Below are 228,448 nucleotides of genomic sequence, written 5' to 3' on the forward strand. Positions count from 1 at the left end.
TTCGGCTTCCCGGTGGTCCCGGACGTGTAGAGGATGTAGAGCGGGTCGGTGGCCGCGACCGGGACCGGGTCGGCCGGCGTGGCGTTCGCCGCCAGCTCGCGCCAGTCGAGGTCCCGGCCGGTCAGCTCGGCCGGCGCCTGCTCGCGCTGCAGCACGACGACGTGGTCCGGCTGGTGCTCGGTCATCTCCAGCGCGCGGTCGATGATCGGCTTGTACTCCACCACCCGCGTCGGCTCGATCCCGCAGGACGCCGCCAGGATCACCTTGGGTTTCGCGTCCTCGATCCGCGCCGCCAGCTCCTTCGGCGCGAAGCCGCCGAAGACCACCGAGTGCACCGCGCCGATCCGCGCGCAGGCCAGCATCGCGATCGCGGCCTCGGGCACCATCGGCAGGTAGACGACGACGCGGTCACCCTTCGTGACCCCCAAGGAGCTGAGCGCACCGGCGAACCGGGCGACCGTGTCCCGCAGCTCTTCGTAGGTGTAGGTGCGTTGCCGTCCGGTCACGGGAGAGTCCCAGATCAGCGCGGCCTGGCTGCCGCGGCCGGCCTCGACGTGCCGGTCGAGCGCGTTGTACGAGGTGTTCAGCTCGGCGTCCGGGAACCACCGGTAGAAGGGCGGCCGGGAGTCGTCGAGCGCCCGCTCCGGGGGCTTCGTCCAGCTGATCGACCTGGCCGCCGCCAGCCAGAACGCCTCCGGATCGGCCAGGCTCCGCTGGTAGGCCTCGGAGTACGCGCCCATGCCCCGCTCCTTCGCGTCGTTCGTCCGCCGGCCCCCATCATGACGCGGGAGCGGCGGGCTCGCCGGATTCCGTGCACGCTGAAGACCCGGCAACCTCACGGCGGCCGGGAGCGTCCTAAGCTGGACCGCGGGAAAACGCCGCGTGACGGCTGCGAAGTGAACACGGACAGTGAGGGGAGCCCGGCGGTGAACGGACTCGCGAGCGCGTTGCTCTCGCTAGCCCATTCCTTGTTCGGCCCGGGCATCTGCCCCGGCGAATGGGTCTGGGCCACGAGTGCGGCCGGCGCGCTCGTCGCACTGCTGCCGCCGATCGGCGCGCTGGCCGTGTCGATCATCCGGAAGGGCACGGGCAACCGCTACGACGTCACGACGCTGTCGGTGTTCGGCGCGATCGGCCTGTTCAGCACGCTGGTGCTGCCGTGGCTGCTGTCCAACGGCGTGTCGGGGGTCTTCCGGGCGGCGTACGCCAAGGAGAAGACCGGCCTGTCCTCGACCGAGCTCTCGACGCTGAACAGCGCCGGCGGCTGCTGGGTGGACAACCAGCGGGAGTACCTCGGCGGCGGCCAGACCGTCTTCGACGTGCTGTCCGCGCAGAGCGGCAAGGAACTGCCCTTCTTCGTGTACCTGCTGGCCTTCGTCGTGCTGGGGGCCGGGTCCCTGCTGTTCGTCATGCTGCAGGGCCGCACGGCCTTCCGCCGCGGCCCGAAGTGGCCGTCGCGGTTCTTCTGGATCCCGTTCGCCGCGATGCTCCTGTTCAGCGTCGGCATGGAAGCCAACACCGCGCTGCACTTCTGGCTCGGGTTCCTGCCGTTCAGCGTGCTGGGCCTGATCCCGGTCGCGATGGTCGGGCCGCCGCCGTGGTCGGTCATCAACCGGCCGGACGCGCCGCCGCGCCGCGAGCAGGAGCCGTACCGGCCGCCGCCGTCGCAGGTCCAGCCGCGCCCCACCCCGCCGCCGCCTCCGCCGCCCCCGGTCAACAAGCCGTACCCGAAGACGGCGCTGGCGTCCGCGCCCGAGCCCCCGCCGATGGCCGGCGCGCTGGCCGCGGCCCCGGGCCCGATCCCGCCGCCGCCCGGCTCGCGCAACGCCGGCGGCAGCCGCTACCGGCGGGTCAAGCAGCTCGGCGCGGGCGGCTTCGGCACGGTCTGGCAGGCCGTCGACACCCAGCTCAGCCGCACGGTGGCGCTGAAGATCGCGCACGCGCCGGACCGCGACACCGCCGAGCGCATGCAGCGCGAGGCCCGCGCGCTGGCCGTGGTCAGCCACCCGAACTGCGTCAAGGTCTACGACCTGGCCGAGGAGCCCGACGGGCTCGCGCTGGTGATGGAGTACCTCGAGGGCCGTCCGCTGGCCGAGCTGGTCGACGGCCAGGGCCCGCTCGACGACGTGGCGGCCGGTCGCCTGTGGGCGACGATGGCGGGCGCGCTCGCCGCGGCGCACGACAAGGGCGTCCTGCACCGCGACATCAAGCCGTCGAACGTCATCCTCGACCCGAGCGGCTTGGCCCACCTGATCGACTTCGGCATCGCCCGCAGCCAGGGCGACTCGAAGATGACGGCGACCGGGATGATGATCGGCACGCCGGACTTCGTGGCCCCCGAGCAGGCGATGGGCGCGACGGCGTCGCCGGCGTCGGACGCGTGGCAGCTGGCGGCGACGATCAGCTACGCGCTGTCCGGCCAGCCCCCGCGCGGCACCCGCGAGACGCCGATGGCGGCGCTGATGGCCGCGGCCCGCGCCGAACCGGTGTCCCGCCTGCCCCAGCGCAGCGCGCACGCGCGGCTGCTGGCGGCGTCCCTGGACCCGGAGCCGCGCCGCCGCCCGACGCTCAACGCGGTGCGCCGCGAGGTCGAGGGCTGGCTTTCGCGCGCCGGAAAGTCGGCCGACGGCCCGGTGACCCGGGTCGTGCCCCGCCAGCCGGGGAACCAGCTGCCGCGTCGCTAGTGTCGCGCGTCTGCGGTTCGTCGACAGCGGCCTGGCCCTGCGCGCCGAAGTGGTGTCGGGTGCATCGGGCCTGGATCTGTCGAGGGTTGCGGTGGCTGGTCGGACGACATGAATGAGTCATTCATGTCGTCGGACGAGGTGAATGGGTCATTCACTGCGTCGCTAGCCGGGCTTCACGGCCGAGAAGGTTACCCGCTCCTTCGGCCGGAGGTCCACGCTGACCTGCTCGAACCCGGCCTTCTCGAGGCGGCCCGGGAAGGTCGCCGCGTCGATGACGTTCATCGTGTCGCCGATGTGCAGCAGCCGGAAGCGGAAGCTGAGCTGGCTGTCGCTGCCGCAGTACGTGCCGCCGGGGCGCAGGACCCGTGCGGCCTCGGCGAAGATCGCGTCCTGCAGCTGCCGGGTCGGCACGTGGTGCAGCATCGTGAAGCAGACGACGGCCGAGAACCGGCGGTCTTCGAAGGGCATCTCCGCGCCGCTGCCCTCGACGACCTCGGCGCGGTCGCCGTACTTCGCGCGCAGCAGCTTGCTCGAGGCGTGGTCGATCTCCAGCACCGTCAGCTTCGGGACGACGTCGAGCAGCACCTTCGTGGTGGCGCCGAAGCCGGGCCCGATTTCGAGGACGTCGTCACCGAGGTCGCGGGCCCTCAGCCACGGTGCCAGCCGTTCCTCGACGGTGGCCGCCCACTTCTCCGAGCTGCAGATCTTGCGGTGGATCAGGTTCATCGGCATGCGCCCGACGCTAGGGCTCCGCACCGGTGACCGATAGCCGATAGCCTGTCAACCGATGTCGCGAAACGGTCAACCTGGCGCCATGCTCCTCGGCGAGGTCGACCTGCCCGCCGGCACCTGGTTCCCCTGGCACGAGCACCCGGTGCACCAGCTGGTCTGGTCGGCCCGCGGGGTCGTCGCGGTCAAGGCGGGCGACGCGGGCTGGGTCCTCCCGCCGACCCGGGCGCTGTGGATCCCGGCGGGCGTCCGGCACCGCACGGGCGCGCTCGGCCGGGCGGCGCTGCGCGGCATCTACGCCGATCCCGCGTTGTCCCCGGTGTCGTGGCCCGTACCCAGGATGGTGGTCGTCCGCCCGCTGCTGCGCGAGCTCCTGGAGTACCTGACCGGCGACAGCGTGGCCCCGGCGGCGCGGGTGCGGGCCGAGGCGGTGGCGTTCGACCTGCTGGAGCCGTGGGACGTGGCCCCGATCGTGGTCCCGTCCCCGGCCGACCCGCGAGCCCGCGACGTCGAGACGGCGGTGCTGGCGAATCCGGCGGACCCGCGGAGCCTGGCGGAGTTCGGCAGGGCGGTCGGAGCGGCGGAGCGGACGCTGGCGCGGATCTTCGTCCGCGAGTGCCGGATGCCGTTCGGGACCTGGCGCACACAGGTGCGGCTGCGGGCGTCGCTGCCGTTGCTGGCGCAGGGAGCGCCGCTGGAGGGCGTGGCCCACCGGGTGGGGTACAGCTCGGCGAGCGCGTTCGTCGCGGCCTTCCGGCGGGCGGTGGGGGTCACGCCGGGGGCGTACTTCGCGGGCTGACCTGCGGCTGAGACCGTGCCCGGCTCAAGCGCCCCAATGTGGCGTTCGGTGCGTCTCACGCACCGAACGCCACATTGGGTGCGTGGGACGCAACCAACGCCACATTGGGGCGCCTCTGCGGGCTACCGCCAGGAGGGCAGCCAGCGCTCCGCTTCCCACTGGCCGGTGGTGATCGCGACGCCGTTCAGGATCGGCCACAGCCAGGCGAAGTTCGCCACCACCAGCCCCACGTACAGCGACACGACGAGCAGACCCGTCCCGCGTCTTTCGAACCCGCGCCTCGCACTGCCCAGGATCTGGCCCAGGCACAACGTCAACCCCAGCACCAGGAACGCCGCCAGCGGGGTCGCGTAGAAGAAGTACATCTGGCGGTCGATGTTGGTGAACCAGAAGACGTACCCGCCGAGGTAGCCCACCAGCACCGCCGCGTAGCGCCAGTCCGCGCGGAAGAACGAGCGCCACACCGACCAGCCCAGCATCGGGATCGCCAGCCACCACATCGCCGGCGTGCCGATCAGCATCGTCGCGCTGACGCAGCGGGACTCGCCGCAGCCGGTGACCTCGCCGTCGTAGCTGTAGAGCATCGGGCGCAGCCCCATCGGCCACGTCCACGGTTTCGACTCCCACGGGTGTGGGTTGTCCTTGGGCGTGACGAGGGTTTCGTGGAAGTGCAGGACGTTCGCCGAGTAGTCGCCGAGCGAGCGCAGCGACGCCGGCACCCACGACCAGAAGCCCGGTGCGATGTCCTTGATCTCGGTGTAGTGCCGGTCGGTCGCGGTTTCGCTCGCGAACCACGCCCAGTACGCGCTCAGGTACATCAGGAACGGGATGAGCAGGATCGCCCACAGCGCCGGCAGCACGTCGCGGCGGATCGTGCCCAGCCAGGGCCGTTCGACGCCGGCCGCGCGCCGGGCCGCGACGTCGAAGCCGACGCACAGCAGCCCGAACGCCACGATGTAGTACAGCGCCGACCACTTGACGCCGAAGGTGAGCCCGATCATCAGCCCGGTCGCGAACCGCCACCAGCGGAAGCCGAGCTTGGGTCCCCACACGGACTCGTTGACCCAGCCTTCGCGGACCGCCGTCGCGAGCCGGGTGCGCACCTGGTCGCGGTCCACCAGCAGGCAGGCGAACGCGGCGAGCACGAACAGCGCGATGAAGATGTCGAGCATGCCCATGCGCGACTGCAGGTGCAGCACGCCGTCGCTGATCACGAGGATGCCGGCGATGCCGCCGAGCAGCGTCGAGCGGGTCAGGCGGCGGGCGATGCGGATGGTCAGCAGCACCATCAGCGTGCCGGCCAGCGCGGGCATGATCCGCCAGCCCCAGCCGTTGTAGCCGAACAGCCATTCGCCGATCGCGATCAGCTGCTTCGCCAGCGGCGGGTGGACGACCAGCTCGTACCCGTAGTTGTCCTCGTAGCCGCCGTTGCGCAGCATCTGCCACGCCTGCGGCACGTAGTGCTTCTCGTCGAAGACCGGGCTGCCCTTGTCCGTCGGCACGCCGAGGTTCTGCAGCCGGACGATGCCGCCGATCACGGTCAGCACGATCGTGACGACCCAGCCGCGCAGCCGGTCGGTCGGCATGCCGCGGCCGAGCAGGGTCACTTCGCGGTCGGTCGGCGGCCGGAGCGCCTCGACCGGGTCCGGCCGGACGCTTTCGTCGTCGGGACGGGTCAGCACGGCGGTCACGGGGGCGATCCTACGGGCGGGGCAGGGCGTGCGTCGTCCGGATCGGCTGATCAGCCTAGGCTGGGCGGGTGAGCTCACCGGTGACGACGGGCCGTCTTGTCCTGGCCGCAACCCCGCTCGGCGACGTCCGCGATGCTTCGCCCCGGCTGGCGGAAGCGCTGGCGGAAGCCGACGTCATCGCGGCCGAGGACACCCGCCGGTTGCGCGGCCTGACGGCGGCGCTGGGGGTGACGCCGCGCGGCCGGGTGGTGAGCTTCTACGAGGACGTCGAGACGGCGCGGCTGCCCAAGTTGCTCGAATCGTTACGCGCGGGCGAGACGGTGGTGCTGGTGACGGACGCCGGTATGCCCAGTGTGTCCGATCCGGGGTTCCGCCTGGTGTCGGCCTGCGTCGCCGAAGACCTCCCGGTCACCTGTTTCCCCGGCCCCTCGGCCGTGACGACGGCGCTCGCTTTGTCCGGTTTGCCGTGCGACCGGTTCTGCTTCGAGGGCTTCGCGCCGCGCAAGCCGGGCGAGCGGACCCGCTGGCTCACTTCGCTTCGCGACGAACCCCGGACAGCGGTCTTCTTCGAGTCCCCGCACCGGTTGGCGTCGTTGCTGGCGGACGCGGCTTCGGTGCTGGGCGGCTCGCGACGGGCCGCGGTGTGCCGTGAGCTGACGAAGACGTACGAAGAGGTGAAGCGGGGGACGCTCTCGTCGCTGGCGGAGTGGGCTTCGGAGGGCGTGCGCGGGGAGATCACGGTGGTGCTTTCCGGGGCGGAGCCGCGGGAGGTGTCGGTGGCGGACCTGGTGGGTGAGGTCCAGTCCCGCGTCTCGGCCGGCGAACGCCTGAAGACCGCGGCGGCCGAAGTCGCCGAGGCGGCCGGGGTGTCCAAAAAGGAGCTTTACGACGCGGTGCTGGCCTCGCGGGTCAAGTGAGCAGGGCCGTCACGGCCGCGTGCGCCTTCGCCGCGTCCGGCGCGTCCCCGGTGATCACGTCCGTGTACACGAACGACTCGCCGATCCGCACCAGCAGGTAAGCCAGGTCCGGCACCGGCAGTGGCGGATCCAGCCGCCCGGCCGCGACCTCCGCCGCCAGCAGTTCCTCGAGCTTCGAGGTCGTCCGCTGCTGGCAAACGCTTGCGCGGGTCGTCAGCAGCCGCAACGCCCGCTCCGGCTCGCGGCGCAGGAAGTCCCGGAACGGCGGTGAGTCGTTCGCGAACCGGACGTACCCGCTCACGAAGTCGGCTACCCCGGCCGCGCCCCGGCCCACGCACGAGGGCCACAGCCGGGCGATCGAAGCCGACGACAGCGACCACAGGATCTCGCCCAGCAGCCGGTCGCGGGATCCCACCCGGCGGTGCAGGGTCGCCCGGCTGATGGACAGCTCCTCCGCCAGCTCGCCCATGTCCACCCGGCGGCCAGACAGGAACCACTCGCGCGCCCGCTCGAACTCCTGAGACATATGCCAGAATGTCTCACAGCCACGACGGAGAGGGAACACGACATGCGCGCAGTGCAGGTGACCGAGTTCGGCGGACCCGAGGTGCTCACGCCGGTCGAGCTGCCCGACCCGGTGGCCGGCCCGGGCGAGGTCCTCATCGACGTCGACCGCATCGGCGTCAACTACGCCGACACCCACCAGGCCGAGAACAGCTACCTCGCGCCGTCGAAACTCCCGCTCGTCCCCGGCGGCGAGGTGGTCGGGACCCACGACGGCAAGCGCGTCGTCGCGCTGCTGAACAACGGTGGCGGGTACGCCGAGAAGGCCGTCGCGCCCGAGGCGACGACGTTCCCGGTGCCCGACGGCATCGACGACCTCACCGCGCTGTCCATGCTGGTCCAGGGCGCTACCGCCTGGGTTCTCCTGCGCAAGAACGCCCACCTCGAGAAAGGCGAGTCGGTCGTCGTGCACGCCGCCGCCGGCGGGGTCGGGACCATCGCCGTGCAGCTCGCCAAGGCCTGGGGCGCCGGCCGCGTCATCGCCACCGCCAGCAGCGAGGAGAAGCGCGCCCTCGCCCTCGAACTGGGCGCCGACGTCGCGGTCGACTCGCGCGCGGAGGACATGACCGAGGTGCTCCTCGACGCCAACGGCCGCCGCGTCGACGTCGTGCTCGACATGGTCGGCGGCAGGACCACCGACCAGAGCATCGCCGCGCTCGCGCCGTTCGGCCGGCTCGCCTTCTACGGCATGGCCGGGCGCGAGCAGCCGAAGCCGGTCGACCTGCGCAACCTGCTCGGCCACAGCACGACGATCAGCGGCATGTGGCTCCCGCACGTCTTCCGTCTCCCGGGCAACGTCTTCGGGACCGCGCTCACCGAGCTGTTCGACCTGGTGCTGGCGGGCCAGCTCAAGGCGATCGCGGGCGGCGAGTTCGCCCTGTCGGACGCGCGCGGCGCGCACGAGGCCCTGCGCTCCCGCAAGACCGTCGGCAAGCTACTGCTCGACCCCGGCAAGTAGGCGTTCCAGGGGTGCCGCCTTGTGGAGGCACTCCTGCCACTCCGCCTCCGGGTCCGAGTCGGCCGTGATGCCGCCGCCCACGCCCAGCTCGATCGTGCCGCCGGCGATCTCGAACGTCCGGATCGCGACGTTCAGCTCGAGTCCCGCCGCCGGCGACACCAGCCCGATCGCGCCCGTGTAGACGCCGCGTCCGCACGGCTCCAGGTCCGCGATCAGGTCCAGCGCGCGGATCTTCGGCGCGCCCGTCACCGAGCCGGGCGGGAACGTCGCGTCCAGCAGCCCGGCGTCGGACACCGAAGGGCGCAGCACCCCCGCGACCGTCGAGTCCAGGTGCCAGACCCCCGGCGCCGGGCGGACCTCCAGCAGCGACGGCACCGTCACCGACCCCACCTCGCACACCCGGCCCAGGTCGTTGCGCACCAGGTCGGTGATCATCACGTTCTCCGCCACGTCCTTTGTGGACTGACGCAGCAACCGGGCGTTCCCGTCGTCGAGGGGCCCGCGCCGGGGGAGCGTCCCCTTGATCGGCGTCGACCGCACCGCGCGGCCGTGGCGCGCGAGGAACAGCTCCGGCGAGAACGACACCACCGCGCCCCACGGACCCGAGACGAACGCGGCCCGGCGGGGAGCCAGTGAAGACACCCCGGCCGCGAACAGCGCCTCGGGTGAGCCGGAGAACGAACCCGTGAACCGGGTGCAGATGTTCGCCTGGAACAGTTCCCCGGCTTCGATCGCGTGCACGCACGCCTTCACCGCGTCCCGGTGCTCCGAAGGCAGCGGGCGCCGCAGCGGACCGGCCTCCCAGGTAAGACCGGCGGGGGGAGAAGCCAGCAGCGACTCCATTGTGGACACCGAGGGCCCGCCGCCGTCGAGGGATTCCAGGTGGCAGGTACCCGACGAGGACCACCGCAGCACGTGGTCCGCCCAGCCCCACGCGGACGCCGGCAGGGCACCGGACCGCCCGGACGGATCCGCGGAGTCGTACGACAGGTAGCCGAACCAGCCGCCGCCGATCACGCCCGGCGGTGCGGGCACCGGGGAAACCGGCGGCAGCGCGCCGGGGGAAACGGCCGGCGAAGGGGCGATCACCGCCCGGGCGCCGAACCACTCACCCGACAGCATCACGGGCGGCGGCAGCCCGCGGGAGGCATTGTGGTGAGCGAGTACCGAAAAGGCGCGCGACGGCGTCACATTCGTCCGAAGTGCCCTGCTCGTCACGCGCATGGCGCCATATCACCACACGTCAGAGCAGAAGGTCGCCCAATGTGAACGGGTACACGACGGCGTTCTGCTCCACCGGCCCGTCCACGCCCGGCACGTCCGCCGCGCACGCGTGCTGGTGCACGCCGAGCCGCGAGTGGAACCAGCCGGCCCGGCCCGGGATGCCGTTGTGCCGGATCAGCCACAGCACGACTTCGGAGTCGGCCCAGCGGTCCGGGTGCAGCCGGTGCTGCCAGCAGTCGTAGTCGGCGTAGACCAGCACACGCTCTATCCGCGCCGCCTGCCGGACGTACTTGATCCACGCCTTGATGAACCGGTCGTCGACGCTCGGGGCCGCCACCTCCAGCGCCGGCGCCAGCGACCCGGGCGCGAACGCGCCGAGCCTGCTGGCGGTCCGCACGAAGTGGTCGGCCTGGTCGTGCACCGCGCCGGGACGCGCGTAGTGCCGGCCGCCGACGTGGAGTCCCGCCTCCTGCGCGCCGGTGAGGCTCCGCTCCGCGGCCGAACTGCTCCAGTTGACGTTCTCGCTGATCGTCACCGAGACGAACCGGGTCTGCGCGGCGCGCACGGCCTGCCAGTCCGACACGCGCTCGCGGTGGGACAGCGAGATGCCGAGTTCGGCTTCCGGCTCCGTCACAGTCCCGCCCCCGGCGCGTAGATGAGAGCACACCATACGTCGCCGGGAGCGGACCCGCAGTGACCCACCCTGGTTGATCAGGCGTTTTTGATCAGGTGCTGTCCTTCTGGAACGTCCGCGTCCCCCACCACACGGACACCACCGCCATCACCAGCACCACGACGCTGCCGGTGAACAACGCGTCCATCGTGAAGTCGCCGCGGAAGGAACTGCGCTCGACGTCCACCACGTGGCGGAACGGGTTGATCCGGGAAACCGTGTAGAGCCACTTCGGCGCGACCCCGGCGGTGATCGGCAGCAGGATCCCGGAAAGCAGCAGCAGCGGGATGAGCACGGCGTTGAGCAGCGCGGGGAACGTCTCCTCGCTCTTCAACGTCAGCGCCAGCGCGTAGGAGCAGGACGCCAGCGACACCGCCAGCAGGAACACGATCACCAGGCTCAGCAGCACGCCGCCGACCGGCGCGTCGAGGTCGAACGCCAGGTACGCCAGCGCGATGATCACCAGCGCCTGCACGACGGCCTGCAGCGCGCTGGCCAGCACCTTGCCCAGCAGCAGCGCCCCGCGGCTGACCGGCGTCACCCGGAACCGCTCGACGACGCCGGAGCGGTAGTCGGCCAGCAGCCCGAACCCGACGAACGAGCTGCCGAACAGCGCCAGCTGGGCGATCAGCGCCGGGGTGAGCAGCATCCAGCCGTCCACTTCGGACAGGCCCTGGGCCTGCATCGCCCTGACCATCAGCGGCCCGAACAGGAACAGGTACAGCAGCGGCTGCATGATCCCGATCACGATCCAGGTCGGGTTGCGCAGCGCCGCTCTCATGTCGCGGCGGAAGATCAGCCAGATGTCACGCAGCACGGGCGCCCTCCTCGGCCTCGCGCAGCGACCGCCCGGTCAGGGTCAGGAAGACGTCGTCGAGCGTCGGCCGGTGGACCTGCACCGACCGCATCGGGATGCTCTTCGCGTCGAGTGCCCGCAGCAGCTCCGGCAACGCGGCGTCGCCGCGCGGCACGCGGAAGCGCAGCTCGCCGCCGGTCACGGACAGCTCGTGCGCGCCCGCCAGCCGCCCCGCGATTTCGGCGGCGTCCGCGCCCTGCTCCGGATGGACGCCCACCTCGACGCGGTCGCCGCTGACCTGCGCCTTCAGCGCGTCCGGCGTGCCCTCGGCGACGATCCGGCCGTCGTCGATGACGATCAGCCGGTCGGACAGCGAGTCGGCCTCGTCGAGGTAGTGGGTGGTGAGGAAGACCGTGACGCCCTGCTCGGCGCGCAGGGAAGATTCGCCGGCTCCCACAGGTTGGCGCGGCTCTGCGGGTCGAGGCCGGTCGAGGGCTCGTCGAGGAACACCAGGGCCGGCGAGTGGATCAGCCCGAGCGCGATGTCGAGCCGCCGTCGCTGCCCGCCCGACAGGGTCTTCGTCGGCCGCTGGTCCAGCCCGGTCAGGTCGAGCTGCTCGGCCAGCGCGGCGCCGCGCGCGATCGCGTCGGCCTTGCTCATCCGGTAGAGCCGCCCCTGCAGCTCGAGCTCGTCGGCGACCTCGGTCTCCGGCGAGGTGCCGCCGCCCTGCGCGACGTAGCCGATCCGCTCGCGCACCCCCAGCGGGTCGGCGAGCAGGTCGCGGCCGCCGATGGTGGCCGTGCCCGCCGTCGGCTTCAGCAGCGTGGTCAGCATGCGCAGCGTGGTCGTCTTCCCGGCGCCGTTCGGGCCGAGGAACCCGACGAGCTCGCCCGCTTCGACGTCGAGGTCGACGCCCTTCACCGCGTGGACTTCGCCCCCAGTGCGGCCCTTGCGGCGGAACCGCCGCTCGAGACCGCGTGCCGTGATCATGGAGAAGCTCCTCTCGAAGGTAGTCAAGATTGACTAGCTGAGGCGCACACTGTGCCCCAGCGGAGAGCGCTAGTCAAACTTGATTACCGGGCGGGCGGTTCGCCGAAGGCGTTCCCGGCTTCGTCGGCCATCACGTACTCGCCCGCTTCCAGCCGGGCGAGCAGGCCTTCGAGCCAGGTGAGGCTCGCGTCGGTGATCCCGCCCCACAGCCGGTACAGCTCGCCGACGTGCTCGGGGGTGCCCAGCTCCACGCTGGCCTTCAGCTCTTCGAGCATCAGCTTCGCGCGCCGCTGCTCGGCCTCCAGGTGCACCAGCCGGTGCCGCAGCAGGTTGATGACGCGGGCGCGGGGCAACGTCGTCATCAGCGAGATCGCGGCCGACAGGTCCGGGTGGTTGAGCTCGGGATCGGACAGTGCCTTGGCCAGCAGGACCTGGTACTCCTGCTCGCCGACGCCGGTGAGCCGGTAGGCGACGCGGTCCGGGCCGCCGTCGCCCGGCTCGACGTCGACCTGCTCCAGCAGCTCTTCGGTGGTCATCTTCTTCAGCGCGTGGTAGATCGACCCGGGCTGGACGTTGGCCCACTTGTCCGCCGACCAGCTCAGCAGCTCGCGCCGCACCTGGTAGCCGTGCGCGCGGCCGTACATCCGCACCACCCCGAGCACCAGCAGACGCGTCGCGGACACCGGCGTCCCCCTCCTCGTACCTCTCGGCAATGCCTTGGACGGCATCCGTAGGCTAATAAGGTATGAGCACCCCAGTGTTGACCGCGGTGGCCTGGCCCTACGCCAACGGCCCCCGCCACATCGGCCACGTGTCCGGATTCGGCGTCCCGTCCGACGTCTTCTCCCGCTACCAGCGAATGGCCGGCAACCGGGTGCTCATGGTCTCCGGGACCGACGAACACGGCACCCCGATCACGGTCCAGGCCGACAAGGAGAACTCGACCCCGCAGGAGACGGCGGACAAGTACACCCGCCAGATCGGCACCGACCTGCAGGGCCTCGGCCTCTCCTACGACCTGTTCACCCGGACCACGACCGGCAACCACGCCGAGGTGACGCAGCAGATCTTCCTGGCGCTGCACCGCAACGGCTACGTCGTGCCGAAGACCACGCGCGGGGCGATCAGCCCGTCCACCGGCCGCACGCTGCCCGACCGCTACGTCGAGGGCACCTGCCCGATCTGCGGGTACGACGGCGCGCGCGGCGACCAGTGCGACAACTGCGGCAACCAGCTCGACGCCGCGGAGCTGATCAACCCGAAGTCGCGGATCAACGGCGAGACGCCGAAGTTCGTCGAGACCGAGCACTACTTCCTCGACCTGCCGGCGTTCACCAAGACCCTCGGCGACTGGCTGTCGACGAAGAACGACTGGCGCCCGAACGTCCTCAACTTCACCAAGAACCTGATCGACGACATGCGGCCCCGGCCGATCACCCGCGACCTCGACTGGGGCGTCAAGATCCCCCTCGACGGCTGGCGCGACCAGCCGCTGAAGCGGTTCTACGTCTGGTTCGACGCGGTGATCGGGTACTTCTCGGCCAGCGTCGAGTGGGCGCGCCGCTCCGGGAACCCGGACGCGTGGCAGGAGTGGTGGAACAACGCCGACGCCCGGTCGTACTACTTCATGGGCAAGGACAACATCACCTTCCACGCCCAGATCTGGCCGGCGCTGCTGTTCGGGCACAACGGCGAGGGCGACAAGGGCGGCGAGCCGGGCAAGTACGGCCGGCTGCACCTGCCGGACGAGATCGTCTCCAGCGAGTTCCTCACCATGAGCGGCTCGAAGTTCTCGACCTCGCGCGGGCGCGTCATCTACGTCGAGGACTTCCTGCGCGACTTCGGCCCGGACACGCTGCGGTACTTCATCTCGGTCGCCGGCCCGGAGACCCAGGACACCGACTTCACCTGGGACGAGTTCGTCCGCCGGACCAACTTCGAGCTGGCCAACGAGTGGGGCAACCTGGTCAACCGGTCCATCTCGATGGCGCACAAGAACGTCGGCGCCATCCCGCGCCCGGAGGCCCCGACGGCGGCCGACGAGGAGCTGAAGGCCCTGTCCCGCAAGGCCTTCGACACCGCGGGCGCGCACCTGGCCCGGTCCCGGTTCAAGCTGGCGGCGAGCGAGGCGATGAAGGTCGTCACCGCGGCGAACAAGTACATCTCCGACCAGGAGCCGTGGAAGCTCAAGGACGACCCCACGCGGCGCGACACCGTGCTGCACACCGCGCTGCAGGTGGTCTCCGACGCCAACACGCTGCTGACGCCGTTCCTGCCGCACTCGGCGCAGAAGGTGCACGAGGCCCTCGGCGGCACCGGCGTCTGGGCCGCCCAGCCGGAGCTCAAGGAGGTCGAGGACCTCGACATCGCCGGCCGGGTCAACCCGATCCTCACCGGCGACTACGCGGGCGAGCAGGCGAAGTGGGAGTCGAAGCCGATCGAGGTCGGCAAGCCGCTGGCCAAACCGTCACCGCTGTTCACCAAGCTCGACCCGGCGCTCGGCGAGACCGGTCCGGAGTGGGCACCGATCACGAAGGATTAAGAGGTATGCATGGGTGACGAGAAGCGCGAGCTGCCGCCGGTCCCGGACCGGCTCCCGGTGTCGGTGGTGGACGCGCACACCCATCTCGACGCGTGCGGCGCGGTCACCGCGGCCGAGGTGTCGGCCATGGTCGACCGCGCCGAGCGCGCCGGCGTCGCCCGCGTCGTCACGGTCGCCGACGACCTCGCCTCGGCCCGCTGGGCCGCCGAGGCCGCCACCTGGGACCGCCGGGTCTGGGCCGCCGTGGCGATCCACCCGACGCGGACCAAGGGGTTCGGCGAGGCCGAGAAGTCCGAAGTGGAGCGCCTGGCCGCGCAGGACCGCGTGGTGGCCGTCGGCGAGACCGGGCTCGACTACTACTGGGACTACTCGCCGCACGACGCCCAGCAGGAGGCGTTCCGCTGGCACATCGACCTCGCCAAGCGGCTGGACAAGCCGCTGATGATCCACGACCGCGAGGCCCACGACGACGTCCTGCGCATCCTGGCCGAAGAGAATGCGCCGAATGCCGTAATCTTCCATTGTTTTTCCGGGGACGCGGAAATGGCCCGCAAGTGCCTCGACGCGGGTTACGTCCTTTCCTTCGCGGGCACGGTGACGTTCAAGAACGCGAAGGGGCTCCATGAGGCGGCGCGGCTCTGCCCGCCGGATCAGTACCTCGTCGAGACCGACGCGCCGTTCCTGACCCCCCACCCGTTCCGTGGGCGGCCGAACGAGCCGTTCGGCGCCGCCTACACCGTCCGTCACCTCGCGGCGCTCAGGGGCGAAGCTGTCCACGAAGTCGCCGAATCGGTCCGGACCACTGCCGAGCGGGTCTACCGACTCCCCAGTGTCACAACGGGTTGAACGCATTGCGACAACAGGGTTCCTTGATCGTCCACCTGATGGAGTGACGGGGATCACGACACTCCGGGGGGTGTTTGCGCAACCCGGCGGGACCCGTTACTGTCCCGTGATCGTGCCGGTCGGTACTGCAGACTGCAGTTGCCGACTGTTACGCCCACAGTCACGTCAGTGCACGTCGGGGAAGCGGAACCGGGGTCAGGTACGACCCGGAACCGTGACGATGGCGCCGGCTGCGGGCCCAGACGTAAAGACGCCGCCCCGAACGGTGTCTTGGGAAAGGGAACGACCCGGTGACAGGTAGCAGACAGGCTGGAGCGCGCTCCGCGGCCGTCCTCGAGCGTCATTACGAGGACACCGCCTACGGCCAGCTCGACTTCTCCGACGACCCGAACATCACGCAGCAGGACATCCTCGCCGCGCTCGGCCCCGACGCCGACGCGATGATGGCCGAGATCGACGTCGACGTCGACGAGCTGATCCGCCTCATCAACGCCGAGACGACGTACCTGCCGCCGATCGTCATTCCTGACGAGATCGAGGCGGACCGGACCGCGTCCCCGCAGGCCAAGCGGGCCGCGCTGGACGAGGGTCTGCGCGAGACCACCAAGATCTGGAAGCGCCGCTTCCTCAAGGGTGCCGTCCTCAGCGTCATGATCAGCGTCGCCGGCGGCGGCGCGGCCGCGCTGGCGATGAACAAGAGCATCACCGTCGACGTCGACGGCCAGCAGACCACCGTGCACTCGTTCGGCGACACCGTCGGCGAGGTGCTGGAGGACGCGGGCCTGTCCGTCGGCGCGCACGACTCGCTCTCCCCGTCCCCGCAGGCGGAGGTCGGCGACGGCGGGGTCATCAAGCTCGAGCGCGGCCGTCAGCTGAAGCTGATCGTCGACGGCGCGGAGCACACCTCCTGGGTCCGCGCGACGCACCTCGGCGACGCGCTCGGCCAGCTCGGCATGGCGGGCATGGACAAGCCCGGCACGTGGATGTCGATGCCGAAGGACGGCGAGCTGCCCCTGCAGGGCGCCACCGTCGAGATCAAGACCCTCAAGAACATCACGCTCTACGACGGCGCGAACGAGCCGAAGAAGGTCACGACCACCGCGGTCACGACCAAGGAGTTCCTGGGCGAGTACAAGCTCACCCTGGGCCCGGAGGACGCCGCCGAAGGCGGCCTGGACGTCAAGCTGACCGACGGCGCCGAGGTGCACATCAGCCGCACCGGCGTCTCGACGGTCGTCCAGAAGGAGAGCATCGACCCGCCCGAGCAGAAGGTCGACGACCCGGACCTCGAAAAGGGCAAGACCTCGGTCGAGGACCCCGGCACGCCCGGCGAGAAGATGGTGACCTACAAGGTCACGCAGAAGAACGGCAAAGAGGTCTCCCGCGAGAGCGTCTCCGAGCAGGTCATCACCCAGCCGAAGCCGAAGATCATCCACATCGGGACGAAGAAGGCCCCGACGCCGGACATCGGCGACGGCTCCGCGTGGGACCGCATCGCGCAGTGCGAGTCGGGCGGCAACTGGGCCACCAACACCGGCAACGGCTACTACGGCGGCCTCCAGTTCGACAAGCGCACGTGGGACGCCTACGGCGGCGACCAGTACGCGAGCCTCCCGAGCCAGGCTTCGCGCGAGCAGCAGATCGCGATCGCGGAGAAGGTCCGCGACGCCCGCGGCGGCTACAGCGCCTGGCCGGTCTGCGGCAAGAAGGCCTGACGCTTTTCCGAAACGGCCCTCACCCTTCGCGGGTGGGGGCCGTTTCGCGTGCGCCGACGGGCATCACGCGTGTCCGGAGGGGCATCACGTGTGATTGCCGGGGCACCACGCCGATGCCCGCCGGATCACGGGTGATGCCCCTTCAGTCACGCGTGCTGCCTGCTCAATCACGCGAGATGCCCCATCGGTAAGCTCGGCCGGTGGTTGAACTGTTGGGACCTGCCGAGATCCGCGGGCTGGCGGCCGAGCTGGACGTGCGGCCGACCAAGAAGCTCGGGCAGAACTTCGTGCACGATCCCAACACCGTCCGCCGGATCGTCGAGCTCGCCGGCGTCGGCCCGGACGACGTCGTCCTCGAGGTCGGGCCCGGGCTCGGGTCGCTCACCCTCGGCCTGCTCGCCACCGGCGCGCACGTCGTCGCCGTCGAGATCGATCCCAAGCTCGCCGAGCGGCTGCCCGAGACCGTCGCGGACCGGGCGCCCGAGGTCGCCGGCAAGCTCCAGGTCGTCGCGGCCGACGCGCTGCGCATCGCCAAGGACGACCTGCCCGCCCAGCCGACCGCGCTCGTCGCCAACCTGCCCTACAACGTCGCCGTGCCGGTCGTGCTGCACCTGCTCGCCGAGGTGCCGTCCCTGACGTCCGGTCTCGTCATGGTCCAGACCGAGGTCGCCGACCGGATGGCGGCCGGCCCTGGCAGCCGGATCTACGGCGTGCCGAGCGTGAAGCTCGCCTACTACGGCCCGGCGCGCAAGGTCGCCGCCGTGCCGCGCTCGGTGTTCTGGCCGGTGCCGAACGTCGACTCCGCGCTCGTCGCCTTCGAACGCGGTGACGCTCCGGCGTCGGACGACCGCGACCGGCTCTTCGGCCTCGTCGACGCCGCCTTCTCCCAACGCAGGAAGACGCTCCGCGCCGCGCTCGCGGGCTGGGCGGGCTCGGCCGAGCGGGCCGGCGAGCTGCTGACGGCCGCCGGGATCGACCCGAAGACCCGGGGTGAGCAGCTCGGCGTGCACGACTTCGCCCGGCTGGCCGCCGCCCGTTAGCACGTCCACTCTGGAGCTTTCCGGGGGTTCCGGGTGGCGGGGCCCCCGGCCCGGGGCGAAGCCCCGGATGTCACAGAAGTCGACGAGGTTCGGCGAAAATACGCCTCTTGACGTGCGATCTCGCGATTCGGACACCTCCAGTCGTGTGATCTGGGCCAACAGGCTTGCTTTCGCTCCTCGGGATCGGTTTTACTCAGTACGTCCATCCCGAGCGACTGAGAGACCTGGCTCGCCGAAGTCGCAGCAACCACCCTCCACGGGGCAGGTGCTACCGCCAGGACCGATGGAGGCCGTTTCCGATGAAGAGGGTAGCTCGCCCCCTGCTCCTGACCAGGCGTCGCGTAGTCGACGAAGGCCGCCGCTCCGTGACCGCATGTCGGCGCTCCCGCTGAGCTTGCCCGAGCCGGTCCACCTCTTCTTCATGCACCGTCCATAAAGGACGGACTTCGACTGCGGCCGGGTGTCGCGCGCTGCGCGCACCCCGTTTTCTGGAGCCTTCGTGATCACCGTCGAAAACCTGTCCAAAACCTTTGCCACCAACGGAAATTCGGTCGTCGCCCTGCACGACGTCAGCGTCGAGGTCCAGGCCGGCTCGCTGTTCGGCGTGGTCGGGCCCGCCGGGTCGGGCAAGTCCGTCCTCGCCCGCTGCATCGCGTTGCAGGAGCGGCCCGACCGCGGCGTCGTCCGCCTCGACGGCCTCAACACCGGCACCCTCGACGGCCGCCGCCTGCGCGAGATCCGCCGCCAGCTGGGCGTCGTCTCGACGAAGCCGGAGCTGATCGCCGAGCGCACGATCGCCGGCAACATCGCCTCCCCGCTCGAGCAGCTCGGCGTCGACGGCCCGCAGCGCCGCAGCCGGGTCGGCTCGCTGCTCGACCTCGTCGGCCTGACGCAGCGCGCGACGCAGCGTCCCGGCGAGCTGACCGAGGGCCAGCTCCGCCGCGTGGCGGTCGCGAAGGCGCTGGCGGCGGCGCCGGCGGTGCTGCTGGCCGACGACCCGACCGCCGGGATCAACCCGGAGGAGGCCGGCGCGGTGCTCACCGTGCTCGACCGCGCCCGCTCCGAGCTGGGCACCACCGTCGTGGTCACGACGCCGGACGCCGGGGTGGTCCGCCGGGTCTGCGACGACGTCGCGGTGCTCGAAGGCGGCACGGTCGTCGAGCGCGGCACCGTCCTCGACCTGATCTCGAACCCGGCCAGCCGCACCGCGCAGGCGCTGCTGCCGGCCATCGAGACCTCCCGTTCTCAGTCGTCGCGCTACGACCGCTCGGTCGACGTCGTGCTGGTCGGCTTCGCGTCGATCGGTGCGCTGCTGCCCGAGGCCGCGGGCCGCTTCGACGTCGAGTTCGCCACCATCGGCGGCGGCCTGACCCGGATCGGCGACACCCCGGTCGGCCGGTTCCGCCTCGGCGTCCGCGGCGAGCGGGCCGACGCGGCGCTGGCGTGGGTCGCCGAGCGCGGCGGCCACGTGACGCACACCGCCCGCGGCCCACAGGGCGTCGCGGCCGCCTGACCCCAGCGCCCCAGGGCGGCCTTGGGTGCGTTCAACGCACCGAAGGCCGCCTTGGTTGCGTTGAACGCAACCAAGGCCACATTGGGGCGTTTCCGCGGGCACGTAGGCTGGTCGGGTGCTCGCCGTAGTTCCGCCTCCAGTCACCGTCCGGGTCCCGGCCAAGGTCAACCTGCACCTGGCGGTCGACGACCTGCGCGAAGACGGTTACCACGAGCTGGTGACCGTGTTCCAGGCCCTGTCGCTGACCGACGAGGTGACCGTCGCGGTCACCGAGGAGCCGGGGCTGGAGATCTACGGCGAGGGCGAAGGCTCGGTGCCCGCCGACGGCACCAACCTCGCCTGGCGCGCGGTCGAAGCGCTGGCCGCGCACGTCGGCCGCACCGGTGAGCCGAACGTCCGGGTGGTGCTGCGCAAGGGCATCCCCGTCGCGGGTGGCATGGCGGGCGGCAGCGCCGACGCGGCGGCGACCCTGGTCGGGCTGTCGAGCCTCTGGAACCTCGACATCACGCGCGACGAGCTGGCCGAGATCGCCGCCGGACTGGGCAGCGACGTCCCGTTCGCGCTCTACGGCGGCACCGCGCTGGGCACCGGGCGGGGCGAGCAGCTCGTCCCGGTGCTGTCGCGGCACACCTTCCACTGGGTGCTGGCCTTCGACTCCGAAGGGCTGTCGACGCCGAAGGTGTTCAAGGAGCTGGACCGCCTGCGCGCCGACGGCAACCCGCCGCGGATCGGCGCGCACACCCCCGTCGTCGAGGCGCTGGCCTCGGGCGACCCGCGTCAGCTGGCGCTGCTGCTGGGCAACGACCTCCAGGCGGCGGCGGTTTCGCTGCGGCCCGGGCTGCGCCGGACGCTCCGGGCCGGCGTCAACGCGGGCGCGCTCGCCGGCACGGTCTCCGGATCCGGCCCGACCTGCGCGTTCCTCTGTGAAGACGCGCAATCGGCGGTCGAGGTCGCCGCGGAGCTTTCGGGCGCGGGGGTCTGCCGCACGGTCCGGGTGGCGCACGGCCCGGTCCCCGGCGCCCGCGTGGTCGGCGGGGACGACGCACCGCGCCCGGCGCCGCCGCGGGTGCACGCGTGAAGCACGCCGAGTTCGCGTTCCCCGGCCCGCTGCGCGACAAACTGGTCGCGGCGATCCTGGACGGCTCGAAGACGACGACCTCCGGGCTGCTCCGGGAATACGAGCTGTCCGGCGAAGCGTTGCCCCTCGTGGGGGAGCGTGAACTCGTGCTCGACTCGTCCGGCACCGGGGTCGCGGTCATCGAGACCACCGACGTGCGCGTCCTTCGTCTTTCCGAAGTGGACTTGCGGCACGCGCTCGACGAGGGCGAGGGCTTCACGAGCGTCGCCGGCTGGCGCGCCGGGCACACCGACTTCTGGCAGGGAACCGAAATGCGCGCGGCGCTGAAGGATCCGGAGTTCACCGTGGACGACACGACGCAGGTCGTGGCGACCCGGTTCGTCATCGTGGAAAGGATCGGCTGAGCGGATGGCCAACCTGGTCAACCTGGAGGCGGTGAGCAAGTCCTACGGGGTGCGCCCGCTCCTGGACGGTGTGTCGCTCGGCGTCGCGGCCGGGCAGCGCATCGGCGTCGTCGGGCTCAACGGGGGTGGCAAGACCACCCTCCTGGAAGTCCTTTCCGGACTGACCGAGCCGGATTCCGGGCGGGTGAGCCATGTCGGTGGCCTGCGGATGGCCGTGGTCACTCAGCGAACCGAACTCCCGGACGGCAGCAGCGTCGGCGAAGTCGTGCTCGAACGCTACGGCGCCGAGCACGAATGGGCGGCCGACGCGCGCGTGAGGTCCATTGTGGACGGTCTCGGGATCACCGCGATCGGGCTGGACACCCCGACGGCGAACCTCTCCGGTGGCGAGCGGCGCCGGGTCTCCCTGGCCGCCGCGCTGACCGGCGAGCTCGACCTCGTCGTGCTCGACGAGCCGACCAACCACCTGGACGTCGAAGGTGTCCAGTGGCTCGCCGACCACCTGCTGACCCGGCGGATCGCGGTCGTGGTCGTCACGCACGACCGGTGGTTCCTCGACACCGTCGCGAGCCTGACCTGGGAGGTCGCGAACGGCCGCGTCGAGCAGTACGAAGGTGGTTACGCCGACTGGATCTTCGCGCGCGCCGAGCGGGCGCGGCTCGCCGCGACGGCCGAGGAGAAGCGGCAGAACCTGGCCCGCAAGGAGCTGGCGTGGCTGCGCCGCGGCCCGCAGGCGCGCTCGTCGAAGCCGCGCTACCGCATCGACGCCGCCGAGGCGCTGATCGCGGACGTGCCGCCGCCGCGCGACTCCGTCGAGCTGATGGCGTTCGCCAAGCGGCGCCTGGGCAAGACCGTGCTGGAGCTGGAAGACACGACGTACACGGTCGGCGACCGGACGCTGCTCGACCACGTCACCTGGCGGGTCGGGCCGGGCGACCGGATCGGCCTCGTCGGGGTCAACGGCTCCGGCAAGACGTCCCTGCTGAAGCTGCTCGGCGGCGACGTCCAAGGCTCGACCGGCCGGCGGATCGAGGGCAAGACGGTCGCCCTCGCGCACCTGCGCCAGGAGCTCGACGACCTGCCCGGCGACCTGCGCGTGCTGCAGGCGATCGAGCAGGTGGCCGGGCGCGTGGTCTTCGGCAAGCAGGAGATGACGGCGTCGCAGCTGGGCGAGAAGCTCGGCTTCCCGCAGTCCCGCCAGTGGACGCCGGTCGGGGATCTGTCCGGCGGCGAGCGGCGCCGGCTGCAGCTGTGCCGGCTGCTGATGGCCGAGCCGAACGTGCTGCTGCTCGACGAGCCGACGAACGACCTGGACATCGACACGCTGCAGCAGCTGGAGGACCTCCTCGACGGCTGGCCGGGCACGATGGTCGTCGTCTCCCACGACCGCTACCTGGTCGAACGGGTCTGCGACACGATCGTCGCCCTCTTCGGCGACGGCCGGATCACCCACTTGCCGGGCGGTATCGAGGAGTACCTGAACCGCCGCGCCCTCGCCAAGGAACCGGCGGCCGCGGCGGCCCCGACGGCGGCGAAGGCCGAGGCCAAGAAGTCGGCGGCGGACCTGCGGGCGGCCCAGAAGGACCTGGGCCGGCTGGAGCGCAAGCTCGACCAGCTGCACGCGAAGGAGGAGAAGCTCCACGCGGCGCTCCTGGAGGCGGCGACCGACCCGGCGAAGCTGATGGAGCTCAACGCCGAGCTGAAGGGCGTCCAGGGCGAGATCGAGGACGTCGAGGGCCGCTGGCTGGAGACGTCCGAACTGCTGGAGTGACACAGCTGCCAGTAATGTCTGCCCCATGAGCAGGTTCGTGGACACGCTCGTCGCCACCGCGGCGGGACGAGGTCAGCAGCGTGGCATGGTCACCGGGGAGCCCAAGGAGCCGGTCCGGCGGACCTGGGCCGAGGTGCACCAGGAAGCCCGGCGGATCGCCGGCGGGCTCGTCGCGGGTGGGTTCGAACGCGGGGGTGCCGTCGCGGTCCTGGCCGCGGCGCCGGTGCTGATCGCGCCGACCGTGCAGGCCGTCTGGCTGGCCGGCGGCAGCGTCACCATGCTGCACCAGCCCACCCCGCGCACCGACCTCGCCGAATGGGCCGAGGACACCGTGCGCGTGCTCGGGATGATCGGCTCGAACCTGGTGCTGCTGGGCGAGCCCTTCGACCAGCTCGCGCCGGTGCTGGAGCAGAAGGGCATCGGCTTCAAGCTGATCAGCGACCTCGTCGACGCCGAACCCCTCGCCGACGTCGTCACCACCGACGAGGGCGAAACCGCGCTCCTGCAGCTGACGAGCGGCTCGACCGCCGACCCCAAGGCCGTGCGGATCACCTACGGGAACCTCTACTCCAACGTCAAGGCCATGGTCGACCGCGCGGAGTTCGACTTCGACACCGACGTGATGGTGTCCTGGCTGCCGACGTTCCACGACATGGGGATGGTCGGTTTCCTGACCGTGCCGATGACCTTCGGCGTCGAGCTCGTCAAGATCACGCCGGTCGAGTTCCTCTCGGGCCCGTTGATCTGGCCGGAGCTCATCACCAAGTACGGCGGCACGACGACGGCGGCGCCGAACTTCGCGTACGCGATCGTCGGGCGCCGGATGGCGCGGGTCGAGGAGGACGACGCCTACGACCTCTCGAAGCTGCGGATCGCCCTGAACGGCGCCGAGCCCATCGACGAGACCGCCGTCCAGACCTTCGTGGACGCCGGCGCCCGGTTCAAGATGCCGGCGGAATGCGTTTTCCCGGCCTACGGCATGGCCGAGGCGACGCTCGCCGTGTCGTTCGCGCCGCTGTTCACCGGGCTCACCCTCGACGTCGTCGAGGCCGACGCGCTGGAGGCGGACAACCGCGCGGTGCCGGTGCCCGAGGGCGACCCGCGGCGCGGCACCGACAGCGTCCGGTCGTTCGCGCTGCTCGGCCGTCCGCTGGACGGGCTGGAAGCCGAGATCGTCAACGACGCGGGCACGCGCGTCGGCGAGCGGGAGGTCGGCGAGATCCGGCTGCGCGGCGAGGCCGTGACGCCGGGCTACCTGACCATGGAGGGCCCGGTCGCCACCCAGGACGACGAGGGGTGGCTCAACACCGGCGACCTCGGGTACCTGGTGGACGGCCAGATCGTCATCTGCGGCCGCCGCAAGGACGTCATCATCATGGGCGGCCGCAACCTGTACCCGACGGACATCGAGCGGGCGGCGACGTCGGTCGAGGGTGTGCGGGCGGGCAACGCGGTGGCGGTGCGGCTGGACGCGGGCAGCCGGCGTGAGCGCTTCGCGGTGGTCGTGGAGTCGAAGCTGGCGGGCGACGCCGAGGCCGAGAAGAACCTGATGAAGCAGGTCTCGGCGCGGGTGCGCGACGCGGTGGACATGCGGCCGTACGCGGTCGTGGTGCTCCCGGCGGGGAGCCTGCCGAAGACGCCGTCGGGCAAGGTCAAGCGCGCGGCGACGGCTCTGCAGTTCGCCGACAAGATCGCTCGCAACGCGGACGCCTAACCCGAGCGCCCCAATGTGGCGTTCGGTGCGTGGGACGCACCGAACGCCACATTGGGTGCGTGGGACGCACCCAATGCCACATTGGGGCGCTAGGGGCTAGCGCTGCTGGAGCCGCTCCGCGCGGATCGTCGGCGGGGTGGCGCGTTCGGCCGTGGCTTCCGAAGCCGTGCGGGCGCCCGGGAGGTCCGGGGCGTGGCCGGTGCGCGCGGCGAGCTGATCTTCGACCGCGTCGAGGAAGTCGTCGACCTCGCGCTCGTCGTAGCCGCGCTTGCCGATCAGCGGCTTCGCGAAGATGACGTGGTGCACTTCGGCGGCGGTCAGGTCGTCCTCCTCGGCGAACGTCTTGGCGATGCGCCGGACGAACTCGTCGACCTCGTGCTTCGCGTAGCCACGGCGGCCGATCGGGGCGTTACCGAAGGTGACCTCGGCGAGGTCTTCGGCGGTGAACGACATGCAACTCTCCGATTCCGGGGTTGGGCGGTGCGAACTGCCGTACACCGTCCTAACCCGGGAACGGGCTCCCCGGAAGGGGCGGACCTCGAAGCTCACCCCGACGGGCGCTCCCCGTCCGCCTGTGAGTGAGCCGGGACTACTCAGCGCTGTGTGGCCGGTCTCACACCGTCAGGACCGGCCGAACCACTTCCGCGGGCCCTGCGTGCGCGGCTCCTCGACCGCAGGCCGCGGGTTCCGCAGCTCGATCAGCGCCGCCTCGGCCTCGTCGAGGAACAGGTCCACCTGGGCCTGGTCGTAGCTGCGCATGCCGACCGGCATGATCGTGAACTCGACGTAGTGGATGTCGTCGGCGGTCAGGATGTTCCGGCCGGCCAGCGCCTCGGCGATCAGGTCGAGGAAGGCGTCGACCTCGTCCTCGTTGTAGCCGCGTCGGCCGAAGCGGGGTTTGCCGAACGCGATCGCCCGGACTTCGTCAGGGGTCATGGGCTTACCTTGCCACCGTTGTCAGCCTGCATGGAAGGCGTTTTGCGCGGCCGCGAGACCGGTGCCGACCAGCGCTTCGGTCGCGTCCGCGCACCGGTCCACCTCGAACGGGAGCTCCTTGCGCTCGACCGTCGAGAAGTCCTTCAGCACGAAGTCCGCCGGGTCCTGGCGGCCCGGCGGGCGGCCGATGCCGAAGCGGACCCGGTAGTAGTCGCGGGTGCCCAGCGACTTCGTGATCGAGCGGAGTCCGTTGTGGCCGTTGTCGCCGCCGCCGAACTTGAGCTTCAGCGCGCCGAAGTCGACGTCCAGCTCGTCGTGCACCACGACCACGCCGGCCGGGGGCACCTTGTAGAACCGCGCCGCGCCGACCACCGGCCCGCCGGAGAGGTTCATGTACGTACGCGGCTTCACCAGCACCACGCGCCGGCCGGCCAGCCGGCCTTCGAGCACCTCGCCGCCGCTCTTGTGCGACTTGAACTTGCCGCCGATGCGGGCGGCGAGCTCGTCCAGCACCATGAAACCGACGTTGTGCCGGTTTCCGGCGTACTGGGGTCCGGGATTGCCGAGGCCGGCGAGCAGGATCAGCTCGCCGGCCCCGGGCAGGTCTTCGGTCACGCGGTGACCTTATTCGGTGGCTTCGGCCGACTCGTCGCCCGCTTCGGCGGCCTCGTCCCCGGCCTCTTCACGCTGCGGCTCGTTGACGGCGACGACCAGCGACTCGGGGTCGGTGACCAGGGTGGCGCCCTGCGGCAGCTCGACCTGGCCGGCCAGCACCTGGCTGCCGACCTCGAGGCCCTCGATCGAGACCTCGAACTGCTCCGGGATGTGCAGCGCCTCGACCTCGACCTGCAGGGTGTCGACGTCCTGGTTGACCAGGCCACCGGGGCCGGGGGTGCCCGTGACGACGACCGGGACGTCGACGACGATCTTCTCGCCGCGCTTCACGACCAGCAGGTCGACGTGCTCGATGTAGTTCTTGAGCGGGTGCACGACGATGGTCTTCGTCAGCGCGAGCTCGTCGGAGCCCTCGATGGCGAGGGTGATGACGGCGTTGGAGCCGTTCTCACGGACGACGCGGGCGAACTCGATGGCCGGCAGCGCGAAGTGCCGCGGGTCCGAGCCGTGGCCGTACAGCACGGCGGGGATCTTGCCGGCGCGACGCGTGCGGCGCGCGGCGCCCTTGCCGAACTCGGTGCGCGGCTCGACGGACAGACGTACCTCGGACACGGTGTGGCACTCCTTCAAATCACGAACATGGTGCGGGAGACAGCATGCTGCGGCGGGGGATGCGGGCGTTGTTCTGTTCAGGCGGTTGCGTTCGGCGGCGAGTTTCCGGGCGTGCACGACGACGGGGGCTACTCGAGCCGCCGCGTCGATCACGCCGGGCACCCCAGAAGGGCCCCGCCTCGCCGAGACAACCTCAAGAGTGTAAACCAACCTCATCACGGTGGGTTGCGGCGGGGGCCCGGCCCAGGCTAGAACCCTCCTGAACCCCGGTGCGTGACGACACAAATCCGGTGGCGGGACTTCACCGGCCGAGGTGTGCTCGGACGCAGGCGCGAAGCAGGGGGCGGAAGATGCGGGCTCGACGGGCCATGGCGGCGGCGGTGCTGCTGCTGGGCGGATTGCTGGCCGGCTGCCAGGTGGCGGTCCCCGGCACCGCCGGGGTCTCCGCGGCCGACCAGCGGACGGCCGACCTGCGCGCCGAGCAGCGCGCCGCGGTCGACGCGGCCCTCACCGCGCTGGGCAAAGCGCCCGCGCTCTCCCTGAAGTCGACGACCAAGGGCGCCGAGCAGCAGTTCCGGGTCACCCGCGGCGGCACCGCCTTCGGCGGGCTGCCGCTCGAAGGCCGCGTCGTCCAGGCGATCTCCGCCGCCGGCCAGTTCTACCTGCAGGCCGACGCCGACTACTGGAAGGCGCACGCCATCGACGAGGGCACGCAGTTCGGCACGAGCTGGGTGCGCTCGCTCGGCTCCGAGCTGCCCTTCGACCCCGCGGCCCGGTTCGCCCCGCAGGCGCTGGCGGACGGCCTGCGCAAGGCGCTGGCCGGTCTCGACCGGCTGGGCGAGCCGGTCAAGGCGAAGCTCCCGGACGGCACCGAGGTCTACCAGCTCGGCGCCGCGCCGAGCGTCCTGCGGGTCTCCACGGCCAAGCCGAACCGGGTGGTCAGCTTCGCCCCGGCGCTGCTCGACCCGCAGGCGGGGCCGAAGTTCGGCGCGGAGCTGCGCGTCGACCCGATCACCGGCGACGCGCTGAAGGCGTTCCACACCGACCTCGACAACGCCGTCGGCGGCCTGGGGCAGCCGTTCGAGGGCCTGGTGCAGGCCAGCGCCGTCGTCACGAACGACAACCTCGACTGCAAGGACTTCGTCGGCTCCTGCACGACGACCGTCGACGTCTCCACGAGCGTGGTCGGTTCGCCGGCCTCGGGCGGGAAGAGCGTCGTGCACATCACCCTCTCGGTCGAGGTCAGCGCCGACTCGCTCGGCGCGCAGACCTGCACCTCGGCGGCCGACTCCGAGCCGTACGCGACGGTGAAGATGTCCTGCACAGTCAAGTTCAAGCTGCCGAACCGCACGGCCAGCTACCAGGTGCTGTCCAAGCCGAACGCGACGGCGGAGGTGCGCGCGGCCCTCGACGCCAACGCGGTGAAGCAGCAGGTCGCCGCGGAGTTCGCGGGCCTGGGCGGCTGAGCTGGACACCTACCCGGCGGTGCGTTGCTTCCGTTGAAGTAGGGGATCTTCCGTTCTTAGCATCGGCTGCGTACAGCCGGATCGAACGGGAGAAATGACATGGCCAAGCTGGTGGTTTTCGGGGGGACCGGGTACGCCGGGGGCAAGATCGGCGCCGAGGCGGTGCGGCGCGGGCACGAGGTGGTCGGCGTCGCGCGCAACCCCGGTTCGGCGCCCGAAGGCGTCGACTAGCGGCAGGGTTCGCTGCACGACGAGGAGTTCGTCGCGGGACTGGCGAAGGACGCCGACGTGTTCGTGGTCGCCACCCCGGCCCGCGCGATCGACGGCAAGAAGCTGATCGACGCCGTGCCGTCGCTCGCCCGGATCGCGCGCGAGAACGGCGTCCGGCTGTCGTTCGTGGGCGGCGCGGCGAGCCTGCTGGTCGCCGAGGGCGGCCCGCGGCTGTTCGACACCCCGGAGTTCCCGGCCGAGTACAAGGACGAGGCCGGCAGCCACGCCGGGGTGCTCGGCCTGCTGCGCGAGCAGCCCGAGGGCCTCGACTGGTTCTACGTCAGCCCCGCCGCCGAGTTCGGTGCCTGGACCCCGGGCGAGCGCCGGGGCGAGTTCCGGATCGGCGGCGACGTCCTGGTGACCGACGAGAACGGCAAGTCGCACATCGGCGGCGACGACTTCGCGATCGCGTACGTCGACGAGATCGAGCAGCCGAAGCACCGCCGCGCGCGGTTCACCGTCGCCTACTGAAGTTCTTTCAGCACGGGCGCGAAGGTCTCGAAGAAGGGCTCGAAGACCGTGATGTACGAGAAGCCGTAGCGCTCGCGCCGGGTTTCCAGCTGTCCGGCGATCTCCTCGACCGTGCCCAGCAGCAGCTGGGGCGCGTCGAGGAGCTCACGGGCGTCCGGGACGGCGCTGCGCTCGGTCAGCTCGTGCCAGGCTTCGGCCGCTTTCACCCGGTCGTCGGTGACTTCGACGTGCTGCACCAGCATGTTGTATTCGGGGTCGCGGCCGGTCTTCGAACGGAAGTACTGCACCCGCTCATCCATGGCCTCGGCGTTGTCGAGCTTGAAGGTGCCCGGCGGTTTCCCGGGCTGCTGCCGAAGCCCGCCGAACCCGACGACGTCCGCGTGCTCGGCGGCCAGTTTCAGGACGCCGTCGCTGTTGCCCGCGATGAGCAGCCGGGGGTGGTCGATGCCCTCGTCGTCGAAGTGTTTGCGCAGGTAGCCGAGGCTGCCCTCGAGGTAGCCGATCCTCTCGGCGGCGTTGTGCCAAGGGATGCCGGCAGCGTCGAACTCGGCTTTCATGTGCCCGGCGCCGAGGCCGAGGTCGAGGCGGCCGTCGAGCAGCGTGGCCGTCGAGGAGGCTTCGCGCGCGAAGAGCGCGAGGTTGTAGAAGGGCACGTTGGACACGAGTGTGCCCAGCCGCGGTCGCTCGGTGACGGCGGCCGCCATGGCCAGCACCGGGAACGGCGCGAACCGCCCGGTGCCGAGGTGGTCGGGCACGGTGATGACGTCGTAGCCGAGCTCTTCGGCCCGCCGGCACTTGGCGATCCACGCGTCCCGGCTGCCGATTTCGCGGAAGCTGACGCCGAACTTGAAGTTCCCCATGCCGGGACGGTAGCGCCGGAAACCGCCGCCGGGCGCGAAGTTCGCGCCCGGCGGACAGCTCGCCTGGCAAGTCTGCCGCAGCTGGTCGTGAGTGTTTAGGGCGGTTAGAACCGCCCTAAACACTCACGACGGGTCAGGCGTTGCCGTCGAAGAGCGATGTCACCGAGCCGTCTTCGAAGACCTGCTGGATGGCTTCCGCCAGCATCGGCGCGATCGACAGGACCGTCAGGCCCTCGAACCGCTTCTCCTCCGGGATCGGCAGCGAGTTCGTCACGATGACCTCGCGCGCCTTGCACTGCGAGAGGCGCTCGGTCGCCGGGTCGGACAGGATGCCGTGGGTCGTCGCGATGACGACGTCCGCCGCGCCCTCGTCGATCAGGGCCTCGGTGGCCTTCACGATCGTGCCGCCGGTGTCGATCATGTCGTCGATCAGGACGCAGAGCTTGCCCTCGACCTTGCCGACCACGCGGTTGGCGACGGCCTGGTTCGGCTTGTCCGGGTCGCGCGTCTTGTGGATGAACGCGATCGGCCGGTCGCCCAGCGTCTGCGCCCACTTCTCGGCCAGCCGCACGCGGCCCGAGTCCGGCGAGACGACGGTGATGTCGGCGTTGCCGTAGGTTTTCTTGATGTGGTCGGCCAGCACGGTCTGGGCCATCAGGTGGTCGACCGGGCCGTCGAAGAAGCCCTGGATCTGCGCGGTGTGCAGGTCGACCGTCATGATCCGGTCGGCGCCCGCGGTCTTGAACAGGTCCGCGATCAGCCGCGCCGAGATCGGCTCGCGGCCCTTGTGCTTCTTGTCCTGGCGCGCGTACGGGTAGAAGGGCATCACCACGGTGATCCGCTTCGCGCTCGCCCGCTTGAGCGCGTCCACCATGATCAGCTGCTCCATCACGTACTCGTTGATGGGCGTGGTGTGCGCCTGGATGACGAAGGCGTCGGTGCCGCGAACGGACTCCTCGAAGCGCACGAACAGCTCGCCGTTGGCGAACGTGTGCGCCGTCTGCGGGGTGATCGTCACGTTGAGGTGCTGGGCGACCTCTTCGGCGAGTTCCCGGTGCGCCCGTCCGGAGAAGAGCATCAAGTTCTTCTTCGGCGTACCTGACTTCGGACTCATGCTGGCGACTCCCCGTCGGTTCCTGCTGCTGACTCGGCGTCGAGGGCGGCCTGGGCCGCCTCCGCCGCGGGCGTACCCGGCCGGCGCCGGATCGCCCAGCCTTCGATGTTGCGCTGCGGCGGCGCCGACACCGCGAGTGTGCCCGGGGGGACGTCCTCGCGGATCACGGCACCCGCCCCACTGTAAGCGCCATCACCGACCTGCACCGGAGCGACGAACGTGTTGTCCGCTCCCAACCGGACATACGACCCGATAACGGTCCGGTGCTTGTTCACCCCGTCGTAGTTCACGAACACACTGGAGCAGCCGATGTTGCTGTACTCGCCGATCGTGGCGTCACCGACGTAGGTCAGGTGCGGCACCTTCGTGCCGGCGCCGATGTCGGCGGCCTTCGTCTCGACGAACGCGCCGAGCTTGCCCTTCTCGCCCAGCTTCGTGCCCGGCCGCAGGTAGGTGAACGGACCGACATTGACGCGGTCGCCCAGCTCGGAGTCGGAGCCGTGGACCCGCACGACGGACGCGCCGGCGCCGATGGTCATGTTCGTCAGGGTGCTGTCCGGCCCGACCGTGGTGCCTTCGCCGACCGTCGTCGTGCCCTTGAGCTGCACGCCGGGCTCGATGACGACGTCGCGCGACAGCGTCACGCCGGCGTCGATCCACGTCGTGGCCGGGTCGACGACCGTGACGCCCTCGCGCTGCCAGCGCCGGACGATCCGGCGGTTGAGCTCGGCGCCGAGCACCGACAGCTGCACGCGGTCGTTGACGCCCTCGGTCAGCCACGGGTCGTCGACGACGAGCGCGCCGACGTCGAGGCCGTCGCCGTTCGCGATGCCCAGGACGTCGGTGAGGTAGAGCTCGCCCTGCGCGTTGTCGGTCGACAGGCGCGAAAGGCCGTCGCGCAGCACAGCAGCGTCGAACGCGTAGACGCCCGAGTTGATCTCGGTGATCTCCGCCTGCTCCGGGGTGGCGTCCTTGTGCTCGACGATCCCGGTGACCTTGCCGGCCGCGTCGCGCGTGATCCGGCCGTAGCCGGTCGGGTCCGCGACCACGGCGGTGAGCACGGTGACCGCGTTCTTCGCCTCGGTGTGCTCGTCGAGCAGGGCGCGCAGCGTCGCGGTGTCCAGCAGCGGGACGTCGCCGTAGCTGACGATCACCGTGCCGGTGAGGTCCGCCGGCAGCGTGGCGAGCGCGCACGACACGGCGTGGCCGGTGCCGTTCTGCTCGGCCTGCACCGCGGTGCCGACCTCGCGCCCGAGGGCCGCGGCGACTTCGGCGAGCCGGGCGCCGACGGCCTCGCGGCCGTGCCCGGTCACCACGACGAGGTGCTCGGGGTCCAGGCCGGCGGCGGCCCGGACGGCGTGCTCGACGAGGGGCCGCCCGGCGATGGGGTGCAGCACCTTCGGCGTCGAGGAACGCATGCGGGTGCCTTCACCCGCGGCCAGGATCAACGTGCTCAGCGGGCCGGTCAACGACGCTCCCAACGGTTACCAATGAATGGCTTCTGTCGGGCACCGATCCTAACTGGGCTCTTCGGGTTCCCACGCCGGGTCGGTGGGAAGGCCTTCGCCCGCCCACGCCGCGGCCGGGTCGGCGGCCATCGAGTTGGCCGACGCCACCTGGTTGCCGCCGCCGCGTTTCGCCTGGTACATGGCCGCGTCCGCGCGCGCGAGAACCTGCTCGCCGCGCTCCTGCGGCCGCAGCGAAACGAGCCCGATGGACAGCGTGACGCCGTGCGAAAGGTGGTGCGGCAGGCCCGCGACGGACTTCACGGCCCGGCCGAGCGCCATCTTCGCCGCGGACGCGGGCGTGCCCGGGAGCAGCACGATGAACTCGTCGCCGCCGTACCGCGCGACGAGGTCGTCGCCGCGCAGCGCGTCACGGAGGGTGCTCGCGACGACCCGCAGCACGTTGTCGCCTTCGGCGTGCGACTGCTTGTCGTTGACGCCCTTGAAGCCGTCGAGGTCGACCAGCGCGACGGCGAGGGGCTGCGCGTCGGCCGACGACGCGAGCTGGCGCAGCTTCTCGTCCAGCGCGCGCCGGTTCGGCAGGCCGGTGAGCGGGTCCTGCAGGGCCTGCTGGGTGATCGCGCCGTGCTCGGCGGAGAGCCGTTCGTGCTCGCGGCGCGCGTTCAGCGTGGCGATCTGCGACTCGCGCAGGCTCCACATCTCGGATTCGAGGCGGGTCGCGTAGTCGATCAGCGACTGGCTGGCGCCGGACGCGTAGTCCGGGCTGGTGTCGAGCCGGGCCAGCTCGCGGGCGATGTTCAGCCGCATCGACGGCTGCGAGGTGTCTTCGGTCAGCGACTCGCGGGCGTGCCGCAGCACGTCGAGGGCCTCTTCGCGGCGGCCGGCCTGGTCGAGGCAGCGGGCCAGCGCGATGGCGACGATCTCGCGTTCGCCCGGGTAGCCGGTGCCTTCGTGCAGCTGCCGGAGCCGGTCGATCTGGTCGGCGCTCGGGCTGTGCAGCGCCTGCGCCGAAGCGAGGACACCGACCTGGTCGACGGCCGGGACGCCCGCCTTCCGCGGGAACAGCGACTCGGTGAACGGCCCTTCGGCGGCGACGGCCATGGACGCGGCGGTGCGGAACTTCTCGGCGCTCTCGTCGTACTCGTCGATGCGCTCGAGCCGCAGCCCCCAGCCGAGCAGCATCTTGACCCGGTTCATCAGCTGCAGCGTGATCTCGTGCGGGCTCGCGCTCTCGCGGATCGCGCTGGCGGCGCGGCCGATGACCTCCTCGGCGGCTTCGTACACGCCGAGCTGGTTCAGCACGATCCAGCAGTCGTTCAGCGCCGACCACAGCATCCGGTTCCAGGCGCGGATGCCGACCTGCCGGTTCGGGATCGCCGAGTCGTCGAGGATGGCGAGCGCGCGGGCGATCTCGGTGAGCGCCGGATCCTCCTGCGCGGCGATCACCAGGCGGCGGCCGCGCAGCGCGTGCGCGTCGGCCCGCAGCAGCGCGAGGCCGTGCCTGCGGGTGTGCGCGAGCATCTCGTCGAGCCGCGGTTCGGCCTCCGCGGCCAGGCCCCTGGTGATCAGCCGGGCGATCGCCGACGCACGCAGTAGCTGCGCGATCATCGTCGGTTCGCCGCGCCGCTGGGTCTCGTCGAGCAGCTCGTCCATCAGCTCGACGATCTGGAGCTGCTGGGTGTAATCCTGCCGCTGGACCGCGGCGATCAGCTCCCGGGCACGCCCGACGAGCCAGGCGTCGGACATTTCGGCCAGTGCGGGACGCCTGGCCGCCACCGGGTCGGTCGCCTCGTCGGTCAGCGCCAACCTCCCGGTGTCGTGGGTTCGGGTCCTTCTGCTGCTGCTCCGCCGCCAGGATTCGAACCTGAACTGTCAGAACCAAAATCTGAAGTGCTGCCGATTACACTACGGCGGATCGATCCTGGTCAGGATAGCGACGATCGGGTGTTTGTCCGCGCGGGGGATGCATTAGGGGCCCGTCCGCCGGGTACTCCCGTTCCGAAGTACCGGTGTGAGGTTCCGGCACTCCCCAGCAGCCCGAACCTCCTGTACCGTAACTTACGGCATCGTAGGTTAGGTCACCCTTCGTAAAAGGGCACCCGTGCAGGAAGAAGTGAAGCGTATGACGGCCACGCTCGACCGTTCTCAGCCCGCCGGGGAGCCTTCGGCACCCAAGGGGCCCAAACCCGTCATCGAAGGCACGCGAGGCATCGGCGTGCAGCTTTCGGTCTACTTCGGCGTGATCGCGCCGCTGGTCGCCCTGCTGGTGGCTGTGCCGTTCGCCTGGGGCTGGGGACTGAGCTGGGTCGACGTCGGCATCTTCGTGGTGTTCTACGCGATCAGCGGGCTCGGCATCACGGTGTCGTACCACCGCTACTTCACGCACGGCTCGTTCAAGGCCAAGCAGTGGCTGCGCGTGGTCATGGCCATCGCGGGCAGCATCGCCCTGCAGGGCCCGGTCATCACCTGGGTCGCCGACCACCGCCGCCACCACGCGTTCTCCGACCGCGACGGCGACCCCCACTCCCCGTGGGCGTTCGGCACCTCGCCGTGGGCCATCGCCAAGGGCTTCTGGCACGCGCACATGGGCTGGCTGTTCGAGCGCGACCAGACCAACGCCGAGCGCTTCGCGCCCGACCTCGTCAAGGACCCGGCGATCAAGAAGGTCGACGACCTGTTCTGGCTGTGGTCGCTGGTCAGCCTGCTGCTGCCGGCGCTGCTGGGCGGGCTGATCTCGTGGTCGCTGTGGGGCGCGGTCACCGCGTTCTTCTGGGCCGGGCTGGTGCGCATCTGCGTGCTGCACCACGTGACCTGGTCGGTCAACTCGATCTGCCACATGATCGGCGAGCGCCCGTTCGCCGCGCGCGACAAGTCGGCGAACTTCTGGCCGCTGGCGATCTTTTCGTTCGGCGAGTCGTGGCACAACCTGCACCACGCCGACCCGACGTCCGCGCGCCACGGCGTCAAGCGCGGCCAGATCGACATCTCCGCGCGGCTGATCTGGATCTTCGAGAAGTTCGGCTGGGTGCACGACGTCCGCTGGCCGACGCCGCAGCGGCTGGCCCGAATCGCGACGGAAAAGGGCTAGTCAACTAGGCTGCACTGGTGGCGGGGAGACGACGTTCGAAGCGTGAGCAGGTCACCGGGGCGCGTCCGGTCGCCCCGGTGACGCGCGTCCGGATGACCGGCAGCGAGCGGCGTCAGCAGCTGCTCAACGTGGCGCGGGCGTTGTTCGCCGAGAAGGGCTTCGACGGCACGTCGATCGAGGAGATCGCGCACCGCGCCAACGTTTCGAAACCCGTGGTGTACGAGCACTTCGGGGGCAAAGAGGGCATCTACGCGGTGGTCGTGGACCGCGAAACGCAGCTGCTGCTGGACCGCATGGTCTCGACGCTGCACGGCGGCCACCCCCGCGTGATGCTGGAACAGGCGGCGACGGCGTTGCTGTCGTACGTCGAGGACTCCCACGACGGCTTCCGGATCCTGGTCCGCGATTCGCCGGTGGCGAGCTCGACAGGCACGTTCTCGACGGTGCTGAACGACATCGCGAGCCAGGTGGAGCACATCCTGGCCCAGCAGTTCGCGGCCCGCGGCTACGACGAGAAGCTGGCGGCGCTGTACGCGCAGGCTCTGGTGGGCATGGTCGCGCTGACCGGCCAGTGGTGGCTGGACGCGCGCAAGCCGAAGCGCGACGAGGTCGCGGCGCACCTGGTGAACCTGGCTTGGAACGGGCTCTCCCACTTGGAGCACAAGCCGAAACTGCGGCTGGGCTAGTGTCGCGCGTCTGAGACAGGAGCCCGGGGTCGTGAGTGGGAAACGGTGTTCTAACCCTGTTTCTCACTCACGACGAGCCGCGGCAGACCCGCGAACCGGCGCGTTCTCCGGCCAGGTCTGGGCAACGCGCGACACTAGGTGAGCTGCCCGGCCTCGTGCAGGTGGTCGAAGATGATCTTGTCCACCGCCGAAACCTTCTCCCGGTCCGCGTACCCCAGCCACGCGATCTCGTCGATCTCGCTGCTCGCTTCCAGCGTTCCGGTGTACTCCGCCGTGAAGCACGTCATCCGCACGACCACGCCCGGCGCCTTGCCGTCCGCCTGGGCTTCGAACACGCCCGCCGGCTCGATCGTCGGTTCGGTGATCTCCACCGACACCTCTTCGCGGATCTCGCGGACCAGCGTCTCGGTGTCCGTCTCGCCCGCTTCGCGCTTGCCGCCCGGCAAGTAGTAGACCTGCTTGCCGCGCGAGCGCGTGCTCAGGATCCGGCCGTCCACTAGGTGCAGCCAGGCGATCTTGTCGATCACGCCAGCCCCGCCAGGGCCTCGTCCGTCGTCACGACCGTGTCGTAGCCGTGGTCGGAGGCGGCGCGCAGGCTCGACTCGACGCCGAACTCCGTTGCGATGCCGCCGAAGCAGACCGTGCGCACGCCCTTGGCGCGCAGGAACTCGTCGAGGTCGGTGTTCGCGAAGCCGCCGATCGTGTACTTGGTGACGATCTTGTCGTCCTGCGCGTCGAAGACGAGTTCGTTGCCCGGCGGGTTGTCCGGCCGCGACACCTTGACGATCACCACGGGCGCGCCGGCTTCGCGGAACGCCGTCCGCAGCCGCAGCGCGTTCGCGACGACCTCTTCGCCGCTGTACGGCGTGGTCGGCAACGCCACGATGCGCTCCTGCAGGTCGACGAGCACGAGCGCGGACGTGGCCGGGTCGATCTCGGTCATGCCCCGATCCTAGGCATTAGGCTTGAGGCATGGGGAAGAGCAGGGAAATCGTGGTGACGGGCGGCGGCACGGGCATCGGGTACGCCGTCGCGGCGGCCTTCGCCGGGGCGGGTGACCGGGTCACGATCACCGGGCGCCGCGAGCAGGTGCTCGCCGAGGCCGCGGCGCTCCTGGGCGCACGGCCGGTCGTGTTCGACGCCGCCGACCCGGCGGCCGTCGGAGCCGCACTGGGGGAGTTGCCGGACCGCGTCGACGTGCTCGTCAACAACGCCGGGGGCAACACGGACCTCCTCGACGGTGACGGCGAAGGGCTGGCCGGTTTCGCGGCCGCGTTCGAACGCAACCTCCGGTCCAATGTGGTCAGTGCCGCGCTGGTGACGCACGCGCTGCGCGAACGCCTGGCCGACGACGCGCGGATCGTCACGATCGGCTCGATCGCCGCCCGCACCGGCGCCGGCTCGTACGGGGCCGCGAAGGCCGCGGTCGAGGCGTGGAACATCAGCGTGGCGCAGGAGCTCGGGCCGCGCGGGATCACGGCGAACGTCGTCGCGCCGGGACTGATCGGCGAGACGGAGTTCTTCCACGGCAAGCTCTCGGACCGCCGTCGCGACCAGCTGATCGGCAACACGATGAACAAGCGGCCGGGCACGCCGGAAGACGTCGCGGCCGTCGTGACGTTCTTGGCGAGCCCCGCCGCCGGGCACGTCACCGGACAGGTGGTGCACGTCAACGGCGGGGCTCACCTGGGCAAATAACCGGCTCTCGGGGTTGGAATGCCGGTCCCCGAACGCCAGGTCGGCGATGGCGCTCGGGGACCGGCGCGGTGCTGCCGCGGGAACGCTCTCTTCGGACCGCGTCCAACACTCGTCGGGGGCGGGCGAAAACTCTTGGTGCAGACCATGTTCCGCGATCCGCCACCCCGGCGGAAGTGTCCACGGCACCGGACGGCCGTGCTTTTCTCATGATCAGGCCGGCGTGACCTTCAGCAGCTTGTCGTCCGTCCCGTCCGAAGTCGTCACGTACAGTGCGCCGTCCGGGCCGCTGCGCACCGCCCGCAGGCGGCCGAACTTGTCGTCGAACTCCGGGGGAAGCGACACGTCCAGGACCTTGCCCGCCGCGTCCAAGTGGTACAGCAGCAGCTTCTGGCCCTTCAGCGCCACCACGACCAGCGCGCCGTCGTCCGGGCCCCACTGCGCGCCCGTCAGGAACGCGTCGCCGCTGATCGCCTCGGTGATCTTGCCGGATGTCCACAGTGGACTCACGGCGGCCGGGAAGCGCTTCAGGTCGGTCATCGGCACGCTCTCGTCGTAGCTCGGGTCGGTGCCGCCCTTCGACGGGTCCCAGCCGTAGTTCGCGCCCGGCTTCAGCAGGTTGACCTCGTCGTCGAAGGTCGGCCCGTGCTCGGCCGTGATCACCTGGCCGCTGCCCGGCCGGATCGCCACGCCCTGGACGTTGCGGTGGCCGTAGGTGTAGATCAGCCGCTCGTGCGGGTCCGCCGACGTGCTGAACGGGTTGTCCGGCACCGGGTTCCCGGTCTTCGCGTCCAGCCGCAGCACCTTGCCGCCCAGGGAGTGGCGGTCCTGGGCGATCGTCGACCGCGCGGTGTCGCCGGTGCCGACCAGCAGCGCGCCGTCCGGCGCGAACGTCGGCCGGCAGCCGGAGTGCCGGCCGCTCGGGTTCACCGGCAGCCCGGTCAGCAGGTTCTTGACCCGGGTGGCGCTCCCGCCGTCCTCGGCCAGCTTCCACGTGACCAGCCGGATGTCCACGGCCTTGCCGCCCTCCTGGTGGTCCTGGCACGTGATGAACTCGCGGCTGGTGGCGAAGTCGGGGCTGACGACCATGCCGAGCAGCCCGCCCTCGCCCTGCACGAGGACGTCGGAGAAGTCGGCCTGCACGTCGGTGGCTCGCCCGCCGCGGACCAGCGCGAGCTTGCCGGGCCGCTGCGGCACGAGGATGCCGCCGTCGGGCAGGAAACCGATGTCCCAGCCGTGCTCCAGCCCGGCGGTGACCGTCTCGACCTTGAACTTCCCGGTCGACGCCGGCGGCGTGGACACGGGCGGGACGCTCTGGACGGGTGCGCTCGACGCTCCCGAACAGCCCGCGACCAGCAGGGACACCGCACCGATGAGACCCAGCACCCGCCGCATACGGCTCATCCTGCCATCAAGCGGTGAAATCGCCGTTCGTTGCTGCTTCCTTCAGGAAGGCCAGGTCGTCCGAACCGGGGATGTAGTGCCCGGTTCCCGGCACGAGGTCGACGACCGCGCCGGCCGCTTCGAGCCGCCGTTTCGTCGTCGCGGAGTCGACCATGGCGTCCTCCGCCCCGGCGACGGCGTACACCGGCATGGTCAGCTGCCCCAGTGCGGCGTCGTCGAAGACCGGGAACGGGCCGGTGCGGTACCGGTAGTTCGCCGACACGAGCAGCTGCTGCTCGACGATCGGCGACGACACCGGCTCGCCCACCACGTCGGCCACGGACTTCCGCCGTCCCTTCTCCCCGAGCAGGGCCAGGAACACCGCCTTGACGACGAACCCCTTCTTCATCGGGCCGAGGCCGATCGGGCACCGCAGCGCCAGCGCGGCGACGCGCTCGGGCCGCCGGGTCGCGTAATCGAGCGCGAGCCAGCCGCCGAACGACGACGTCAGGAACGCCGCCCGGGAGACGTCGAAGTGGTCCAGCACCGCGTCCAGCCACCGCGCGTACCGGTCGCTGCCGAGCGGCGGCCGCGTCTCGGCGCTCATCCCCGGCTCGCCGATGATGTCGACCGCGTACACCCGGAACCGCTCCACCAGCGACGGGATCCGGTGCGCCCACTCCGCCGAGTTGCTGCCGGAGCCGTGCAGCAGCACCAGCGGCGGCGCCCCGGGCGGACCCGAGACCAGCACGAACGTCTCGCCTTCGGGCGTCGGGACCAGCACCTCGTCGTGCGGGACGGGCCAGCTCTTCACTGCTTCGAGGTAGCGCTCACGCAGGAGGCGGGCGCCCGCTTCGGACTTGTATATCGTCATGCAAAATACTCTATCCTTCCCTATCAAATAGATAAATGAGGAGTCATCAAGAACCTGGGCGCACCAGTCCTGACTCGTAGGCGAAGACCACCGCGTGCACCCGGTCGCGCAGCCGCAGCTTGCCGAGGATCCGTCCGACGTGCGTCTTCACCGTCGTCTCGCCGATGTACAGCTTCGCCCCGATCTCGCTGTTGGACAGCCCGCGCGCGATCAGCCCCAGTACGTCCTTCTCGCGCTCGGTGAGCACGTCGAGCTTCGCGACGTCGACCGGATCGCGGCCGTCGGCGAGGTAGCGGTCGAGCAGCCGCCGCGTGACCGACGGCGAGACCATCGAGTCGCCGCGCAGCACACCGCGGATCGCCACGAGCATCTCTTCCGACGGAGCGTCCTTCACCAGGAACCCGCTGGCGCCGGCGCGCAACGCGGCGTACGCGTACTCGTCGAGGTCGAACGTCGTGATGATGAGGACGCGCACGTCGGGTAGTTCGGCGCAGATCCGCCCGGTCGCCGCGACGCCGTCGAGCACCGGCATCCGGACGTCCATCAGCACCAGGTCCGGTCGCAGCTCCCGGGCCTTCGCGACGGCCTCGCCGCCGTTCGCCGCCTCGGCCACGACGACGAGGTCGTCCTGGCTTTCGACGATCATCCGCAGCCCGACCCGCACCAGCTCCTGGTCGTCGCACAGCAGCACCCTGGTGGTCACGAGCCGACCACCAAGCTCGCGCGCACCCGGTAGCCGCCGTCCGGCACCGGCCCGGCCGTCAGCTCACCGTGGTACATCTCGACGCGCTGGCGCATCCCGGCGAGCCCGCGCCCGGACGAGGGCAACGCGGGCGCCGGAGCCTTACCGCCGGTGTTCGTCACCTCGATCCGGATCTCCTCCGGCTCGAAGGCGACTTCGACGCGGCCGGTCGCGTCGGCCGGGGCGTGCTTGATCATGTTGGTCAGGGCCTCCTGGACGATCCGGTACGCCTGCAGCGCGGCGCTCGCGGGCAGGCCGCCGGGATCACCGGTGACCTCGAGCGCGACCGCGCGCCCGCACTGCTCGACGAGCTCACGCAGCTCGTCGATGGTCGGCTGGGGACTGCGCGCCGCCTGGCCGGCGTGCAGGACTTCGAGCAGCCGCCGCAGCTCGGCGAGCGCGTCCCGGCCCGTGCGGCCGATCGTGTCGAGCGTGCGGTCGACGGCTTCGGGATCGCGATGCCGGGCGAGCTTCGCGCCTTCGGCGTTCAGCACGATCACGCTCATGCTGTGGGCGAGGACGTCGTGGAGCTCGCGCGCGATCCGGGTGCGCTCCTCCGCGACCGCCGCGCGCGACTGGGCCGCGGCGCGTTTGTCCTCCTCCGCGGTGAGCTGTTCCTTGGTGTGGAAGAACTCCCCGAGCGCCCACGCCGCCAGGTGGATCGGCAGGATGGCGACGATCGTGAGGGTCGGGTTCTGCGTGGACGGGCCCCAGCTGAACCCCCACATCGTGTCGAGCGCGAGGATCCCGGCCGCGGTCAGCGCGCCGAACCGGCGATCGCCGCGCTGCACCAGGTTGAAGAGGACGACCGCCATGCTCAGCTCGGCGCGGCCGCGGTCGAACGCCCAGATCTCGTCGGTGAAGGTGGCCAGCGTGCCGGCGAGGATCAGGACCGCCACCGTCCGCGGGAACCGGCGCCGGACCAGCAGGGGCAGCAGGAACAGCAGCGGGATCGCGCGGACGGCCCACGAACCCGCGCCGACCCAGTTGGGCGCGAGGAACAGGAACACGGCGTACAGCGGCAGGTCCACCGTCCACCGGTGCCGGCGTACCCACACGACGAGTCGTTCCACGCCACCGAACGTAATGCCGCGACCCGGCCCGGGTCGTCATCCCTTCGGCCCGATCGTGTCCTCCCCGGGGAGGACCAGGCCGGTCGATCCGGCGGATTCGCGGCCACCCCCGCCGTTCCTAGCGTCGCAAGCATGTCGATCACCAGGGAATTCCTCCGCCACCCGATGCTGACGGGCGCGATCGCGCCGAGCTCGCCGCGGCTGGCCGAAACGATGACGTCGGGGCTCGGCCTGGAACGCGCGGCCCGCGTCGCCGAGCTGGGTCCGGGCACCGGCGTGTTCACCGAAGCGGTTCTCGCACTGCTTCGCCCCGAAGCACGCCTGACCGCTTACGAGATCAACCCGCGTTTCGCGGCCGCTGTCCGCGAGCGCTTTCCGCAGGTCGACGTCGTCACGGGCTCGGCAGAGCACCTCGCTCTCGACAACGTCGACGTCGTCGTCTCCGGACTGCCGTGGACGGCCATGACCGCCGACCGGCAGCGAAGCATCCTCGACGCGGTCACGGCGGCCCTGGCCCCGAACGGCCGGTTCACGACGTTCGCGTACGCCCACGCGGCCTGGACGCCACCCGCGCGTCGCTTCGCGGCTTCGCTGCGAAGCCGTTTCGCGGTCGTGGAGCGCACTCCGGTCGTCTGGGGCAACCTGCCGCCCGCGTTCGTCTACCGCGCGGCGCTGCCGGTGGCGGTGGGGAGGACGAGCCATGGACAGCCTGCTGCGGCCACTGCTTGACGCGCCCCCGCCGGTCGTCTACCTCGTCTGCGCGCTGCTGATCACGGCGGAAACCGCGCTGCTGCCCGGAATCGTGCTCCCGACGTTGTCGGCGCTGCTGCTCATGGGGTTCCTCGCCGAGCGGGGTACGCTCCACCTCGGACTCGCTTTGCCGGTGGCCGTGCTCGCGGCCGTCGCCGGCGATCAGCTGGCGTACCTCGAAGGACGGCACTGGGGACCCCGGTTGCGCCGGACGCGGCTCGCCCGCCGCATCGGCCAGGACCGCTGGGACCAGGCCGAAGCGGCGGTCGCCCGCTACGGCGTCCCGGCGGTGATCGCCGGCCGCTGCCTGGCCGGCGTCCGGACGCTGGTGCCGCGGGTCGCGGGCTCGGCGGCGATGCCGTACCGCCGGTTCGCCGCGGGCAGCGTGTGCGCGGCCGTGCTGTGGGCGAGCGCGGAGCTGCTGGTGGGTCACCTGACGGCGCTGGTGCTCTGAAGGCGTTCCGCGGTTTCCGCGTCCGCGGGCAGGAACGTCTCCAGCTTGAGCTCCGACACCGTGACGTCGGCGGCGGTCGCGAACGTCGTGATGGCCGTGATCAGCCGCAGCTCACCGACCGAAGTGGACAGTCGCACCGGCACGGCGAAGCCGAGGTGGTCCGCGCTCGGCGGCCGCTCCGGCGGCAGGTACCCGGTCAGCTCGGCGAGCTGCGCGGCCAGCCGCTCGTCCGGGGTGCGCGCGAGGTCGTTGCGGAGGCGTTCGAGGATGTGCCGGGCCCAGTCGTCGAGGTTGCGCACGCGCGGTGCCATCCCGCGCGGGTGCAGCGCGAGCCGCAGCGTGTCGACCGGTTCTTCGAGGAGCTCCGCCGCGACACCCTCGATGAGCAGGGAAAACGCGTCGTTCTTCGCGACGAGCAGGCCGTAGCGGTCGACGACGATGGCGGGGTAGGGGCGGTGGCCGTCGAGCAGCCGCCGCAGCCCGTCGAGCACCGGCCGGATCGCCGGGTCGTCGAGCCGCGTCTCGGGGTACGACGGCGCGAAACCGGCGGCGTGCAGGAGGCCGTTGCGCTCGCGCAGGGGCAGTTCGAGCGACTCCGCGACGCGCAGCACCATGGCGCGGCCGGGGAGCGAGCGCCCGCTCTCCATGAAGCTCACGTGCCGCTGCGTCGTCCCGGCCCGCAACGCCAGGTCGAGCTGGCTGAGGTGCCGCCGCGTGCGCCAGTCCTTCAGCGCCGTTCCGAAGTTCACGAGCCCATCATCTCCGGCCGCGCCATTCCCCGTGGGGAATTGAGGGCATTCCCCGCGTCGGCGAGGCTTCCCGGCATGACGAACTACGGCCTGGTCGTGCCGACCTACCAGCCCATCCTCGACGCCGGGCGGACCGCGCCCGAGCTGGTCGACGTCGCCGTCTCCGCCGAAGAGCTCGGTCTCGACTCGGTCTGGGTGGGGGACACCCTCGCGCGGGCCCCGCTGGACGCTTTCGCCGTGCTGGGTGCGTTCGCCGCCCGGACCTCGCGGGTGACGCTGGGGACGTCCGCGCTGCTCCCGGCGTTGCGGGACCCGGTTCTCTCGGCGAACCAGCTGCTTTCCCTCGATCTGCTCAGCGGCGGTCGGCTCACGGTGGCCGTCGGCGCGGGGTTCGCCGGGCGGAGCGAGCCGGAGTTCGCGTTCGTGGGCGTGCCGTGGGAACGCCGGCGGGCGCGGCTGGACGACATCGTGGGCCTGTGGCGGGCGGCGTGGAGCGGCGCTTCGTCGTTCCACGGGTCGGTGCTGCACTACGACTCGCTGCCGTCCTTCCCCGCGCCGTCACGGCCGGGCGGGCCGCCGGTCTGGCTGGCGGCGTACACGCCGGGGGCGCTGGAGCGCGTCGGCCGGCTGTACGACGGCTGGCTGCCCTACCCGCCGGACCCGGCGGACTACGTGTCGGGCCTCGCCCGCATCCGCGAGCTGTCGTCGCGCCCGGTGACGCCGGCGCTGTTCGCGACGGTCCTGGTGGAGGACGACTTCTCCCGGGGACGCGCGCTGCTGGAGGAGTACTGCCTGCGCAACTACGGCATGCCGGCCGACTTCGTGCAGGGCATCCAGATGCAGGTGACGGGAAGCGCCGCCGAAGTGGCTTCGCGCCTACGCGAGTACGAAGGGGCGGAGCACGTGCTGCTGCGGATCGCGAGCACGGACCCGAAGGTGTTCGACGAGCAGCTGCCCCGGCTCGCGGAAGTCGCCGACCTGCTCCGCTCTTGACGGGTTGCCAGCACCCCAATGTGGCGTTGGGTGCGTGGGGCGCACCGAACGCCGCGTTGGGTGCGTGGGGCGCACCGAACGCCGCGTTGGGTGCGTGGGGCGCACCGAACGCCACATTGGGGCGTTCCGGGCCGCGACCAGCCGTGATCGGAAACCTGTCGGGGGTGGCACGTAGGCTGGGACCGTGACCGACGCTCCATTGTCCGGACTCCTCACCGCCATCCTTCCCGACCCGGCCCTGCGCGGCGTGGTCGAGCGCGCCGGGGCGCCGCTGCTCGAGCTCCAGGGCCCGATCGCCGCCCGGCAGCTCGTCGCCGCCGTCCTCGCCGCCGACGAGGGCGCGGCCAAGCCCGTCCTCGCCGTCACCGCCACCGGGCGCGAGGCCGACGAGCTGACCTCGTCGCTCAGCGCGCTGCTCGGCGGCGAAGCAGTGGCCGACTTTCCTTCTTGGGAGACCCTTCCGCACGAGCGGCTCTCCCCGCGCGCCGACACCGTCGGCCGCCGCCTGGAGGTGCTGCACCGGCTGAAGACCGAGGACGACACCCTGCGCGTCGTCGTCGCCACCGTCCGCAGCCTCATCCAGCCGATGGCGCCCGGCCTCGGCTCGCTCAAGCCGATCGACCTGGTCGTCGGCGAGGAAAAGCCGTTCGAGGAGCTGCTCGAACGGCTCGTCGAACTGGCCTACACCCGCGTCGACATGGTCGAGAAGCGCGGCGAGTTCGCCGTCCGCGGCGGCATCCTCGACCTCTTCGGGCCGACCGCGCAGCACCCCGTCCGCGTCGAGTTCTGGGGCGACGAGGTCAGCGAGATCCGCGCGTTCGCCGTCTCCGACCAGCGGTCGCTGCCCGGCGAGATCCCGCGGGTCTCCGCGCCGCCGTGCCGGGAGCTGCTGCTCACGCCGCCGGTCAAGGAGAAGGCCGCGGAGCTGGCGAAGACCTACGAGGCCGACGCCCACTTGGCGGAGATGCTCACCAAGCTCGCCGGCGGCATCCCGGTCGAGGGCATGGAAGCGCTCATCCCGGTGCTCTGCGAAGACGAGCTGGAGCTGCTCACCGACGCGATGCCGGCCGGCACCCACGTCCTGCTCACCGACCCCGAGAAGATCCGCGCCCGGGCCGCCGACCTCGTCCGCACCGGCCAGGAGTTCCTCGAAGCGTCCTGGACGACGGCCGCGGCGGGCGGGCAGGCCCCGATCGACCTCGGCGCGTCCGCCTACCGCGGGCTCGACGAGATCGCGTCCCACGCGCAGGACACCAAGCGCTCCTGGTGGACGCTCACCCAGCTGACCAGCGAAGACCCGGACGTCTACCGCGTCTCGGTCGAGGCCGCGCCGTCCTACCGCGGCGAGCTCGAGCGCGCGATGACGGACCTGCGCGCCCACACGGCGGCGGGCGGCACCGCGGTGCTCGTCGTCGCCGGCCAGGGCACCGCGGCGCGCGCCGTCGAGCAGCTCTCGGCCGCCGACGTCCCGGCGACCCAGGCCGGTGACGGCCTGAAGAGCACCCCGGCGCCCGGCATGGTCACGGTCACCTGCGGCGGCCTCGCCGAGGGCTTCGTCTCGCCGGAGCGCGCCCTGGTCGTGCTCACCGAGGCGGACCTGACCGGCCGCGGTTCCGGCGCCGGAACGTCCACAAAGGACTTCAACACCAAGATGCCGTCCCGGCGGCGCAACGCGGTGGACCCGCTGGCGCTCAAGAACGGCGACTACGTCGTGCACGAGCAGCACGGCATCGGCCGGTTCGTCGAGATGGTGCAGCGCACGGTCGCCGGCGCCACCCGCGAGTACCTGCTGCTGGAGTACGGGTCGTCCAAGCGCGGCCACCCCGGTGACCGGCTGTTCGTGCCGACCGACCAGCTCGACGAGGTCTCCAAGTACGTCGGCGGTGAGCTGCCCACGCTGAACAAGCTCGGCGGCTCCGACTGGAAGAACACCAAGGCCAGGGCCAAGAAGGCGGTCAAGGAGATCGCCGCCGAGCTCGTGCAGCTGTACGCCGCGCGCCAGGCCGCGCCGGGGCACGCGTTCGGCCCGGACACGCCGTGGCAGAGCGAGCTCGAGGACGCCTTCCCGTTCACCGAAACCAACGACCAGCTCGCGGCGATCGACGAGGTCAAGGGGGACATGGAACGCGGCGTCCCGATGGACCGCGTCATCTGCGGCGACGTCGGCTACGGCAAGACGGAGATCGCCGTCCGCGCCGCGTTCAAGGCGGTGCAGGACGGCAAGCAGGTCGCGGTGCTCGTCCCGACGACGCTGCTCGCCCAGCAGCACCTGAACACCTTCACCGAGCGCATGCGCTCGTTCCCGGTGAAGATCCGCGGCCTGTCGCGGTTCTCCGCCAAGAGCGAGACCGACGCGACCCTGGAACAGCTGGCCAGCGGCGAGATCGACATCGTGATCGGCACGCACCGCCTGCTGCAGACCGGCATCCGCTACAAGGACCTCGGTCTCGTGATCGTCGACGAGGAGCAGCGGTTCGGCGTCGAGCACAAGGAGCACATCAAGTCGCTGCGCACGCACGTCGACGTGCTCACGATGTCCGCGACCCCGATCCCGCGGACGCTGGAGATGTCGCTGGCGGGCATCCGCGAGATGTCCACGATCCTGACCCCGCCCGAGGACCGGCACCCGATCCTGACGTACGTCGGCTCGTACGACGACAAGCAGGTCGGCGCCGCGATCCGCCGTGAACTGCTGCGCGACGGCCAGGTGTTCTACGTCCACAACCGCGTCTCCTCGATCGAGAAGGCCGCGCGGCACATCCGGGAGCTGGTGCCGGAGGCGCGCGTCGTCACCGCGCACGGGCAGATGAACGAGGACAAGCTCGAGAAGATCATCCAGGGCTTCTGGGAGAACGAATACGACGTCCTCGTGTGCACGACGATCGTCGAGACCGGCCTGGACATCTCGAACGCCAACACGTTGCTGGTCGAGCGCGGTGACCTGCTGGGACTGGCGCAGCTGCACCAGCTGCGCGGCCGGGTCGGACGCGGGCGCGAGCGCGGGTACGCGTACTTCCTGTACCCGCCGGAGGCGCCGCTGACGGAGACCGCGCACGACCGCCTCGCGACGATCGCCCAGAACACCGAGCTCGGCGCGGGCATGGCGGTCGCGATGAAGGACCTCGAGATCCGCGGCGCGGGCAACATCCTGGGCGCGGAGCAGTCCGGGCACATCGCGGGCGTCGGGTTCGACCTGTACGTGCGGTTGGTCGGCGAAGCGGTCGACGCGTTCCGCAAGCACGCGGGCGCGGAGCCGGCGGAGGACGAAGAGATGGCCGACGTCCGCGTCGACCTCCCGATCGACGCCCACATCCCGCACGACTACGTGCCGGGGGAGCGGCTGCGGCTGGAGGCGTACCGCAAGATCGCGGCGGCGCCGGACACCGAGGGCCTGGAAGCGGTCCGCGAAGAGCTGGTCGACCGCTACGGCCAGCCGCCGGCGGCGGTGAACCGGCTGCTGGCGGTGGCGCGGTTCCGGCACACGTGCCGCGAGGCAGGCGTGACGGAGGTGGCGGTCCAGGGCAACACGATCCGGTTCGCGCCGCTGCCGCTGGCCGATTCGCAGCTGGTCCGGTTGAAGCGGCTGTACCCGAAGGCGATGTTCAAGGCCGTGACGAACACGGTGTCGGTGCCCAAGCCGACCGAGGGGCCGGCCGGCGGCCGGATCGGTGCACCGACGCTGCGGGACGAAGAGCTGCTCGACTGGTGCACGAAACTGCTGACGCAGCTGACGAAGAAGCCGGCGGCGGTTTGAGGGCGCGCGGAAACCCGGCGCACTTCGAGGGAACTCATTGTGGCGCCCGGGTTGTCCCGGTCAGCCGACTTCGCTGAACGTCGGCGGCGACGGCTCCGCCAGCCCCATCTCGACCTGTTCCATCGGCACGGGCACCGCCCCGGCGTCCGTCATGGGCAACGGCCGGGGTTTCCGGGGCATCCGCGACCCCGCACCCCCACCCCGCCCGGGGTACACGAGCAACCCCCGTGCCGGATCCGGTACCGCGTCCAACGCCGCCGTCACGACCGGCAACGCCCGGAACGCGTCGCGCCGTTCCTCCGACCCGAACTCGATTTCCAGGACGACGCCCCAGCGGTGTTCGTGCCACACCCACTGTTCGGCGCCGTTCGTCAGTGCTGCTTCGGTGAGTGCGTCACCGCGGGCGAGCCGCCACAAGGAAGCCGTGGACTCGCCATCGAAGACCTCGATGGTCAGCCAGTGGTCCATGTCGTCGAGGTTACGCCCGGCGACACCGGACGGGTGTTGCGTTTCGGGTGCGATGGTGTGAGAGGGTATGCGCTGTGATGCGGATCATGGGGCGCCCTCGCGCGCTGGTCGCGGTCGTTGCCGGTGCGTTTCTGCTCGCCGGGTGCGGCTCGGGTCCCAGCCAGGTCGGCAGCGCCGCCGTCGTCGGCGACCGCTCGGTCTCCATCGACCAGGTGCAGAACCTCATCGACAAGGCCGTCCGCGAGCAGCCCTACGCGCGCAAGCTCGCCGCCGAGCACAAGCTCGACGTGCTCGGCCGGGCGGCCGTCAGCTCGCTCGTGCTGCACGAGCTGCTCGCCACGGCCGCGGAAAAGCAGGGCATCACGCCCAACTACGGGCAGATCGAGGCCCAGCTGGCCAAGGACCCCCTCAACGGCACGGTGTCCGCCGACGCGACCGACGAGAACCAGGCGGTCAGCGAGCTCGTCACCCGCACCCGCGACCACCGCGAGGCGCTGACCGACACCTACCTCGCCCAGGCGCTGGCCGAGAAGGCCGTCCCCAACCTGTCGGTCACTTTCGACTACACGTCCATCGGCTCGATGCCGGACTCCACCACCGGCGCCACGCCCAAGGGGCCCGAGGCGAAGAAGGCGGCCTTCGACCTCGCCCGGCAGTTCGCCGCCGACCCGGCGGCCGCGACCAAGCGGATCGGCGCCGACGCCCAGTACGAGGCGTCGCTGCGGCAGCAGGCGGCCCAGCAGGGGCAGAACACCGACTCGATCCCGCCGCTCACCGGCGTCGGCGAGGCGGTGCCCGCGTCGCAGGCCGGCGTGCTCGCCGCCAGCCCGCTCTTCGGGTCCCCGGCCGGCACCGTCACGGTCTTCCCCTACCCGAACCGCGAGGGCACCTGGTTCGTCGCGGTGGTCCGCCAGCGGGTGGACGACAAGCCCGTGGCCACGGAGCAGGCGCCGACGCTCGACGACGCCTCCAAGACCGCGATCGGCATGCGGCAGCTGCAGCCGCTGTTCGACCAGCTCGACGTGCGGATCAACAAGCGGTACGGCGTGTGGGACGTGGTGGGCATGAGCGTCCTCCCGAACCAGGACGCCGCCCAGGGCCTCGTGCTGCCCCAGGGTGGTTCCGGTCGTACGCAGCAGTGAGCACGGGTGTCGTCGTAGTCGTCCGCGGGGCGACGCTGCCCGCCGCGGCGCTGAAGCTCCTGCGTGACGCCACCGCGGTGTACGCGGCCACGGACGTCGACGCGAGCGTGTTCGGGGTCCCGGCCGTGACCGAGGCGCCTTCGCTGAAGGACGTCGTGCTGCTCGCCGGGGCCCGGGACGAGCCCGCGGCGTCGCTGCTCATCGCGACCGGCGCGGAGGTCATCGAGACGCCGGTGCCGCCGCTGGTCGAGGCCGCCGAGGTGATGGACCGGCTCCGCTCGCCGGGCGGCTGCCCGTGGGACGCGGCCCAGACGCACGAATCGCTGCGGCAATACCTGGTCGAAGAGACCTACGAGCTGCTCGACGCCATCGAGTCGGGCGACCGCGAGGCGCTGCGCGAGGAGCTCGGCGACGTCCTGCTCCAGGTGCTCTTCCACGCGCGGGTCGCGGCCGAGGACGCCGCCGACCCGTTCGGCATCGACGACGTCGCCGCCGCGCTGGTCGCGAAACTGGTCGGCCGGCACCCGCACGTGTTCGCCGGCGGCGACTCGGTGCACACAGTCGAGCACCAGAACGTCAAGTGGGAAGAGCTGAAGCAGCAGGAGAAGCAGCGGAAGTCCATTGTGGACGGCGTGGCGCTCGGCCAGCCCGCGGTGGCGCTGGCCGGCAAGCTCGGGCAGCGTTCCGGGCGGGCGGGCATCCCGCTCGACCTCTTCCCGGCCGGCCCCGGTGCCGCCGCCCAGCTGTTCCGCATCGCCGCCACGGCGCGGCGCGCGGGCGTCGACGCCGAGGGCGAGCTCCGGGCGCTGGCGAAGCAGTTCGCGAACGACGTCCGGGCCGCCGAGCAGGCCGCGCGCGACGCCGGGCTGGAGCCGACGACCCTGGAGGCCGACGGCTGGCGGAAGTTCTGGCCCTCGCGTCCGGTGTGACGCAGCACACAATCGGGTGAGAACCGTTTCCGATCATCCGGCGTCTTGCCTGGTGTGAGGAAGCTGCCACTGGAGGACGCCGACGAGGAGCACCTCGTCCGGCGCACCGCCAAGGGCGACCGTGCGGCGTTCGAGGAGCTCTACCGCCGCACGTCGCCCTGGCTCGCCGTGCGCCTGCGCCGCCGGTGCGCGGACGAGCAGGTCGTCGCCGAGGTCATGCAGGAGACGTACCTGGCCGTGTGGCGCGCGGCGGGCTCGTTCGCGGGGGCGGCGACCGGCGGCACCGCGGTCGGCTGGCTGTGGACGATCGCGGCGCGCCGGCTGGTCGACGCGTTCCGGCGCCGGGCGCACCACGCCGAGGTGCCGGCGGAAGTGGCTCTCGACGCCGCGCCCGTGCCGGCGGCGGAGGACGTGGCCCTGGCGGCGGCGATGGGGGACGAGGTCGGCGACGCGCTGCGCGACCTCGCCCCGGAGCTGCGGCAGGTGCTGCAGGCGATGGTGCTCGACGGGCTGACCGTCCGGGAGACCGCCGTCCTGCTCGGGCTGCCGGAAGGAACCGTCAAGACCCGCGCGCGGCGGGCGCGGTTCGCGATGCGGGAGGCACTGTCATGACCCATGCGTCGGACGAGCTCATCGCCGAGTACGTGGCGGGCTACGGCCTCCCGGCCGACCGGCTGTGGGGCCTCGAAGCGCACCTGGAGACGTGCCGGGCGTGCCGGGCGCGGCTCGCCGACGTGGCGCCCGTCCAGCCGGTGGTGGACCTCGTCTGGAACCGGCTCGGCGTCGAAATCGAGCTGTCGGGCGTCCCGTTCCACGGGCAGCCCGTGCGACCCCGGGCCCGCTATCGGAGCCGGCGGCGGTGGCTCGACACGTGGGTCACCCCGGTGATGCTGCCGTGGCTGGGGATGATCGTGCTGGTCACGCTGCTCGCGGCGCTGCTCGACCACTTCGGGGAGTCGGTGCTGAAGGTGACGGCGGTGCAGCTGCTCGCGCCGGTGCTGCCGGTGCTCGGCGTCGCCGCGTCGTGGGCGCGGGGGCTTGATCCGGCGTACGAAGTCGTCGTCGCGACGCCGCGGGCCGGGCTGTACCTGATCGCGCGGCGGACGCTGGCCGTGCTCCTGGTCGTCCTGCCGGTGCTCGGGGTCGCCGGGTGGCTGACCGGCACGGCCCTCGCGCTCTGGCTGCTGCCGAGCCTGGCCTTCACCACGGGGACGCTCGCGCTGGGTGGGCTGATCGGCGTTACCCGGGCGGCGTACGTGCTGATCGCGGTGTGGGTCGCGGGACTGCTGCTGCCCACCGTGGCGGCCCACGAACAAACGTTTGCGCTCAGCACCGGCGCGTTGCCGGTGTGGGCGGTGATCTTCGCGCTGACGTCGGTGGTCGTCGCCCTGCACAAGGGCGCGTTCACCCGGCTCGGCGCGCGCAACTAGGGAGGAAGAACATGCGTGCAGTCGGGGCCGCCGAGGTCGCGCCCACGGCCTACGCCTGGGAAATCCAGGCGGAAGGGCTGAAGGTGCGGGTGGGGCGGCGGAAAATGGCCGTGAACGGGCTGGACCTGTCACTCGGCAAGGGGGTGCACGGCTTGCTCGGGCCCAACGGCGCGGGCAAGACGACGCTGATCCGGGCGCTGGCGACGGTGCTCCGGCCGGCGGAAGGCAGGCTGTCGCTGCTCGGTGCGCCGGCCGGGGGGCACGCCGGGCGGCGCGGCCTGCGCCGGCGGATCGGCTACCTGCCGCAGAACTTCGGGTACTACAAGCGGTTCACCGTCCGGGAGTTCGTCGAGTACATCGCGTGGCTCAAGGAGGTGTCCAAAGAGGACATCCCCGGTGCGGTGCAGCGCGCGATCGAGCGGGTGGGGCTCGCCGACCGCGCGGACGACCGGATGAAGACGCTGTCGGGCGGCATGGTCCGGCGGGTCGGGATCGCGCAGGCGATCGTCAACGACCCGGACATCCTGCTGCTGGACGAGCCGACTGCCGGGCTCGACCCGGCGCAGCGCGTGCGGTTCCGCGAGCTGGTGCAGGAGCTCGGCCAGGACTCGTGCGTGCTGATCTCGACGCACTTGGTCGAGGACGTCGGGACGGCGTGCTCGGACGTCGTCCTGTTCGCCGAGGGCAAGCTGGTGTTCCAGGGGACACCGGACGAGCTGGCCGCGGCCGGCACCGCGGAGCACGTGGGGGACAGCCCGATCGAGCGCGGCTATTCGGCGCTTCTGGACCACCGGCCGGGCCAGGGGGCGTGGTGATGATCCTGCGCATCGAACTGCGGCGCTCCATCGCGCCCTGGGCCGGGCTGGCGCTGCTCGTGGTGGCGCTCGGTTTCCTGTTCCTGCTGTCCGGGCCGTGGTGGAAGGTGCCCGCCCCGTGGACGGCGCACACGACGACCACCGCGCTGTGGCTGCGGTTCTTGCTGGTGTTCCTGTGGCCGATCGCCGTCGGCGCCGGGGCGATCCAGGGCATGCGCGACAGCCGCTCCGGCATGGTCGAGCTGCTGGCCACGACGTCCCGGCCGGGCTGGCACCGGGCGGTCCGGCTGGCGGGCGCGGTGGGGGCGTTGAGCGCGCTCGGGTTCCTTCTGGTGTTCGGCGTCGGCCTGGTGGAGGTGCTCGGCCACGGCGGGTTCGTGTCCGCGCGCTTCCTGCCGGTCGTCCTCGTCGGCCTGCTCGCCGTCGTGGCGGGGAGTTGGGTGGGCTTGGCGGTCGGCCGGCTGCTGCCGCACCCGCTGACCGCGCCCGCACTGGCCGTGCTGACGCTGGTGGTGTCGATCCTGGCCTGGACGTCGCTCGAAGGGGCCGCGCTGTCGATGCCGTACAGCCGGTTCGGGCTGCTGGCGCCGGCTCTCGGGCAGCCGCGGGGCGCACTGGTGACGACGGCGGGTTCGGTGGACCTCGGGCAGACGGTGTGGTTCGCGGGGCTGGCCGTGACGGGATTCCTGGTGCTGGCGGCGAACTCCGCGCGGGCCCGGCTCCTCGGCTTGCTCCCGGTGGTGGCCGGGGCCGCGATCGCCCTGCCGGTCTTCCCGGCGTCCGCCGGCGGGCTCCTGGTCCCCGACGGCGTCGCCGCCCAGAAGGTCTGTGACGGGCCGATCTGCGTCAGCCGGGCGCACGAAGACAGGCTGGCTGCCTTGGGCGTGCCGGGCCGGGAAGCACTGGCCATGCTGGCGAAGCTGCCCGGCGCGCCCACCCGGATCGAAGAGCAGCTGGCGCCGGACTCCTTCACCACTGCGCCCGCCCGCGATCCCGGCGTCGTCCACCTCGACTTCCAGCGAGACGAAGACCTGCTCACGGGGGACGCGACCGAGCTGCGGCTCGCGGTGCTGGCCGGGGCCGGGCTGCCCTCGTGCTTGCCGCCGAGCCGCGGCGACGTGGCCGACGTCGGTGCCCGCATGATCGCGGCGGCGTACTTCACCGGCGAGCTGAAGCTGTTGCCCGAGTACGGCGCGAAGTGGGTCGGCCGCCAATCCGGTCCGATCGAGGGTGCGTGGGCGAAGTTCCGCTCGCTGCCGCCCGAGGTCCAGTTCGACCGGGTAGTCGCTCTGCGTCAGACGCTCCTGACCTGCCAGGGCGACCCGCTCGACACGCTGGTGCCGGGGGCCGTGCGATGAGGTGGGCGGCGCTCTACGCGCGTTCGCGGCAGGTCCCGGCGGCGTTCACCGCCCTGCTGGCCGCGACGGCGGGCGTGTGGTTCTTGGCGCGCGACTCGTGGTCGTCGATCCCGGTCATGCTGACGCTGACGGCGGGCATCGCGGTGGCGGCGATCGGGCTCAGCGGCCAGGACCCGGACCTCGACCGCACGGCGGCGCTCCCGTGGCCGGTCCGCCGGTTCGCGCACCTGGCCCTGATCGGCCTGGCGGCCGGCGGCGCGGTGCTGGCGGTCCAGGAGCTGGGCACGCTGACTGTCGACATATCGATCATCCTGCGCGACGCGGCGGGGCTGCTGGGCCTGGCCGTCCTGGCGGCGACGGTCGCGGGCGGCCAGTTCGGCTGGACGCTCCCGCTGCTCTGGGCAGCCATAACACCCTTCGTCCACGACGACGGCTCGACGACGAGCCACATCGTGGCCTGGATGCTGCAGCCATCGGGATCGGCGACGGCCACCTGGACGGCGCTGACGCTGGCGGTCGCGGGCACCGCGACCTACACGGCCGGGGGCGGCCGCCGCTGACACCGGCCAACCGGCGAGGCCGCCACGGGAACCCCCAGAGTCCCGTGGCGGCCGCCGGACCGGCCTCACACGTCGCGGATGTTCGTCTCCAGCTCGAGTGGCTCCCGGTCCCAGTCCTCCACGCCGAACGCGAGGATCCGCGAAGGGTGGATCCGGATCACGGCGTCGTCGAAGTGGTTGTCCGGGAGGTTCACCTCGGTCAGCGCCTCCGCGCGGCCGCGGATCTCCAGGCAGCGCACCCGCCACGGGTTCGTGGACGGCAGGTCGTCGACGACGAACGCGACGTGGTCGTCGGCCGCCAGGTTGCGGAACTTCTTGCTGTGGCGCAGGTTGTGCCCGGTGACGTCGATGGTCTTCTCGTCCGGGTTGTACCGGAAGCCGACCGGGTTGACCTGCAGCGTTCCGTTCGGCTGCCGGGTGGCGAGCCGGCCCAGCGGCTGGGCCTCGAGGTAGGCGAGCTCTGCTTCGGTGAACATGCCCCGAAGCAGACAACTTCAAGGGAGGTTGAAGTCAAGCGAACGGGCCGCCGAAGGCCAGTTCCGTGAAGCGCGAGGCGATCCGGCGGTGCGCGGGCGCGTCCGGGTGCAGCTCGTCCGGTAGCGGGAACTCGGCGTGGTCGGCGGGCCCGTACAGCGCAAGCCCGTCCAGGTAGTGCAGATGAGGGTCCTGCCGCTGCGCGACGATGCGCGCCAGCTCGGCGCGGACCACCTCCAGCGTCAGCTTCCCGGCCGCGACCTCGGCCGGGTCGCCGGTGGCCCGGAACCGCACCACGCCCGAAGCCAGTGCTTCGTGGTCGAAGTCGCCGGGGCCGGGCGTCCGCTCGTGGATCGGGCAGTACAGCGGCGAGACGACCAGGAGCGGCGCCGACGGGCGACCCTCGCGGACCGTGTCCAGGAACCCGTGCACGGCCGGGCCGAACGCGCGCAGGCGCATCAGGTCGGCGTTGACGATGTTGATGCCGATCTTGACGCTGACCAGGTCGGCCGGGGTGTCCCGCAGCGCGCGGGCGGTGAACGGGTCCAGCATCGCGTTGCCGCTGAACCCCAGGTTGACCAGCTCGACCCCGGCCGAAACCGCGGTCAGCGCGGCCCACGTCGTCGACGGGCTGACCGCGTTCGAGCCCTGGCTGATCGAACTGCCGTGGTGCAGCCACACCCGGCCGGGCGGCGGGGCGGGGACGACCGGCGCGTCCGTCCGCAGCGCGACCAGTTCCGTGATTTCGTTGTGCGGCAACCAGATCTCGACGTCCTTGAGGTGCCCGGGCAAGCCGGGGAACCGCACGCCGCCGGGCGCGGTCGCCTGTGCGGTGAGCTTGCCGTCCACGAGCAGGTCGTACACGCCATCCGGACGCGGCGGTGCGCCCGGGTACTCGATCTTGGTCGGCAGCGTCTCCAGTTCGATGACGGCGGCCGTCGTGCGGAACCGCAGGCGGACCCCGGCGGGCTGCGTGTCGGCCATCGCGAGCCGTGGATCGGTGTTCTGCGCCCGCGCGCGGGCGGGCAGCCGGTGCGCCACCAGGCCACGCGGGGTTTCTTCGAGTTCGAGGGCGCCGCGCACCAGGTCGGCGGTCAGCGGGGTGGTGATCACGGTCGTGGCCAATCGCGGAGTAGGGAATCGAGGACGTCGAGGAGGCGGGTCCAGCTGTCCGCGGACGCGGGCGGGCTGTGGTCGAAACCGCCGTCGGCTTCGAGGGCGACGAACCCGCGGAAGAAGCTGCCGAGCAGCCGGACGGCGTGCGTCTGGTCCGGCCCGGTCAGGTCGTAGCCCCGCAGGATCGCGCGCATCAGCTGCGCGTGCCGCACGCCCGCGCTCGCCGCCGCGGTCTCCGGGTCGAGCCGCAGCTGCGCCGCGGCGAACCGGCCGGGGTGCTCGCGGGCGTAGTCGCGGTAGACGCCGGCGAACGCGACCAGCGCTTCCCGCCCCGCACGGCCGGCCAGCGCGGCGGCGGCCCGGTCGGCGAGCTCGTCCAGTGCCAGCAGCGCGATCCGCGTCCGCAGGTCGTGTGCGTTCCTGACGTGCGAATACAGGCTGGCGACCTTGACGTCGAACCGCCGCGCCAGCTCCGACGGCGTCACCCGGTCGAACCCGATTTCGTCGGCCAGCTCGGCGCCCGCGCGGACCAGCCGCTCGGTCGTCACCCCGGCGCGTGCCATCACCACCACCTCCTTTGCCTAAGCTCAACGTAGAACTTCCTAAAGGCTTTAGGCAAGGCGATATGATGACGGTCATGCACCGGCAAGCCGTCAGCTCCTCGACGATCGCGTCGATCGGTTACGACCGCGAGGAGCACGTCCTGGAGATCGAGTTCGTGAACGAGAGCGTCTACCGCTACCGGCTGGTGCCGGAGTCCGTGCACCGGGCGCTGATGGGCGCGCCGAGCCTCGGCCGGTTCTTCAACTCGCGCATCCGCGACCGGTACCCGACGGAACAGGTGGACTAGGCGAAGAGGCCTTCGCCCCAGTAACCGGTCCGCGAGACGCCCGGCGGCACCGCGAAGTGCGCCGAACCCGTGTGCTGGACGTACTCCATCATCGCGTCCTTCGACGACAGCGCCTGCTGCATCGGCACGTACTGCTTGCGGGTGTCGCGGTTGAACGCCAGGAAGAACAGCCCCGCCTCGAGGTGGCCGACGCCGTCGGAGCCGTCGACGAAGTTGTAGCCGCGGCGCAGGATCCGCACGCCGTTCAGCGCCTGGTGCGAGGCCAGCCGGACGTGCGCGTCCGCCGGGATCAGGGGCTCGCCGCCCGCACCGCCGACGTCGAGGTCCAGCTCGTCGAACTCCGCGGTCTGGCCCAGCGGGGCGCCGGTGCCCTTCGTGCGGCCGACGATCTGCTGCTGGCCGTCGAGGGTTTCGCGGTCCCACGTCTCGATGTGCATCCGGATCCGGCGCGCCACCAGGTACGAGCCGCCGGCCATCCACGCCTGGCCGTCGGCCGCCGTGGCCCAGACCTGGTCGCGCAGGAAGTCGGTGTCCTCGGACTTGATGTTGTTGGTGCCGTCCTTGAAGCCGAACAGGTTCCGGGGTGTCTGCTGCTCGCGCGACGTCGACGAGCTGCGGCCGAAGCCGAGCTGCGACCAGCGGACCTCGGTGACGCCGAACCCGAGCCGCACCAGGTTGCGGACCGCGTGCACCGCCACCTGCGGGTCGTCCGCGCAGGCCTGGATGCACAGGTCGCCGCCGCCGCGGGCCGGGTCGAGCTTGTCCTTCGGGAACAGCGGCAGGTCGATCAGCTGCGGCGGCCGCTTCCCCGCGAGGCCGAAGCGGCCGTCGAACAGCGAGGGGCCGAAGCCGATGGTCAGGGTCAGGTGCGACGCCGGCAGGTCCAGCGCCTCGCCGGTGTCGCCGGGCGGCGCGTAGTCGCCGCTGCCCACCGCGCCGTTCGGCACGACCTCCTGGCCGGCCGTCATCCGGCGAGCCGCGTCGGTCCACGTCTTCAGCAGCTGCCGCAGCTTTTCGCGGTCCTTCGTGGTGACGTCGAGGGCGGCGAAGTGCAGGTTCGCCTGGGCCGGCGTGACGATCCCGGCCTGGTGCTCGCCGTGGAAGTCGACGGTGGTCACCGACGCCTCGGCGTTGCCACTGGTCGCCTTGTCGATCCCGATGCCCGCCGCGGCCCCGGCCCCGGCGAGCGCGACACCCGCTCCCGCCAGGCCGAAGAGCTTCCGGCGGGAGACGCGGGTGCCCTCCTCGCTCACTTGGACACGACCTCCGCAACCTTGCTCAGCGGCTCGCTCAGCGCGTCGACGGCCGAGGCGAACTCCTTGACCTGGTCCTGGGAAAGCTCGTTGTACAGCTTGAAGCCCTCACCGGCGCGCGTCTTGTCGAGCAGGCCCTGCACGTTCGCGAACTCCTTGTCCAAAGTGGACACCAGGGCCGCGTCGCGTTCCTGCAGCAGCGGGCGCAGCGAGGTGATCGCGCCCTTCGAACCGTCCACGTTGGCCTGGAAGTCCCAGAGGTCGGTGTGCGAGAAGGTCTCCTCCTCGCCGGTGATCTTGCCGGTTGCGACCTCGTCGAGCAGGCCCTTCGCGCCGTTCGCGAGGTCGAGTGCGGTCAGCTCGAACGTCTTCGACTTCGCGACCAGGTCCTTGACGTCGGTCAGCAGCTTGTCCGCGATCTGCGGGCTGTCGGCCTGCAGGCCGGACACGAAGAGGTCCTTCTCCAGCCGGTGGAAGCCGGTGAACTGCTGACCCGGCTCGAGGTCGGCCTCGCGGACGTCGATGGCCGGGTCCAGGTCGCCGAACTTCTCGGCCACCGGCTCGATCCGCTCGTAGTAGGTGCGGGTGCGCGCGTACGCGGCCTTCGCCTCGTCGACCTTGCCCGCCTTCACGAGGTCGACGAACTTGCCCGTCTCCTCCTCGAGCGCGGCGGTGTTGTTCGCGACGTAGCCGGCGTAGCTCTTGGTGGCCTGGGCCTTCTGCGCGTTGGCGTCGCCCTGCTTCGCCGCGCCGCCGGTGACGGTGAACTCGCCCCGGATGCCGTCGCCCGCCATGCCCGGCTTGCAGGCGGTCTGGTACTTGCCGGCGTCGGCGACCTCGACGATCAGCCGCCGGTTCAGCCCGGGCGCGATGTTCTCGACCTCGCCCACGATCCGGTCGCCCTCGGCGTAGAGGTAGAACTCGGTGACCTTGGTGCCCTTGTTGGTGATCTCGAAGGTCACGTTGCCCGCGCCCGCGGTGGTGGCGGAGACGGTGCACGCGGTGTCGGTCGCCTCGACCTTGATCGGGCCACCGGCCGCGGCGGTCTCGTTCCCGGTGCTGCCCTGGCTGTCGCACGCGGTCAGTGCCACCAGGGCGGCGGCACCGGCCACCACGGCCAGTGGAGTTCGGGGGGACTTGCGCACGCTCACTCCTTCGAGGCGGCCGCGGCGGCGGGCGCCGGCGCGGTCTTGCTGGGCTTGAGGAAGAGGGGCAGCACGATGACGACGTAGGCGACCCACGCGATGGCCTGCAGCAAGGTCGTCTGCTGCGAGTAGTTGAAGATGCCCTTGAGCAGGGCGCCGTACCAGGACGTCTCGGGCACCGTCGCCGAGGCGTCGAACGCCAGGGTGCCGATGCCCGGCAGGAACGCGGCCTCCTGCAGGTCGTGCAGGCCGTAGCCGAGCACGCCCGCGGCGACGAACACGAGCAGGACGCCGGTGATCGTGAAGAACTTCGTCAGGTTGAACCGGACGGCGCCCTTGTAGAGCAGGTAGGCCAGGATCACCGCCGCCGCGATGCCGACGGCGAAGCCGATCAGCGGCTGCACGGTGTCCGACTGCGCGGCCTGGACGGTGGAGTAGAAGAACACCGCGGTCTCGAGTCCTTCGCGGCCGACCGCGAGGAACGACAGCAGCAGCACGGCCAGGGGGCCGACGTCCAGCGCGTCGTCCATCTTCCCGCGCAGCTCGGCGGCGATGCTCTTGGCCGCCTTACGCATCCAGAAGATCATCGCGGTGACGAACACGACCGCGACGATCGACAGGCTCCCGCCGAGCAGCTCCTGGTGCTCGAACGACAGCTGGGCCGTCGTGTAGGTCAGGACCGCGCCGACGGCGACCGACAGCAGCACCGCGGCGCCGACGCCCGGCCACACCCAGCGCAGCGCGTGGCGCCGGTCGGTCTTGACCAGGAACGCCACCAGGATGCTGACGACCAGTGCGGCTTCCAGGCCTTCGCGCAGCCCGATCAGCGCGCTCGAGAACAACACCGGTCCGCCTCCTGGGTCTGCTGGGTACAAGATGTTTTTAGGTAAGGCTCACCTGTAAGTCCAGCCGGTGCGCGTTCGCTCGAAACGATGCAATCGGGCAAATCGGACTCAAGAGCAAAGTTAGGTTAGGGTAACCGCAGGTCAGGGCCCTGCGCGTCGACTCGATAACGAATTCTGTGACGTCGCTGGCAGTGGACCTGTTTTTACCCTCCGCTTGCCTGGTCAGGCGGCAGAGGGTCCCTCTTGAGTGGCTCCGTAACCTGATCGGGTGGCCGATACCGCTCAGCCGACCGTCACACCTCCGCACGCGCCCCCGGGTGGTCCGCCGCGGCGCTACCTCGGCCGCGCGGCCCTCGCGCTGGCGCTGGTGCTCACCGGCGTGGTCCTGGTCGTCACGATCGGTATCCGGAACCCGGCCGCCCCCGCCGCCGCGCCCCCGCCGCCGCGGCCGGCGCTGCCCATCCCGGAGCAGCGCCCGCAGCCCGGCGCCGAGTCGCCGCGTGCCGGGCTCGCCGCCCCGGTCGACCGGCCGGCGGTGTCCGACCAGGCCGAGCTGGACGCGTGGGCGACCCGCGTCGCGGACAAGACGCACCTCCCGGCGCGCGTGCTCGCCGCGTACGGCCGGGCGGAGATGTGGATGCAGCGGCAGAAGCCGACGTGCCACCTCTCGTGGGCGACGCCGGCGGGCATCGGCCGGGTCGAGGCCGGGCGCGGGAACTTCGACCTCTCGGCGATCGGCGCGGACGGCCGGGTCGCGAAGCCGGTGGTCGGCCCACCGCTGAACGGCTCGGCGGGCGTCCCCGCCGTGCACGACACCGACGGCGGCAAGCTCGACGGCGACAAGACGTGGGACCACGCGATCGGCCCGCTGCAGTTCCTGCCGTCGACGTGGAAGAAGTACCAGGAGCGGGCCAACGGCGACGGCGGCACGCCGGACCCCCAGAACGTGGACGACGCGGCCTTCACGGCGGCGCGCTACCTGTGCTCGGGCGGCGACGACCTGGGCACGCCGGCGGGCTGGTGGCGCGCGATCCTGTTCTACAACGCCGGAGTCGCGTACGGCCAGGACGTCTTCAGCGCGGCGGACGCCTACGCGGAGGCGAGCGTCGCGCCGTGAGTCAGAGTTCCCGGTCGGCGAAGAACGGCGTGACGGCCATGAGCACCAGCAGCAGCAAGCCGGCGTAAGCGCCCAGCGTGGCGAAGATCGACATCGTGGTCCCTCCCTGGTTCGGTCTGGAACCAGCCTCGCCGGACGAGGGGGTGCCGCGGATCGGCCGAGGGGCCCGGATCCATCAGCCGAAAGTCCGAGACCTCGGGGCCGTTCGGCCCTTTCGGTCACAGCTCGCGCAGGGCGATGTGCGCCTTGACTTCGCTGATCGCCTCGAGGTACTCCGGCACCGGGTTCATCGCCGACGCCATCCGCATCTGGGCCAGCGCCTCGACGAACCGGCCGAGGCGCTGCAGGGTCCGGCCGAGGATGAACCGGGCGTAGTGGTCCGTCGGGTCCAGTTCCAGCACCCGGGTGAACGCCTGCTCGGCGCGCCGCAGCTGCGCGGAGTGGAAGTACGCGCGCCCGGCCAGGAGGTGGACCGACGGCTTGTCCTCTTCGGATTCCAGCAAGGGCTGCAACGCCTTCAGTGCGTCCAGCGGACGGCGGCGGCCCACCAGATCCTCGGCCTGGCGGAAGGCATGGAACCGCGACTCCTCGGGAGGCTGCGAAGCAGCTGCGGCGTCCGTCATGGTCATCCCACGTTACCTCGGAAGAGGGGCTTGCACACGCCGCCGAACGGGACGTGATGGACTGTCCCGCCATGAGCAGCCCGTACCGGGGCCTGGCGCCCTACCTGTACTACTCCGACGCCACGGCGGCGCTCGCCTGGCTGACCAGGGTCTTCGGGTTCACCGAGGAGGTCCGGTTCTGCGACGGGGCCGGCGAGGTCTTCCAGGCGACGCTGCGCGCGGGCGACGCGCGGATCCAGATCGCCGGCGTCGGGCCGGACTACTGGCAGGCCAAGGGCGTCGACGGGCCGGTCGGCCAGCTCAACATCCTCTACGTCGACGACGTCGACGAGGCCTACGCGCGGATCGGGGCGGCGCTCGGCGACGAGGGCGAGCTCGAGCCGCCGCAGGACCAGCCCTACGGCGCCCGGGTGTTCACCGTCGCCGACCTCGGCGGCAACAGCTGGACGTTCTGGCAGCAGACGTCCGAGACCGTGGAGCTGCCTCCGGGCTGGCAGGCGGTCCGCACTGACGAGTGAGTGACCGGCCGTGCCTCCAACGGGTGAACTGCGGCGACGGCTAGGCTGGGCGTCACCACCCGCCGACGTTCGCTTTCCCGCGGAGGCGGCATTCACTACAGGCACGACGCACCGAGGAGCATGGCGTGGCTCTCATCGAGCAGGTAGGCGCGCGCGAGATTCTGGACTCGCGTGGCAACCCGACCGTCGAGGTGGAGGTGGCGCTCGACGACGGCACGCTCGCGCGGGCCGCGGTCCCGTCCGGTGCGTCCACCGGCGAACACGAAGCGGTCGAGCTGCGGGACGGCGACACCGGCCGCTACAACGGCAAGGGCGTCGAGCGCGCGGTCGCCGCGGTGCTCGACGAGATCGGCCCGGAGATGGTCGGCATCGAGGCCGTCGACCAGCGGATCGTCGACCAGAAGCTGGTCGACCTCGACGGCACGCCGGCGAAGTCCCGCCTCGGCGCGAACGCCATCCTCGGCGTCTCGCTGGCCGTCGCGAAGGCCGCCGCCGAGTCGGCCGAGCTGGAGCTGTTCCGCTACCTGGGCGGGCCGAACGCGCACGTGCTGCCGGTCCCGATGCTGAACATCCTCAACGGCGGTTCGCACGCGGACAGCAACGTCGACGTCCAGGAGTTCATGATCGCGCCGATCGGCGCGGAGACCTTCCGCGAGGCCCTGCGCTGGGGCGCCGAGGTCTACCACTCGCTGAAGTCGGTGCTGAAGGGCCGCGGCCTCTCGACCGGTCTGGGCGACGAGGGCGGCTTCGCGCCGAACCTGGCGAACAACCGCGAGGCGCTCGACCTGATCCTGCAGGCCATCGAGAAGGCCGGCTACACCCCGGGCCGCGAGGTCGCGCTCGCGCTGGACGTCGCCGCGACGGAGTTCTTCGCCGACGGCGCGTACACCTTCGAAGGCAGCAAGAAGAGCGCGGAGCAGATGTCGGCGTACTACGCCGAGCTGCTGCGCGACTACCCGCTCGTGTCCATCGAGGACCCGCTGAGCGAGGACGACTGGGACGGCTGGGTCACCCTGACCGCCGAGGTCGGCGAGAAGGTCCAGATCGTCGGCGACGACCTGTTCGTCACCAACCCGGACCGCCTCGAGGAGGGCATCACCCGCCGCGCCGCCAACGCGCTGCTGGTGAAGGTCAACCAGATCGGCACGCTGTCCGAGACGCTCGACGCGATCTCGCTGGCCACGTCGTTCGGCTACAAGTCGATGATGAGCCACCGTTCCGGCGAGACCGAGGACACGTTCATCGCCGACCTGGCGGTCGCGACCGGCGTCGGCCAGATCAAGACCGGTGCCCCGGCCCGCGGCGAGCGGATCGCCAAGTACAACCAGCTGCTGCGCATCGAGGAGACCCTCGGTGACGCCGCCCGGTACGCCGGCGAGCTGGCCTTCCCGCGGTTCAGCGCCGAGGGCTGAGCCTGCCATGGCCGACCGGGGGAGGACGACGCGCAACCGCCGAGGCGGCGGCGGGGCTTCGCGGGCCAGCCGGCCCGCGCCGGCCCGCCGTCCCGAGGCGGCGCGCCGGCGCACCGGCGACGCGGAGACGACCCGGGCCCGGCTCCGCCGGAGCCTGGCGGCGAAGCGCGCGTCCGGTGCGGCGAAGGTGCTCGGCATGTCCACCACCCGCCGCGCGGCGGTGGTGGCGATCGTGGTGTGCGCGCTGGCGTTCACCATCGCCGTGCCCCTGCGCACGTACCTCGCCCAGCGGACCGAGATCCGCGAGCAGCAGGCGCAGCAGGCCCAGCTGCAGCAGACGGTCGCCCAGCTCCAGGGCCGCAAGGCGGAGCTGAGCGACCCGGCGCAGATCGAGGCCGAAGCCCGGCGGCGGCTGCGGTACGTCAAGCCGGGCGAGACGCCGTACATCGTCCAGCTGCCCGAGGACAAGGCCCCGGACGCGGCGCCCCAGCCGGGACAGCAGCAGGTCCCGGACGGCTCCTGGTACGACAACCTCTGGAACCAGGTCTCGGGCGGCTGAGCCCGAACGCCCCAATGTGGCGTTGGTTGCGTCTGACGCACCCAATGTGGCGTTCGGTGCGTCGGACGCACCGAACGCCACATTGGGGCGCTTGGGGCGCGGGCCGGGTGGTGAGCCTCACGCTCTAACCTTGAGCGCGTGAACAGCACGCAGCAGCACCGGTTCGAGCCCGTCACCGACGCCGACCGCGAGATCATCGCGGAGCAGCTCGGGCGGCCGCCGCGGGCGCTGCGGGCCGTCGCCGCCCGGTGCCCGAGCGGGCACCCCTCCGTCGTGCAGACCAGCCCGCGGCTGGAGAACGGCACGCCGTTCCCGACCCTCTACTACCTGACCTGCCCGAAGCTGAACTCGATGATCGGCACGATCGAGGCGTCCGGGATCATGAAGGAGATGACCGAGCGGCTCTCCACCGATCCCGAGCTCGCTGCCCGCTACCAGCGGACCCACGAGACCTACCTCGCCGAGCGCGACGCGATCGAGCCGCTCGGCCACCAGGTCACCGCCGGGGGCATGCCCGGACGCGTCAAGTGCCTGCACGTGCACGTCGCGCACTCCCTCGCGGTCGGTCCGGGCGTGAATCCGTTCGGTGACGAGACGCTGGAGCTCCTTAAGGCGAACGGGTGGCCCACAGGGGACTGCGCCGCGTAACGCTCGCGCGACGTAAACAGATAACTGGGCTGGGTGAGCGAAAACCCCCGTCCGGCGAGATCCAGACTCCCGAAGGGGTGAAACCGCGCCCCGGGTACGGCAGGCTGTCACCCGAGGGTGGATGAGGCGATCCGGCCAGGAGGGTGCTAGCTATGCGCGTGCGGCGACTGCCTGACGCAGTCGGAAGCCACACCCGAAGATTCGGGATCCGCCACCGCACCGCGTTCCCCCTGATCACCGGCATCTTCGCGGTGATCCCGGCGTTGCTCGCCGGCGGTGGCACCCTCGGCTGGCTCGGCGGGAGCGGTGACCACACCCGCGACGCCGCACTCGGCCAGGGCTACGACCCCGGGCACGCCGCCATCCAGCAGATCGCCGTCGACGGCACCCTCCCCGGCGCCCCCACCCCGCTGCCGCTCCCGGCGTACGAACTCCCCGACGGCCCCCTCGGCATCCCCGCCACCGCGCTCGTCGCGTACAAGAACGCCGCCGACATCCTCGGCCGCGAGCAGCCCGCGTGCCACATCGACTGGGCCCTGATCGCCAGCATCGGCCGGATCGAGTCCAACCACGCCCGCGGTGGTTATGTCGACGCGAACGGCACCACCCGCGAGCCGATCCTCGGCCCGGAGCTCAACGGCCAGGGCGGGTTCGCCGCGATCCCCGACACCGACCACGGCGAGCTCGACACGGACCCGGTGTGGGATCGCGCGGTCGGCCCGACGCAGTTCATCCCGGCGACCTGGCGCGGTTACGCCTCCGACGGCAACGGCGACGGCAAGTCCGACCCCAACAACATCTTCGACGCGGCCCTGGCCACCGGCCGTTACCTCTGCTCCGGCGGCTTCGACCTGGCGAACCCGGACCAGCTGCGCGGCGCGATCTACCGCTACAACAACTCCGACACGTACGTGAACACCGTGATCCTGTGGGCCGAGGCCTACCGCAACGGGATCATGCAGGTGCCGGACAGCACGGTCCCGATCGGCGCCCCGAACGCGGCGGCGCTCCCCGCGCCACCGGCGATCCCGCCCCCACCGGTTCCGACGACGACGCCGAGCGTGCCGCCGACGACGGGCACCTCGAAGCCGCCGACCACGACCACAACTCCGGGCTCGTGCACGAAGCCGCCGACGACGACACCCACCACGACCACGGTGATCACCACGACGACCACTCCGCCGCCTTCGACGACGGAAACCGGTGAGACCACCACCACCCCGCCGACGAAGACCACTCCCGTGGAGCCGACGTGCGGGCAGACGGTCACCTCGGTCACGACGACCACCACGACCACGACCGTCGGGACGACACCCGCCAGCTAGGGTGATCGCATGCCTCGTGTTGCCGCGATCGACTGTGGGACCAACTCCATCCGCCTGCTCGTCGCCGAGCTGACGCCGCGCCACGACGGCACGGTCGACCTGCGCGACCTGCACCGCGAGATGCGGATCGTCCGGCTCGGCCAGGGCGTCGACGCCACCGGCGAACTCGCTCCCGAGGCACTCGAACGCACCCGTGTCGCGCTCGCCGACTACACGGTCGCGGCCCGGCGCAAAGGCGTCGAGAAGGTGCGCATGGTCGCCACCTCCGCCACCCGCGACGCGAAGAACCGCGACGACTTCTTCCGCATGACGCGCGAGACCCTCGGCGTCGAGGCCGAGGTGATCACCGGCGACGAGGAAGCCCGGCTCAGCTTCACCGGCGCGGTCGGCGAACAGGACCCGGCCGACGGCCCGTTCGTCGTGGCCGACGTCGGCGGCGGCTCGACCGAGCTCGTCCTGGGCACCTGGGACGGCCGGCAGGCCGAGGTGCTCGCCGCGAAGTCCGTCGACATCGGCTGCGTCCGGATCACCGAGCGCGCGCTGAAGAGCGACCCGCCGACCGCCGACGAGATCGCCGCCGCCCGCGACCTGGCCGGCAAGGTCCTCACCGAGGCGTTCGACGTCGTCGACGTCGCCCGCGCGAAGACCTGGGTCGGCGTCGCCGGCACGGTGACGACGCTCTCGGCCATCGCCCAGGAGCTGACGGAGTACGACCGCGAGCGCGTCCACCTGTCGAAGCTCGGCCCCGCGGACATCGACCGGCTCGCGACGCGGCTGCTGGCCGAGAACCACGCGACCCGGGCGGCGAACCCGGTGATCCACCCCGGCCGCGTCGACGTGATCGCCGGGGGCGCCGTGGTGGTCCAGACCCTCGCCGAGCAGCTCGCGGCCCGCGGCGGCCCGACCGAGCTGGTGGTCAGCGAGCACGACATCCTGGACGGGATCGCCCTCTCGCTGGCCTGATCCGGTTCGGGCGAGGGCCGCGCCGGATTCCGGATCCGGTCAGGCGGGGCTCTTGACAAGCTCCGCACCGACCCGTTCGGACGCCCGAAAGGGCTTGTGCCGCAAGGAGAATCGAACACGAACCGAACGTGAGCGCGTGATGACCACGTGTCCGCGCTAGGCCGTCCGGAGTACCCGGTTTCCTACCTTGGTTGTGCTCCAACCAGGTGGTCCCGACGGTCGTCACTGATTTGCAACACCGCAGTCCTGTGATCAGCTTCATCGCCCCCGATAGCGTGCGTCTCACCTTTCGGACAGACGGAGATGGAGGGGACATGCGTCGTTCGCGCAGGCTCTGGGGACCCACGGTGGTGATGACCTCGCTGGCGCTCGCGCTCGCCGCGTGCGGTGGCGGTTCGGGCAGCTCCGCGGGCGCCGGCGAGACCAACCCGGACGGCGCGGTCAGCGTCTACGGCACCGAGCCGCAGAACGCGCTGGTCCCGACGAACATCAACGACCTCGGCGGCACCAAGGCGATCCAGGTCATGTTCGCGACGCTGGTCGGCTTCAAGGGCGCGGACGCGAAGCCGTTCAACCTGATGGCCGACTCGATCACGACGACCGACTCCAAGGTCTACGACATCAAGATCAAGCAGGGCTGGAAGTTCCACGACGGCACCGAGGTGAAGGCGCACAACTTCATCGACGCCTGGAACTACGGCGCCTACGCCCCGAACGGGCAGCTCAACACGGACTTCTTCTCGAACATCCAGGGGTACAAGGACGTCCACCCCGCGGACGAGAACGCCAAGCCGGCCACGGACAAGATGTCCGGCCTGGTGCAGAAGAGCGACTACGAGTTCCAGGTCACGCTCGACGCGCCGTTCTCGGTGTTCGACATCAAGGTCGGCTACCAGGCGTTCGCGCCGCTGCCCGACGCGTTCTTCAAGGATCCCAAGGGCTTCGAGCAGCACCCCATCGGCAACGGCCCGATGAAGTTCGTCTCGCGGACGCCGAACCAGGACATCAAGCTCACCCGCTTCGACGACTACAAGGGTGACGACAAGGTCCACTTCAAGGACCTCGACATCAAGATCTACTCGAGCCAGGAGACCGCCTACCAGGACCTGCTGAGCGGGCGGCTGGACTTCATGGAGGCGCTGCCGCCGTCGGCGGTCGCGGGCGGCAAGTACAAGGCCGACCTCGGCGACCGGCTCGTCACCGGCCACCTGCTCGAGATCAGCACCATCGCCGTGCCGTACTACGTGCCCGGCTACAGCAACAACCTCGAGCTGCGCAAGGCCATCTCGCTGGCGATCGACCGGGCGCAGATCACCAAGACCGTCATGAACGACACCTACGTGCCCGCGGACGGCTACATCGCGCCGGGCATCCCGGGGGCGCGGCCCGGCGTCTGCCAGTTCTGCAAGTTCGACCCGGCGGCGGCCAAGGAGGCCTTCGCGAAGTCCGGCTTCAAGGGCAAGCTGACCATCGCGTCCAACGCGGACGGCGGCCGCAAGGAACCGCTGACCGCGGCGTGCAACAGCATCAAGAACACCCTCGGCGTCGAGTGCGACTTCGTGCCGGCCACCGACTTCGGCCAGTGGCGCAGCATCGTCACCGGCAAGAAGCTGACCGGCATGGGCCGTTCGGACTGGTCGGCGGACTACCCGTCCATCGAGGACTTCCTCAACCCGATCTACAAGACCGGCGGCTCCTCGAACGACTCCAGCTACTCGAACCCGCAGGTCGACGCGATCCTCGCGCAGGCGGACGCCACCGCCGACAAGGACGCCGCGGTCAAGCTGTACCAGCAGGCCGAGGACCTGGTCGCGAAGGACCTGCCGTCGATCCCGGTGTGGAGCGAGAAGGGCGTCGCGGCGAAGTCGAAGAACCTCAAGTCCGCGGCCCTGGACTTCCGGCGGATGCCGGACTACCCGTCCATCGAGGTCCTGAAGAAGTAGCGCCGCGCTGATCCGCAGCAACCACCACCACGCCGTCGTGAGTGTTTAGGGCGGTTCTAACCGCCCTAAACACTCACGACGGCCGGCGCGCACTAGGAACGTCATGACCCGCTATGTCCTGCGACGGCTGCTCCAGCTGATCCCGGTGTTCTTCGGCACCACCTTCCTCATCTACGTCCTGGTCTGGGCCGTGCCCGGCGACCCGTTCTCCGGCAAGTGCGGCCAGACCGCCTGCCCGTCGGCCTACATCGCCCAGATGACCGAGAAGTTCCACCTGAACGACAACCTGTTCGTCCAGTACCTCAAGTACCTCGGGAGCCTGTTCACCGGCGACTGGGGCGAGACCTTCAACGGCACCTCCGTCGGCGAGCTGATCGCCACGTCGTACCCGATCACGCTGCGCCTGGCCGTGATCGCCGTGGTCATCGAGGCCCTCATCGGCCTCACCGCCGGCGTGCTGACCGGCCTGCGCGGCAAGGGTTTCCTCGACAACCTCGTGCTGGTCTCGACCACGTTCCTGATCTCGCTGCCGGTGTTCGTCACGGCGATCGTGCTGCAGCTCGCCCTGGGTGGCAACGGCCTCGGCCTGATCGAGGCCAGCGTGTCGGAGGACCCGAGCGTCGGCGAGCTCATCGTGCCCGGCCTCGCGCTCGGCAGCCTGTCCATGGCCTACGTGGCCCGGCTGGCGAGGACGAGCATCGCCGAGAACCGCCGCGCCGACTACGTCCGGACGGCGATCGCCAAGGGCCAGCCGCAGAGCCGCGTGGTCGGCGTCCACCTGCTGCGCAACTCGGTGATCCCGGTCCTCACCTTCCTCGGCACCGACCTGGGCGCCCTGATGGGCGGGGCGATCGTCACCGAAGGCGTGTTCAACATCAACGGCCTGGGCGGGCTCATCTTCCGCGGCATCCAGAACCGGGAGAGCGCGACCGTCGTCGGCGTGGTCGTCCTGCTGGTGCTGGTGTACCTGCTGATGAGCCTGATCGTCGACCTGCTGTACGCCGTTCTCGACCCGAGGATCCGCTATGACTGACCCGAACCTGGTGGGCGGCGGCGGTGCCGACGCGGCCGAGCTGTCCCGCATCGACGACTCCGGCGCCGGCCCGCAGAAACCCCGCAGCCTGTGGGGCGACGCGTGGCGCCAGCTGCGGCGCAAGCCGGCGTTCGTCATTTCCGCCGTGATCATCCTGCTGATCGTGCTGATCGCCATCGCGCCCGGCCTGTTCAGCTCACGGGAGGCGGGCTTCAGCGATCTCACGCACGCCAACGAAGGCCCGTCAGCGGACGCCTGGTTCGGCTACGACAACCAGGGCTACGACGTCTACGCCCGCACGATCTACGGCGCCCGCGCGTCTCTGCTGGTCGGCGTGTTCTCGACCCTGCTGACCGTCCTCTTCGGATCGCTCGTCGGCATCTTCGCCGGCTACTACGGGCGGTTCGTCGACAGCCTGCTGTCGCGCTTCGGCGACATCTTCGCGGGCCTGCCGTTCGTCCTCGGCGCGATCGTCATCCTGACGACGTTCAACGCGCCCGGCACGAACCCCGGCGCGGTCACGATCATCGTCCAGGTGGTCTGCTCCATCGCCGTGCTGAGCTGGCCGGTGGCCATGCGCATCATGCGCTCGGCGACGCTGGTGGCCAAGCAGCTCGACTACGTGAAGGCCGCGCGCGGCCTCGGTGCGAGCACCCCGCGGATCATCTTCCGGCACCTGCTGCCCAACACGATCGCGCCGGTGCTGGTGTACGCCACCATCGCGCTCGGCGCTTTCATCGGCGCCGAGGCGACGCTGGCCTACCTCGGCATCGGGGTGCGCCCGCCGGTGATCTCGTGGGGCGTGATGATCAGCGACTCGCGGGACTACTTCCGGAACGATCCGCACATGCTGCTGTTCCCCGGCGGTTTCGTGACCCTGACCGTGCTGGCCTTCGTGATGCTGGGTGACGGCATCCGCGACGCGCTCGATCCGAAGTCGAGGTAGATCCCCTTGTCCGACCACGAACTGCTGCTCGAAGTAGAGGATCTGCACGTCGAGTTCCGCACCGCCGACGGTGTGGCGAACGTGCTCAACGGCGTCGGCTATTCGGTGCACGCCGGGGAGACCCTGGCGGTGCTCGGCGAATCCGGCTCCGGCAAGAGCGTCACCGCGCAGACGGTGATGGGCATCCTCGACATGCCGCCCGGCGTGATCACCGGCGGCGCCGTGCGCTGGCGCGGCGAAGACCTCCTCACGGCGTCCGACGAACGGCGTCGCGAGGTGCGCGGCAGCGAGATCGCGATGATCTTCCAGGACGCGCTGTCCGCGCTGAACCCGGTCTTCACCGTGGGGTTCCAGATCGAGGAACAACTGACGGTGCGGCTCGGGATGTCCAAGAAGGACGCCCGCAAGCGCGCGATCGAGCTGCTCGACACCGTGCGCATCCCGGCCGCGGAACGGCGGATCAAGGACTACCCGCACCAGTTCTCCGGCGGCATGCGCCAGCGCGCGATGATCGCGATGTCGCTCGCGCTGGACCCGGACCTGCTCATCGCCGACGAGCCGACCACCGCACTCGACGTCACCGTGCAGGCCCAGATCATGGACCTCCTGCGGGAAATACAGGCGGAGCGCAAGATGGGCCTGGTGCTCATCACCCACGACCTGGCGGTGGTCGCCGAGGTCGCCGACCGGATCGCGGTGATGTACGCGGGCCGGATCGTCGAACAGGCCGACGTCGTCGAGCTGTTCCGCGCGCCGGCCCACCCCTACACCGCCGCGCTGATGGACTCCCTGCCCCGGCTCGACCTCAAAGGACAGACGCTGGAAACGATCAAGGGCCTGCCGCCGAGCCTGCTCGACATCCCGCCGGGCTGCGCGTTCCACCCGCGGTGCAAGCGGGCCGAAGCCAAGTGCGGGGTGGACGTCCCGCCGCCGATCGGCATCGGGTTCGGCCGGACCAGTGCGTGCCACTTCGCCGAAGAGGTGGTGAACTCCCGTGCCTGAGCCCATTCTCTCGGTCACCGACCTGAAGAAGTACTTCCCGGTGCGCACCGGCGTCCTGTTCAAGCGCACGATCGGCCAGGTCAAGGCGGTCGACGGCGTCTCGTTCGACCTGCTGCCGGGCGAGACGCTCGGCGTCGTCGGCGAGTCCGGCTGCGGCAAGTCCACCTTGGCCCAGGTCCTCATGCGCCTCGAAGAGCCGACCGGCGGCAGTGCCAAGTTCGCAGGCCGCGACATCTTTTCGCTGCGCGGCAACGAACTGCGGAAGCTGCGGCGCGAGATCCAGATCGTGCTGCAGGACCCGTACACCTCGCTCAACCCGCGGATGACCGTCGGCGACATCGTCGGCGAGCCGTTCGAAATCCACTCCGACGTCGCCCCGAAGGGCTCGCGGGCGAAGAAGGTGCAGGAGCTGCTGGAGGTCGTCGGGCTCAACCCCGAGCACCTCAACCGCTACCCGCACCAGTTCTCCGGCGGGCAGCGCCAGCGCATCGGCATCGCGCGGGCGCTCGCGCTGCGGCCGAAGGTGATCATCTGCGACGAGCCGGTGTCCGCATTGGACGTCTCGATCCAGGCCCAGGTGATGAACCTGCTCGGTGACCTGCAGGGCGAGTTCGGCCTGTCCTACGTGTTCATCGCGCACGACCTTTCCGTGGTGCGCCACCTGTCCAACCGGGTCGCGGTGATGTACCTCGGCAAGATCGTCGAAATCGGGACGGACGAGGAGATCTACGAACGACCGTCCCACCCGTACACCCAGGCGCTGCTGTCCGCGGTACCGGTGGCGGACCCGGCCGTGCGCGGCCAGCGGCAGATCATCCGGCTCGAGGGTGACGTGCCGAGTCCCCTGGATCCCCCGTCCGGGTGCCGGTTCCGCACGCGCTGCTGGAAGGCGCAGGACATCTGCGCGTCGGAGGTGCCGGAACTGGTGCCGCGGACGGACGGCCACTTGTCAGCTTGTCACTTCGCCGAGCAGAAGTCGGTTGTTCCATAACGTACGTTTGGCCGTTGTTTACGCAATGTCCGATCTATACGGTGCAGGAACCGCTTTCCCGAGGAGGAGAATCGTGCAGAGACCCAGGCTTCTCGCCGCGGCCATGGCCGTCCCGCTGTTCGGGGCGATCTCGGCTGTCGCGGTCCCGGTCGCTTCGGCGCAGCCCGCGCTGTCCGGCCCGGCGACCGAGTTCACCGTGCTCGCCAAGGACACGCAGAGCATCGGCACCGTCCAGCAGGCGATCCGCGCCGCGGGCGGCACCGTGCTGGAGACGAACAGCGCCGTCGGCCTCATCAAGGCCAGCGCCCCGGCGACCGGGTTCACCGAGCGCGTCTCGGCGAACCGGGCCGTGTTCGGCGCGGCCAAGGCCCAGGTCATCGGCTCGCTGCCGAAGAACGGCAAGAAGGCCAAGAACGACAACGCCGAGAAGGAAGGCCGCGGCGCCGCCTCCGCGAAGAAGGCCGCCACGAAGGCCGTCGGGATGGACCCGCTGGACGACCAGCTCTGGGGCCTCAAGTCCGTCCGCTCGGACCTCTCGCGCACCAAGCAGGCCGGCAGCAAGCAGGTCAAGGTCGGCGTCATCGACACCGGCATCGACGGCACGCACCCGGACATCGCGCCGAACTTCGACGCGGCCGACTCGCGCAACTTCACCAAGGACATCCCGTTCGACGTCAACGGCGTCGAGGTCGACGGCCCGTGCGAGTTCCGCGGCTGCGTCGACCCGGTGAACCACGACGACGGCGGCCACGGCACGCACGTCGCCGGCACGATCGCCGCCGCGGCCAACGGCTTCGGCGTCTCCGGTGTCGCGCCGAACGTGACGCTGGTGAACATCCGCGCCGGCCAGGACTCGGGGTACTTCTTCCTGCAGCCGACCGTCGACGCGCTGACCTACGCCGGCGACGCGGGCATCGACGTCGTCAACATGAGCTTCTACACGGATCCCTGGCTGTACAACTGCCAGGCGAACCCGGCCGACTCGGCCGCCGAGCAGGCCGAGCAGCGCACGATCATCGAGGCGACCCAGCGCGCGCTGAACTACGCGCACCGCAAGGGCGTCACGATGGTGGTCGCGCTGGGCAACCAGCACACCGACCTCGGCGCGCCGCAGCCGGACACCACCAGCCCGGACTACCCGGCCAACACGACGCACCCGCGTCAGGTCGACAACAGCTCGTGCCTGAACCTGCCGGTCGAGGGCAACCACACCATCGGCGTCAGCGCGTTCGGCCCGTCGCAGGCGAAGGCGGACTACTCGAACTACGGCACCGAGCAGATCTCGGTTTCCGCGCCGGGCGGCTACTTCCGCGACGGCTTCGGCACGCCGTGGTTCCGCACGGTCGAGAACGAGATCCTCTCGACGTACCCGAAGAACGTCGGCGTCGCCGAAGGCACCATCGACGCGGCGGGCAACGTGACGCCGGCGGGTGTCGCGCTGGGCGTCCAGAAGGCGACGGCGGCCGACGGCCGGGTCGGCTACTACCAGTGGCTGCAGGGCACGTCGATGGCGACCCCGCACGCCACCGGCGTCGCGGCGCTGATCGTTTCGCAGTACGGCAAGAAGTCCGGCGCCGGCTTCGGAATGGACCCGGACAAGGTCCAGCGCGTGCTCGAGGGCACGGCGTCGAAGATCGCCTGCCCGGTCCCGCGGACGGTGGACTACCTGAAGGAAGGCCGCGACGCCTCGTTCACGGCGACCTGCGTGGGTGACCCGTCGTTCAACGGCTTCTACGGCCACGGCGCGGTCGACGCCTACTCGGCGGTGACCCACGGGTCGCAGTACCTGAAGTAGGGAACGCCCGGAACGGAACGCCCCGGACAGGCAACCTGTCCGGGGCGTTCCGCGTGTACCGCGGGACTGGGGGTGTTCCGTTGATCGCTCGTGAACCGGCGCTGCCGGTGGACCCGAGACTGCCCGGCGAGCCCACCGCGCTCGAGGTGGGCTGCACCCGGCTGTGGCTGGGCCGGCGCGGGGTCCGGGTGTGGCTGCCGACGCGACTGCTGGCGCTGCGCATCGGCGCGCGCGGCTTCGAGCTCCGCCGACGACCCGAGCAAGCCGTCGTCGCCGGGGTCTTGGCGGCTTTCTTCCCGGTCCTCACCGCCGGCACGGACCTGCCGGGCCGGGGAGCGGCCCTCGCTGTGCTCTTCGCCTCGGTGCAGGTGCTGCGCTGGCGGCGGATGCAACGCCGCGAGCGGCTCGCCGAGCGCCTCACCGCGGCCGGAACCCCGCCGTCGCTGCGCGTGGCGGCCCGGCAGGTCGGCTGGTGGTACCTGAGCGCGGTGGCCGTCACCTTCGTCGGCGGGGCGGTGTTGTGCGCGGCGATGTTCCTGACCGCACCGCGGTTCGGGGACCACTGGTACCCGCTCTCGGTCGACATCGCGCTGTCCACGATCGCGCTGGCCGTCGGCGCCGGCGCGACCGCGCTGGTGCTCGGCAAGACCCTCCGCTCGCCGGTGATCGCGGAAGACGAGGCGTCCCGGCTGATCGACGAAGCGCTGCGCGCCGAGGACGCCCACCGCTACGCGTCGTGCGCCGCGTACGCCCTGTTCGCGGTGCCGGTGCTCATGATGGCCTGGGAGCCGCCCGCCCTGCTGGAGTGGGCCGCGTGGGCGTACTTGGCGGTGGCGGCCGCGTTGGAGCTGACCGGCTGGCTGCTGCTCCGCCGCCGCTACCGCCGGCTGCCGCCCGGCTTCTACGGCCGGTAAACCTTTTCGCCGCTTCGGGCGTGTACGGCGCGACAGGGGAGGTTCGATGGTGGTGCAAACAGCGTGGACGACGCTCGCCGAGAGACAGGGGGCGCGGGCCTGGCTGGCCCGCCACGGCGTGGAGGTGGACGAGCCGGCGCCGCTGCTCGCGGTGCGCGTCGGGGCCCGGGTGCTGGCCACGCGGTCCTACCAGGTCTACGGCGTGCTTTCCTCCGTGGTCTGGACGGTCGCCTTGGTGCCGCCGGTCCCGGTGCTCGCGCGGTTCCTGGTGTTCACCGTGCTCTGCACCGCCTATCCCCTGCTGCAGTGGCGCCGGGTGTGCCGGGCCGACCGCACCGCCGCCCGGCTGGTTTCCCCGGGCGCCCGGCCGTCGCTGCGGGTGGCGGCCGGGCAGGTGGGCTGGTGGTACCTCGCCGCGGTGGCGACGACGTTCGGCGGCGGCGTGGTCCTGTGCGCGGGGTTCGCCGCCAACCCGGCGGGCTGGGCGGCCGCACTGGTGATCGGCGCCGCGAGCGTGGCCGCGGTCCTCGGCCGGGCCCTGCAGGCCCCGGTGATCGCCGAGGACGAGGCCTCGCTTGCCGTCGACGCGGCTTTGCGGGCTTTCGACACCCGGGCGTTCGCGGTGCCGATCATGTTCACGTTCCTCGTCTGGATCGACCTGTCCACCAGCTGGCCGTGGCCCCCGGCGCGGTTCGTGCCCGCGGCCGGGTACTTCGTCCTGGTGGTGGCGGTCCACGTCGGCGCCGTGAACGCGGCCCGGCGCCGAAGCCTGCCGCCCGGCCACTACGGGACGGTGGCCCGGTGACCGCCGCGGTGGTGACGGACGCGGAGCGGGCGGCGGCCGGACGCTGGCTCGTCAAGCACGGCGTCGACGTGCCCACGATGACCGACCTGCTGGCCCTGCGGCTCGGCTTCCGCGCCGGCGCCCGGCCGCCCGGGTCGTGGCGGTGGATCGGCGTGGCAGTCCTGGGATACGTGGCCGCCACCACCGGGTTTCTGAGCCTGGCGTTCCTGCCCGGCGTGCACGGCGCGGAACTGGTGGACAGCTCGTACGTCTTCTTCCTCCTCATCGACCAGCACCTCGGATACTGGCTTCCGGCGCGGGTCCGCGACCGCCAAGCGCTGGCGCGCTTCGGGACGCTCGGCGGCCCGCCGCGTACCGAGGTGATCGGCTGGTTCCTCGCCGTGCCGCTGGTCACCTTCGGCGGCGGCGCCGCGCTCGCGGTGACGATCTTCGCCACGACGCCGTTCCGCACGTACGCGGGGAGCTGGCTCCTCCTGCTGGTCCTGGGCGCGGCGGTCACGGCCGCGATGGTGACCGACGTCTTCCGGCGTCCCGTCATCGCGGAGGACGCGACGTCCCGGGCAGTGGACACCGCCCTGCGGCTGCACGACCTGCTCGTGGCGATGCCCGGGATCTACGCCGTTCCCGTGCTGGTCGATCCGCTGGTCGGCCACGCACAGCCGCCGGAGTGGCGGCCGTGGCTCGTCGGCTACGCCGTTCTCGCGGTGGCGACGCAGGTCGTCGTGGGTGTCCTGCAGTGGCGGCGGCTGCGGGCTGTGCTCAGGGGAATCAGGGGAGAAGTCCGTGGACGTGCGTGAAGCTGCGCTGCCGGTGGACCCGCGCACCGGCGCGCGCCGCTTCGCGGCTCACGGATCGTCCGGGCTCGCGATTCTCGTCGTGTCCCTATGCGCTCGCCGGCCGACGGCGGCGCCCGGTGCTCCCGCCCGGCGACTACGGCGTCCCGCTGCCGGCCCAGGCCGTGGCCGGCTGGTCAAGTACGGGGAGGTCTGATGAGCACCGAAGCCGAGCGCGCCATGAGCCTGCGGTGGCTGGCGAGCCGCGGGCAGCCGGTCGCGGCGCCGACACCGTTCCTGGACGCGCTGCTGGCCACGCGCAACGTCGCCATCCGCAGTGTTCTGCCGTGGCTCCTGCTGTTCGCCGTACTGGCGCTGGTCGGATCGATCGGCTACCGCTCGCTCTTCGGATCCGGCGCGACGGTGAGCACGCCGGCGTACTTCGCCTGTTTCGCCATCCAGCTCACCATGTGGCTGAGCGCCCGGTCCCGGCAGCGCGCGCTCGCGAAGGAGACTCGTCCGTGGCCCGGCGCGACGCACGAACGACCCGGCGGCTGGTTCCTCGCCTCCGCGGCGCTGGCCTACGGTGGCGGCGCGGCGCTGGCCCTTGTCCTGTTCTTCGCCACTCCGGCGCGGACTTACGCCTTGAGCTGGCTGGGTCTGCTGGTCCTGAGCGCGTTGTGCAGCGGCTGCGTCCTGGCCGGATTCCTGCGGGCGCCGGTGCTCGCCGTGGACGAGCCGTCGCTGGCGGTGTACCGGGCGCTGCTCGCGGAGAACATCCACGCGGCGGCACCGGCACTGGCGGCGGTCCCGCCGATCCTGGACGTCGCCCTCGGAAACCGGCTGCCGGCGGCGTACGCGCCCTGGCTGGTCGCGTACGCCGCATTGGCCGTGGTCACGGAGCTGGTGGCCTATGTCCGGAGCCGCCGTCCCCTGCCTCCCGGTCACTACGGCGATCCGCTGCCGGCGCAGACCGACGTCGACTGGGCGCCTCCGGAACCCCGGTGAGCGCGGGGCGGGGATTCAGCGGTTCGACGCCTTCTTGACGAACTTCGCGAGGTCCTTCGCCTGCTTCACCCGCGTCGGCTCGTGGACGTACATCATGTGGCCGGCGGGGTAGTACGCCGTGTCGATGTTGTCGCGCAGCTCCTCCGGGATCCGCAGGTGGGCCAGCACGTGCTCGGCCGCGAAGTAGGCCGTCGCGCCGTCGTAGTGGCCGAACGCCACGTGGACCTGCAGGTGCGGGTTCGCGCGCATCGCCGCGCTCACCGAATCGACCACCGACACCGAGCGGCCCTCGAAGTCCGAGTACGACCAGGCCTTGAACGTGTCCTCGTGGATCAGCTCGTACGGCAGGTCGTTCTCGTAGCCGAGCTCGGCCCGCACGTAGTGGTTGAACGCCGCCGCGTACGCGCCGATGATGCGGGAGATCGACGGGTCGTCGCTCATGTGCTCGCGGCCGCCGTCGGGCTCCCACGTCGTGAACCGGCCGTCCATCCGGCCGACCACCAGGCCGCGGTCGCGCAGCAGCTCGGTGAAGAACCGCACGTGCTCGATCCGCAGGTTCACCCGGTCCACATAGGACTCGGTGAGCCCGGTCAGCGACGCCAGCGTGGCGACCGCCTCCGTCCGCTCCTGCGTGGACAGCCGCGCGCCACGCGAAAGCGCGTACGGCAGGTCCTTCGCCGCGAAGTCCTCGGCGTCGGCGAGGACGTCGTCGAGCGGGCGCTCGCCGTGCAGGCCGTGGTAGTGCGCGATCGCCGCGTACGTCGGCACGTACAGCGCGTACGGCAGGTCGTTGCCCTCGGTGAACCGCAGGGTGCCGAGGTCGAGCACCGACGAGATCAGCAGCAGGCCGTTGAGGTAGAGCCCGTGCCGCTCCTGCAGGTGCGCGGCCAGCCCGGCGGCGCGCAGCGTGCCGTACGACTCGCCGGCCAGGAACTTCGGCGACAGCCAGCGCTGGTGGCGCGACACCCACAGCCGGATGATCTCGCCGACCGACTCGATGTCGCCCTTGAAGCCGTGGAAGTCCTTGGTCTCGCCGCCTTCGGACGTGCGCGAGTAGCCGGTCGACACCGGGTCGATGAACACGAGGTCGCTGTGCGCGAGCAGCGTCTCGGGGTTGTCGGCCAGCCCGTACGGCGGCGGTACCAGGTCGTCGACGTCGCCCGAGAGCACCCGGCGCGGGCCCAGCAGGCCCATGTGCAGCCAGATGCTCGACGAGCCGGGGCCGCCGTTGAAGGCGAACGTCACCGGCCGGGAGCCCGGGTCGACGTCGTCGAGGGTGTAGGAGGTGATGAACACCTCCGCCTTCGCCTTGTGCCCCTCGGACTTGCCGTCCTTGACGACCTCCTTGCGGAGCACGATCCGGCCCGCCTTGGCCGTGTAGGAAAGCTTCTTCCGCTTCACGGTGATCGTGTGCCGGGTCGTGACGATGTCGTCGGTCGGCTCGGCCGGGATCTCGGCCGCTTCCGGTGCCTTCTTCTCGGGAGCCTCTTCGGGGGTCGTGTCCGCCATGGACCCAACCTAGTTGTGGCAGGGTGACTCGGTGCACACCGGGGACTGGCCGACGACGGTCGAGGAGGCGCTCGCCGTGCAGGAACGGCTGCGCGGGCGGGTCGACCTCACCGACGACCTCCCCGAGCTGCCGCCGGCGGTGACCGGTCTCGACGTCGCCTACGACGACGCCGGCGGGATCGCCGCAGCCGTCGTCACGCTGGAGACGGCCGGGTTGACGGTCGTGGAGCAGCGGACGCACCGCGCGCAGGCCGTCTTCCCGTACGAACCGGGCCTGTTCGCCTTCCGCGAGCTGCCGCCGCTGCTGGCCGCGCTCGAGCAGCTCGATCACGAGCCCGGCGTCCTGGTCTGCGACGGTCACGGCCTCGCCCACCCGCGGCGCTTCGGCCTGGCGTGCCACCTCGGCGTGCTGACCGGACTGCCCGCGTTCGGCGTCGGCAAGACCCGGTTCGTCGGCTCGCACGCCGCCCCGGCATCGGCTCGGGGGTCGTCCGAGCCGCTGGTCGACGCCGGGGACGAGGTCGGCGCGGTGCTGCGGACCCAGGACGGCGTCAAGCCGGTGTACGTCTCGGCCGGGCACCGGATCGGCCTGGCCCACGCCTGCCGGCTGACGCTGGCGCTGACCCCGCGCTACCGGCTCCCCGAGACGACCCGGCAGGCCGACCGGCTGTCCCGGGCGGCGCTGCGATGAGGTCCCTGGAAGAGCTGGACGCCGCCGTGGCCGAGTGCCGCGCCTGCCCGCGGCTGGTGACCTGGCGCGAAGGCGTCGTGGGCACCAAGGCAGCCTTCCGCGGCGAGGAGTACTGGGCGCGGCCGGTGCCGGGCTTCGGGCCGCCCGACGCGTCGATCGCGGTGGTCGGGCTCGCGCCGTCGGCGCACGGTGCGAACCGCACCGGCCGGATGTTCACCGGCGACCCGTCGGGTGATTTCCTCTTCCGGGTGCTGCACGAGGTGGGGCTCGCGTCGCAGCCGACGTCGGAGCGGCTGGGCGACGGCCTGGAGCTGTACCGGACGCGGCTCGTCTCGCCGGTGCGCTGCGCGCCGCCGGACAACAAGCCGACACCGGCCGAGCGGGACACGTGCCGTCCGTGGCTCGCCGAGGAGCTCACACTGTTGCGTCCGACACTGCGGGCGATCGTCGTGCTGGGTGCGTTCGGTTGGCAGGCGTTACTGCCCGTGCTCGCCGCGGCGGGTTGGCCGGTGCCGCGGCCGCGGCCGGCCTTCGCGCACGGAGCGGTCGTGGAGCTGGGCGACCTGCGTCTTTTCGGCTGTTATCACGTGTCGCCGCGGAATGTCCAGACTCGGCTCGTGACCCACGCCATGGTGGCCGACGTCTTCCGCGCCGCGACCTCGGTGACAGGGCACGACTGAATCGTTACGGAAACCGCAGCGACGCTGGTCACAGCCGGATGGGGTCCCCGAGCGAGGTGCTCCGGAAGGTGTCACCATGAGGACATGGCTGCTGCGAAGTCGAAGTCGGAACCGACCAGGATCCTCGTCCTCGGTGGGGGGTACGTCGGGCTCTACACGGCGTACGGCCTCCAGAAGATGCTCCGGGCCAACGAGGCCTCCGTGACCGTCGTTGACCCGCAGCCCCACATGACCTACGCGCCGTTCCTCCCCGAGGCCGCGGCCGGCGCGATCGAGCCCCGGCACGTGGTCGTGCCGCTGCGGCGGGTGCTCAAGCGCTGCCACGTGCTGACCGCGCGCGTCACCAAGATCGAGAACGAGAAGAAGTCGGTCACGGTCGAGGCGGCCGACGGCCACATCGAGCAGCTGGGCTACGACATCCTGGTCGTCGCGCTCGGCGCCGTCGCCCGGATCCTGCCGATCCCGGGCCTGGTCGAGCAGGGCATCGCCTTCAAGACCATCGGCGAGGCGATCTACCTCCGCAACCACATCATGACCAAGCTCGACGAGGCCGCCAGCACGCTGGACCCCGAGCTGCGCAAGCGCCTGCTGACCTTCACCGTCGTCGGCGGCGGGTTCGCCGGCATCGAGGCGCTGGCCGAGCTCGAGGACATGACCCGGTTCGCGGTGGAGAACTACTACCCGAACATCAAGACCTCCGACATCCGCTGGGTGCTCGTCGAGGCCGCCGGCCGGATCCTGCCCGAGGTCCGCGAGACCCTGGGTGTGTACACGGTCGAGCAGCTGGAGAAGCGCGGCATCGAGGTGTACCTGTCGACGGCGGCGAAGTCGTTCGAGAACGGCCACGTCGTCCTCTCGGACGGCACGGAGTTCGACACGGACACGATCATCTGGACGGCCGGCGTGAAGGCCAACCCGGTGCTGGCCAACTCGGACCTGCCGCTCGACAAGCGCGGCCGCCTCGAGGCGACGGCGGCGATGCAGGTCGTGGGTCACCCGGAGGTGTGGACCGCGGGCGACAACGCGGCGATCCCGGACCTCTCCCGCACGGAAGAGGACCCGACGGCGACGTGCCCGCCGAACGCGCAGCACGCCGTCCGCCAGGCGACGCTGCTGGCCAAGAACATCATCAAGGTCCTGCGCGGCGGCAAGCCGAAGGACTACTTCCACAAGAACCTCGGCGCGGTGGCGAGCCTGGGCCTGCACAAGGGCGTCGCGGACGCGCTGAACCTGAAGATCAAGGGCTTCCCGGCGTGGCTGTTCCACCGCGCGTACCACCTCAAGGCGATGCCGACCTGGAACCGCCGGATCCGCATCCTGTTCGACTGGATCCTCGGCGGGCTGTTCCGGCGTGAGGTGATCTCGCTCGGGCAGATCAACAACCCGAAGGACGAGTTCGCGCGCGTCTCGAAGTCCTGACGCTCTTTTGCGAAAGCCCCCGGCCCTCGCGGCCGGGGGCTTTCGTCGTTTTCGGGGCTATTGCAGGGAAATGACCGGCTGTGTGCCGGTGAGCGACATGGTCTGGACAACGGGGCCGGTGAGCGGGTAAACCCTTTCTTCACAACGCGGAATAAGTCCGCTCCGGCTCCTCTCCCCACGGTCCCCCTTGGAGCTCTTCATGTCCTTTTCCCGTACCAGAGCGGCACTCGTGGCGGCGTTGCCCGTCGTCGCCGCTCTCGCTCTGACACCGTCCGCCGCCGCGGCGGCCGGCGGGGCGTTCCCCGCCCACTACGCGGCGCCCTACCTGCAGATCAGCGACGCTGACGCCGGCCAGATGGCCGCCGACCTGAACGCCACCGGCACGAAGTTCTACACGCTGGCGTTCCTGACCCCGCAGTCCGGCTGCACGCCGGTGTGGGAGGCGAACGGCACCGGCGTCGGCTCGTTCAAGTCCCAGATCAGCGCGCTGCAGGCGGCGGGCGGCAACGTGATCCCGTCGTTCGGCGGCGCCGAAGGCGGTGAGCTGGCCCAGACCTGCACGAACACGTCGAGCCTGACGGCCGCGTACGCGAACGTCGTCACCACGTACGGCACGCCCCGCCTGGACTTCGACATCGAAGGCGGCGTCCTGAACGACACGGCGTCGAACCAGCGCCGCAACTCGGCGCTGGCGGCGCTGCAGCAGCAGAACCCGGCGGTCCAGGTCGACTACACCCTCGCCGTCGACCCGTCGGGCATCCCGTCGAACGAGCTCGACCTGCTGCGCGACGCGAAGAGCAAGGGCGTCAAGGTCAGCGTGGTCAACCTGATGGTGATGGACTTCTACGACGGCCAGCCGGTCCTGGGCGACGCCCTGTCGGCGGCACGGGCATCGGCGTCGCAGCTGGCGAGTCTCTACGGGATTTCGACCTCGGCGGCGTACGCGATGATGGGCCTGACACCGATCGCGGGCCGCAACGACGACGGCGCGCAGTTCAGCCAGTCGGACGCGCAGCAGCTCGAGACGTTCGCTGCGCAGAACGGCGTCGCGGAGCTGTCGTTCTGGGAGCTCCAGGACTACGACCGGGCAACGGGCTACGCGTACTCGAGGATCTTCAACGCGATCACGGGCGGCACGACCACACCGCCGCCGGCCGGCACCGGCACGATCACCGGCTACGGCGGCAAGTGCGTGGACGTGGCGGGCGCATCATCGGCGAACGGCACGACGGTGGACCTGTACACGTGCAACGGGACGAACGCCCAGCAGTGGACGTCGACATCGGGCACGCTGCGGGCGTTGGGCAAGTGCCTGGACGTGGCCTCCGCGGGAACGGCGAACGGAAGCCGGGTACAGCTGTACGACTGCAACGGAACAGGCGCCCAGCAGTGGACGGCATCGGGCAGCCAGCTGGTGAACCCGGCATCGGGCAAGTGCCTGGACGCAACAGGCCCGAGCTCGGCGGACGGCACACCGCTGCAGATCTGGACGTGCACGGGCGCGGCGAACCAGTCGTGGACACTGCACTAGCGGCCATCACCTAGAGTGTGCGGTGCCCCCGTAGCCCAACTGGCAGAGGCAGTCGACTTAAAATCGACAAAGTGCGGGTTCGAACCCCGTCGGGGGCACGTACGCAATCCGCACGTTCGTCGTCTGTCCTGGCCAGCCCGCCGGCCGCGTCCGTGACGTCGGCCAGCCGGTAGGCGGGCAGGTGAATGCTGATCGTTGCGCGCCCGCCTGCGCTGTGGAGCCGGACCTGCAGCCGGGTGGCCTCGAAGAGCGGTCGCAGGAGGTCCTCCGGGGCTTCGAGCAGGTGGGCAGCCAAGTAGGGCAGTGCGCGGAGCAGCTCCAGGTTCTCTGGCGCAGCTCGATCTGTCGCGGTGGACTTCGAGTTGGCGGCCAGCACCGCCTCGGTGGCCGCCTTCTCCGCGTCGAGCTCGTTGTAGGTGACCCGCAGGGCTTTGGTGAAGGGGTCGTCTGGGTCGCCGTCCATGGCTTGGCGCAGGACGGTGGCTTGACGGCGTTCGATGTTCGCCACGGTTCGCTTCAGGCGATCTTCGTCAGCTTGCCGCTGACGATCGGCAGTGTCGTCAACGCTGCTGACCTCGGCAGCCAGGGCTGCGTTCCCGCTCACCCATCCCGGCCACTTGCAGGCCGGGCGACTCACTGCGACCGGTGACGCGGTGCTGCCGGCGAGCGGACGTGACCACGGCGACGTACGCGCGGACTTCCGGTGTGATCGTTCCACTATGGACTGATTGCCCGCCTTCTCGGATGCCGGAACGGCCACGCTCGCGGACGATGACGACGAGCGGTAGCCGAGTCGAGGGGTCCGAGGTCGATGAGCAGTGTGGTGTTCGGTGCCCGAAAGTCCCGGCGAGGGGTGCCCATGCTGCTGGTCGTGGTGCTCCTCGCGCTCGGTGTGGTCGCGCCCGGCACGATGCCTCGCGCGTCGGCGGCCGGGGCGCAGAGCTGCGGGTTCGCCACGGCGGGCACCGGTACCTACGCCCGGACGCTGTGCTGGTTCGACCTGTCCGGCTACAGCGCGGCGGAGGCGACCTCCCCGGCGGGCCAGCGGCTGATGTTCGCGCTGCCCGGCGGCTACCGGCTCGCGGCCACCCTCACCGTGTCCGGCGGCCCGGTCGCACCGAGCGCGCTACCCACGTATTCGGCCGCCTACCTGGGCAACTCCGGCCACTACACTGGGGTGCCGGGCCGGCCGGCGCTGTACCAGACCGCCAATGGCACGACGACCGTCGCCACGCTGACCGACATCGTCGCCACCGACGCGAGCGGCGCGGTCGTCAAGGGCTACGGCCTGGTGGGCGCGGACGTCGAGTCCACGGACCCGGGCGAGTCGATCGAGTGGACTTCATCCTCCCCGATCGAGTCACTGACAGCGGACAGTTCCGGGCCGGGCATCGGCAACGCGTGCGGCGGCGGCTACCCCGGCGTCGGCACGCGGACCGTCCGATGCGTCGGCCGCACGACCGCCAACAAGTCCGGCACCCCGATCCTGTCCTCGGAGGACCCGACCTCGTTCACCCAGCGCATGGTGGGCGGCGGACGGCAGGCGGTCGGGTTCGGCGTGCTGGTCTCGAGCCTCCAGATGTCCAAGAAGGTGGTGCGGGGCTTCCCCGGCGACTCGTTCGCCGTCTCGGTCGCGTCGTCGAACGGGGCCGTGCTCGGCTCGGCCGACACGCGGGGCGGCACGTCGGCGACCACCGGCGAGATCACCGTGCTGGCCGGAGCGCGCGGCAGCGAGTACACCCTGCGTGAGGCGGCTACCTCGGGCCTGGAGTCCAATTACGACAGATCGTGGACCTGCACCCGCAACGGCGCCGCGGACGGCAAGCTGCCCACCGGTGACGCGGGCGGCTCCGCCCAGGTGCACGTCGACGTCGGCGACTTCGTCTCCTGCACGATCACCAACACCGCGAAGGCGGCGACACTGCAACTGGTGAAGCACGCCGCCCCGCCGGTGGACGTGAACGGCAACGGGATCACCGACGCGGGTGACACGATCGAGTACACCTTCACCGTCACCAACGCCGGCGCGCTGGCGCTGCACGACATCACCGTGACCGACCCCAAGGCCGGCCCGGCCACCTGTCCCCGGCCGACGCTGGCCCCAGGTGAGTCCCAGACTTGCGCCGCCCAGGTCCCGTACGTGATCACCAAGGCTGACGAGGCGAACGGCGCCGCGGTCAACACCGCGACGGCGTCCGGACTGCCGCCGGGCGTGACCACCGAGGTGACGTCGAACCCGTCGTCCACCCGGACCCCCACCGAGACGCCGAAGCCGGCGCTGACGCTGACGAAGTCCGCCTCCCCCGACGACCCGGAGGCCTACACCGCCGGACGGCGGATCACCTACTCGTTCCTGGTCACCAACACCGGGAACGTGCCGCTGAACGAGATCGGGGTCGACGAGACCGCGTTCTCCGGCAGCGGCGTCCTGTCCACGCCGGTCTGCCCGGTCACCACGCTCGCCCCCGGCGCCGGTACGACGTGCACCGCCACGTATGTCCTGACGCAGGACGACGTCGACTCGGGCCTGCTGCACAACACTGCCACCGCGCACGGCAAGCAGCCCGGCTCGCCCGACCCGACCACCTCGAACCCCTCCAGCGTGTCCATCCCGACGCCGGCGCACCCGGCGATCACCTTGGTCAAGACCGCCGATCCGACGACCGTCGAGCGCGCAGGGCAGTCGGTGACCTACCGGTTCACGGTGACCAACACCGGTGACGTGACGCTGCGCGGGGTCGGGGTCGACGAGACCCGGTTCACCGGCTCCGGCCCGGCCCCCGAGATCTCCTGCCCGGACGTGGTGCTCGCGCCCGGGGCGTCCCAGACGTGCCTAGGGGTCCACCGCGTCACGCAGGCGGACATCGACGCGGGCTCGATCGAGAACACCGCAGTCGCGCACGGCACGGCGCCGCGCGCGACCGAGCCGACCACCGCGGCGCCCTCGTCGGCGAAGGTGACCGCCGACCGTTCCGCGGCGCTCGCTCTGGCGAAGTCGGCCTACCCCGGCACGGTCGCCGCCGCGGGCGAGCCGGTGCGCTACTCGTTCCTGGTGACCAACACCGGGAACGTGACACTGACCGACGTGACCGTCACCGAAGGGGCCTTCAGCGGCAGCGGGACGCTGTCGGCGATCTCCTGCCCGGCGGGCGCCGCGGTGGTGCCGGTGCTGGCGCCCGGCCAGGCCGTCACCTGCGCAGCGGACTACACCGTGACCCAGGCCGACCTCGACGCCGGCCGGATCACCAACAGCGCGACCGCGGCCGGCACTCCGCCCGGGGGCCTGCCGACGGCGACCACCCCGCCCGCGACCGCGGTCGTCACGGCGAGTGGTGGAGCCGCGCTGACTCTGGTCAAGTCGGTCGAGCCGGCCACCGTCGACGGCGCCGGGCACACCGTCACGTACCGGTTCGCCGTGACCAACAACGGCAACCGCACGCTCACCTCGGTGGCCGTGCGCGAATCCGCGTTCACCGGTACCGGAGCGGGGCCGGCCATCGCGTGCCCGTCGGACACCCTGGCCCCCGGCCAGGCCGTCACCTGCACCGCCACCTACACCCTCACCCAGGCCGACGCGGACGCCGGCTCGGTGACCAACACCGCCGAGGCGACCGGCAATCCGCCCCAGGGTGACCCGGTGACCTCAGGCCCGTCCCAGGCGACGGTGACCGTACTGCGCAGGCCAGGGCTGTCGCTGGTGAAGTCGGCGGACCCGACGGACGACGGGCACTTCGACGCGGGGCAGACGGTCACCTACTCGTTCGTGGTGACCAACACGGGCAACCAGACGCTCACCACCGTGACAGTGCGGGAGACGGCGTTCTCCGGCACCGGAGGGCTCTCGCCGCTGTCCTGCCCGGGAGGCGGCTCCACGGTGGGCGTCCTGGCGCCGGACGAGCAAGCGGTCTGCACCGCCACGTACGTGCTCACCCAGTCCGATGTGGACTCCGGGCACGTGACGAACACGGCTGTCGCCACCGGCACCCCGCCCGCGGGGACCGAGCCGCCGACCTCGGACCCGTCCACGGCCGTCGTGCCGACCCCACCGGACGCCGCGCTGACGCTGGCCAAGACGGCCACGCCGGGCACGGTCTCCGCGGCCGGCCAGCAGATCACCTATGCGTTCGTGGTGACCAACACCGGCAACGTCACGCTCAACCCGGTGACGGTCCGCGAGACCCGCTTCACCGGCAGCGGCGCAGGGCCGGTGCCGGTCTGCCCGGGCGGCGCGCTGGCTCCCGGACGCCAGGTCACCTGCACCGCGACCTACCGCGTGACGCAGTCCGATGTGGACGCCGGGTCGATCGGCAACACCGCCGTGGCGTCCGGCACCCCGCCGGACGGCGGCAGCCCGGCCGACTCGAAGCCCGCGACCGCGACCGTGCACGCCACCGCGGTGGGCGCGCTCGCGATCACGAAGGCCGCCGGCCCGGTGGACGTGAACCGCGACGGGAGCATCGGCGCCGGCGACCGGATCAGCTGGACGATCACGGTCACCAACACCGGCACGGCCACCGTCGGTGAGATCAAGGTCGACGACCCGTCCGCGGGCCCCGTGACCTGCCCGGGCACCGTGCTCGCGCCGGGCCAGGCGATGACCTGCACCGTGCTGCCGCACACGGTCACCGCGGCGGACGTCACGGCGGGCCGGGTCCGCAACGTCGCCACGGCCACCGGGACCGGGCCGGACGGCAAGCCGGTCCCGGGCGGCGAGGCGACCGCCAGCGTCCCGGTGGTTCCGGTGCTGCCGCCGGGACCCCGCCCAGGACCGGCGACGGGACCGGGCGAGCCGCCGCACCGGCTGCCGGACACCGGCGTGGATGTGGGCCGGCAGCTCGCCCTGGCGGCCCTGCTGCTGACCGCCGGGCTCGCGCTGTGCCTGGCCGGGCGACGACGGCGCGCCTGAGGAAAACGGGTCGTTCGAGGCCCGGTCGGAAGCGTCCCGGTGTACGCCAGGGCGGGCTTTCCGGCCGGGCCTCGAGTCCGGTCGGCCGTTTCCCGAGGGCTGCACAGCATGGAAAGCGTGGAATCGCCGGAGAGCACGGCACGAACACGTGCACGATCGTGACGCGGGATCGACTGATCTCCCGTGCGGAACGCCGATCGTTCGAACGATTCCTCGGGGACGGCGCCGTCCGGACTCGATCTTCTCATGGGCTGGTGGCAGGGCGTACCGCCGACAGCGCGCTGCTGAACAAGCTCAGCAGCGTCACCGATGTCCTTGGTGCCTGCGCCGGCGTCGCTGTGGGAGGGGCAGCATCCTGCTCGTGCGCGTGACTCGAGCTCGCCGGTAGGGACGGGGATCGGCCGGCGGTTGTCCGCAAGCGATCACGTGGGCCGTCCGTGGTGGCCGTCGGACAGAGCTACCACGGTGGATATGTGCAGGGCGCTACCGGTCCGGATCTGTGCGGATGTTGTCCGAGCCCGGTCGGGGGCACCATGCATGGGATCGGCCCGTCGCGCGGCTTCGATGGTGAAGCCTCCGGGCCCGATGCGGTCCACCACGCCGGTGGCGGCGTCTCGTGAAGGTCGGGATCGGCCGCCTGCATCGGCGTCCCGCAAGCCGAATGTTCGGTGCAGAACAAATGGGACCTGAAGCCGGTCGGGACGCCCCAGCGGCTGGCGGGCCGGGGGCGTCGCGGTCCAGGTGCGGTTCAATTCGGCGAGGTGATCACCTTGCGCCGGCGTTCTCGACCATGCGCATGCGCCGGCCGAGTTCGTTTCCGTCGAAGGCCAATGCCTGCGTCGGTACGTCGACGAGGGGTGATGTTGCCACCTCGACGACGTATGCGCGCACCAGGGGCATGATCCGGAATGTGGCGGAATCCTCGCTGCGGCGCACCATGTTCGCCTCCACGAGTTCCTCGACGAGGTCGTCCTCGCCCTGCATCAGCGTGCCGAGATCATAAGTGAGCGGCAACCGTGCGATGCATTTCACCAATGTTTTCGCCGCGTCGCTGAGGTTGCGGTAGACCGAATCGAGGGAATCGCGGACGGACAGGTCACCGATCTCGAGCCACTCCAGCGCGTCCGAGCTTTCGGCCAGCTTTGCGTTGACCCGGTGCAGACCCAGGTGCGGGCGGTCCACCAGCTTGCGCAACGCGACGTCCAGTGCCAGCGGGAGATCGCCGCACAGCTCGGCGAGGCGGTCGCATTCCTGCGGGGCGGCCGCGGCGCGGTCCGGGATCGCCGCGGTGATCATCGCGATCGAATCGGCGCGGGGCAGGACGTCCAAGCGGATGCGGCGGACGTCGCGCAGGCCGAGCAGCCGGGTGCGGCTGACGACCAGGATCACGCTGCGCCGGGTCTCGGCCAGCAGCAGCCGGACTTGGCGCTCGTCCCGGACGTTGTCGAGCAGGACGACGAGCCGGCGTTCGGCCAGCAGCGAGCGGTACAGCCCCGCGCGCTGGTCCAGCGTGTCGGGTAGGTGGTCGCCGGGGACTCCCAGGGCCAGGAGGAAACCGTCGAGGAGGTAGCCGGCGTCGGACGAGGTGCCGGTCAGCGGGCCGAGATCGGCGTACAACTGCCCGTCCACCATCTCCTGCGCCATCTGGTGCGCGTGGTGCAGGGCCAGTTCCGTCTTGCCGACCCCGCTCGGGCCGCTGATCACGGTGGCCCCGGTCGAGTCCAGCCCCAGCCGGCACAGCTCCGCGCGCCGGCCGACGAAGCCGCGGGGCCGCAGCGGGAGCTGGGCCGGGCGGGGCAGCTGCTGGTGGGCCGGTGACCTCTTATATCGGATGCCGGGCGGGTTTCTCTTCCGCGTTTCGCCGGCCGCCTCGAGCCACCGGCGCCGCCAGCTCTCCCGGTCGCCCCCGCAGGCGGCGACGAACCCCAGCGTCACCTGCAGCGAAGGCAGCCGCGCGCCGCTGGCGGCACTCGAAAGGGCGGAAGGGGAGAACAGTGCCGCGCGTGCCATGTCCCGATAGGTCGGGTTTCCCGCTCCAGCTCTGAGCCGCCGCAGCTCGCTGGCGAACGCAGCCGCCACGCCGCCGTTGACGCTAACCGGTTTTTCCGGCCTGCCCATCGCCGATCCCTTCGTTGAACAAGAACGATTTCGTCAGGTGTTCGTGCATGCACACCGCCGGTCGGGCACGACTGTTCGTCACGGGAGCAGCGCACTCGGCCGTGAGCAGCGAACCCTGTCCGGGCCGGGCCGGGACAGAGGTGCCGACGGTGGCGAGATCATCGCCGGGATGCGGGTGACATCCGCGCTGACCACCGCCGGGCAGGATCACCTGGACGTCCCAGGGAACCACTGTTCGGACATACCCGGCGTTGTGCGCGGTGCAGTGCGTGCGCCGGTGGCCGGCCCGTCATGGCAGTCAAGAGTCTTCCTTCAGCTTCGCCCAGTCCGCGAACGCACTGGCTGCCGGGCTTCCCGGCAGGGGCCATTCCAGCCCATGCGGTTGTTGACCGGCAGAGTTGATTGGGGCGAACAATCAACACCCGAGGGGGCGGGGCGACGGGTGCGAGGCGTCCGCGTGCGGGGTTCCGGGCCCCGGCGCGGACCATGCGACCTGCGACAACAATGCAGCGCCGCGCACCCGTTGCGGTGCATTGCCCGATCGCCTGGACGGCCCAAAAGTTTTTCAGGCCACACGCCGGACGGTGTGCTGCGAGCGTCCGTTCGGCCCAGGGTGGCCGGTAAAAATACCGACTCGACAAAAGGCGGATTCTCCGGTCGCGGGCGTCGGTGAACACCGGCCTCGCCGGGGGATGCCCGGCTGACGCGGATACCCGGATGCGGCTGGCGTGCCGCCCCGCGGATCCCCTATACATGGGACCATGAGCACGTTCTCGGCCACGGTGATCTGCTGCTGCACGAAAGCCGCCGGCCGAACAGCGCCCCGACCGGATCGAAAAGCCGATCAAGCGTGGTGCCGAAGTGCTCAACTGACCGGGAAACGCAAGTCAACAAGGAGATAAACAGCGTGGTTGCGGAAACTCAGCAGGCCAGAGCGGTAGCCCTGCGAGCACTGCACGAAAGCGGCGTGCTGGTGCTGCCGAACGCGTGGGACGCCGGCAGCGCCGCGCTGATCGCCGCGGCGGGCGCGAAGGCCGTCGCCACCACCAGCGGCGGGGTGTCCTGGTCGCTGGGCCGGCCCGACGGGCACGGCCTGACCCGCGACGAGATGGTCGAGGCCGTCCGCCGGATCGTGTCGGTCGTCGACGTGCCCGTCACGGCCGACGTCGAGGGCGGCTACGGCGAGAGCCCCGAGGACGTCGCCAAGACGGTCGAGGCGATCATCGGCGCGGGCGCGGTCGGCGTGAACGTCGAGGACTCGAAGGCGCCGGGGGGCCCGCTGTTCGACGCGTCCGAGCAGGCCGCGCGGCTGCGCGCCGGGCGCGATGCCGCGGCGAAGGCGGGGTTGCCGGAGCTGGTCATCAACGTGCGCACCGACGTCTTCCTGTTCGGCATCGGCGAGGAGGCGGGCCGCCTCGACGACGTCATCGAGCGGGCCGGGGTCTACGCCGAGGCGGGCGCGGACAGCCTGTTCGTGCCGGGCCTGATCGACCTCGACGCGCTGACCACGCTGGTCAAGGCCGTTCCGGTGCCGGTCAACGTGATGACCTGGCCGGGCGCGCCGACGATCGCCGAGTTCGAGGCGGCCGGCGTGCGGCGGGTCAGCCTGGGCACCGCGGTCAGCCAGGCCGCCTACACCGTGGCGAAGCGCGCGACGGAGGAGCTCCTGGCCACCGGTACCTACGGCGCGCTCGAGGACGCGCTGGACTTCGGCACGATCAACAGCGCGGTCAGCTAGCGGCGCTGGGCAGGGAAAGGGCGGTCGCCGAAGGGCGGCCGCCCTTTTTGATTATCCTGGCCGGTCAATCCTTTCGGTCAACGGATCGCCCCGCTTGACTGGCGAAGCCGCTGACCGCCCGGTCTCGGCAAGACTGGAGTTGACCGAGGGAGCGAGCAGATGACCGCTGCACCAACCCGTCCCGGCACCGGGCAGGCCCGCCCGGATCCCGGGCCCCCGACGACCGGCGAGGAGATCCTTCGCCGCGTCCGCGAGATCGTGCCGGTGCTGCGAGAACGCTCCGCCGACATCGAGCGGACGCGCCGGTTGCCCGCCGACGTCGTCGAGCTGCTGCGCGGCACCGGCGTGTTCCGGATGGGCTTCGCGCGCTCGTGGGGTGGGCCCGAGCTGAACTCGATCCAGCAGACCGAGATCATCGAGGCCATCTCCTACGGCGACCCGGCCGCGGGCTGGTGCGCCATGATCGGCTCGGACACCGGGCTGTACGCGCAGTTCCTGGACGAGCCGGTCGCGAAGGAGATGTTCACCAGCCTGGACATGGTCACCGCCGGGCTGCTGTTCCCCACCGGGCACGCGGAGATCGTCCCCGGCGGCTATCGCCTGACCGGCCGCTGGCAGTTCGGCAGCGGTGTCACGCACTCGGACTGGGTGATCTCCGGCGCGTTCATCTACCGCGACGGTGAGCCGGAGCCCAGCTCCGACGGCGACCCGCACGACTCGAAGCTGATGATCGTGCCGCGCGAGGACGTCGAGGTCATCGACACCTGGTACACCACCGGCCTGGCCGGCAGCGGCAGCTGCGACTACGCGATCACCGACGTTTTCGTGCCGGCCGAGCGGACGGTCACGTTCGACACCGTGCGCAACGGCGAGGGCCCGCTGGCCCAGCCCGAGGTCCACATGCGCAACATGCCCGGCGTCCCGCTCGGCATCGCGCGCGCCGCGCTCGACCACGTCCGCGAAATGGTCGTCGCCCGCAAGAAGGGTGACGACTACCGCACGCAGGTGACCATCGCCGAATGCGAGGCCGATTTCGCCGCGACGCGAAGTGGTGTGTACACCGCGATGCGGCGGCAGCACGAAGTCCTTTCCGCCGGCGGCACCCTGGACGACCTGACGCCGGACGAGCGCGCCGCGCTCCCGCTTTCCCGGCGCCACGCGTTCCGCACCGCGCGGTCCATCGTGACGCGGCTGTACGACCTGCTGCAGACGTCCTCGATCTACCAGCCGTCCCCGATGGACCGCTGGCTGCGCGACACCACCACGATGTGCCAGCACGTCGTCGCCCAGGACCGCATCCTGCAGTCCGCCGGCGCGTACCTGCTGGATTCCCGGCCCGCCTTCCCGCTGTGCCTCGGGATCACCGGCGGTAAGAAGTAGTTGATTGTCCGGACGTCGCGGATGTGTTGGTCAATCCGATTCTCTGCTGAACTTGTCCGGGCACTGCGAAAGTAGCGCGAAAGCCGCCGACGCCGATTCCGGCCCAGCCGGTCCGGCGCGTCGTGCACAGTTTCCGAGCAAACGCTCTCTCCGGGCGCCGGCCATCTCGAAGTGAGTCGGCTCCATCGCTGACCCCTCTCGGCGCACGCACCCGGGCGCGCCGACCGAAAACGACAGGTGGGATTGTGACTGTTCAAGAAGTCGACGTTCTGATGATCGGGGCGGGGCCGGCCAACCTGGCCCTCGCCGTGGCGTTGGAAGAGTCCGGAGACCCCGGCATCGCGCGCAGCGCGCTGATCATCGAGCAGCACGCCGACGTGGTCTGGCAGCGGAACCTGCTGCTGCCGTGGGCCCGCAGCCAGGTGTCCTTCATCAAGGACCTGGTCACCCTGCGGAACCCGACCAGCCGGTTCTCGTTCCTGAACTTCCTGCACGAGCGGGGCGAGCTCGACGAGTTCGTGAACCTGGGCACCTTCAACCCGTATCGCTGGCAGCTTTCGGCGTATCAGCAGTGGGTCGCCGACAGCCTCGCCGAGGTGAAGATCCGCTACAACGCCAAGGCCGAGCGGGTGGACCCGCACTTCGGCGACAACGGCTCGATCGTCGGCTGGACGGTCACCCTCGCGGGCGGGGACGCCGTGCGCTGCCGCGACCTCGTGGTCGGAGCGGGCCGTGACGCGCACGTTCCCGCCGTCTTCAAGGACCTGCCGGCCGAGCGGCTCGTCCACAGCACGCAGTACAGCAGCCGCATCGGCGGTTTCGACGCGGCCCGCCACCAGCGGCCGGTGGTCGTCGGCGGGGCGCAGAGCGCCGCCGAGATGTTCATGGCCCTGCACGAGGATCTGCCCGGGTGCTCGCCGACGATGCTGCTGCGCTCCATCGGCCTGCAGAACTACCAGACGAGCAAGTTCGTCAACGAGCTGTTCTTCCCGTCCTACGTCGACGAGTTCTTCACGATGCTGCCCGAAGCCCGCGAGCAGGTCCTCGACGAAATGCACCTGACCAACTACGCGGGCCTCGCCCCGCCGTTCCTGGACGAGCTGTACTACATGCTCTACCGCCAGAAGGGGCTCGGGACGCCGCAGTCGACGATCCGCCCGCTGACCGAGGTGGTCGGTGCCCGCATGGCCGGTGACGAGGTGGTCCTCGACCTGCGCGACCGCAAGAACGGCAAGGTCGAGCCGCTGCACTGCGACGCGGTGTTCCTCGGCACCGGCTACGACTCGCGGATGCCGGCGATGGTCCGCGACCTGGCCGGGTCCGTCGGCATCGACGAGGTCATCGTCAGCAGGCGCTACCGCGTCGAGCTCGGTTCCGCGGCGTGGGGCGCGCTGTACCTGCAGGGCGTCAACGAAGCCACGCACGGCATCGCGGACTCGCTGATCAGCGTCCTGGCCAGCCGGGCGCAGGACATCACCGACGACCTGCTGGACCGCCGCGCCGACCAGGCGCAGGGCATCCCCGGCGAGCTGCTCGCGCCCCGCGTCGAGCTGGCTGACGGCAAGGTGCCGACCGCATGATCGAAATCAGGACGCTGGACCGCGAAAACCTGGAGCGGGCCTACGGGCTGGACGGCGAGCGGCTCAAGCCGTGGCCGGCGCTGAACTCGCCGTTCGAAGGTGTCTGGGCCGTGCTGCGCGCGGGCACCGAGTCCACCCCGCACGCGCACCACGAGTACGAGATCTTCATCGCGATGGCGGGCAGCGCGACGCTCGTCGTCGACGGCCGGAAGTACCCGTTCACGGCCGGGGACATCGTCAACCTGCCGCCGGGCTGCCTGCACCAGGTGGTGAACGAAACCGACGCCGACTTCGAGTACTACGGCGTGTGGTGGGACACCGAAATGTCGCAGCAGTTCCTGGCCCGGCACGAGGGGCGGTCGTCATGACCGGACGGACGGTGGTGATTTCCCCGGCGCCGACCGCGAACGGCGACCTGCACCTCGGCCACCTCGCCGGGCCGTTCCTGGCCGCCGACGTCTACACCCGCTGGCTGCGGGCGACCGGGCGGGAGGTGTTCTTCGGCACGGGTTTCCAGGACACGCCGACCTACGTGGAGACCACCGCGCACCGGCAGGGCATCAGCTCGCGGGACCTGGTGGCCCGCTCGGGGGCGCAGATCGAGTCCACTTTGGCCGCGATGGGCATCGGGGTCGACGGCTTCACCGGCGACGACGAGCGGTTCACCAAGTGGGTCGCCGAGTTCTGGGGCCGGCTCCACAGCGCGGGCAAGCTCGAGCTGAAGACCGTGACCTTCCCCTATTCGCCCAGGACCGGCCGGTTCCTGGTCGACGGCTGGGCGCGGGGCGGCTGCCCGCTCTGCCTGGCCGACGGCTGTGCCGGGCTGTGCGAGGCCTGCGGGAACCCGGTCGCGGCCGGGGACCTGCTCGCGCCCCGGTCCACTGTGGACCCGGACGACCCCGTCGAGCTGCGCGAGACCCAGGTCTTCGTGCTCCCGATGGAGCGGTACCGGCAGCAGCTGCGGGAGTACTTCGAGGGCCACGCGGCGGCCATGCGCCCGCACATGGCGCAGGCACTCGCGGAGATGCTCTCGCGGCCGTTGCCGGACTACCCGGTCACCTACCCGCTGTCGTGGGGCATCCCGGCGCCGTTCCCGGAGGTCGAGGGCCAGGTCATCAACCCGAACGCCGAACCGGCGGCGTGGAGCATGCACGCCTCGGCGCTGGCCGCCGAGCGGCGCGGCGAGGTCCCGCCCACCGACGACGCGTTGTGGCTGAGCGGGGCGGGCACGCGGGTCGTGTACTTCATGGGCTTCGACAACACCTACCCGTTCGCGGTCGTGATGATGGCGGTGCTGCTGGCCCACGGCGGGTACGACCTGCCGGAGGAGTTCATCACCAACGAGTTCTACGAGCTGGACAACGAGAAGTTCTCGACCAGCCGCGGACACGTGGTGTGGGGGCGGGACCTGGCGGCGCAGGTGCCGCGGGACCTGATCCGGTTCCACCTGGCGGCGACCAGCCCGGAAAACCAGCGGACCGGCTTCACGCGGGCCGCGCTCGACAAGGTCACGGCGTCGCGGCTCGTCGGGCCCTGGAACCGGATCGCGGCCAAGGTCGACGCCTTCACCGGCCGTGGCCCGCTTCCGGTGTCGGAACGCTCGCGCGGCGCGGCCGCCCGGATCGTGGACCGGTTCGCCGCCTCCTACGAGCTGGGCTGCTACAGCCTCACGCGCGCCGCGGAGGCGCTCACCGACCAGCTGTCCCGGTTGGACAGCTGGGAGGTCGGGCCCGGTGAGGAAGGCGACTTCTGCCACGAGCTGGACGTCGTGCTGCGGTGCGCGTCGCCGATCCTGATCGACCTCGCGGCGGAAGCACTGCCGGACGGCGGAATCCGGCGCGAAGGGCTCGCCGAGATCACGCCGGTGCGGCTGCCCCGCCTGGGGGAGGCGCGACCCCGGAATGAGTACCGACACCCACCCGGGACCGTGGCGCGGCTGGACCGACCAGCGCATCGTCGTGGTCGGCGCGGGGATCACCGGGCTGCTGGCCGCGGTCCGCGGCGTGCTGCTCGGCCATCGCGTGATCGTGCTGGAGCGGGGGCCGATCCCGAACCCCGCCGCCAGCTCGTTCGACCAGCACCGTGCCGTGCGGGCACTGGATCCGGCCGACCTCGAGGCGACCCGGCGGGCGGTCGCCGCCCACCGCCGGTGGCTGGAGCTGGAAAGCCTGCTCTGCGGTCCCGGGCCGGGTGGCGGCTTCTACCGCCGCGTCGGCGTGGTCACCGCCTGGCCGGAAGAGCGGATCGACGAGGTGGCCGCGGCCGGTGCCGAGGCCGGCCTCCGCGTCGAGCCGGTCGCCGCGGCCCGGCTGCGGCCGATGGGGTTCCCGGCGGGCTCGGCCGGGCTCCTCGAACTCGACGCCGGGGTGCTGCTGGCGGACCGGGTGCTCGCGGCGGCCACCGCGTGGCTGGCCCGGCACCCGATGGCGGAACTGCGGCCGTGGCAGGAAGTCGTGGCCGTCGACCCCGACGACGCGCGGGTGGTGCTGGCCGACGGCTCGGCCGAGCGGGGCGACCTCGTCCTCGTCGGGGCCGGGCCGTGGACGCCGAAGCTGGTGGACGTGCCGATCATCGTGCACCGGCAGACCATGCTCTACCTGCGTCCGCCCGAGGAACTGGCGGGCTGGTGGAAGACCGCGCCCAGTGCCGGCGGTGTCGGCGCCGACGGCCGCGGCTGGCTGATGCCACCCGTGCAGGGCACGCTGCTGAAGATCAGCACCGACGCGGCGTGCCGCGAGGTGCCCGCCGCCGACGCCCCGGACGACGACGAAGCGCGGTGGACCAAGGAAATCCTCGACGCGGAGATCGTGACCGACGTCGAGCGTTACGAGGTGGCAGGGGTCAAGCGCTGCCACTACGCCGTGGACGCGGTCACCGGGGCCGGCCGGCTGGTGCGGGTCGGGCCCTCCGTCTGGGCCCGCGCGGCCAGCGGTGGCGACGGCTTCCGCACCGCACCGCTGGTGGCCGACCAGATCGCCGGCGCGCTCCTGGGTGTGGCGGCCTGAGCCGTCCCGCCTGTATCACTGGCTCGAACCGGAAGGAATCCCATGAATGGCCTCAAGAGCGTGCTGCTGGTGATCGGCAGCGGACTGAAGCTCTACCGCGAGTACCTGATCCGCTCGGCCAGTGCCCGCGCGCACGCCGCGGGGCTGGAGCTGGTGCTGATCAACAACCTCAAGCCCACCTGGCAGCACGAGTACTTCGACGAGATCGAGGTCGTCAACGTCTTCGACCACGAAAAGCTGCGAGCGGCCGCCCGCGAGGTCGCCGCGCGGCGCACGATCGCCGGCGTGATCTGCTACGACGAGCCGCTGGTCATGCCCGCGGCCGAGCTGGCGGACGAGTTCGGCGTGCCCGGGCTGTCCATCCCCGGCGTGCACGGCTGCCGCGACAAGCACAGCACCCGTTCGCGGCTGACCACCGCCGGCGTGCTGCAGCCGCTGTTCCGGATGTGCGACGACCTGGACCAGGCCCGGGCCGCGGCCGACCGGATCGGCTACCCGGTCGTCGTCAAGCCGCGCGCGCTCGGCGCCAGCATGGGTGTCGTGCTCGCGGAGGACGAGAAGGAGCTGGACGCGGCCTTCCGCGTCGCGCACGAGGCCAGCTTGATCGGCGACGAGGGCTACCGCGGCGGCGCGATCGTCGAGGAGTACGCGGTCGGGCCGGAGATCAGCATCGACGCCGCCGTGCACAAGGGCGAGTACCTGCCGCTGTTCATCGCGCGCAAGCGCACCGGCGAGCACCCGTACTTCGAGGAGGTCGGGCACGTCGTCGACGCGAACGACCCGCTGCTGAGCGACCCGGCGCTGCTGGACACCCTGGCCACCGCGCACAAGGTGCTCGAGATCGAGGACGGCATCACGCACACGGAAGTCCGCCTCACCGCGCGCGGTCCGCTGATCATCGAGATCAACGGCCGGCTCGGCGGCGACCTGATCCCGTTCCTCGGCAAGATCGCCACCGGCATCGACCCCGGTGTCGTGCTGGTCGACGTCATCACCGGCAACCGCCCGGAGATCGCGATGACCCGCAAGGGCGTGGCGGGCATCCGCTTCGGCTACCCGGCGCACGACTGCCTCGTGCACGCGGTCCGCGTGCCCACCGAGGCGCCCGGCCTGGTCACCGCGTCGCCGATGGTCGACCCGGAGACCACCCTGCACCTGCCGCCGGGCGGCTACATCGCGCGGCACTCCTTCGTCGTCGCCGAGGCGCCGGACGCCGAGACGTGCGAAGCACGCCTGGAGGCCGCGCTCGCCTTGGTGGAGGTCGACGCCGACGAGGTCGAGCCACCGCCGGTGGGCACCCGCCTCGAGATGCCGGCCGGGCTGCTGGACGCCGACGTATGAGCATCAACTACGAAGGCCGCCTGTTCCAGCGCGCCGGCGGCGGCGACGGCACGTACGCGCGCTACCGCCAGGAGGGTGACCTGGTGTGGGCCGAATTCACCGGCGGCAAGGTCCGCCGCGGCACGATCACCGGGATCAGCGACGACGACGGCACGCTCCGGCTGGCCTACACGATGGTGCTGGCCGGCGGCGAGGTGATCTCCGGGCACACGGTGAACATCCCCGAGCAGCGGGGCGGGCGCCTGGTGCTGCGCGAGGAGTGGGAGCGGTTCGGGGAGCACGCCGGCAAGGGCGTCTCGTACCTGGAAGAAGTGGAACCGGGAGCGGCGGGATGACCGATTGGGAAGCCCTGCGCGGGCTCGTCGCCGGGCGGCTCCGGCTGCCCGGCGACGCCGGGTTCGCCGAGCGGACCCGGGCGCACAACGAGAGATACGCCGACGTGGTCCCGTCGGCGGTGGTCTCGGTGGCCTCGGTGGACGACGTCGTCGAGGCGGTCTGCTGGGCGCGTGCCGAGGGCGTGCCGGTCGTCGCGCGCGGCGGCGGCCACAGCTACGCGGGTCACTCCGTGCACCCCGGGCTGGTGCTGGACCTCCAGGGCCTGGACGAGGTGCGCATCGACGCCGCGGAGGGGCTGGTCACCGTCGGCGGTGGCGCCCGGACCGGCGGCATCCACGAAGTGCTGCGCAAGCACGACCTGATGTTCCCGCTGGGCAACTCCGACGACGTCGGGATCGGCGGCCTGGTGCTCGGTGGCGGGGTCGCGGCCCTGTCGCGGGCGCTGGGCCTCACCTGCGATTCGCTGGTGGAGACCGACGTCGTGCTCGCCGACGGCTCGATCGTCACCGCCAGCGAGACCGAGAACGAGGACCTGTTCTGGGCCTGCCGCGGCGGCGGTGGCGGCAACTTCGGCGTGAACGTGTCCTTCACCTTCCAGGCCCGGCCGGTGGTCGAAACCTCGACCTGCCTGCTGCTGTGGGACTGGGAGCACGCGGCCTCCGTGCTGGCCGTGATGCAGGAGGTGATGCGCGACGCGCCGGATCGCTTCGCGGCGCGGATCGGCATCAGCCGGTCCGCCGGTGAGCCCGGCGTCGTGTCGGTGATCGGCCAGCACCTCGGCCCGGCCTCGGAACTGCGCGCCCTGCTGGCGCCCGCGCTGGCGGTCGCGACGCCGCACCGGGCCGACATCGAGGACCGCACCTTCTGGGAAGCCGTGGAGTACCTGCACCACAGCTCGGCCGGGGGCGCGTTCGCGGTGCGGACGCGGACCACCCCGGTGCCGCTGGCGGAGGAAGGCCTGCGGACGCTCGTCGCCGCGGTCGACAAGTGGCCGGGCAGCGGCAACCCGGACGGCGGCGGCGCGGCGCTGTTCACGTGGGGTGGCGCGATCAACCAGGTGCCGGTCGCCGAGACCGCGTTCCCGCACCGGGACGTGCTCTTCCTGATCTCCCTGGACACCTCGTGGTCGGTCGACGACCCCGAGAGCGTCGTGCGGGACAACCTGGCCTGGCTGGCCGGCCTGCACCAGGACATGGGCGAGTACGCCGCGGACGCCTCGTACATCAACTTCACCGACCCCGACCTGCCGGACTGGCGGGGTGCCTACTACGGGCCGAACCAGGAGCGGCTCGCCGAGGTCAAGCGCAAGTACGACCCCGAGCGGGTCTTCCAGTTCCCGCAGGCGATCTAGCGATGGCCGGGTCAGCTGCGGGGCGGATCGCCGTGGACCTGCGAGGGGTGATGCGCACCTTCGCGACCGGGGTCTGCGTCGCGACGACGTACGTCGACCGGCCCGGTGGCCGCAGGCACGACGGCGTGACGATCAACTCGCTGAGCTCGGTGTCCCTGGTGCCGCCGCTGGTGTCGATCTGCCTGCGGCTGGAGTCGGTGTTCCTGGCCGACGTGCTGGAGACCGGGCGCTGGGCGGTGTCGATCCTGCCGGAAGGCGCGCGCGAGATCGCGCGGCTGCTGGCCAAGGACCGGAGGCAGCGGGCGGACGCGCTCGGCACGCTGCCGCTCTCGCCCGGCCCGGCGACCGGCGCGCTGGTCGTCGACGGGGCCGGCGTGCTGGAGTGCGAGCTGTGGAACAGCTTCGACCTCGGCGACCACCGGCTGGTCGTCGGCGAGGTGGTCGGGACCGACGATCGGCGCGACGGGCCGCCGCTGCTGTTCGCCCACGGTGGCTACCAGCGGCTGGCCGATCCGGGCCCGGTCCCGCTCCAGGACCGCGTTTCCGACGAATGGTGGTGACGGGCCGCCCGGGCCGGGGTTACCCGCGCCCGGGCGGCCCATTTCATTACGTCGAACGCCATGATCTTTTTCTGCGTCGCCGTGCGCCGGGCCTACGCGCATTAACGGGCGAATGGCGTAGCGGCAGAGTTTTCCGGGCGGGACAACGTATCCGCCGAGACCCTTCACGATCCGTGTGCGAGCGCTTACGCAACCCCGATTCCGATCTTTTGGCCCCAGTCACTCATGGTTTCCACCAGCAGCCATTCGGTCAATTCGGTGGCGTCGTTTTGTCACCCATTCGCCTGCTGTGACACAGGTTCGTTACCTATTAGTGTGTATGGAGCGTGACTGCCTGGGGAGGAATTGTTACGCACAGTCACGTCGGGGCGTGCTGGGGGAAGTAGGAATGGGCAGACCTGAACGACCGTTGGATGTTTCGAAGGGGCCGATCGCCCGTTTTGCGCAAGACCTCCGCATGTTGCGGAGTCAAGCGGGAAATCCGAGCTATCGGGAGCTGGCGGCCTCGGCATTGTTCGCACCCTCGGTGCTCTCGAGTGCCGCGAGCGGCAGGCGGCTGCCGACGCTCGCGGTGACCTTGGCATTCGTGGCCGCCTGCGGAGGAGACCAGGCGGCCTGGGAACGGCACTGGTGGAACACCGCCGCGAAGGTGGGCGTCATGCCCGAGCTGGCGGGCGGCGGGCCACCGCCGGCCGCGAGCGGGCCGGTCCCGGCCGCGGCGCGGCGGAGCAGCCAGCTGGCCCCGCCGGCCCAGCTGCCGATGGGGTCGACGAGCTTCGTCGGCCGCACCGCGGAGCTGGCCGCGGCGGTGAGCGTGCTGACGCGCCCGGGACCGGCCAGGATGCCGCTGCTGATCAGCGGCCCGATCGGCGTGGGCAAGGCCGCGTTCGCGCTGCGGCTGGCCGAGGAGGTCGCCGGGGAGTTCCCGGACGGGCAGCTGTACGCCGACTTCGGCAGTGGCGCGCCGGGAAGCCGCTCGGTGGCGGAAATCGTGCGGGACTTCCTGCGCGCGCTCGGGGTGCCGGACGACCTGGTGCCCGGCGACGGGGTCCAGCAGATCGGGCTGTACCGCTCGTTGCTGGCGCAGCGGCGGCTGTTCGTGCTGCTCGACGGCGTGGCCGACGAGGGGCAGGTCCGGCCGCTGCTCGGGCAGACCGCGCGCAGCCAGGTCGTGCTCACCAGCCGCGCGCGGCTGCTCGGCCTCGACGACCTGCACCGGGTCGACCTGGACGTCTTCAGCCGGGGTGAATCGCTCGAGCTGCTGGGCAGGCTGGCCGGAGCCCGGCGCGTGGCGGCCGAACGTGCCGCTGCCGACGCGATCGCACAGCAGTGCGGGGACCTGCCGCTCGCGGTGAACATCGCCGGGCGCAAGATCGCCGCCCGGCCGGAGCGGACGATCGCCGACACGGCCGGCCGGCTGGACGATCCCGAGCGGCTGCTGGACGGCCTCGGCGTCGGCGACGTCAACGTGCGGGACCGGTTCGCCGCGGCGTACCGGCTGCTCTCGCCGGCCTGCCGTCAGGTCGTGCACCGCCTCGGCGCCGACGGGGCGCGGTGGACGACGGCGACCCGGGTCGCCGCGTGCCTCGACATCCGGACCACCGACGCGGACGAGCTGCTGGAGTCCCTTGTGGACGCCGGAGTGCTGCGTCGCGCGACGATCGGTGACCGGTACACCGTGCCCCGGCTTGCCGGGGTGTTCGCCGCCGAGACCAGCCCCGCCACCTTGCCCGCACCCATCTCGCTGGCCGAGCGGCGGGCGCGACGCTCGGTGCTGGCGGCCCCGCGCACGGCAGCGGGTCTCCGCTCGGGGATGGACCTGCCCCAGGCGGGATACCTCCCGCTGCTCGGCCTGCCGGACTGAGGAACAGCCGGCGAGAGCACCTGGCGGCGTCCGGCCGCCAGGTGGTCTCGCCGGCTTTTTCGCGCCACTGAAGGGATGAAGGAGCGGGCCTCCGACGGCGCACGGCCGGAAACGGCGCATAGATCAAACAACCTCGATGAAGCCTGGGCCTGCCCACCCCTTCGGGGATGACCAGCGCGGACGTCGAAGAGTTGATTGTCCGGCAGGCGAATCGCTTTTGGTCAATCGCCGGTTCGGTTTGAATGGCTGGAGTGACCGATGTGGTCCGGACCGCTCGTCGCGGCGTGACTGCGCACGGCGGTGAACGGATCCCGATACCGCGCTGTCCATAGTGGACAGCGCCCCTGGTTGTGCCGTGCCACCGCACGGCGCCGAACAAAACCCGAAACCACAAGCTGGAGGACAGCGTGCGTGCAGCGACCCCGCGGCACTACCTCATGGTGCGGCCGACGTACTTCGACGTGGAGTACTCGATCAACCCGTGGATGAACCCGAAGAAGCCGACGTTCACCGAGCTCGCCGTCACCCAGTGGGAGTGGCTGCGCGACCTGTTCGTCGACCTCGGCCACCGGGTCGAGCTGCTGGACCCGCGTCCCGGCCTGCCGGACATGGTGTTCGCGGCCAACGGCGCCACCGTCGTCGACGGGCGCGTCCTGGTCGCGCGTTTCCGCAACTGGCAGCGCGCCGCCGAGGCGCAGGCGTATCTCGACTGGTTCCCCGCGCACGGCTACCCCGAGGTGCGCCAGGCCCAGTGGGTCAACGAGGGTGAAGGCGACTACCTGGTCGCCGGCGAGCGGATCCTGGCCGGCACCGGCTTCCGCACCGCGCCGAACGCCCACCAGGAGTCGCAGGACTACTTCGGCCGCCCGGTCGTCGGGCTGACCCTGGTCGACCCCCGCTACTACCACCTCGACACGGCGCTCGCCGTGCTGGACGCCGACACCGTGATGTTCTACCCGGCCGCGTTCTCCCCCGAAAGCCTGGAGCTGCTGGACGAGCTGTACCCGGACGCGATCCACGCGACCGACGCGGACGCGGCGGAGTTCGGCCTCAACGCCGTCTCCGACGGCAAGCACGTGGTGCTGCCGCAGTCGGCGACCGGCCTGATCGGCCGGTTGCGCGAGCGCGGCTTCGAGCCGATCGGCGTGGACATGGCGGAGCTGCTCAAGGCCGGTGGCAGCGTCAAGTGCTGCACCCTGGAGCTGCGAGCCTGATCGAGAAGGGGCGTGGGCGGACTCGTCTTCCGCGCACGCCCCCGGGCGGCCTCCGGGCCGACGGCACGGGCGGGATCGGCCGAGGGCGCGGGATGCGCGCCGGCCGGCCCGCCCGTAGTCGTAGCCGGGCCCGGTCGTGCGCCGCTGCCCACGGCGACGCGGCGGGCGGCCGCGGGCCGGTTTCCGGTGAGCGACAAGGAATTCCGCGCGGCCGGCGTGGCGAACTCGTCTCGGCCGCGTCGAGCGCTCGGCGCCGGAAAACGCGAGTGGCTGGAAGCGGGGGACCACTTCCAGCCACTCACGACCCGCGTCGCCGCCCGTCCCCGGGTCAGTTCCCGGGTTCCGCCACGGTGACGCTGGTGATGTCCAGCTCGCGGAACGGGTTCGGCTGGACGTCGCGCATGCGGGTCGACCACGCCGACAGCGTGCTCTGGTACCAGATCGGGATGGTCGGCATGTCCTCCAGGATCGTGCGCTCCGCCTGCTGGTACAGCTTCCACGCCTGCTCCGCGTCGGGCGCGGTGTCGGCTGCGTGCAGCAGTTCGTCCACGTCGGGGTTGCTGTACTTGCCGACGTTGTCCGTGGCCCCGGTGCGGAACATGGGGCTGAGGAAGTTCTCGATGGACGGGTAGTCGGCGATCCAGCCCGACCGGAAGATCGCCGTGATCTCCTGGGTGTTGAGCTTGCGGCGGAGCTCGCCCAGGGTGGGGATCGCCACGAACCGGCAGGGGACGCCCAGCGTGCGGGACACCATCGCGCAGACCTCCTCCATCCAGGGCTGGTTGGGGGAGTCGACGTTGGACGTCAGCTGGATCTCGCCGGTGAAGCCGGTCTGCGCGAACAGCTCACGGGCCCGTTCGGGAGCGTAGGAGCACAGCTCGCCGCCCTGGTCGTCGGCGCGACCGCTGACCGCGGGCGGCACCAGGCCGTCGGCGGGCACCTGGTGTCCCTGGAAGATCTTGTCGACGAGGGCCTGGCGGTCGATGGACATGGAGATGGCCTGGCGCACGCGGCGGTCGGCGTACCGGGAGTCGTAGAGCGGGAAGGTCACCGTCTGGATGCCGAGGTACGTGCGGTCGTGCGTGCGGCCCGGCAGGTCGCGCTGGTAGCGGTTGTCCTCGAGCGCCCAGAACGGCGTGACGTCGAGGTAGTCCAGCCGGTCGGCCATGACGTCGTGGTAGGCGTCGGCGAGGTCCGCGTAGATGCGGAACTCGATCCCGCCGACGCGGGGCCGGTCGTCGCCGGCGTAGCCGTCGTAGCGCTCCACGAGGATGTGCTCCTCGCGTTTGCGCGAGACGAACCGGAACGGGCCGTTGCCGACCGGGTTCGCCTCGAACGCGGCCCGGTCGTCGAAGAAGGCGCGCGGAAGCGGGAAGAACGCGCAGCACCCCAGGGTGACCGGGAACTCCGAGAACGGCTCGGCGAGCGTGACCACGAACTCGTGGTCGTCCACGACGTGCAGCCCGCGCAGCCGGTCGACGGCCGAGCCGGGCGCGTTGACCTCGTCGAAGCCGTCGATGTGCGCCAGGAAGCTCGACGCCTGCATGCGGTTCGGGCCGTACGCCGTGTGGTTCCAGGCGTCGACGAAGCTGTGCGCGGTCACCGGGGAGCCGTCGTGGAACGTCCAGCCGCGCTTGAGCCGGATGGTGAACACCCGGGAGTCCTCGGTCTCGACCGACTCGGCGACCGCGTAGTGCGGGTGCGCGTCGATCGCGTCGTACCGCACGAGCCCGCGGAACAGCGCGGCCATGATCTTCGTGCCGCCCGACTCGGTCGTGTGGCCCGGGATCAGGGCGTTCTCCGGCTCGGTCCCGTGGTAGCTGATGATCGTGCTCGCCGCAGCAACCCTGTCGCCAGGGACCGCTGTCATTCCTGTGGGCACCGCTTCTCCTCCTGTTTCCGGGTCCGACAATCGGCCACCAGTCCAGCAGGAGGCGGGGTTGGCCACCATTGTCCGGGCCGTGGACAATCAATGCTCCGATCCCACGGGAAAGCCCGCCGCACGAAGGAATCGTGCGGCGGGCCGGGGGAGGGAGGGACGTTCGGGGTCAGGCGGCGCTGGGCAGCTCCGCCTCGGTGCGGTCGGCTTCGGGGGCCTTCTTCTTCCGGACCTGCATCGACAGCAGGGCCGCGGTGATGCTCAGCGCGCCGGCGACGTACCAGGCCACCGCGTAGTCGCCGAGGTTGTCCCGGACGACGCCCGCGACAGTGGAGGCGAAGGCGGCGCCGACCTGGTGACACGCGAAGACCCAGCCGAAGACGATCCCCGCGCTCATGCCGAAGTGCTCGCGGCACAGCGCGACCGTCGGCGGGACGGTGGCGATGAAGTCCATGCCGAACAGGATCACGAAGATGATCATCGGCCCGGTGACCGTCTGCCCGAAGATCGAGGGCAGGACGAGCAGCGAGATGCCGCGCAGGGTGTAGAAGACGGCGAGCAGGATCCGGGAGTCCATGCGGTCGGTCAGCCAACCGGACAGGAGGGTACCGACCAGGTCGAACACCCCGATGCCGGCCAGCAGGCTCGCCGCGGTGACCTGACCCATGCCGTGGTCGTGGGCCGCCGGGATGAAGTGCGTGTTGACGAGGCCGTTGGTGGTGGCGCCGCAGATCGCGAAGCCGACCGCCAGCAACCAGAACACCTTGCTGCGAGCCGCCTTCTTCAGGCTGTCGACGGCCAGCCGGGCGGCGCCGCCGCTGGGCGGCGGGACGGGCACGACCTCGTCGCCGCCGAACGGCGGGATCCCCAGGTCGGCCGGGTGCTCGCGGAAGAAGATCAGGATCATCGGGACGGTGGCGAGGGCGACGATGGCGACCGTCGTCGCCGCGGTGCGCCAGCCGCCCGCCGTCTGGGTCAGGGAGGCGACCAGCGGCAGGAAGATCAGCGAACCGGTCGAGCCGCCCGCCGACAGAAGGCCGGTCACCAGGCCCTGGCGTTTGACGAACCAGCGGTTGCCGAGTGTGGCCACGAAGCCGAGGGAGATCGAGCCCGCGCCCAGGCCGACGCAGACGCCCCACAGCAGCACGAGCTGCCAGGCGGCGCTCATGAAGATGGTCAGCCCGCTGCCCACGGCGATGAGCGTCATCGCGCCGGCCGTCACCTTGCGCATGCCGAAGCGCTCCATCAGCGCGGCGGCGAAGGGGGCGGTGACGCCGTAGAGCGCGAGGTTGACCGACATGGCGAACCCGATGGTTCCCCTCGACCAGCCGAACTCCGCCTGCAGCGGGTCCACCAGGGCGCCGGGCGTCGCCCGGAAACCGGCCGCACCCACCAGTGCGACGAAGCCGATGCCCGCGATCATCCAGGGCCACAGCTGCTTATTGCGACTCATGCCGTAAGCGTCGGGTACCGCGGGCGTCCCGGCCAGTGACCTGAAGGCCATCCTATGAAAGAATTCGGCCATGGCCGGGCCACATGAGATCGCGGTGCTCGCGTTGGACGAGGTGGTCGCCTTCGACCTGGGCGCGACGACCCAGATCTTCCACGCGGCGCGGGGGCACGGCGGCGAGCGACTGTACCGGGTGCGCATCTGCACACCCGGTGGACGACCGGTGCGGACGTCGTCGCAGTTCACGGTCACCCCCGACGACGGCTTGGAGCTGCTGGCCGAGGCCGACACGGTGCTGGTCGCCAGCGTCCACTACGAGTCGCCCGTGCTGACCGCCGGCAAGCTCGACGACACGGTGCAGGAGGCGTTGCGCGCGGCCGCGGACCGCGGCGCGCGGGTGATGTCGACGTGCACCGGCGCGTTCGTGCTCGCGTCGGCGGGCCTGCTCGACGGCCTGCGCGCGACGACCCACTGGGCGCACGCCGACCAGTTCCGGTCGCTCTTCCCCGACGTCGACCTCGACCCGGACGTGCTGTTCGTCGACGAGGGCGCCATCCTGACCTCGGCGGGCGTCGGCGCAGGCATCGACCTGTGCCTCCACGTGATCCGCGAAGACCACGGTTCGGCCGCGGCCACCATGGTCGCCCGCCTCTGCGTCGTGCCGCCGTGGCGCCCGGGAGGCCAGTCGCAGTACATCGTGCGCCCGGTTCCGGAGGCGACCGACACGTCCACCGCCGCGGTTCGCGCGTGGGCCCTGGAACGCCTCGACGAGCCCCTGGAGGTGGGGGTCCTGGCGGCGAGAGCGCGGATGAGCATCCGCACGTTCAGCCGCCGCTTCCGCGACGAGACGGGCATGAGCCCGGCCAAGTGGGTGTCGAAGGAGCGCGTGGAGCAGGCCCGTCACCTGCTGGAGACGACGGACCTGACGATCGAGCAGGTCGCGCGGCACGCGGGCTTCGGCACGAGCACGGCACTGCGCCAGCAGTTGAGCGCTACCCTCGGCGTCACCCCGACCACCTACCGCGCGACCTTCCGCTCAGCGGGCTGACGAACATCGAGGACCGCGTTCCGCCGATGCCCCCGCCGTTCGGGGCGGGTCAGGCGTGCACCGTCACCGGGAACTTCGCCGGTCCGCGCAGGTTGATGCGGCCGTTCCACTCGAGCTCGCCCGCGAAGCCCAGCCCCGGGAACCGCTCCACCAGGCGGCTCACCGCCACCTGACCCTCCAGCCGGGCCAACGCCGCACCGAGGCAGTGGTGCGGACCGGCCCCGAACGACACCTGGTGCCGCGCCTCCGCCCGGTCCAGGCGCAACTCCGCGGCGTCCGGGCCGAAGAACCGCTCGTCGCGGTTCGCTGAGCCCAGGCACGCCAGCACGAACGTTCCCGCCGGGATCTCCTTGCCCGCCACCGTGTGCGGGGACGTCGTGATCCGCCGGGTCTGCTGGACCGGGGAGTCGTAGCGCAGGAACTCCTCCACCGCGTTCGGCGCCAGATCCGGCCGGTCGCGCAGCAGAGCTTGTTGCGATGGGTTGCGCAGCAACGCGTTCACGCCGTTCGCGATCAGGTTGACCGTGGTCTCGTGGCCCGCCACGTACAGCAGGACCACCTGGGCCACCAGCTCGTCGCCGTCCAGGACCTGGCCGTCGTGCTCGGCCTGGATCAACGCCGTCAGCAGGTCGTCCGCCGGGTGGTCGCGCTTCCACGCGATCACTTCGCGGGTGATCCCGCTCAGCTCCGCGTCCGCTGCCGTGATCGCGCGGGCCGTCTCCTCGTCGGCGACGATCTCCAGCGAGCGCACCAGGGTTCCGCTCAGCTCGCGGATGCGGGAATGGTCCGTCGGGGGCATGCCCAGCATCTCGGAGATCACCGCGAACGGGAGCGGGAACGCCAGCTCCTCGACCAGGTCCGCGTCGCCCTTCTCGGCCATGCGGTCCAGCGCGGAGTCCACCAGACCGACGATCTTCGGCTCCAGCGCCGCGATCGCGCGGCGGGTGAACACCTTCGTCACCAGCGACCGCAGCCGCGTGTGGTCGGGTGGGTCGCGGTCGAGCATCGAGAGGTTCAGCGCGCCCGGATCGGCGTCCGGGGTGAGCGCGGCGGCCTGGTCGAGCAGCGGCCCGGGCGCCAGGTTCCCGACCTCCACCGAGAGCCCGGCCTTCAGCAGCGCCGAGACGTCTTCGTAGCGCGAGACGAACCAGAACCCCAGCGGGTGGTCCTGCACCGGGTCTTCGTCGCGCAGCACCTTGTACTGCTCGTACGGGTTTTCGAAGAAGCCGGGCGCGAACGGGTTGAACAGGGCTTCGTCCGGCTCGATCAGATCGGTCATCGCAACCCCCAGATGCACTGTGTCGGTGACATACGCAGTGTATGTCCTATGCTTTGCGCATGTCGACTGTCAAGAGCCGGCGGGAGCAGTACTCCGAGGCCACCCGGGCCGCCCTGCTGACGGCGGCCACCCGCCGGTTCGCCGAGCACGGCTTCGCCGGGACGGCGCTGGAGGACATCGCCGGCGACATCCAGGCCACGCGCGGCGCGATCTACCACCACTTCGCCAGCAAGACGGCGTTGTTCGAGGCGGTCTTCGAGCAGCTCGAGACCGAGGCGATGGAGCTGTCCGCGAGCGCGGCGGCGCGGGCGGCGACCCCCTGGGCGGCGGCGTTCGCGGCCCTCGACGTGTTCCTCGACCGCTGCTGCGACCCGGTGTACGGCAAGCTCGTCTGGCGGGAGGCGCCGCTCGCCCTCGGCTGGCTGCGCTGGCAGGCCGCCGAGGAGCAGTACGCCTACGGGCTCGTCGAGCAGCTCATCAAGGCACTGGTGGACGGCGGCGACATCGACGACCAGCCGCTCGAGACCACGACGCGGCTGGTCTTCGGCATGCTCGGCACGGCGGGGATGGCGCTGGCCGAGGCGTCCGATGTGGACAAGCCCCGGCTGAAGGCGGAGTACGCCGCCGTCATCGGGCGGATGGCCTCCGGGTTGCGTCCGGTGGGCGGCGAAGTGGGCGCTGTTTTTAAATCGTGACCTAGCCCTTTTGGGCGGCCGATTTATACGATTTTTCAAACCTTTCGAGTTAATGGGGACACCCTGTGTAGACGCTGTGGGGTCCGTGTAAGCTCCGGTCTCGCTTGACCGGGTGATCGCTCACCCGAATCAGTGGCCGCCGATCGGGGCGCGCGGCCCTGCCGTCGCGGTTCGGGCTCGGATAGGAGATTTATGCAGGTCAGGTCCACTCTCGTGCGTGGCGGGATCGCGGCTGTCGCCGCGGCCGCCGCGGTCATGATCGGTTCTCCGGCCGCGCTGGCCGACGACGGTGCCGCGCGCGGCCGCGTCGACGCGCACGGCGGAACGGTCGGTTACCGGCTCAACCTCGGCAAGGGCGGCGACTACATCGCCGAACTGTTCGACATGAAGCTCTCGAACGGCAGCACGCTCAAGCTCTACTGCGTGCAGATCACCGTCGGCCTGCGCACCGACGTCGACATGGTCGAGCGGCCGTGGAACAAGTACCCCGCCGAGGGCCCGTTCAAGGCGAACAGCGCGAAGATCAACTGGGTGCTGCACAACGGCTACCCGGGCACCGGCCTCGACGCGCTGGGCAAGGCGCTGAAGAAGCAGGGTGTCGAGGTGCACGACGGCGTCTCCGAGCGCGAGGCCATCGCCGCGACGCAGGCCGCCGTGTGGCACTTCAGCGACGGCGTGAACCTGGACGCCACCAAGCCGCTGGCCGAGGAGAACTCGGCCGACGCCAACGCCGACGTCGCCGCGCTCTACGCCTACTTCACCGGTGACCAGAACAAGGGCATCGGCGAGCAGCCGAAGCCGACGCTGAACATCGCCGCGGACAAGACCGAGGGCACGGCCGGCGGCAAGATCGGCCCGTACAGCGTCGCCACCAGCGGGGACATCACCTCGCTGACCAGCCAGCTGCCCGAGGGCGTCAAGATCACCGACGCCGACGGCAAGGAGCTGAAGGGCTCGGACGTCAAGGACGGCAGCAAGCTGTACGTCGACGTCCCGGCGGGCACGAAGCCGGGCAAGGGCGCCTTCACCCTCAAGGCCAGCGGTGAGCTGGACACCGGCCGCCTGTTCGTCGCCGAGAACTACGCGAAGCAGCCGGCGCAGTCGCTGATCGTCGCCGACTCGGAGAAGACCGAGGTGACCGCGAACGCGGCCGCCAGCTGGACCGAGGCCGGTGCCCCGACCACCGCGCCGAGCACCCCGGCCGGCTCGAACGGCGGGGGCGGCGAGCTCGCCAACACCGGTGTCGACGCCGCGGTTCCGTTCACCGTCGGTGGCCTGCTGCTCGGTGGCGGCGCGCTGATGCTGCTGGTGAACCGGCGTCGCAGCCGCGCGTAAGCAGCGCTAAGCAGTACCCGGGAACGGGGCCGGTCCGCTGTGGACCGGCCCCGTTTTCGTGCGCAGGGGGAACCGACCTTCGGAGTGCGCTCATCGGGGGCAGCAGCGGCGAATCGCTCGTGAATTGGTCTGGATTTTTTGGCCGGACGTCGAAGGGACGAGACCCATGCGCGGTACGACCGTTCCGCCCGGGACGCCCTGCCCCACCCCGCGGGCGGGGGAGCTGCCGATGCACCGGCTGGAGGTGCCGGCCCCGCCCGCGCCGCCGTTCGCCGTCGGCACGTTCGACGAGATCGGGCCGCTGTCGCGGGCGGAGTTCCCGCACCGGCACACCTTCCACGCCCACCTCCCCGCCGCCCGGGGGCACCACCTGGGCGGCGGGCACGAGTTACGCGGCGGGTGCCCGCGTCACCTACGGCGGCCGGGCCTACTTGTGCCTGCAGGGGCACACCGCCCAGCCGGGCTGGGAGCACCCGGCCGTCCCCGCGCTGTGGCGGGCGGAGTGACCCCCTGAAGAGGGAGGGACGGGTGGGCCCGGGCGCCGGGACCGCCCGGTTTCCGCACGACAGGCGTCGACCGGGCCCGGCCGGCCTGGGAGATTCGCCGGTATGACGGATTCGAAACCGTGGTTCCGGCGCTTCCACCCGGCCACGCCCGGCGCGCCGCGGCTCGTGTGCTTCCCGCACGCCGGCGGGACGGCGAGCTGCTTCCACCCGCTCTCGGCCACGCTGGCCCCCGGGGTCGACGTGCTGGCCGTGCAGTACCCGGGCCGGCAGGACCGGCACCGCGAACCCCTGGTCGACGACCTGTTCCTGCTCGCGGACCGGCTGGCGGACGTGCTCGCCGCCGAGGCCGCCGGGCCGATGGCGTTCTTCGGCCACAGCATGGGCGCCACCCTGGCCTTCGAGGTCGCGCGGCGGCTCGGACCCGGGCTGCTCGGCCTGTTCGTGTCCGGGCGCCGCGCACCGTCGGAGTTCCGTGGGGGCCCGGTCCCCGAGCGGAGTGACGACGAGCTGCTCGCCGACGTGCGGCGGATCGGCGGCACCGACCCCCGCGTGCTGGCGCACCCCGAGCTCCTGCCCACGGTGCTGCCGGTGCTGCGGAACGACTTCAAGGCCGCGGCGACCTACTACTACCGGCCGGGGGCCGACGTCGGGTGCCCGGTCCTGGCGCTGTTCGGCGACAGTGACCCGAAGGTCACCGAGGAGGAGGCACGGCGGTGGGCGGCGCACACGTCCGGGTGCTTCGAGCTGAAGTCGTTCCCGGGCGGCCACTTCTACCTGAACGACAACCTCGGGGAGGTGGGCGGCCTGCTCGGCGAGCGGCTCACCCGGTGGACGGGTGAGCCGCTCGCTTCAGGTCAGCAGTAGAGGTTGGCGCCGGGGTCGACGCCGAGGACGGACGTGATCTGGCGGTACTTCGAGACCCGGCTCTCGACCTGGGCGGGGTTGCCGCCGTTGCACTCGATCGAGCCGTTGATGCTGCGGATGGTTTCGCCGAAGCCGCGCTGGTTGACCATCGCGTCGTGCGGGGTCATCGTGCCGGGGCCGCTCTGGGTGTTCCAGTACCAGAGGCCGGTCTTCCAGGCGACGGCCGCGTTCTGCTCGACCTGCCAGGGGTTGCCGAGCAGGTCGATGCCGAGGGCGTCGCCGGCGGCCTTGTAGTTGAAGTTCCAGCTCAGCTGGATCGGGCCGCGGCCGTAGTAGGCGGCCTGGCCGGCGGGGCAGCCGTAGGGCTGGCCGTAGTCGCAGTAGTGCGGGTAGTTGGCCGTGTTCTGCTCGACGATGTAGACGAGCCCGCCGGTTTCGTGGTCGACGTTCGCGAGGAACGCCGCGGCTTCCTGCTTCTTCACCGTGTCGCTGCCGGTGCCGGCGAAGCCGGGGTAAGCCGACAGGGCCGCGGTCAGGCCGCTGTAGGTGTAGAAGCTGTTGCGGCCCGGGAAGATCTGGTTGAACTGGGCTTCGCTGACGACGAACGCGCCCGGGTTGCCCGGGTCGGTGCCGCCGCCGCAGGAGTAGGGCTCCCAGTACCAGGTGCTGATGATCGGGTCGTAGCCCGGGTTGGCGTTCTTGGCGCGGTAGTAGCCGCCGTTGGTGTAGCGCACGATCGCACCGACGTCGTACCACTGCCCCGCCACCCAGTTCGGGTAGCTGCAGGTGGTCCCGCCGCCGCCGTCACAGCTGTAGGGCTCCCAGTACCAGGTGCTGATGATCGGGTCGTAGCCCGGGTTGGCGTTCTTGGCGCGGTAGTAGCCGCCGTTGGTGTAGCGCACGATCGCGCCCACGTCGTACCACTGGCCCGCGACCCAGTTCGGCGCACTGCAGGCGGCGGCCGCGGCCTGCGGGGCCTGGCCGGTGGCGGCGGGTACGCCGAGCACGAGCCCGGCGACGGCGGCGAATGCTGACAGGACCGCGACAAGGCGTCTTCTCAAGACTGGCTCACTCCTTCGGCCACGACGGAGTCCGGACGCGGGGGCGCCCGGTGTCGGAGGGGGTGTGCTCATCCGGCCGAGACGAGGGTGACACCGGTCACTAGAGCAGATTGGTCTAGTCCAGTCAAGGAACCGGGTGAACCGGGCAAGGGGTGTGCGCGAACGACTCCCGAGGTGAACCGCCGGGGAGCGGGTTCGGCCGTGGAGCCGCGGGAATCCGGCGCGGCGGGCCGCCCGGCGCTCGGGCGGGCCGCATCCGCCGAATGCCGGGTTCCGGACGCCGGGTCCGCGTGAACGTCCGGCGCCGACGTCAGCCGGCCGTCACGCGGCCGGTTCCGCAGCCGAGATCGGCGACCGGGCCGTCCCCGCGGACGAGGTCCGCGAACGCCGTGAGCAGCGCGCGGTCCTGGACGTCCTCCGCGATGGGGGACGCGAGCCGGCCGTAGCTCTCGGCGACGATCGAATAGGTGTGGCGGGTGGTGGTCAGGAAGTCGGTCACGGCGCGCACGGTACCGGCGGGCACCGACACTTTCCGCGTACCGTCCTAAGTAGACTCGGCGCGGCCGAGGTGGTCGAGCATCGAGCGGACGGCTTCGAACTCCCGGGCCTCCTGGCGGCAGTCCGGGCACGCCGAAAGGTGCCGCTCCACCCGCGCCGTCTCGGCGGCGTCGAGCAACCCCAGGCTGTACGCCCCGAGGTCGGTCCGGTCGTACCGGGCCATGGATCGCGTCTCCGTTTCCGCGTCCCGCAAGGGAACGCCCGCACTACCGGACGTCTCCAGAGTCCAGACGCGGACGCGGCACCGGCACTGTTCTCCGGTTTTCCACCCGATCGGCCGACAACTTGGGGCGGCGAACAGCCCATGTGAGTGACACGGGGTCGTCACGGTACTCACCGGTCCGGACACGGAAAGCATTTCTGCCAGGAATTTCCGCGATTCGGCGTCATGGCTCGCGGGTGGGCTCGTCCGACCTGCGTCGGGCTGGGATTTCCCGGCTTCGACCTGGGCGAAGGCGATCCGAAAAGAGGAGAGCGAGAGCGATGACCGTACGGAGCCACCGGGCGCACGACGTCGTCGAAGAAGTAGGGGTGTGGCTGGCGGGGGAGTTCGTGGGACGGCTCCCCGCCGCCGAGATCGACCGCGTCGTCAAGGTGACGCGGCTCGACCTCGAAAGCAGCATCGCACCGGAGGAGCTCGGGGAGATGCTCCACCGGCTGGGCCGGGCCCGGCTGCAGCGGATCGCGCAGCTGTCCCCGCCCGCGAAGGTGCGGATCCCCCAGGCGCGCTGATCCGCCGCTTTCCCGGGAAGGCTCAGCGGGAGGCGGCCGCTTTGATCGTCCGGAGGACCGGTGCCGTCTCCAGGGTGCGGATCGCGTCGAACGCTCCCAGCCGGTGGGTCGGGTAGTGGTGCAGTGCCGCCGCGTCCGGGCAGAGCGCGTGCGCGACCGGGTTGGCCGGCCGGTCGTCGCCGCGACGAGACCCACCCGGAGCAGCGCGTGGGTCGTCGCGCCCAGCGCGGTCGTGTCGACCTCCAGGTCGAAGAAGACCGTGCCGCCGGCCTGGAGGTCGGTCAGCCGGCGCGCGACGGTCGCCGCGGACCAGCCGGTGGCTCGGCGGGCTCTACCTGGCCGACGGCACGGCGACCACGGCGCTCGGCGTCGCCGCCGGGCTGACCGTGGCCACCGCGATCGCGGTCGTGCCGATCAGTAGTCGTCGCGGCCGGTGAACTGCTGCTCCAGCAGCTCGGCCGCGCCGGCCACCAGCTCCAGCGGGTCGATGAACTCGTTGATGTCGAGGTTGATCAGCGGCAGCGAGTGGCGCAGCACGAGGTGATCGCCCATCACCGCGAGCCCGCCCACGACGGTCGAGTTGCCCACCTCGGTCAGCACCTCGAGGAGGTCGACCTCGTCGTGGCGGGCGAACGGCGTCGCGATCTGGACCCAGTCCTCGCGCTGGTCGAGGATCTCCCGCGCGATCACCATGATCTGGGCCCGCTGCTCGGTGTCGGGGTCGTCGCCGAAGAGCAGCCGGATGCGGATCTCGTCGGGATCGTCGCGCACCACCCGGTATTCCTGCCTGATGTAAGTGACGAGATCGCCCCACTCGGCCATCAGGCGGCCCCGATCCGGTCGAGGTCGGCCAGGACGTCGGCCGGCAGTTCGAGCGATGCCGCGGCGAGGTTCTCGCGCAGGTGCTCGAGCGACGACGTCCCGGGGATGAGCAGCATCGACGACGACCGCTGCAGCAGCCAGGCCAGCGCGACCTGCATCGGCGTCGCGCCGACGCGGGCGGCGCAGTCGTCGAGGATGTCCGACTGCAACGGGCTGAAGCCGCCGAGCGGGAAGTACGGCACGAAGGCGATGCCCTCGGCGGCGCACTTGTCGACGAGGTCGTCGTTTTCGCGGTGCGCCAGGTTGTACTGGTTCTGCACGCAGACGACGGGCGCGATCGCCTTGGCCTCGTCGAGCTGCTCCGCGGTGACGTGGCTGACGCCGAGGTGCTTGATCAGGCCCTGCTGCCGCAGCTCGGCGAGCACGCCGAAGGGCTCGGCGAGCGACATCCGCACCGGGTAGTCGCCGGCGGCGTTGCCCAGGCGCAGGTTCACCACGTCGAGGGCGTCGACGCCGAGGCTCCGGAGGTTGTCGTGCACGGCCCGGGTCAGCTCGTCGGCGGACAACGCGGGCGGCCACGCCTTGTCGGGCGTCCGCCGCGCACCGACCTTCGTCACGATCGTCAGCGACTCCGGGTACGGGTGGAGGGCCTCCTTGAGCACCGCGTTCACGGTGTGCGGCCCGTAGTAGTCGCTGGTGTCGATGTGGGTGACGCCGCTTTCGACGGCTTCGCGCAGCACGGCGACCGCGGTGTCGTGGTCACGCGGCGGTCCCCAGACACCGGGGCCGGCCAGCTGCATGGCCCCGTACCCCATCCGGGTCACGGGGACTTCCCCGCCGAGGCTGAAAGTGCCGCCCAGGTTTGCCATTCCGCTCCTCAGGTAGGTGGCGTTCCGCCGAGGAGTCTAGGGACGATCAGCTGCACGCGCCCTTGCCGCGCAGCACGCGCGTCACCGACTCCTGCACCCGCGCCTTGGGCAGTTCGCCGGACCCGACGGCCTGCACCAGCCGGTTCAGCACCTCGTCCACGCGGCCCCCGGACGACCACAACGCCTCGTCCGCGCCGGCCTGCAGCGCCTTCAGCACGGCGTCCGGCAGCGAGTACTGCGCCGTGATCGCCTTCATCGCGCCGAGGTCGTCGGTCAGGACCAGGCCGGTGAACCCGAACTCGGTCCGCAGCAGCCGGTACGCGGCCGGCGAGATCGACGCCGGGACGCCGCCGGTCAGATCGGGCACGTCGAGGTGGCCGACCATGACCGCGACCGGGCCGTAGTCCGCGAGGTTCCGGTACGGCACCAGGTCCACCGCCCGCAGCTGCGCGAGCGGCGGCGTCACGACCGTGCCCTTGTGCGAGTCGCCCGAGCCGTGGCCGTGGCCCGGGAAGTGCTTCAGCACCGGCTGGACCCCGCCGTCGCGCAGGCCCGCCGCGAACGCCGCGGCATACGTCTTCACGCGGTTCGGGTCGGGGCTGAAGGACCGGTCGCCGATGACGTCGTCGTCCGGGGCGTCGGTGACGTCGGTGTCCGGCGCGAAGTCGACCGTCACGCCGCGGGCGCGCAGCCGGCGGCCGCGGTCGGCGGCCAGCGCGCGGACCTCGGCCGGGGACTTCGTCGCTGCCATCTCGCGGGCCGAGGGGATCTCGCCGTCGAGGTCGTCGATGCGCTGGACGCGGCCGCCCTCTTCGTCGACCGACACCGCCACCGGCAGCTTGGCCGCGGCCTGGACGGCGTCCAGGGAACGATCTTTCAACAACGCTGTTGCGTTACCGCCGATGAAGATCCCGCCGACCTGGTTGTCGCGCACCACCGACACCGCGGCGCCCGGGTTGTCGCCGGACACCCCGACGACGACGAGCTGCGCGACCTGGCCGCGGACGTCGAGGCCGTCGACCAGCGACGCGCAGTCACCGGGCCGCTTCAGGGCCGATGTCGGAGCAGGGGAAGCCGGGGCGGCCGTCCGGGAAGAAGACGGGGGCGGAACCGGCGACCGCGGGATCGCCAGCCCGGACACGGTCTCCGACTGACAACCCGTGACCAGGGAACTCACGACAGCGATGCAGAGCGCCACCCCCAAGGCGGCCGGACGTCGGTGGCTCATCGGTCCCTTCACTGGTCGGCGTGCCCCACGACGGTAGTCGACGGCCCGGCTTCACGATGTGAAGAAGGCCTGCACCCCGGTTAGAGAATTCGTGAAGGCGGCCTCAGCAGACTGGCACCACCAGGACACGGACAGTGCGGAGGGGTCTTGATGGACCAGGTGCGAGTGGCGGCGTGGGCGTCGGACCCGATCGCGCTCACGGGGCTGATCAACCACCTGAAGTCCCGGCCGGAGCTGCTGGTCGTGCCGCGTGCCCGGCGGGGCGAGGCGGCCGTGCTCGTGTTCGCCGTGGGGCAGGTCGACCGCGAGGTGATCGCCGCGCTGCGGGCCGCCTCCGCCGAGTCGCCGGCCGCGATCGTGCTGGTCGCCGGGCACGTCGACCCCGGGCACCTCGGCCTGCTCGCCGACTGCCACGTCTCCGCCGTGCTGCCGCGGACCGCGCTCGACCGGCTCACCGGCAGCGTGCTGGCCGCCGCGCGGGGGCGCACCGCGCCGCTGCGCGACCAGCTCGAGGCCCTCGCTCACGAGGGCACCACGGCGGCGCTCACGCCGCGCGAGGTGGATGTGCTTCGCCTGATGGCCGAAGGCTGGGACACTGCCGAGATCGCGGGCAAGCTCTGCTACTCGGAGCGGACCGTGAAGAACGTCATCTACGCCATGACCAACCGGCTCAACCTGCGCAACCGGCCGCACGCGGTCGCCTACGCCGTGCGGGCCGGTGTGATCTGAGGAAGCCCGTTGCGCACGATCGTCCGCCGGACCGCCGTCGCGGTCGCCGCGTTGATCCCGCTCGCCGCCTGCAGCCCGGGTGACGCCGGCGGCCCGACGAAGCTCACCATCGCGACCTTCGGCGAATTCGGCTACGCACCCCTGATCGCGGAGTACCAGAAGCTGCATCCGGAGATCACGGTGCAGAACCGCGTCACCGACTTCGACACGCACCACAAGGGCCTCGCGACGCAGCTCGCCACCGGCCACGGCGCCGCCGACGTCGTCGCGATCGAAGAGCAGTACATCCCGCAGTACCGGAAGGCGAAGGACAAGTTCGTCGACCTGGCCGGCTACGGCGCGCGGGACCTCGAGAAGCAGTGGGCGCCCTGGAAGTGGGCGCAGGGCACGGACGGCGCGTTCGTCCTCGGCCTCGGCACCGACATGGGCAGCCTCGCCCTCTGCTACCGGCGTGACCTGTTCCAGGCCGCGGGCCTGCCGACCGACCGCGACGAGGTCGCGAAGCTGATGCCGGACTGGGACGCCTACGCGGCCACCGCCCAGCGGTTCACCGAGAAGACGCCGGACGTGAAGTTCGCGGACTCGGCCGGGACCGTCTACACGGCGATGCTCAACCAGTCGGCCGAGAACTACTTCTCGGCCGAGGACGACTCCTTCATCGGCGACCGCAACCCCAGCGTCCGCACCGCGTTCTACCTCTCCGGCGGCATCGCCGCGAAGGGGCAGACGGCCGCCGCGACCACGTTCACGCAGGCCTGGAACGTCGCGATCAAGCAGGGCTCCTTCGCGACCGTCGCCTGCCCGGCGTGGATGCTCAGCCAGATCAAGGAAGCCGGCGGCGACGGCAACAAGGGCAAGTGGGACGTCACGACCGTGCCGGGCAAGAGCGGCAACCAGGGTGGCTCGTTCCTGACCGTGCCGAAGCAGAGCGAGCACCCGAAGGAGGCGTACGAGCTCGCGCGCTGGCTGACCGCGCCGGAGCAGCAGAAGAAGCTCTTCCTCTCCGACGGCATCCTGCCCAGCGAGCCGTCGGTCTACGCGGACCCGCAGGTCGTCGCGCACACCGACCCGTACTTCGGGGACGCGCCGATCGGCCGGATCTTCGCCGCGTCCGCCGACCGGCTGCGGCCCAACTACCGCGGCCTGCGCGACGCCGACGTCCGGCCCGAGTTCGGCCGCGCCCTCGGCCGGATCGAGGACAAGACCGACGGTGTCGACCAGGCCTGGGCGGAAGCCGTCCAGCAGGCGCAAGCCGCGCTGAAGTAGCCGCGCGTGCAGCACCGGCTCGCCCGTTTCGACCGCAAGGCCACGCCGCTGCTGTTCGTCGCGCCCTTCTTCGGCCTGTTCGTCGTCTTCGGCGCCTTCCCACTGCTCTACACGGCGTGGGTGTCGCTGCGCGACTGGAACCTCCTCGAAGGCGACCAGGGTTACCTCGGCCTGGCGAACTACGGCGAGCTGCTCGCGGACCCGAACTTCTACAACGCGCTCGCCAACACCGTCGGCATCTTCGTGCTCGCCGCGGTCCCGGAGTTCCTGCTGGCGCTGGGCATCGCGGCGCTGCTCGACCGCCCGCTGCGGGGCGCGACCTGGTGGCGCACCGGGATCCTGCTGCCGAACGTCGTGTCCGTCGTCGCGATCGGGCTGGTGTTCGGGCAGCTGTTCAGCCGCGACTACGGCGTCGTCAACGAGGTTCTCGGCTGGTTCGGCGTCGCGCCGGTCACCTGGCAGGCGAGGAGCTGGACCTCGCACCTCGCGGTGGCGTCGATGGTGCTCTGGCGCTGGACCGGCTACAACGCGCTGATCTACCTGGCCGCGATGCAGGCCGTCCCCGGCGACCTCTACGAAGCCGCCGCGCTGGACGGCGCCTCGCGCTGGCGGACGTTCTGGTCGATCACCGTGCCGGGCATCCGGCCCGCGCTGGCCTTCACCGCCATCGCCGGCACGGTCAACGGCCTGCAGCTGTTCGCCGAACCGCAGCTGTTCGACGCCGGCGGGTCGGGCGGGACCGGCGGCAACGACCGCCAGTTCCAGACGCTGGTGATGTACCTGTACGAGAAGGGCTTCACGCACTTCGACGCGGGCTACGCGGCCGCGCTGACCTGGGTGATGTTCGTGATCTGCGCGCTGTTCGCGCTGGTCAACTACCGGCTGGTGCGCCGGTTCGTGAGGTCGGCGTGACCGCGCGGCGCCGTCCGGGCGGCTGGGTCTACGCGGTGCTGGTGGGCGTGCTCGGCGCGTCGGTGTTCCCGCTGTACTGGTCGTTCGTCGTGTCCACCCGCGACAACGCGGCGATCGGCGAGACGTCACCCTTGCTGCTGCCGGGCGGGCACCTCGTCGAGAACGTGCGCCGCGTCTTCGACACCGTCGACTTCTGGCTCGCCCTGGGCAACTCGCTGATCGTCGCGGGCACGGTCATGGTGTCCAACGTCGTGCTGGCCAGCCTGGCCGGGTTCGCCTTCGCGCGGCTGCGCTTCCGGGGCCGCAACACGCTGTTCCTGCTGGTCGTCGGCTCGGCGATGGTGCCGGCGCAGCTCGGCGTCATCCCGCTCTACCTCGTGGTCGGCGAACTCGGCTGGTACGGGCGGCTGGAAGCGGTGATCGTGCCCGGGCTGCTCAGCGCGTTCAGCGTGTTCTGGATGCGCCAGGCGTGCGAGAACGCGATCAGCGCCGAACTCGTCGACGCGGCGACCGTCGACGGCTGCTCGATCCTGCGCACCTACTGGCACGTGGCGGTGCCCGCGCTGCGCCCGGCGGCCGCGGTGCTGGCGATGCTCACGTTCATGGCCGCGTGGAACGACTACTTCTGGCCGCTGGTGGTACTCGACCCGAACGAAACACCGACCGTGCAGGTCGCGCTGTCGCAGCTGGCGAGTGGCTACTACACCGACTACGCGCTCATGCTCACCGGGGCGACCGTGGGCGTCCTGCCCGTGATCGCGTTGTTCCTGCTGCTGGGCCGCCACATCGTCCGGGGGATCCTGAAAGGGGCGCCAGTATGACCGAGCTTTCCTTCCCGCCGGGGTTCCTGTGGGGCGCGGCGACCGCGTCCTACCAGGTCGAAGGCGGGATCGCCGAGGGCGGCCGCGGACCGTCCATCTGGGACACGTTCGCGGCTCGGCCGGGTGCGGTCCTCGACGGCGCGTCCGGTGAGGTCGCGTGCGACCACTACCACCGGTACGCCTCGGACATCGGCCTGCTGGCGGATCTGGGGCTGGGCGCGTACCGGTTTTCGGTGGCGTGGCCTCGGGTCATGCCGGACGGGCGGACGACGTCGGCTCCGGGCCTGGCGTTCTACGACCGGCTGGTGGACGAGCTGCTGCGCCGCGACGTCGTGCCGGTGCTGACGCTGTACCACTGGGACCTGCCGCAGGCCCTGGAGGACGCGGGCGGCTGGCCGTCGCGCGACACGGCGTACCGGTTCGCCGAGTACGCCGCGGTGGTCCACGACGCGCTGGGCGACCGCGTCAACCAGTGGACGACGGTCAACGAGCCGTTCTGCGCGGCGTTCCTGGGGTACGGCAGCGGGGTGCACGCGCCGGGCGTCCAGGACTACGACACGGCGCTGGTCGCGGCGCACCACCTGCTGCTGGGCCACGGGCTGGCGACGCGGGCGCTGACCGAGCAGGCGCGGCCGGGACACGAGTTCTCGCTGGCGTTGAACTTCGCGCCCGCCATCCCGGACGGCTCGTCGCCGGCGCACGTCGAGGCGGCGCGGAAGTTCGACGGGATCCACAACCGGTTCTTCCTCGACCCGGTGCTGGGGCGCGGCTACCCGACGGACGTGCTTGCCGATGTGGCTCATCACGGCGGCCGGTTCGCGGCGTCGGTGCGCGACGGCGACACGGACACCATCGCGGCGGCGATCGACTGGCTGGGCGTGAACTACTACGCGCCCGCGCGGGTGACGCCGCTGGACGACCCGCTGGTGCACGGCAACTGCCCGCTGCCGGGACTGCGGGGCCTGGACGTGCTGCCGGCTCCGCCGCCGCTGACGGCCTTCGGCTGGGAGCAGGCGCCCGCTGTCTTCACCGACCTGCTGGGCTGGATCTCGGCGCGGTCCGGCGGGTTGCCCATGGTCGTGGCGGAAAACGGCGCGTCGTTCGCGGACAAGGTGACGTCCGGCCGGGTGCACGACGCGGCCCGGGTGAACTACTTCCTCGAGCACGTCCGCGCCGTGCACGACGCGATCCGTCTCGGCGCCGACGTGCGCGGGTACTTCGCGTGGTCGCTGCTGGACAACTTCGAGTGGGCGATGGGGTATTCGCAGCGCTTCGGCCTGGTGCACGTCGACTTCGAAACGCAGGTCCGGACGGTCAAGGACTCGGGCCGGTTCCTGGGCCGGGTCGCGAAAGCCAACGCGCTGACGGAGTAGCCGTGTCGACCCCCGAATCACGTGTGTCGACCTCCTGATCACGCGTGTCGACCCTTCCGTGACGTGGGCGCTCCGACCGATCGCCGGCTTTGCGTGCTGGGAAGGCCGACTCGCGTGATTGTGGGGTCGACACGCGTGATCGGAGGGTCGACACGGTGTCAGGGGCGCCGGCGGAAAGCGTCGGCGACGCCCGAGCGTGACGGCGTCTCGAGCTTGCCCAAAAGCCGGGTCACGTGGGCCTGGACCGTCCGGCGCGGCAACGACAGCTCCGCCGCGATGTCCGGGTTCGAGCGGCCCTCCGCGACCAGGGTCGCGATCCGGGCCTCGATCGGCGTCAACGACTCCCAGCCGTGGCCCGGCCGGACCGGCGAGAACAACGCCCCGCGCCGGACGCCCAGCCGCCGCAGCCGCGTCTCCGCCCGGCGCAGGTCCCAGCGCGCACCCAGTGCCGTGTAGATCTCCGCCGCCTCCTCGAAGGCCGCGTGCGCCGCGTCGAGGCTGCCCGCGCGAGCCAGCAGCTCAGCCGCGTCCTCCAACACGGAAGCCAGTTCCGGGCGGCGGCCGACCGCGCGGAAGTGCTCCGCCGTCGCCAGCACCGCCGCCGGGTCCTCCTCGATCAAGCCCCGGCACCACGACACCGCCGCGTGCGCCCGCGCCGGACGCCGCTCCTTCGCCGCCTCTTCCTCGCAGACCGCCAGCGCCCGGCGGGCGCGGACGACGTCGTCCTGCTCCATCGCCAGCCGCACGAACGTCGGGAGCCACTGGTGGCGCAGCATCATCTGCGCGTACGTCGGGTTCAGGATCGGCTCGAGCACGGCCATCGCGCGGGCCCGGTCGCCGCGCTGCTCGGCCGCGAGGGCGTCCGCGACCAGCAGGAAGTCGAAGCTCTCGCGTTCGGCGCCGGTCGCCGGGGCGTACTCCTCCGCCGCGTCGAGGTGGGCCGCCGCCTGGCTGCGGTCGTCGCGGCGGCCCGCGATCAGCGCCGCGACGCCGTGCAGCAGCAGGGCCGCCGGGCCGGGTTCGCGCAGGCCGTAGAACGTGATCGCCGGGCCGTCCTCGGTGACCGTGTCCAGCTCGACCAGCGCCTCGTCCCAGCGGCCTTCCCAGTACCGGTGCACCGCGACGGACACCTGCAACCCCACCGGCATCGAATGCCGGGCCGCGATGTCGCCCGCCGCGCGCAGTGCCGCGTCCGCCTCGGCGAGCCGGTCGAGGTTCTGGAGCGTGAACACGCGGTTGTCGAGCAGGTCGAGGTGCAGGTCGGCCAGCTCGTGCTCGTCGCCGACGGCCTCGATCGCCGCGTCGATGTGCGTGAGCGCGGAGTCGTGCTCGCGGCGCACGGAATCGACCAGCCACAACGACTGCAGCGCGTGCGCCGTCAGGTACCGGTCGCCGTCGGCGAACGACTTGGTCTCGTACGCGGCCTTCTCCGCCGCGTCCAAATCGGACAGGTCGCCGCGGCGGAAGTTGGCCAGCAGCTGCCGGTGCTTGACCCGCCAGAGCTCCGGCACAGCCGGGTCGTCGACCGACGCGGCGAGGGTCGCGACCGCGCCTTCGGTGTCGCCCCGGCGGTGCCGCAGCGCCGCGAGGATGTGCCGCATCTCCTCGGCGGCGTCCGGGTCGGTGGCCACGTCGAGGGCTTGCTGCGCCAGGGACTCCGGGTTGCGTTCCAGCCGGAACAGCACCTTGACCAGCGCCACGAGCAGCACTTCGCGACGCGGCCCGGCACCGGCGGCCAGCGCCCGTTCCAGCAGTTCGACGGCGATCAGCGGCGCCCGGTTGGACACGGCCGCGTGGTGCGCGGCGAGCCAGTCCAGCACCCATTCGTCCACAGTGGCCGGTGCGGCCACCAGTTGCTCGGCGACGCGCTTCACCGGGGCGCCGATCCCGGCGAGCGCCTCCGCCGCCTGCCGGTGCAGCGCCGCCCGCGTCCCGGCGAGCAGCCGGTCGTAGAGCGCTTGGCGCAACAGCGGGTGCCGGAACGCGAGCTGCGTCCCCGTGTCGATGAGGACGTTCGCGGCGACGGCCTCTTCCAGCGGCTCCAGCAGGTCCGACGGCCGGGTGCCGAGCACCGCGGCGATGTCCCCGACGGCGAACTCCATGCCCAGCAGCGCGCCCCAGCGCAGCACCTCCTGGGTCCGGGCGGGCAGGAAGTCGAGCCGCCGGTCGACCGCGGCGACCAGCGAGCGCGGCGCTTCGAACTCCGCCGGGTCGTCGACGTCGGCCTCGCCACCGCTCACCTCGACCGCGCCGGCGCGCAGCAGGACGTCGACCATCTCCTTGACGTACAACGGGTTCCCGGCACCACGAGCGGCCAGCTCGCGCAGCCCCGGCCCGGGTGCCGCGCCGATCTGGTCCTCGATCAGCCGTCCGACGTCTTCACCGGTCAACGGCGCGAGGTCGAACACGACACCGTCGCGGGCCTGGACACCGCGGCGCAGCTGGGCGAGCTCGGCGCGGTCCGGCGCCGGCCGGGTGGCGGCCACCAGCAGCAGCGGCAGCTGCCGGGTCGCCGCGCAGAGGCGGTGCCAGACCAGCACGGACGCCTCGTCCGCCCACTGCAGGTCGTCGACCACCAGCACCTGCGGCGAGCGCGCGCACAGCTCGTCGACCAGGGCCAAGAGGCGGTCGACGGCGCCGAGCACCGGGTCGGCCGGCCCCAGGCCGCGCCGCACCGGGCCCTCGCCGGCGAGCTCCTTGGCCACCTTCGCGCGCCGCGGGTCGGCCGAATGCGCGTCGATCGCCAGGCACTCCAGCATCACCTGCAACGGGAACCGCGTGCTCAGCTCGTCGGCGGCGGCCCAGAGCCGCTGGAACCCGGGACCGTCCGGCAGGGTGCTGGTGAGCAGCTCGGACTTGCCGATCCCGGCTTCGCCCTCGATCCACACGGCCCGGCCGCGCCCGGCCCGGACGTCGGCGACGAGCTCGGCGAGCCTGGTCGTTTCGGCTTCCCGGCCGAAGAGCCGGTGCCCGGCGGTCTCGACCGGCGCCGCGGGCGCGTCGAGAGCCGGGTCCTGGGCGAGGATCTGCTGGTGGAGGCGCTGCAGCGCCGGGCCGGGCTCGACGCCGAGCTCCTCGACGAGGGTGGCACGGGCGTCGCGGAAGACGTCGAGAGCCTCGGCGGGCCGGCCGCTGCGGTAGAGGGCGAGCATGAGTGACTCGCGCAGCGATTCCCGCAGCGGGTGCTCGCCGGCCAGCACCGCCAGCTCCGGCGCGAGGTCGAGGTGGCCGCCGAGGGCCAGCAACGCCTGGGCGCGCCGGTCGAGGGTGTTCAGCCGCAGCTCGGCGAGGTATTCGCGGTGCCGCTCGGCGAACCCGCCGGGCACGCCGGAGAGCGCTTCCCCCTGCCAGAGCGCGAGGGCGGCGTCGAGTTCGGTGACCGCCGCCCGGGGATCACCGCGGTCCAGGTACTGCTGCGCGCGGGCGCGGTGCCGGTCGAAGACGGCGGCGTCGAGCGCGTCTTCGTCGAGCAGCAGGGAGTAGCCCGCCGGGTCCGACACGAGGACGCTGGCGGCCGACCAGCGCGACCGGTCGGGTTCGAGCGCCCGCCGCAGCCCCGAGACGTAGGTGTGGACGCTGCCCTCGACGCTCGCGGGCGCGGAGTCGCCCCAAACACCGGCGATCAGCTCGGCCCGGGGGACCGCGCGGCCGGCGTTGACCGCGAGCACGGCGAAGATGGCGCGCTGACGGGCGGGGCCGAGGCCGATTTCGGCCGCCCCGCGCCAGGCCCGCAGGGGGCCCAGCACGCCCACTCGCAGACTGGTGTCCGCTTCCCCTCGCATGTCCCTGCCGTTCCCTCGGGGGACGAACCCGCCGGGGGTGGGCCCCCAGGACCCCGGCGGACATCTTCGCTGCCGACTACTCCGGCGAGCTTACCGACGTGGCAAGCCCGGATCGGGTTGCCTGCTCACGGGATGGGTTACGACTTTGGGAGGGGTGGGCGCATCGGACGTAGTGAATGACTCATTCCTGTCCTCGGACGACAGGAATGAGTCATTCACTACGTCCGGACTGAGCCGGCTTCACTCCCCGGCGACCGCCCGGGACCGCACCGACCCCGCCGACCCCGCCCGGCGGATCCCGAACGGCTGCATCCGGCTCTCCGCGCGCCGCACGTCCCACGCCGCACCCATGCCGGTGTACGCCGTCAGCGCCGCCCGGAACGCCGTGCGCGCGTCGTCGAGCCGGCCCGTCTCCGCCAGCAGGATCGCCGCGTCCTCGGTCGCCTTGGCCTGCTTCAGCAGCCGGCCCGCCGCCCGGTAGTGGGACACCGCCGTCAGCACCGGTTCCGGATCCCCGGTGACCAGCCCGCGGCAGTGCGCGGCCGCCGCCGCGTGGGCCGGGGGGACCTCGCCCTCCGGGGCCAGCAGGCGCACCGCCTGCTCGGCGCGGCCGGACTCGCCGAGCCCCAGGCTGAGCCGCACCAGGTCGGGCAGCCACTGGTGGCGTGCCGCGGGCGGGTAGTTCTCCTCCAGCAGCGGCAGCAACGCCGTCAGCGCCGCCTCGGGCCGGCCGTCCTGCTCGGCCAGCAGGGCACGGGCCGCCAGCAGGAAGTCGCCGCCGTCGGGCTCGAGCCCCGGCGGCCACTGCTGCCGTCCCGCCGCGTCGAGGTGCGTCCCGGCCAGCACCGGCTGGCCGCGGTGCCCGGCGATCAGCGCGCCGACGCCGTGCACCAGCAACGCCGAACCGGGGCTGCGCAAGACGTACGACGCCGTTTCCGCGCCGTCGCGGATCACCGCGTCCAGCTCCGCCAGCGCCGCGGGCCAGCGGCCCAGCCAGTAGTAGTGCACCGCGCCGGCCAGGTGCATCTCGCCCGGCACCGCGCGCGTCGCGGCGATCCGCCGGGCCGCTTCCAGGGGTTCGGCGGCCTCGTCGAGGCTGTCGAGGGTCGGCACGGACAGCGCCGCGTCGTCCAGCGGGTGCAGCCCGGCCGGCGCCAGGGCCGTCTCTTCGCCGAGCCGCTCCAGCGTGGCCAGCAGCGACTCGTGCCGCCCGCGCCACATCTCCGGGACGTCGGCGTCGTCGAGCGTCCGCTTCAGCTCGGCCGTCGCCTCGGCGAAGTCGCCGCGGCGGTAGTAGACGTAGGCCAGGATCCAGCGCATCTCGGCGGCGCGCCTGCTGTCGGACGTCCGCGCGACGACCGAGCGCGCCTCCGCCTCGGGCTCCCGGCCGAGCCAGAACAGCAGCCGGGCGAGCGTCGCCGTCAGCGTCTCCCGCGCGTCCGGCGGCAGCGTGCCCTGCGTGACGGCGTGGCGCAGCAGGTCGACGGCGACGCGCGGGGTCTCGGTGGCGACCGCGCCGATGTTGTCCAGCAGCCACGTCGTCACCCACGGGTCGACCTGCGCGGGCGCGGCCGCGAGCTGCTCGGCGACGCGGTCGGCGGGGGCCCGCGCGGCGGCGAACGCCTCGGCCAGCTGCCGGTGCAGCGCCACCCGCATCGCCGCGGGCGTCTTTTCGTAGAGCACGCGCCGCAGCAACGAGTGCCGGAACGCCAGCCGGTCGCCCGACTCGACGAGCACCCCGGACGTGATCGCCTCGTCGACCGCGCCGACCAGCGCCGTCGGCGGCCGTTCGGTGGCGACGGCGATGTCCGACAGCGAGAACTCGCGGCCCAGGAGCGCGGCCCAGCGCAGCGTGTCGCGGGTGCCGCTGGAGAGGAAGCTGAGGTAGAGCGTGATCCGCGACCCCAGCGGCGCCGGGATGGTCTGGCACGAGTTGCCGTCGAGGTGCGCGTGGACGCCGTCGAGCACGATCATCGACTGCGCCAGCAGCGTCTCGACGATTTCCCTGACGTAGCGCGGGTTTCCGGACCCGTAGGAGACCAGCGTCCGCAGCCCGGGCCCGGGTGGCGCGCCCACCAGTTCGGTGGCCAGCTCGTGCGTGTCCGCCTCGGTCAGCGGCGGCAGCGCGAGCACGGTGGTGACATCGTTGTCGAACTCGGCCCGCAGGTCGTCGAGCGCGGCCGGTCGCGGTACCGGCCGGCACGCGCCGACCAGCAGCAGCGGCAGCTCCCGCGTCTCCCGGCTCAGGTACCGCCAGACGCGCAGCGTGGTGTCGTCGGCCCAGTGCAGGTCGTCGACCGTGAGCACCAGCGGCGCCTCCGCGCACAGCTCGCGGACCAGCCCGAGCAGGCTGTCGACCGGGTCCTCGCCGGACCGCTCGGCGAGCCGGGCGGCCAGGTTCGCGCGGCGCTCGTCGGTGGCCCGCGGGTGCACGCCCAGCGCGTCGAGCAGCGGCCGCAGGGCGAACCGCTGGTCCAGCGCGTCCGCCGCCGCGAAGGCGGGCCTGAAGTCCTGGGCCATGGCCAGCAGCTCGGCCAGCAGCGCCGTCCGGCCGCTGCCCGGTTCGCCTTCGAGCCACAGCGAACGCCCGGTGCCCGCACCGAGCTCGGCGACGGCTTCGCGCAGCCGGGCCAGCTCGGCCTCCCGGCCGACGAAGACGTCGGCGCGCTCCGGCATCGTCGTGACGGGCGACCGCGGCACGCGCACGGCCGGCGCCGGTTTCGGCGCCGGCTTTTCCCGCAGCTCGTCGTGCAGCCGCCGCAGCGCGGGACCCGGCTCGGTGCCCGAGGACTCGACGAGCCGGTCGCGGATGTCGGCGTAGACCGCGATGGCCTCGGTCCGCCGGTCGGAGCGGGCCAACGCGCGCATGAGCAGGCCGCGCAGCGTCTCGCGGAAGGGGTGTTCGCGGGTCAGCGCGGTCAGCTCGGCGACGAGCTCGGCGTGCCCGCCCGACTCCAGCACGATCTCGGCGCGACGCTCGATCGTCGCCAGCCGCACCTCGGCCAGCCGCGCGCGCTGGGCGGCGGCGAACGGCCCGGGCAGGCCCGAGAGCGGGACGCCGTGCCAGAGGTCGAGGGCTTCGTCGAGGACTTCGCGTGCACCGCGCAGGTCGCCGGCCGACTGCTTGCGCTGGGCCAGTTCCCGCAGGGCTTCGAACCGGTGGACGTCGATCGCGCCGGCGTCCAGGCGCAGCGAATAGCCGGACCCGATCGACGCGAGCAGCTGCGGGCCCTCGCCCTTGGCGCGGCCGGGCTCGAGTGCGCGCCGCAGGCCGGAGACGTAGGTGTAGATGGAACCCTGCGCGCTCTGCGGCGGCGCCTCGCCCCAGACGGCGTCGATCAGCTCCTCGCGCGAGACCGTGCGGTTCGGGCTCATCGCCAGTGCGGCGAGAACCGTCCGACGGTGCGCGGAGCCGAGGTCGAGCTCCGTTTCCCCTTGCCAGGCTTTCACCGGGCCGAGCATTTGGAGTCTCGGTGCGGATCCGTCCGCAGCCGACATCGATCTCCCTTCGTGCGCTGACGAACCGTCACGCGCCGGATGCCTGACGTGAGCATACGCGGCCGCCGTGAACCGGCAGGCAAGGATGGCGGACATTCGGGCAACGGCGGACGAGCGGGGTTCCGCCGGGCCGCGGCGTGCGCGACGCTCGGGTCGCCGAGACCTCGAGGAGCCCGAAATGGCCACAGCCGAGCCGACGGAGGACATGAAGCGGGCCGCCGTCCACTTCGCGTACGCCATCGAGGCGGCCGGCGCGCACCTGCGCGACGTCAACAGCGAGATGGCGATGGTGCAGGCGTCGTGGCGTGGCGAAGCGTCGGTGAAGTTCGGCCAGGCGATGAGCGACTGGGAGCAGGAGTTCGACGTGATCCTCTCGCGGCTGGTCCGGCTGCTCGCGACGACCGGCGGCGGCGTGCCACGGCAGCGGCGGTCATGACGCGCCACGAGCTCGACTTCGGCTTCGCCGACCTGGTGCTCGACCGGATGGGGGCGATCACCGGCGAGCTGGGCGGCCTGCTCGCCGAGCTGGAGTCCACTGTGGAGCCGGAGCTGGCCGGCTGGACCGGCGAGGCGCGGGAGGAGTACCTGCGCGCGAAGCGCGAGTGGGGGCGGGCGGCCGAGCGGATGCCGGCGTGCCTGGAACGGGCGCGGGAGGCGTTCGGCGAGCTGGCCCGCGGCGTCCGGTGACTTCTTCACACGCGTGAAGACGGAATAGGGAAGGCGTGAAGACCGGCCGTCCACACTGCCTCCATGAAGCCCGTCGAAGTGACCGTCCTCGCCTCGGACCCGATCACGTACGCCGGCGCGGTGAGCCTCCTGGAGTCCCATCCGGACGTCCGGGTCACCGACCTCGTGCCCGACGTGCTGCTCGTGATGGAAGACCACGTCACCGAGGCGGTGCTGGGCGAGGTCCGCGCGGCGAAGGCGTCGCACGTCGTGCTGGTGGTCGAGCACTTCCGCGAGAGCGACCTGATGTCGGTGCTGGAGAGCGGCGTCGTGGCGATCCTGCCGCGCCGCGAGACGGGCGGCGCCGAGCTGGTGACGGCGGTGCTCGCCGCGGGCGACGGCACGGCGAACCTGCCGCCGCGGCTGCAGGGGGCGCTGCTTTCGCAGGTCCAGCGGATGCGCAAGGACGTCCTGGAGCCGAACGGGCTGACGCTGTCGGGGCTCGCCGCCCGTGAGTGCGACGTGCTGCGGCTGGTCGCCGAGGGCTTCGGGACCGAGGAGATCGCCGCGAAGCTGTGCTACTCGGAGCGGACGGTGAAGAACGTCCTCTACGGCCTGATGACGCGCTGCGGCCTCAACAACCGCGCCCACGCCGTCGCCTACGCGCTGCGGGCGGGCGCAATCTGAGACGTTTTCTTTGCCACTGTCACCTTTTGGTCGGCTAGGGTCGCGATCATGGTGCTGACGGCAGTGGAGATCGCGGCTTCCGTCCGGGCCGGGGACCTCGACCCGGTGCAGGTGACGAAGGAAGCCCTCGACCGGATCGCCGCGGCGGACGGCGTCGTCGGCGCGTTCCGCCGGGTGCGCGCCGAAGAGGCGCTCGCGGAGGCCGCCGCGGTGGCCGCGCGGCCCGACCTCGCGTCGCTGCCGCTGGCCGGGGTGCCCGTCGCGGTCAAGGACGTCACGGAGATCGCGGGCGAGTACGCGTCGCACGGTTCGCTGGCCGGGCCGACGTCGCCGGCCGGCGAGGACGGCGTGATCGCCACGCGGCTGCGGGCGGCCGGCGCGGTGCTCGTCGGGCTCACGCGGGTGCCGGAGCTGTGCGTCTGGCCGATGAGCGACACCCCGGACGGCATCGCCCGCAACCCGTGGGACCCGACGTACGCCTCGGGCGGGTCGTCCGGCGGCAGCGCGGCGGCGGTGGCGGCCGGGCTGGTCCCGCTGGCGCACGGCACCGACGGCATGGGCTCGGTCCGGCTGCCGGCGGCGATGTGCGGGCTGGTCGGGCTGAAGCCGGGCGCGGACCTGCTCGCCGAGGGCGGCTGGTTCGGCATGTCGGTGCACGGCCCGCTGGCCACCACGGTCGCCGACGCGGCCCTGCTGGTCTCGGTGCTGGCCGCTTCCCCTGCTTTGAGCGTCGTTTCGCCGCCGCCGGTGTCGCGGATCGGGATGTCGACGACGGTGCCGCTGCTGCACACGCCGGTGCCCCGCGAGCTGGTCGCGGCGGTCTCCCAGGCGGCGGGGCTGCTGGCGTCGGCCGGCCACGAGGTTTCGCCGTCGGCACCGCGGTACCCGGCGTCGATGGTCCTGGGCATGACGGCCCGCTGGTGCGCGGGCCCGGCCGAGCAGGCTCGCGACTTCGACTTCGCCCGGTTCCAGCGGCGAACGCGCACGCACGTGCGGGTGGGCCGGGTTCTTTCGCGAGCGGGCCTGATCCGCTCGCGCACGCGGGATCGATGGGTCTTGCGGGCCTCGGAGTACTTCGAGTCGCACGACGTCTTGATGACGCCCACGCTGTCGCACTGGCCGGTGAAGGCGGGCCGCTGGCACGAGCGCCGGTGGCTGGCGAACGTCCTGCCGTCGACGCGCCTGGCCGGGTTCACGGGCCAGTGGAACCTGGCGGGCTACCCGGCGATCACGGTCCCGGTGGGGCGGTCGGCCCGGTCGGGCCTGCCGACGTCGGTCCAGCTGGTGGCGAAGCCGGGCGGGGAGTCACTGCTGCTGGGCCTGGCGGCCCAGCTGGAGTCAGCGAACCCCTGGCCCCGCACAGCCCGAGGCTGAAGCGCCCCAATGTGGCGTTCGGTGCGTGGGGCGCACCGAACGCCACATTGGGTGCGTCAGACGCACCCAACGCCACATTGGGGCGCTTGCCTGGCTCTGTGGACAAGTCGCGCGGAGGCTCCGGAACTGTCGGTGGCCGCCGGTAGCGTGGAAAACGGGGGCTGCTCAGCGCGGATATGCGGGTGCTGCTTGGCCCGCGCGCGAGGGCTGGTCAGCCTGGGCCCGCGGGGCTGCTTGGCCGAGCGCGCGGGGGCTGCTCGGCCGGGCATGTGGGGGCGCTCAGCGCGGACATGCCGGGCCGCTCACTCCGGGCATGCGGGCTGAGCAGCGCGGATACGCGGGGGCTGCTCAGTCAGGCGCGGGGCTGCTTGGCCCGGGTACGCCGAAGGCCGCCTCGAACGTTCGAGGCGGCCTTCCGCGGGAAGTGCTCAGGAACCCGGCTTGCTCGCCGCCGGCGACAGCGGCTTGGCGCCGTTGCCGTTCCCGTTGGCCGGCTTGGTCGCCGGGCCGTTCGGCTTCGCGGGCGCGTTCCCCGGCTTCGCCACCGGCTTGGGGGCCGGCGCGGCCGCGGCCTTCACCGCGGGCTTCGCCGATGCCGGGATCGACGGCTGGACCACCGGCACGACCGGGGCCGAAGGCGTCGTCGCGGACTCGGACGAGTCGCCGCCCACCAGCTTGGACGCCTGGGGGATCACCGCTTCCTCCGGCAGCGTCGCCAGCTGCGTCTCGCTGCGGTTGAGGATGTCCTCCGCCGCCGCCAGGCTCTTGCGCGCCTGCTCGCGGATCTCCGCCAGCCGCTCGACCTTGCGGTTCGCCGCCGTCGTGCGCTGGGCCGCCTGGGTCGTCGCCTCGTCGAGGCGGCGGCGGGCCTCCGCCGTGGCTTCGTCGAGCCGCCGCTTGGCCTCCGCCGTCGCCTCCGCGAGCCGGCGCTCGGCCTGGTTCTTGCTCGCCGTGCGCTGGTCGGCGACGTGCTTCTCCAGCGCCGCCTTCTGGGCCGCCTGGGACGCCTCGAACTCACGCTCGAGCTTCCGCCGCTTCCGCTCGGCCTCGTTGTCCAGCAGCTCGCGCCGCTGGGCCGCCTCGACGGTCAGCCGCTGCACCTCGGCGCGCGTCTCGGCGAGCGCGTTCTCGTGCTCCGAGTGCAGCAGGTCGGCCTGCTTGTCCAGCTCCGCGACCAGCTTCGTGTACCGCTCACGCAGCTTCGTCGACGCCTCGGTCGAGCCCGCCCACGTCTTCTCCGCGGCGGCTTCGGCACGCTTGATGATCTCGTCCGCGCGGGCCTGCGCGAGCGTGACCGTCCGCTGCATCCGCTCGTCGAGGTCCTCGAGCCGCTCCGGCGGCTTCTTCAGCTCCTCGACGCGCGCTTCCAGCGAAGCCACTTGCGACCGGATCGACTCGGCCTCGCGGGTCGCGGCGGCGGCCTGCGCCACCGCGGCGTCGCGTTCGCTCAGCACGCGGCGCAGCTGGGCCTCGACGTGGTCGAGGTACTGCCGGACTTCGTTGCGGTCGAAGCCGTGCCAGGCCTGCGTGTATTCACGACGAAGGGGGAGGAGGCCGTTGAGGGCGGTTGCGGCGGGGTCGCGCTCAGGAACCATGCGCCCGACCGTACCCGGGCACCGTCCGCTTACGCCGGTCGGCTTAACAAATCACCAACACGTGTCGCGGTCCTGGCGGCGCGTCGCCGGAATGGCCGCACCCGAGAAACGCAGCGTCACCAGTGGAACCCGCGCGAAAGCCGGGCCAGCGCCATCGCCGCGCGCGAGAGGTGTTTCTCGCCACGCCCGATCTTGAGCTCGCCCGAACCGCCCGCCGCGGTCGAATCCGGGAAGATCCGGAACCCCTGGTACGCGATCGCGTCGGTGAGGCCCGGCGTGAGCGTGTAGGCCAGCCCGATCGCCTGCCCGGCCGGGGTGCCGATGTGCTTCGGCCGCTCGACCAGCGCCTTCATCACCATGTCCGCGGCCTGCTCCGGCGACTTCGTCGGGAACGCGTCGTAGATCTTCGTCGGGCGGATCATCGGCGTGCGCACCAGCGGCATGTGGATGGTGGTGAACGTGATCCCGTCGCCGTGCGTCTCGGTCGCCGCGATCCGCGAGAAGTAGTCCAGCGCCGCCTTCGACGCCGCGTACGCCGAGAAGCGCGGCGCGATGCCCTGGACGCCGATCGAGGACACGTTCACGATGTGCCCGAACTTCCGCTCCGACATGTGCGGCAGCACCGCGAGGATCAGCCGGACCGCGCCGAAGTAGTTGATCGCCATCGCGCGCTCGTAGTCGTGCATCCGGTCGTAGGACAGCTTGATCGAGCGGCGGATCGACCGCCCGGCGTTGTTCACCAGCATGTCGATCCGGCCGTGCTCGGCCATTATCGCGTCGACGGCCTTGTGCACCGAGTCCTCGTCGGTGAGGTCGGCCGGGTACACCGACGCCGTGCCGCCGGCGGCGACGATCTCGTCGCGGACCTCTTCGAGCTCGTGCTGGCGGCGCGCGACGAGCAGCGGGACGCCGCCCGCCGCTGCGACTTTGAGCGCCGTCGCGCGGCCGATGCCCGACGACGCGCCGGTGATGATCACGCGGCGGCCGTCCAGCTCGCCGCGCGGGCCGTGCTTGCGCGCGCGGAAGGGGTCGAGGTGCTCGCGCCAGTAGCGCCAGAGCGTCGGCGCGTACTCCTCCAGCCGTGGGACCTCGACCGTGCCGGCGAGCGCCTTGCGCGTCTCGGCGGAGGAGAACACCGACGGGAACGCCATGGTCTCCAGCAGCACCGGCGGGATGCCGAACCGTTCCATCACGGCGTCGCGGGCGATGGTGACGCCGGGGATGTGCTCGGTCAGCTTGACCAGCCCGACGATCCGCTTGGAGAGGCCTTCGCCGAGCTGCGCGGTGATCGTCGGCGCGCCCGCGGCCTTCGCGAAGGCGTTGTACACCGACACGACCGGCTGCGGCTCGGGGTTGACCAGGTGGAAGGCGTGGCCGTCGAGCCCGGGCTTGACGACCAGCTCCAGCAGCGCCTTGGCGACGTAGTCGACCGGCACGATGTTGGTGTCGCCGAGGTCCGGCCCGACGAGCGGGAGCACGTCCGGCAGCCCGGCAAGCCTGCTGATCGCGGGGAAGAGGTAGTACGGGCCGTCGATCTTGTCCATCTCGCCGGTCTCGGAGTGCCCGACGACGACGGCCGGCCGGTACACCCGCCACGGCACCTCGTCCTGCTCGCGGACGATCTTCTCGGCCTCGAACTTGGTCCGGTGGTACGGCGTGACCAGCCGCTGCCCGGCGTCGAACATCTCCTCGGTGAAGACGCCTTCGTGGTCGCCCGCGACGGCCACCGACGACACGTGGTGCAGGCAGCCGGCGCGCAGGTCGGCGGCGAGGCCGACGACGGCGCGCGTGCCGTCCACGTTCGCCTTGATGCTGGCTTCGTCGTCGGCGGTGAGGTCGTAGAGCGCGGCCAGGTGCACGATGTGGTCGACGCTGCCGCGCAGCTCGTCGCGGTCGGCTTCGGACACGCCCAGCAGCGGCTCGCCGAGGTCGCCGGTGATGAGCGTGACGCGGTCGGAGTGCGGCCACTGGTCGACCAGCGCGGCCAGCTTCTGCCGCGAGGAGGCGCGCACGATCAGCGCGACGCGGTCGTCGTCGGGACGGGAGAGCAGCAGCCGGGTGAACTGGCGCCCGATCAGTCCGGTCGCCCCGGTCACCAAGAACGTCGCCATCGTCTTCTCACCTCTCGCCGCCTCGCCTGACCCTGGGCATTCTGCTGCATACGGGCCTCACTGACCACCTTCCCGCGACGTGAAGTTACTCACGGGTAACTTATTCGGGGTCCGCGATGACGACGCGGTTCTCCTCGTAGCCGTCCGAGCCGCCCACCCAGCGGCCCCCGCACGTCACCAGCACGACGCGGTGCGGGCCGGACTGGCCGAACAGGTCGTCGGCCCGCGCGGGCAGGTCGTCCTTGTGCACCGTGACCAGCTGGGAGATCCGGAAGCGCCAGGCCTTGCCGGTACTGTCCACAATGGTCACCAAGCCGCCGATCCCCGCCGTCCAGAGCTCGGCGAACGGCCCGGTGGCGCCCCGCCAGTTGACGTGCCCGGCGAAGACGCTCGCCCCGCCGGCGGCGTCCAGTTCGGCGCCCCACCAGGTCGCTTGGCCGAGATCGTTCGGGATCGGCAGCTCGCCGCCGGGGCCGAGGTCCTTGCGCACCAGTGCGGCGGTGCCGCCGGCGGGCAGCCGGACGGTGCCCGGTTTCTGCTGCGGCGGTGGTGGCGGTGCCGACGTCCGGGCGGCCGGTGCCGCGGCAGTGGCGCTCGTCGGCGGCGGTGCGGGAGTGGACGGCCGGGCTGCCGCGGCGGCGGACCCCGCGGCGGGCAGCGCCGTGCCGGCCACGACGGCGACCGGCGGCGAGGTGACGACCGTGCTGCCGAACTGCACTGCGAGCACCGTGGCCGCGCCGAGAGCGAAGCCGGCGATCAGCCGGCCGCGGCCGGCTTTCGGTGCGGTCCGGGTTCGGCCGCCGCTGCTTCGCCGGCTGCCGCGCGCCGCCCAGGTGTCGGTCTCCTGCCAGTCGTCGCCGGTTGGCCAGCCGGCGCGGGCTTGCCAGGTGTCGCCGCTCTGCGGGTTGTCGCGCTGCCGGCTGTCGCCGGTTGGCCGGTCACCGCGGGCTTGCCAGGTCTCGCCGCTCCGCGGGTTGTCGCGCTGCCAGTCGTCGACGAACCAGCTGTCGTCCTGCCAGTCGTTGCCTGCCATCCGGGCTACCTGCGCGAGGCGCGCCGCGCGGCGAAGCCGGCCAGTCCGGCGCCCAGCAGCACCAGCAGGCCGAGCCCGGCCAGGCCCGGCACCGAATAGCTCGTCTCGACCGCGCCCCGCGCCTGCGCGACCGGGGCGTCGCCGGCCGGGATCGCGCGGGGCACCTCGTTCGGCTTGTTCGCCACGGTCAGGGCGAGCGTCTCGCCGGGCTGCACCGTGCCGCACGCCGACGGCGGATCCTTCGGGTCGTAAGCGTTCGTGTAGCCCGGCGGCGGGCCGGCCTCCACGACGCAGATCTCCTGCGGCGCGCGGAGGTTCTCGACCGTCACGCCGCCGGTCGCGCCGTCCGTGGTGACGACCGCGGGCTTGCCGTCGGCACCGTTGAGCGGCTTGCCGTCCTGGCCCAGCGCCGCCGACGTCTTGTCCTTGCCGGTGATCCGCAGGACCGCACCGCCGACGCCCTTGCCCGTGTTCGCGTCGGTCTTCGTCACCTGCACCTTGCCGGGCTTGGCGACGTTCACGACGCCCTCGGCCGTCAGCTCCTTCTCGCCGCCGGTGGACACGACGCGCTGTTTCGCGGTGTCGACCGGCGCCCGCACGTACGGCCGGTCGGCCGGCGCGGACAGCGATGCCAGCAGCTTCGGCTGTTCGCCCGTGGGGGTCAGCTTCACCTGCACCGTGCCGTCGGCGTCCGTCTTGAGCGTGACGTCCTTCGCGGCGGCCTGCGGGCTCGCGTTCCCCGCGGTGACGGCGGCGTCCTCGCCGATCGCCGCGCCGGTCGCCGTCAGCTTCACGGGGACGTCCGGGACGCCCTTGCCCTTGGCGTTCTTGACGGTGACCGTCCACGCGGCGGGTTCGCCGAGGTGCTGGTCGCCTTCGGGGGTGGTCACCGACGCCGTCCACGGGCCGCGGTTGGCTTCCGCCTCGGTCTTCAGCTTCTCGACGGCGGCCCGGGCGCCGGCGGGCAGGCCGTCCAGGTGGAACTGCGCGTTGTAGGCGAGCTTCGCGGCGGGCAGCGACGCGTCGAGGTCGGCGGGCGTGCGCGGCGCCGAGGTCCAGGAGTGCAGCAGGTGCGCGAGCGCCGCGGCCTCGTCCGGCTGCTTCGTGTCGCCGTAGCGCAGCAGCAGGTACGAGATGTTCGCGGCCTGGTCGGCCGGGAGCTTCGTGCCCCACTTCGTGAGCAGCTCGTCGCCGGGCCGGTAGACCTCGTCGGTGTCCGGTGCCTTCAGCTGGAAGCTCACGCAGAAGACCTGCTCGCCGCCGACGATGTAGGACCCCAGCCAGTTCCGGGGGCCGGTGCCGTCCTGGCCCGGCTCGACCGCGTGGCCGATGCCTTCCTGCGTGGCGGCGGCGGCCACGGGGGCGCCGACGGTCGCGGAGACCCCGCCGAGCAGGGCCGCGGCGACCAGGCCGGTGAGCGCGCGACGAGCCGCGCGCGGGCGTGTTGACCACCTCATGGTGTGTAGGCTCCTTCGTCGGACGCGCGGCGACGGCAGATGCGTCTCCGCAGGTCACACGATTGATCAACTCCCCGACGCGCGTACGGTGAACGACCGGGCACGCCAAGTGAGCGTCGCGCCGAGGGGGCCGGACTGTCTACCGCCCTTCGGGTGGCGGTCGGCGAAAGGTCGTGATCTCGGTCGCATACCGTGTCTGCCGTGGCCACGGGCCTGCCGTCGAGTAAAGTCGTCTTTACTCGACGGGAACCGCACGAACCCGGCGGTCGTTGAACCCGATGCAGCGTCGATCCACGAAGCAGCAGATCCAGGAGGATCAGGTGCGTTCCAGTAGCAACCCGGCGTTCCGCAACCTGCCCCGCGGCGGAACCCAGACTTACGGGCAGTACGGGCCCCCGGTGGGCTTCAACCAGACTCAGGGCGGCGTGCCCGGATACGGCCCCGGGCAGGTCACCTCCGGCGAGGACGACCGGCCGATGACCGTCGACGACGTCGTCGTCAAGACCGGCATGAGCCTGGGCGTCGCGCTGCTCGTCGGGATCGTCACCGCGATCTGGGCCCAGAGCCAGCTGGCCGAGACCGGCCGGCTCCCCGGTGCCCTGATCGGCGCGATGATCGGCGGCCTGATCGTCGGGCTCGTCATCTCGCTGGTGATCATCTTCCGCCAGAAGCCGAGCGGCCCGCTGACGCTGGTCTACTCGGCCGCCGAAGGCCTGTTCCTCGGCGCGCTGAGCGGCGTGTTCGAGGTGATCTACCCGGGTATCGCGCTGCAGGCGATCGTCGGCACCGTGGGTGTCTTCATCGGCATGCTGGTGGTCTACAAGACCGGCGCGGTCAAGGTGACGCCGAAGCTGACCAAGTGGATCGTCGGGGCCGTCGTCGGCGTCGCGATCCTGATGCTGTTCAACCTGATCAGCTCGCTGGCCTTCGGCTTCAACCCGCTGCGCGACGGCAGCCCGCTCGCCATCGCCTTCAGCATCCTCTGCATCGGGATCGCGGCGTTCAGCTTCCTGCTCGACTTCGACCAGGCCGACCGGATGATCCGCGAGGGCATGCCGTCGAAGTGGGCCTGGTACACCGCGTTCGGCCTGATGACGACGCTGGTCTGGCTGTACCTGGAGATCCTCCGGCTGCTGTCCTACCTTCGTGAGTAACCTGGCTCACAATTTCGCAGTGAAGGCGCTCCGTAACCAACGGGGCGCCTTTTCTGTACGCGATTCGTGCAAATGTGGACCCCGGTGCCGGGCGTGCTCACCCTGCGTGTTTGATGTCCGGGTCGGTTCTTCATTTCACATGTGTGAGGTTCACAGTGAGCGTTCCCCCTCCGGCCCCCGGGGGCCAGCAGCCGGTGGGTCAGCCCGATCCCTACGGGCCGCCTCCTGGCGGCCAGCCGCAGCAGCAGTACGGCCAGCCGGGCCAGTTCGGCGGCCCGCCCCCGGGCACCCCGCCGCAGGGGCAGCCCGGCCAGTACGGCCCGCCTCCGGGCCAGTACCCGCCGCCGCCCGGCCAGCCCGGCTTCCCGCCCGCGCCGCCGGCCCCGCCGAAGAAGTCGAAGGTCGGCCGGTTCGTCGCGCTCGGCATCGGCCTGCTCGTGATCGTGGGCATCGTGATCGCCGGGGTTGTCGCCTTCACGAACTCGCCGGCCAGCTCCAACGTCGGTGACTGCCTGTCGATCGCCGAGTTCACCCGGGGCGGGGACGACCCCGCGAAGGCCGACTGCAACGACCCGAAGGCGAACGTCAAGATCGCCGCCAAGCTCGACAGCGCCAGCGACGACTGCCCGGGCGGCTCGGACGCCGGCTACGACACCTACTCGGTCAGCGGCCGCAGCTCGTACAAGCTGTGCCTGATGATCAACGCGAAGCAGGGCGACTGCCTGGCGAACTTCTCGTCCCAGACCAAGGGCTACCAGAAGGTTCCCTGCTCCGACCCGACGAAGGACGCCGAGCTCGTGAAGGTCGTCGAGGGTCAGGCGAGCGAGAGCGTCTGCGAGGGCACGGAAGCCACGCGCGTCGCGATCTACCCGCAGCCGGCGACGACGATGTGCGTCAAGACGAACTAGTTTCGCGCGTTTGAGGTTCGTCGACAGCGGCCCGGCCCTGCGCGCCGAAGTGGCGGCGGCTGGTTCGACGACAGGAATGAGTCATTCATGTCGTCGGACGAGGTGAATGAGTCATTCACTGCATCGCGGCCGGGGCCTGTACGGGCCGGAGTCTCATGGCACAGGTCCCAGCCGCCTCGAGCGTCGGACTTGCACCGCGCGACTGGCGTCACCCAGCCCGCCGAAGGCCTTCTCGCGAGCTTCGCGAGGAGGCCCTCGGCGCGTTCAGCGGCACCCGGATTGCTCCGTTCGTCCCACACTGTGCGACGAGCTGCGGCGAAGTGATCATCGGACCTAACGTGAGCCGTCCTTCCCGCCCGAGCCTGGAGTACTGGTGGCGACGACCGAATCCCCTGCCGGTGAACCGAAGTTCCTCGACTTCCCCACCGCCTGCGCCGCGCCCGTCCCGCAGCCGGAGGAGCCCGTCCGCGTGGTCCCGCTGGCCGTCGCCGGCGTCCTCGCGGCCGGCCTGACCTGGTACGTCTGGGCGAGCCAGGGCACCAAGTCCGGCGTCCTGCTGCTGCTCGGCCTGGGTCTCGGGCTCGCGCTGTTCCACTCGCGGTTCGGCTTCACGTCGGCGTGGCGGCAGCTGATCGCCGTCGGCAACGGCCAGGGACTGCGCGCCCACACCCTCCTGCTCGGCACCGCCGCGACGCTGATCGCGCTGATCGCCGGCACCGGCGCCGGGCTCTTCGGCAGCAAGCCGGCGCCGACGGCCGGCCCGCTCGGGCTCGCCCTGTTCGTCGGCGCGACGCTCTTCGCGATCGGCATGCAGCTCGGCGGCGCGTGCGCGTCCGGCACGCTGTTCGCGGTCGGCTCGGGCCAGTCGGCGATCGTCCTCACGCTGGGCGGGTTCATCACCGGGTCCGTGCTCTACACCTGGGCGTACCCGGTGCTGAGCGGCTGGCCCGAGCTCAAGGGCGTGCTGCTGGCCGACCACGTCGGCTGGTTCGGCTCCTGGGCGGTCACGATCGCCGTGCTCGCCGGGATCGTGCTGGTCACCCGCGCGGTGCAGCGCCGCCGCACACCGCCGCCGGTGGACGTCGTGCCGACCGCGCACGGCTTCGCGCGGATCTTCCGCGGCTCGTGGCCGATCCTCGCCGGTGCCGTCGTGCTGGGCGTGCTGGCCGGCGCGGTGTTCCTGGTCTCCGGCGGGATCTGGGGCGTCACGAGCGCGTTCTCGTTGTGGGGAGCCAAGATCCTGCAGGTGTTCGGGCTGCACCCGGAGTCCTGGGAGTTCTGGCGGCAGAAGGCCAACGCGACGTCGCTGGCCAACCCGATCTGGAAGGACAAGAACAGCCTCACCGACATCGGGATCATGATCGGCGCGGCGGTGGCCGCCGCGGCCGCGGGCGCGTGGAAGATCCACAGCTCGATCCCGTGGCGCACGGCGGTCGCCGCGATCCTCGGCGGCGTCATGATGGGCGTCGGCGCGCGCATGGCGGGCGGCTGCAACATCGGCGCGTACCTCGGCGGCATCTCGACCGGCAGCCTGCACGGCTGGCTGTGGGGCGTGTTCGCGCTCGGCGGCACCTGGATCGGGCTGAAGCTGCGGCCGCTGTTCGGGCTGGCGAACCCGGTGCCGACCGACAGCGTCTGCTGAAACCCTTCGGTTTTTGTCGGGGTCCCCCAGTACTCTCGCGGACGAATCCACGGGAACTGGGGGACTTCTTCCTTATGGCAACGGAAAGTACGGCCACCGCGCCGAAGGGTGACGCGCTCGACGCGGGGGTGCTGAAGGTCGCGTCCGTGGTGGTGCTGGGCGCCATCATGGCGATCCTCGACACCACGGTCGTCAACGTCGCGCTGCAGAAGCTGACGATCGAGTTTTCGACGTCGTTCGACGTCATCCAGTGGGTCGCCACGGGCTACCTGCTGGCGCTGGCCACCGTGATCCCGGTCACCGGCTGGGCGTCCGACCGGTTCGGCACCAAGCGGCTCTACATGCTCGCGATCGTGCTGTTCCTGGCCGGCTCGATGCTTGCGGGGGCGGCCTGGAACATCGAAACGCTGATCGTCTTCCGCGTCCTGCAGGGCTTCGGCGGCGGCATGCTGATGCCGTGCGGCATGACGATCCTGACCCGCGCGGCCGGCCCGCAGCGGATCGGGCGCGTGATGGCGGTGCTGGGCGTGCCGATGCTGCTCGGCCCGATCGGCGGCCCGATCCTGGGCGGCTGGCTCGTCGACGCGGTGAGCTGGCGCTGGATCTTCTTCATCAACGTGCCGATCGGCGTGGTCACGCTGCTGCTGTCGTGGCGGCTGCTGCCGAAGGACGCCCCGGAACCGGCCGGGCGCTTCGACTTCGTGGGCATGCTGATGGTGTCGCCGGGGCTGGCGGCGCTGATCTTCGGCGTCTCGAAGGTCCCGTCGGCGGGCGGGTTCGGCGCGGTCGAGGTGTGGCTGCCGGTGCTGGCCGGGCTGGTGCTGCTCGCCGGGTTCGTGGTGCGCGCGCTGAAGGTGGCCAACCCGCTGGTGGACCTGCGGCTGTTCAAGAACCGCGCGTTCACGATCGCGATGGTGACGATGTCGCTGTTCTTCGTCGCGTTCCTCGGCGGGATGATGCTGCTGCCGACGTACTTCCTGCTGGTGCGCGGCGAAACGACGCTGCACGCGGGGCTGTTGCTGGCCCCGCAGGGCTTCGGCGCGATGATCATGATGCCGATCACCGGCCGCCTGGCCGACAAGGTGGGCGCGCGCAAGATCGTGCTGCCGGGCATGGTGCTGCTGGTCGGTTCGATGGCGATGCTGACCCAGGTCACGGCGACCACGCCGTACTGGGTCCTGCTGTCGGCGCTGTTCGTGATGGGGCTCGGCATGGGCTGCACGATGATGCCGATCACGACGTCGGCCCTGCAGACGCTGCAGCCGAAGGACATGGCCCGCGCGTCCACGGCGACGAACATCGTCCAGCAGACGGCGGGCGCGATCGGTTCGGCGGTGATGGCGACGATCCTGGCGGCCCTGCTGGCGGGCAAGTTCGGCGTCCCGACGGCCCAGGGCCAGCTGGCGGCGACGGCGGCGATCCTGAACCCCGCGTCGCACGAAGCGGCGACGGGACTGGCGGCGGACGCCTTCTCGACGACGTTCGTGTGGTCCCTGGTCCTGGTGGTGCTGTGCGTGATCCCGGCGCTGTTCCTCCCGAAGTCCCGCCCGGCGGCACCGGCTGTCTCCGAAGACGGCGACGAGATCACGCCCCCGGTGCTGGTCCACTGAGCAGTCTGCCGCGGCTTGTCGTGAGTGGTTAGGGCGGTTAGAACCGCCCTAACCACTCACGACGCCGGGCTCAGGAGAGGCGTTCGATGATCATCGCCATGCCCTGGCCGCCACCGACGCACATCGTCTCGAGGCCGAACTGCTTGTCGTGGTGCTGCAGGGAGTTGATCAGCGTCGACGTGATGCGCGCGCCCGTCATGCCGAACGGGTGGCCCACCGCGATCGCGCCGCCGTTGACGTTGAGGCGGTCCAGCTCGATGCCCAGGTCGCGGTACGACGGGATCACCTGCGCCGCGAACGCCTCGTTGATCTCGACCAGGTCGATGTCGCCGATCGACAGCCCCGCGCGGGACAGCGCCTGCTTGGACGCCTCCACCGGCCCGTAGCCCATGATCTCCGGCGAAAGCCCGGTCACGCCCGTCGACACGATCCGCGCCAGGGGCGTCAGGCCCAGCTCGCGCGCCTTCGTGTCGGACATGACGACCAGCGCCGCCGCGCCGTCGTTGAGGGCGCAGCAGTTGCCCGCCGTCACCCGGCCGTCCGGGCGGAACACCGGCTTCAGCCCGGAGACGCCTTCCAGCGTGACGCCGGCGCGCGGGCCGTCGTCCTTCGAGACGACCGTGCCGTCCGCCAGCGTCACCGGGGTGATGTCCTTGGCCCAGAAGCCGTCCGCGATGGCCTTCTCGGCCAGGTTCTGCGAGCGGACGCCGAACTCGTCCATCTCCTCGCGCGTGACGCCCTTCAGCCGCGCCAGGTTCTCCGCGGTCTGGCCCATCGCGATGTAGACGTCGGGGACATCCCCGGCGGTGCGCGGGTCGCTCCAGCTGTCGGTGCCGGACTCGGCGGTCGCCGCGGTCCGCTTCTCGGCTTCGGCGAACAGCGGGTTGTGCGTGTCCGGCCACGAGTCCGAGCTGCCCTTGGCGAACCGCGAGACGGTCTCGACGCCGGCCGAGATGAAGACGTCGCCCTCGCCGGCCTTGATCGCGTGGAACGCCATCCGGGTGGTCTGCAAGCTGGACGAGCAGTAGCGCGTGATGGTGCAGCCGGGCAGGTGGTCGTAGCCGAGCTCGACGGCGACCGCGCGGCCCATGTTGAACCCGGACTCGCCGCCCGGCAGGCCGCAGCCCAGCATCAGGTCGTCGATGTCGGCGGGGTCGAGCTGCGGCACCTTGGCCAGTGCCGCCTGGATCATCTGCACGGTGAGGTCGTCGGGCCGCATGCTGACCAGCGAGCCCTTCCCGGCGCGGCCGATCGGCGAGCGGGCGGTGGAGACGATGACGGCTTCAGGCATGACGTGACACATCCTCGTATCGCGAACTAAGCGTGCTAAGCGGTTGCTCACCAGTGTGCCGTGAACCACGCTCCGGGCAAAGCCGAACGCGACCAAGGCAACAGCCGGCTGGCAGGATCACCCGGGTGGGGACCCAGACGCGGGTACTGGGCACGAGGACGATCCTGCTGTGGGGAGCCGGCCTGCTGATCGTGGCCGGGGCCTCGGCGGCGGTGCTGCTGACGCTCCTCGGCGGCGGCCGCCCCGAGGACTCCGCCCGGCTGGACGCCCTGAAGACCGCCGCCAACATCGTCGTCGGGACCGGGGGCTTCGCCGCCCTGCTGCTCGCCGCGCGGCGGCAGCGGTCGGCCGAGCTGGACCTCGTGCAGAAGGACCACGACGCCACCGAGCGGCGGATCACCGAGATCTACGGCAAGGCCGCCGACCAGCTCGGCAGCGACAAGGCACCGGTCCGGCTCGCCGGGCTGTACTCGCTGGAACGGCTCGCCGGTGGGTACGCGCCGCACCGGCAGACGATCGTCAACGTCCTCTGCGCGTACCTGCGGATGCCGTTCGGCTACGACCCGGGCAAACCCGAGGAGAACGGCGAGGAGCTGCAGGTCCGCAAGGCCGCGCAGCGCATCCTGATGCTGCACCTGCGGCCGGGCCCCGCCGAGCGGCCGAGCGGCGACTTCTGGCCCGACGTCGACCTCGACTTCTCCGGGGCCACGCTCGTCGGCCTGAACCTCACGCACTGTTCGATCCGGTCGATCGTGTGCTTCGGGGCGAAGTTCTTCGAACTGGCGTCCTTCCGCGGCACCGAATTCCGCACCAAAGCCGACTTCAACAAAGCGAACTTCGAAGACCGCGTCGATTTCCGCGGAACCGCTTTCGGCGGTGACCGCGACTCGTTCAACGGTGCCGTTTTCGCTGGTCCGGTCGATTTCGGCACGAAGACCGCGGCCCGGCTCGCCGGGGCCGAGGCGAAGGGGGTTTTCGCCAGGACCTGGCCCCAGGACTGGGAAGAACGCCCGGTCGACGGCGATCCGGCCCGAACGCGATTGACTCGAAAGGGTGAACCGCTGGATCTCGGCACCCGATAGTATCGGCCCCGGAAAGAGCTTCGTCATTCCGGAAACGGGGGAGGTGAACCGGTGATGGTCGAACCTCGAGGTACTCGCTGGGCCCTCCTGACCCCTCGGATGGGGTACTGCTCCGCGCACGGCGCCGGGCGGGATCTCCGGGACGGGATGACGGCTCAGCGTGCGGTGACCCTCGGGTCCGGAATCGGTACCGGTTAGCGGCTTGGTGGCTTAGCGACACGCCGGGCGCCGGAACGGCCCGACCTCGCGCACAAAGCCCCGTCACCACCCGACGCGCACCCGGAGTCCGCCCCGGCTCGCTTCGTGCTGAGTGGACACCGCCACCGGTCGGCCGTTTAGGCTGGCGTCGTGGAGTACGCAGAGCACATCGCAGACCTCGTGGGCAACACCCCCTTGGTCAAGCTGAACTCGTTGACCAAGGGGCTGAAGCCGCTCGTGCTGGCCAAGGTCGAGTACCTGAATCCGGGTGGCTCGGTCAAGGACCGGATCGCGCTGCGCATGATCGAAGCGGCCGAACGCTCCGGAGAGCTGCGCCCCGGCGGCACGATCGTGGAACCGACGTCCGGCAACACCGGCGTCGGGCTGGCCATGGTCGCGCAGCGCAAGGGCTACCGGTGCGTGTTCGTCTGCCCGGACAAGGTCAGCGAGGACAAGCGCAACGTGCTCAAGGCGTACGGCGCCCGCGTCGTGGTGTGCCCGACGGCGGTGGCCCCCGAGCACCCGGACTCCTACTACAACGTCTCCGACCGCCTGGTCCGCGAGATCGACGGCGCCTGGAAGCCCAACCAGTACGCCAACGCGCAGAACCCGGAGAGCCACTACCTCTCCACCGGCCCCGAGCTGTGGAAGCAGACCGACGGGAAGATCACGCACTTCGTCGCGGGCGTCGGCACCGGCGGCACGATCTCCGGCACCGGCAGGTACCTCAAGGAGGTCAGCGACGGCCGCGTGCAGGTGGTCGGCGCCGACCCGGAGGGCTCGGTCTACTCCGGCGGCAGCGGCCGCCCGTACCTGGTCGAAGGCGTCGGCGAGGACTTCTGGCCGGACACCTACGACCGCAATATCGCCGACGAGATCATCCCGGTCTCCGACGCCGACTCGTTCCAGGTCACCCGGCGGCTCGCGCTGGAGGAGGGCCTGCTGGTCGGCGGCTCCTGCGGGATGGCCGTCGCCGCCGCGCTGAAGCTCGCCGAGCGGCTCACCGAGGACGACGTCGTGGTCGTGCTGCTGCCCGACGGCGGCCGCGGCTACCTGACGAAGGTGTTCAACGACACCTGGATGTCCTCCTACGGCTTCCTGCCGCCGGATTCCTCGGGCGCGACGGTGGCCGACGTGCTCACGAAGAAGAGCGGCTCGCTGCCGTCCCTCGTGCACTCGCACCCGAACGAGACGGTCGCCGAGGCCATCGCGATCCTGGCCGAGTTCGGCGTCAGCCAGATGCCCGTGGTCAGCGCGGAGCCGCCGGTGATGGCGGCCGAGGTCGTCGGCGCGGTCAACGAGCGCGACCTGCTGGACGCGCTGTTCACCGGCAAGGCGCAGCTGGCCGACCGGCTCGAGCAGCACATGTCCCCGCCGCTGCCGACGATCGGCGGTGGCGAGCAGGTGAGCGCCGCGATGACGGCGCTCGAGGGCGCCGACGGAGCCCTCGTCCTGGTCGACGGCAAGCCGGCCGGGGTCGTCACCCGGCACGACCTACTGGGCTTCCTGGCCGGCCGCTGAGCGGAGCTGGGAAAAGAGTTAATCGGAGCACCCGGCCGGGGCGTTACGAGCGCCCTGCCGGGTGATCCGATAGCGTGGGCGCAAATAGAACACTTTCGCGTCCTCGTCAAGGGGGTTCAAGACCCACATGAGTGCACCGCAGCCACCGAATCAGCCGTGGGGTGGCGGCCAGCCACCTCAGGGCCCGCCGAGTGGCCCCCAGCCGCAGCAGGACAACCCGTTCGGCAGCCCGGAACCGACCCAGGTCGTGCAACCCGCCCAGCCCCAGGGCGGTTCCCCGTTCGGGGAGACGCCCGAACCGACCCAGGTCGTCCAGCCGGGCCACCCGGGTGACGGCGGGGCGGGCGCGACCCAGGCGATGCCGCCGGTCGACGCGAACGCGACGCAGATGGTGAACCCGGTCGGCGGCGGCGACGCCCCGGTCGGCGACTCCACGCAGCTGGTTCCGCCGGGCTCCCAGCCGCCGGCGATCCCGTACACCCCGCCGCCGAGCGCGGCCGACAACCCGGCCGCGGCGTTCGGTCAGCAGCAGGGCGGGTTCGGGCAGCAGCCGGGTGGCTACGGCCAGCCCGGTCAGCAGGGCGGATTCGGGCAGCAGCCGGGCTTCGGCCAGCCGGGGCAGCCCGGTCAGCCGCCGCAGGGCTTCGGCGGTCCCGGGTTCGGCGGCCCCCAGCAGCCCGGCTTCGGCGGTCAGCCGCCGCAGTTCGGGGCGGCGGCTCCGGGGGGCAACGGCCTGTTCGGCTACATCGCCGGCGGCGTGGTCGCCCTGCTGGCGCTGGTCGCGCTGATCATCTCGTTCGCCTACATGAGCGACGCGAGCGACTACTCGAAGATCTTCGACCTCGCTCCGGACCAGGCGGCGATCGACAAGGTGCTCGACCAGGCCGGGATCATCGGCCCGGGCCTGGTCTGGTTCTACGTGGTCATGATCCTGGTGGGCTCGCTGGTCTCCCTCGCCGGCGGCGTCGGGCTGGCCCTGGTGGGCAAGCTGGGCGGGATCAAGAAGTTCGTCCCGATCGCGATCGCCGCGGGCGGTGCGCTGCTCACGGTCTTCGCGCTGCTGCTCAAGATCGGGATGACGCCGAACGCCGAGACGCTCGCGCAGGCGTCGGCGTCCGAGAAGGACACCTTCGGTCTCGGGCTCCCGCCGCTGATCCTCGGCGTGCTCATCCTCATCGTGGGCGTGCTCGGGTTCATCCCGGCGACGCGGCAGTTCGTCGGCCTCGGCGACGGCGGTGCCGCGCCGGGCGGGCCGCAGGGCTTCGGCGGACCGCCGAACCAGGGCGGCTTCGGCGGCCCGCAGCAGCCGGGCGGGTTCGGCCAGCCCGGTCAGCCGGGTCAGCCGGGCGGGTTCGGGCAGCAGCCGGGTGGCTACGGCCAGCCGGGGCAGCCGCCGCAGGGGTACGGCCCGCCTCCGGGCTACGGCCAGCCGGGCGGGCCCAACCCGTCCAGCGGCGGGTTCCCGCAGCCCTCGAGCGGGGGCTTCCCGCAGCCGGGTCAGCCGCAGCAGCCGGGCGGGTACGGCCAGCCGGGCCAGCCGCCGCAGGGCTACCCGCAGCAGCCGGGGCAGCCGCCGCAGGGCTGGGGTCAGCCCCCGGGCCAGCAGGGTCCGCCCAGCGGCGGGTTCGGCCAGCCGGGCCAGCCGCCGCAGCAACAGCAGTGGTGAACTAGTACACCTTTTCGTGCCCCGGAGCCCATTCGGCTCCGGGGCACGCTGCATTTAACGCCGAACCGCAATTGTCCGAAAAGGACAAATTAACTGTCAACGCAGTCCGCCCGGATCACGTGACAGTATTTCTGCCGCTACCGCAGGAAAATGATCTTGGGTTCCGCCGTCCGGCCGAATTCCGTTCTCCTTCGGAGTCTCTTCCCCCTTTCGGGACTAGGGTGAACGCCGTAGTCCCGCTCTGCTGATGGGGGAGTTGTGACCGGCCAACGCGGATACCCGGTGTCACATTCGCATTCGTATTCATCGACTCGGCCGTCCGGAGTAACGGCAATCCTCGCCGGGCTGCTCGGACTCGCGGCGGCCGTCGCCGCGGGATATGTGCCGGTCCGGATTTTCCTCGACATGCCCGCCGAATTCAGCCTCGGCGCCCTGCCGTCCTTGGTGCTGGTGGACCTCGCCGCCTACCTCGGCGCCGGGCTGTTGCTCCTGCTGGGCGCACTGGCGACGTTCTTCCGCGCGACGGCGGGCGCGGTCCTGCTCGGCCTGGGTGCCCTGCTGGCCATCGGGGCGTTGCTGACGGAGCCGTTGTCGGTGGGCGTCCCGCTGGCCCGGTTCGCGGACGCGATGTTCACCCACGGCGGGTTCGCGATGGTGGACCGGGTGAGCCTCGCCGGCTTGGCGGTACTGGTGCTGGTCCTGGCGTTCCTGCCGCCGACCTTCCGCTACCTGCGCTACCGCACGCCGACGCTGCCGGTGTGGACGGGCCAGGAGGCCTACTCGTCGCGGAGTTGGTGATTCCGCCCTCCGGGCAGCCGCCGCTCCTGCTGCGCCGGATCCTGCTCGTCTTCGCGGCGCTCCCGGCCGCCGGACGGTGGACCCGGCGGCCCGTCACGATCACCCACGGTCACACGCCCTATCCTCGGCAGCCGTACCCGCCCCACCAGCAGGGCGGCCGACCTCCGGGCTGGTGACCGCGTGACGACGTCGACCGAGGGGCGGACGGCGCTCGCCGCCGCGGTGCTCGCCCTGCTCGGCGGGCTGCTCTACCTGGCCGGGCTCGTCCTGGACGTCGTCGCGCTCGTCCGGTTCCCGGGTGACGCCGGTCGCGTGGCCGTCCACGCCGCGGTCGACGCCGTGCTCGCCTCGGCGCTGCTGCCCGGCGGTGTCCTGCTGCTGCGGCGGCAGCCGGCCGGCCGGATCGGCTGCATCGCCGGGAGTTCGGCGGCCCTGCTCGCGACACTGACGTCGGCGGCCCTCACGGCCGCCGGGCTCACCTTCGCCGACTTCGGCGGTCCCGGCGACCTGGCGATGGGCGGGCTGACCGCGCTGGTCCTGGTGGTGCCGCCGGCCGTGGCCACGCTGCTGCTCGCGGTGTCCGCGCCCGCCGCCCGGTGGTGCGGATACTGAGATCCGTCCCACCTGACGGGAATGCCGGAGGTCCGCCGTACGCTTACCCCATGGTGGACGACTACTCCGTACTGGGATTCGAGACCCGCGCCATCCACGCCGGTCAGAAACCCGACCCCCGCACCGGCGCGGTGATCGTGCCGATCTACCAGACCTCGACCTACGCGCAGGACGGCGTGGGCGGGACCCGCGAGGGCGACTACGAGTACTCGCGCACCGCGAACCCGACCCGCTCGGCGCTGGAGGAGGCGCTGGCCTCGCTGGAAGGCGGCCGGCACGCGCTGGCCTACGCGTCCGGCATGGCGGCCTCCGACGTGGTGCTGCGCAGTACCCTGCGCCCCGGTGACCACCTCGTGCTCGGCAACGACGCGTACGGCGGCACGTTCCGCCTGATCGACAAGGTGCTCAGCCTGTGGGGCGTCGAGCACACCGTCGCCGACCTCGCGAACCTCGACGAGGTGCGTGCCGCGATCCGGCCCGAGACCAAGCTGATCTGGTGCGAGTCGCCGACCAACCCGCTGCTCGGCGTCGCCGACATCGCCGCGCTGGCCGGTGTCGCGCACGACGCCGGCGCCCGGCTGGTGGTCGACAACACCTTCGCGACGCCGTACCTGCAGAACCCGCTCTCGCTGGGCGCGGACATCGTGCTGCACTCGACGACGAAGTACCTCGGCGGTCACTCCGACGTCGTCGGCGGCGCGGTGATCACGAACGAGGACGAGCTGCGCGAGCAGCTGTTCTACCTGCGCAACGCCGCGGGCGCGGTGCCCGGGCCGTTCGACGCGTGGCTGACCCTGCGCGGCATCAAGACGCTGGCCCTGCGCATGGAGCGGCACAGCGACAACGCCGAGCTGATCGTGCAGGCGCTGGTCAAGCACCCCAAGGTCGCGAAGGTCTATTACCCGGGCCTGCCGGAGCACCCCGGCCACGAGACGGCGGCGAAGCAGATGCGCCGCTTCGGCGGCATGGTCTCGTTCAGCCACGCCGACGGCGAGCAGGCGGCGCTGGAAGTGGCGTCCCGCACGAAGCTGTTCATCCTGGCCGAGTCCCTCGGCGGCATCGAGTCGCTGATCGAGCACCCGGGCAAGATGACCCACGCGAGCACGGCGGGTTCGACGCTGCAGGTCCCGGCGGACCTGCTGCGCCTGTCCGTCGGCATCGAGGACGGCCGCGACCTGGTCGCGGACCTGCTGACCGCCCTGGGCTGACCGCCTCAGCCCAGCTCGAGGCCGCCGCCGTGGAGGCGGTCCACCCGGAGCTTGGTGACCACCCGCCGGTCTTCGACCATGGTGCCGAAGAACGCGGCTTGGTCCTCGGGATCGGCGAACGGGGCCTGCATGGCGAGCAGCTCCCGGCCGGTCTCGTCCCCGGGCACGGAGCTGACCGGGGACACCTCGCCGACCCCTTCGGCGACGGCGAAGGACATGTGGTCCGGACTGCTGACGTGGAGCGCCGCGCGGGGGTTGCGGGCGAGCCGGCGCACCTTGGCGCGCCCCAGGGTGGAGCCCACCCGCACGAGGCGCTCCGCCGGATCCCAGGCGTGGGCGACGGTGGACAGGTGGGGGTGACCGTCGCGGTTGACGCTGGCCAGCGCACCCAGGTTGTGCGTGCCGAGCAGGCGGCTCAGCGCCTCTTCGGTGGGCCCGGCTCGTAGCCGGTCTCAGGTGCCTGTGTCATGTGCTTGATCATCGGGGGCCGATGGCCGCCGCGGAAGAAGGCACTTTCCTGTCCCAGGGGCGCATCGACGTAGCCGCCCTGGTCAGGGACCCGGGCACGCGAAAACAGGCTTCCGGTGCCGTGGTGGTCTTCCCGGGATCAGGGGTTGTAGTTGCCGTGCACGACGCCACCCGACTTCGGGGTGCCCGTCGCCGGCAGGTTCGAGCCGTCCACGCAGCCGCCCACCAGCTCCACGTGACTGTCGTGGCGGATGTACTGGGCCGGGGAACCGCACGAGGCGCTGTCCACCGTGAAGTACGCGGCTCCGGTCAGCGCGGCCGCCGAGGCCACGCCGATCACCAGCGGGAGCAGGCCGGCCGACCGGGTCGCGCGACTCCGTCGAGCGGCGTCCGCGTCGTTCCCCCGTGCCATGGTTGCTCCCTGTTTACCGCGTGTTGACACGCCCAGGGTACCCGGCTCCCGGTCCGGTCAACCTGTGGAGTTCCTGAGTGGCATCATCCGGGCCATGGAACTCGTGACCATCGAGCGGATCCAGGCCGCCCGGGAACTCCTACGCGGAGTCACCCGGGTGACGCCGATGGAGCACGCGCGCGACCTGCGCCGGCTCCACGGCGGTCCGGTGCACCTGAAGTGCGAAAACCTGCAGCGCACGGGGTCGTTCAAGATCCGCGGCGCTTACACCCGCATCCACGGCCTGAGCGAGGCCGAACGCGAACGCGGCGTCGTCGCGGCCAGTGCCGGCAACCACGCGCAGGGCGTCGCGCTCGCGTCGTCGCTGCTCGGCGCCAGGTCCACCGTCTTCATGCCGCTGCGGGCGCCGCTGCCGAAGCTCGCCGCCACCCGCGGGTACGGCGCCGACGTCCACCTCCACGGCGCGCTGCTGGAGGAGACCCTCGCCGCGGCGATCGAGTTCGGCGAGCGGACCGGGGCGGTGTTCATCCACCCCTTCGACCACCCGGACGTCATCGCCGGCCAGGGCACCGTCGGCCTCGAGATCCTCGAGCAGGTGCCCGGCGTGAAGACGATCCTGGTCGCCACCGGCGGCGGCGGGCTGGTCGGCGGGGTCGCGTCGGCGGTGAAGGCCCTGCGCCCGGACGTCCGCGTCGTCGGCGTCCAGGCCGAGGACGCGGCGGCCTACCCGCCGTCGCTGGCCAAGGGCGCGCCGGTCCGGCTGAGCTCGACCTCGACGATGGCCGACGGGATCGCGGTCGGCGAGCCGGGCCCGGTCAGCTTCGCGCACGTCGCGGCGCTGGTGGACGACGTCGTGACGGTCTCCGAGGAGTCCCTCTCCCGCGCGGTGCTGCTCTGCCTGGAACGTCGCAAGCTGGTGGTGGAGCCGGCGGGCGCGGCGACGGTAGCGGCGCTGCTGCAGCACGCCGGTGCCTTCGAGCCCCCCGTGGTGGCGATCCTCTCGGGCGGCAACGTCGACCCGGTGCTGCTCCTGCAGATCATCCAGCACGGCATGACGGCGGGCGGCCGCTACCTGCGCCTCCACCTGCGGGTTCCGGACCGCCCGGGTTCGCTGGTGGGCGTGCTGTCCTGCGTGAGCGAACTGGGCGCGAACGTGCTCGACGTCCAGCACTCCCGGATTTCCGGCAGCCTCGACCTCGGCGAGGCCGACGTCGTCCTGGCGCTCGAAACCCGCGGTCCCGAACACTGCAAGGACCTGGAGATCGCGCTGACGAACGCCGGTTACACCGTCGTCTGACCGGTCTTCCGGGGGTTCCGGGTGGCGGAGCCCCCGGCCCGGGGCGAAGCCCCGGTTGTCACCGCGGTTCCCCGGTGATCGCCGCGAGGGCCAGGTCCTTGGCCGACTCGGGCACCTCCGACGGCGCGGTGAAGCGGCGGGCCCGGATGTGGGCGACCAGGTCCGGGTCCGGCGGCACCCCGTGCTCACGCAGGTAGTACGCCACCGCGCCGGGCCAGGCCCAGGCGCCGTCGGTGCGGAAGTTCATCGGCACCACGTCCGTGCGCTCCGGCGCGAACGCGTCCGGGCCGTTGCTGCGCGAGGCCAGGATGACCGGTGCCGCGTCGAGGTAGGCGAGCACTCGCTCGGCTTCGGCCGGGACCAGCTGCTGACGGCGGATGAGCGGCCGGCCCGAGGCGTCGACGCCGTCGTGGATCCGCGGTGTGCGGACCTCCCCCTCGGCCACCGGCGGGGTCAGGCCGGCCCGCTCGCGCAGCCAGGCCGGGACGTGCTCGTCGGCGCGCGGGAAGAACCGCAGCTCGTCCTGGAACCCGATCGGCGGCGGCTGCTGCCGGAACGGCGGTTCGAGGTCGGGCCGCACGAAGTCGACGTCCGGGGGCTGCCCCGGCGCGAAGACGAAGATCGCGCCGAGCCAGGTGCCGCGCCCGGGCTGGTACATGCCCGACCGCAGCACGCCGAGCAGCCGCACCGCTTCCGGGTGCGGCCGGCCCGGCCGGGGCACGCCGTCCGGCCCGGTCACCAGCAGGTCGGCTTCGACGTGCCGGCCCGCGGCGCGGTACTCGACGCGCAGCTGCTGCCACCCCGGCGGTACCTGCGACGTCAGCACGACGCCGATCTGCCGGACGATCTCCTGCTGCTGGTCCGGTCGCACCGGCCCCGGTGGCTGGCTCATGTCGCCTCCGGCTCAGAGGGTGATCTCACCGACGCGGGTGCCCGCGAGCAGGTGGTGGGGCAGGTAGTCCGACTCGACGTCGAACGCCATCCCGGCGTCGCGGGCGAGGCAGGCCATGGCGAGCGGGGCCAGCGCGACGATGCTGGTGGGGTCCCGCGGCCGTTCGGGATCGGCCGTCCAGTACCGCTTGTGCAGCTCCAGCGCGGTGACGAGCGAGTCGGCGAACTTGCCGTCCTCGCGCTGGGTGTAGTGGTAGAACAGCTCGATCGGCGGGAAGGAAAGCTGCAGCACCGCCTCGGGGACGGACGCCCGCAGCGCCTCCGGCTCGGTGCCGCGCATGGCCGCCAGCACGGCCTCGACCAGGCCGGCTTCGCCGCGGATGTGGATCTGCAACGCCCGCACCCAGTCGAAGACGAACTCGTCGTACTGCGGACCCGACGTGCGCAGCAGGTCGACCGGGACGGTCGCCAGCAGTTCGAGCCGCGCCGTGTCCCGCGCGATGACGGCCAGGTAGGTCGCCTTGAGCCAGTTCGGGGCGTCGCTGTCGCGCGTCGGCCCGGTCGCCGGCCGCCGGATCACGTCCTCGCCGAAGCGGAACTCGACCTCTTCGCCTTCAGGCCGGTTCGCGGTCGCGAACAGCGCGCTGCCCGCCTGCAGGGCCCGGCCGAACGCCAGCCACGTTTCGTTTTCCGCGGCCCGCGGATCGGCGCCGCAGCGGTAGGCGAACTCGTTGTACGACCGTTCCAGCGCGAAACTGGGGCCGAGGGTGTCGGTTTCGATGTCTTCGCGAGCCTCGTGCCGGCGCGCGGTGAGCCGTTTCACCGCGCGTTCGGCATTCGGCGCGTCGAAGTCGTGCCTCTCGACGGTGCGCACGCTTTCGTCACTCCCCACGATTCTTCGGTGGCCGGTCCGACAGATCGAAGTGCTTCAGGTTGTAGCCACCGTACACGGGACGTTTCTTGTGCCCGCCCGGGTTGTCGGGGTCCGGAACCTTGTTCCCGGCCGGGTCGAGCTCGAACTCGTCGCGCACCCGGGCCTTGGCCACGTAATAGTCGAGATTCCCCTTCTTCATGGCCCGGCGGAGGTCTTCGGCGAGATTCTGCTCCGCTTCCGTCCCGTTCCGTTCCATGTTCTGGATGATGCTTTCCACGTACTTCGGGTGACCCTGTTCGTAGCGCAGCTGGTCGCCGGCCGGACCCTGCCGGGTGCCGAGCCCGGCGTTCGGCCCCTTCGCCTCGACGACGACGATCTTGGGCTTCCCGTCCGGACCGGTGACCTCGTAGATCTGGTCGAACCGCCCCGATCCCGGTTTGTCGCCGACCCGCGTGTTGTCGCCGTGGAGCTCGGGATCGGGCAGTTCCTTGATTTCGTGGGGCGGCGACGGGAACTTGTCCGCGATCGCGTCGCGCGCGGCGTGCTCGCCGAGCTCTTCGCCGAGATCAGTGCGATCCCGGTGCGCTTCGGAGCGTTCGCGCTCGATTTCCTCGTCGACCGTGCCGCCGTTCTTCTTGGCGTCCTGGTAGTCCGCCTCGGCCTCCCGCGCACGCTGATTGGCTTCGTGCCGGCGTTCGATCAGGTCCTGGGCTTCGTCCTTCTGATGCTGGGTCGCGGAGTGCTCGTACCCCTGCTTGTCGTGGTAGGTCGCTTCCTCGAAGTCGTCGGACTTCGACTCGAACCGCTCGCCCTCCGGCTTGGTCTTGTCTTCCTTGATCTTCGGCAGGCGATCCTCGACGGCGTCGACCTGGTCGGCGTTCTTCCGCGCGTACTCGCCGTTCTTGTTCGGCCCGTCGTAGTACTTTTCGCGGTAGTCGGGGTCGTTGATCTTCTCCTTCATCGGCGCCCGCGGCTCGCGGTCCGGGTGTTCGATGTCGACGGGTTCGTCGTCGATGTAGCGCTCACCGCGGTGCTGCGCGCTGTCGGCGTCGACGTCGTGCGGGTCGCCGTGGTGCGTGTCCGGCGCGAAGCCGTCGTCGCCCGCCCGGTGCGTCGAGCCGTCCGGGCGGTGGGAGTTCCACTCGCCGTCCGGGGGGATGCGCGGGCGCATCTTGCCGTCCGGGCCGATTTCGTAGTCGGACGAGAAGACGCGGCCGTGCGAGTCGGTCCAGGCCGGCTTCGTCGGGGCCATGACTTCGGTGTCGAGCTCGCGCGAAAGCCGGTGCGCGAAGTCGTTCGAGCTCGCGTCGCAGCCGATCAGCCGGACCGGGCGGCCGTCGTAGTCGCCGTTGCGGCGCAGGATGTCCGCGAACTCCTCCGGGGTGTACAGCCGGTCGCCGATGCGGGCGTGGCCGTCCGGCGTGACGTGCACGTCGACGGTGTAGCGGCCGTCCGGGTCGGGCTGCACGCGGTGCGGCAGGTCGCCCATTTCGGGGTCGCCGGCGTGGTAGGAGCTGCCCGCCGGCGTGCTTTCCGAGTGCCGTGCGTTGACCTCCTCCGGGCTCAGCGGCTCGGAGTCGCCGTGGTGCGGGGCGCCGTCCGGGTCGTGCGGGGCGTTCTCGTGCGGAGCGTTCTCGTGGGGGCCGTGGCCCGGCGTGGCGCCGTCGGGGCCGTGCGGCCGGGTGCCCGGCGCGTGGCCGCCGGGGCGGGTGTCGGGGGCGTGCGTGCCGGGGCCGTAACCGCGGGCCGCCGGCGCGGGGGCATCGGGCGTGCGCGGCCGGCCCGCGGGCAGGTCGCCGCCGGTGCGCGGCCGGCCGGGGGCGTCGACGTGCGGGGTGTGCGCGCCCGGGCTGCCCGGCGTGCCGGTCCAGCCGCCACCACCGCCGGTGCGCGGGGAACCGCCGCCGAGACCGCCGCCACCGGGGGCGCCACCGGGCGGCATCCCGCCGCCGCCCATCATCGGCGCGCCGCCCTGCGGCGGGACACCGGACGAGGCGCCGTCCCCGCCGCGCGGCGACGGGACCGTGCCCGGGTCGCCGGTGCGCGGAGTGGCCGGGGCGGTGCCGCTGGCGGAGGTGGTGCCGTCGGCTCGGGGAGGTGCGGCGCTGCTCGGGGTGTCGGTGCCGGCGTGCGAGCCGGGCGCGTCCGACCGGGCGGCGGGCGAAGAGCCGGAGTGGGTGGGGGACGGGCCGCTGTCGCCCCCGCGCGAGGGAGAGCTGTCCCCGGCGTGCGAAGGCGTGCTGTCGCCCGCGCGGGTGGGCGACGGGCTGCTGTCTCCGGTGTGGGAGGGCGTGCTGTCGCTGGCGCGCGTGGGTGAGGGGCTGCTGTCTCCGGCGTGGGAGGGCGTGCTGTCGCTGCCGCGCGTGGGTGAGGGGCTGCTGTCTCCGGTGTGGGAGGGCGTGCTGTCGGTGCCGCGCGTGGGTGAGGGGCTGCTGTCTCCGGTGTGGGAGGGCGTGCTGTCGGTGCCGCGCGTGGGTGAGGGGCTGCTGTCGCCCGCGTGCGACGGCGTGCTGTCGGTGCCGCGCGTCGGTGAAGGGCTGCTGTCGCTTGCCCGGGAGGGCGTGTTGTCGCCCGCGTGCGAGGGAGTGCTGTCGCTGCCGCGCGTAGGGGACGGGCTGCTGTCCCCGGCGCGGGTCGGCGACGGGCTCGAATCGCCCGCGTGCGAAGGCGATCGGGTCGGCGACGGGCTCGCGTCGCCGGGGTGGGAAGGCGAGCCGTCACCCGAGCGCACCGCCGACGGGTTGCCGTCCGGCGAGCCGTCACCGCTGTGCGCCGACGGGGAATCGTCCCCGGCGTGCGCCGGTGAGCCGTCCGGCGAACGGGAACTGTCCCCGCTCGAACTCCGGCGGGAGGCCGAATCCGGCGAGGAGTCGGTGTTCATCGGGTCGGAACTCGGCGAATCCCCGTCCGCGTGGCCGGGATCGCCCGAGCCGGTCGACGAGGTCTCGCCGCTGCGGGAGCCGTCCCCTTCGCCGCTGTGGGACCCTTCGCCGTCCCCGCCGGAAGAACCGTCCCCGTCGCCGGAGTGCGAGCTTTCGCCGTCGCCGCCGGAAGAACCCTCGCCGTGCGCGCGCGGGTGGACGCCGCCACCCTCCCCCTTGGGGATCTTGTGGACGAAGCCGCCTTCCTTGACCTTCAGGCCGTCGAGCCCGCTGACCTTGCCCAGGACCTTCCCGAAGACCTTGGCGATCTTCTCGAAGATGTCGACCAGCTTCGACAGCAGCGGCGACACCTTGCGGATCGTGTCGGTCAGCTTCTTGAGCAGCTCACCGATCTTCTTGCCCCACTTGGCGATCGCGGCCGACGCCTGCGCCACCACCACCGGCGTGCCGAAGCCGAGGGAGAAGACCTCCTCCATCACCCACGAGATCAGCTTGCCGACCAGGTCCGCGATCAGCTGCCGCACGGTCTCGCGCACGAACGAGACGACCTGGCCCATGATCATCGTGACCGTGCTGATCGCGCCGGCCACCGTCGCCGCGCCGGACAGGGCGTCGCTGTGCTCGGCGGCGAACTTGCGGTACGCGTCCGCGCCCTGGCCGGTCCAGCCGGTGGTGCCGTTCTTGACCGCGTTGTCGAAGTCGGTCTTGCGCTCGCCCAGCGCCTTCGAGACGTTGCCCCAGGTGTCCGCATAGGACTGGATCACCGGCGGGTTGCCCGCGACGGAGTCGAGCATGTCCTTCAGCGGCTGGACGTGCTCCATCAGGAACGACGCCACCGACGACATCAGGTAGCCGAACGGGTCGATCGCGGCGCCCGCGATCTCCCCGGCCAGGCTGAGCATGCCCAGCCCGCCGGAAACCCAGTCGCCGTCCTTGATCCCGTTGAACGCGTCCATCGACGACTCGGCGATGCCGATGCCGCCGGCCCAGCCGTAGTCGCCGTTGCCCGCGGTGAACGCACCCGGCCCGTCCGGGTCCGTCTTGGCGTCGACGACGAGCGGGTTCCCCTCCGGCATCACGCACCGCCCGCGGACTTGTTGAGGTCGTCGGCGACGCCGGACTCATACTTGTGGTAGGCCGCCGCGGCTTCGCGGACCTTGCCGGAGACGGCGGTCATCGCCTGCACGGCGTCCTTGAGCGCGTCGATCCCGTACTGCTCGACCGGGTCGAGCAGCATCCGGAACGGCTGGCAGAGGATGCCGTACGCGTCGGTCGGCATGCTGACCTGGTTCGCCGCGTCGACGGCCTGCTGCAGCCCGTCGCCGATGGCGTCGAGCTGCTTCGCGTGCGCCGTCAGGTCGGTGCTGAGTTCCACATCCGTCATCGGTTTCCCCCTCAGGAAAGAATCGGCCCGCCGAAGTCGTCGTCATCGTCGTTGTCGACCGGACGGCGGCGCCGCGGCGGTTGCTGCTGCTGCGGAGGTGCGGGCGGCGACGGGGTGCGCGGCGGCTGCTCGTCGTTGTCCTCCGGCAAGAACCGGCGGACGCGGTCGGGTTCCGGGAACGCCGGCTCGGGCTCCGGCGGCGGTTCGGGGAAGGTGCTCTGCGCCTCGCGGACGATCTCCGCGGCGGCCTGGTCACCGGTGCCGGTCGTCTCGGTCATGGCCTGCTGCAACAGCTCCGGGATCCGGGCCTGCGCGCGCTGCACCAGCTGCATCACCTGCGCCGACACCTCGGCCATCCGCTTGGTGCCGGCCGCCGACTCGGCGATGACGAGGTTCTTCAGCAGGCCGCGCGAATCGACGGTCACCTGGACCGTGCCGTCCTTCGACCGCTCGGTGACCGACTGGCCCTGCATGCGATCGGCCAGCGCCTGGTACCGGGCGGCGTTCTCCTCGAGCCGCTTGGTCCAGTTGTCGATCATCGCGTCGCTGGCGTCGATGCTGTCCGGCATCACGGCCCCTTCTCTCTGCTTCTCCCCACTGACGGATCCGAGCCGCCCGCGGTTCCCGAACACGTCGAAGGCCACCATAGGGGACCCGGAGGTCCGCCATGGTGGCCTTCACGCAGTTGTGGGTTACAGGTTGCCCCGGCGCTCCTGCTCACGCTCGATCGCTTCGAACAGGGCCTTGAAGTTGCCCTTGCCGAAGCCCAGCGAGCCGTGGCGCTCGATCAGTTCGTAGAAGACGGTCGGGCGGTCGCCGATCGGCTTCGTGAAGATCTGCAGCAGGTAGCCGTCCTCGTCGCGGTCGACCAGGATGCTGTGCTCCTTGAGCGTCTCGATCGACACGCGGACGTTGCCGATCCGGGCGCGCAGCTCGGGGTCGTCGTAGTAGGAGTCCGGGGTGTCGAGGAACTCGACGCCGGCGGCGCGCATCGCGGTGACCGTCGCGATGATGTCGTTGGTGGCCAGCGCGATGTGCTGGCAGCCCGCGCCGCCGTAGAACTCGAGGTACTCGTCGATCTGCGACTTCTTCTTCGCCACGGCGGGCTCGTTCAGCGGGAACTTCACCCGGTGGTTGCCGTTGGAGACGACCTTGCTCATCAGCGCCGAGTACTCGGTCGCGATGTCGTCCCCGACGAACTCCGCCATGTTCACGAAGCCCATGACGCGGTGGTACCAGTCGACCCAGTAGTCCATCTTGCCGAGTTCGACGTTGCCGACGCAGTGGTCGACGGCCTGGAACAGCCGCTTCGGCGCGCCTTCGGGCCGCTTGATCGTGCTCTCGCGCGGCTCGTAGCCGGGTAGGTAGACGCCGGTGTAGCGCGACCGGTCGACCAGCGAGTGGCGGGTTTCGCCGTAGGTCGCGATCGCGGCGACGCGCACCGTGCCGTGCTCGTCGGAGACGTCGTGCGGTTCCTCGAGGATGGTCGCGCCCTGCGCGCGGGCGTGCTCGACGCACTTGTCGACGTCGGTGGTCTCCAGCGCCAGGTCGATGACGCCGTCGCCGTGCTTGCGGTGGTGGTCGAGCAGCGGCGAGTCGGGCTTCACGCCGCCGGTGATGACGAACCGGGCCGAGCCGGACTTGAGGACGTAGGACTTGCGCTCGAAGTCGCCGGTCTCGGGTCCCGAGTACGCGACGAGCTGCATCCCGAACGCGATCTGGTAGTACCAGGCGGTCTGGGTGGCGTTGCCGGCGATGAACACCACCGCGTCCATGGCCTTGACCGGGAACGGGTCGGTCGAGGCGTCGTGGTCGACGAGCCCGACGAGCTGACGCAGCTGGTCATAGCTGACGTCGTCGAGCGCGCCCTGAGGTTCGGCAGTCTGGGTCATACTCCGAAGGATCAGCCTGTATGGCAAAATGCGCAATGGTCTCGAATTTTACTGCACAATGTGCTTGGTCATTGCTGGACATCGACGGTCATCGTGGACAACTTGTGCAGGGAAGAGGGCAATGTCGGAGAACCTCGACGCATTGGACGCGCGCCTGCTGCTGTTGCTGACCGACTCCCCGCGGCTCGGGGTGCTGGAGTGCGCGCGCCGGCTCGGTGTCGCGCGCGGCACCGTCCAGGCGCGGCTCGACCGCCTGAGCGAGCGCGGCATCCTCGGCGGCTTCCCGCCGGAGCTCGACCTGGCGGCGATGGGCTACGGCCTGACGGCGTTCGCGGTGATCGAGATCGCCCAGGGCCGCCGCGCGGAGGTGGCGGAGGCCCTGGCGGCGATCGACGAGGTCTGCGAGGTCCACGCGACGACCGGCCAGGGTGACCTGTTCGTCCGCATGGTGGCGAGGGGCAACGACGACCTGCAGCGGGTGATCGACGAGGTGGTCGAGGTCCCGGACGTGCTGCGGACGTCGACGTCGATCGCGTTGTCGACGCCGGTGCCGCCGCGGGTCCGCCCCCTGCTGGAGCGGACCGCGCGGGGCTGAGGGCTCAGCCTTCGTCGCCGACGTGGGCCAGGTAGCGCTTCGCCGAGCGCTGGACCACCTCGAAGCCGTCGGTGCGGACGATCGCGTCCCACCAGGCGCCGTAGATCGCCTCGAAGCGGTAGCCCGCCAGCAGTTCCGCCGCGCGCCGGACGATGTGCGGGCGCTCGGGGATCAGGTTCGGGTAGCTGTACATGAAGCCGACGTGGGTGCGGTCCGGGATCACCTGCACGATGTCGCCGGACAGCAGCGCACCCCGGCCGTCTTCGCCGTCCGGCCAGTGCAGCACCGTGCCGCCGGTGAAGTGCACGCCCAGGTTGATCAGGCGCAGGTCGGGCGCGACGTCCAAGGTGGTGCCGGACCACAGCTTCACCGCCGGGTCGGGCCGGCCGATCCACTGCCGGTCGCCCTCGTGCAGGTAGACCGGCACGTCGAACGCGTGCGCCCACTCGACCATCGTCGTGTAGTAGTGCGGGTGGCTGATCGCGATGCCGGTGATCCCGCCCAGGTCGCGGACCTGCTGGACCAGCGCGTCGTCGAGGTACGCCGCGCAGTCCCAGAGGAAGTTGCCGGACCGCGCCCGCACCAGCAGCGCGCGTTCGCCGATCGCGAAGCCCGGGTTCGAGCCGACGCCGACGATGCCGGGGCCCTGCTCCTCGACGCGCGGGGTGTAGGTGCCGCTCGCGCGGAGTGCGGACAGGTTCGTCCACTGCTGCCCGGACGCCGGGACGTACTGGCGTTCGTCTTCGCAGACCGGGCAGTCGTCACGGGCCGCGGCGTACTGCATGCCGCAGGCCTGGCAGATCGGTTCCGTGCTCACTGAAGTCCTCCCGGAATGTGCATCCCGGGAGCCACGCTAGCGGCGGGGATGCGCGCCCGGCCACGGAAAAACCGGGCGCGCCCGGACCGCTACTTGCCGTCGCTGTAGGGAACGGCCTTGACGAGGGTGACCTTCTGCAGCTTGCCGTTGGGCAGCTCGTACTCGCGCGACTCGCCCTCCTTGGCGCCGAGCAGGGCCTTGCCCAGCGGCGACTCCGGGGAGTACACGTCGAGCTCGCCCTCGGCGCCCTCTTCGCGGGTGGCGAGCAGGAACTTCTCGTCCTCGTCGTCGCCCTCGTAGCGGACGGTGAGGACCTTGCCGGGGCCGGCCGTGCCGTCGTTCGCGGGCGCCTCGCCGACCTTGGCCGAGCGCAGCAGCTCCTGCAGGTGCCGGATGCGCGCCTCGGCCTGGCCCTGTTCCTCGCGGGCGGCGTGGTAGCCGCCGTTCTCCTTGAGGTCGCCCTCTTCGCGGCTGTCGTTGATGCGCGCGGCGATGACCGGACGATTCTCGATCATTTCGTCGAGCTCGTGCTTGAGCCGGTCGTAGGCATCCTGGGTCAGCCAGGTCACCTTGGTGTCGCTCACGGTCACCATCTCCTCGTCGGGCCTGCCAGGCTTGCGTGTTCAAGCCGGCCCACGCGGGCGCAGTTGCCCGCGTGGCTGAGATAAAGGAAAAACACGGCCCGTCGCGGGCCGTGCTGAAGGGTCAGACTATCACGGCGCGACAGTTCGACGCCCGTTAATTCCGCGCGCCGTGGGCGTTGGGCGCGCGGTTCACCCCGTTGGCCGCTATGGGGTTGACAGGTACCGTGGTATGTCGTACGAGCAGCCGTACACGTCGGCCGTCACCGGTTCCCCGATGCTCTTGATCGTCGTGCTCATCCTGCTGTACTTCGCGCCGGCGGGGATCAGGAGCTCTTTGCGGCCGCTCTCGGCGCCGGTCTTGTCGCGGACGCGGACGATGCACACGCCCGGCCTGGTGTCGTCGTCCCGGGTCACGTTGATGGTGATTTCCATCGCGTTGCCCGGTTTGCCGCTGAACGCGACGCGCTCGGCGTCGATCGGCGCGGACCCGAGGTTGACGTACGCGACCCACGCGATCACGCCGCTGACCAGCAGGGCGATGGCGAGGAACAGCCAGCGCCGCCAGCGGCGCGGAGCCTGGGCGCGCCCGGTGCCGTACCGGCCTTCGGGCAGCACGGGCACAGCCGTTTCCGCCGGTCCGCCTGCCAACCCGGGGCCTCCTGCTCGTTCTTGTCGTACCCGTGGGGACAATGGTGAGGCGGGTACGGCTTCGAGTATCCGCCCGCTGGGTGGGCGGCCCGCAGGTGGGTCGCGGAATACAGGTAGAGAAGGAGTCGTTCGCAGCATGGTGGACCAGCTGACGAAGACAGCCAAGCCGCGCCTGCGGATGATGGCCGTGCACGCGCATCCGGACGACGAGTCGAGCAAGGGCGCCGCCACGATGGCGCGCTACGCCGCCGAGGGCCACGAGGTGCTGGTGGTCACGTGCACCGGGGGTGAGGCGGGCAGCATCCTCAACCCGGCCATGGACCGGCCCGAGGTGCTCGCGAACATGACCGAGGTCCGCCGCGAGGAGATGGCCCGCGCGGCCAAGATCCTCGGGGTGAGCCAGCGCTGGCTGGGCTTCGTCGACTCCGGCCTGCCGGAAGGCGACCCGCTGCCGCCGGTGCCCGAGGGCTCGTTCGCGGTGGTGCCGCTCGAGGAGTCGACCGAAGCCCTGGTGCGCGTGATCCGGGAGTTCCGCCCGCACGTCATCACGACGTACGACGAGAACGGCGGCTACCCGCACCCCGACCACATCCGCACCCACGAGGTGTCGATGGCGGCGTGGGACGCGGCACCGGACCCGGACCGCTTCCCCGACGCGGGCGAGCCGTGGCAGCCGCTGAAGCTGTACTACATGCACGGCTTCTCCAAGGCCCGGATGACGGCCTTCGACACCGCGCTGAAGGAGGCCGGGCTCGAGTCGCCGTACACCGAGTGGCTGGCGAAGTGGGACCCCGACCGGGCCGATGTGATGGAGCGGGTGACGACCCGCGTCGAGTGCGGTGAATACTTCGAGGTGCGGGACGAGGCGCTGAAGGCGCACGCGACGCAGATCGACCCGAACAGCCGCTGGTTCTTCGTCCCGTTGGAGATCCAGCGCGAGACTTGGCCGACCGAGGAGTACGAGCTGGTCAAGTCGCAGGTCGACAGCACGTTGCCGGAGGACGACCTGTTCGCCGGCATCGGCATCGAGGAGAAGGTGAACACATGAGTCTGACGCTGCCGGCCGGCGTGGCGCTTCCGGTGACCGCGTCGGCCCTGGTCCTGACGCAGCAGCCGGGTGACGGCGACAACGGCGGGCAGGGGGAGGACTTCGGCAAGTCGTCCCCGGTCGGCTTCCTGGTGCTGATCCTCTTCCTCATCGCGGTGGCGTTCCTGGTCCGCTCGATGACGAAGCACCTGAAGCGCGTCCCGGCCAGCTTCGACGAGCCGCCGGCCGAAGAGGGCAAGGCCGAGGAGCCGGCCGCGGAAGCCGGGGCTCCGGCCGAGCCGGAGAAGAAGCCGGCGAACGGCACGTCCTCGTCTTCGGCCAAGGCGGACTGACCTGGCCTCGAACGCCCCAAGGTGGCCTTCGGTGCGTTGAACGCACCGAAGGCCGCCTTGGGTGCGTTGAACGCAACCAAGGCCGCCTTGGGGCGCTGCTACAGCCGCGGGTCCACCGGGTCGGACTCCAGGGCGAGCACCGCGAACACGCACTCGTGCACCCGCCACAGCGGCTCACCCCGCGCGACGCGCTCCAGGGCCTCCAGCCCCAGCGCGTACTCGCGCAGCGCCAGCATCCGCTTCCGGTTCAACCCGCGCTTGCGCAGCCGCTCCAGGTTCGCCGGCAGCGTGTAGTCCGGCCCGTAGATGATCCGCAGGTACTCGCGTCCGCGGACCTTCACCCCCGGCTGGACCAGCCCCCGCGTGCCCCGGGTCAGGTTCGCCGAGGGCTTCACCACCATGCCCTCGCCACCCTCGGCCGTCAGCTCCTCCCACCACGCGACGCCCTGGGCCACCGACGCGTCGTCCAGCAGGTCCACCGGAAGCGTCCGGGTGCGCTGGAAGCGCGGGCCGGCGAGACCGTCCAGCACCGAGAGGTGCCACGAGTGCGGCCGGTCGTGGTACGACGCCCCTTCGGACGCCAGCAGCTGGAACGGCGCCAGCCGTACCCCCTCCAGCCCCGACGTCGGCCAGCAGTAGCGCCGGTAGGCGTCGCGGTAAGCCTCCACTGTGGACGAACGCGTGGCCGTGCGCCGCAGCAGGTCCGAGACGTCGATGCCGCGCGCGGACGCCGTCGCCAGTGCCGAGACCGCCGCCGGCAGCACCGCCTGGGCCGCCGCACCGACCGACGCGTACTGGTCCGCGATCAGCGAACCCGCCTTCGCGCTCCACGGCAGCAGCTCCGCGTCGAGCAGCAGCCAGCCCGAGCCCAGCTCCTCGAACAGCCCGGCGGCCGCCGCGCGCACGTCGGCGAGCAGCGAAGCGTTCTGCCCGGGCGAGAAGAACGGCCGCCCGGTCCGCGTGTACACCGCGCCGCCGCCGCTGATCCCGAAGCGCTTGGCGGCGACTTCGTCGTCCCGGCAGACCAGCACGACGGCCCGCGAGCCCATGTGCTTCTCCTCGCACAGCACCGACTGCACGCCCGCCGCGCGGTACTCGGCGAACGCCTCCTCCGGGTGCTCCAGGTAGTCCTCCCGCGACGACGTCGAACACGGCGCCATCGTCGGCGGCAGGTAGGCCAGCCACCGCGGGTCGACCGCGAACCGGCTCATCACCTCCAGCGCCGCCGCGGACTGCTCCGCCGAGACGCCGACCCGGCCGTGGTGCGCGGTCTGCACGATCCGCTTCCCGGTGACGTCGGCCAGCTCCAGCACGGCGGGCTCGCGCCCGCCCAGCGGCCGCGACGCGTCGAGCGGCTTGGTCGGCTCGTACCAGACCCGGTGCGCCTTCACCGAGACGACTTCGCGCTCGGGGTAGCGCAACGCGGTCAGCTTCCCGCCGAAGACGGCCCCGGTGTCGAGGCACATCGTGTTGTTGACCCACTCCGGCTCCAGCGTCGGCGTGTGCCCGTAGAGGACCATCGCGGACCCGCGGTAGTCGCGCGCCCACGGCAGCCGCACCGGCAGGCCGTACTCGTCGGTCTCGCCGGTCGTGTCGCCGTAGAGCGCCATGCTCCGCACCCGCCCGGACGCGCGCCCGTGGTAGCGCTCGGGCAGCCCGGCGTGCGCGACGACGAGGTTGCCGCCGTCGAGGACGTAGTGCGCGATCAGGCCGTCGCAGAACTCGTGCGCCGCCCGGCGGAAGTCCTCGCTCTCCGCGTCGAGCTGCTCCAGCGACTCCGCGAGCCCGTGCGCGACGTTGACCTTCCGCCCGTGCAGCGCGCGCACCAGCTTCTGCTCGTGGTTGCCGCAGACGACCAGCGCGTCGCCGGCCGAAGCCATGCCCATGACGCGCCGCAGCACGCCCGGGGTGTCCGGGCCGCGGTCGACGAGGTCGCCGACGAACACCGCCGTCCGCCCGGCCGGGTGCACGCCGTCGACGTACCCCAGCTCGGCGAGCAGCTCCTCGAGCTCGGCCGCGCAGCCGTGGACGTCGCCGATCACGTCGAACGGCCCGGTCAGCTCGCGCTTGTCGTTGCGCAGCGGCTCGACGGCGATCTCCGCCCCGGCCACCTCGGCCTCGGACCGCAGCACGTGCACGCGCCGGAAACCCTCGCGCTCCAGCGACTTCAGCGACCGCTGCAGCTCGCCGCGCTGCCGCCGGACCACGTGGTCGCCGAAGTCGCGGTCGGGCCGCCCGGAGTTGCGCGCCACGCAGACGCCGAGCGGCAGGTCGAGCACGATCGCCGTCGGCAGCACGTCGTGCTCCTTCGCGAGCTTCACCAGGCTCGCCCGCGAAGCGCGCTGGACGTTCGTCGCGTCGATGACGGTCATCCGCCCGGCCGCGAGCCGCTTGCCCGCGACGTAGTGCAAGGCGTCGAAGGCGTCGGCCGACGCGGACTGGTCGTTCTCGTCGTCGGCGACGAGCCCGCGGAAGAAGTCGCTGGAGAGCACCTGCGTCGGCGCGAAGTGCGTGCGCGCGAACGTCGACTTGCCGGAGCCGGAAGCGCCGACGAGCACGACGAGCGACATGTCGGGAACGGTCAGCTTCACGCGGCCACCTCCTTCTCACTCGTGAAGACCGCCAGCTGGGTCGGCGGTCCTGAAGTCTGGTCCTCCGGTCCCACCGGCAGGTAACGAACGCCGTAGCGATTTCGGGCCGCGACGCCGTCCGCCCAGGCGCGGAACTGCGCCCGCGTCCATTCGAACCGGTGGTCGGCGTGCCGGAAATGCCCCATCGGCAGGAACTCGAACAGCCGGTTGTACTCCGCGTTCGGCGTCGTGACGAGCACCGTGCGCGGCGCCGCGACCCCGAACACGGCGTGCTCCAGTGCCGGCAGGCGCTCCTCGTCGACGTGTTCCACGACCTCCATCAGCACGGCGGCGTCGTACCCGGCCAGCGCCGGGTCGGCGTAGGTGAGGGCGGACTGCCGCAGCGTGACGCGGGAGCCGTCCTTGAGCCGCTTCTCCGCGACGTCGAGGGCGCTCGCGGAGACGTCGACGCCGACGATCTCCGTGAACGACCGGTCCTTTTCGAGGACGCGCAGCAGCGCGCCGTTCCCGCAGCCGAGGTCGAGCACGCGCCGCGCGCCCGCGGCCCGCAACGCGGCGAGCACGCTGCCGTGGCGCTGCGACGCGAGGCTCTCCGGCTTGTCCGGCAGCTCGGTGACCAGCGCCTCGGCCTCCGCCGGGACGTCGTCCGCCTCGGCCAGCCGCGAAAGCGCGTAGGTCACGACCGGGCGGCGCCGCTCGAGGTAGCGGGTGGTGATCAGCGTCCGCTCGGGGTGCCCGGCGAGCCAGCCCTCGCCGGCGCGCAGCAGCTTGTCGGCCTCGTCCTGGCCGACCCAGTAGTGCTTGCCGCCGTCGAGCGCGGGCAGCAGGACGTAGAGGTGGCGCAGCGCGTCGGCGACCCGGTGGGTGCCGGTGAGCGTCAAGTCGACATAGCGGCTCTCGCCCCACTGCGGGAACTGCGGGTCGAGCGGGATCGGCGCGGTGGAAACGCGCCAGCCGAGCGGCTCGAACAGCTTGTGCACCACTTCGGCGCCCCCGCGTGCGGACAGCGACGGCACGTGGATCTCCAGCTCGAAGGGCTCGCCGACGAGTTCGGGACGCGCGGCGCAGCGGCCCGCGAGCGCCGTCGTGAAGGCCGCCCGCAGCGCGACCGCGAGGTACGAGCCACCGGCGTAGGGCCGGTCGTTGACGTACTGCGTCAGCGACGTCCCGCCGCCGCGGACGAGGTCGACCGGGTCGATTTCGACGAACAGCGCGACGGTGCACCGGTCCGGCGACGCCTCCGGGTAGAAGACGTGCGCGGTCCCGGCGGACAGCGCGACCGACTGCGCCTTCTCCGGATGCTTGTGCAGGAGAAAACCCAAGTCGGTGGCGGGATTCCGGGTCGTCGTGATCGTCAGCAGCACCGGCCCAGTGTGGCGGAGTGGCCGGTGACCGCGCGCCCGGTTTTCCCGGATGCCACCCTGGAGGCATGAACCGTCTCGCCAGCGCGACCAGCCCGTACCTGCTCCAGCACGCGGACAACCCGGTCGACTGGTGGCAGTGGGGCGCCGACGCGCTCGCCGAGGCGAAGCGGCGGAACGTGCCCATCCTGCTTTCGGTGGGTTACGCGGCGTGCCACTGGTGTCACGTCATGGCGCACGAGTCGTTCGAAGACGCCGAGACCGCGGCGGTGATGAACGCGCGCTTCGTCAACATCAAGGTCGACCGTGAGGAGCGGCCGGACATCGACGCCGTGTACATGGCCGCCACGCAGGCGATGACCGGGCAGGGCGGCTGGCCGATGACGTGCTTCCTGACCCCGGACGGCGAGCCGTTCCACTGCGGCACCTACTACCCGCCGTCGCCGCGGCCGGGCATGCCGTCGTTCCGGCAGCTGCTCGCCGCCGTCGCCGAGGCGTGGCGGGAGCGGCCGGACGAGCTGCTGGACGGCGCCAAGCAGATCGTCGCCCACATTGCCGGCCAGACGGGCCCGCTGCAGGAGTCCGTGGTGGACGAGGCCGTGCTCGCCGGCGCCGTCGGGAAGCTGCAGCAGGAGGCGGACCCGGTCAACGGCGGGTTCGGCCGCGCGCCGAAGTTCCCGCCGTCGATGGTGCTGGAGTTCTTGCTGCGTCACCACGAGCGCACGGGATCCGACGTCGCTCTGTCGCTTGTGGACAAGACGGCCGAGGCGATGGCCCGCGGCGGGATGTACGACCAGCTGGCCGGCGGGTTCGCGCGGTACTCCGTCGACGCCGAGTGGATCGTGCCGCACTTCGAGAAGATGCTGTACGACAACGCGTTGCTCCTGCGCTTCTACGCCCACCTCTGGCGTCGCACCGGCTCGGCGACGGCGTTGCGCGTCGCGTCCGGGGCCGGGGAGTTCCTTTTCGAGTACCTGCGGACGGCAGAGGGTGGCTTCGCGTCTTCGCTGGACGCGGACACCGACGGCGTCGAAGGTTCGACGTACGTCTGGACGCCGGCGCAGCTGCGTGAGGTCGTCGGTGACGATTCTGCGGCTTCGCTGTTCGGTGTCACCGAGGAGGGGACGTTCGAGGAGGGCGCGTCGACGTTGCGGCTGTTCGGCGACCTGCCGGAACCTCTTCGCGTGAAGCTGCTCGAGGCGCGGGCGAAGCGGCCGCAGCCGGGCCGGGACGACAAGGTGATCGCGTCCTGGAACGGCCTGGCGATCACGGCTCTGGCCGAGGCCGGCGTCGCCCTCGATCGTCCACAGTGGATTCGGTGGGCGGTCGACGCCGCCGAGCTGCTGCTGCGGGTCCACGTCGTGGACGGGCGGCTGCGGCGCAGCTCGCGTGACGGCGTTGCCGGGGAGTCGGCGGGCGTGCTGGAGGACTACGCCTGCGTCGCGGACGGATTCCTGGCCCTGCACCAGGCCACGGGCTCCGCGAAGTGGCTCACCGAAGCGACCCGGCTGCTCGACCTGGCGTTGACGCACTTCGCGTCCCCGGACGTCCCGGGCGCGTACTTCGACACGGCCGACGACGCCGAGACGCTGGTCCAGCGCCCGGCCGACTCCGGCGACAACGCGAGCCCGGCGGGGGCGTCGGCGCTGGCCGGGGCGCTGCTGACGGCGTCCGCGCTCGCGGGCCACGAGAGCGCGGCGCGGTATCGCGAGGCCGCCGAGCAGGCCGTGCGGCGGGTCGGGGTGCTGGCCGCACGGGTGCCGCGGTTCGCCGGGCACTGGCTGTCGGTGGCCGAGGCGCTGCAGGCCGGTCCGGTCCAGGTGGCGGTGGTCGGCGCGGATCCGGCGTTGCTGCTGGCGGCGGCGCGGGGCGTCCACGGCGGCGGCATCGTGCTGGCCGGCGAGCCGGACGCACCGGGCGTCCCGCTGCTGGCGGACCGCCCCCTGGTCGACGGCGCGGCGGCCGCGTACGTCTGCCGCGGCTATGTGTGCGACCGCCCGGTCACGACCCCGGATGCCCTCGCCGCCCAGCTCTGATCGCCCTGGGTGAACGTCCTCCGTGTTCACCTGTATTCGGCGTAGCGTGAGTAGCGTTGTAATCATGTAATCGGAGGTGGAGTCATGGGACGAGGCTGGAAGGGCGGCCGCGGCTGGCAGCAGGCCGAAGTGCCCTCGGCGGACGACGCGGCGGCCTGGTTCGGCGGCCGCCTGCCCGACGGGTGGTTCACCGGCGCGCCGGAGATCACGGTCGACCGCGAGGAGATCATCGTCGTCGGCGAGCTGCCGGCGCTCACCGAGGAGTACGCCGACGACGCGGCCCGCGCCGCCGCCGAGGAGGGCCGGATCAGCCGCTACCGCGAGGAGACGCGCGACGAGCGCATCGAGATCGCGCGCCAGGCGGAGCACCGCTACCAGCGCAAGGTGGCGTGGGGCGCCCGGCTGGGTGGCACGACGGCGCTGTTCACGACCCACTCGGCCCCGGTGATGACCCGGCTGCGCCAGCCGGAGCGCTTGATCCTCGACACGCTCGTCGACGCCGGCGTCGCGCGCTCGCGGTCGGACGCGCTGGCCTGGGCGGTGCGCCTGGTCGGCCAGCACGCGGACAGCTGGCTCGGCGAGCTGCGGGAAGCGATGAGCAAGGTCGACGACCTGCGCTCGAAGGGCCCCGACCTGGCCTGACCCACGGTGTCGTGAGTGTTTAGGGCGGTTAGAACCGCCCTAAACACTCACGACAAGTCTTGGTCCGTCTGGACCCGCAGCCGCGTTCGCGCCTAGAGTTCGTCGTGCCCACGGTCCGTGCCGTGGTTCCGCCGTCGCACCTGGTCTTTCCCGTGAAGGAAGGCGTCCATGGACGGCAGGTTCACCCGGCGGCAGCTGATCAAGGGCACGCTCGCGGTTTCCCTCGTACCGGCGATCCCGTTCGAGCGCCGGTACCGCGTCGACGTCCCCGCGCTCCCGTGGCCGGCGGCGAACGACATCGTCGCGGACACCACGATCCCCGCTTTCCCCGACCGGACCTTCCCCATCACCGGTTACGGCGCGAAGAACGACGGCAAGACCGACACCACCGCGGCGATCAAGAAGGCGATCGAAGCCTGCAGCGCGGCCGGCGGCGGCCACGTGATCGTGCCGTCCGGCGGCAGTTTCCTCACCGGAGCGGTCTACCTCAGGAGCAACGTCGACCTGCACCTCGAAAAGGGCGCGGTGCTCGAATTCAGCGGTGACGCGGCGAAGTTCCCGAACGTTTTGACGCGCTACGAAGGCATCGAATGCGTCAACCGCTCGCCGATGGTCTACGCGTACCGGGAAAAGAACATCGCCCTGACCGGCAGCGGCACGCTCGACGCGGCGGCGACGTCGTCGTGGAACAAGGGCAGCGACCGCGCGTACCTGGAAACGCTGGTGGCCAAGGGAACTCCGCCGGAGAAGCGCGTGGTTCCGGGCTCCGGGCACACCATGCGGTCGGCGTTCGTCGAGCCGTACGCCTGCGAGAACGTGCTGATCCAGGGCGTCACGCTGAAGAACCCGATGTTCTGGCAGCTGCACCCGACGCTGTGCCGCAACGTCACGGTCGACGGCGTCAGCACCGATCCCGGCACCGCGCACTCCAACACCGACGGCTGCGACCCCGAGTCGTGCGACCACGTCGTCATCGCGAACTGCACCCTCGGCGCGCACGACGACAACATCGCGATCAAGTCCGGCCGCGACGCCGACGGGCGCCGCGTGGACGTGCCGTGCCAGAACCTGGTCGTCGTCGACTGCGTGATGAACGGCAACTGGGGCGCGATCACCTGCGGCAGCGAGCAGACCGGCGGGATCCGCAACGTCTACGCGTACCGGCTCACCGTGAAGGGGGAAACGAAGTTCGCGCTTTACGTGAAGTCGAACACGCTGCGTGGCGGGTTCTCGGAGAACATCAACCTCGACAGTGTCTCCGGCACCTTCGCGCGGAACTTCGTGTACGTGACATCCACGTACAACAGCCAGACCGGCGGCTACGTCCCGTCGTTCGGGCCGTTCACGATCAGCGACTGCTCGAGCACGAAGATCGCGGGCAAGACCTTCGACGTCAGCGGGCTTCCGAACGCCCACGTGCACGGGTGCACCGTGGCGAACTCCACGTTTGACGGCGCGTCCGACCCGGCGAACACGCTGAAGTACGTGGACGACGCCAAGTTCACGAACGTGACGGTGAACGGCAAGCCGATCTGAACCTGCGGGATCGCCGCGGCTGCGGCAGGCTTACTACCAACGAGTAGGAAGCCTGCCGTTCGTCCTTTCCGGAGGTAGCCGTGGACATCCCCGAAGTGCCGTCGAAGGTGGATCCGGACGCGCTGACCACCGTCCTCGACGGCCGCTGGGCCGAGCTGCGCCGCGCGGTCCGCGCGCAGATGAGCGACGCGGAGTTCCGGGACCCGGTGGACCTCGGCGTCGAGGACCACCGCGCCCAGGTGCTCGACCAGCTGCGCGCGCTCGCCGAGACCGACCGCCCCGGTCTGGGCTTCGACCCGGCGTACGGCGGCGGTGGCGACGTCGGCGGTTCGGTGACGTCGTTCGAGCTGCTCGGCTACGGCGACCTGTCGCTGATGGTGAAGGCCGGCGTCCAATGGGGACTGTTCGGCGGCGCGGTGCAGCTGCTCGGCACCGAGCGGCACCACGAGCGGTACCTGCGCCAGATCATGAACCTGGACCTGCTCGGCTGCTTCGCGATGACCGAGCACGGGCACGGTTCCGACGTCCAGCACCTGCGCACCACGGCGACCTTCGCGGACGGCGGGTTCGTCGTGCACACGCCGGATGCCATGGCACAGAAGGAATACATCGGCAACGCGGCCCGCGACGGCCGGATGGCGGTGGTGTTCGCCCAGCTGGTCACCGGCGGCGAATCCCGCGGCGTGCACGCCTTCATGGTCCCGATCCGGGGCACCGACGGCACGCCGGTGCCCGGGGTGTCCATCGAGGACTGCGGCCCGAAGGCCGGCCTGAACGGTGTCGACAACGGACGGTTGAGCTTCGACAACGTCCGGATCCCGCGCGAGGCCCTGCTGAACCGCTTCGGCGACGTCGATGCCGACGGCACCTACTCGAGCCCGATCGAGAGCGACAGCCGGCGGTTCTTCACCATGCTGGGCACGCTGATCCGCGGCCGGGTGAGCGTCGGCGGAAGCGCGGGAAGCGCGACGAAACGCGCGCTGGCCCTGGCGATCCGCTACGGCGAGCAGCGCCGCCAGTTCCTGACGCCGGAGGGCGACGAGGTCGTCATCCTCGACTACCTCGGGCACCAGCGGAAGCTCCTGCCGGCGCTGGCGAAGACGTACGCGCTGCACTTCGCCCAGGAGGAGCTGGTGTCGAAGCTGCACGACATCGACTCGTCGGCACCCGAGGAGGAGCAGCGCGAACTGGAGTCGCGCGCGGCCGGGTTGAAGGCCCTGAACACGTGGCACGCGACGGCGACGATCCAGGCGGCGCGCGAGGCGTGCGGCGGCGCGGGGTACCTCGCGGAGAACCTGCTGCCCGGGCTGAAGGCCGACACCGACGTCTTCACGACTTTCGAAGGTGACAACACGGTGCTGCTGCAGCTGGTCGCGAAGGGCCTGCTGACCAGCTACAAGCAGGACTTCGAGGACCTTTCACCGCTGGCCACCGCGCGGTTCTTCACCGACCAGGTGGTGAGCGCGATCCTGGAGCGGACATCGGTGCGGAAGGCGCTCGAATCGCTCACCGAGGGGTCCGACGCGGAAGTCTTCTTCCGCCGCGAGTGGCAGCTGAGACTGTTCGAAGACCGCGAGGAGCACGTCGTCGAGGGGGTGGCGAAGCGCCTGCGCAAGGCGGCTTCGGACCCGTTCGGGGTCTTCAACGCGGCCCAGGACCACGTGCTGCGCGCGGGCCGCGTCCACATGGAGCGGCTGGTGCTGGAGGCGTTCGCGGCGGCCATCGAGCGCTGCGAGGACCCGGACGCCCGCTCGCTGCTCGACCGCGTCTGCGACCTGTACGCGTTGTCGGCGATCGAAGAGGACCTGGCGTGGTTCCTGGGCCACGGCCGCCTGACGGCGTCGCGCGGAAAGGCCGTCACCGCGGCGGTGAACGGCCTTTGTGCCCAGCTGCGCCCCCACGCGCGGGCGCTGGTCGACGCGTTCGCCATCCCGGACCAGTTCCTCGCGGCGCCGATGCTGCGGGCCTGACCGGTGGGTGGCCGGCGTCGGGGGCCGGCCACCCACCGGGGTTCCTACTTGCGGTGCTTGCCGTTGTCGTCGGTGACCTCGAACTGCTCCTTGCGGACCTTGCCGGAGACGGTCTGTTCGTCGGTGACCGTCTCGGTCCGCAGGCGCACCCGCTCGACCGGCACGGCTTCCTTGCGCACCACGGGTTTCTCGGCGTGGAGGACGACGTCCTGCTCGGCCTCGCCGATCTCGGTCCCGCCGCCCCGGCCGTCCTTGATCGGCTCCCGCTCGATGCGCACTTCCTCGTGCCGCACCGGGACGGTGACCTGCTGCTCTTCGGTGACGACGTACTTGCGCAGCCGCACGTGGCCGGTCTCGACCTGCTCGGTGCCGACGTTGAGGCGTTCCTCGGAGCGGGTCATCGTGCGGTCGTCGTCCCGGTCGGACTTGTCCCGCCCCGCGGCCGCCTTGCCGCGGCCGGCCATGCCCTGGCCCGCGTCGGCCATTCCGGCCTTGCCCTGGCCGGGCGCGCCTTTGCCGGTGCCGCCCATGGCCGGGTCGCGGCCCTGCGTCCGGTCGCCCATCCGGCCGTCCATCCGCCCGTCCGGCGAGGTCCGCGGCATCGGCAGGCCGTAGTGCTGGTAGAGCTGGGCGCTTTCCTCAGGGGAGAGGTGCCCGTCGGCGTCGATGCGCGGCGCGTCGGAGACGGCGTCCTTGTCGACCCGGACGTGCACGCCGTCCTTGTCGGTGTGCGCGCCGGAGAGCGGGACGAAACTCTCCTTGGTGCCGAACAGACCCGTCTTGACGGTGATCCACTCGGGCTGGTGGGTGGCGTCGGCGAGGTAGACGTTGCCGACCTTCCCGAGCTTGTTGCCGGCCGGGTCGACCACGGCACTGTCGATGAGCTCCTGGGGCTGCATGGTCTTGGCCATCGCGGTGCTGCTCCTTTCGCGCGTCGGATCTTCGGTGAAGCCCACCGTCGGCCGCGCTGTTGATCACGGCAACCGTCGTGGTGTACGTGTGAGTGACCCCGGAAAGTGGTGGTTTGAAGCGCGGCCCGCTGGCGAGGCCCGGCGTGGTCCCGCAGGTCGCGCGGGGTGTGTTCGCGGTGGCCGGCAGCGCGGGGGATGGCGCGAAGGTGTGGAGCTGAATTCGCTGTGACCGGCGCCACTCGCCGTCCTGTCACAACGGCGTCGCCCGCCTCGTCATGGCTGTGGAACCGACGAGAAGGGAAACGGCCATGGAAGCGCGGCTCAACATGTTCGAGAACGAGGTCACGAGCAAGTTCTTCAAGCGCCTGATCGCGGCGTCCCGCCCGATCGAGGAGTCGACCCTCCCGAAGGCGACGCAGGAGCTGGTGAAGATCCGGGCGAGCCAGATCAACGGCTGCGGAATGTGCCTCGACATGCACACGAAGGACGCCGCGGCGGCGGGCGAGACGGCGGTCCGCCTGGCACTGGTGGCGGCCTGGCGCGAAGCGGTGGTGTTCACGGAGGCGGAGCGCGCGGCGCTGGCGCTGACCGAAGAGGGGACGCGCCTGGCGGACACCCACACCGGCGTGAGCGACGAAACCTGGGCAGCGGTCCGCAAGCACTACGACGACGAGCAGATCGGCGCGCTGGTGTGCCTGGTGGCGGAGATCAACACGTGGAACCGGCTGAACGTGATGGTCCGGAACCCGGCCGGGGAGTACCAGCCGGGGATGTTCGGCTGAGATGCCCGGTCGAGGGGGCTTCGTTCGCTGGGGTGTGCGAGCGGGGCCCCCTCGGCGTCAGGCGTACATCGCCAGCCAGATCGCGATGATCTGCTCCGGGGTTCTGCTCGACCTCGGCGTTCCTGCCTCTTAGGTGCGCTGAGCTGCGGTTTTGTCTGTCATCAGTTCTCGCGGGTGCTTGCCTCTTCCTGACCTCTGACGGCCTGGAGACGGCCTGGCGGACCCCGCCACACCCTGCCCTGCATCCCGATACGAAGCCTCCACACGGCCGGTGGTGCCGGGTCAAGACACGCTTCATCGTCTTGACGCGGTGCTACCGGCCGTTGTCACGATCGGGCGTCGGGATGGAGGAACTTAGCTTCGGTACGTAACAGACAGCGAGACGCGAACGACCCGAATGTCACCACCGCTTGTTGATCGTCGAGGGGGCCGAGCTTGCTGCAGGGGAGAGGTGTGCCGCCGTCGCGCGGCGCTGCGCCCGGTGACCCGCTGGCGGCCGCGCAGCCCGGCCGGCGGGCGGAGCGGAGCGGCAGCCCGCCGTGTCGGAAGCGGATGCGGCCGCCCAGGCGAGGGGCTACGTAGGCGACAGGCGCGCCGCCGCCGGCGGCGCGCCCTTGATCCCATAGAGCCAAGTTCGGCAACCAGGACGTATGAAGAGGTGTGCAGTGCCCAAGCAACAATCAAAGTCGGCTAAGAGTTCACTTTACCGATTGCGTGTGAAATCTGACGCTAAGCTTGAGGCTGCCGTGCAAGACAAATATCTGAAATCCGAAGGCTTCACGTCGACTGCGACAAAAGTGGACGGCAGTGATTCTTTGTTGGTGTATGGTTCTATGTTGAACGATAATCCTGCATGGGTTGAGCATGCTCGAAGTGTTTCTTCTGTGCCCTTCAACTTGAGTAACCAGACGTCGGCTGGACTGCTTCTTGTAAGAATAGATGATTCTAACGATTACTGTTACGGGCTATCGTGGAGTATGGGTCACTTGTTAATCAATCCTGCGTATATTGACGATGGTTTCGGCTTGAGGTTTGCCCTTCGTCGTGCACGTCCAGAAGCGGTCTCTGCGCTGACTTCCCATGCGTTAGATACGGTACCTCGTACCGCGCGAACGTCGGTATTTGGCGGTGCTTCTCTCGGCTCTTTTGGCTTGGAGGAGATCGGCGAAATAGTGAGCAGGTTTGTTGGCAAGATTGAATCTAAAGGGCTTACGTGCGACATTAAGCCCGATGCTAAGAAGTCAAAGTCTAAGACCATGCGAAGTGTGAGTCGAAAGATAACGGTTCGTGGTGCAGATTCTCTCGGCATCCCTCTGGCGAAGCTTCCGGCAAACTTGCTGGCAGATCTTCGAAGTATTGATGACGTTGTTGAAAAAGAGAAGCCCAAGGCGCAGTTCGCGCACCTTGAGAATACTCAGCCTCTGAAGCCGGGAAACCGAAAGATACCTGCCCTAGAGAGTTTGCTTTCGGAAAACCTGAAACCTGACTCGGCGGGCATGTCGCTCTGCTGGCCTGCTGAGTTCGATAACGAACCTGGCGAGATTGCTCGATATAAGGTCTTTGGGAGCGGTGCGACAAGGCCGCTGGTCTTTGAGGAGCTCGATCTATTTTCTTTAGTCGAGCCGCTTGAAAAGCTTGAACCTAAAGATCGATTATCTCGACTGCGGTCGATGAAGATTCAAGGTCAGGCGGAGGATGATTCGCCTCTGACGCGCCAAATATCTGGCGATAAATGGATCTTGTATCAGACAAAGTTGGAAGGGGAATCTTATGTCTTCCATCGTGGTCGCTGGTACAACATCGGAGGCGCCTACCTTGAAATGTTGAAATCGCACCTCGAACAAATCTTCGCCAATAAGAGCGATTTGGAGATTCCTGCATGGCCAAAGGAGAAAAAGCGTCGCAAGAACAGTGATGAAGAGTATTCAGGATGGGTCAATGAGGGGCGGTTCAACGATAACATATTCGGCGCGCAGGAAGGGTATGTGTCGCTGGATCGGAGACTAATCCACACCAGCCAGCATCCGCGAGGATTTGAAGCCTGTGATGTTCTAACTCCGGATGACCGACTTGTGCATGTGAAAAAACTCGACGGCTCGATTGCCGCTAGTCACCTCTTTAATCAAGCAAGCAACTCTGCGGAGGCTTTGGTGCGGCAGCCCGACGCGCTGGATAAGTTCCGTGAAAGAGTTACTGAAGTCAGTGGTGGGAAAAGGGTTATTTCGGATAATTTCAGGCCAAAGGCGATCGTAATCGCATTTGCTTCAAAGGGTCGCAGTCCTGACGACCTATTTACCTTTTCGCAGGTCAGTCTTGTGCGGTGTGCTCAGAATATCGCGTCACTCGGCTTGGATTTAGAGGTGGCCTTCATCGAGGAGAGCGATGAAGTGGTCTCGTTCGAAGAGTAGGTGCCTTTGTGGATCACGTAAAGAAGACTTCCGAATTTCCGTTTATAGCGTGCGTGATGCGAAGACGAATGGCCGGATGAATATTCAGAGTATCCATTTTGTTTCGGTCAAACCATGCGACTTCTCGACTTTCGCTACTGATGCGCAGGCTGCCGCCGATTGGGGTCGCGTGGAAACAGATAGAAAACTCTTGCCTGACTTCGCCGTCGTCGTAGGCGATGACGTGCTTGGGGTCTGAGTACAGCCCGATCACTCCGGTAACCTCGCACTCGATCCCGGTTTCCTCGCGAACCTCCCGCACGGCTGCTTCGGCCAGTGTCTCGCCGAGTTCAAGCTGGCCACCCGGGATGGAGTACAGGTCGTTGTCGGTTCGCCGGATCATCAGGATTCGACCTTCGTCGTCTTGGATGAACGCCGATACGGCCACTGCGATGCTGTTCGCCTTGGGGGCGTTCGGGTCGTTGTAGTAGTCGACTCGGGTCATGCTGCCTCCTAGAAGGTGGCCGGCTTGGCGAGGTTCCAGACGGATTCGAAGCTCTCCGAGTAGGTCTCGAAGAGGTCCCCGGCGGACAGTCTCCGCAGGTGGAGGGACGGGGCGTGGGCTCCTTGAAACCCGTACACGTGCGTGTTGATGATCATCTCGTCGTCGAACCGGAAGATCGAGTTGTAGAGCGTCGTGTTGTGGAACCGCATCTCCACACCGTCGACTCCGACCAGCGGCCGGTAGGACGCCAACGCGTTGCGAATTCGTGCCGCGAGCGTCCCGTCGCCCAGTTGTTCTTCCTCGCCGCGCAGCGCGACGCTCTCCCCTTCGGGGTCTCCGAACACGAGGCGGATTCGAGCGCCGGCCGCTGCCTTGGCGGTCAGGTCCTTGATGAACCTCGGGCGTTCCACCAGGAACAACGCCGCGTGGACCAGGATCTCAACGGTCTCCGAAGCTTCCTTGATCAACCGGTCCCACAGTTCGACGGGCACGGCGTTGCGGTGCGGGAAGACCTGCACGAGCTCGGCGGCGGCCGTCTCGGCCTTGCGCTCCGGGGCCACAGAGTCCGGCCACAGGTAGGTCTCTGACTCACGCGCCATGGCGGCGATCTTGTGCCGGTGCTTGGGGTAGGGCGTCCGGTTCTTGGTGATCCAGCGCTCGACGGTCTTCTGATCGACCCCGACAGCCTTGGCGACCTGCTCCAACGTCAGGCCGTTGCGCAGTAGCGCGTCACGCAGGCGTTCGTTCGGCATCGCCACCCCCTCGGGACGTGTAGGGACGTCTTCGACGGTACCAGGGACGTCCCGAGATGTCCCGCCACGTGGTGATCACGTCCCGCGTTTTGGCGGAGTCTGGGTGTCAGGTTGCCGGGGCAGGCCCGGTGCCAGGACACCGAGGAGGTAGGCGTGACCACTGAAACCACGGTTCGGCCGGCGGGCTTCGACAAGCGGGCGGTACCTCGCCGTTGTGCGGCGTAGGCGCGGCGTGGCATGCGCGACACGGTTCAGATCCACGTCACGGCTGATCTGCCGATTCGTGCCCGGGCGCTGACCTACGCAAACCGTGCGGAAGTCCGGTTCGGCAAGGCGTTCCCGGTTGTCCTGCTCGTGGACTCCGACGCCATCGCCGTACTGCGGAGGGAACTGGACAAGGTGAGCGCGGCATTGGACGCCGCTGCGGCACGAGGCGGAGAGCCGCCCGAAGAAACTAATTAACCGACGACATAAGGGATTCAGCATGGCTATCGACAAGGGACATCGGTTCGGTATCGACTTCGACGACGCGTTCACGCAGGGCTTGGTGATGGTGGGCGAGGTGTCGCCGGACAACGAGTACCAGTCGCGTGAGGACCGGGCCGCCAACCGTCCGGTGCGGCAGCGGGTCGACGAGATCACGGGTAAGCGGCAGTGGAAGGTCATGGTCACCGACCCGGCCGAGACGCGGGCGAAGCGGGCGTCGTTCGAGATCACGCTTCTCGCCGATGTGCAGCCGGTGCCGACGACGTCGGAGGCGCTGCCCGGGATGCGGCCGATCGAGTTGGAGGGGCTGACGGCTGAGCCGAAGGTGGCTGGTCAGGGTGAGTTCAAGTACCAGTCCTACGTGTTCCGCGCGACGGGGTTCAAGCAGGCCGCCACGAACGCGAAGCCGTCCCGGTCCGGTGGGTCCGGTGAGACGCCGAAGGCCGCGTGACAGGGATGGGCTTCCGCGAGCGGGTCGAGGCGTGGGAGCAGGCGTATCGGGACTACATGACCGCGTGGGAACACGGCCGCGCGGTCCTCTCGCCGATGAACGCCACCAACACGGCCAACGCGGCTCGGCGGGTGTCGCGGGCGTGGCACGAGCTGGCGCAGACGCGCGGGCTGCCGTGGTGGTGCGTGGCCGCATTGGAGTCGGCGGCCGAAGGGTTCGCCGAACTGGCAAGGGATTGGGCAAGTGAAGCAGGACACGGCCGTGATGGACGGTCTGGGAGTGCGCTGGGCGGTGGGGCCGGGTATCGAGGTGACGGTGGAGGAGACCGGCCCGGGGCAGTCTTCTCCGCCGGTCCTGGTGCTGGCCGGCGCGCCCTTCGTGCTGACGCTGGTCCCTCCACAGGATCAGGAGACGTGGCCGGCCTGCGCGGCATTCCTTCGCCAGCTCCGCGACCACGCCGAGGAACTGGCGGCGCTGCTGGAAGCCCGCGCGGGGAGGCGTGACGGTGCGCAGGGCTGAGCCGAAGACGCTGCGGGACGCCCACGAGGTTGTGATGGACCGCCGCCCACCGAACGACGCGAACCCCTCGGTGTGGCTGGCGTTCCGCCTGAGCAACGCGCGGCTCTATAAGGCCGTTGCGGACGTCGACCGGGGGCATCACCACGAGGCGCTGTACTGGGCCGGATACGAGGAACGGAAAGCGGGTGAGATCTCGGCGAACCTTCAGGCGGAGGGCAAGCCTGCTGACTAGTCGCATGTAGACGAGCAGAAAGTCAACAGTAATAGCGAAAAACGCACGCAGCGACGTGTGGCGATGAAACACGTCCTGTTGCGGGTGCGTGTGATCCGTAAGGCGCAGAAGCGGAACCTGGCTACCAACCTTGCCGCTCCTGCGCTGTCCACAACCAGCGGAAGTGAACAATGACAACGCTAAACGATGACAACCGGCGAGCGTCAACGGGGGTCACCCGAACGCGCTGCGCCTCCTGCAAACGATTCGCCAAACTCTTGCCCCACGAGACCAAGTGCGCTCCCTGCTTGGGAATGCTGCCGCTGGACCTCCGTGTAAAGCGGGGTGATCGGTGATGTCGGCAGGCTTCGCGGTAGTGGCCCTCGCTGGGCTGGGGCTCGGCGTGTGGGTGCTGCACAAGATCGGCCGCGCGCTGGCGTCCGTGGTCGAAGGTCTGGCTGCGGCGGCCGTGGTGTTCGTAGCCCTGTGGTGGCTGTGCAAGGCCGTGGTGTGGATGCTCGCGCAGGTCGTGACCCGGTGGCGGACGAGTCTCGTCGTGGTCGCGGTCTACGCCTGGTGCGAGCTGTTCGGCTGGCTCTCCCTCGCACTGACCCTGGGCGGTATCGCGGCGGTCCTTGCGACGTGGTGGGCGATCGACGCTATCTCGTTCGACCAGTGGTGCTGGCGGCTCCTGCGCTCGTGGTGGGCACGGTGGGCGGTCTACGGGCGGAAGCTGCCGGAGTGGCTGCACGCCTGCGGTCTCTCGGTGCGGGATGAGGCGCTGCCGGTCGTGGTGAACGTCAACCTCGTCGGCCGTCGACGCGCGCTGTCCCGCTCGACGTCGAACCGACCGAACGCGCGGCTGCCGAAGGTGCTCGGCGTCCGCTCCGGTGCCTCGTGGGATGAGGTGCGAGTGGAGCTGGTGGCCGGCCAGAAGCCGGAGGACTTCGACGACGCCGCCCGGGCGCTGGCCGTCGCCCGGAAGGTCGCTCGTTGTCAGGTCCGCGAACTGGATCCCAACGTCGTCTCGATCGACTTCCAGCGCCGTGACCTGCTCGCCGGAGGTGTGACCGGCCCCCAGGTCCCGGATAGCGTCGACTCGACCGGCGTGGACCTGCGCAACGTCTGGGCAGGTCGGACCGAGTACGGGCGTGACTGGCGCGTCCCGCTGCTCGGCTCCGGCGCACACTGCCTGACCGCCGGTGCCTCCGGGGCAGGCAAGAACAGCGTCATGTGGTGCCCGCTGGTCGCGGCGGCCTCAGCGATCCGGGCCGGGGTGGTGCGCATGTCCGGCATCGACCCCAAGGGCATGGAACTCGCGTACGGGCGCGGCATCTTCTCCCGCTACGCGGTGGGCGGCAAGGACGCGGTCGAGCTGCTTGACGGCCTGGTGGAGGAGATGGAATCGCGCAAGCGCGCGTTCGCCGGTCGGCTGCGGACTATTCCGGTGTCGACGGAGTATCCGTTGGAGCTGCTGGAGTTCGACGAGATCGGCGCGCTGACGAAGTACACCGATCGCAAGACCCGTGAGGCCATTGTGGAGCGTGTCGCGCTGCTGACGACGCAAGGCCGGGCGCTGGGGATCTCGGTCCGCGGTTACGTCCAAGAGCCGACCAAAGACACCGTCCCGGTCCGGGAGCTGTTCACCCGGCGGGTGTGTCTGCGCGTGACGTCCAAGACGCACGTCGGGATGGTGCTCGGTGACGGCGCGTATGAGCGCGGTGCCTGGGCAAACCGAATCGGCGACTCAGAAGCGGGCGTGGGCTACGTGTGGGGCGAAGGCATCCGCGAGCCGCTGCGCATCCGGGCCGGGTGGGTCTCCGACTCCACGGTCAAGGCGCTGGAGGCGTACGTGACCAATGATGGTGTCGCGGATCTGCGCCACGGCGGTGAGGGGGTGGCCGCGTGAACCGGCTGATGATCTTCCTTGACGCGATCCGTGACCACCTCGACTCGCACCAGCTGCCGCCGGCTGCCTCGGTCGACGTCAACGCCTGGTCCAGCCCGATCACGGTCCAACTGGACGTTGACGGCCTGACGGCGGTCGCTCGGGCGTTGCTGGTGTGGACGCAGACGCTCGAGGACGTTTCGGCGCGGCTGTGGCGGCTGGTCGACGGGCGGTGGGTGCATCTGTCGATCAGTGGCCGGACGCCGTGCGGCATCCCGGTCGTGGTGTTCGGGGTGGTGCGGTTCGAGCCGAGCACGTTCCCGGACCTCCCTGCCGGGGCAAAGCAGGACATGCCCGTCTATCTGCTGCGTGGCTGGTCGACGCCCGGGGAGGTGGCGGCCTGATGAGCGAGACACGCGCTGTACGGATGCGGGCCCCGCTGGCGGCTGATGTCATCCGGGCGACGGCGGAGAAGCACGGCGTCTGTGTCCGACCGTTCACGATGGAGGTCGGCGACACCGAGACCGGCGAACTCCGCTACGTCCCCGTGCCCTGCGGGTCCACTGTGGAGTCGGTGTGCTTGCCGTGTGCGCGGAAGGCGAAGGCGCTGCGGCAGGCCCAGTGCCGCGAGGGCTGGCACATGACGGAAGAACCCGTCCTCGCCGCCGAGCCGCCCTCGGAGGATCACAAGGAGCTGCTGACTTACCGGGCGGACCTGGTGGCGGCGTATCGGGAGGTGGTCGAGCACGACCAGGCCGAGGCGGAGGAGTTGCGGGAGGAGGTCGCCGGGGTCGATGCGGAACTTCGGCAACTCGGGATGCGCGGTCGGCTGCCCGCCCTCGACGTGCCGACAAAGCGGGCGGTGAAGCGGTCGACCAAGCGGCGGCAGGATGCTCCGAACCTGCCTCGGCAGAAGGTCGCGAAGACCACCGTGGGCCGGGAGTACGCGGGAAAGTTCCGCCCGTCCATGTTCGTGACCCTGACCTGCGACTCCTACGGCCCGGTCCGTGATGGCGCACCGATCGACCCGGCGCAGTACGACTACCGGCGGGCCGCTCGGGATGCGGTGCACTTCTCGGCGCTGGTGGACCGGTGGTGGCAGAACCTCCGCCGGGTCGTCGGCTGGGATGCCCAGTACTTCGCCACGGTCGAGCCGCAGAAGCGGACGGCTCCGCACCTGCACGCGGCGATCCGCGGTGCCATCCCGCACGACGTCATCCGTCAGGTCACCGAAGCGACCTATCACCAGGTCTGGTGGCCCAACCACGACCAGATCGTCTACACGGAGCGGCTGCCGGTCTGGGACGGCGACACCCGGGCATTCCTCGACCCGGACACCCGCGAACCGTTGACCAGCTGGGACGACGCCGTGGACCAGGTCGAGGACCCGGCGCACGTGGTGACCTTCGGGCAGCAGGTGCACTCGAAGGGCATCCTCGGCGGGACCGAAGAGGCCGGCCGCCACATCGGCTACCTCACGAAGTACCTGACCAAGTCCACCGGTGAAGTGGTCGAGGCGGACACCGCGCGGCTGCGGGATCACCACGACCGGCTGCACGCCGAACTGTCGGTCACGCCGTGCTCGCCGCGCTGCGCGGTCTGGCTGCTCTACGGCGTCCAGCCCAAGGGCGCGGGCAGCAAGACCACCCCCGGGCATTGCAAGGGACGCGCTCATCGGCGGACCACGCTCGGGCTGCCGGGGCGGCGGGTGCTGGTGTCGCGGAAGTGGTCCGGGAAGACGCTCGACGACCACAAGGCCGATCGCAAGGCGTTCGTTCAGCAGGCGTTGGCAGCGATCGGAATCGAGAAGCCACAACCGGACCCGGCCCGGCTGGTCTGGCGGAAGGTCGAACCGGGAGACCCACAGGTCCCGCCCCGGCCGCACCTGGTCATGCGGGCAATCGCGGAGCGGATCACGTGGAAAGCCGAGTACAACCGGGCGCTACTCGCCGCCGCCGGACCACCGGGGAGTGATCCAGAAACTTCGGCAACTCAGCTCGCAGCGTGACAAGGGGGAGCACATGAACAACGTCCACAGCATCGAACGCCTCTGGTCCGTCGAGGACGTATCCGACTACCTCGGCGTCCCGGTCAAGACCCTCTACCAGTGGAAATGGCGCGGTGAGGGGCCGCCGGTGAAGAAGATCGGCCGGCACCTGCGCTACAACCCGGCCGCCGTGCGGGCCTGGGCTACCGAAGCCGCATAACCAGTTTCGAGAAAGGAGAATCCACGTGGGACATATTCAGGACCGGTGGTACCGCCAGGCGCGGCACCCGGAAACCGGACGGCTGCTCTTCAACGACAAGGACAAGCCGGTTATGGAGAGGTCCGAGCTGTATGGCATCGGGCTGCGGTACAAGGTGCGGTATCTCGACCCGGACAACAACGAACGTTCGAAGTCGTTCGCGGACAAGCAGAAGAAGCGCGCCGAGAACTTCCTCATCGAGGTCGAGTCGGACAAGCGGGAGGGCAAGTACGTCGACCCGCAGTCCGGGCGAGTGCTCTTCTCCGTTGTCGCGGATCGGTGGGTCGCGGCGCAGACCTTCGACCACACGACGCGAGAGCGGGTGATCAGCCGTCTCGCCAACCACCTCAAGCCGTTCTTCAAGGCGAAGACCATCGGGGCGGTCAAGCCCAGTGACGTCCAAGCCTGGCTCCGCTGGCTCCAGGATCGCGGGGTGAGCACGCGCTCGCGGGTCCTGTACTTCACCCACCTCGTGTCCATCCTCAGCTTCGCGAAGGAGGACAAGCTCATCGTGAGCAACCCGGCTCAAGCGTCGAGCGTGACTCGGCCCCGGGCGGATCTACGGCAGGTGCAGCCCTGGCGTCCGGAGCGGGCGCAAGCCGTCTTGAAGGCGCTGCCCGTCCGGTTCAAGCCGGTCGTCCGGATTCCCGCCGGGATCGGGCTGCGGCAGGGTGAGGTGTTCGGGTTCTCCCTGGACGACGTCGACCGAGAGCGGAACGTCGCGCAGATCGAGCGGCAGGTCCGGATCGTCGACAACGTCCTGTGCTTCGCTCCGCCGAAGCGGGGCAAGACGCGAGAGGTGCCGATGGGTGGTGAGCTGCTGGCCGCTCTGGATGAGTACGCCGAGCAGTTCCCGGCGACCGAGATCACGCTCCCGTGGGTCCACCCCGAGGGCAAGCCGGTCACCGTGAAGCTGCTGATGGTCGACTACGACGGGCTGCCGTTCCGACGCGGTGGCTTTCGGTTGAGCGTTTGGCTACCCGCGCTCAAGAAGGCCGGCATCGAGAAGCCGACCCGGGCGGACGGGATGCACGCGCTCCGTCACCTCTACGCCTCGGTCCTGCTCGACGCGGGCGAGTCCATTAAGGCGCTGTCCAGCTACCTCGGCCACTCGGACCCGGGCTTCACGCTGCGCGTCTACACGCACCTGCTCCCGACCAGCCACGAGCGGACACGAAAGGCCGTAGATTGCTTGCTTAGTCACATCGGGCAAACTTGTTGATATGCTGGGTAGCCATATCGCCTAACGGATAGCGTGGCAACGTGTCGTCTGCTGCTCATAGCACCTGGGTCGCGCAGCGTAGAGCGCGTATCGCGGAGCTGGTTGGTGCCCATCAGGCAGTAGGTGGGAGTCGGCCAGGGCGACGATGGAAGACGACGCAAATAAATTGGTCTATAGTTCTACGTCTAGCTGGTGAGTTCCAAGCGTACTGTAGGGATCTTCATGATCAATCCGTCGACCATTTTGTCTCTGTTGTGGCCGCCGGTAACGTTCCGCTGGAATCAGTTCTCCGCGTTCAGTTGACCGCCAATCGGTACCTTGATAAGGGAAATGCAACCTCCGGTAATCTAGGGTCGGATTTCTTGAAAATCGGCCTCCAGCTATGGCCGGCTATTTATATGGGATTTCCCCAGGCGCGCGGCTGGAACAGGGAGCTTGACCAGATTGTTCACGTTAGAAACGCAATTGCGCACGTCGACGAGGTCAAACTTGCGGCGCTTAGGGCTGATGGATATTCCATCAATCTTACCCAGTTGAAGAAGTCAGTGAAGACGATAGAAGCCCTCGTGGCCGCTATGGACGATGTTGTTGCAGACTACCTGAATCAGCTCTTGGGAGGAGGTCGACCATGGTGAAAAGAGAGGATTCTGACGGCTCTCAGTTGAGCCCCGAGATTGGCGACAGGGTCGTCGTCCCCTGGGGGCTGGACGAAATCGAGGGCGTTGTTGTCAACAAGTACGGGTCCTCGCTTAGTGAGCGAGTGGTTGTCAGTATTGCCCTGTCGGAAGTAAATGAGACCGAAGAAATCGCTTTTCCGGTCGACTCTGTTCGCTTAATCTCGACCGAGAATGTCCGATCTGCTGGGAGTTGGCGCAGTCAGGCTTCGTATCTGCGAAACTTTGCGGACGCATTCCGTCGCGCGATTCCTAATGCAGAGGTTGAACTCGAGCCGCTAAGTTCGAGTGGTAAGCGTGCCGACATGATTGCCACTCTAAAGGGAGGGCAACGACTGTTGATCGAGACTAAAACCGGTAGGTCGGGCCGGTCGGTTGACGTGAGGTTGGCTATAGCGCAGCTAACCGCTTATCTTCAACTTGAATCCGACCGCAGTTATGGCCTTGTTGTCACGTCTTTTGAGTTGCCAGATGCGATAATTCGTAAATATTCGTCACTGGCTGCATCTAGGAATATTTGGGTGACGTTCTGGCGTGGTCGAGAGGATGACTTGCGTTTGAAGAGTCTTCTGGGCGAGATAGTTAAGAGTCACAACTTGGCGAACTTGAGTGCAAGAGACCGTGCGGTGGTGCCAAATGCATCTGGCGGCTGGGACGTGGTCGCTCCCGCGCGTAACACCGTCAGCTATCACTCGACGACTCAGCGTGATGCGGTGGAGAAGGCTCGTGAGTTGGCTTTGCAGTCCGGCGGAGAAGTCATCATTCAGGAGCGCAGCGGAGCCGTGCGACGTAGGTCGCAACGCAGAGACTGAAGGAGTTAGCCTGACGGCCTGGCGGCGGCCTGAGGAAGATCCACAAGGGTAAAACCGCAGCTAGGCGTACATGGCCAGCCAGATCGCGATGTAGTGCGAGACCGCCGCAAGCACGGTGCAAGCGTGGAAGTACTCGTGGTACCCGAAGGTCTCCGGCCAGTGATTGGGCCACTTGACGGCGTAGAACACCGCCCCGAGCGTGTAGAACACCCCGCCCACGCACAGCAGCACCAGAGCCGCCACGCCGGCGTGCGTCAGGAGCTCGGGGAACACGAACACCGCGACCCAGCCGAGTGCGATGTAGATCGGCACCCCGAGCCACCGCGGCGCGTTCGGCCACAGCATCTTCAACGCCACGCCGAGAACGGCGCCGCCCCAGACGATGGACAGGATCACGTACCCCGTCGGCTTGGACATCGCCAGCAGGGTGAACGGGGTGTACGTGCCCGCGATGAACAGGAAGATCATCGAGTGGTCGGCGCGCTTCATCCACTTGTACGCGCGCGGGCTCCACAGGCGGCGGTGGTACAGCGCGCTCACGCCGAACAACCCGAGGATCGTCAGGCCGTACACCGACGTCGCCAGTGCCGCGATCGGGGACACTGTGGACGCGGCCAGGCTGATCAGCACCGCCGCTGCCGCGAGGGCGCCGAAGAACGTCCAGAAGTGGATGTGGCCCCGCAGCCGTGGGCGGAGATCCACTACGGGCTCGGGTGGTTCCGTCGTCAGGCTCACCCTTCCAGGTTACGGGACCGTAAGTTGCCGGGCAGCGGTCAAGTCACGCGCCTCACACCGGGTGCGTACTCTTCCTGGACGTGAGTGTTCGCTCGTTCTTGTCCGACGTCGTGTACAGCGCCTACGGCCGGCGCCTCATCCAGCAGGCCGCCGGGCGGCATCCCCGGCACATCGCCATCATGCTCGACGGCAACCGCCGCTGGGCTCGTGAAGCGGGCTTCTCGGACGTTTCGGACGGCCACCGCGCCGGGGCGAAGAAGATCGCGGACTTCCTGAGCTGGTGCCAGGAGGCCGACGTCGAGGTCGTCACCATGTGGCTGCTCTCGACCGACAACCTCAACCGCGACCCGGACGAGCTGACGCCGCTGCTGAAGATCATCACCGGCGTCACCGACGAGCTCGCCGCGCCCGGCAAGACCTGGCAGCTGCGGATCGTCGGCGCGCTCGACCTACTACCCACCGAAGTCGCGAAGCGACTCAGTGAAGCCGCCGCGCGCACCGAAGGGCGAACCGGGATGGAGGTCAACGTCGCGGTCGGTTACGGCGGGCGCCAGGAAATCGCGGACGCCGTGCGCAAGCTGCTGCTCCAGCACGCCGACGAGGGCACGACCATTCACGAGCTCGCGAAGATCCTCGACGTCGACCACATCTCCGAGCACCTCTACACATCGGGGCAGCCGGATCCGGACCTCATCATCCGCACCTCCGGCGAACAACGGCTTTCCGGATTCCTGCTCTGGCAGTCCGCGCATTCGGAATTCTGGTTCACCGAAGCGTATTGGCCCGCATTCCGCCGGGTCGACTTCCTGCGCGCCATGCGCGACTACGCCTGGCGCCACCGCCGGTTCGGTTCCTGACAACGCGAAAGGCCCCGGAGCGAGCTCCGGGGCCTTTCGCGTGGCCTGACTCAGTGGTGGTGGTGCTCCAGCGAGTGCAGGATCAGCGCCGGAGTGGTGGCGATGCCCGCGTAGGCACCGGCGACCAGGGAGGCCGCACCGTAGCCCAGGGCGCCGCCGCCCTCGATGAACGTGGCGTAGGCGTCGCCGAACGTCGGGTCCGGGGTGCCCGTCGTGTCGCCCGTCGCGGCGAACGCGGTGCTGCCGATCATCATGAGACCCGCAGCGGTGGCGGCGACGAAACCAGCCTTCTTCAGCACTTCGCACACTCCTAGGTAGAACTGTTGGGATCCGGGGCACCGGGGGTCCGGTGGTGTGTCCCGCAGTGAGAAAATTACCCGTCTATCAGGCATCCCGTACGGCTTGTACGCCCATTGTGTGAGCCTGATGCAGGCGCTTTCACTCGTACCGGTTCCGCAAAATGCGCGGCGCAATCCGCCGTGGTAGAAGCTGTTCAATCGATCTTGTGAATACAACGGGTCAGTAATTCCATCAAGATCATTCCGACGAGTGTGCATCGATCGGGAGGTCGATAACGCAGAGTGATCGTCACGGGACGTCGATGTCGGACGACCGACAGTGAGGTGACGATCTGGCGAATCACCGTGTTGGCTCCCTGCGCGATCCGGCATTCGTAGGTACCTTCCGAGGTGAGGGCACGCGATCAGTGCGGGCCCTCGCGGGAGGCCCTGGTCGTGACGGTGATCGAGGGGGCGGCTCAGCCGCCCACGAGACGCACGAGGGGGCCGGCACCCGGCCCTCGTGGCCGCGCCACCTGACCCACCGGTCAGAGGGAGTGGTCCAGCCAGGGAGGTGCCCGGCCCAGCGAGTGCGGGCGTGAGGTGCACACGCCCTCGAGGGAGATGCCGTCGTGACTGCGCAGCGTTTGCCCCGTAAGGCCTCTGGCCGTTCTTCGACCGGTGCCGTTCCTGGCCCGGAGAAAGCCTCGACCTCGCCCGAATCCCAGCAGCACATGTACGTGCTCGACACGTCGGTCCTCCTTTCGGACCCGTGGGCGGTGACCCGCTTCGCCGAGCATGCAGTCGTGCTTCCGCTGGTCGTCATCAGTGAACTGGAGGCGAAGCGCCACCACCCGGAGCTCGGCTGGTTCGCCCGGGAATCCCTGCGCATGCTCGACGACCTGCGCCGGCAGTACGGCAGGCTCGACGCGCCGCTCCCCATCGGGGACCACGGCGGCACGCTGCAGGTGGAGCTGAACCACTCGGACCCGTCGGTGCTCCCGTCGGGGTTCCGCACCGACTCCAACGACCACCGCATCCTCGCCTGCGCGCTCAACCTGGCGGCGGAGAACGCGGCGGTCACGCTGGTGACGAAGGACATCCCGCTGCGGGTCAAGGCCGGGGCCGTCGGTCTCGAGGCGGACGAGTACCGCGCGCAGGAAGTGACGCCGTCCGGCTGGACGGGCATGGCGGACGTCGACGTCGAGCAGGACGTGCTCGACACGCTGTTCGGCGGCAGCACCGTCGATCCGGTCGAATACGGCATGGATGAGCTCGCCGAGCTGCCCTGCCACACCGGCCTGCGGCTGCTCGCGGGCACCTCCAGCGCGCTGGGGCGGATCACGGCGGACAAGCGCATCCGGCTGGTGCGCGGCGACCGCGAGGCGTTCGGCCTGCACGGCCGCAGCGCCGAGCAGCGCGTCGCGCTCGACCTGCTGCTCGACTCCGACGTCGGCATCGTTTCGCTGGGTGGCCGTGCCGGCACCGGCAAGTCGGCGCTCGCGCTGTGCGCCGGCCTGGAAGCCGTGATGGAACGCCGTCAGCACCGCAAGGTCGTGGTGTTCCGGCCGGTCTACGCGGTCGGCGGCCAGGACCTCGGGTACCTGCCCGGGTCCGAGAGCGAGAAGATGCAGCCGTGGGCGCAGGCGGTGTTCGACACCCTCGGCGCGCTGGTCAGCCAGGACGTCCTCGACGAGGTCTTCGATCGCGGCATGCTCGAGGTGCTCCCGCTGACGCACATCCGCGGCCGGTCGCTGCACGACACGTTCGTCATCGTCGACGAGGCGCAGTCACTGGAACGGAACGTCCTGCTCACGGTGCTTTCGCGGCTCGGCACGGCGTCCCGGGTGGTGCTCACGCACGACGTCGCCCAGCGCGACAACCTGCGCGTCGGCCGGCACGACGGCGTCTCGGCGGTGATCGAGAAGCTGAAGGGTCACCCGCTGTTCGCGCACGTCACGCTGACGCGCTCGGAGCGTTCGCCGATCGCCGCCCTGGTCACCGAAATGCTGGAGGACCACGGCTGAGCTCGAAGGTCCGTGAATGTCGCATTGAGGGACTTGAAGTCCCTCAATGCGACATTCACGGCTTTCACCAGCCCGAGGGGAGGGGGCGGCCTTCGGCGAAGCCCGCCGCCGACTGGACGCCCAGCAACGCGCGCTCGTGGAACTCTTCGAGGGTGCGAGCGCCGGCGTACGTGCACGACGACCGGACGCCGGAGCCGATCGAGTCCAGCAGGTCCTCGACGCCCGGCCGGGCCGGGTCGAGGGACATCCGCGACGACGAGATGCCTTCCTCGAACAGCGCCTTGCGCGAGCGGTCGAAGACGTTGTCCGTGCGCGTCCGCGCGCCCACCGCGCGCTTCGACGCCATGCCGAACGACTCCTTGTAAGGACGGCCCTGTTCGTCGAACCGCAGGTCACCGGGGGATTCGTAGGTGCCGGCGAACCACGAGCCGACCATCGCCGCGGACGCGCCCGCGGCCAGCGCCAGCGCGACGTCGCGCGGGTGGCGGACACCGCCGTCGGCCCACACGTGCTTGCCCAGCTCACGCGCCGCGGCCGCGCAGTCGGCGACCGCGGAGAACTGCGGGCGGCCGACGCCGGTCATCATCCGCGTGGTGCACATCGCGCCCGGCCCGACGCCGACCTTGACGACGTCGGCGCCGGCCTGGATCAGGTCGCGGGTGCCCTCGGCGGTGACCACGTTCCCGGCGACCACCGGGACCTGCGGCGACACCGACCGGACGGCCTTCAGCGCGGCGATCATCTTCTCCTGGTGACCGTGCGCGGTGTCGACGACCAGCACGTCGACGCCCGAGCCGAGCACGGCTTCGGCCTTCGCCGCGACGTCGCCGTTGACGCCGACCGCGGCGGCGACGCGCAGCTTGCCGTCGCCGTCGACCGCCGGGGTGTAGATGTCGGCGCGCAGGGCCCCGACGGCGGTCAGCACGCCCGCGAGGCGACCGTCGGCGTCCAGGCCGAGCGCGAGGGTCGCGCCGTGGCTGTGGAGCCGCTCGAAGACCTCTCGCGGCGGCGTGGTCAGCGGGACCGCGACGGGCGGGGGCTGCGCGACGTCGGCCAGACGCGCGAAGCGGTCGACGCCCGCGCAGGCCGCTTCGTCGACGATGCCGACCGGGCGGCCTTCGCCGTCCACGACCACGACCGCTCCGTGTGCCCGTTTGTGGACGAGGTTGAGGGCGTCGGCCACGGCGTCGCCGCCGGTCAGCACCAGCGGCGTGTCCCACACGGTGTGGCGGCTCTTGACCCAGCCGACGATCTCGGCGACGGCGTGACTGTCCACGTCTTGAGGGAGCACCACCAGCCCCCCGCGGCGGGCGACGGTCTCGGCCATCCGGCGGCCGGCGACCGCGGTCATGTTCGCGACGACGATCGGGATGGTCGCGCCGGTGCCGTCCGCGGTGGAGAGGTCGACGTCGAAGCGGGACTCCACGTCCGAACGGTTCGGCAGCAGGAACACGTCGTCGTAGGTCAGGTCGTGAGCGGGCCGGTGGCCGTCGAGGAAACGCACGAGTCCCCAGGCTACGTGGCCGGGTCGCGGACCGCGAACGTGGGAGGATCGGGGCATGAGCCGCCGCGACCGCGACACCGAGGGCCGGGCACGCAACGCACGACCGCGCGACGGCCTCGGCCGGCCGCTGCCCTACGGCGCCGACGGCGTCGAGCGCCAGCCGGAAGGCATCGCGAGGACACCGGCGCAAACGCTTGCGGAGGCCCAGCAGCTCCTCGACGACGGCAAGCCGTTCCACGCGCACGAGGTCTTCGAGGACGCGTGGAAGACGACCGACGGGCCCGATCGGGAGTTGTGGCGCGGCCTCGCGCAGCTCGCGGTCGGGTTGACGCACGCGGCGCGCGGCAACGCGGTGGGCGCGGCGTCGCTGCTCGAGCGAGGGGCGGCGAACATCGAGCCGTTCCGGAGCGAGCCGCCGCACGGCGTCGACGTCGCGGGGTTGCAGGAGTGGGCGCGAAGTCTGGCTGACGAGGCGAAGCGGAGTGTGCGGGTGGTGCCGGAACCGCCCAGGCTGACGTGCTGACGGCGGTCGGTGCCGCGGTCATCGCGGCCGTCGCGTCGCTGGTCGGTGTGACGCTCGGCGCGCTGCTCGAGCCCTGGAAGCTCAACGCTGCCCGGCGTGCGAAGCTGCGGCAGGACCGGGCCGACCGGTGCGCGGGGTTCATCGAGGCGGCCGTCCGCGCGCGGCAGCACAACATCGACTTGAACGTCATCCACCGCCGGCGCGAGATCGGTGAACTCCCCGAGGAAGACGACGAGCGCACCGCCGGCTACGAGGATTCCTACTACGTCGCCCGCGCGCAGATGCGGTCCTTCTTCGGGCTGCTCGTGATGAGCGGCCCCGACGAGCTGGTCGAACAGGCCCGCGTGGTCCGCCAACGGGACTTCGAGCTGCACGTCGTCCGGCTCGAGGTCGACGATGGCGGCGGGTTCGACCGGATGAACCTGCCGCCCGTGGTGCGAAAAGCCGCCGGAGCGGTGGACCGGGCGATCGAGGAGTTCGCCCTCGTCGCCCGGAAGCACACCGCTTAAGCTTCGTCCCAGCCGCTCGAAGCCGTCTTCTCCGCGCCGAGCGTCGTGCCCTCGCCGTGGCCCGTGTGCACCTTCGTCGCCTCCGGGAGGGTGAACAGCTTCTCGCGGATGGACTTCACGATCGTCGGGTAGTCCGAATAGGACCGTCCGGTCGCGCCGGGGCCGCCGTGGAACAGCGTGTCGCCGGTGAACAGGACGCCCAGCTCTTCGGCGTAGAGGCACACCGCGCCCGGCGCGTGCCCCGGCGTGTGGATGACCTTCAGCGTCGTGCCCGCGATCGTGATCGCCTGGCCGTCCGCCAGCTCGCCGTCCGGCGCGCGGCCGGGGTGGGTCTGGTCCCAGAGCACGCGGTCGTCCGGGTGCAGCAGGATCGGCGCGCCGGTGGCCTCGGCCAGCTCCGGGGCCGCGTTGACGTGGTCGTTGTGCGCGTGGGTGCAGACGATCGCCGCCAGCTTCCGCTCGCCGACGACGTTCTCGATCGCCTTCGCGTCGTGGGCCGCGTCGATCACGATCACTTCCGCGTCGTCGCCCACGATCCACACGTTGTTGTCGACGTCCCAGCTGCCCCCGTCGAGCTGGAAGGTGCCGGACGTCACCAGGTTCTGCACGATCGCCGTCATGGGCCCGACCCTAACGCGGTCGTGGCCCGTCTCGTGTTCGCGGGGCGAAGCCGCTACGACGCTGTCTCCGGGATTGTCGACGATTTCTTCGACAGTCGGCGATCCAGGATGAGCGCGCCGATCGCGAGCACGGTGAAGAACAGGCCGATGACGACGCAGTTGATCGTCACGCGGCCGTAGCCGAGTGCGGCGGCGTCGACGAACGGGTAGGGGTAGAAGCCGGTGACCGCGCCGCGCGGCAGCGTGAAGGCGAGCCAAGCCAGGGGGTAGAGCAGCGACCAGCAGACCGTGCGCCAGGTCAGGACGCCGCGCGGGCCGGCGACGAGCCAGCCGAGCACGAAGAGGATCGGCGTGACCTTGTGCAGCATGGTGTCCGAGAACAGCGAAAGCCCGTGCAGCTCGTACAGGCCGGCGAGGGCGACCTGGTAGACGATGCCCGTCACGATGATGCCGACCAGCGCGTCGAGCCAGAGCACGGCGAAGAGCTGCCTGCGGGTGACGCCCAGGGCGACGAGCGCCGAGGTGGCGGTGACCAGCAGGTTCGAGTCGATGGTGAAGAAGCAGAGCAGGTTCGCGACCCGGCCGCCGGGGTCGTTCGCGGTGGCGATCACCTGGGTGACGAGGCCGGTCAGCGCGACCACGGCGGTGACCGCGAACCAGGCGCGGGTGAGCTTTTCGCTGCGCATCCCCGGAGGATAGTTCCACTGTGGACCACTCGATCGAGTCGAGCCGGTCACCCGGTGCGCGTCCTATTCTCGGCGGAGATGGACGTCGAACGCACGCCGGGGCGGCGCGGGCGGATCGCGCTCGGCCCCGCGGAGGACACCGGACCGGTCGCCGGGTTCGCGCGCCGGTTGTGGGAGCTGAAGCGCGCGGCGGGCGACCCGTCGTACGACCGGATGCGCGACGAGTTCGGCGCGCTGGCGTCGAAGTCGGCGCTGTCGGCGGCGGCCCGGGGGCGCCACCTGCCGAGCTGGGAGACGACGTGGGAGTTCGTGCGGGTACTGGCGGTCGGGGTGCTGGGCCAGGACGAGACCTCGGCGCGGCTGGAGTGGCGGGGACATTGGGAGAAGGCCCGCGAGCCGGAGCCCGAGGTGCAGGAGGCCGGGCGGCGGCGCTGGGGGCCGCCGCTTCTGCGGGGACCTGGCGCGGAGAAGGCTGAACGGCGCCGGAGGACGGTCGGGTCTGAGCCTGGGCCGGAGGAGACTGGGCGTCGCCGGCCAGCGCCCGCGCCTGGGAGTCAGGAAACCGAGCGGCGCCGGCGAGCGCCGGAGCCGGGGCCTGGGGCGGAGGGGGCCGCGGGCCGCCGGCGGTCGGTCGGGCCGGATTCGTCCCCGCGCCGCTGGGTGCTCGCGCGCGGATCCTCCCGCTCCCACGAGGGCGGACTCCCGTCCCCGCGGCGCAGGTGGGCGGCCTACGGGCTCGCCGCGGCTGTCGCCGTAGTGCTCGTCGTCGCGGTTGCCCTGCTCTTCGGTGGCGCTTTCTCGGCCGAGCCCGGCGCGACCAGCCCCGGTGACGTGTCCGAGTTCGTCGCCGACGTGACCGTGCCCGACGGCACCTCCGTTCCCGCCGGGAGCCGGTTCGTCAAGACGTGGGAGCTCCGGAACGCCGGATCGGTCGGATGGATCGGGCGGTACCTCGTCCGCTCGGGCTCGTTCGGCAGCCCGGACCAGTGCCGCACGCCCGACCGCGTGCCGGTGCCCTACACCGCGCCCGGCGAGCACGTGCGGATCTCCGTCGACGTGCAGGCGCCGCCGTCGGCCGGGCACTGCCAGGTCTACTGGAAGATGGCCGACTCCGAGGGGCACCTGCTGCTCCCCGATGCCCGCGCGGTCTTCTTCTCCGTCCGGATCACCCCCTGAATTTGGCTTTCGCGACCCCCTGGCCATTGCGCTGACCTGCGAAGACGATCTTCGTTTGGCTTTCGCTCCGCGGTAGCCGCCGAATGCCTTCCCGAAGACCGCCGACGGTCCCTAACGTCGTCGGTGTCCGGATCTCCTGGGCGAATCCATTTCATCTTTTCTTGCAGGGGAAGGAAATCCATGCGTCCGTATCTGAGGGTCGCGGCCGTCACGGGAGCCGCGCTCGTCGCGGGCCTGCTGCCGGCCGGCGCGGCGTCGGCCTCGACTTCGGCGGCGGGGGTCGTCGCGAGTGATCCGATCATCACGTGCGAGTCCGGGTACCACGGCTGGATGCGCCGGGCCGGCAAGGACGCCATCTGCCTGTGGCCGGGCGAGCGCACCTGGGACATCCGCGTCTTCGAGTGCGCGGGCGACCTGACGCTCTACTTCAAGAACGGCAAGCACGCCTACTGCGGCGGCTCGATGAAGTTCGGCATCGACATCGCCGAGACGTCCACTGTGGTCAAGACGAAGGTGGGGAACCGCTGATGCGCAAGCTGATCGCCCTCGTTCCGGTGGCACTGGCCGCGACACTGCTGACGGCGCCGTCCGCGGCCGCCGCGACGAAGGTCTGCGCCGGCGGCCCGCTGATGGGCGGGGCGACGAAGGTCGTCGAGGTGAGCGCCGGGCAGAAGATCGACATCACCGTGCACAACCACGACTACCGCGGGATGCTCGTCCAGATCATCGAAGACGTTTTCGACAAGGGCCTGTGGAGCGGCGCCATCGCGCCGGGCAAGGAGCACACCGTGTCGCACGGCGTGCTCGGCGACCCGCCCGTCTACCACAAGATCCGGTTCGAGGTGACGTCCAACCTGTCCAACAACTACACGTACGCGATCAAGTCCGACCGCTGTTATTGATGCCGGACGCGCCCCGGTGTGGTGCACCGGGGCGCTCGGTCGTCAGGCCGTGGTGAGAGCGTCCCGGAGGGTGGTGAACGCTTCGTACTCGGCCTTCTGCTCGACCGGCAGCTGGTAACCGGCGGCGAGGAGCTTCGGCACGGAGGGGAGGATGCTGAGCTTGAAGCTCTGCCCGTCCGTCGTCTTGATCACGAACCGGCCTTGCAGATCACGCTTCTTGACCGACGCCCGGTTCGCGTCCGTGATCGTCAGCGGGGTGCCCGCCGTGATCGTGCCGCTCTTTTCCTCGAGCGGCACGATCACGAGGTCGGTCTGCCCCGGCCGGAAACCCACCGCGAAATTGCTGACGGTGGTGGTGCGGAAAACGATGAAGTTCTGTTGCTTGATTTCCGCGGCGTACACCTTGGTGTAACTCGTCCCGTCGGCGACGGCCGCGTCGAAAGCGCCGTGGATGGCCGCTTTCAGTTCTTCCTTGCTTGCCACTTGTACTCCTCCATGACCGCTCGGGGAGTGAGCGGGTTCCGAGGAGCAGCATCGTACTGACGGGCGCTTCGCGTTCTGTGGGGAAAATTCCTGACACCGGCGCTCGGTTTCCGCGTCGAAAAAACCGAATGCCGACCATTCCGGTTAATGGTCAGCGCAGCGCTTTCACCAGTGCGGGGACGAAGACCGACGCGTCGACGGTGCCCCAGCCGCTGGCGATGTCGAAGCCCTTCGCCGCGGTGAAGCCGACGACGCCGTCCTGGCTGTTGTCGCCTTCGGTCACGTCGACGATGCCCGCCTTCGTGCCGGCCGGGCCGAGCTTCGTGTACAGCGCCGGGTTGATCTGGCCGAGCTTGCCGTGCTTGGCCTGCACCGCGAGCGCGAGCACGCCGGCGAACAGCGGCGCGGACTGCGACGTGCCGTACACGCCTTCCATGCTGATGTCCGGGAACGAGCGCATCTTGCTGCCGGTGATCTTCTTGACGCCGTCCTGCCAGTTCGGCCTCGCGTACGCCTTCGACAGCCCGGCGCCCTCGGAGAAGCCGTTGTCGGCGACGTTCACGACGTCGTCCGCCTTGGTGCGGTTGCCGTTCGCGTCGAGGTGCAGCTGGGTGCCGCCGAGCGTCGTGACGCGCGGGTCGGACGCCGGCCAGCTCGCGACGCGGTACGGGTAGTTGCCCGGGCCGTACAGGTAACCGCCGGTCGGGCCGTCGTCGCCGGAGGAGGCGACCATCGTGATCCCGGCCTTGCTCGCGCGGTCGAGCGCCGGGTCGAGCGTCTTGATCGAGTCGAACGACGGGAAGTTCTCCTCCGTCGTGCCGAAGCTCATCGAGATGACGTCGACCAGCTTGTGCTCGGTCATGTAGTCGACCGCGTGCATCATCTCGGGCAGGCCGGTGAAGCCCTGCGTCTCCGCGACCGGCGTCGCCGCGACGATGATCTTCGCGTTCGGTGCCATGGCGTGCATCATCGTGACGTCGAGGTCGGTCTCACCGCCCCAGCCCTGGCAGGTGGCGGTGTCGACGCCGGGGTCGGTGCACGCGGGCACCGGGCCGGACGGCTGGATGACCTCGACGTTCGCCGGCGGCAGGCCGTGGTTCTTCGAGTAGGTGTCGAGCACCTGCTTGACCTTGTCGTCGCCGAAGGACACCAGCGTCGCGACAGTGCTGCCCGCACCGGTGATGCCGGCGTTCCACAGCTTCGTCGCGTTGTACGCGGTGCTTTCCTTCGGCAGCGACGCCATCGCCGCTTCCAGCTTGGCGACGCGCTTCTGCACGGTGTCGGCGCCGACGAACGACTGCGCGGCCGCCGAGAAGTGGTGCTTCGACGGCTGGTGCCCGGCGTTCGGCGTGCTCGGCACGGGCGAGGCGCCGGCGGGCGCCGCGAACGCGGTCACGAGCAGGGTGGTGCTCGCGAGCAAGCCGGACACAGCGCGCAATCTCATGCTTTCTCCCTGGCTGAAGGAAACTCCGTCAGCCACTCTGCTCACGACGGGGAGAAGGCAACATCGACTTTCGTCTTTCCTTTTAGGAGGAAAGCACCCCGAAGACGCGCGATGTCGTGATCGAGACTTTCGTAGTCAGCTCCCCTCCGAGCGGTCGCCGTGCAGGAGGCCGCGCACCGTGTCGATCGTGTCCGCTTCGGCCGGGTCCTTGTCCGGGCGGTAGCGGACCACCCGGGCGAAGCGCAGCGCGAGGCCACCCGGGTAGCGCGTGCTCACCTGGGCGCTGTCCAGCTCGATCTCCACCACGACCTCCGGCCGGACGTACACCGTCCAGTCGTCGCGGTGGGTTTCGATTTCCTGGAACGTCCTCGTCTGCCAGGCCAGCAGCTCGTCGGTCATGCCCTTGAACGTCTTGCCCACCATGATCGGCGGGCCGCCGTCCGGGTCGCGGGCGCCCAGGTGCAGGTTCGACAGCGTCCCCGTGCGCCGCCCGTGACCCCACTCCGCCGCGAGCACCACCAGGTCGATCGTGTGCACCGGCTTGACCTTCAGCCACGCCCGCCCGCGCCGCCCGGCCGCGTACGGCGACGCCAGGTCCTTGACCATCACACCCTCGTGCCCGGCGTCCATCGCCGCCTCCAGCACGGCCGCCGCCCCGGCCACGCCCACCTCGCCGGGGATCACGTGCGCCCCGGCGACCTTGCGCAACGCCGCATTGCGTTCGGACAGTGGCGCGTCCAGCAGGTCGACGCCGTCGAGGTGCAGGCAGTCGAAGAAGTACGGCCGCAGCAGCAGCGCCTTCACCTGCTCTTCGCGCGTGCTGCCGAACCGGCTCATCGTGTCCTGGAACGGCCGCGGCCGCCCGGCGTCGGTCAGCGCCAGCGTCTCGCCGTCCAGCACCACCGACTCGCACGGCAGCGCCCGCACGAGCTCGACCAGCTCCTGCACGCTGCCGGTGATCTCGCGCAGCGTCCGCGTCCAGACGTGCACCTCGTCGCCCTGGCGGTGCACCTGGATCCGCGCACCGTCCATCTTGTACTCGACGATCGCCTCGGCGTGCTCGGCGACCGCCTCGACCAGGGACTCCGCCGGTGACGCCAGCATCGGCTTGATCGGCGTGCCCAGCGTGAGCCGGAACTCCGCCAGCGCGGCCTGCCCGTCGGTCAGTGCCGCGACCCCGGTGACGCCGAGCTTCCCGGACAGCATGAACGCGCGCCGCACGTCCACGGCCGGCACCTCGGCCGCCGCCGCGATCGCGTCGACCATCACGCCCTCCAGCGCGCCCTGCCGCAGCTCGCCGGTGACCAGCCGGAACAGGAACTGCTGCTCGTCCTTCGTCAGCCGCTCGAACAACGCGCGCAGGATCTCCTGCCGCCGGGCCGAAGAGCCCGTGCCCGCCGCCACGCCGGCCGCCGCCGTCAGGGCCGTGTCCACTTCGACCACCGTCACGACCGGGTCGGCTGCGGGCTCCGCGCCGAGCCCGGCCAGGGTGCGCCAGCCCGCACCCAGCCTGTCCTGCGCCGTCTGCCCGGTGAGGTACGCGATCACCGTGGCCAGCTCGGCGATCTCGGCCGCGCGCAGCACCGCGGCCAGGATGGCGATCTTCGCCTTCCTGGACCTCGTCGCCGCCAGCTCGGCGGACGCCCGGACTATCTCGCTCAGCAACACCCGGACATCATGACCCGGACCACCGACAGTTTCTGATCGGCGCTGTCTCGTCGGTCAGATGTCCGGCCTGGTGCAGAGGGGGTCGAGCAGGCCGTCCTTGGCCACGCACGGCGTGTACCCGGCGTCCTGCAGCTCGGCCCGCGCGGTCGGGCTCGCCAGGTAGTCCAGGAACCGCTTCAGCACGCTCCCGTTCGCCGGCACGCCCTTGGTGTAGAGGTACTCGACGGTCCAGAACCGGTACCCGGCGCCGATCGTCGTGACGTCGGGGTAGTGGCCGTCGAGCTGCACGATCGTCACCTGCTGGTCGCGGGCGGCTGCTGTTTTGGCCGCCGGCACGTCGGCGTACCCGATCGCGCCCGGCACCGCGCCGACCTCGGTGAGCACCTCGGCGGTCGTGCCGCGCTCGCAGCGCGTGGTCGCCGCGGCCGGGTCGCGCTCCGGCTTGCGGCAGGAATCCGAGGTCAGCCGGTCCTCCGCGCCGCCGAGCACCTTCTGCTCGAACGTCTTGCGCGTGCCCGACTCCTGCCCGCGCCCGACGATCCCGATCGGCACCGACGGTCCCGGCCGCAGCTGGTCCCAGTTCCGCACCCGGCCGCTGAAGATGTCCCTGACCTGCTGGGTCGTCAGCCGGTCGACGCCGGCGGCGCGGTTGACGACCAGGCTGTACACGACCACCGCGACGGCCTTCGCCTCCAGATCGGGCCCGGCTTCCCCGGACCGGCCGTCCGAGAGCACCGCCAGCTCGTCCTTGCCCGCCGCGTCCACCGGGGCGAGCGCGCGGACCCCGGTGACACTGCCGGTCGCGTGGGTGGTGATGGCCGCGCCGTCGCACTGGCCGTGGTACTCGGCGGCGATGCTGTCGATGATCGGCACGAACGCGCTCGACCCCTCGACCGACAGCTTCCCGGCGGCGCACAGCGCGCTGTCGACGCTCGGTCGCGACCACGAGACGATCAGCGTGGCCAGCAGGGCGCCGGTCAGCAGCACCCCGACCGCCGTCGTGACGACCGGCCAGGTGATCCGGCGCTGCTTGCGGTCGTCCTTGATCCGGCCGGCGGCCAGCCGGGCGTGGTGGTCGATGTCCTTGCTGATCTCGCCGTCGTGGCCGTCGGATTCGCGCAGCACGACGACGAGCTTGAACTTCTCCTTGCGTTTCAACGAAAGCCGCGCGAACCGGACGCCGTGCCATTCGGGCGCTTCGGGTGCGGGCGTCTCCGCCAGCCGCTTGGGCAGCCACGCGCGCACCCTCGACAGCTTCGCGCCTTCGACCGGCCGCTGCGGTGTCTCGCGCGTGAAGAACTCGAGGCCGTCGCGGACGTGCTGGCGGAGGCCGTCGTCGCTGGCGTCGGACACCCGCGCGTCCCAGACGATCCGGTTGCCGAAGGTGAACGACAGCGGGATCTCGAAGTCCTCCGGCGCGATGTCGAACCCGCCGGTGTTGCGGATCCGGATCACCACCACGCTCATCCGGCTCAGCAGCCGCGCGGTCCGCTCCAGCTGCGGGTCCGCCTGGGCGGAGCCGTTCTCGCCGTCGTGCAGGTCGATCGGCGACAGGCCGATCTTGGAGTTGTAGAGCACCCGGAACGCCAGCCGGCGGCGCCGGATGAAGTAGCGGTCGATGAACGGCGCCGCGATCGCGACCAGCGCGGCGATCCCGAGGACGAGACTGCCCGAATCCGAGCTGAGGATCTCGGCGAGGGACTGCATCGTCGCGCCGACGCCCACCGTGCTGCTCCTCTACCCCCGACTCCCCAGGTGAAGCAGCCTAGGCAGCCCTCATCCGGCGTGGGGTGACGACGACCGAGTGTTCACCGGTCGTTCATCGGCGGCGACCCAGCTGGCCAGCAGGCCGAGCGCGCGTTCGGTCTCCGAGCCCGGCTCGGCGTGGTAGACCACCGTGCCCTGGTCGGGGTCCTGGGGCAGGCGCAGCGTCTCGTAGCGCAGCCGCAGCTCGCCGACGACGGGGTTCATCAGCACCTTCCACCCCTGCGCCTTCTCCCGCACCGCGTGCTCGGCCCACAGCTTCCGGAACTGCTCGCTCGCCAGCGACAGCTCGCCGATGAGCTGCGCGAACCGCGGGTCTCCCGGGTGCCTGCCGCTTTCCGCGCGCAGGTTCGCGACGAGCTCGCGGCAGACCGCGTCGTACTCCGGGTGCAGCTGCCGGGCACGCTCGTCGAGGAAGATCAGCTTCGGCATGTTGCGTTCGTCCAGGTCGGCGAAGGCGAACGCGACCGCGCCGCCGAGGGCGTTCCAGGCGAGCACGTCCAGGTACCGCCCGAAGACGAACGCCGGCGCCTGGATGGCGTCGAGCAGCTGCTGCAGTTCGGGCCGGACCCGCTGCGGTGCGCGCTCGTCCCGGCGCTTCGGCGCGGCGAGGTTGCGCAGGTAGGCCTCCTCGCCGGAGTCGAGCCGCAGGGCGCGGGCAAGCGCGTCGAGGACCGCGTCCGAGACGTTCTTCGCGCGGCCCTGCTCCAGCCGCGTGTAGTAGTCGACGCTGATGCCGGACAGCTGCGCGAGCTCTTCGCGGCGCAGGCCCTTGACCCGCCGCTGCGTGATCCCGGGCGGGAGGCCCAGGTCGGCGGGGTCGAGGGCGGCGCGGCGCGCCTTCAGGAAAGCGCCCAGCTCGGCTGCGTCACTCATGCCTCCAGTATCCCCGGCTCGCGGCTGCCCGCCTGGTACTGCCGGACCCAGGTTGAGCGTGACCTGGTCCGCCCCGCTCGCTGCTTTCACAGTGGTGGCATGAAACGACGAATTCTGGGCGGCACGGGCATCTCGGTCAGCGAGTACGCGTTCGGCGCGATGATGCTGGGCAAGTGGGGCAACCCGGACCACGAAGAGGGCGTCCGGATGCTGCACACCGCGCTCGACGCCGGCGTGAACTTCTGGGACACCGCCGACATGTACAGCGACGGCGAGAACGAGCGGATCGTCGGCAAGGCCTTGAAAGGCCGCCGCGACGAGGTCGTGCTGGCCACCAAGGGCTTCTTCCAGATGGGCGACGACCCGAACCAGGGCGGTCTTTCGCGGCGCTGGCTGACGCGTGCCCTCGACGACAGCCTCCGGCGGCTCGACACCGACCACGTCGACCTCTACCAGGTCCACCGGCCGGACCCGACGACCGACATCGAGGAAACGCTCTCGGTGCTCACGGACTTCGTGCGCGCCGGGAAGGTCCGCGCGATCGGGTCGTCGGGCTTCCCGGCCGAGCAGATCGTGGAAGCCCAGTGGGTGGCGGAAAAGCGCGGTCTGGCGCGGTTCCGCGCCGAGCAGCCGCCGTACTCGATCTTCAACCGGGCGATCGAGGCGGCCGTGCTGCCGACGGCGCGGAAGTACGGCATGGGTGTGCTGACGTGGAGCCCGCTGGCCAGTGGCTGGCTGTCCGGGAAGTACACCAAACCGTCCGATGTGGACCTTTCCGAAGGCCGCCGGACGCTGCAGGCGCACAAGTTCGACCCGGCCCTTCCGGAGAACGCCGTCAAGTTCGAGGCGATCGCGCAGCTGAAGAAGCTGGCCGACGACCTGGGCCGGCCGATGACCCACCTGGCGACGGCGTTCGTCCGGGCGCACCCGGGCGTGACGTCGGCGATCATCGGCCCGCGCACGCCGGCCCAGCTCGACGACCTGCTGGCGGGCGCCGACCTGGTGCTGGACGACGACGTGCTGGACCGGATCGACGAGATCGTCCCGCCGGGCACGGACCTCAACTCGGCCGAGAAGGACTACACCCCGCCGGCACTGGCGGACGCGCGCCTGCGCCGGCGGTAGCGAGTCACGCCCGAAGCGCCACTTTCTCTACGAAAGATGCGGCGCCTCACGCGGATTTTACTTGCCGCCGCGGGCCATGCGGAGGACGTCGAGCGCTTCGTCGAGCTGCGCTTCGGTGAGCTTGCCGTCCTTCACATAGCCGCGCTCGATGACGACCTCGCGGATCGTCTTCAGCTCCTTCAACGCCTGCTTCGCCACCGCGGCCGCCTCTTCGTAGCCGATGTACTTGTTCAGCGGCGTCACGATCGACGGCGAACCCTCGGCGTAGGTGCGGGTGCGCTCGGTGTTCACGGTGATGCCCGCGAAGACCTTGTCCGCCAGCAACCGCGACACGGCGGCGAGCAGGCGGGCCGACTCGAGGACGTTCCGTGCGATCACCGGCAGGTTGACGTTCAGCTGGAAGTTGCCCGCGGCGCCCGCGAACGCCACGGCCGCGTCGTTGCCGATCACCTGCGCGACGACCTGCAGCGTCGCCTCCGGGATCACCGGGTTCACCTTGCCCGGCATGATCGACGAGCCCGGCTGCAGGTCGGGCAGCGCCAGCTCGGCCAGGCCGGTGCGCGGGCCGGAGCCCAGCCAGCGCAGGTCGTTGGCGATCTTGTTGAGCGACACGGCGAGCGTGCGCAGGTGCCCGGACGTCTCGACGACGCTGTCCTGCGTCGCCTGCGCCTCGAAGTGGTCGCGGGCCTCGGTCAGCGGCAGGCCGGTGACGGTGGCCAGCTCGGTCGCGACGGCGTCGCCGAAGCCGTCCGGCGCGTTGAGGCCCGAGCCGACGGCGGTGCCGCCGATCGGCAGCTCGCCGAGACGCGGCAGGCCCGACTTCAGCCGTTCGATGCCGAACCGGACCTGCGACGCCCACGCGCCGGCTTCCTGGCCGAGGGTGATCGGCACAGCGTCCATCAGGTGCGTGCGGCCGGACTTCACGACGCCGGCCCACTCCGCGGCGCGGACCTCGATCGCGCCGGCGAGGTACTCGAGCGCGGGGATGACGTCCTTGACGACGGCTTCGGTCGCGGCGACGTGGATGGTCGTCGGGAAGGTGTCGTTCGACGACTGCGACGCGTTGACGTGGTCGTTCGGGTGCACGTCCCGGCCGAGCGCGCGGCTGGCGAGCGTCGCGATGACCTCGTTGGCGTTCATGTTCGACGACGTCCCCGAACCGGTTTGGAAGACGTCGATCGGGAAGTGCGCGTCGTGGGTGCCCTCGGCGACCTCGTCGGCGGCGGCCGTGATGGCGTTCGCGACGTCGGCGTCGAGCACGCCCAGCTTGAGGTTCACGCGCGCGGCGGCGGCCTTCAGCAGGCCGAGCGCGCGGATCTGGGCGCGCTCCAGGCCCCGGCCGGAGATCGGGAAGTTCTCGACGGCCCGCTGGGTCTGCGCGCGGTAGAGCGCGTCGGCCGGCACGCGGACCTCGCCCATCGTGTCGTGTTCGATCCGGTATTCCTGGTCAGCCATGACACCGATTCTGGACCTGTTCGGAAGTTACCGCGTGGTGGCGTTGCGCACCCTGCGCTCCTCGGCTGGCCGCGGCTCACGGGCCGGGTGAAGGTGCGGTAGCCAGGTGTGTGGCCGCCGGAACCCAGGAGCGACCGGCCCCCGCCCTTCCCTGGGGGGCGTCCCCTGGGCCAGTCTATCGGCGGTCACCGGCAGAACCCGGCGTTCCTGGTGGCCGGCCGCCGAGTTGTCCACAACCGCGCGAAGCTGTGGATCGGCGCCAAGCTGCTTCTGCGCTGGTGAGCGCTCCCGGCTTCGACCGGCTTCAATCGCGAAAGACAGGATCCGCCGCCGAGCAGCACGGCGAGCACCGGCAGCAGCGCGAGCACCAGGCCCGTCCGAGCCGGCCAACGCCCGGCCACGACGAGGGCCGCGAAGGCGCCGAACACGAACGCGATGAATCCTGCCGGCTCGGCCGAGGGCAGTCCGAGCGGATCGCGAGCGCGAACCAGCCGAAGAGCGCCACGATCACCGCGGTCCCGCTCAGTGCCGTCCGCCGGATACCCCGCGGTGGCCGCCGGTCGTCCGGGAGCCTGTGTCGCACGCCGTCGAGTGAACTCCGTTCCGGCTAGGATCGGCTGTGTTCTCGATCACCGCCATCCACCACTGGCTGGAGCGAGCATGACCGACGTCTCTGGGGACGCCTACGACCTCTTGATCATCGGCGCGGGCCCGACCGGCCTGTTCGCCGCTTACTACGCCGGGTTCCGCGGCCTTTCGATGGCGGTGATCGACTCGCTGCCCGAGCCCGGTGGCCAGGTGACCGCGATGTACCCCGAGAAGATGATCTACGACGTCGGCGGGTTCCCCGAGATCCGCGGGCGCGATCTCGTCGACGGGCTGGTGAAGCAGGCCGCGCCGTGGAAACCGAAGTACCTGCTGGGGCGCAAGGCCGAAAAGCTCGAGACGCTCGAAAACGGCGTCGAAGTCACCCTCGACGGCGGCGAGACGCTGCGCGCGGGCGCTGTCCTGATCACCGCGGGCATCGGCGAGTTCACCCCGCGTCCGCTGCCCGCCGGCGACGGCTGGCTCGGCCGCGGCATGGTCCACTTCGTCCCCTCGTTCGACGCCCACGCGGGGCAGCACGTCGTGATCGTCGGCGGCGGCGACTCGGCCTTCGACTGGGTGCTCGCGCTGCACCCGGTCGCGGCGAGCGTGACGCTCGTGCACCGCCGCGCCAAGTTCCGCGCCGCCGAGTCCATCGTCCGGCAGGCCCGCGAGCTCGGCGTCCGGATCATCACCGACGCCGAGGTCACGCGGTTCGTCGAGGACTCGAGCGGTGCACTGGAAGCCGTCGACGTCTCGGCGAAGGGCGCCGGCGAGGAGCGGCTGCCGGCCAACGCCGTCGTCGCGGCGCTCGGGTTCACCGCCGACCTCGGCCCGATCGAGAGCTGGGGCCTGGAGATCGACCACCGCGCCATTCCGGTCGATTCGACGATGGCGACCGCGCGCGCACGCGTCTACGCCGCCGGTGACGTCGCCGCGTACCGGGGGAAGGTCAAGCTGATCGCGACCGGCTTCGGCGAGGCCGCGACGGCCGTCAACAACATCGCCGTCCTGCTCGACCCGGACGCCCACCTGTTCCCGGGCCACTCGAGCAACGCCGAGTAGCTCAGGCCTTCGTCTTCTCCGCGATCCACGGCGCGTAGGCGACGACGGACGTGTAGATCGACGGCGCCGACGCGCACACGGGATCGTTGTTGCCCGGCCGGCTGGTGACGCCCACGAGCAGCCAGTGGTCGCCGTCGTGGACGATCTCGGGCCCGCCGGAGTCGCCGAAGCACGCCCCGGCCTTGTCCCCGGGGTTGTCCGTGCACAGCTCGGCCGTGCCGTCGAACACCGACGTGCACTTCGCGCCTTCGACGATGTGCGTGTCGAGCTGCTGCAGCGTCGTGGGGATCTGGCCGCAGTTCACCTTCGGGCAGGTCTGGCCCCAGCCGAGGATGCGGGTGGCCGTGCCCGGCGCCGCGGCCGTCGCGAGCGCGATCGGCGCGGCTTTGGCCGGCGTCGCCAGCCGCAGCAGCGCGATGTCGCCCGCCGGGCTCTGGGTGTTGAACGCCGGGTTCACGACGATGCCGGCGACCTGGCCGACTTCGCCGCCCTGGCCCACGTCATTCGTGCCCGCCCGCACGGAGATCGCGGGCGGGGTCTTGTCGAACGCGCAGTGCGCGGCCGTCACCACCCAGGTGGGAGCGATCAGCGCGCCGGCACAGAACAGTTTGCCCGTCGAGGAGTGCAGCGACACCGCGAACGGGTACGGCTGATCCGCGTCGCCGCCCCCGACGATGGCGGGTTCGGCCGACGCGGTGGCGGGGATCGAGGCGAACAGCAGGACCAGCAGGGCCAGTAGTCGCCTGGGCACGGAACTCCTTCTACGGCAGCGGGGGAACGACGTCGTCGTCGGGCGTGTCCAGGTGGCCGTCGAAGTTGACCGAGGAGTACGCCCGCAGCTTGGTGAGCCGGTGGTAGCCGTCGATCATTCTGACGGTCCCGGACTTGGACCGCATCACGATGGACTGCGTCGTCGCGCCGCCCTCGCGGTAGTGGACCCCGCGCAGCAGGTCGCCGTCGGTGACGCCGGTGGCGCAGAAGAACACGTTGTCGCCGGTGACCAGGTCGTCGTTCAGCAGCACGCGGTCGAGGTCGTGCCCGGCAGCGATGGCCTTCTCGCGCTCGGCGTCGTCCTTCGGCCACAGCCGGCCCTGCAGCTCCCCGCCGAGGCACTTCATCGCGCAGGCCGCGATGATGCCCTCGGGGGTGCCGCCGATGCCGATCAGCATGTCGACGCCGGTGGTCGGGCGGGCTGCGGCGATCGCGCCCGCGACGTCGCCGTCGGAGATGAAGCGGATCCGTGCGCCGGCGTCGCGGACCTCCTTGATGATCTGCTCGTGGCGCGGGCGGTCCAGGATGCACACGGTGACGTCGCCGACGCTGCTGTGCTTCGCCTTGGCGACCCGCCGGATGTTCTCCGCGATCGGCGCACCGAGCTCGACCTTGCCCGCCGCCTCCGGCCCGACGGCCAGCTTCTCCATGTAGAACACCGCGGACGGGTCGAACATCGCGCCGCGCTCGGCGACCGCGAGCACCGCGAGGGCGTTCGGCATGCCCTTGGCCATCAGCGTCGTGCCGTCGACCGGGTCGACCGCGACGTCGCAGTCGGGCCCGTCGCCGTTGCCGACCTCCTCGCCGTTGAACAGCATGGGCGCTTCGTCCTTCTCGCCCTCGCCGATCACCACGACTCCGCGCATCGACACCGTCGACACCAGCTGGCGCATCGCGTCGACGGCCGCGCCGTCCCCGCCGATCTTGTCACCGCGGCCGACCCAGCGGCCGGCCGCCATCGCGGCGGCCTCGGTCACGCGGACCAGCTCCATCGCGAGGTTGCGGTCGGGTGCTTCACGGCGTTGTGGGGCGCTGGGGGTCGTCATGCGGGCCTCCCGGAGAAGCGGAGTTCGGCGGACGCCCAGTCTCTCAGATACCGCGGGTCGGTCCAGTCGCCCGCGGCATGGCAAACGTCACTGGCCGTCGCCGGTTTCGTCCTCCACGGACGCCAGAGCGGCCTCGATGCGCTCGCGCGCGCCTTCGAGATGGCGCTCACAGACCTTCGCGAGCTTCTCGCCCTTCTCCCACAGCGCGAGCGACTGCTCCAGGGACAGGCCGCCGGCTTCCAGCTCGCGGACGACCTCGACGAGGCGGTCGCGGGCCTGCTCGTAGCCGAGTTCCTCGCTGGCTGCTTCACTCACGCTGGGCGTTCTCCGACCTTCCGGCTTGGGCTGTGCGCGCACACTACCGCGCTGGCCATCGCGTGGTCGTACCCGACGAACGCCAGGGCGAACTCCTGTCCGTCACCCTCCGCGATCGCCTCTTCGAGGTTTTCCTGTGCGCCCGCCACCCGCTTGCGGTGCCCGGCGCCCTCGGCGAACCACCAGCGCGAGCCGACCTGCGTCGACGTCGCCTCGGACAGCCGCCGCAGCTGCGGCCCCAGGCCGCGGCGGGCGGCGCCGCCACAGCCGGCGAGCAGCGCCGTCCAGCACTCGGCAGCCGCCCGGTCGGTGCGCATCGCCTGGTCCAGCAGCGGACGCGCGCCCAGTCGCCGGGCCGCGTCCAGGGTGAGGGGGAGGAACGTCGCCGCCTTCAGCGTCACCCCTGTGCTCCTTCCGCCACCGCGCCGATCGCACCGTCGCCCACGCGCACGCGCAGCTGGGCACCGGCCTCGACTTCGGAGACGGAGCGGAGTACCTGGAGGTTGCCTTCGGCGTCGAGGAACTGCACGACCGCGTAGCCGCGCGCCAGCGTCGCGGCCGGGCCGAGCGCCGTGAGCCGGGCCCGCGCGCTCGCGAGCTCGGCCTGGTCCTTGGCGAGCAGCGTCAGCATGGCGCGGCGCGCGCGTTCGCGGTGGACGTCGACGTCGTCCTGGCGCCGCTGGACCGGGCCGAGCGGGTCGGCCAGCGACGGGCGGCTGCGCAGCTGGGTCAGCAGGCGCGTCTGCGTGTCGACCCAGCCGTGCAGGGCGCGGCGCCCGCGGTCGCGCATCTGCCGGACCCGCTCGGTCTCCTCGCGGTGGTCCGGCACGATCCGCTTGCTGGCGTCGGTCGGAGTCGAGCAGCGCAGGTCGGCGACGTAGTCGAGCAGCGGGGTGTCCGGCTCGTGCCCGATCGCGCTCACCACCGGCGTGCCCGCCGCCGACACCGCGCGGCAGAGCGCCTCGTCGGAGAACGGCAGCAGGTCCTCGACGCTGCCGCCGCCGCGGGCGATGACGATGACGTCGATCTCGGGGTCAGCGTCGAGGATGCGCAGCGCGCGCATGACCTGCGGGACGGCCTGCGAGCCCTGCACGGCGGTGTTGATGACCTTGAACCGGACGTGCGGCCACCGCGTTTGGGCGTTGACCAGCACGTCCCGCTCGGCCGCCGACGCGCGGCCGGTGATCAGCCCGACGCCCTTCGGCAGGAACGGGATCGGCCGCTTGCGCTGCGCCGAGAAGAGGCCTTCGGCGGTCAGCAGCTTCTTCAGGCGCTCGATCCGCGCCAGCAGCTCACCGACGCCGACGGCGCGGATCTGGTCGGCGCGCAGGCTGATCGTGCCGCGGCCGAAGAAGAACGACGGCTTCGCGTGCACGACCACGCTGGCGCCTTCGCGCAGCGGCGGCTCCATCTCGCGGATCAGCCAGTTCGGGCAGGTCACCGACATCGAGACGTCCGCCGACGGGTCGCGCAGCGTCAGGAACGCGGTCTGCGTGTTCGGCCGGGAATTGACCTGCGTGACCTGGCCTTCGACCCAGACGCTGCCGAGCCGGTGGATCCAGTCACCGATCTTGCGCGCGACCGTGCGGACCGGCCACGGGTTTTCGGCGGTGCTCGCGGGGGCCTGGGCGGACTCGGTGCTCACTGGCCTTCCGTGCCGTGTTCCTCGGCTTGTTCGGCCTTGCGGGCGTTGGCGATCCGGCGGGACAGCATCCCGGTGAAGGACGAGCGGTCGGCGTGCGCGCGCTCGTACTCGAGGATCGTCTCGAGCTGGGGGATCGAGAGCTGGCGCAGGCGGGCCCGCAGCTGCGGGAGGGTGAGCTGGTCGTAGCCGGTCAGCCCGGCGGGACCGTCGTACCCGGCGGCGCTGGTCCGTGGGGTGTCGGTCTTGGACTTGTCGGCCTTCGGCGTGCCGGGCTTGGGGGTGCGCGGCGCCTCGTCCTGCTTCTCGCCGTCGTCGGCACCGCTGTCGTTCTCGCCGTCGGCGTGGTTCTCGGCGAGCGCGCGTTCCTCCTCGGCCCACGGATCGCCCAGTTCCGCTTCGAGTTCGGCTGCTGACGGAATGTGACCGTTGATCTCCGAGCGCGGCTCGGGCACGTCGGCGACCGGCGTCAGGTTCGGCCGCGCGGGCGGGACGGGGGCCTCGATGTCCTCGTCGAAGGTCGCCCAGCTGGGCGCGTCCTCGACGGGGCGCAGGCTCGACAGGGCGTTGTCGCCCTTGATCGCCAGCTCGGTGACGTGCTGCTGCACCCGCATGGAGGCCTGCAGCACCTGGCTGACGACGGTCACCGGGAGTCCGGCGAGCTGCCGGGGAAGCTCACGAACCCGCTCGGCGGTGCTGACGGCGAGGCCCGCGGCGACCCGGAGGGGGAGCGGGAATGGCTTCATACGTCTAGCCTGCCGCATATCCGCCATCCTGCCCAACCGAACGGGTGGGTCCGGGCGCAATGCGTGACGCCGGGCACAGCACGGTAGGGGGACGAAGCTCACCCGAAAGGGACTTCGAGTTCGTCTCGGGACTGCCCGTACCCTGGGGGCCATGAGTTCAGCGAGTCCCGGAATCGAGCCCGCGGGTACCCCGACGATCACCGGCACCGCTTCCGGCAAGCGGGTGCTGCTCGCCAAACCCCGTGGTTACTGCGCCGGCGTCGACCGCGCGGTGATCGCCGTCGAGAAGGCCCTCGAGGTCTACGGCGCCCCGGTGTACGTCCGCAAGGAAATTGTGCACAACCGGCACGTGGTCGAGACGCTGCGCGAGCGTGGCGCGATCTTCGTCGACGAGACGTCCGAGGTGCCCGAGGGCGCGCTGGTGGTGTTCTCCGCCCACGGCGTCTCGCCGATGGTGCACGCGGAGGCCGCGGACCGGAACCTGCGCACGATCGACGCGACCTGCCCCCTGGTGACGAAGGTGCACAAGGAGGTCAACCGCTTCGCGAAGGACGACTACGACATCCTGCTGATCGGCCACGAGGGTCACGAAGAGGTCGAGGGCACGGCCGGCGAGGCGCCGGACAAGGTCCAGCTGGTCGACAAGGCGGAGGACGTCGACAAGGTCGAGGTGCGCGACCCGTCGAAGGTGATCTGGCTGTCCCAGACGACGCTCTCGGTCGACGAGACGATGGAGCGCGTCGACCAGCTCCGCGAGCGCTTCCCGGGCTTGGCGGACCCGCCGAGCGACGACATCTGCTACGCGACGACGAACCGCCAGGTCGCGGTCAAGGCGATGGCGGCCGAGTGCGACCTGGTCCTGGTGGTCGGGTCGACGAACTCGTCCAACTCGAAGCGCCTGGTCGAGGTGGCCCTGAAGGCCGGCGCCCGCGCGTCCTACCTGGTCGACTTCGCGCACGAGGTCGACGAGGCCTGGCTCGACGGCGTGACGACGGTCGGGGTGACGTCCGGGGCGTCGGTGCCGGACGAGCTGGTGATGGAGCTGCTCACCTGGCTGGCCGAGCGGGGTTACGGCGACGTCGACGAAGTGACCACGGCCAACGAGAAGATCACCTTCGCGCCGCCGAAGGAGCTGCGGAAGGTCTGAGTTTCAGGTCGGTTCGGCGGCGGGTCGCGAGTGCGGCCCGCCGCCGAACTGCGTTGCGGGACTGCGCGGGCCGAGTTCGGTCTTCGAGCACGCGAGTCTCGCTCGCGGTCACGCGAGTGCGGGTTTTGAGCACGCGAGTTCCGTTCGCAGTCACGCGAGTTCGGGCTACGGGCCCGGCTGGCCGAAGTCCTCGACGAGGGCCGGGCCGCGGGCGAGTTGCCCGTCGGCCTGGATCCCGCGCGCTGGCCGCCACCGTTGTCGCCGTCCTGCTCAAAAGCACGCGAGTCCCGTCCGCGGTCACGCGAGTGCGGGCTTTGAGCACGCGGGTTCCGTCCGCCGTCACGCGAGTTCCGCCTCTGATCACGCGAGTTCCGGCGGCGATCACAGGCGCTGGCACCGCGAAAAGGCGGTCACCTTCCGCGGAAGGTGACCGCCTTTGCGGTGGTCGTCAGCGCTCTTCGTCGTCCCAAGGACGGTTCCGGCGCGGCGGGGCGCCTCGCCCCCCGGACGGGCGGCGGGGTGGAGGCGTGTCGCGGCCGTCTTCCGCGGGCGGGCGTGGGCGTCGCCGGGGGGCGTCGCCGCCGCTGCGGCGGCGGGGGTCGCTCTCCGCCGGGGGCGGTGTGCGGCGGCCTGCCGGCGGTGGCTTGCGTGCGCCGCGGTCGCGTTCGGCCGGGGCGCCGGCGCGCGGGGCACGGCGTTCGCCGTCCGCGGGCGGCCTCGGCCGCCGCGGCGGTTCGCCGTCTCGGCCGCGCCGGGCGCCCTGGGGCAGCGGCGTCTGGCCGGTGCGGTTCGACCCGGGCGGCCGCGGACGGCCGCCGGCCGACGTCGCCGCAGCACGCGTCGACGGCTTCTCGTCGTCCTCGTCCGCTCGGCGGCGGTCGGCCTTGCCCTTCTTCGGAGCGTCCGGGTCGCGTTCGCGGAAGATCCGGACGAACCCGATCAGCAGCGTGATGCCGGTGGTGATCGCCATGATCGGGAAGCCGTTGATCAGCGGGGTGCCGATGCTCAGCACCTTCGAGAGCATGTCGTCGCCCTCGGAACCCGAGGTCAGCAGGATCACGCCGGGCACGGTCACGGCCAGCACCAGCGGCGGCATGACCATCGGCCCGAACAGCCCGCGGCGCCGGACCGCGCAGACCGCGATCACGGCCCCGGCGATGTAGAGGACGGTGAAGATCACCGGGATGGTGCTCTGGCTCGGCTTGCCGATGAGGGCGCCTACGACCGCCAGGCCGAAGCCGACCAGGACCGCCGCCCACCACGGCAGCCCGCGCCTCGAACCGACGACAGGACGCTCGTCCCACGGCACGGGGACGTCGTCGGCATCTGGATCGCTCTGGCGATCGCGAATCGCGGTCACAACACAACACCGTATCTCGTGGTTGTGAAGATCTTGCCAGCACCGCCGCCGACGTGGGTGGACCGCCACCCGGCGGCGTGACCGAGGGGTCCCGCCGGGTGCTGCTGTGGTGTGGTCCGAACCTGGGAAAGCGCTGCCGGGTTTGTCTCCTTTCCGTGGCAAGGGTACGCGCGTCGTCGCAGGTGGGAGGCTTGCGTGAGGTTGTCCCGCAGGTCCGCGGGCCGGTCGGCCGAAGGGGCGGATCCGGCGGTCGCCTCGGCCATGGGCCGGGTCGGCGATGGTGACCAGGCCGGCTTTCTGCTCACCGGCAGGCGGCCACCTCCGGCGAAGGACCGAACGAACCCGGCGGACGGTCGGTTCGGTGCTTTCCGACCGCGGACTTCGTCCGCACGCTGCCGTGCTCACGCGCGGCCGGCGCGTAGATCCCGACGCGCCGTCGCCGCCGTGGGCTCGCCGGGCAACGGCCGGCCGCCCGAGCCGCTCCGCTCAGCTGGCCGCCAGTTCGTCCCCCTTCCGCACCTGGGGAACCGCCGCCGGACTGCCCGCCGCGTCCGTCAGCGGTGCCACGGTCGCCCGGAACGTCTCCAGCGCCTCCAGCTCCCGCCGTCGCGCCGACAGGAACCGTTGGAGGTGCGTGCTCGACAGGTTGAGCGCCTCCACCGCACCGCCCGCCGCCCGGTGCGCGGCCGCCGCCCCGGTGCGCACCTGCTCGACGTCGGCCTCCAGCGTCCGGTCGCTCGCCGCGAACAACGCCGCCGAGGCCAGCACCCCGAACCCGGTCGGCCCGCACAGGAACACCCGCCGGTCGATGAGCCAGCGCAGCAGCTCCGGGTCGGTGTCCAGCGCCGCGACCACGGCGGCGTCGGACGGGACGAACATGATCGTTCCGTAGATCGCGTCGGCCCAGCGCTGGTAGCCCTTGCCGGCCAGCTCGGCCGCCCGGGAGCGGACCTGCCGGACGTGCGCGCGCAGCGCGTCGATCCGCTCGTCCGGGTCGTTGGTCTCCACCGCCTCCGCCCAGATCGCCATGCTCGCCTTCGCGTCCACCGGCACCGTGCGGTCGCCGCCCACCCGCAGCACCATGTCCGGTTTCGCCGAGCCGCCGCCCCCCACGTCCGTCTGCAGGGTGAAGTGCAGGTTCTCGCGCAGCCCGAGCGCCCGCGCCGTCTCCACCAGCACCTGCTCGCCCAGTTCGCCACGCCCGCTGATCGAGGCGAACGCGACCTCGTAGCGGCGCAGCGCCAGCTGCTGCTGGTCCGACTTCGCCCGCTCGGCCGCCACCAGCCGGGCCGCCGCGTCCGCCCGGCGCATCCCGTCGTTGTAGAGCCGCCACAGCACCGCGACGGCGAACAGCAGCAGAACCGCGAGCACGATCGCCGCGGTGGTCAGCACCGTCGCCACTTCCGCCTCCTCCCTCCGGGCCGCCTGGTTCGGACCGCGCAGACATCATGGCGGACAGCACCGACAAAAACCGCGCCGATCCGTCGCTCTGGGTAGCTGACCTGCGAACAAACCGGATCCACGCAGGGCGTGTCCGAACCGGCACGCTCGTGTTAGTACACACGTTCGAGTGAGGAGGCGGCGAGTCTCCGCGGTTTCGTCGGGGCCGGGTCGTACCTTGGCCCCCGTGAGATTCCTGCACACCTCCGACTGGCACGTCGGGCGCACGTTCCACGGCGCCGATCTGCTCGCGGAACAGGAAGCGGTGCTCGGGCACCTCGCCGACCTCGTGGCCGGCGAGGAGGTCGACGCCGTCCTGGTGGCAGGCGACATCTACGACCGCGCGGTGCCGTCGGCCGAGGCCGTCCGGGTGGCGACCGCGGCGGTCGCGCGGATCCGCGCCGCCGGCGCGCGACTGGTCGTCACCCCCGGGAACCACGACTCCGCGCCGCGGCTCGGCGCCTTCGCGGAGTTCGCCGCGGCGGGCGGGCTGCACCTGCGCACCACCGTCGGCGGCCTGGCCGAGCCGGTGCTCCTGGACGATCGCCACGGCCCGGTCGCCGTCTACGGAATCCCTTACCTGGAGCCGGAACCGGCGCGCCACGCGCTGGGCGTGCCGGACGCGCGCGGCCACACCGGCGTGCTCACCGAGGCCATGCGGCGGATCCGCGCGGACCTCGGAACCCGGCCGGGCGCCCGGTCGGTCGTGCTCGCGCACGCGTTCGTCACCGGCGGCGAACCGACCGAGTCCGAGCGCACGATCGCGGTCGGCGGCGTCGAGCAGGTGCCCGGCTCGGTCTTCGACGGCGTCGACTACGTCGCGCTCGGCCACCTCCACGGACCGCAGACGCTCGCCGAGCACCTGCGGTACTCCGGCAGCCCGCTGGCGTACTCGTTTTCCGAGGCACGGCAACGCAAATCGGTCTGGCTGGTCGACCTGGACGCGAGCGGGCTCGCCGAAGTCCGCCGGCACGAACTGCCGGTGCCGCGCGCGCTGGCCACCCTCCGCGGGCAGCTCGAAGACCTGCTCGCGGACCCGGCGCACGACGAGCTCCTGGACCACTTCCTCTCGGTCACGGTCACCGACCCGGTCCGCCCGGTGGACGCGATGCGGCGGCTGCGCGGGCGCTTTCCCCACGCGGTGCACCTGGAGTGGGAACCCGAAGGCGGGTACAGCGGCGCCCCGCTGCGGTACTCCGACGCCGTGCGCGGCCGGTCGGACATCGATATCTCGCGCAGCTTCCTCGACGACTGCCGCGGTGCCGCGCCGACCGAGAGCGAAGAGCGGCTCCTGTTCAAGGCCCTGGAAGCGGCCGACCGGGAGGCCCTCGCGAAATGAGGCTGCACAGGCTGGAGGTCGAAGCCTTCGGGCCGTACTGCGCACGCGAAGTGGTCGACTTCGACGTGCTCGGCGCCGACGGTCTCTTCCTCCTGCACGGCGAAACCGGCGCGGGCAAGACCACGTTGCTCGACGCGATCGCGTTCGCGCTGTTCGGCGTGGTTCCCGGTGCGCGCAACGAAGCCAAGCGGCTGCGCTGCGACCTGGCCGAGCCCGACCAGGTCACCGAGGTCGCGCTGGAGCTCACCGTGCAGGGCCACCGGCTGAAGATCGTCCGCAACCCGGAGTACCAGCGGCCGAAGCGGCGCGGCGAAGGCACGACCACCCAGCAGGCGCGGGTGTCGCTGAGCTGGGCCGGCACCGCGCCGGCCGGGCTCCCGCCGGAGGGCCTGATCCGGATCGAGGAGGTCGCGCGCACCGTCGAGCGGCTGCTCGGGATGACCGCGGCCCAGTTCTTCCAGGTGGTCCTGCTGCCGCAGGGCGAGTTCGCCCGGTTCCTGCGCTCGGACACCGCCGAGCGCGAGAAGCTGCTGGAGCGGCTCTTCGGCACCGAGCGCTTCGCCGACGTCGAACGCTGGTTCGCCGACCTGCGGGCCGAGCGGGGCCGGGAACTCGAGCAGCAGCAAGGAAAAGTGCGCGAACTGCTGGCCCGCTACGCGCAGGAGGCCCAGCAGGACCCGCCCGAGACCGATGTCGGCGAGTGGGTCGCCACCGTGCTGGCGGCCTCCGCCGAACGCGCCGGGCAGGTCACGGCGGAGGAGGAACGCGCGCGCTCGGCGGCCCGGCGCGCGGACGTCTACCTCCAGGAAGAGCGCGCCGGTGCGGAGAAGATCCGCCGGGTCCGCACCGCGCACCTGCGGCTCCTCGAGATCACCGAGCAGGCGCCACAACGCGCCGAGTGGGCCCAGGAGGTCGCGGCCGCGCGCCGGGCCGCCGGGGTCGCCGTGGAGGCCGACCTGCTCGACCGGCGCGCGGCCGAGCTGGCCGAAGCCGAGCAGGCGGAGAAGGCACGCGGCGCCCAGCTGCGGGAGTTCGGCACCCGGGCCACCGGCGACCTCAAGGCGCGGGCGGCCACCGCGCGGGAAGAAGCCGGCGCGGTCGCGGAGCTCGTCGCCGAGGCCGAGCAGCAGCAGCTCGACGTCATGCGGCGGGACGACCGGAAGCTGGCCGCCGTCACGGCCGGGCAGCAGGTCGAAGAGCTGACCGCCGAGCTGGCCGCCATCCCCGGCCAGCTGGCCAAGCTGCGGGCGGACGCGCTCGAGGCGGCCGAAGCCGAGGCGAAGCTCGACGGCGCGCGCGCCCGGGTGGACGAGCTGAGGGCCTTCGCGCGCGACGCGGCCGAGCTGCCCGAGGCCCGCGCGAAGGTCGAGCGGGGCGAGGCGAAGCTGCGCGAAGTCGTCGACACGCACCAGGCGGCCCGGCAGCACCGGCTCGACCTGCGCGAGCGGCGGCTCGACGGCATGGCGGCCGAGCTGGCCGCCGCGATGCCGGACGGCGCGCCCTGCCCGGTCTGCGGGTCGGCCGAGCACCCGGCACCGGCGAACCGGGACGTCGCACTCGTCGACCCCGCCGAGGAACGTGCGGCCGAGGAGGCCGAGCAGGCCGCCGACGCGGTGCGGCAACGGGTCGTCGTCGCGCTGGAAGAGGCGAAAGCGCGGCTGGCGGGCTTGCTGGAACGGCTGGGCGAGCGCACGGCCGAGTCGATCACGGCGGAGCTGGCCGAGGCCCGCACGGCGGTCACTTCCCTGACGCAGCTGGCGGCCGGGAAGGCGAAGCTGGGCCAGCAGGTCGTGCTGCTGGAACGCGACCTCGAGCTGCGGACCGAACGCCGCCGCCGGGCCGAACAGGCGGCGACCGAGGCCACGACCGACGTCCGGGCCCTGGAAGAACGGCTGGCCGAGCGCGAACGCCGGCTCGTCGCCGGGCGCGGCGACTTCGCGGACGTCGGTGCCCGGCGGGAGCACCTGGTCGGGCTGGCCGAGGCTCTCGAAGGGGTCGCCGAGGCCCGGACGGCCGTCGCGGGCGCCCGCGAGCGCGTCGCCCAGCAGCGGGCGCTGGTCGAGGCGGCGGTCAAGGCGAAGGGGTTCACGTCGCTGAAGAAGGCTCGCGCCGCGATGCTGCCGGACGAGCAGATCGAGAAGCTGGAGCAGGGCATCGCCGAGGCCGAGGCCGCCGCGGCGGGAGCACGGGCGCTGCTGTCCGAGCCGGACCTCTTCGGGATCTCGCCGGACGACGTCGCGGACGTCGGCCGCGCGACCGACGCGGCCCAGCTGGCGCGGGCGCGCGCCGACTCGGCATTCGCGGCGCTGCGGGTGGCGACCGCTCAGCACGAGGAGCTGACGCGGCTGGCCGGCCTGCTGCGCAAAGCCCTCGCCGGCCTCGCCCCGGCCGAAGCGGCGTACGCCGAGCTGCGCGCGCTCGCGGACGTCGTCAACGGCCGTGGGCAGAACAGCCGGAAGATGTCGCTGCGCTCGTACGTGCTGGCGGCGCGGCTCGAAGAGGTGGCGGTCGCGGCCACCCACCGGCTGCGCACGATGAGCCAGGGGCGGTACTCGTTCGTGCACTCGGACGCGGCCGGGGCGCGCGGCACCCGCGGTGGGCTCGGCATCGACGTGCTGGACGACTACTCGGGCACCATCCGCCCGGCGAAGACCCTGTCCGGCGGCGAGTCGTTCCTCGCGTCGCTGGCCCTGGCGCTGGGGCTGGCCGACGTCGTCGCCGGCGAGACCGGCGGCGCGCTGCTGGACACGCTGTTCGTCGACGAGGGGTTCGGCACACTGGACGCCGAAACCCTCGACGTGGTGATGAACATCCTCGACGAGCTCCGTGCGGGCGGCCGGGTGGTCGGCCTGGTGTCCCACGTCGAGGAGCTGCGGCAGCGCATCCCGACGCGGCTGCGGGTCCGGAAGTCCCGCACGGGCTCGACGGTGGAGGTGCGCGCCGGTTGAGGATTCGGCCAAGATGAAGCCATGACGGACCAGCCGCCGAACGGCCTGCCCCGCTACCGCCTGCTCACCGGCCCGGACGACGCGAAGTTCTGCCACCGGGTCAGCGAGGCGCTCGACCTCGGCTACCGCCTGCACGGCTCGCCGGCCGCGACGTTCGACGGCGCCCAGGTGATCGTCGCGCAGGCGCTGCTGTGGCACGGCGAGCAGGGCTGACACCGGCGCGCGGGCGGGGACGCTCCGGCCGGCAAAGCACCGTCAGCTGAGTCCGGCCGCCGCCTGGCGGAGATACCTGCCCGCGTACGAGCACCACGGCGTCCACGCCCGCGCGCGCTCGGCCAGCGAGTCCGGCGCCACGCCCAGCGCCTCGGCGCCTCGCCAGATCGCGGCGTCCTCCGCCAGCAAGACGTCCGGGGCGCCGAGGACGCGCATCAGCACGTAGTCCGCCGTCGACGGGTCGATGCCCGGGCACGCCAGCAACTCCTCCCGCAGGTCCGCCGCGTCGCGGCCGACGTGCACGTCCAGGCGGCCGTCGGCCAGCGCGTCGATTCCCGCGTGGTCCGGCAGCACCGCCGCGACCTGCGCCGCGGTCGGGAACAGGCGCGTCACGCCCCACTCGCCCGGGATCTCCTCGCCGAGCGAGGCCGGGACCCGGTCGTCCAGAAGAGCCCGGAGCACCAGTTCTTCGCCGTCGACGGTGCCCGGGACCCGGATCCCCGGCACGGCCTCGACCACCGGTGCCAGCGCGGGATCTGCACCGAGGACCCGGGTGACCGCCGCCGGGTCGGCGTCGAGGTCGAGCAGCCGGCGCACCCGGCTGACCGCGCTGCCGAGGTCGCGCAGGTCGGCCAGCAGCAGCTCGCAGCGCACGTGGTCCGGCTCCGGCGTCAGCCGGACGACGCCGGTGCCGTGCGCGAGCCGCAACGTCCGTGCGTAGGAGACCGAAGTCACCTCTTCGACGCCCGGAACCGCGTGGGCGGCGAAGAAGCGAAGCAACCCGGCAGCGTCGAAAGGCGGCCTGAACGGCAATCGCAGGCTGAGGCGCGTTCCGCCCCCGTCGCCGTGACGTCCACGTCGCGAAGCGGCGAAGGCGCGAAGCTGCGACGGCGTCGTCGCGAACACCTCGCGGATCGTCTCGTTGAACTGCCGGACGCTGGAGAAGCCCGCCGCGAACGCGACGTCCGTCAGCGGCAGTCCCGACATCTCGATCAGCAGCCGGGCCGAGTGCGCGCGGTGCGCCCGGGCCAGCGCGAGCGGCCCCGCGCCCAGCTCGGCGGTCAGCACCCGGCCGAGCTGGCGTTCCGAGT

206 protein-coding genes, 2 tRNA genes, 4 pseudogenes and 1 riboswitch (2 of these 213 only partly in view) are annotated in these 228,448 nt (G+C 71.0%); of the genes and pseudogenes, 124 read left to right on the plus strand and 88 right to left on the minus strand.

Annotation, left to right across the window (positions count from 1 at the left end):
• On the minus strand, positions 1–740 hold the 5' portion of the coding sequence (locus tag QRX60_RS18135; protein WP_286001955.1) for a propionyl-CoA synthetase. 1,138 nt of this gene lie to the left of the window's left edge; the window shows 740 of its 1,878 coding nt (coding positions 1–740); it begins with the start codon at positions 738–740; its stop codon lies beyond the left edge, outside the window.
• A gap of 186 nt (positions 741–926) precedes the next feature.
• Between QRX60_RS18135 and QRX60_RS18140 the strand changes: the two genes are divergently transcribed.
• Positions 927–2,684 (plus strand): serine/threonine-protein kinase, encoded by a 1,758-nt coding sequence (locus QRX60_RS18140; RefSeq protein ID WP_286001956.1) that lies wholly within the window; start codon positions 927–929, stop codon positions 2,682–2,684.
• Positions 2,685–2,846: 162 nt separating this feature from the next.
• On the opposite strand, the gene QRX60_RS18145 is transcribed toward QRX60_RS18140, so the two are convergent.
• Positions 2,847–3,416 (minus strand): class I SAM-dependent methyltransferase, encoded by a 570-nt coding sequence (locus QRX60_RS18145; protein WP_286001957.1) that lies wholly within the window; start codon positions 3,414–3,416, stop codon positions 2,847–2,849.
• 82 nt (positions 3,417–3,498) lie between these two features.
• Between QRX60_RS18145 and QRX60_RS18150 the strand changes: the two genes are divergently transcribed.
• Entirely contained in the window at positions 3,499–4,212 is a 714-nt protein-coding gene (locus QRX60_RS18150; RefSeq protein ID WP_286001958.1) for an AraC family transcriptional regulator, read from the plus strand.
• A 122-nt stretch (positions 4,213–4,334) separates the two neighbouring features.
• Here the strand turns inward: QRX60_RS18150 and QRX60_RS18155 are convergent, their stop codons facing one another.
• A complete protein-coding gene (locus tag QRX60_RS18155) occupies positions 4,335–5,903 on the minus strand; it encodes a dolichyl-phosphate-mannose--protein mannosyltransferase (protein WP_286001959.1) in 1,569 nt (522 codons plus the stop codon).
• An 80-nt stretch (positions 5,904–5,983) separates the two neighbouring features.
• On the opposite strand from QRX60_RS18155, the gene rsmI reads away from it, so the two are divergent.
• Positions 5,984–6,820, plus strand: a complete 837-nt coding sequence (gene rsmI / locus QRX60_RS18160) for a 16S rRNA (cytidine(1402)-2'-O)-methyltransferase (RefSeq protein WP_286003624.1) — start codon at positions 5,984–5,986, stop codon at positions 6,818–6,820.
• Here the strand turns inward: rsmI and QRX60_RS18165 are convergent.
• Complete coding sequence (locus tag QRX60_RS18165; protein WP_286001960.1) at positions 6,813–7,346, minus strand: QsdR family transcriptional regulator; 534 nt, start codon at positions 7,344–7,346, stop codon at positions 6,813–6,815. The two genes, rsmI and QRX60_RS18165, sit on opposite strands and share 8 nt — an antisense overlap.
• Before the next feature lie 42 nt (positions 7,347–7,388).
• Between QRX60_RS18165 and QRX60_RS18170 the strand changes: the two genes are divergently transcribed.
• Positions 7,389–8,342, plus strand: a complete 954-nt coding sequence (locus tag QRX60_RS18170) for a quinone oxidoreductase family protein (protein ID WP_286001961.1) — start codon at positions 7,389–7,391, stop codon at positions 8,340–8,342.
• On the opposite strand, the gene QRX60_RS18175 is transcribed toward QRX60_RS18170, so the two are convergent.
• The 5 genes and pseudogenes from QRX60_RS18175 to QRX60_RS18195 form a co-directional block, all read right to left on the minus strand.
• Positions 8,319–9,566, minus strand: coding sequence for an aminodeoxychorismate synthase component I (locus QRX60_RS18175; protein ID WP_286001962.1), 1,248 nt, complete (start codon positions 9,564–9,566; stop codon positions 8,319–8,321). The two genes, QRX60_RS18170 and QRX60_RS18175, sit on opposite strands and share 24 nt — an antisense overlap.
• A gap of 19 nt (positions 9,567–9,585) precedes the next feature.
• Positions 9,586–10,200: a glycoside hydrolase family 25 protein gene (locus QRX60_RS18180; protein ID WP_286001963.1), complete on the minus strand. Its 615-nt coding sequence runs from the start codon at positions 10,198–10,200 to the stop codon at positions 9,586–9,588.
• Between the two features lie 91 nt (positions 10,201–10,291).
• On the minus strand, positions 10,292–11,056 hold the full coding sequence (locus QRX60_RS18185; RefSeq protein ID WP_286001964.1) for an ABC transporter permease: 765 nt from the start codon (positions 11,054–11,056) through the stop codon (positions 10,292–10,294).
• A pseudogene (locus QRX60_RS18190) lies at positions 11,046–12,025 on the minus strand (ATP-binding cassette domain-containing protein). Before QRX60_RS18190 ends, QRX60_RS18185 begins: the two are co-directional and overlap by 11 nt.
• A gap of 83 nt (positions 12,026–12,108) precedes the next feature.
• Positions 12,109–12,708, minus strand: coding sequence for a PadR family transcriptional regulator (locus QRX60_RS18195; RefSeq protein WP_286001965.1), 600 nt, complete (start codon positions 12,706–12,708; stop codon positions 12,109–12,111).
• Between the two features lie 62 nt (positions 12,709–12,770).
• Between QRX60_RS18195 and metG the strand changes: the two genes are divergently transcribed.
• The 9 genes from metG to QRX60_RS18240 all read left to right on the plus strand — a co-directional run bounded on the left by metG (position 12,771) and on the right by QRX60_RS18240 (position 24,648).
• The gene (metG, locus tag QRX60_RS18200; protein ID WP_286001966.1) at positions 12,771–14,567 is read left to right on the plus strand and encodes a methionine--tRNA ligase; all 1,797 of its coding nucleotides are present in this window, start codon (positions 12,771–12,773) and stop codon (positions 14,565–14,567) included.
• Between the two features lie 9 nt (positions 14,568–14,576).
• Positions 14,577–15,413 (plus strand): TatD family hydrolase, encoded by an 837-nt coding sequence (locus QRX60_RS18205; protein WP_286001967.1) that lies wholly within the window; start codon positions 14,577–14,579, stop codon positions 15,411–15,413.
• 290 nt (positions 15,414–15,703) lie between these two features.
• Entirely contained in the window at positions 15,704–17,128 is a 1,425-nt protein-coding gene (locus QRX60_RS18210; protein WP_286001968.1) for a resuscitation-promoting factor, read from the plus strand.
• A 200-nt stretch (positions 17,129–17,328) separates the two neighbouring features.
• A complete protein-coding gene (rsmA, locus tag QRX60_RS18215) occupies positions 17,329–18,168 on the plus strand; it encodes a 16S rRNA (adenine(1518)-N(6)/adenine(1519)-N(6))-dimethyltransferase RsmA (protein ID WP_286001969.1) in 840 nt (279 codons plus the stop codon).
• A 199-nt stretch (positions 18,169–18,367) separates the two neighbouring features.
• A riboswitch (SAM riboswitch) is annotated at positions 18,368–18,458 on the plus strand.
• A 209-nt stretch (positions 18,459–18,667) separates the two neighbouring features.
• Positions 18,668–19,681 (plus strand): methionine ABC transporter ATP-binding protein, encoded by a 1,014-nt coding sequence (locus tag QRX60_RS18220; protein ID WP_286001970.1) that lies wholly within the window; start codon positions 18,668–18,670, stop codon positions 19,679–19,681.
• Positions 19,682–19,796: 115 nt separating this feature from the next.
• Positions 19,797–20,759 carry a 4-(cytidine 5'-diphospho)-2-C-methyl-D-erythritol kinase gene (locus QRX60_RS18225; RefSeq protein WP_286001971.1) on the plus strand — a complete coding sequence of 321 codons (963 nt, stop codon included), beginning with the start codon at positions 19,797–19,799 and terminating at the stop codon, positions 20,757–20,759.
• Entirely contained in the window at positions 20,756–21,163 is a 408-nt protein-coding gene (locus tag QRX60_RS18230; protein WP_286001972.1) for an ASCH domain-containing protein, read from the plus strand. The genes QRX60_RS18225 and QRX60_RS18230 overlap by 4 nt, the downstream gene beginning before the upstream one ends.
• Positions 21,164–21,167: 4 nt before the next feature.
• Positions 21,168–22,934, plus strand: a complete 1,767-nt coding sequence (locus QRX60_RS18235) for an ABC-F family ATP-binding cassette domain-containing protein (RefSeq protein ID WP_286001973.1) — start codon at positions 21,168–21,170, stop codon at positions 22,932–22,934.
• Between the two features lie 25 nt (positions 22,935–22,959).
• Positions 22,960–24,648: a fatty acyl-AMP ligase gene (locus tag QRX60_RS18240; protein ID WP_286001974.1), complete on the plus strand. Its 1,689-nt coding sequence runs from the start codon at positions 22,960–22,962 to the stop codon at positions 24,646–24,648.
• 96 nt (positions 24,649–24,744) lie between these two features.
• Here QRX60_RS18240 and QRX60_RS18245 read toward each other — a convergent pair whose 3' ends face one another.
• The 4 genes from QRX60_RS18245 to QRX60_RS18260 all read right to left on the minus strand — a co-directional run bounded on the left by QRX60_RS18245 (position 24,745) and on the right by QRX60_RS18260 (position 26,811).
• A complete protein-coding gene (locus QRX60_RS18245; protein WP_286001975.1) occupies positions 24,745–25,101 on the minus strand; it encodes a DivIVA domain-containing protein in 357 nt (118 codons plus the stop codon).
• A 168-nt stretch (positions 25,102–25,269) separates the two neighbouring features.
• Positions 25,270–25,584, minus strand: a complete 315-nt coding sequence (locus tag QRX60_RS18250) for a DivIVA domain-containing protein (protein ID WP_286001976.1) — start codon at positions 25,582–25,584, stop codon at positions 25,270–25,272.
• Positions 25,585–25,605: 21 nt separating this feature from the next.
• A complete protein-coding gene (gene pth, locus QRX60_RS18255; RefSeq protein ID WP_286001977.1) occupies positions 25,606–26,199 on the minus strand; it encodes an aminoacyl-tRNA hydrolase in 594 nt (197 codons plus the stop codon).
• A 9-nt stretch (positions 26,200–26,208) separates the two neighbouring features.
• On the minus strand, positions 26,209–26,811 hold the full coding sequence (locus tag QRX60_RS18260; RefSeq protein WP_286001978.1) for a 50S ribosomal protein L25/general stress protein Ctc: 603 nt from the start codon (positions 26,809–26,811) through the stop codon (positions 26,209–26,211).
• Between the two features lie 350 nt (positions 26,812–27,161).
• Between QRX60_RS18260 and QRX60_RS18265 the strand changes: the two genes are divergently transcribed.
• Positions 27,162–28,277 carry a hypothetical protein gene (locus QRX60_RS18265; RefSeq protein WP_286001979.1) on the plus strand — a complete coding sequence of 372 codons (1,116 nt, stop codon included), beginning with the start codon at positions 27,162–27,164 and terminating at the stop codon, positions 28,275–28,277.
• Between the two features lie 99 nt (positions 28,278–28,376).
• Positions 28,377–29,018, plus strand: a pseudogene (locus QRX60_RS18275) (NAD(P)-dependent oxidoreductase).
• Here the strand turns inward: QRX60_RS18275 and QRX60_RS18280 are convergent.
• From QRX60_RS18280 to QRX60_RS18300, 5 genes are all read right to left on the minus strand, one after another.
• Entirely contained in the window at positions 29,012–29,878 is an 867-nt protein-coding gene (locus QRX60_RS18280; RefSeq protein ID WP_286001982.1) for a TIGR03621 family F420-dependent LLM class oxidoreductase, read from the minus strand. The pseudogene QRX60_RS18275 and the gene QRX60_RS18280 overlap by 7 nt on opposite strands.
• Positions 29,879–30,011: 133 nt before the next feature.
• Positions 30,012–30,992: a ribose-phosphate diphosphokinase gene (locus QRX60_RS18285; RefSeq protein WP_286001983.1), complete on the minus strand. Its 981-nt coding sequence runs from the start codon at positions 30,990–30,992 to the stop codon at positions 30,012–30,014.
• Positions 30,989–32,461, minus strand: a complete 1,473-nt coding sequence (glmU, locus tag QRX60_RS18290; RefSeq protein WP_286001984.1) for a bifunctional UDP-N-acetylglucosamine diphosphorylase/glucosamine-1-phosphate N-acetyltransferase GlmU — start codon at positions 32,459–32,461, stop codon at positions 30,989–30,991. Before glmU ends, QRX60_RS18285 begins: the two co-directional genes overlap by 4 nt.
• 48 nt (positions 32,462–32,509) lie before the next feature.
• Positions 32,510–34,264: a GGDEF domain-containing protein gene (locus QRX60_RS18295; RefSeq protein WP_286001985.1), complete on the minus strand. Its 1,755-nt coding sequence runs from the start codon at positions 34,262–34,264 to the stop codon at positions 32,510–32,512.
• A 37-nt stretch (positions 34,265–34,301) separates the two neighbouring features.
• A tRNA-Gln gene (locus QRX60_RS18300) sits at positions 34,302–34,373 on the minus strand.
• A 207-nt stretch (positions 34,374–34,580) separates the two neighbouring features.
• On the opposite strand from QRX60_RS18300, the gene QRX60_RS18305 reads away from it, so the two are divergent.
• Both QRX60_RS18305 and QRX60_RS18310 read left to right on the plus strand, forming a co-directional pair.
• Positions 34,581–35,546 (plus strand): acyl-CoA desaturase, encoded by a 966-nt coding sequence (locus QRX60_RS18305; RefSeq protein WP_285476605.1) that lies wholly within the window; start codon positions 34,581–34,583, stop codon positions 35,544–35,546.
• Positions 35,547–35,638: 92 nt separating this feature from the next.
• The gene (locus QRX60_RS18310; RefSeq protein WP_286003625.1) at positions 35,639–36,232 is read left to right on the plus strand and encodes a TetR/AcrR family transcriptional regulator; all 594 of its coding nucleotides are present in this window, start codon (positions 35,639–35,641) and stop codon (positions 36,230–36,232) included.
• 134 nt (positions 36,233–36,366) lie between these two features.
• Here QRX60_RS18310 and QRX60_RS18315 read toward each other — a convergent pair whose 3' ends face one another.
• Positions 36,367–36,759: an NUDIX hydrolase gene (locus tag QRX60_RS18315; protein ID WP_286001986.1), complete on the minus strand. Its 393-nt coding sequence runs from the start codon at positions 36,757–36,759 to the stop codon at positions 36,367–36,369.
• Entirely contained in the window at positions 36,756–37,175 is a 420-nt protein-coding gene (locus QRX60_RS18320; protein WP_286001987.1) for an isochorismatase family protein, read from the minus strand. Before QRX60_RS18320 ends, QRX60_RS18315 begins: the two co-directional genes overlap by 4 nt.
• Before the next feature lie 29 nt (positions 37,176–37,204).
• On the opposite strand from QRX60_RS18320, the gene QRX60_RS18325 reads away from it, so the two are divergent.
• Positions 37,205–37,930 carry an SDR family NAD(P)-dependent oxidoreductase gene (locus QRX60_RS18325; protein WP_286001988.1) on the plus strand — a complete coding sequence of 242 codons (726 nt, stop codon included), beginning with the start codon at positions 37,205–37,207 and terminating at the stop codon, positions 37,928–37,930.
• A gap of 210 nt (positions 37,931–38,140) precedes the next feature.
• On the opposite strand, the gene QRX60_RS18330 is transcribed toward QRX60_RS18325, so the two are convergent.
• From QRX60_RS18330 to QRX60_RS18345, 4 genes are read right to left on the minus strand one after another with little or no spacing between them, the layout of a single operon-like run.
• Positions 38,141–39,322, minus strand: coding sequence for a PQQ-dependent sugar dehydrogenase (locus QRX60_RS18330; protein ID WP_286003626.1), 1,182 nt, complete (start codon positions 39,320–39,322; stop codon positions 38,141–38,143).
• 16 nt (positions 39,323–39,338) lie between these two features.
• Positions 39,339–40,184 (minus strand): alpha/beta fold hydrolase, encoded by an 846-nt coding sequence (locus QRX60_RS18335; RefSeq protein ID WP_286001989.1) that lies wholly within the window; start codon positions 40,182–40,184, stop codon positions 39,339–39,341.
• 46 nt (positions 40,185–40,230) lie between these two features.
• The gene (locus QRX60_RS18340; protein ID WP_286001990.1) at positions 40,231–40,887 is read right to left on the minus strand and encodes a response regulator; all 657 of its coding nucleotides are present in this window, start codon (positions 40,885–40,887) and stop codon (positions 40,231–40,233) included.
• Positions 40,884–41,999, minus strand: a complete 1,116-nt coding sequence (locus QRX60_RS18345; protein ID WP_286001991.1) for a sensor histidine kinase — start codon at positions 41,997–41,999, stop codon at positions 40,884–40,886. Before QRX60_RS18345 ends, QRX60_RS18340 begins: the two co-directional genes overlap by 4 nt.
• A 132-nt stretch (positions 42,000–42,131) precedes the next feature.
• On the opposite strand from QRX60_RS18345, the gene QRX60_RS18350 reads away from it, so the two are divergent.
• Together QRX60_RS18350 and QRX60_RS18355 are read left to right on the plus strand one after the other, a co-directional pair.
• Complete coding sequence (locus tag QRX60_RS18350) at positions 42,132–42,728, plus strand: class I SAM-dependent methyltransferase (RefSeq protein ID WP_286001992.1); 597 nt, start codon at positions 42,132–42,134, stop codon at positions 42,726–42,728.
• A complete protein-coding gene (locus QRX60_RS18355; RefSeq protein ID WP_286001993.1) occupies positions 42,700–43,203 on the plus strand; it encodes a DedA family protein in 504 nt (167 codons plus the stop codon). Before QRX60_RS18350 ends, QRX60_RS18355 begins: the two co-directional genes overlap by 29 nt.
• Here QRX60_RS18355 and QRX60_RS18360 read toward each other — a convergent pair.
• Positions 43,179–43,952, minus strand: coding sequence for a helix-turn-helix transcriptional regulator (locus QRX60_RS18360; RefSeq protein ID WP_286001994.1), 774 nt, complete (start codon positions 43,950–43,952; stop codon positions 43,179–43,181). The genes QRX60_RS18355 and QRX60_RS18360 overlap by 25 nt on opposite strands.
• 75 nt (positions 43,953–44,027) lie before the next feature.
• Here QRX60_RS18360 and QRX60_RS18365 point away from each other — a divergent pair, with 75 nt between their 5' ends.
• Both QRX60_RS18365 and mfd read left to right on the plus strand, forming a co-directional pair.
• Positions 44,028–44,945 (plus strand): LLM class flavin-dependent oxidoreductase, encoded by a 918-nt coding sequence (locus QRX60_RS18365; protein WP_286001995.1) that lies wholly within the window; start codon positions 44,028–44,030, stop codon positions 44,943–44,945.
• Between the two features lie 199 nt (positions 44,946–45,144).
• Positions 45,145–48,699: a transcription-repair coupling factor gene (gene mfd, locus QRX60_RS18370; RefSeq protein ID WP_286003627.1), complete on the plus strand. Its 3,555-nt coding sequence runs from the start codon at positions 45,145–45,147 to the stop codon at positions 48,697–48,699.
• Positions 48,700–48,759: 60 nt separating this feature from the next.
• Here mfd and QRX60_RS18375 read toward each other — a convergent pair whose 3' ends face one another.
• Positions 48,760–49,167 carry a hypothetical protein gene (locus QRX60_RS18375; RefSeq protein ID WP_286001996.1) on the minus strand — a complete coding sequence of 136 codons (408 nt, stop codon included), beginning with the start codon at positions 49,165–49,167 and terminating at the stop codon, positions 48,760–48,762.
• A gap of 86 nt (positions 49,168–49,253) precedes the next feature.
• Between QRX60_RS18375 and QRX60_RS18380 the strand changes: the two genes are divergently transcribed.
• The 7 genes from QRX60_RS18380 to QRX60_RS18410 are packed head-to-tail and all read left to right on the plus strand — an operon-like array spanning position 49,254 to position 55,401.
• The gene (locus QRX60_RS18380) at positions 49,254–50,309 is read left to right on the plus strand and encodes a SurA N-terminal domain-containing protein (RefSeq protein ID WP_286001997.1); all 1,056 of its coding nucleotides are present in this window, start codon (positions 49,254–49,256) and stop codon (positions 50,307–50,309) included.
• A complete protein-coding gene (locus QRX60_RS18385) occupies positions 50,306–51,238 on the plus strand; it encodes a MazG family protein (RefSeq protein WP_286001998.1) in 933 nt (310 codons plus the stop codon). Before QRX60_RS18380 ends, QRX60_RS18385 begins: the two co-directional genes overlap by 4 nt.
• Positions 51,239–51,292: 54 nt before the next feature.
• Positions 51,293–51,850, plus strand: a complete 558-nt coding sequence (locus tag QRX60_RS18390) for an RNA polymerase sigma factor (RefSeq protein ID WP_286001999.1) — start codon at positions 51,293–51,295, stop codon at positions 51,848–51,850.
• The gene (locus QRX60_RS18395; protein ID WP_286002000.1) at positions 51,847–52,668 is read left to right on the plus strand and encodes a zf-HC2 domain-containing protein; all 822 of its coding nucleotides are present in this window, start codon (positions 51,847–51,849) and stop codon (positions 52,666–52,668) included. The genes QRX60_RS18390 and QRX60_RS18395 overlap by 4 nt, the downstream gene beginning before the upstream one ends.
• A gap of 11 nt (positions 52,669–52,679) precedes the next feature.
• Complete coding sequence (locus tag QRX60_RS18400; protein ID WP_286002001.1) at positions 52,680–53,483, plus strand: ABC transporter ATP-binding protein; 804 nt, start codon at positions 52,680–52,682, stop codon at positions 53,481–53,483.
• Entirely contained in the window at positions 53,483–54,841 is a 1,359-nt protein-coding gene (locus QRX60_RS18405; RefSeq protein WP_286002002.1) for a hypothetical protein, read from the plus strand. Before QRX60_RS18400 ends, QRX60_RS18405 begins: the two co-directional genes overlap by 1 nt.
• Positions 54,838–55,401, plus strand: a complete 564-nt coding sequence (locus tag QRX60_RS18410; RefSeq protein ID WP_286002003.1) for a hypothetical protein — start codon at positions 54,838–54,840, stop codon at positions 55,399–55,401. Before QRX60_RS18405 ends, QRX60_RS18410 begins: the two co-directional genes overlap by 4 nt.
• Before the next feature lie 65 nt (positions 55,402–55,466).
• Here the strand turns inward: QRX60_RS18410 and QRX60_RS18415 are convergent, their stop codons facing one another.
• Genes QRX60_RS18415 through QRX60_RS18425 form a run of 3 tightly spaced genes read right to left on the minus strand, consistent with a single transcriptional unit; the run spans position 55,467 to position 57,554 of the window.
• Complete coding sequence (locus QRX60_RS18415) at positions 55,467–55,877, minus strand: PPOX class F420-dependent oxidoreductase (RefSeq protein WP_286002004.1); 411 nt, start codon at positions 55,875–55,877, stop codon at positions 55,467–55,469.
• Positions 55,878–55,911: 34 nt separating this feature from the next.
• The gene (locus tag QRX60_RS18420) at positions 55,912–56,988 is read right to left on the minus strand and encodes a GDSL-type esterase/lipase family protein (protein ID WP_286003628.1); all 1,077 of its coding nucleotides are present in this window, start codon (positions 56,986–56,988) and stop codon (positions 55,912–55,914) included.
• Complete coding sequence (locus tag QRX60_RS18425; RefSeq protein ID WP_286003629.1) at positions 56,985–57,554, minus strand: TetR/AcrR family transcriptional regulator; 570 nt, start codon at positions 57,552–57,554, stop codon at positions 56,985–56,987. The genes QRX60_RS18420 and QRX60_RS18425 overlap by 4 nt, the downstream gene beginning before the upstream one ends.
• Positions 57,555–57,628: 74 nt before the next feature.
• Between QRX60_RS18425 and QRX60_RS18430 the strand changes: the two genes are divergently transcribed.
• Positions 57,629–57,841 (plus strand): KTSC domain-containing protein, encoded by a 213-nt coding sequence (locus QRX60_RS18430; RefSeq protein ID WP_286002005.1) that lies wholly within the window; start codon positions 57,629–57,631, stop codon positions 57,839–57,841.
• Here QRX60_RS18430 and efeB read toward each other — a convergent pair.
• Genes efeB through efeU form a run of 3 tightly spaced genes read right to left on the minus strand, consistent with a single transcriptional unit; the run spans position 57,838 to position 61,084 of the window.
• Entirely contained in the window at positions 57,838–59,094 is a 1,257-nt protein-coding gene (gene efeB / locus QRX60_RS18435; protein WP_286002006.1) for an iron uptake transporter deferrochelatase/peroxidase subunit, read from the minus strand. The genes QRX60_RS18430 and efeB overlap by 4 nt on opposite strands.
• Positions 59,091–60,245 (minus strand): iron uptake system protein EfeO, encoded by a 1,155-nt coding sequence (efeO, locus tag QRX60_RS18440; protein ID WP_286002007.1) that lies wholly within the window; start codon positions 60,243–60,245, stop codon positions 59,091–59,093. Before efeO ends, efeB begins: the two co-directional genes overlap by 4 nt.
• The gene (gene efeU, locus QRX60_RS18445; RefSeq protein ID WP_286002008.1) at positions 60,242–61,084 is read right to left on the minus strand and encodes an iron uptake transporter permease EfeU; all 843 of its coding nucleotides are present in this window, start codon (positions 61,082–61,084) and stop codon (positions 60,242–60,244) included. The genes efeO and efeU overlap by 4 nt, the downstream gene beginning before the upstream one ends.
• A gap of 367 nt (positions 61,085–61,451) precedes the next feature.
• Here efeU and QRX60_RS18450 point away from each other — a divergent pair, with 367 nt between their 5' ends.
• Positions 61,452–62,201, plus strand: a complete 750-nt coding sequence (locus tag QRX60_RS18450; RefSeq protein WP_286003630.1) for a lysozyme family protein — start codon at positions 61,452–61,454, stop codon at positions 62,199–62,201.
• Positions 62,202–62,419: 218 nt separating this feature from the next.
• Here the strand turns inward: QRX60_RS18450 and QRX60_RS18455 are convergent, their stop codons facing one another.
• A complete protein-coding gene (locus tag QRX60_RS18455) occupies positions 62,420–62,824 on the minus strand; it encodes a tetratricopeptide repeat protein (RefSeq protein ID WP_286003631.1) in 405 nt (134 codons plus the stop codon).
• Between the two features lie 71 nt (positions 62,825–62,895).
• Here QRX60_RS18455 and QRX60_RS18460 point away from each other — a divergent pair, with 71 nt between their 5' ends.
• The 16 genes from QRX60_RS18460 to QRX60_RS18535 all read left to right on the plus strand — a co-directional run bounded on the left by QRX60_RS18460 (position 62,896) and on the right by QRX60_RS18535 (position 79,459).
• Entirely contained in the window at positions 62,896–63,342 is a 447-nt protein-coding gene (locus QRX60_RS18460; RefSeq protein WP_286002009.1) for a VOC family protein, read from the plus strand.
• A gap of 125 nt (positions 63,343–63,467) precedes the next feature.
• Positions 63,468–64,754: a phosphopyruvate hydratase gene (gene eno, locus QRX60_RS18465; RefSeq protein ID WP_286002010.1), complete on the plus strand. Its 1,287-nt coding sequence runs from the start codon at positions 63,468–63,470 to the stop codon at positions 64,752–64,754.
• A 196-nt stretch (positions 64,755–64,950) separates the two neighbouring features.
• Positions 64,951–65,313: an FtsB family cell division protein gene (locus QRX60_RS18470; RefSeq protein WP_286003632.1), complete on the plus strand. Its 363-nt coding sequence runs from the start codon at positions 64,951–64,953 to the stop codon at positions 65,311–65,313.
• 138 nt (positions 65,314–65,451) lie between these two features.
• Positions 65,452–65,961, plus strand: a complete 510-nt coding sequence (locus QRX60_RS18475) for a DUF501 domain-containing protein (protein ID WP_286002011.1) — start codon at positions 65,452–65,454, stop codon at positions 65,959–65,961.
• Between the two features lie 152 nt (positions 65,962–66,113).
• Complete coding sequence (locus tag QRX60_RS18480; RefSeq protein ID WP_286002012.1) at positions 66,114–67,286, plus strand: lytic transglycosylase domain-containing protein; 1,173 nt, start codon at positions 66,114–66,116, stop codon at positions 67,284–67,286.
• 9 nt (positions 67,287–67,295) lie between these two features.
• Positions 67,296–68,249, plus strand: a complete 954-nt coding sequence (locus QRX60_RS18485; protein ID WP_286002013.1) for a Ppx/GppA phosphatase family protein — start codon at positions 67,296–67,298, stop codon at positions 68,247–68,249.
• Between the two features lie 314 nt (positions 68,250–68,563).
• Entirely contained in the window at positions 68,564–70,192 is a 1,629-nt protein-coding gene (locus QRX60_RS18490) for a peptide ABC transporter substrate-binding protein (protein WP_286002014.1), read from the plus strand.
• A 103-nt stretch (positions 70,193–70,295) separates the two neighbouring features.
• Positions 70,296–71,225 (plus strand): ABC transporter permease, encoded by a 930-nt coding sequence (locus QRX60_RS18495; RefSeq protein WP_286002015.1) that lies wholly within the window; start codon positions 70,296–70,298, stop codon positions 71,223–71,225.
• Positions 71,218–72,171, plus strand: coding sequence for an ABC transporter permease (locus QRX60_RS18500; protein WP_286002016.1), 954 nt, complete (start codon positions 71,218–71,220; stop codon positions 72,169–72,171). Before QRX60_RS18495 ends, QRX60_RS18500 begins: the two co-directional genes overlap by 8 nt.
• Before the next feature lie 6 nt (positions 72,172–72,177).
• Complete coding sequence (locus tag QRX60_RS18505; RefSeq protein WP_286002017.1) at positions 72,178–73,173, plus strand: ABC transporter ATP-binding protein; 996 nt, start codon at positions 72,178–72,180, stop codon at positions 73,171–73,173.
• Positions 73,166–74,164: an ABC transporter ATP-binding protein gene (locus tag QRX60_RS18510; RefSeq protein WP_286002018.1), complete on the plus strand. Its 999-nt coding sequence runs from the start codon at positions 73,166–73,168 to the stop codon at positions 74,162–74,164. Before QRX60_RS18505 ends, QRX60_RS18510 begins: the two co-directional genes overlap by 8 nt.
• Before the next feature lie 103 nt (positions 74,165–74,267).
• Positions 74,268–75,959 carry a S8 family serine peptidase gene (locus QRX60_RS18515; protein WP_286003633.1) on the plus strand — a complete coding sequence of 564 codons (1,692 nt, stop codon included), beginning with the start codon at positions 74,268–74,270 and terminating at the stop codon, positions 75,957–75,959.
• An 80-nt stretch (positions 75,960–76,039) separates the two neighbouring features.
• A complete protein-coding gene (locus QRX60_RS18520; RefSeq protein WP_286002019.1) occupies positions 76,040–76,873 on the plus strand; it encodes a hypothetical protein in 834 nt (277 codons plus the stop codon).
• Between the two features lie 46 nt (positions 76,874–76,919).
• Positions 76,920–77,678, plus strand: coding sequence for a hypothetical protein (locus QRX60_RS18525; RefSeq protein ID WP_286002020.1), 759 nt, complete (start codon positions 76,920–76,922; stop codon positions 77,676–77,678).
• Positions 77,675–78,475 carry a hypothetical protein gene (locus QRX60_RS18530; RefSeq protein ID WP_286002021.1) on the plus strand — a complete coding sequence of 267 codons (801 nt, stop codon included), beginning with the start codon at positions 77,675–77,677 and terminating at the stop codon, positions 78,473–78,475. The genes QRX60_RS18525 and QRX60_RS18530 overlap by 4 nt, the downstream gene beginning before the upstream one ends.
• 192 nt (positions 78,476–78,667) lie before the next feature.
• Positions 78,668–79,459: a hypothetical protein gene (locus tag QRX60_RS18535; RefSeq protein WP_286002022.1), complete on the plus strand. Its 792-nt coding sequence runs from the start codon at positions 78,668–78,670 to the stop codon at positions 79,457–79,459.
• A 15-nt stretch (positions 79,460–79,474) separates the two neighbouring features.
• Here the strand turns inward: QRX60_RS18535 and QRX60_RS18540 are convergent, their stop codons facing one another.
• A complete protein-coding gene (locus tag QRX60_RS18540; protein WP_286002023.1) occupies positions 79,475–80,968 on the minus strand; it encodes a S10 family peptidase in 1,494 nt (497 codons plus the stop codon).
• 31 nt (positions 80,969–80,999) lie between these two features.
• On the opposite strand from QRX60_RS18540, the gene QRX60_RS18545 reads away from it, so the two are divergent.
• The 6 genes from QRX60_RS18545 (at position 81,000) to QRX60_RS18570 (ending at position 90,195) form a co-directional block, all read left to right on the plus strand.
• A complete protein-coding gene (locus QRX60_RS18545; protein WP_286002024.1) occupies positions 81,000–81,659 on the plus strand; it encodes an endonuclease V in 660 nt (219 codons plus the stop codon).
• Positions 81,656–82,339: a uracil-DNA glycosylase gene (locus tag QRX60_RS18550; protein WP_286002025.1), complete on the plus strand. Its 684-nt coding sequence runs from the start codon at positions 81,656–81,658 to the stop codon at positions 82,337–82,339. The genes QRX60_RS18545 and QRX60_RS18550 overlap by 4 nt, the downstream gene beginning before the upstream one ends.
• Before the next feature lie 84 nt (positions 82,340–82,423).
• Positions 82,424–83,758 carry an NAD(P)/FAD-dependent oxidoreductase gene (locus tag QRX60_RS18555; RefSeq protein WP_286002026.1) on the plus strand — a complete coding sequence of 445 codons (1,335 nt, stop codon included), beginning with the start codon at positions 82,424–82,426 and terminating at the stop codon, positions 83,756–83,758.
• A gap of 199 nt (positions 83,759–83,957) precedes the next feature.
• A complete protein-coding gene (locus QRX60_RS18560; RefSeq protein WP_286002027.1) occupies positions 83,958–85,289 on the plus strand; it encodes a ricin-type beta-trefoil lectin domain protein in 1,332 nt (443 codons plus the stop codon).
• 24 nt (positions 85,290–85,313) lie between these two features.
• A tRNA-Leu gene (locus QRX60_RS18565) sits at positions 85,314–85,387 on the plus strand.
• 761 nt (positions 85,388–86,148) lie between these two features.
• The gene (locus tag QRX60_RS18570) at positions 86,149–90,195 is read left to right on the plus strand and encodes a DUF7507 domain-containing protein (protein WP_286002028.1); all 4,047 of its coding nucleotides are present in this window, start codon (positions 86,149–86,151) and stop codon (positions 90,193–90,195) included.
• 765 nt (positions 90,196–90,960) lie between these two features.
• On the opposite strand, the gene QRX60_RS18575 is transcribed toward QRX60_RS18570, so the two are convergent.
• Positions 90,961–92,313 (minus strand): ATP-binding protein, encoded by a 1,353-nt coding sequence (locus QRX60_RS18575; protein WP_286002029.1) that lies wholly within the window; start codon positions 92,311–92,313, stop codon positions 90,961–90,963.
• Complete coding sequence (locus tag QRX60_RS18580) at positions 92,288–92,524, minus strand: hypothetical protein (RefSeq protein WP_286002030.1); 237 nt, start codon at positions 92,522–92,524, stop codon at positions 92,288–92,290. Before QRX60_RS18580 ends, QRX60_RS18575 begins: the two co-directional genes overlap by 26 nt.
• A 696-nt stretch (positions 92,525–93,220) precedes the next feature.
• On the opposite strand from QRX60_RS18580, the gene QRX60_RS18585 reads away from it, so the two are divergent.
• The 12 genes and pseudogenes from QRX60_RS18585 to ddaH all read left to right on the plus strand — a co-directional run bounded on the left by QRX60_RS18585 (position 93,221) and on the right by ddaH (position 106,682).
• Positions 93,221–94,051 (plus strand): isocitrate lyase/PEP mutase family protein, encoded by an 831-nt coding sequence (locus QRX60_RS18585; RefSeq protein ID WP_286002031.1) that lies wholly within the window; start codon positions 93,221–93,223, stop codon positions 94,049–94,051.
• Positions 94,052–94,210: 159 nt separating this feature from the next.
• The gene (locus QRX60_RS18590) at positions 94,211–95,431 is read left to right on the plus strand and encodes an acyl-CoA dehydrogenase family protein (RefSeq protein ID WP_286002032.1); all 1,221 of its coding nucleotides are present in this window, start codon (positions 94,211–94,213) and stop codon (positions 95,429–95,431) included.
• 245 nt (positions 95,432–95,676) lie between these two features.
• Entirely contained in the window at positions 95,677–97,011 is a 1,335-nt protein-coding gene (locus tag QRX60_RS18595; RefSeq protein WP_286002033.1) for a SidA/IucD/PvdA family monooxygenase, read from the plus strand.
• The gene (locus tag QRX60_RS18600) at positions 97,008–97,379 is read left to right on the plus strand and encodes a cupin domain-containing protein (protein WP_286002034.1); all 372 of its coding nucleotides are present in this window, start codon (positions 97,008–97,010) and stop codon (positions 97,377–97,379) included. The genes QRX60_RS18595 and QRX60_RS18600 overlap by 4 nt, the downstream gene beginning before the upstream one ends.
• Positions 97,376–98,485: pseudogene (locus QRX60_RS18605) on the plus strand (class I tRNA ligase family protein); the annotation flags it as partial. The gene QRX60_RS18600 and the pseudogene QRX60_RS18605, both read left to right, overlap by 4 nt.
• Positions 98,486–98,912: 427 nt before the next feature.
• The gene (locus QRX60_RS18610; RefSeq protein WP_286002035.1) at positions 98,913–100,016 is read left to right on the plus strand and encodes an NAD(P)/FAD-dependent oxidoreductase; all 1,104 of its coding nucleotides are present in this window, start codon (positions 98,913–98,915) and stop codon (positions 100,014–100,016) included.
• Positions 100,017–100,058: 42 nt separating this feature from the next.
• Complete coding sequence (locus QRX60_RS18615) at positions 100,059–101,357, plus strand: ATP-grasp domain-containing protein (RefSeq protein ID WP_286002036.1); 1,299 nt, start codon at positions 100,059–100,061, stop codon at positions 101,355–101,357.
• Positions 101,354–101,692: a hypothetical protein gene (locus QRX60_RS18620; protein WP_286003634.1), complete on the plus strand. Its 339-nt coding sequence runs from the start codon at positions 101,354–101,356 to the stop codon at positions 101,690–101,692. Before QRX60_RS18615 ends, QRX60_RS18620 begins: the two co-directional genes overlap by 4 nt.
• Entirely contained in the window at positions 101,689–103,044 is a 1,356-nt protein-coding gene (locus QRX60_RS18625) for an FAD-binding oxidoreductase (RefSeq protein WP_286002037.1), read from the plus strand. Before QRX60_RS18620 ends, QRX60_RS18625 begins: the two co-directional genes overlap by 4 nt.
• Positions 103,045–103,046: 2 nt before the next feature.
• The gene (locus QRX60_RS18630) at positions 103,047–103,604 is read left to right on the plus strand and encodes a flavin reductase family protein (protein ID WP_286002038.1); all 558 of its coding nucleotides are present in this window, start codon (positions 103,047–103,049) and stop codon (positions 103,602–103,604) included.
• A gap of 526 nt (positions 103,605–104,130) precedes the next feature.
• The gene (locus QRX60_RS18635) at positions 104,131–105,468 is read left to right on the plus strand and encodes an NB-ARC domain-containing protein (RefSeq protein WP_286002039.1); all 1,338 of its coding nucleotides are present in this window, start codon (positions 104,131–104,133) and stop codon (positions 105,466–105,468) included.
• A 350-nt stretch (positions 105,469–105,818) separates the two neighbouring features.
• Positions 105,819–106,682: a dimethylargininase gene (ddaH, locus tag QRX60_RS18640; protein WP_408630239.1), complete on the plus strand. Its 864-nt coding sequence runs from the start codon at positions 105,819–105,821 to the stop codon at positions 106,680–106,682.
• Between the two features lie 328 nt (positions 106,683–107,010).
• Here the strand turns inward: ddaH and QRX60_RS18645 are convergent, their stop codons facing one another.
• Both QRX60_RS18645 and QRX60_RS18650 read right to left on the minus strand, forming a co-directional pair.
• Positions 107,011–108,552 carry a peptide ABC transporter substrate-binding protein gene (locus tag QRX60_RS18645; protein WP_286002040.1) on the minus strand — a complete coding sequence of 514 codons (1,542 nt, stop codon included), beginning with the start codon at positions 108,550–108,552 and terminating at the stop codon, positions 107,011–107,013.
• A 178-nt stretch (positions 108,553–108,730) separates the two neighbouring features.
• Positions 108,731–110,014 carry an MFS transporter gene (locus QRX60_RS18650; protein WP_286002041.1) on the minus strand — a complete coding sequence of 428 codons (1,284 nt, stop codon included), beginning with the start codon at positions 110,012–110,014 and terminating at the stop codon, positions 108,731–108,733.
• Positions 110,015–110,084: 70 nt separating this feature from the next.
• Between QRX60_RS18650 and QRX60_RS18655 the strand changes: the two genes are divergently transcribed.
• A complete protein-coding gene (locus tag QRX60_RS18655; RefSeq protein WP_286002042.1) occupies positions 110,085–111,059 on the plus strand; it encodes a GlxA family transcriptional regulator in 975 nt (324 codons plus the stop codon).
• Positions 111,060–111,108: 49 nt separating this feature from the next.
• On the opposite strand, the gene QRX60_RS18660 is transcribed toward QRX60_RS18655, so the two are convergent.
• Positions 111,109–112,338: a cytochrome P450 gene (locus QRX60_RS18660; protein ID WP_286002043.1), complete on the minus strand. Its 1,230-nt coding sequence runs from the start codon at positions 112,336–112,338 to the stop codon at positions 111,109–111,111.
• 59 nt (positions 112,339–112,397) lie between these two features.
• Here QRX60_RS18660 and QRX60_RS18665 point away from each other — a divergent pair, with 59 nt between their 5' ends.
• The 4 genes and pseudogenes from QRX60_RS18665 (at position 112,398) to QRX60_RS18685 (ending at position 115,738) form a co-directional block, all read left to right on the plus strand.
• Positions 112,398–113,033 (plus strand): TetR/AcrR family transcriptional regulator, encoded by a 636-nt coding sequence (locus QRX60_RS18665; protein ID WP_286002044.1) that lies wholly within the window; start codon positions 112,398–112,400, stop codon positions 113,031–113,033.
• A 192-nt stretch (positions 113,034–113,225) separates the two neighbouring features.
• A complete protein-coding gene (locus tag QRX60_RS18670; RefSeq protein ID WP_286002045.1) occupies positions 113,226–114,368 on the plus strand; it encodes a thioester domain-containing protein in 1,143 nt (380 codons plus the stop codon).
• A 323-nt stretch (positions 114,369–114,691) separates the two neighbouring features.
• A pseudogene (locus QRX60_RS18680) lies at positions 114,692–114,874 on the plus strand (carbohydrate-binding protein); the annotation flags it as partial.
• Between the two features lie 102 nt (positions 114,875–114,976).
• Positions 114,977–115,738 carry a thioesterase II family protein gene (locus QRX60_RS18685; RefSeq protein ID WP_286002046.1) on the plus strand — a complete coding sequence of 254 codons (762 nt, stop codon included), beginning with the start codon at positions 114,977–114,979 and terminating at the stop codon, positions 115,736–115,738.
• Here the strand turns inward: QRX60_RS18685 and QRX60_RS18690 are convergent.
• The 3 genes from QRX60_RS18690 to QRX60_RS18700 all read right to left on the minus strand — a co-directional run bounded on the left by QRX60_RS18690 (position 115,729) and on the right by QRX60_RS18700 (position 117,520).
• Complete coding sequence (locus QRX60_RS18690) at positions 115,729–116,745, minus strand: glycoside hydrolase family 19 protein (protein ID WP_286003636.1); 1,017 nt, start codon at positions 116,743–116,745, stop codon at positions 115,729–115,731. The two genes, QRX60_RS18685 and QRX60_RS18690, sit on opposite strands and share 10 nt — an antisense overlap.
• 364 nt (positions 116,746–117,109) lie before the next feature.
• Positions 117,110–117,298 (minus strand): hypothetical protein, encoded by a 189-nt coding sequence (locus tag QRX60_RS18695; RefSeq protein ID WP_286002047.1) that lies wholly within the window; start codon positions 117,296–117,298, stop codon positions 117,110–117,112.
• A 45-nt stretch (positions 117,299–117,343) separates the two neighbouring features.
• Positions 117,344–117,520, minus strand: coding sequence for a zf-HC2 domain-containing protein (locus QRX60_RS18700; protein WP_286002048.1), 177 nt, complete (start codon positions 117,518–117,520; stop codon positions 117,344–117,346).
• Positions 117,521–117,840: 320 nt separating this feature from the next.
• Between QRX60_RS18700 and QRX60_RS18705 the strand changes: the two genes are divergently transcribed.
• A complete protein-coding gene (locus tag QRX60_RS18705) occupies positions 117,841–118,089 on the plus strand; it encodes a hypothetical protein (protein WP_286002049.1) in 249 nt (82 codons plus the stop codon).
• Between the two features lie 414 nt (positions 118,090–118,503).
• On the opposite strand, the gene QRX60_RS18710 is transcribed toward QRX60_RS18705, so the two are convergent.
• The 3 genes from QRX60_RS18710 to QRX60_RS18720 are packed head-to-tail and all read right to left on the minus strand — an operon-like array spanning position 118,504 to position 121,008.
• Positions 118,504–118,911: a hypothetical protein gene (locus QRX60_RS18710; RefSeq protein ID WP_286002050.1), complete on the minus strand. Its 408-nt coding sequence runs from the start codon at positions 118,909–118,911 to the stop codon at positions 118,504–118,506.
• Positions 118,911–119,780: an oxidoreductase gene (locus QRX60_RS18715; protein WP_286002051.1), complete on the minus strand. Its 870-nt coding sequence runs from the start codon at positions 119,778–119,780 to the stop codon at positions 118,911–118,913. Before QRX60_RS18715 ends, QRX60_RS18710 begins: the two co-directional genes overlap by 1 nt.
• A 46-nt stretch (positions 119,781–119,826) precedes the next feature.
• Positions 119,827–121,008, minus strand: a complete 1,182-nt coding sequence (locus QRX60_RS18720; protein WP_286002052.1) for a glycoside hydrolase family 3 N-terminal domain-containing protein — start codon at positions 121,006–121,008, stop codon at positions 119,827–119,829.
• Between the two features lie 150 nt (positions 121,009–121,158).
• Here QRX60_RS18720 and QRX60_RS18725 point away from each other — a divergent pair, with 150 nt between their 5' ends.
• Genes QRX60_RS18725 through QRX60_RS18745 form a run of 5 tightly spaced genes read left to right on the plus strand, consistent with a single transcriptional unit; the run spans position 121,159 to position 126,109 of the window.
• Entirely contained in the window at positions 121,159–121,737 is a 579-nt protein-coding gene (locus QRX60_RS18725; RefSeq protein ID WP_286002053.1) for a helix-turn-helix transcriptional regulator, read from the plus strand.
• A 9-nt stretch (positions 121,738–121,746) separates the two neighbouring features.
• Entirely contained in the window at positions 121,747–123,003 is a 1,257-nt protein-coding gene (locus QRX60_RS18730) for an ABC transporter substrate-binding protein (RefSeq protein ID WP_286002054.1), read from the plus strand.
• A gap of 6 nt (positions 123,004–123,009) precedes the next feature.
• A complete protein-coding gene (locus QRX60_RS18735; protein WP_286002055.1) occupies positions 123,010–123,915 on the plus strand; it encodes a carbohydrate ABC transporter permease in 906 nt (301 codons plus the stop codon).
• The gene (locus QRX60_RS18740; RefSeq protein WP_286002056.1) at positions 123,912–124,736 is read left to right on the plus strand and encodes a carbohydrate ABC transporter permease; all 825 of its coding nucleotides are present in this window, start codon (positions 123,912–123,914) and stop codon (positions 124,734–124,736) included. Before QRX60_RS18735 ends, QRX60_RS18740 begins: the two co-directional genes overlap by 4 nt.
• A complete protein-coding gene (locus QRX60_RS18745) occupies positions 124,733–126,109 on the plus strand; it encodes a GH1 family beta-glucosidase (RefSeq protein WP_286002057.1) in 1,377 nt (458 codons plus the stop codon). Before QRX60_RS18740 ends, QRX60_RS18745 begins: the two co-directional genes overlap by 4 nt.
• A 158-nt stretch (positions 126,110–126,267) precedes the next feature.
• Here QRX60_RS18745 and QRX60_RS18750 read toward each other — a convergent pair whose 3' ends face one another.
• Positions 126,268–129,891 carry a BTAD domain-containing putative transcriptional regulator gene (locus tag QRX60_RS18750; protein ID WP_286002058.1) on the minus strand — a complete coding sequence of 1,208 codons (3,624 nt, stop codon included), beginning with the start codon at positions 129,889–129,891 and terminating at the stop codon, positions 126,268–126,270.
• 240 nt (positions 129,892–130,131) lie between these two features.
• Positions 130,132–133,341, minus strand: a complete 3,210-nt coding sequence (locus QRX60_RS18755) for a BTAD domain-containing putative transcriptional regulator (RefSeq protein WP_286002059.1) — start codon at positions 133,339–133,341, stop codon at positions 130,132–130,134.
• A 226-nt stretch (positions 133,342–133,567) separates the two neighbouring features.
• Here QRX60_RS18755 and QRX60_RS18760 point away from each other — a divergent pair, with 226 nt between their 5' ends.
• The 4 genes from QRX60_RS18760 (at position 133,568) to QRX60_RS18775 (ending at position 136,116) form a co-directional block, all read left to right on the plus strand.
• Positions 133,568–133,825 carry a WXG100 family type VII secretion target gene (locus QRX60_RS18760; protein ID WP_286002060.1) on the plus strand — a complete coding sequence of 86 codons (258 nt, stop codon included), beginning with the start codon at positions 133,568–133,570 and terminating at the stop codon, positions 133,823–133,825.
• Positions 133,822–134,076 carry a WXG100 family type VII secretion target gene (locus QRX60_RS18765; RefSeq protein ID WP_286002061.1) on the plus strand — a complete coding sequence of 85 codons (255 nt, stop codon included), beginning with the start codon at positions 133,822–133,824 and terminating at the stop codon, positions 134,074–134,076. Before QRX60_RS18760 ends, QRX60_RS18765 begins: the two co-directional genes overlap by 4 nt.
• Before the next feature lie 63 nt (positions 134,077–134,139).
• Complete coding sequence (locus QRX60_RS18770) at positions 134,140–134,742, plus strand: helix-turn-helix transcriptional regulator (RefSeq protein WP_286002062.1); 603 nt, start codon at positions 134,140–134,142, stop codon at positions 134,740–134,742.
• A 48-nt stretch (positions 134,743–134,790) separates the two neighbouring features.
• Positions 134,791–136,116: an amidase gene (locus QRX60_RS18775; protein ID WP_286002063.1), complete on the plus strand. Its 1,326-nt coding sequence runs from the start codon at positions 134,791–134,793 to the stop codon at positions 136,114–136,116.
• 428 nt (positions 136,117–136,544) lie between these two features.
• Here QRX60_RS18775 and QRX60_RS18780 read toward each other — a convergent pair whose 3' ends face one another.
• The 4 genes from QRX60_RS18780 to QRX60_RS18795 all read right to left on the minus strand — a co-directional run bounded on the left by QRX60_RS18780 (position 136,545) and on the right by QRX60_RS18795 (position 142,312).
• The gene (locus tag QRX60_RS18780) at positions 136,545–137,711 is read right to left on the minus strand and encodes a coiled-coil domain-containing protein (protein ID WP_286002064.1); all 1,167 of its coding nucleotides are present in this window, start codon (positions 137,709–137,711) and stop codon (positions 136,545–136,547) included.
• 116 nt (positions 137,712–137,827) lie between these two features.
• The gene (locus tag QRX60_RS18785) at positions 137,828–139,822 is read right to left on the minus strand and encodes an SDR family oxidoreductase (protein WP_286002065.1); all 1,995 of its coding nucleotides are present in this window, start codon (positions 139,820–139,822) and stop codon (positions 137,828–137,830) included.
• A 100-nt stretch (positions 139,823–139,922) separates the two neighbouring features.
• Positions 139,923–140,582: a class F sortase gene (locus QRX60_RS18790; protein WP_286003637.1), complete on the minus strand. Its 660-nt coding sequence runs from the start codon at positions 140,580–140,582 to the stop codon at positions 139,923–139,925.
• Positions 140,583–140,860: 278 nt separating this feature from the next.
• Positions 140,861–142,312: an MSCRAMM family protein gene (locus tag QRX60_RS18795; protein ID WP_286002066.1), complete on the minus strand. Its 1,452-nt coding sequence runs from the start codon at positions 142,310–142,312 to the stop codon at positions 140,861–140,863.
• Positions 142,313–142,632: 320 nt separating this feature from the next.
• Between QRX60_RS18795 and QRX60_RS18800 the strand changes: the two genes are divergently transcribed.
• The 4 genes from QRX60_RS18800 to QRX60_RS18815 all read left to right on the plus strand — a co-directional run bounded on the left by QRX60_RS18800 (position 142,633) and on the right by QRX60_RS18815 (position 147,626).
• The gene (locus QRX60_RS18800) at positions 142,633–143,466 is read left to right on the plus strand and encodes a Bax inhibitor-1/YccA family protein (protein WP_286002067.1); all 834 of its coding nucleotides are present in this window, start codon (positions 142,633–142,635) and stop codon (positions 143,464–143,466) included.
• A gap of 194 nt (positions 143,467–143,660) precedes the next feature.
• The gene (locus tag QRX60_RS18805) at positions 143,661–144,374 is read left to right on the plus strand and encodes an LppU/SCO3897 family protein (RefSeq protein WP_408630272.1); all 714 of its coding nucleotides are present in this window, start codon (positions 143,661–143,663) and stop codon (positions 144,372–144,374) included.
• 373 nt (positions 144,375–144,747) lie between these two features.
• On the plus strand, positions 144,748–146,016 hold the full coding sequence (locus tag QRX60_RS18810) for a YeeE/YedE family protein (protein ID WP_286002069.1): 1,269 nt from the start codon (positions 144,748–144,750) through the stop codon (positions 146,014–146,016).
• Positions 146,017–146,090: 74 nt separating this feature from the next.
• Positions 146,091–147,626, plus strand: coding sequence for a DHA2 family efflux MFS transporter permease subunit (locus QRX60_RS18815; protein WP_286002070.1), 1,536 nt, complete (start codon positions 146,091–146,093; stop codon positions 147,624–147,626).
• 70 nt (positions 147,627–147,696) lie between these two features.
• Here the strand turns inward: QRX60_RS18815 and QRX60_RS18820 are convergent, their stop codons facing one another.
• Positions 147,697–148,917: an acetyl-CoA C-acetyltransferase gene (locus QRX60_RS18820; protein ID WP_286002071.1), complete on the minus strand. Its 1,221-nt coding sequence runs from the start codon at positions 148,915–148,917 to the stop codon at positions 147,697–147,699.
• A gap of 125 nt (positions 148,918–149,042) precedes the next feature.
• On the opposite strand from QRX60_RS18820, the gene QRX60_RS18825 reads away from it, so the two are divergent.
• The 6 genes from QRX60_RS18825 (at position 149,043) to QRX60_RS18850 (ending at position 156,002) form a co-directional block, all read left to right on the plus strand.
• Positions 149,043–149,999, plus strand: a complete 957-nt coding sequence (locus tag QRX60_RS18825; protein WP_286002072.1) for a pentapeptide repeat-containing protein — start codon at positions 149,043–149,045, stop codon at positions 149,997–149,999.
• A 348-nt stretch (positions 150,000–150,347) separates the two neighbouring features.
• Complete coding sequence (locus QRX60_RS18830; protein WP_286002073.1) at positions 150,348–151,718, plus strand: cystathionine beta-synthase; 1,371 nt, start codon at positions 150,348–150,350, stop codon at positions 151,716–151,718.
• Positions 151,719–151,845: 127 nt separating this feature from the next.
• A complete protein-coding gene (locus QRX60_RS18835; protein ID WP_286002074.1) occupies positions 151,846–153,384 on the plus strand; it encodes a hypothetical protein in 1,539 nt (512 codons plus the stop codon).
• Positions 153,385–153,789: 405 nt separating this feature from the next.
• The gene (locus QRX60_RS18840) at positions 153,790–154,182 is read left to right on the plus strand and encodes a hypothetical protein (protein ID WP_286002075.1); all 393 of its coding nucleotides are present in this window, start codon (positions 153,790–153,792) and stop codon (positions 154,180–154,182) included.
• Between the two features lie 180 nt (positions 154,183–154,362).
• Positions 154,363–154,794: a hypothetical protein gene (locus QRX60_RS18845; RefSeq protein WP_286002076.1), complete on the plus strand. Its 432-nt coding sequence runs from the start codon at positions 154,363–154,365 to the stop codon at positions 154,792–154,794.
• A 50-nt stretch (positions 154,795–154,844) separates the two neighbouring features.
• Positions 154,845–156,002: a cystathionine gamma-synthase gene (locus QRX60_RS18850; RefSeq protein ID WP_286002077.1), complete on the plus strand. Its 1,158-nt coding sequence runs from the start codon at positions 154,845–154,847 to the stop codon at positions 156,000–156,002.
• A gap of 5 nt (positions 156,003–156,007) precedes the next feature.
• Here the strand turns inward: QRX60_RS18850 and QRX60_RS18855 are convergent, their stop codons facing one another.
• On the minus strand, positions 156,008–156,421 hold the full coding sequence (locus tag QRX60_RS18855; RefSeq protein WP_332845860.1) for a pyridoxamine 5'-phosphate oxidase family protein: 414 nt from the start codon (positions 156,419–156,421) through the stop codon (positions 156,008–156,010).
• A gap of 188 nt (positions 156,422–156,609) precedes the next feature.
• Complete coding sequence (locus QRX60_RS18860) at positions 156,610–156,882, minus strand: hypothetical protein (RefSeq protein ID WP_286002078.1); 273 nt, start codon at positions 156,880–156,882, stop codon at positions 156,610–156,612.
• A 94-nt stretch (positions 156,883–156,976) separates the two neighbouring features.
• Between QRX60_RS18860 and ilvA the strand changes: the two genes are divergently transcribed.
• Complete coding sequence (ilvA, locus tag QRX60_RS18865) at positions 156,977–158,179, plus strand: threonine ammonia-lyase (RefSeq protein WP_286002079.1); 1,203 nt, start codon at positions 156,977–156,979, stop codon at positions 158,177–158,179.
• 58 nt (positions 158,180–158,237) lie between these two features.
• Here ilvA and QRX60_RS18870 read toward each other — a convergent pair whose 3' ends face one another.
• The 6 genes from QRX60_RS18870 to hppD all read right to left on the minus strand — a co-directional run bounded on the left by QRX60_RS18870 (position 158,238) and on the right by hppD (position 166,102).
• Positions 158,238–159,071, minus strand: coding sequence for a ferredoxin (locus QRX60_RS18870; RefSeq protein WP_286002080.1), 834 nt, complete (start codon positions 159,069–159,071; stop codon positions 158,238–158,240).
• Positions 159,072–159,083: 12 nt separating this feature from the next.
• Entirely contained in the window at positions 159,084–159,944 is an 861-nt protein-coding gene (locus QRX60_RS18875; protein ID WP_286002081.1) for an immunity 49 family protein, read from the minus strand.
• Between the two features lie 7 nt (positions 159,945–159,951).
• Complete coding sequence (locus QRX60_RS18880; RefSeq protein WP_286002082.1) at positions 159,952–163,902, minus strand: hypothetical protein; 3,951 nt, start codon at positions 163,900–163,902, stop codon at positions 159,952–159,954.
• The gene (locus QRX60_RS18885) at positions 163,902–164,210 is read right to left on the minus strand and encodes a type VII secretion target (RefSeq protein WP_286002083.1); all 309 of its coding nucleotides are present in this window, start codon (positions 164,208–164,210) and stop codon (positions 163,902–163,904) included. Before QRX60_RS18885 ends, QRX60_RS18880 begins: the two co-directional genes overlap by 1 nt.
• A gap of 11 nt (positions 164,211–164,221) precedes the next feature.
• Positions 164,222–164,779, minus strand: coding sequence for a YbaB/EbfC family nucleoid-associated protein (locus QRX60_RS18890; protein ID WP_286002084.1), 558 nt, complete (start codon positions 164,777–164,779; stop codon positions 164,222–164,224).
• Positions 164,780–164,902: 123 nt separating this feature from the next.
• Positions 164,903–166,102 (minus strand): 4-hydroxyphenylpyruvate dioxygenase, encoded by a 1,200-nt coding sequence (gene hppD / locus QRX60_RS18895; protein ID WP_286002085.1) that lies wholly within the window; start codon positions 166,100–166,102, stop codon positions 164,903–164,905.
• Positions 166,103–166,223: 121 nt separating this feature from the next.
• Here hppD and QRX60_RS18900 point away from each other — a divergent pair, with 121 nt between their 5' ends.
• On the plus strand, positions 166,224–166,697 hold the full coding sequence (locus QRX60_RS18900; protein WP_286002086.1) for an Lrp/AsnC family transcriptional regulator: 474 nt from the start codon (positions 166,224–166,226) through the stop codon (positions 166,695–166,697).
• A gap of 4 nt (positions 166,698–166,701) precedes the next feature.
• Here QRX60_RS18900 and QRX60_RS18905 read toward each other — a convergent pair whose 3' ends face one another.
• From QRX60_RS18905 to QRX60_RS18915, 3 genes are all read right to left on the minus strand, one after another.
• Entirely contained in the window at positions 166,702–167,514 is an 813-nt protein-coding gene (locus QRX60_RS18905; RefSeq protein ID WP_286002087.1) for an MBL fold metallo-hydrolase, read from the minus strand.
• Positions 167,515–167,603: 89 nt separating this feature from the next.
• Positions 167,604–168,107 carry a transcription elongation factor GreA gene (gene greA, locus QRX60_RS18910; RefSeq protein ID WP_286002088.1) on the minus strand — a complete coding sequence of 168 codons (504 nt, stop codon included), beginning with the start codon at positions 168,105–168,107 and terminating at the stop codon, positions 167,604–167,606.
• A gap of 195 nt (positions 168,108–168,302) precedes the next feature.
• A complete protein-coding gene (locus QRX60_RS18915) occupies positions 168,303–168,746 on the minus strand; it encodes a DUF4307 domain-containing protein (protein WP_286002089.1) in 444 nt (147 codons plus the stop codon).
• A gap of 136 nt (positions 168,747–168,882) precedes the next feature.
• Between QRX60_RS18915 and mca the strand changes: the two genes are divergently transcribed.
• Together mca and QRX60_RS18925 are read left to right on the plus strand one after the other, a co-directional pair.
• On the plus strand, positions 168,883–169,794 hold the full coding sequence (gene mca, locus QRX60_RS18920) for a mycothiol conjugate amidase Mca (RefSeq protein ID WP_286002090.1): 912 nt from the start codon (positions 168,883–168,885) through the stop codon (positions 169,792–169,794).
• Positions 169,791–170,126, plus strand: a complete 336-nt coding sequence (locus QRX60_RS18925; protein ID WP_286002091.1) for a hypothetical protein — start codon at positions 169,791–169,793, stop codon at positions 170,124–170,126. The genes mca and QRX60_RS18925 overlap by 4 nt, the downstream gene beginning before the upstream one ends.
• A 98-nt stretch (positions 170,127–170,224) precedes the next feature.
• Here QRX60_RS18925 and QRX60_RS18930 read toward each other — a convergent pair whose 3' ends face one another.
• Both QRX60_RS18930 and QRX60_RS18935 read right to left on the minus strand, forming a co-directional pair.
• Positions 170,225–172,717 (minus strand): polynucleotide kinase-phosphatase, encoded by a 2,493-nt coding sequence (locus QRX60_RS18930; protein ID WP_286002092.1) that lies wholly within the window; start codon positions 172,715–172,717, stop codon positions 170,225–170,227.
• Positions 172,714–174,081 (minus strand): 3' terminal RNA ribose 2'-O-methyltransferase Hen1, encoded by a 1,368-nt coding sequence (locus QRX60_RS18935; protein WP_286002093.1) that lies wholly within the window; start codon positions 174,079–174,081, stop codon positions 172,714–172,716. The genes QRX60_RS18930 and QRX60_RS18935 overlap by 4 nt, the downstream gene beginning before the upstream one ends.
• A 65-nt stretch (positions 174,082–174,146) precedes the next feature.
• Here QRX60_RS18935 and QRX60_RS18940 point away from each other — a divergent pair, with 65 nt between their 5' ends.
• From QRX60_RS18940 to QRX60_RS18955, 4 genes are all read left to right on the plus strand, one after another.
• On the plus strand, positions 174,147–176,114 hold the full coding sequence (locus tag QRX60_RS18940) for a thioredoxin domain-containing protein (protein WP_286002094.1): 1,968 nt from the start codon (positions 174,147–174,149) through the stop codon (positions 176,112–176,114).
• 84 nt (positions 176,115–176,198) lie between these two features.
• Positions 176,199–176,756, plus strand: coding sequence for a hypothetical protein (locus QRX60_RS18945; RefSeq protein ID WP_286002095.1), 558 nt, complete (start codon positions 176,199–176,201; stop codon positions 176,754–176,756).
• Positions 176,757–176,924: 168 nt separating this feature from the next.
• Complete coding sequence (locus QRX60_RS18950) at positions 176,925–178,292, plus strand: glycoside hydrolase family 28 protein (RefSeq protein WP_286002096.1); 1,368 nt, start codon at positions 176,925–176,927, stop codon at positions 178,290–178,292.
• 80 nt (positions 178,293–178,372) lie between these two features.
• Positions 178,373–180,262 carry an acyl-CoA dehydrogenase family protein gene (locus tag QRX60_RS18955; RefSeq protein ID WP_286002097.1) on the plus strand — a complete coding sequence of 630 codons (1,890 nt, stop codon included), beginning with the start codon at positions 178,373–178,375 and terminating at the stop codon, positions 180,260–180,262.
• 44 nt (positions 180,263–180,306) lie between these two features.
• Here the strand turns inward: QRX60_RS18955 and QRX60_RS18960 are convergent, their stop codons facing one another.
• Positions 180,307–181,173, minus strand: coding sequence for a PRC and DUF2382 domain-containing protein (locus QRX60_RS18960; protein WP_286002098.1), 867 nt, complete (start codon positions 181,171–181,173; stop codon positions 180,307–180,309).
• A 308-nt stretch (positions 181,174–181,481) separates the two neighbouring features.
• On the opposite strand from QRX60_RS18960, the gene QRX60_RS18965 reads away from it, so the two are divergent.
• Together QRX60_RS18965 and QRX60_RS18970 are read left to right on the plus strand one after the other, a co-directional pair.
• Entirely contained in the window at positions 181,482–181,955 is a 474-nt protein-coding gene (locus QRX60_RS18965) for a carboxymuconolactone decarboxylase family protein (RefSeq protein ID WP_286002099.1), read from the plus strand.
• Positions 181,956–182,620: 665 nt separating this feature from the next.
• Positions 182,621–184,363, plus strand: coding sequence for a DUF6119 family protein (locus tag QRX60_RS18970; protein ID WP_286002100.1), 1,743 nt, complete (start codon positions 182,621–182,623; stop codon positions 184,361–184,363).
• Positions 184,364–184,376: 13 nt separating this feature from the next.
• On the opposite strand, the gene QRX60_RS18975 is transcribed toward QRX60_RS18970, so the two are convergent.
• Entirely contained in the window at positions 184,377–184,847 is a 471-nt protein-coding gene (locus tag QRX60_RS18975) for an NUDIX hydrolase (protein WP_286002101.1), read from the minus strand.
• Between the two features lie 8 nt (positions 184,848–184,855).
• Positions 184,856–185,599: a DUF5919 domain-containing protein gene (locus QRX60_RS18980; protein WP_286002102.1), complete on the minus strand. Its 744-nt coding sequence runs from the start codon at positions 185,597–185,599 to the stop codon at positions 184,856–184,858.
• Between the two features lie 237 nt (positions 185,600–185,836).
• Here QRX60_RS18980 and QRX60_RS18985 point away from each other — a divergent pair, with 237 nt between their 5' ends.
• The 11 genes from QRX60_RS18985 (at position 185,837) to QRX60_RS19035 (ending at position 194,108) form a co-directional block, all read left to right on the plus strand.
• A complete protein-coding gene (locus QRX60_RS18985) occupies positions 185,837–186,061 on the plus strand; it encodes a hypothetical protein (RefSeq protein ID WP_286002103.1) in 225 nt (74 codons plus the stop codon).
• 22 nt (positions 186,062–186,083) lie between these two features.
• The gene (locus QRX60_RS18990; protein WP_286002104.1) at positions 186,084–186,536 is read left to right on the plus strand and encodes a hypothetical protein; all 453 of its coding nucleotides are present in this window, start codon (positions 186,084–186,086) and stop codon (positions 186,534–186,536) included.
• Between the two features lie 243 nt (positions 186,537–186,779).
• Entirely contained in the window at positions 186,780–187,055 is a 276-nt protein-coding gene (locus QRX60_RS18995; protein ID WP_286002105.1) for a hypothetical protein, read from the plus strand.
• Positions 187,036–187,287 carry an AMED_5909 family protein gene (locus QRX60_RS19000; protein WP_286002106.1) on the plus strand — a complete coding sequence of 84 codons (252 nt, stop codon included), beginning with the start codon at positions 187,036–187,038 and terminating at the stop codon, positions 187,285–187,287. Before QRX60_RS18995 ends, QRX60_RS19000 begins: the two co-directional genes overlap by 20 nt.
• A gap of 334 nt (positions 187,288–187,621) precedes the next feature.
• Positions 187,622–189,175 (plus strand): FtsK/SpoIIIE domain-containing protein, encoded by a 1,554-nt coding sequence (locus QRX60_RS19005; RefSeq protein ID WP_286002107.1) that lies wholly within the window; start codon positions 187,622–187,624, stop codon positions 189,173–189,175.
• Positions 189,172–189,558 carry a hypothetical protein gene (locus QRX60_RS19010; protein WP_286002108.1) on the plus strand — a complete coding sequence of 129 codons (387 nt, stop codon included), beginning with the start codon at positions 189,172–189,174 and terminating at the stop codon, positions 189,556–189,558. Before QRX60_RS19005 ends, QRX60_RS19010 begins: the two co-directional genes overlap by 4 nt.
• On the plus strand, positions 189,558–191,162 hold the full coding sequence (locus tag QRX60_RS19015; RefSeq protein WP_286002109.1) for a replication initiator: 1,605 nt from the start codon (positions 189,558–189,560) through the stop codon (positions 191,160–191,162). Before QRX60_RS19010 ends, QRX60_RS19015 begins: the two co-directional genes overlap by 1 nt.
• Before the next feature lie 13 nt (positions 191,163–191,175).
• Positions 191,176–191,361: a helix-turn-helix domain-containing protein gene (locus tag QRX60_RS19020; protein WP_247018703.1), complete on the plus strand. Its 186-nt coding sequence runs from the start codon at positions 191,176–191,178 to the stop codon at positions 191,359–191,361.
• Positions 191,362–191,386: 25 nt separating this feature from the next.
• On the plus strand, positions 191,387–192,622 hold the full coding sequence (locus QRX60_RS19025; protein ID WP_286002110.1) for a tyrosine-type recombinase/integrase: 1,236 nt from the start codon (positions 191,387–191,389) through the stop codon (positions 192,620–192,622).
• 254 nt (positions 192,623–192,876) lie between these two features.
• Positions 192,877–193,257 carry a hypothetical protein gene (locus QRX60_RS19030; protein ID WP_286002111.1) on the plus strand — a complete coding sequence of 127 codons (381 nt, stop codon included), beginning with the start codon at positions 192,877–192,879 and terminating at the stop codon, positions 193,255–193,257.
• Positions 193,251–194,108, plus strand: coding sequence for a DUF2188 domain-containing protein (locus tag QRX60_RS19035; RefSeq protein WP_286002112.1), 858 nt, complete (start codon positions 193,251–193,253; stop codon positions 194,106–194,108). Before QRX60_RS19030 ends, QRX60_RS19035 begins: the two co-directional genes overlap by 7 nt.
• 60 nt (positions 194,109–194,168) lie before the next feature.
• Here QRX60_RS19035 and trhA read toward each other — a convergent pair whose 3' ends face one another.
• Complete coding sequence (gene trhA, locus QRX60_RS19040) at positions 194,169–194,810, minus strand: PAQR family membrane homeostasis protein TrhA (RefSeq protein WP_286003639.1); 642 nt, start codon at positions 194,808–194,810, stop codon at positions 194,169–194,171.
• A gap of 113 nt (positions 194,811–194,923) precedes the next feature.
• On the opposite strand from trhA, the gene QRX60_RS19045 reads away from it, so the two are divergent.
• Complete coding sequence (locus QRX60_RS19045) at positions 194,924–195,700, plus strand: isoprenyl transferase (protein WP_286002113.1); 777 nt, start codon at positions 194,924–194,926, stop codon at positions 195,698–195,700.
• Between the two features lie 50 nt (positions 195,701–195,750).
• On the opposite strand, the gene QRX60_RS19050 is transcribed toward QRX60_RS19045, so the two are convergent.
• Positions 195,751–195,999 (minus strand): hypothetical protein, encoded by a 249-nt coding sequence (locus tag QRX60_RS19050; RefSeq protein ID WP_286002114.1) that lies wholly within the window; start codon positions 195,997–195,999, stop codon positions 195,751–195,753.
• Between the two features lie 713 nt (positions 196,000–196,712).
• On the opposite strand from QRX60_RS19050, the gene QRX60_RS19055 reads away from it, so the two are divergent.
• Positions 196,713–198,005 carry a PhoH family protein gene (locus tag QRX60_RS19055; protein WP_093948437.1) on the plus strand — a complete coding sequence of 431 codons (1,293 nt, stop codon included), beginning with the start codon at positions 196,713–196,715 and terminating at the stop codon, positions 198,003–198,005.
• Between the two features lie 64 nt (positions 198,006–198,069).
• Here QRX60_RS19055 and guaB1 read toward each other — a convergent pair whose 3' ends face one another.
• Positions 198,070–199,509, minus strand: coding sequence for a GMP reductase (gene guaB1 / locus QRX60_RS19060; protein WP_286002115.1), 1,440 nt, complete (start codon positions 199,507–199,509; stop codon positions 198,070–198,072).
• Between the two features lie 55 nt (positions 199,510–199,564).
• Here guaB1 and QRX60_RS19065 point away from each other — a divergent pair, with 55 nt between their 5' ends.
• Positions 199,565–200,032 (plus strand): DUF309 domain-containing protein, encoded by a 468-nt coding sequence (locus QRX60_RS19065; RefSeq protein ID WP_286002116.1) that lies wholly within the window; start codon positions 199,565–199,567, stop codon positions 200,030–200,032.
• Positions 200,026–200,541: a hypothetical protein gene (locus QRX60_RS19070; RefSeq protein WP_286002117.1), complete on the plus strand. Its 516-nt coding sequence runs from the start codon at positions 200,026–200,028 to the stop codon at positions 200,539–200,541. Before QRX60_RS19065 ends, QRX60_RS19070 begins: the two co-directional genes overlap by 7 nt.
• Here QRX60_RS19070 and QRX60_RS19075 read toward each other — a convergent pair.
• On the minus strand, positions 200,538–201,161 hold the full coding sequence (locus QRX60_RS19075; protein WP_286002118.1) for an MBL fold metallo-hydrolase: 624 nt from the start codon (positions 201,159–201,161) through the stop codon (positions 200,538–200,540). The two genes, QRX60_RS19070 and QRX60_RS19075, sit on opposite strands and share 4 nt — an antisense overlap.
• Positions 201,162–201,214: 53 nt before the next feature.
• The gene (locus tag QRX60_RS19080) at positions 201,215–201,847 is read right to left on the minus strand and encodes a Pr6Pr family membrane protein (protein WP_286002119.1); all 633 of its coding nucleotides are present in this window, start codon (positions 201,845–201,847) and stop codon (positions 201,215–201,217) included.
• A 78-nt stretch (positions 201,848–201,925) separates the two neighbouring features.
• On the opposite strand from QRX60_RS19080, the gene QRX60_RS19085 reads away from it, so the two are divergent.
• The 3 genes from QRX60_RS19085 to QRX60_RS19095 all read left to right on the plus strand — a co-directional run bounded on the left by QRX60_RS19085 (position 201,926) and on the right by QRX60_RS19095 (position 203,925).
• The gene (locus QRX60_RS19085) at positions 201,926–203,023 is read left to right on the plus strand and encodes an NBR1-Ig-like domain-containing protein (protein WP_286002120.1); all 1,098 of its coding nucleotides are present in this window, start codon (positions 201,926–201,928) and stop codon (positions 203,021–203,023) included.
• 180 nt (positions 203,024–203,203) lie between these two features.
• The gene (locus QRX60_RS19090; RefSeq protein WP_286002121.1) at positions 203,204–203,551 is read left to right on the plus strand and encodes a hypothetical protein; all 348 of its coding nucleotides are present in this window, start codon (positions 203,204–203,206) and stop codon (positions 203,549–203,551) included.
• The gene (locus tag QRX60_RS19095) at positions 203,551–203,925 is read left to right on the plus strand and encodes a hypothetical protein (RefSeq protein ID WP_286002122.1); all 375 of its coding nucleotides are present in this window, start codon (positions 203,551–203,553) and stop codon (positions 203,923–203,925) included. Before QRX60_RS19090 ends, QRX60_RS19095 begins: the two co-directional genes overlap by 1 nt.
• Before the next feature lie 42 nt (positions 203,926–203,967).
• On the opposite strand, the gene QRX60_RS19100 is transcribed toward QRX60_RS19095, so the two are convergent.
• The 5 genes from QRX60_RS19100 to QRX60_RS19120 form a co-directional block, all read right to left on the minus strand.
• On the minus strand, positions 203,968–204,408 hold the full coding sequence (locus QRX60_RS19100; RefSeq protein WP_286002123.1) for a hypothetical protein: 441 nt from the start codon (positions 204,406–204,408) through the stop codon (positions 203,968–203,970).
• Positions 204,409–204,559: 151 nt separating this feature from the next.
• Entirely contained in the window at positions 204,560–205,852 is a 1,293-nt protein-coding gene (locus tag QRX60_RS19105; protein ID WP_286002124.1) for a S53 family peptidase, read from the minus strand.
• Between the two features lie 135 nt (positions 205,853–205,987).
• Positions 205,988–207,520 (minus strand): ATP-dependent DNA ligase, encoded by a 1,533-nt coding sequence (locus QRX60_RS19110; RefSeq protein ID WP_286002125.1) that lies wholly within the window; start codon positions 207,518–207,520, stop codon positions 205,988–205,990.
• 54 nt (positions 207,521–207,574) lie between these two features.
• Positions 207,575–209,245, minus strand: a complete 1,671-nt coding sequence (locus QRX60_RS19115) for a PstS family phosphate ABC transporter substrate-binding protein (RefSeq protein ID WP_286002126.1) — start codon at positions 209,243–209,245, stop codon at positions 207,575–207,577.
• 51 nt (positions 209,246–209,296) lie between these two features.
• Complete coding sequence (locus tag QRX60_RS19120) at positions 209,297–210,160, minus strand: helix-turn-helix domain-containing protein (protein ID WP_286002127.1); 864 nt, start codon at positions 210,158–210,160, stop codon at positions 209,297–209,299.
• Between the two features lie 99 nt (positions 210,161–210,259).
• On the opposite strand from QRX60_RS19120, the gene QRX60_RS19125 reads away from it, so the two are divergent.
• Entirely contained in the window at positions 210,260–211,285 is a 1,026-nt protein-coding gene (locus tag QRX60_RS19125; RefSeq protein ID WP_286002128.1) for an aldo/keto reductase, read from the plus strand.
• Positions 211,286–211,342: 57 nt separating this feature from the next.
• Here QRX60_RS19125 and QRX60_RS19130 read toward each other — a convergent pair whose 3' ends face one another.
• Positions 211,343–212,740, minus strand: coding sequence for a class II fumarate hydratase (locus tag QRX60_RS19130; protein ID WP_286002129.1), 1,398 nt, complete (start codon positions 212,738–212,740; stop codon positions 211,343–211,345).
• Positions 212,741–213,400: 660 nt separating this feature from the next.
• Here QRX60_RS19130 and QRX60_RS19135 point away from each other — a divergent pair.
• On the plus strand, positions 213,401–214,390 hold the full coding sequence (locus tag QRX60_RS19135; protein ID WP_286002130.1) for an NAD(P)/FAD-dependent oxidoreductase: 990 nt from the start codon (positions 213,401–213,403) through the stop codon (positions 214,388–214,390).
• 1 nt (position 214,391) lies between these two features.
• Here the strand turns inward: QRX60_RS19135 and QRX60_RS19140 are convergent, their stop codons facing one another.
• The 6 genes from QRX60_RS19140 to QRX60_RS19165 form a co-directional block, all read right to left on the minus strand.
• Complete coding sequence (locus QRX60_RS19140; protein WP_286002131.1) at positions 214,392–215,141, minus strand: S1 family peptidase; 750 nt, start codon at positions 215,139–215,141, stop codon at positions 214,392–214,394.
• Between the two features lie 10 nt (positions 215,142–215,151).
• Positions 215,152–216,207, minus strand: a complete 1,056-nt coding sequence (glpX, locus tag QRX60_RS19145; protein WP_286002132.1) for a class II fructose-bisphosphatase — start codon at positions 216,205–216,207, stop codon at positions 215,152–215,154.
• A gap of 87 nt (positions 216,208–216,294) precedes the next feature.
• Entirely contained in the window at positions 216,295–216,522 is a 228-nt protein-coding gene (locus tag QRX60_RS19150) for an exodeoxyribonuclease VII small subunit (RefSeq protein WP_155541053.1), read from the minus strand.
• A complete protein-coding gene (locus tag QRX60_RS19155; RefSeq protein ID WP_286002133.1) occupies positions 216,519–216,923 on the minus strand; it encodes a hypothetical protein in 405 nt (134 codons plus the stop codon). Before QRX60_RS19155 ends, QRX60_RS19150 begins: the two co-directional genes overlap by 4 nt.
• Entirely contained in the window at positions 216,920–218,167 is a 1,248-nt protein-coding gene (gene xseA, locus QRX60_RS19160) for an exodeoxyribonuclease VII large subunit (protein ID WP_286002134.1), read from the minus strand. The genes QRX60_RS19155 and xseA overlap by 4 nt, the downstream gene beginning before the upstream one ends.
• Positions 218,164–218,910 (minus strand): lipid droplet-associated protein, encoded by a 747-nt coding sequence (locus QRX60_RS19165; protein ID WP_286002135.1) that lies wholly within the window; start codon positions 218,908–218,910, stop codon positions 218,164–218,166. The genes xseA and QRX60_RS19165 overlap by 4 nt, the downstream gene beginning before the upstream one ends.
• A gap of 151 nt (positions 218,911–219,061) precedes the next feature.
• On the opposite strand from QRX60_RS19165, the gene QRX60_RS19170 reads away from it, so the two are divergent.
• Positions 219,062–220,057, plus strand: coding sequence for a 4-hydroxy-3-methylbut-2-enyl diphosphate reductase (locus tag QRX60_RS19170; protein ID WP_286002136.1), 996 nt, complete (start codon positions 219,062–219,064; stop codon positions 220,055–220,057).
• 448 nt (positions 220,058–220,505) lie between these two features.
• Here the strand turns inward: QRX60_RS19170 and QRX60_RS19175 are convergent, their stop codons facing one another.
• Positions 220,506–221,417 (minus strand): DUF6542 domain-containing protein, encoded by a 912-nt coding sequence (locus tag QRX60_RS19175; RefSeq protein WP_286002137.1) that lies wholly within the window; start codon positions 221,415–221,417, stop codon positions 220,506–220,508.
• Positions 221,418–221,903: 486 nt separating this feature from the next.
• Entirely contained in the window at positions 221,904–222,818 is a 915-nt protein-coding gene (rmuC, locus tag QRX60_RS19180) for a DNA recombination protein RmuC (RefSeq protein ID WP_286002138.1), read from the minus strand.
• A gap of 226 nt (positions 222,819–223,044) precedes the next feature.
• Here rmuC and QRX60_RS19185 point away from each other — a divergent pair, with 226 nt between their 5' ends.
• Genes QRX60_RS19185 through QRX60_RS19195 form a run of 3 tightly spaced genes read left to right on the plus strand, consistent with a single transcriptional unit; the run spans position 223,045 to position 227,357 of the window.
• Complete coding sequence (locus tag QRX60_RS19185) at positions 223,045–224,196, plus strand: exonuclease SbcCD subunit D (RefSeq protein ID WP_286002139.1); 1,152 nt, start codon at positions 223,045–223,047, stop codon at positions 224,194–224,196.
• On the plus strand, positions 224,193–227,144 hold the full coding sequence (locus tag QRX60_RS19190; RefSeq protein ID WP_286002140.1) for an AAA family ATPase: 2,952 nt from the start codon (positions 224,193–224,195) through the stop codon (positions 227,142–227,144). Before QRX60_RS19185 ends, QRX60_RS19190 begins: the two co-directional genes overlap by 4 nt.
• Positions 227,145–227,165: 21 nt before the next feature.
• On the plus strand, positions 227,166–227,357 hold the full coding sequence (locus QRX60_RS19195) for a DUF1737 domain-containing protein (protein ID WP_286002141.1): 192 nt from the start codon (positions 227,166–227,168) through the stop codon (positions 227,355–227,357).
• Positions 227,358–227,399: 42 nt separating this feature from the next.
• On the opposite strand, the gene QRX60_RS19200 is transcribed toward QRX60_RS19195, so the two are convergent.
• Positions 227,400–228,448 carry the 3' portion of a DNA-3-methyladenine glycosylase 2 family protein gene (locus QRX60_RS19200; RefSeq protein WP_286002142.1) on the minus strand. It continues 355 nt past the right edge of the window, so the window shows 1,049 of its 1,404 coding nt (coding positions 356–1,404); its start codon lies beyond the right edge, outside the window; it ends in the stop codon at positions 227,400–227,402.

Source organism: Amycolatopsis mongoliensis, from assembly GCF_030285665.1.
GTDB lineage: Bacteria > Actinomycetota > Actinomycetes > Mycobacteriales > Pseudonocardiaceae > Amycolatopsis > Amycolatopsis mongoliensis.

What these genes read in the sequence shown, in the direction of transcription:
- QRX60_RS18145 (WP_286001957.1), bottom strand. Translation starts at nt 3,416, where the DNA reads ATGCCGATGAACCTGATCCACCGCAAGATCTGCAGCTCGGAGAAGTGG.
- QRX60_RS18150 (WP_286001958.1), top strand. Translation starts at nt 3,499, where the DNA reads ATGCTCCTCGGCGAGGTCGACCTGCCCGCCGGCACCTGGTTCCCCTGG.
- QRX60_RS18165 (WP_286001960.1), bottom strand. Translation starts at nt 7,346, where the DNA reads ATGTCTCAGGAGTTCGAGCGGGCGCGCGAGTGGTTCCTGTCTGGCCGC.
- QRX60_RS18170 (WP_286001961.1), top strand. Translation starts at nt 7,389, where the DNA reads ATGCGCGCAGTGCAGGTGACCGAGTTCGGCGGACCCGAGGTGCTCACG.
- QRX60_RS18175 (WP_286001962.1), bottom strand. Translation starts at nt 9,566, where the DNA reads ATGCGCGTGACGAGCAGGGCACTTCGGACGAATGTGACGCCGTCGCGC.
- metG (WP_286001966.1), top strand. Translation starts at nt 12,771, where the DNA reads ATGAGCACCCCAGTGTTGACCGCGGTGGCCTGGCCCTACGCCAACGGC.
- QRX60_RS18205 (WP_286001967.1), top strand. Translation starts at nt 14,577, where the DNA reads ATGGGTGACGAGAAGCGCGAGCTGCCGCCGGTCCCGGACCGGCTCCCG.
- QRX60_RS18235 (WP_286001973.1), top strand. Translation starts at nt 21,168, where the DNA reads ATGGCCAACCTGGTCAACCTGGAGGCGGTGAGCAAGTCCTACGGGGTG.
- QRX60_RS18240 (WP_286001974.1), top strand. Translation starts at nt 22,960, where the DNA reads ATGAGCAGGTTCGTGGACACGCTCGTCGCCACCGCGGCGGGACGAGGT.
- QRX60_RS18245 (WP_286001975.1), bottom strand. Translation starts at nt 25,101, where the DNA reads ATGTCGTTCACCGCCGAAGACCTCGCCGAGGTCACCTTCGGTAACGCC.
- QRX60_RS18250 (WP_286001976.1), bottom strand. Translation starts at nt 25,584, where the DNA reads ATGACCCCTGACGAAGTCCGGGCGATCGCGTTCGGCAAACCCCGCTTC.
- QRX60_RS18265 (WP_286001979.1), top strand. Translation starts at nt 27,162, where the DNA reads ATGCGGGCTCGACGGGCCATGGCGGCGGCGGTGCTGCTGCTGGGCGGA.
- QRX60_RS18280 (WP_286001982.1), bottom strand. Translation starts at nt 29,878, where the DNA reads ATGGGGAACTTCAAGTTCGGCGTCAGCTTCCGCGAAATCGGCAGCCGG.
- QRX60_RS18285 (WP_286001983.1), bottom strand. Translation starts at nt 30,992, where the DNA reads ATGAGTCCGAAGTCAGGTACGCCGAAGAAGAACTTGATGCTCTTCTCC.
- QRX60_RS18305 (WP_285476605.1), top strand. Translation starts at nt 34,581, where the DNA reads ATGACGGCCACGCTCGACCGTTCTCAGCCCGCCGGGGAGCCTTCGGCA.
- QRX60_RS18310 (WP_286003625.1), top strand. Translation starts at nt 35,639, where the DNA reads ATGACCGGCAGCGAGCGGCGTCAGCAGCTGCTCAACGTGGCGCGGGCG.
- QRX60_RS18320 (WP_286001987.1), bottom strand. Translation starts at nt 37,175, where the DNA reads ATGACCGAGATCGACCCGGCCACGTCCGCGCTCGTGCTCGTCGACCTG.
- QRX60_RS18325 (WP_286001988.1), top strand. Translation starts at nt 37,205, where the DNA reads ATGGGGAAGAGCAGGGAAATCGTGGTGACGGGCGGCGGCACGGGCATC.
- QRX60_RS18330 (WP_286003626.1), bottom strand. Translation starts at nt 39,322, where the DNA reads ATGCGGCGGGTGCTGGGTCTCATCGGTGCGGTGTCCCTGCTGGTCGCG.
- QRX60_RS18335 (WP_286001989.1), bottom strand. Translation starts at nt 40,184, where the DNA reads ATGACGATATACAAGTCCGAAGCGGGCGCCCGCCTCCTGCGTGAGCGC.
- QRX60_RS18350 (WP_286001992.1), top strand. Translation starts at nt 42,132, where the DNA reads ATGTCGATCACCAGGGAATTCCTCCGCCACCCGATGCTGACGGGCGCG.
- QRX60_RS18355 (WP_286001993.1), top strand. Translation starts at nt 42,700, where the DNA reads ATGGACAGCCTGCTGCGGCCACTGCTTGACGCGCCCCCGCCGGTCGTC.
- QRX60_RS18365 (WP_286001995.1), top strand. Translation starts at nt 44,028, where the DNA reads ATGACGAACTACGGCCTGGTCGTGCCGACCTACCAGCCCATCCTCGAC.
- QRX60_RS18375 (WP_286001996.1), bottom strand. Translation starts at nt 49,167, where the DNA reads ATGGACCACTGGCTGACCATCGAGGTCTTCGATGGCGAGTCCACGGCT.
- QRX60_RS18380 (WP_286001997.1), top strand. Translation starts at nt 49,254, where the DNA reads ATGGGGCGCCCTCGCGCGCTGGTCGCGGTCGTTGCCGGTGCGTTTCTG.
- QRX60_RS18395 (WP_286002000.1), top strand. Translation starts at nt 51,847, where the DNA reads ATGACCCATGCGTCGGACGAGCTCATCGCCGAGTACGTGGCGGGCTAC.
- QRX60_RS18400 (WP_286002001.1), top strand. Translation starts at nt 52,680, where the DNA reads ATGCGTGCAGTCGGGGCCGCCGAGGTCGCGCCCACGGCCTACGCCTGG.
- QRX60_RS18405 (WP_286002002.1), top strand. Translation starts at nt 53,483, where the DNA reads ATGATCCTGCGCATCGAACTGCGGCGCTCCATCGCGCCCTGGGCCGGG.
- QRX60_RS18410 (WP_286002003.1), top strand. Translation starts at nt 54,838, where the DNA reads ATGAGGTGGGCGGCGCTCTACGCGCGTTCGCGGCAGGTCCCGGCGGCG.
- QRX60_RS18415 (WP_286002004.1), bottom strand. Translation starts at nt 55,877, where the DNA reads ATGTTCACCGAAGCAGAGCTCGCCTACCTCGAGGCCCAGCCGCTGGGC.
- QRX60_RS18425 (WP_286003629.1), bottom strand. Translation starts at nt 57,554, where the DNA reads ATGGCACGCGCCGGGGTGACGACCGAGCGGCTGGTCCGCGCGGGCGCC.
- QRX60_RS18430 (WP_286002005.1), top strand. Translation starts at nt 57,629, where the DNA reads ATGCACCGGCAAGCCGTCAGCTCCTCGACGATCGCGTCGATCGGTTAC.
- QRX60_RS18455 (WP_286003631.1), bottom strand. Translation starts at nt 62,824, where the DNA reads ATGACGGACGCCGCAGCTGCTTCGCAGCCTCCCGAGGAGTCGCGGTTC.
- QRX60_RS18460 (WP_286002009.1), top strand. Translation starts at nt 62,896, where the DNA reads ATGAGCAGCCCGTACCGGGGCCTGGCGCCCTACCTGTACTACTCCGAC.
- QRX60_RS18470 (WP_286003632.1), top strand. Translation starts at nt 64,951, where the DNA reads ATGTCCACCACCCGCCGCGCGGCGGTGGTGGCGATCGTGGTGTGCGCG.
- QRX60_RS18480 (WP_286002012.1), top strand. Translation starts at nt 66,114, where the DNA reads ATGCGCGTGCGGCGACTGCCTGACGCAGTCGGAAGCCACACCCGAAGA.
- QRX60_RS18485 (WP_286002013.1), top strand. Translation starts at nt 67,296, where the DNA reads ATGCCTCGTGTTGCCGCGATCGACTGTGGGACCAACTCCATCCGCCTG.
- QRX60_RS18490 (WP_286002014.1), top strand. Translation starts at nt 68,564, where the DNA reads ATGCGTCGTTCGCGCAGGCTCTGGGGACCCACGGTGGTGATGACCTCG.
- QRX60_RS18495 (WP_286002015.1), top strand. Translation starts at nt 70,296, where the DNA reads ATGACCCGCTATGTCCTGCGACGGCTGCTCCAGCTGATCCCGGTGTTC.
- QRX60_RS18500 (WP_286002016.1), top strand. Translation starts at nt 71,218, where the DNA reads ATGACTGACCCGAACCTGGTGGGCGGCGGCGGTGCCGACGCGGCCGAG.
- QRX60_RS18515 (WP_286003633.1), top strand. Translation starts at nt 74,268, where the DNA reads ATGGCCGTCCCGCTGTTCGGGGCGATCTCGGCTGTCGCGGTCCCGGTC.
- QRX60_RS18525 (WP_286002020.1), top strand. Translation starts at nt 76,920, where the DNA reads ATGGTGGTGCAAACAGCGTGGACGACGCTCGCCGAGAGACAGGGGGCG.
- QRX60_RS18535 (WP_286002022.1), top strand. Translation starts at nt 78,668, where the DNA reads ATGAGCACCGAAGCCGAGCGCGCCATGAGCCTGCGGTGGCTGGCGAGC.
- QRX60_RS18540 (WP_286002023.1), bottom strand. Translation starts at nt 80,968, where the DNA reads ATGGCGGACACGACCCCCGAAGAGGCTCCCGAGAAGAAGGCACCGGAA.
- QRX60_RS18550 (WP_286002025.1), top strand. Translation starts at nt 81,656, where the DNA reads ATGAGGTCCCTGGAAGAGCTGGACGCCGCCGTGGCCGAGTGCCGCGCC.
- QRX60_RS18555 (WP_286002026.1), top strand. Translation starts at nt 82,424, where the DNA reads ATGGCTGCTGCGAAGTCGAAGTCGGAACCGACCAGGATCCTCGTCCTC.
- QRX60_RS18560 (WP_286002027.1), top strand. Translation starts at nt 83,958, where the DNA reads ATGTCCTTTTCCCGTACCAGAGCGGCACTCGTGGCGGCGTTGCCCGTC.
- QRX60_RS18570 (WP_286002028.1), top strand. Translation starts at nt 86,149, where the DNA reads ATGCTGCTGGTCGTGGTGCTCCTCGCGCTCGGTGTGGTCGCGCCCGGC.
- QRX60_RS18575 (WP_286002029.1), bottom strand. Translation starts at nt 92,313, where the DNA reads ATGGGCAGGCCGGAAAAACCGGTTAGCGTCAACGGCGGCGTGGCGGCT.
- QRX60_RS18590 (WP_286002032.1), top strand. Translation starts at nt 94,211, where the DNA reads ATGACCGCTGCACCAACCCGTCCCGGCACCGGGCAGGCCCGCCCGGAT.
- QRX60_RS18600 (WP_286002034.1), top strand. Translation starts at nt 97,008, where the DNA reads ATGATCGAAATCAGGACGCTGGACCGCGAAAACCTGGAGCGGGCCTAC.
- QRX60_RS18610 (WP_286002035.1), top strand. Translation starts at nt 98,913, where the DNA reads ATGAGTACCGACACCCACCCGGGACCGTGGCGCGGCTGGACCGACCAG.
- QRX60_RS18615 (WP_286002036.1), top strand. Translation starts at nt 100,059, where the DNA reads ATGAATGGCCTCAAGAGCGTGCTGCTGGTGATCGGCAGCGGACTGAAG.
- QRX60_RS18620 (WP_286003634.1), top strand. Translation starts at nt 101,354, where the DNA reads ATGAGCATCAACTACGAAGGCCGCCTGTTCCAGCGCGCCGGCGGCGGC.
- QRX60_RS18625 (WP_286002037.1), top strand. Translation starts at nt 101,689, where the DNA reads ATGACCGATTGGGAAGCCCTGCGCGGGCTCGTCGCCGGGCGGCTCCGG.
- QRX60_RS18630 (WP_286002038.1), top strand. Translation starts at nt 103,047, where the DNA reads ATGGCCGGGTCAGCTGCGGGGCGGATCGCCGTGGACCTGCGAGGGGTG.
- QRX60_RS18645 (WP_286002040.1), bottom strand. Translation starts at nt 108,552, where the DNA reads ATGACAGCGGTCCCTGGCGACAGGGTTGCTGCGGCGAGCACGATCATC.
- QRX60_RS18650 (WP_286002041.1), bottom strand. Translation starts at nt 110,014, where the DNA reads ATGAGTCGCAATAAGCAGCTGTGGCCCTGGATGATCGCGGGCATCGGC.
- QRX60_RS18655 (WP_286002042.1), top strand. Translation starts at nt 110,085, where the DNA reads ATGGCCGGGCCACATGAGATCGCGGTGCTCGCGTTGGACGAGGTGGTC.
- QRX60_RS18660 (WP_286002043.1), bottom strand. Translation starts at nt 112,338, where the DNA reads ATGACCGATCTGATCGAGCCGGACGAAGCCCTGTTCAACCCGTTCGCG.
- QRX60_RS18665 (WP_286002044.1), top strand. Translation starts at nt 112,398, where the DNA reads ATGTCGACTGTCAAGAGCCGGCGGGAGCAGTACTCCGAGGCCACCCGG.
- QRX60_RS18670 (WP_286002045.1), top strand. Translation starts at nt 113,226, where the DNA reads ATGCAGGTCAGGTCCACTCTCGTGCGTGGCGGGATCGCGGCTGTCGCC.
- QRX60_RS18685 (WP_286002046.1), top strand. Translation starts at nt 114,977, where the DNA reads ATGACGGATTCGAAACCGTGGTTCCGGCGCTTCCACCCGGCCACGCCC.
- QRX60_RS18700 (WP_286002048.1), bottom strand. Translation starts at nt 117,520, where the DNA reads ATGGCCCGGTACGACCGGACCGACCTCGGGGCGTACAGCCTGGGGTTG.
- QRX60_RS18705 (WP_286002049.1), top strand. Translation starts at nt 117,841, where the DNA reads ATGACCGTACGGAGCCACCGGGCGCACGACGTCGTCGAAGAAGTAGGG.
- QRX60_RS18710 (WP_286002050.1), bottom strand. Translation starts at nt 118,911, where the DNA reads ATGGCCGAGTGGGGCGATCTCGTCACTTACATCAGGCAGGAATACCGG.
- QRX60_RS18715 (WP_286002051.1), bottom strand. Translation starts at nt 119,780, where the DNA reads ATGGCAAACCTGGGCGGCACTTTCAGCCTCGGCGGGGAAGTCCCCGTG.
- QRX60_RS18720 (WP_286002052.1), bottom strand. Translation starts at nt 121,008, where the DNA reads ATGAGCCACCGACGTCCGGCCGCCTTGGGGGTGGCGCTCTGCATCGCT.
- QRX60_RS18725 (WP_286002053.1), top strand. Translation starts at nt 121,159, where the DNA reads ATGGACCAGGTGCGAGTGGCGGCGTGGGCGTCGGACCCGATCGCGCTC.
- QRX60_RS18745 (WP_286002057.1), top strand. Translation starts at nt 124,733, where the DNA reads ATGACCGAGCTTTCCTTCCCGCCGGGGTTCCTGTGGGGCGCGGCGACC.
- QRX60_RS18750 (WP_286002058.1), bottom strand. Translation starts at nt 129,891, where the DNA reads ATGCGAGGGGAAGCGGACACCAGTCTGCGAGTGGGCGTGCTGGGCCCC.
- QRX60_RS18760 (WP_286002060.1), top strand. Translation starts at nt 133,568, where the DNA reads ATGGCCACAGCCGAGCCGACGGAGGACATGAAGCGGGCCGCCGTCCAC.
- QRX60_RS18765 (WP_286002061.1), top strand. Translation starts at nt 133,822, where the DNA reads ATGACGCGCCACGAGCTCGACTTCGGCTTCGCCGACCTGGTGCTCGAC.
- QRX60_RS18770 (WP_286002062.1), top strand. Translation starts at nt 134,140, where the DNA reads ATGAAGCCCGTCGAAGTGACCGTCCTCGCCTCGGACCCGATCACGTAC.
- QRX60_RS18775 (WP_286002063.1), top strand. Translation starts at nt 134,791, where the DNA reads ATGGTGCTGACGGCAGTGGAGATCGCGGCTTCCGTCCGGGCCGGGGAC.
- QRX60_RS18780 (WP_286002064.1), bottom strand. Translation starts at nt 137,711, where the DNA reads ATGGTTCCTGAGCGCGACCCCGCCGCAACCGCCCTCAACGGCCTCCTC.
- QRX60_RS18785 (WP_286002065.1), bottom strand. Translation starts at nt 139,822, where the DNA reads ATGGCGACGTTCTTGGTGACCGGGGCGACCGGACTGATCGGGCGCCAG.
- QRX60_RS18795 (WP_286002066.1), bottom strand. Translation starts at nt 142,312, where the DNA reads ATGAGGTGGTCAACACGCCCGCGCGCGGCTCGTCGCGCGCTCACCGGC.
- QRX60_RS18815 (WP_286002070.1), top strand. Translation starts at nt 146,091, where the DNA reads ATGGCAACGGAAAGTACGGCCACCGCGCCGAAGGGTGACGCGCTCGAC.
- QRX60_RS18820 (WP_286002071.1), bottom strand. Translation starts at nt 148,917, where the DNA reads ATGCCTGAAGCCGTCATCGTCTCCACCGCCCGCTCGCCGATCGGCCGC.
- QRX60_RS18835 (WP_286002074.1), top strand. Translation starts at nt 151,846, where the DNA reads ATGAGTGCACCGCAGCCACCGAATCAGCCGTGGGGTGGCGGCCAGCCA.
- QRX60_RS18840 (WP_286002075.1), top strand. Translation starts at nt 153,790, where the DNA reads ATGCCCGCCGAATTCAGCCTCGGCGCCCTGCCGTCCTTGGTGCTGGTG.
- QRX60_RS18850 (WP_286002077.1), top strand. Translation starts at nt 154,845, where the DNA reads ATGGTGGACGACTACTCCGTACTGGGATTCGAGACCCGCGCCATCCAC.
- QRX60_RS18860 (WP_286002078.1), bottom strand. Translation starts at nt 156,882, where the DNA reads ATGGCACGGGGGAACGACGCGGACGCCGCTCGACGGAGTCGCGCGACC.
- ilvA (WP_286002079.1), top strand. Translation starts at nt 156,977, where the DNA reads ATGGAACTCGTGACCATCGAGCGGATCCAGGCCGCCCGGGAACTCCTA.
- QRX60_RS18870 (WP_286002080.1), bottom strand. Translation starts at nt 159,071, where the DNA reads ATGAGCCAGCCACCGGGGCCGGTGCGACCGGACCAGCAGCAGGAGATC.
- QRX60_RS18880 (WP_286002082.1), bottom strand. Translation starts at nt 163,902, where the DNA reads ATGCCGGAGGGGAACCCGCTCGTCGTCGACGCCAAGACGGACCCGGAC.
- QRX60_RS18885 (WP_286002083.1), bottom strand. Translation starts at nt 164,210, where the DNA reads ATGACGGATGTGGAACTCAGCACCGACCTGACGGCGCACGCGAAGCAG.
- QRX60_RS18890 (WP_286002084.1), bottom strand. Translation starts at nt 164,779, where the DNA reads ATGCCGGACAGCATCGACGCCAGCGACGCGATGATCGACAACTGGACC.
- hppD (WP_286002085.1), bottom strand. Translation starts at nt 166,102, where the DNA reads ATGACCCAGACTGCCGAACCTCAGGGCGCGCTCGACGACGTCAGCTAT.
- QRX60_RS18900 (WP_286002086.1), top strand. Translation starts at nt 166,224, where the DNA reads ATGTCGGAGAACCTCGACGCATTGGACGCGCGCCTGCTGCTGTTGCTG.
- greA (WP_286002088.1), bottom strand. Translation starts at nt 168,107, where the DNA reads ATGGTGACCGTGAGCGACACCAAGGTGACCTGGCTGACCCAGGATGCC.
- mca (WP_286002090.1), top strand. Translation starts at nt 168,883, where the DNA reads ATGGTGGACCAGCTGACGAAGACAGCCAAGCCGCGCCTGCGGATGATG.
- QRX60_RS18925 (WP_286002091.1), top strand. Translation starts at nt 169,791, where the DNA reads ATGAGTCTGACGCTGCCGGCCGGCGTGGCGCTTCCGGTGACCGCGTCG.
- QRX60_RS18940 (WP_286002094.1), top strand. Translation starts at nt 174,147, where the DNA reads ATGAACCGTCTCGCCAGCGCGACCAGCCCGTACCTGCTCCAGCACGCG.
- QRX60_RS18945 (WP_286002095.1), top strand. Translation starts at nt 176,199, where the DNA reads ATGGGACGAGGCTGGAAGGGCGGCCGCGGCTGGCAGCAGGCCGAAGTG.
- QRX60_RS18950 (WP_286002096.1), top strand. Translation starts at nt 176,925, where the DNA reads ATGGACGGCAGGTTCACCCGGCGGCAGCTGATCAAGGGCACGCTCGCG.
- QRX60_RS18960 (WP_286002098.1), bottom strand. Translation starts at nt 181,173, where the DNA reads ATGGCCAAGACCATGCAGCCCCAGGAGCTCATCGACAGTGCCGTGGTC.
- QRX60_RS18965 (WP_286002099.1), top strand. Translation starts at nt 181,482, where the DNA reads ATGGAAGCGCGGCTCAACATGTTCGAGAACGAGGTCACGAGCAAGTTC.
- QRX60_RS18975 (WP_286002101.1), bottom strand. Translation starts at nt 184,847, where the DNA reads ATGACCCGAGTCGACTACTACAACGACCCGAACGCCCCCAAGGCGAAC.
- QRX60_RS18980 (WP_286002102.1), bottom strand. Translation starts at nt 185,599, where the DNA reads ATGCCGAACGAACGCCTGCGTGACGCGCTACTGCGCAACGGCCTGACG.
- QRX60_RS18985 (WP_286002103.1), top strand. Translation starts at nt 185,837, where the DNA reads ATGCGCGACACGGTTCAGATCCACGTCACGGCTGATCTGCCGATTCGT.
- QRX60_RS18990 (WP_286002104.1), top strand. Translation starts at nt 186,084, where the DNA reads ATGGCTATCGACAAGGGACATCGGTTCGGTATCGACTTCGACGACGCG.
- QRX60_RS19005 (WP_286002107.1), top strand. Translation starts at nt 187,622, where the DNA reads ATGTCGGCAGGCTTCGCGGTAGTGGCCCTCGCTGGGCTGGGGCTCGGC.
- QRX60_RS19015 (WP_286002109.1), top strand. Translation starts at nt 189,558, where the DNA reads ATGAGCGAGACACGCGCTGTACGGATGCGGGCCCCGCTGGCGGCTGAT.
- QRX60_RS19020 (WP_247018703.1), top strand. Translation starts at nt 191,176, where the DNA reads ATGAACAACGTCCACAGCATCGAACGCCTCTGGTCCGTCGAGGACGTA.
- QRX60_RS19035 (WP_286002112.1), top strand. Translation starts at nt 193,251, where the DNA reads ATGGTGAAAAGAGAGGATTCTGACGGCTCTCAGTTGAGCCCCGAGATT.
- QRX60_RS19055 (WP_093948437.1), top strand. Translation starts at nt 196,713, where the DNA reads ATGTACGTGCTCGACACGTCGGTCCTCCTTTCGGACCCGTGGGCGGTG.
- QRX60_RS19065 (WP_286002116.1), top strand. Translation starts at nt 199,565, where the DNA reads ATGAGCCGCCGCGACCGCGACACCGAGGGCCGGGCACGCAACGCACGA.
- QRX60_RS19075 (WP_286002118.1), bottom strand. Translation starts at nt 201,161, where the DNA reads ATGACGGCGATCGTGCAGAACCTGGTGACGTCCGGCACCTTCCAGCTC.
- QRX60_RS19080 (WP_286002119.1), bottom strand. Translation starts at nt 201,847, where the DNA reads ATGCGCAGCGAAAAGCTCACCCGCGCCTGGTTCGCGGTCACCGCCGTG.
- QRX60_RS19085 (WP_286002120.1), top strand. Translation starts at nt 201,926, where the DNA reads ATGGACGTCGAACGCACGCCGGGGCGGCGCGGGCGGATCGCGCTCGGC.
- QRX60_RS19090 (WP_286002121.1), top strand. Translation starts at nt 203,204, where the DNA reads ATGCGTCCGTATCTGAGGGTCGCGGCCGTCACGGGAGCCGCGCTCGTC.
- QRX60_RS19095 (WP_286002122.1), top strand. Translation starts at nt 203,551, where the DNA reads ATGCGCAAGCTGATCGCCCTCGTTCCGGTGGCACTGGCCGCGACACTG.
- QRX60_RS19105 (WP_286002124.1), bottom strand. Translation starts at nt 205,852, where the DNA reads ATGAGATTGCGCGCTGTGTCCGGCTTGCTCGCGAGCACCACCCTGCTC.
- QRX60_RS19120 (WP_286002127.1), bottom strand. Translation starts at nt 210,160, where the DNA reads ATGAGTGACGCAGCCGAGCTGGGCGCTTTCCTGAAGGCGCGCCGCGCC.
- QRX60_RS19125 (WP_286002128.1), top strand. Translation starts at nt 210,260, where the DNA reads ATGAAACGACGAATTCTGGGCGGCACGGGCATCTCGGTCAGCGAGTAC.
- QRX60_RS19130 (WP_286002129.1), bottom strand. Translation starts at nt 212,740, where the DNA reads ATGGCTGACCAGGAATACCGGATCGAACACGACACGATGGGCGAGGTC.
- QRX60_RS19135 (WP_286002130.1), top strand. Translation starts at nt 213,401, where the DNA reads ATGACCGACGTCTCTGGGGACGCCTACGACCTCTTGATCATCGGCGCG.
- glpX (WP_286002132.1), bottom strand. Translation starts at nt 216,207, where the DNA reads ATGACGACCCCCAGCGCCCCACAACGCCGTGAAGCACCCGACCGCAAC.
- QRX60_RS19165 (WP_286002135.1), bottom strand. Translation starts at nt 218,910, where the DNA reads ATGAAGCCATTCCCGCTCCCCCTCCGGGTCGCCGCGGGCCTCGCCGTC.
- QRX60_RS19170 (WP_286002136.1), top strand. Translation starts at nt 219,062, where the DNA reads ATGAGTTCAGCGAGTCCCGGAATCGAGCCCGCGGGTACCCCGACGATC.
- QRX60_RS19190 (WP_286002140.1), top strand. Translation starts at nt 224,193, where the DNA reads ATGAGGCTGCACAGGCTGGAGGTCGAAGCCTTCGGGCCGTACTGCGCA.
- QRX60_RS19195 (WP_286002141.1), top strand. Translation starts at nt 227,166, where the DNA reads ATGACGGACCAGCCGCCGAACGGCCTGCCCCGCTACCGCCTGCTCACC.